The 211,297-nt window shown below is 69.7% G+C and carries 198 protein-coding genes, 2 tRNA genes, 1 pseudogene and 2 riboswitches; of the genes and pseudogenes, 112 read left to right on the top strand and 89 right to left on the bottom strand.

The genetic code is table 11. The features are described from left to right. Nucleotides 1-619 precede the first annotated feature (619 nt). The 4 genes from ABGB14_RS34795 to ABGB14_RS34780 all read left to right on the top strand — a co-directional run bounded on the left by ABGB14_RS34795 (nucleotide 620) and on the right by ABGB14_RS34780 (nucleotide 4,371). Entirely contained in the window at nucleotides 620-1,489 is an 870-nt protein-coding gene (locus ABGB14_RS34795) for a hypothetical protein (protein ID WP_347648084.1), read from the top strand. Then, nucleotides 1,486-2,340 carry a DNA methyltransferase gene (locus tag ABGB14_RS34790; protein WP_347648083.1) on the top strand — a complete coding sequence of 285 codons (855 nt, stop codon included), beginning with the start codon at nucleotides 1,486-1,488 and terminating at the stop codon, nucleotides 2,338-2,340. The genes ABGB14_RS34795 and ABGB14_RS34790 overlap by 4 nt, the downstream gene beginning before the upstream one ends. Before the next feature lie 226 nt (nucleotides 2,341-2,566). Then, entirely contained in the window at nucleotides 2,567-2,716 is a 150-nt protein-coding gene (locus ABGB14_RS34785; RefSeq protein ID WP_347648082.1) for a hypothetical protein, read from the top strand. Further along, entirely contained in the window at nucleotides 2,713-4,371 is a 1,659-nt protein-coding gene (locus tag ABGB14_RS34780) for a recombinase family protein (protein ID WP_347648081.1), read from the top strand. The genes ABGB14_RS34785 and ABGB14_RS34780 overlap by 4 nt, the downstream gene beginning before the upstream one ends. Here ABGB14_RS34780 and ABGB14_RS34775 read toward each other — a convergent pair. Then, nucleotides 4,353-4,438: transfer RNA gene (locus ABGB14_RS34775), tRNA-Leu, on the bottom strand. The two genes, ABGB14_RS34780 and ABGB14_RS34775, sit on opposite strands and share 19 nt — an antisense overlap. 354 nt (nucleotides 4,439-4,792) lie before the next feature. Between ABGB14_RS34775 and ABGB14_RS34770 the strand changes: the two genes are divergently transcribed. Further along, the gene (locus ABGB14_RS34770; protein WP_347648080.1) at nucleotides 4,793-5,494 is read left to right on the top strand and encodes a hypothetical protein; all 702 of its coding nucleotides are present in this window, start codon (nucleotides 4,793-4,795) and stop codon (nucleotides 5,492-5,494) included. A 240-nt stretch (nucleotides 5,495-5,734) separates the two neighbouring features. Further along, the gene (locus ABGB14_RS34765; protein WP_347648079.1) at nucleotides 5,735-7,585 is read left to right on the top strand and encodes a chaplin family protein; all 1,851 of its coding nucleotides are present in this window, start codon (nucleotides 5,735-5,737) and stop codon (nucleotides 7,583-7,585) included. Nucleotides 7,586-7,765: 180 nt separating this feature from the next. Here the strand turns inward: ABGB14_RS34765 and ABGB14_RS34760 are convergent, their stop codons facing one another. Then, nucleotides 7,766-7,951 (bottom strand): DUF5703 family protein, encoded by a 186-nt coding sequence (locus tag ABGB14_RS34760; protein ID WP_132517675.1) that lies wholly within the window; start codon nucleotides 7,949-7,951, stop codon nucleotides 7,766-7,768. A gap of 189 nt (nucleotides 7,952-8,140) precedes the next feature. Here ABGB14_RS34760 and topA point away from each other — a divergent pair, with 189 nt between their 5' ends. The 9 genes from topA to ABGB14_RS34715 all read left to right on the top strand — a co-directional run bounded on the left by topA (nucleotide 8,141) and on the right by ABGB14_RS34715 (nucleotide 18,753). Beyond that, nucleotides 8,141-10,819, top strand: a complete 2,679-nt coding sequence (topA, locus tag ABGB14_RS34755; RefSeq protein ID WP_347648078.1) for a type I DNA topoisomerase — start codon at nucleotides 8,141-8,143, stop codon at nucleotides 10,817-10,819. A gap of 13 nt (nucleotides 10,820-10,832) precedes the next feature. Next, complete coding sequence (locus tag ABGB14_RS34750; protein ID WP_347648077.1) at nucleotides 10,833-12,065, top strand: metallophosphoesterase; 1,233 nt, start codon at nucleotides 10,833-10,835, stop codon at nucleotides 12,063-12,065. Nucleotides 12,066-12,140: 75 nt separating this feature from the next. Beyond that, nucleotides 12,141-12,698 carry a helix-turn-helix domain-containing protein gene (locus tag ABGB14_RS34745; protein ID WP_347648076.1) on the top strand — a complete coding sequence of 186 codons (558 nt, stop codon included), beginning with the start codon at nucleotides 12,141-12,143 and terminating at the stop codon, nucleotides 12,696-12,698. Nucleotides 12,699-12,839: 141 nt separating this feature from the next. Next, nucleotides 12,840-14,882 carry a dTMP kinase gene (gene tmk / locus ABGB14_RS34740; RefSeq protein WP_347648075.1) on the top strand — a complete coding sequence of 681 codons (2,043 nt, stop codon included), beginning with the start codon at nucleotides 12,840-12,842 and terminating at the stop codon, nucleotides 14,880-14,882. 9 nt (nucleotides 14,883-14,891) lie between these two features. Next, nucleotides 14,892-16,064, top strand: a complete 1,173-nt coding sequence (locus ABGB14_RS34735; protein WP_347648074.1) for a DNA polymerase III subunit delta' — start codon at nucleotides 14,892-14,894, stop codon at nucleotides 16,062-16,064. A 9-nt stretch (nucleotides 16,065-16,073) separates the two neighbouring features. Then, nucleotides 16,074-16,643, top strand: coding sequence for a sigma-70 family RNA polymerase sigma factor (locus ABGB14_RS34730; RefSeq protein WP_347648073.1), 570 nt, complete (start codon nucleotides 16,074-16,076; stop codon nucleotides 16,641-16,643). Next, on the top strand, nucleotides 16,640-17,692 hold the full coding sequence (locus ABGB14_RS34725) for a permease-like cell division protein FtsX (protein WP_347648072.1): 1,053 nt from the start codon (nucleotides 16,640-16,642) through the stop codon (nucleotides 17,690-17,692). The genes ABGB14_RS34730 and ABGB14_RS34725 overlap by 4 nt, the downstream gene beginning before the upstream one ends. A 103-nt stretch (nucleotides 17,693-17,795) precedes the next feature. Further along, nucleotides 17,796-18,623 carry a regulatory iron-sulfur-containing complex subunit RicT gene (gene ricT / locus ABGB14_RS34720; protein WP_347648093.1) on the top strand — a complete coding sequence of 276 codons (828 nt, stop codon included), beginning with the start codon at nucleotides 17,796-17,798 and terminating at the stop codon, nucleotides 18,621-18,623. Between the two features lie 53 nt (nucleotides 18,624-18,676). Then, nucleotides 18,677-18,753 (top strand) — tRNA-Thr (locus ABGB14_RS34715). 194 nt (nucleotides 18,754-18,947) lie between these two features. On the opposite strand, the gene ABGB14_RS34710 is transcribed toward ABGB14_RS34715, so the two are convergent. Further along, nucleotides 18,948-19,340: a hypothetical protein gene (locus ABGB14_RS34710; RefSeq protein WP_347648071.1), complete on the bottom strand. Its 393-nt coding sequence runs from the start codon at nucleotides 19,338-19,340 to the stop codon at nucleotides 18,948-18,950. A gap of 113 nt (nucleotides 19,341-19,453) precedes the next feature. Between ABGB14_RS34710 and ABGB14_RS34705 the strand changes: the two genes are divergently transcribed. The 4 genes from ABGB14_RS34705 (at nucleotide 19,454) to ABGB14_RS34690 (ending at nucleotide 21,429) form a co-directional block, all read left to right on the top strand. Then, nucleotides 19,454-19,684 carry a GntR family transcriptional regulator gene (locus ABGB14_RS34705; RefSeq protein ID WP_347648070.1) on the top strand — a complete coding sequence of 77 codons (231 nt, stop codon included), beginning with the start codon at nucleotides 19,454-19,456 and terminating at the stop codon, nucleotides 19,682-19,684. Nucleotides 19,685-19,757: 73 nt separating this feature from the next. After that, the gene (locus tag ABGB14_RS34700; RefSeq protein WP_347648069.1) at nucleotides 19,758-19,943 is read left to right on the top strand and encodes a hypothetical protein; all 186 of its coding nucleotides are present in this window, start codon (nucleotides 19,758-19,760) and stop codon (nucleotides 19,941-19,943) included. 272 nt (nucleotides 19,944-20,215) lie between these two features. After that, on the top strand, nucleotides 20,216-21,112 hold the full coding sequence (locus tag ABGB14_RS34695; protein WP_347648068.1) for an N-acyl homoserine lactonase family protein: 897 nt from the start codon (nucleotides 20,216-20,218) through the stop codon (nucleotides 21,110-21,112). A gap of 17 nt (nucleotides 21,113-21,129) precedes the next feature. Continuing rightward, nucleotides 21,130-21,429, top strand: coding sequence for a MarR family transcriptional regulator (locus tag ABGB14_RS34690; protein ID WP_347648067.1), 300 nt, complete (start codon nucleotides 21,130-21,132; stop codon nucleotides 21,427-21,429). 781 nt (nucleotides 21,430-22,210) lie between these two features. Here ABGB14_RS34690 and ABGB14_RS34685 read toward each other — a convergent pair. Next, nucleotides 22,211-22,306 (bottom strand): annotated as a pseudogene (locus ABGB14_RS34685) (IS5/IS1182 family transposase); the annotation flags it as partial. 371 nt (nucleotides 22,307-22,677) lie between these two features. On the opposite strand from ABGB14_RS34685, the gene ABGB14_RS34680 reads away from it, so the two are divergent. Together ABGB14_RS34680 and ABGB14_RS34675 are read left to right on the top strand one after the other, a co-directional pair. Next, nucleotides 22,678-23,511, top strand: a complete 834-nt coding sequence (locus ABGB14_RS34680) for an SDR family NAD(P)-dependent oxidoreductase (protein WP_347648066.1) — start codon at nucleotides 22,678-22,680, stop codon at nucleotides 23,509-23,511. Nucleotides 23,512-23,812: 301 nt separating this feature from the next. After that, nucleotides 23,813-24,220 carry an NUDIX domain-containing protein gene (locus ABGB14_RS34675; RefSeq protein WP_347648065.1) on the top strand — a complete coding sequence of 136 codons (408 nt, stop codon included), beginning with the start codon at nucleotides 23,813-23,815 and terminating at the stop codon, nucleotides 24,218-24,220. Nucleotides 24,221-24,616: 396 nt separating this feature from the next. On the opposite strand, the gene ABGB14_RS34670 is transcribed toward ABGB14_RS34675, so the two are convergent. Together ABGB14_RS34670 and ABGB14_RS34665 are read right to left on the bottom strand one after the other, a co-directional pair. Beyond that, complete coding sequence (locus ABGB14_RS34670) at nucleotides 24,617-25,039, bottom strand: hypothetical protein (protein WP_347648064.1); 423 nt, start codon at nucleotides 25,037-25,039, stop codon at nucleotides 24,617-24,619. 18 nt (nucleotides 25,040-25,057) lie between these two features. Continuing rightward, nucleotides 25,058-25,501 (bottom strand): hypothetical protein, encoded by a 444-nt coding sequence (locus ABGB14_RS34665; protein ID WP_347648063.1) that lies wholly within the window; start codon nucleotides 25,499-25,501, stop codon nucleotides 25,058-25,060. A gap of 162 nt (nucleotides 25,502-25,663) precedes the next feature. Here ABGB14_RS34665 and ABGB14_RS34660 point away from each other — a divergent pair, with 162 nt between their 5' ends. Further along, nucleotides 25,664-27,739: an alpha/beta fold hydrolase gene (locus tag ABGB14_RS34660; protein WP_347648062.1), complete on the top strand. Its 2,076-nt coding sequence runs from the start codon at nucleotides 25,664-25,666 to the stop codon at nucleotides 27,737-27,739. Between the two features lie 455 nt (nucleotides 27,740-28,194). Here the strand turns inward: ABGB14_RS34660 and ABGB14_RS34655 are convergent, their stop codons facing one another. Next, nucleotides 28,195-28,407, bottom strand: a complete 213-nt coding sequence (locus tag ABGB14_RS34655) for a hypothetical protein (protein ID WP_347648061.1) — start codon at nucleotides 28,405-28,407, stop codon at nucleotides 28,195-28,197. Between ABGB14_RS34655 and ABGB14_RS34650 the strand changes: the two genes are divergently transcribed. Both ABGB14_RS34650 and ABGB14_RS34645 read left to right on the top strand, forming a co-directional pair. Next, the gene (locus tag ABGB14_RS34650; RefSeq protein ID WP_347648060.1) at nucleotides 28,406-28,972 is read left to right on the top strand and encodes an SMI1/KNR4 family protein; all 567 of its coding nucleotides are present in this window, start codon (nucleotides 28,406-28,408) and stop codon (nucleotides 28,970-28,972) included. The genes ABGB14_RS34655 and ABGB14_RS34650 overlap by 2 nt on opposite strands. Before the next feature lie 139 nt (nucleotides 28,973-29,111). Continuing rightward, nucleotides 29,112-29,753 (top strand): HAD-IA family hydrolase, encoded by a 642-nt coding sequence (locus ABGB14_RS34645; protein ID WP_347648059.1) that lies wholly within the window; start codon nucleotides 29,112-29,114, stop codon nucleotides 29,751-29,753. Between the two features lie 13 nt (nucleotides 29,754-29,766). Here the strand turns inward: ABGB14_RS34645 and ABGB14_RS34640 are convergent, their stop codons facing one another. Continuing rightward, the gene (locus ABGB14_RS34640; protein ID WP_347648058.1) at nucleotides 29,767-30,168 is read right to left on the bottom strand and encodes a hypothetical protein; all 402 of its coding nucleotides are present in this window, start codon (nucleotides 30,166-30,168) and stop codon (nucleotides 29,767-29,769) included. Between the two features lie 113 nt (nucleotides 30,169-30,281). Between ABGB14_RS34640 and ABGB14_RS34635 the strand changes: the two genes are divergently transcribed. Continuing rightward, on the top strand, nucleotides 30,282-31,097 hold the full coding sequence (locus tag ABGB14_RS34635) for a helix-turn-helix transcriptional regulator (RefSeq protein ID WP_347648057.1): 816 nt from the start codon (nucleotides 30,282-30,284) through the stop codon (nucleotides 31,095-31,097). Here ABGB14_RS34635 and ABGB14_RS34630 read toward each other — a convergent pair. The 3 genes from ABGB14_RS34630 to ABGB14_RS34620 form a co-directional block, all read right to left on the bottom strand. Continuing rightward, nucleotides 31,087-31,986, bottom strand: coding sequence for an LLM class flavin-dependent oxidoreductase (locus ABGB14_RS34630; RefSeq protein WP_347648056.1), 900 nt, complete (start codon nucleotides 31,984-31,986; stop codon nucleotides 31,087-31,089). The two genes, ABGB14_RS34635 and ABGB14_RS34630, sit on opposite strands and share 11 nt — an antisense overlap. Before the next feature lie 33 nt (nucleotides 31,987-32,019). After that, entirely contained in the window at nucleotides 32,020-33,291 is a 1,272-nt protein-coding gene (locus ABGB14_RS34625) for a polysaccharide biosynthesis C-terminal domain-containing protein (RefSeq protein WP_347648055.1), read from the bottom strand. An 84-nt stretch (nucleotides 33,292-33,375) separates the two neighbouring features. Then, entirely contained in the window at nucleotides 33,376-35,649 is a 2,274-nt protein-coding gene (locus ABGB14_RS34620) for a LuxR C-terminal-related transcriptional regulator (RefSeq protein WP_347648054.1), read from the bottom strand. A 376-nt stretch (nucleotides 35,650-36,025) separates the two neighbouring features. Between ABGB14_RS34620 and ABGB14_RS34615 the strand changes: the two genes are divergently transcribed. Beyond that, nucleotides 36,026-37,615: a sulfatase gene (locus ABGB14_RS34615; RefSeq protein WP_347648053.1), complete on the top strand. Its 1,590-nt coding sequence runs from the start codon at nucleotides 36,026-36,028 to the stop codon at nucleotides 37,613-37,615. 70 nt (nucleotides 37,616-37,685) lie between these two features. Here the strand turns inward: ABGB14_RS34615 and ABGB14_RS34610 are convergent, their stop codons facing one another. The 12 genes from ABGB14_RS34610 to ABGB14_RS34555 are packed head-to-tail and all read right to left on the bottom strand — an operon-like array spanning nucleotide 37,686 to nucleotide 51,136. Continuing rightward, on the bottom strand, nucleotides 37,686-38,234 hold the full coding sequence (locus ABGB14_RS34610; RefSeq protein WP_347648052.1) for a cysteine dioxygenase family protein: 549 nt from the start codon (nucleotides 38,232-38,234) through the stop codon (nucleotides 37,686-37,688). After that, complete coding sequence (locus ABGB14_RS34605; RefSeq protein ID WP_347648051.1) at nucleotides 38,234-39,460, bottom strand: aminotransferase class I/II-fold pyridoxal phosphate-dependent enzyme; 1,227 nt, start codon at nucleotides 39,458-39,460, stop codon at nucleotides 38,234-38,236. Before ABGB14_RS34605 ends, ABGB14_RS34610 begins: the two co-directional genes overlap by 1 nt. A gap of 36 nt (nucleotides 39,461-39,496) precedes the next feature. Next, nucleotides 39,497-41,140 (bottom strand): rhodanese-like domain-containing protein, encoded by a 1,644-nt coding sequence (locus ABGB14_RS34600; protein ID WP_347648050.1) that lies wholly within the window; start codon nucleotides 41,138-41,140, stop codon nucleotides 39,497-39,499. A gap of 14 nt (nucleotides 41,141-41,154) precedes the next feature. Continuing rightward, the gene (locus ABGB14_RS34595) at nucleotides 41,155-43,464 is read right to left on the bottom strand and encodes a molybdopterin-dependent oxidoreductase (protein WP_347648049.1); all 2,310 of its coding nucleotides are present in this window, start codon (nucleotides 43,462-43,464) and stop codon (nucleotides 41,155-41,157) included. Further along, nucleotides 43,461-44,837, bottom strand: coding sequence for an amidase (locus ABGB14_RS34590; RefSeq protein WP_347648048.1), 1,377 nt, complete (start codon nucleotides 44,835-44,837; stop codon nucleotides 43,461-43,463). Before ABGB14_RS34590 ends, ABGB14_RS34595 begins: the two co-directional genes overlap by 4 nt. Continuing rightward, nucleotides 44,838-45,443 carry an urea carboxylase-associated family protein gene (locus tag ABGB14_RS34585; RefSeq protein ID WP_347648047.1) on the bottom strand — a complete coding sequence of 202 codons (606 nt, stop codon included), beginning with the start codon at nucleotides 45,441-45,443 and terminating at the stop codon, nucleotides 44,838-44,840. Continuing rightward, the gene (locus ABGB14_RS34580; RefSeq protein ID WP_347648046.1) at nucleotides 45,440-46,474 is read right to left on the bottom strand and encodes a M14 family metallopeptidase; all 1,035 of its coding nucleotides are present in this window, start codon (nucleotides 46,472-46,474) and stop codon (nucleotides 45,440-45,442) included. The genes ABGB14_RS34585 and ABGB14_RS34580 overlap by 4 nt, the downstream gene beginning before the upstream one ends. Further along, a complete protein-coding gene (locus ABGB14_RS34575; protein WP_347648045.1) occupies nucleotides 46,455-47,237 on the bottom strand; it encodes an ABC transporter ATP-binding protein in 783 nt (260 codons plus the stop codon). Before ABGB14_RS34575 ends, ABGB14_RS34580 begins: the two co-directional genes overlap by 20 nt. After that, complete coding sequence (locus ABGB14_RS34570) at nucleotides 47,227-48,006, bottom strand: ATP-binding cassette domain-containing protein (RefSeq protein ID WP_347648092.1); 780 nt, start codon at nucleotides 48,004-48,006, stop codon at nucleotides 47,227-47,229. Before ABGB14_RS34570 ends, ABGB14_RS34575 begins: the two co-directional genes overlap by 11 nt. After that, on the bottom strand, nucleotides 48,006-49,016 hold the full coding sequence (locus tag ABGB14_RS34565; protein ID WP_347648044.1) for a branched-chain amino acid ABC transporter permease: 1,011 nt from the start codon (nucleotides 49,014-49,016) through the stop codon (nucleotides 48,006-48,008). The genes ABGB14_RS34570 and ABGB14_RS34565 overlap by 1 nt, the downstream gene beginning before the upstream one ends. A 44-nt stretch (nucleotides 49,017-49,060) precedes the next feature. Then, complete coding sequence (locus ABGB14_RS34560) at nucleotides 49,061-49,936, bottom strand: branched-chain amino acid ABC transporter permease (RefSeq protein WP_347648043.1); 876 nt, start codon at nucleotides 49,934-49,936, stop codon at nucleotides 49,061-49,063. A 39-nt stretch (nucleotides 49,937-49,975) separates the two neighbouring features. Continuing rightward, complete coding sequence (locus tag ABGB14_RS34555; protein ID WP_347648042.1) at nucleotides 49,976-51,136, bottom strand: ABC transporter substrate-binding protein; 1,161 nt, start codon at nucleotides 51,134-51,136, stop codon at nucleotides 49,976-49,978. 209 nt (nucleotides 51,137-51,345) lie between these two features. Here ABGB14_RS34555 and ABGB14_RS34550 point away from each other — a divergent pair, with 209 nt between their 5' ends. From ABGB14_RS34550 to ABGB14_RS34500, 11 genes are all read left to right on the top strand, one after another. Beyond that, nucleotides 51,346-52,521, top strand: coding sequence for a LacI family DNA-binding transcriptional regulator (locus ABGB14_RS34550; RefSeq protein ID WP_347648041.1), 1,176 nt, complete (start codon nucleotides 51,346-51,348; stop codon nucleotides 52,519-52,521). Between the two features lie 35 nt (nucleotides 52,522-52,556). After that, complete coding sequence (locus tag ABGB14_RS34545) at nucleotides 52,557-53,117, top strand: dihydrofolate reductase family protein (RefSeq protein WP_347648040.1); 561 nt, start codon at nucleotides 52,557-52,559, stop codon at nucleotides 53,115-53,117. A 58-nt stretch (nucleotides 53,118-53,175) separates the two neighbouring features. Beyond that, nucleotides 53,176-53,301: a hypothetical protein gene (locus tag ABGB14_RS34540; protein ID WP_347648039.1), complete on the top strand. Its 126-nt coding sequence runs from the start codon at nucleotides 53,176-53,178 to the stop codon at nucleotides 53,299-53,301. Between the two features lie 95 nt (nucleotides 53,302-53,396). Then, nucleotides 53,397-53,651: a DUF305 domain-containing protein gene (locus ABGB14_RS34535; RefSeq protein ID WP_347648038.1), complete on the top strand. Its 255-nt coding sequence runs from the start codon at nucleotides 53,397-53,399 to the stop codon at nucleotides 53,649-53,651. Nucleotides 53,652-53,724: 73 nt separating this feature from the next. Then, nucleotides 53,725-54,423: a FadR/GntR family transcriptional regulator gene (locus tag ABGB14_RS34530; RefSeq protein ID WP_347648037.1), complete on the top strand. Its 699-nt coding sequence runs from the start codon at nucleotides 53,725-53,727 to the stop codon at nucleotides 54,421-54,423. A gap of 42 nt (nucleotides 54,424-54,465) precedes the next feature. After that, nucleotides 54,466-55,719, top strand: a complete 1,254-nt coding sequence (locus tag ABGB14_RS34525; RefSeq protein WP_347648036.1) for an ABC transporter substrate-binding protein — start codon at nucleotides 54,466-54,468, stop codon at nucleotides 55,717-55,719. A gap of 46 nt (nucleotides 55,720-55,765) precedes the next feature. Continuing rightward, entirely contained in the window at nucleotides 55,766-56,617 is an 852-nt protein-coding gene (locus tag ABGB14_RS34520; RefSeq protein ID WP_347648035.1) for a sugar ABC transporter permease, read from the top strand. Then, nucleotides 56,614-57,423 carry a carbohydrate ABC transporter permease gene (locus ABGB14_RS34515; RefSeq protein ID WP_347648034.1) on the top strand — a complete coding sequence of 270 codons (810 nt, stop codon included), beginning with the start codon at nucleotides 56,614-56,616 and terminating at the stop codon, nucleotides 57,421-57,423. Before ABGB14_RS34520 ends, ABGB14_RS34515 begins: the two co-directional genes overlap by 4 nt. Further along, nucleotides 57,423-60,407 (top strand): glycoside hydrolase family 38 C-terminal domain-containing protein, encoded by a 2,985-nt coding sequence (locus tag ABGB14_RS34510; protein ID WP_347648033.1) that lies wholly within the window; start codon nucleotides 57,423-57,425, stop codon nucleotides 60,405-60,407. Before ABGB14_RS34515 ends, ABGB14_RS34510 begins: the two co-directional genes overlap by 1 nt. After that, on the top strand, nucleotides 60,404-61,630 hold the full coding sequence (locus tag ABGB14_RS34505; protein ID WP_347648032.1) for an enolase C-terminal domain-like protein: 1,227 nt from the start codon (nucleotides 60,404-60,406) through the stop codon (nucleotides 61,628-61,630). Before ABGB14_RS34510 ends, ABGB14_RS34505 begins: the two co-directional genes overlap by 4 nt. Before the next feature lie 17 nt (nucleotides 61,631-61,647). After that, nucleotides 61,648-63,084 carry a peptidase S10 gene (locus ABGB14_RS34500; protein WP_347648031.1) on the top strand — a complete coding sequence of 479 codons (1,437 nt, stop codon included), beginning with the start codon at nucleotides 61,648-61,650 and terminating at the stop codon, nucleotides 63,082-63,084. Here ABGB14_RS34500 and ABGB14_RS34495 read toward each other — a convergent pair. From ABGB14_RS34495 to ABGB14_RS34475, 5 genes are all read right to left on the bottom strand, one after another. After that, entirely contained in the window at nucleotides 63,043-63,966 is a 924-nt protein-coding gene (locus ABGB14_RS34495; RefSeq protein ID WP_347648030.1) for a hypothetical protein, read from the bottom strand. The two genes, ABGB14_RS34500 and ABGB14_RS34495, sit on opposite strands and share 42 nt — an antisense overlap. Further along, nucleotides 63,957-64,376 (bottom strand): peptidase inhibitor family I36 protein, encoded by a 420-nt coding sequence (locus ABGB14_RS34490; RefSeq protein WP_347648029.1) that lies wholly within the window; start codon nucleotides 64,374-64,376, stop codon nucleotides 63,957-63,959. The genes ABGB14_RS34495 and ABGB14_RS34490 overlap by 10 nt, the downstream gene beginning before the upstream one ends. Nucleotides 64,377-64,608: 232 nt before the next feature. Continuing rightward, nucleotides 64,609-65,379 (bottom strand): SDR family oxidoreductase, encoded by a 771-nt coding sequence (locus tag ABGB14_RS34485; protein WP_347648028.1) that lies wholly within the window; start codon nucleotides 65,377-65,379, stop codon nucleotides 64,609-64,611. Further along, a complete protein-coding gene (locus tag ABGB14_RS34480; RefSeq protein ID WP_347648027.1) occupies nucleotides 65,376-66,386 on the bottom strand; it encodes a DUF4432 family protein in 1,011 nt (336 codons plus the stop codon). Before ABGB14_RS34480 ends, ABGB14_RS34485 begins: the two co-directional genes overlap by 4 nt. Then, complete coding sequence (locus ABGB14_RS34475; RefSeq protein ID WP_347648026.1) at nucleotides 66,383-67,549, bottom strand: DUF4185 domain-containing protein; 1,167 nt, start codon at nucleotides 67,547-67,549, stop codon at nucleotides 66,383-66,385. The genes ABGB14_RS34480 and ABGB14_RS34475 overlap by 4 nt, the downstream gene beginning before the upstream one ends. Before the next feature lie 144 nt (nucleotides 67,550-67,693). Between ABGB14_RS34475 and ABGB14_RS34470 the strand changes: the two genes are divergently transcribed. The 5 genes from ABGB14_RS34470 to ABGB14_RS34450 all read left to right on the top strand — a co-directional run bounded on the left by ABGB14_RS34470 (nucleotide 67,694) and on the right by ABGB14_RS34450 (nucleotide 74,041). After that, complete coding sequence (locus tag ABGB14_RS34470) at nucleotides 67,694-68,653, top strand: teichoic acid biosynthesis protein C (RefSeq protein WP_347648025.1); 960 nt, start codon at nucleotides 67,694-67,696, stop codon at nucleotides 68,651-68,653. A 52-nt stretch (nucleotides 68,654-68,705) separates the two neighbouring features. Continuing rightward, nucleotides 68,706-70,316, top strand: coding sequence for an ATP-binding cassette domain-containing protein (locus ABGB14_RS34465; RefSeq protein ID WP_347648024.1), 1,611 nt, complete (start codon nucleotides 68,706-68,708; stop codon nucleotides 70,314-70,316). 64 nt (nucleotides 70,317-70,380) lie between these two features. Continuing rightward, complete coding sequence (locus ABGB14_RS34460; protein ID WP_347648023.1) at nucleotides 70,381-71,181, top strand: hypothetical protein; 801 nt, start codon at nucleotides 70,381-70,383, stop codon at nucleotides 71,179-71,181. 205 nt (nucleotides 71,182-71,386) lie between these two features. Further along, nucleotides 71,387-72,853: a sigma-70 family RNA polymerase sigma factor gene (locus tag ABGB14_RS34455; RefSeq protein WP_347648022.1), complete on the top strand. Its 1,467-nt coding sequence runs from the start codon at nucleotides 71,387-71,389 to the stop codon at nucleotides 72,851-72,853. Nucleotides 72,854-72,931: 78 nt separating this feature from the next. Then, nucleotides 72,932-74,041, top strand: a complete 1,110-nt coding sequence (locus ABGB14_RS34450; RefSeq protein WP_347648021.1) for a C40 family peptidase — start codon at nucleotides 72,932-72,934, stop codon at nucleotides 74,039-74,041. A gap of 3 nt (nucleotides 74,042-74,044) precedes the next feature. On the opposite strand, the gene ABGB14_RS34445 is transcribed toward ABGB14_RS34450, so the two are convergent. Beyond that, on the bottom strand, nucleotides 74,045-74,542 hold the full coding sequence (locus tag ABGB14_RS34445) for an inorganic diphosphatase (RefSeq protein ID WP_347648020.1): 498 nt from the start codon (nucleotides 74,540-74,542) through the stop codon (nucleotides 74,045-74,047). A 189-nt stretch (nucleotides 74,543-74,731) separates the two neighbouring features. Here ABGB14_RS34445 and dacB point away from each other — a divergent pair, with 189 nt between their 5' ends. From dacB to ABGB14_RS34390, 11 genes are all read left to right on the top strand, one after another. After that, nucleotides 74,732-76,132: a D-alanyl-D-alanine carboxypeptidase/D-alanyl-D-alanine-endopeptidase gene (dacB, locus tag ABGB14_RS34440; protein WP_347648019.1), complete on the top strand. Its 1,401-nt coding sequence runs from the start codon at nucleotides 74,732-74,734 to the stop codon at nucleotides 76,130-76,132. 195 nt (nucleotides 76,133-76,327) lie between these two features. Beyond that, on the top strand, nucleotides 76,328-77,404 hold the full coding sequence (locus ABGB14_RS34435) for a zinc-dependent metalloprotease (RefSeq protein ID WP_347648018.1): 1,077 nt from the start codon (nucleotides 76,328-76,330) through the stop codon (nucleotides 77,402-77,404). Between the two features lie 240 nt (nucleotides 77,405-77,644). Beyond that, complete coding sequence (gene tilS / locus ABGB14_RS34430; protein WP_347648017.1) at nucleotides 77,645-78,637, top strand: tRNA lysidine(34) synthetase TilS; 993 nt, start codon at nucleotides 77,645-77,647, stop codon at nucleotides 78,635-78,637. A gap of 10 nt (nucleotides 78,638-78,647) precedes the next feature. Then, nucleotides 78,648-79,199, top strand: coding sequence for a hypoxanthine phosphoribosyltransferase (gene hpt, locus ABGB14_RS34425; RefSeq protein ID WP_347623965.1), 552 nt, complete (start codon nucleotides 78,648-78,650; stop codon nucleotides 79,197-79,199). 246 nt (nucleotides 79,200-79,445) lie between these two features. After that, the gene (ftsH, locus tag ABGB14_RS34420; RefSeq protein WP_347648016.1) at nucleotides 79,446-81,440 is read left to right on the top strand and encodes an ATP-dependent zinc metalloprotease FtsH; all 1,995 of its coding nucleotides are present in this window, start codon (nucleotides 79,446-79,448) and stop codon (nucleotides 81,438-81,440) included. Beyond that, nucleotides 81,437-82,015 carry a GTP cyclohydrolase I FolE gene (folE, locus tag ABGB14_RS34415; RefSeq protein ID WP_132597767.1) on the top strand — a complete coding sequence of 193 codons (579 nt, stop codon included), beginning with the start codon at nucleotides 81,437-81,439 and terminating at the stop codon, nucleotides 82,013-82,015. Before ftsH ends, folE begins: the two co-directional genes overlap by 4 nt. A gap of 109 nt (nucleotides 82,016-82,124) precedes the next feature. Continuing rightward, entirely contained in the window at nucleotides 82,125-82,931 is an 807-nt protein-coding gene (gene folP / locus ABGB14_RS34410) for a dihydropteroate synthase (protein ID WP_347648091.1), read from the top strand. Then, nucleotides 82,928-83,374: a nuclear transport factor 2 family protein gene (locus tag ABGB14_RS34405; RefSeq protein ID WP_132332063.1), complete on the top strand. Its 447-nt coding sequence runs from the start codon at nucleotides 82,928-82,930 to the stop codon at nucleotides 83,372-83,374. The genes folP (ABGB14_RS34410) and ABGB14_RS34405 overlap by 4 nt, the downstream gene beginning before the upstream one ends. Next, complete coding sequence (folB, locus tag ABGB14_RS34400) at nucleotides 83,364-83,726, top strand: dihydroneopterin aldolase (protein WP_347648015.1); 363 nt, start codon at nucleotides 83,364-83,366, stop codon at nucleotides 83,724-83,726. The genes ABGB14_RS34405 and folB overlap by 11 nt, the downstream gene beginning before the upstream one ends. Further along, nucleotides 83,726-84,229: a 2-amino-4-hydroxy-6-hydroxymethyldihydropteridine diphosphokinase gene (gene folK / locus ABGB14_RS34395; RefSeq protein WP_347648014.1), complete on the top strand. Its 504-nt coding sequence runs from the start codon at nucleotides 83,726-83,728 to the stop codon at nucleotides 84,227-84,229. The genes folB and folK overlap by 1 nt, the downstream gene beginning before the upstream one ends. Further along, the gene (locus ABGB14_RS34390) at nucleotides 84,226-84,681 is read left to right on the top strand and encodes a DUF3180 domain-containing protein (RefSeq protein WP_347648013.1); all 456 of its coding nucleotides are present in this window, start codon (nucleotides 84,226-84,228) and stop codon (nucleotides 84,679-84,681) included. The genes folK and ABGB14_RS34390 overlap by 4 nt, the downstream gene beginning before the upstream one ends. On the opposite strand, the gene ABGB14_RS34385 is transcribed toward ABGB14_RS34390, so the two are convergent. The 3 genes from ABGB14_RS34385 to ABGB14_RS34375 are packed head-to-tail and all read right to left on the bottom strand — an operon-like array spanning nucleotide 84,678 to nucleotide 87,128. Continuing rightward, nucleotides 84,678-84,863 (bottom strand): hypothetical protein, encoded by a 186-nt coding sequence (locus ABGB14_RS34385; protein ID WP_347648012.1) that lies wholly within the window; start codon nucleotides 84,861-84,863, stop codon nucleotides 84,678-84,680. The genes ABGB14_RS34390 and ABGB14_RS34385 overlap by 4 nt on opposite strands. Next, nucleotides 84,856-85,986, bottom strand: a complete 1,131-nt coding sequence (locus ABGB14_RS34380) for an acyltransferase (RefSeq protein ID WP_347648011.1) — start codon at nucleotides 85,984-85,986, stop codon at nucleotides 84,856-84,858. The genes ABGB14_RS34385 and ABGB14_RS34380 overlap by 8 nt, the downstream gene beginning before the upstream one ends. Then, nucleotides 85,983-87,128 (bottom strand): NADH-quinone oxidoreductase subunit D, encoded by a 1,146-nt coding sequence (locus tag ABGB14_RS34375; RefSeq protein WP_347648010.1) that lies wholly within the window; start codon nucleotides 87,126-87,128, stop codon nucleotides 85,983-85,985. The genes ABGB14_RS34380 and ABGB14_RS34375 overlap by 4 nt, the downstream gene beginning before the upstream one ends. A 124-nt stretch (nucleotides 87,129-87,252) precedes the next feature. On the opposite strand from ABGB14_RS34375, the gene ABGB14_RS34370 reads away from it, so the two are divergent. Then, on the top strand, nucleotides 87,253-87,921 hold the full coding sequence (locus ABGB14_RS34370) for a DoxX family protein (RefSeq protein WP_347648009.1): 669 nt from the start codon (nucleotides 87,253-87,255) through the stop codon (nucleotides 87,919-87,921). A 1-nt stretch (nucleotide 87,922) separates the two neighbouring features. On the opposite strand, the gene ABGB14_RS34365 is transcribed toward ABGB14_RS34370, so the two are convergent. Next, nucleotides 87,923-89,128 carry an aminotransferase class V-fold PLP-dependent enzyme gene (locus ABGB14_RS34365; protein WP_347648090.1) on the bottom strand — a complete coding sequence of 402 codons (1,206 nt, stop codon included), beginning with the start codon at nucleotides 89,126-89,128 and terminating at the stop codon, nucleotides 87,923-87,925. Between the two features lie 128 nt (nucleotides 89,129-89,256). Beyond that, a riboswitch (SAM riboswitch) is annotated at nucleotides 89,257-89,372 on the bottom strand. Nucleotides 89,373-89,486: 114 nt separating this feature from the next. Between ABGB14_RS34365 and ABGB14_RS34360 the strand changes: the two genes are divergently transcribed. Further along, nucleotides 89,487-90,272: a TerC family protein gene (locus tag ABGB14_RS34360; RefSeq protein WP_347648008.1), complete on the top strand. Its 786-nt coding sequence runs from the start codon at nucleotides 89,487-89,489 to the stop codon at nucleotides 90,270-90,272. After that, nucleotides 90,272-91,465, top strand: coding sequence for a cytochrome P450 (locus ABGB14_RS34355; RefSeq protein ID WP_347648007.1), 1,194 nt, complete (start codon nucleotides 90,272-90,274; stop codon nucleotides 91,463-91,465). Before ABGB14_RS34360 ends, ABGB14_RS34355 begins: the two co-directional genes overlap by 1 nt. Here ABGB14_RS34355 and ABGB14_RS34350 read toward each other — a convergent pair. Then, a complete protein-coding gene (locus ABGB14_RS34350; RefSeq protein WP_347648006.1) occupies nucleotides 91,449-92,411 on the bottom strand; it encodes an SAM-dependent methyltransferase in 963 nt (320 codons plus the stop codon). The two genes, ABGB14_RS34355 and ABGB14_RS34350, sit on opposite strands and share 17 nt — an antisense overlap. A 171-nt stretch (nucleotides 92,412-92,582) precedes the next feature. On the opposite strand from ABGB14_RS34350, the gene ABGB14_RS34345 reads away from it, so the two are divergent. The 7 genes from ABGB14_RS34345 (at nucleotide 92,583) to ABGB14_RS34315 (ending at nucleotide 100,736) form a co-directional block, all read left to right on the top strand. After that, on the top strand, nucleotides 92,583-92,810 hold the full coding sequence (locus tag ABGB14_RS34345) for a chaplin family protein (RefSeq protein WP_132510477.1): 228 nt from the start codon (nucleotides 92,583-92,585) through the stop codon (nucleotides 92,808-92,810). A 386-nt stretch (nucleotides 92,811-93,196) separates the two neighbouring features. Then, nucleotides 93,197-94,087 (top strand): DUF2520 domain-containing protein, encoded by an 891-nt coding sequence (locus ABGB14_RS34340; protein ID WP_347648005.1) that lies wholly within the window; start codon nucleotides 93,197-93,199, stop codon nucleotides 94,085-94,087. Between the two features lie 48 nt (nucleotides 94,088-94,135). Next, on the top strand, nucleotides 94,136-94,972 hold the full coding sequence (panC, locus tag ABGB14_RS34335) for a pantoate--beta-alanine ligase (protein ID WP_347648089.1): 837 nt from the start codon (nucleotides 94,136-94,138) through the stop codon (nucleotides 94,970-94,972). Nucleotides 94,973-95,055: 83 nt separating this feature from the next. Further along, complete coding sequence (locus ABGB14_RS34330; protein WP_347648004.1) at nucleotides 95,056-97,599, top strand: L-aspartate oxidase; 2,544 nt, start codon at nucleotides 95,056-95,058, stop codon at nucleotides 97,597-97,599. Nucleotides 97,600-97,602: 3 nt separating this feature from the next. After that, nucleotides 97,603-98,385, top strand: a complete 783-nt coding sequence (locus ABGB14_RS34325; RefSeq protein ID WP_347648003.1) for a type III pantothenate kinase — start codon at nucleotides 97,603-97,605, stop codon at nucleotides 98,383-98,385. A 49-nt stretch (nucleotides 98,386-98,434) separates the two neighbouring features. After that, nucleotides 98,435-99,916 (top strand): bifunctional lysylphosphatidylglycerol synthetase/lysine--tRNA ligase LysX, encoded by a 1,482-nt coding sequence (lysX, locus tag ABGB14_RS34320; RefSeq protein ID WP_347648002.1) that lies wholly within the window; start codon nucleotides 98,435-98,437, stop codon nucleotides 99,914-99,916. Between the two features lie 607 nt (nucleotides 99,917-100,523). Further along, complete coding sequence (locus ABGB14_RS34315) at nucleotides 100,524-100,736, top strand: LuxR C-terminal-related transcriptional regulator (RefSeq protein WP_347619962.1); 213 nt, start codon at nucleotides 100,524-100,526, stop codon at nucleotides 100,734-100,736. A 75-nt stretch (nucleotides 100,737-100,811) separates the two neighbouring features. On the opposite strand, the gene ABGB14_RS34310 is transcribed toward ABGB14_RS34315, so the two are convergent. Next, a complete protein-coding gene (locus ABGB14_RS34310; RefSeq protein WP_347648001.1) occupies nucleotides 100,812-101,855 on the bottom strand; it encodes a C40 family peptidase in 1,044 nt (347 codons plus the stop codon). A 6-nt stretch (nucleotides 101,856-101,861) separates the two neighbouring features. Further along, nucleotides 101,862-102,003, bottom strand: a riboswitch (cyclic di-AMP (ydaO/yuaA leader). A gap of 270 nt (nucleotides 102,004-102,273) precedes the next feature. Here ABGB14_RS34310 and ABGB14_RS34305 point away from each other — a divergent pair. From ABGB14_RS34305 to ABGB14_RS34280, 6 genes are all read left to right on the top strand, one after another. Continuing rightward, on the top strand, nucleotides 102,274-102,843 hold the full coding sequence (locus tag ABGB14_RS34305; protein WP_347648000.1) for an amino-acid N-acetyltransferase: 570 nt from the start codon (nucleotides 102,274-102,276) through the stop codon (nucleotides 102,841-102,843). An 85-nt stretch (nucleotides 102,844-102,928) separates the two neighbouring features. Then, nucleotides 102,929-104,323 (top strand): RDD family protein, encoded by a 1,395-nt coding sequence (locus ABGB14_RS34300; protein ID WP_347647999.1) that lies wholly within the window; start codon nucleotides 102,929-102,931, stop codon nucleotides 104,321-104,323. A gap of 109 nt (nucleotides 104,324-104,432) precedes the next feature. Beyond that, nucleotides 104,433-104,921, top strand: a complete 489-nt coding sequence (locus ABGB14_RS34295) for an RDD family protein (protein WP_347647998.1) — start codon at nucleotides 104,433-104,435, stop codon at nucleotides 104,919-104,921. 514 nt (nucleotides 104,922-105,435) lie between these two features. Beyond that, on the top strand, nucleotides 105,436-105,768 hold the full coding sequence (locus tag ABGB14_RS34290; protein ID WP_132332025.1) for an Lsr2 family protein: 333 nt from the start codon (nucleotides 105,436-105,438) through the stop codon (nucleotides 105,766-105,768). Between the two features lie 1,191 nt (nucleotides 105,769-106,959). Beyond that, a complete protein-coding gene (locus ABGB14_RS34285; RefSeq protein WP_347647997.1) occupies nucleotides 106,960-109,461 on the top strand; it encodes an ATP-dependent Clp protease ATP-binding subunit in 2,502 nt (833 codons plus the stop codon). Nucleotides 109,462-109,958: 497 nt separating this feature from the next. Next, nucleotides 109,959-110,900 carry a TIM barrel protein gene (locus ABGB14_RS34280; RefSeq protein ID WP_347647996.1) on the top strand — a complete coding sequence of 314 codons (942 nt, stop codon included), beginning with the start codon at nucleotides 109,959-109,961 and terminating at the stop codon, nucleotides 110,898-110,900. 64 nt (nucleotides 110,901-110,964) lie between these two features. Here ABGB14_RS34280 and ABGB14_RS34275 read toward each other — a convergent pair whose 3' ends face one another. Further along, nucleotides 110,965-111,435: a MarR family winged helix-turn-helix transcriptional regulator gene (locus tag ABGB14_RS34275; protein ID WP_347647995.1), complete on the bottom strand. Its 471-nt coding sequence runs from the start codon at nucleotides 111,433-111,435 to the stop codon at nucleotides 110,965-110,967. A gap of 60 nt (nucleotides 111,436-111,495) precedes the next feature. Between ABGB14_RS34275 and ABGB14_RS34270 the strand changes: the two genes are divergently transcribed. Both ABGB14_RS34270 and ABGB14_RS34265 read left to right on the top strand, forming a co-directional pair. Beyond that, the gene (locus tag ABGB14_RS34270) at nucleotides 111,496-111,873 is read left to right on the top strand and encodes a cupin (RefSeq protein ID WP_347647994.1); all 378 of its coding nucleotides are present in this window, start codon (nucleotides 111,496-111,498) and stop codon (nucleotides 111,871-111,873) included. 14 nt (nucleotides 111,874-111,887) lie between these two features. Continuing rightward, complete coding sequence (locus ABGB14_RS34265; protein WP_347647993.1) at nucleotides 111,888-112,304, top strand: cupin; 417 nt, start codon at nucleotides 111,888-111,890, stop codon at nucleotides 112,302-112,304. Nucleotides 112,305-112,448: 144 nt separating this feature from the next. Here the strand turns inward: ABGB14_RS34265 and ABGB14_RS34260 are convergent, their stop codons facing one another. After that, nucleotides 112,449-113,324 carry an A/G-specific adenine glycosylase gene (locus ABGB14_RS34260; RefSeq protein WP_347647992.1) on the bottom strand — a complete coding sequence of 292 codons (876 nt, stop codon included), beginning with the start codon at nucleotides 113,322-113,324 and terminating at the stop codon, nucleotides 112,449-112,451. Nucleotides 113,325-113,667: 343 nt separating this feature from the next. Between ABGB14_RS34260 and ABGB14_RS34255 the strand changes: the two genes are divergently transcribed. After that, nucleotides 113,668-114,330, top strand: coding sequence for a hypothetical protein (locus tag ABGB14_RS34255; RefSeq protein ID WP_347647991.1), 663 nt, complete (start codon nucleotides 113,668-113,670; stop codon nucleotides 114,328-114,330). Between the two features lie 48 nt (nucleotides 114,331-114,378). On the opposite strand, the gene disA is transcribed toward ABGB14_RS34255, so the two are convergent. From disA to ABGB14_RS34225, 6 genes are all read right to left on the bottom strand, one after another. Next, entirely contained in the window at nucleotides 114,379-115,452 is a 1,074-nt protein-coding gene (disA, locus tag ABGB14_RS34250) for a DNA integrity scanning diadenylate cyclase DisA (protein ID WP_347647990.1), read from the bottom strand. A 40-nt stretch (nucleotides 115,453-115,492) separates the two neighbouring features. Next, entirely contained in the window at nucleotides 115,493-116,896 is a 1,404-nt protein-coding gene (radA, locus tag ABGB14_RS34245; protein ID WP_347647989.1) for a DNA repair protein RadA, read from the bottom strand. A 96-nt stretch (nucleotides 116,897-116,992) separates the two neighbouring features. Next, nucleotides 116,993-117,298: a thioredoxin gene (gene trxA / locus ABGB14_RS34240; protein ID WP_347619948.1), complete on the bottom strand. Its 306-nt coding sequence runs from the start codon at nucleotides 117,296-117,298 to the stop codon at nucleotides 116,993-116,995. 2 nt (nucleotides 117,299-117,300) lie between these two features. Beyond that, nucleotides 117,301-117,669, bottom strand: coding sequence for a MerR family transcriptional regulator (locus ABGB14_RS34235; RefSeq protein ID WP_347647988.1), 369 nt, complete (start codon nucleotides 117,667-117,669; stop codon nucleotides 117,301-117,303). Nucleotides 117,670-117,740: 71 nt separating this feature from the next. Continuing rightward, complete coding sequence (locus ABGB14_RS34230; protein WP_347647987.1) at nucleotides 117,741-118,928, bottom strand: serine hydrolase domain-containing protein; 1,188 nt, start codon at nucleotides 118,926-118,928, stop codon at nucleotides 117,741-117,743. Between the two features lie 104 nt (nucleotides 118,929-119,032). Continuing rightward, nucleotides 119,033-119,731, bottom strand: a complete 699-nt coding sequence (locus ABGB14_RS34225) for a class I SAM-dependent methyltransferase (RefSeq protein WP_347619945.1) — start codon at nucleotides 119,729-119,731, stop codon at nucleotides 119,033-119,035. Nucleotides 119,732-119,949: 218 nt separating this feature from the next. Here ABGB14_RS34225 and ABGB14_RS34220 point away from each other — a divergent pair, with 218 nt between their 5' ends. The 7 genes from ABGB14_RS34220 (at nucleotide 119,950) to ABGB14_RS34190 (ending at nucleotide 126,727) form a co-directional block, all read left to right on the top strand. Next, a complete protein-coding gene (locus tag ABGB14_RS34220; protein ID WP_347647986.1) occupies nucleotides 119,950-120,759 on the top strand; it encodes a sugar phosphate isomerase/epimerase in 810 nt (269 codons plus the stop codon). After that, complete coding sequence (locus ABGB14_RS34215) at nucleotides 120,756-121,529, top strand: class I SAM-dependent methyltransferase (RefSeq protein ID WP_347647985.1); 774 nt, start codon at nucleotides 120,756-120,758, stop codon at nucleotides 121,527-121,529. Before ABGB14_RS34220 ends, ABGB14_RS34215 begins: the two co-directional genes overlap by 4 nt. Further along, a complete protein-coding gene (locus tag ABGB14_RS34210; RefSeq protein WP_347647984.1) occupies nucleotides 121,526-122,134 on the top strand; it encodes a TetR family transcriptional regulator in 609 nt (202 codons plus the stop codon). Before ABGB14_RS34215 ends, ABGB14_RS34210 begins: the two co-directional genes overlap by 4 nt. 138 nt (nucleotides 122,135-122,272) lie before the next feature. Further along, nucleotides 122,273-124,375 (top strand): (Fe-S)-binding protein, encoded by a 2,103-nt coding sequence (locus ABGB14_RS34205; protein WP_347647983.1) that lies wholly within the window; start codon nucleotides 122,273-122,275, stop codon nucleotides 124,373-124,375. Between the two features lie 148 nt (nucleotides 124,376-124,523). Continuing rightward, nucleotides 124,524-125,333, top strand: a complete 810-nt coding sequence (locus tag ABGB14_RS34200) for a hypothetical protein (RefSeq protein WP_347647982.1) — start codon at nucleotides 124,524-124,526, stop codon at nucleotides 125,331-125,333. Beyond that, nucleotides 125,330-126,397 carry a glycosyltransferase gene (locus ABGB14_RS34195; protein WP_347647981.1) on the top strand — a complete coding sequence of 356 codons (1,068 nt, stop codon included), beginning with the start codon at nucleotides 125,330-125,332 and terminating at the stop codon, nucleotides 126,395-126,397. The genes ABGB14_RS34200 and ABGB14_RS34195 overlap by 4 nt, the downstream gene beginning before the upstream one ends. A 48-nt stretch (nucleotides 126,398-126,445) precedes the next feature. Beyond that, the gene (locus ABGB14_RS34190) at nucleotides 126,446-126,727 is read left to right on the top strand and encodes a metal-sensitive transcriptional regulator (protein WP_132334374.1); all 282 of its coding nucleotides are present in this window, start codon (nucleotides 126,446-126,448) and stop codon (nucleotides 126,725-126,727) included. A gap of 158 nt (nucleotides 126,728-126,885) precedes the next feature. On the opposite strand, the gene ABGB14_RS34185 is transcribed toward ABGB14_RS34190, so the two are convergent. Continuing rightward, entirely contained in the window at nucleotides 126,886-127,122 is a 237-nt protein-coding gene (locus ABGB14_RS34185) for a hypothetical protein (RefSeq protein WP_347647980.1), read from the bottom strand. A 139-nt stretch (nucleotides 127,123-127,261) separates the two neighbouring features. Continuing rightward, a complete protein-coding gene (locus ABGB14_RS34180; RefSeq protein ID WP_347647979.1) occupies nucleotides 127,262-128,596 on the bottom strand; it encodes a hypothetical protein in 1,335 nt (444 codons plus the stop codon). 75 nt (nucleotides 128,597-128,671) lie between these two features. Here ABGB14_RS34180 and ABGB14_RS34175 point away from each other — a divergent pair, with 75 nt between their 5' ends. After that, complete coding sequence (locus ABGB14_RS34175) at nucleotides 128,672-129,553, top strand: hypothetical protein (protein ID WP_347647978.1); 882 nt, start codon at nucleotides 128,672-128,674, stop codon at nucleotides 129,551-129,553. On the opposite strand, the gene ABGB14_RS34170 is transcribed toward ABGB14_RS34175, so the two are convergent. Continuing rightward, nucleotides 129,525-130,046 (bottom strand): gamma carbonic anhydrase family protein, encoded by a 522-nt coding sequence (locus ABGB14_RS34170; RefSeq protein WP_347647977.1) that lies wholly within the window; start codon nucleotides 130,044-130,046, stop codon nucleotides 129,525-129,527. The genes ABGB14_RS34175 and ABGB14_RS34170 overlap by 29 nt on opposite strands. A 150-nt stretch (nucleotides 130,047-130,196) precedes the next feature. On the opposite strand from ABGB14_RS34170, the gene ABGB14_RS34165 reads away from it, so the two are divergent. Continuing rightward, a complete protein-coding gene (locus ABGB14_RS34165) occupies nucleotides 130,197-131,246 on the top strand; it encodes a hypothetical protein (protein WP_347647976.1) in 1,050 nt (349 codons plus the stop codon). A gap of 178 nt (nucleotides 131,247-131,424) precedes the next feature. On the opposite strand, the gene ABGB14_RS34160 is transcribed toward ABGB14_RS34165, so the two are convergent. The 3 genes from ABGB14_RS34160 to ABGB14_RS34150 all read right to left on the bottom strand — a co-directional run bounded on the left by ABGB14_RS34160 (nucleotide 131,425) and on the right by ABGB14_RS34150 (nucleotide 133,160). Then, complete coding sequence (locus ABGB14_RS34160) at nucleotides 131,425-131,667, bottom strand: hypothetical protein (RefSeq protein ID WP_347647975.1); 243 nt, start codon at nucleotides 131,665-131,667, stop codon at nucleotides 131,425-131,427. 123 nt (nucleotides 131,668-131,790) lie between these two features. Further along, nucleotides 131,791-132,543 (bottom strand): GntR family transcriptional regulator, encoded by a 753-nt coding sequence (locus ABGB14_RS34155; RefSeq protein WP_347647974.1) that lies wholly within the window; start codon nucleotides 132,541-132,543, stop codon nucleotides 131,791-131,793. 152 nt (nucleotides 132,544-132,695) lie between these two features. After that, complete coding sequence (locus tag ABGB14_RS34150; RefSeq protein ID WP_347647973.1) at nucleotides 132,696-133,160, bottom strand: VanZ family protein; 465 nt, start codon at nucleotides 133,158-133,160, stop codon at nucleotides 132,696-132,698. 179 nt (nucleotides 133,161-133,339) lie between these two features. Between ABGB14_RS34150 and ABGB14_RS34145 the strand changes: the two genes are divergently transcribed. Genes ABGB14_RS34145 through kynU form a run of 3 tightly spaced genes read left to right on the top strand, consistent with a single transcriptional unit; the run spans nucleotide 133,340 to nucleotide 136,750 of the window. After that, complete coding sequence (locus ABGB14_RS34145) at nucleotides 133,340-134,749, top strand: aldehyde dehydrogenase family protein (protein WP_347647972.1); 1,410 nt, start codon at nucleotides 133,340-133,342, stop codon at nucleotides 134,747-134,749. Further along, entirely contained in the window at nucleotides 134,742-135,539 is a 798-nt protein-coding gene (locus ABGB14_RS34140) for a fumarylacetoacetate hydrolase family protein (RefSeq protein ID WP_347647971.1), read from the top strand. The genes ABGB14_RS34145 and ABGB14_RS34140 overlap by 8 nt, the downstream gene beginning before the upstream one ends. Beyond that, complete coding sequence (gene kynU / locus ABGB14_RS34135; protein WP_347647970.1) at nucleotides 135,536-136,750, top strand: kynureninase; 1,215 nt, start codon at nucleotides 135,536-135,538, stop codon at nucleotides 136,748-136,750. The genes ABGB14_RS34140 and kynU overlap by 4 nt, the downstream gene beginning before the upstream one ends. Here the strand turns inward: kynU and ABGB14_RS34130 are convergent. Both ABGB14_RS34130 and ABGB14_RS34125 read right to left on the bottom strand, forming a co-directional pair. Further along, on the bottom strand, nucleotides 136,743-137,117 hold the full coding sequence (locus tag ABGB14_RS34130) for an MmcQ/YjbR family DNA-binding protein (RefSeq protein ID WP_347647969.1): 375 nt from the start codon (nucleotides 137,115-137,117) through the stop codon (nucleotides 136,743-136,745). The genes kynU and ABGB14_RS34130 overlap by 8 nt on opposite strands. Beyond that, nucleotides 137,114-138,181, bottom strand: a complete 1,068-nt coding sequence (locus ABGB14_RS34125) for a DUF2293 domain-containing protein (protein ID WP_347647968.1) — start codon at nucleotides 138,179-138,181, stop codon at nucleotides 137,114-137,116. Before ABGB14_RS34125 ends, ABGB14_RS34130 begins: the two co-directional genes overlap by 4 nt. A 106-nt stretch (nucleotides 138,182-138,287) precedes the next feature. Here ABGB14_RS34125 and ABGB14_RS34120 point away from each other — a divergent pair, with 106 nt between their 5' ends. Beyond that, entirely contained in the window at nucleotides 138,288-139,091 is an 804-nt protein-coding gene (locus ABGB14_RS34120; protein ID WP_347647967.1) for an FKBP-type peptidyl-prolyl cis-trans isomerase, read from the top strand. A 43-nt stretch (nucleotides 139,092-139,134) separates the two neighbouring features. On the opposite strand, the gene ABGB14_RS34115 is transcribed toward ABGB14_RS34120, so the two are convergent. Next, the gene (locus ABGB14_RS34115) at nucleotides 139,135-140,043 is read right to left on the bottom strand and encodes a M23 family metallopeptidase (RefSeq protein ID WP_347647966.1); all 909 of its coding nucleotides are present in this window, start codon (nucleotides 140,041-140,043) and stop codon (nucleotides 139,135-139,137) included. A 111-nt stretch (nucleotides 140,044-140,154) separates the two neighbouring features. Between ABGB14_RS34115 and ABGB14_RS34110 the strand changes: the two genes are divergently transcribed. Continuing rightward, complete coding sequence (locus ABGB14_RS34110; protein WP_347647965.1) at nucleotides 140,155-142,854, top strand: BTAD domain-containing putative transcriptional regulator; 2,700 nt, start codon at nucleotides 140,155-140,157, stop codon at nucleotides 142,852-142,854. A 117-nt stretch (nucleotides 142,855-142,971) separates the two neighbouring features. On the opposite strand, the gene ABGB14_RS34105 is transcribed toward ABGB14_RS34110, so the two are convergent. Then, on the bottom strand, nucleotides 142,972-143,484 hold the full coding sequence (locus tag ABGB14_RS34105; RefSeq protein WP_347647964.1) for a GNAT family protein: 513 nt from the start codon (nucleotides 143,482-143,484) through the stop codon (nucleotides 142,972-142,974). Next, nucleotides 143,481-144,827: an NERD domain-containing protein kinase family protein gene (locus tag ABGB14_RS34100; RefSeq protein ID WP_347647963.1), complete on the bottom strand. Its 1,347-nt coding sequence runs from the start codon at nucleotides 144,825-144,827 to the stop codon at nucleotides 143,481-143,483. The genes ABGB14_RS34105 and ABGB14_RS34100 overlap by 4 nt, the downstream gene beginning before the upstream one ends. Before the next feature lie 61 nt (nucleotides 144,828-144,888). Here ABGB14_RS34100 and ABGB14_RS34095 point away from each other — a divergent pair, with 61 nt between their 5' ends. Next, complete coding sequence (locus ABGB14_RS34095; RefSeq protein ID WP_347647962.1) at nucleotides 144,889-145,503, top strand: type 1 glutamine amidotransferase family protein; 615 nt, start codon at nucleotides 144,889-144,891, stop codon at nucleotides 145,501-145,503. Then, entirely contained in the window at nucleotides 145,500-145,946 is a 447-nt protein-coding gene (locus ABGB14_RS34090) for a helix-turn-helix domain-containing protein (protein WP_347647961.1), read from the top strand. Before ABGB14_RS34095 ends, ABGB14_RS34090 begins: the two co-directional genes overlap by 4 nt. Before the next feature lie 83 nt (nucleotides 145,947-146,029). Here ABGB14_RS34090 and ABGB14_RS34085 read toward each other — a convergent pair whose 3' ends face one another. Next, nucleotides 146,030-146,470, bottom strand: coding sequence for a hypothetical protein (locus ABGB14_RS34085; protein WP_347647960.1), 441 nt, complete (start codon nucleotides 146,468-146,470; stop codon nucleotides 146,030-146,032). A gap of 456 nt (nucleotides 146,471-146,926) precedes the next feature. Here ABGB14_RS34085 and ABGB14_RS34080 point away from each other — a divergent pair, with 456 nt between their 5' ends. After that, the gene (locus tag ABGB14_RS34080; protein ID WP_347647959.1) at nucleotides 146,927-147,190 is read left to right on the top strand and encodes a hypothetical protein; all 264 of its coding nucleotides are present in this window, start codon (nucleotides 146,927-146,929) and stop codon (nucleotides 147,188-147,190) included. Between the two features lie 221 nt (nucleotides 147,191-147,411). On the opposite strand, the gene ABGB14_RS34075 is transcribed toward ABGB14_RS34080, so the two are convergent. After that, on the bottom strand, nucleotides 147,412-148,005 hold the full coding sequence (locus ABGB14_RS34075; protein ID WP_347647958.1) for a C40 family peptidase: 594 nt from the start codon (nucleotides 148,003-148,005) through the stop codon (nucleotides 147,412-147,414). Between the two features lie 360 nt (nucleotides 148,006-148,365). Here ABGB14_RS34075 and ABGB14_RS34070 point away from each other — a divergent pair, with 360 nt between their 5' ends. Both ABGB14_RS34070 and ABGB14_RS34065 read left to right on the top strand, forming a co-directional pair. Continuing rightward, nucleotides 148,366-148,626 carry a hypothetical protein gene (locus ABGB14_RS34070; RefSeq protein WP_347647957.1) on the top strand — a complete coding sequence of 87 codons (261 nt, stop codon included), beginning with the start codon at nucleotides 148,366-148,368 and terminating at the stop codon, nucleotides 148,624-148,626. Nucleotides 148,627-149,003: 377 nt separating this feature from the next. Beyond that, a complete protein-coding gene (locus tag ABGB14_RS34065) occupies nucleotides 149,004-149,345 on the top strand; it encodes an STAS domain-containing protein (protein ID WP_347647956.1) in 342 nt (113 codons plus the stop codon). Here the strand turns inward: ABGB14_RS34065 and ABGB14_RS34060 are convergent. From ABGB14_RS34060 to ABGB14_RS34040, 5 genes are read right to left on the bottom strand one after another with little or no spacing between them, the layout of a single operon-like run. Then, entirely contained in the window at nucleotides 149,342-151,519 is a 2,178-nt protein-coding gene (locus ABGB14_RS34060) for a terpene synthase family protein (RefSeq protein WP_347647955.1), read from the bottom strand. The genes ABGB14_RS34065 and ABGB14_RS34060 overlap by 4 nt on opposite strands. 13 nt (nucleotides 151,520-151,532) lie before the next feature. Next, a complete protein-coding gene (locus ABGB14_RS34055; RefSeq protein ID WP_347648088.1) occupies nucleotides 151,533-152,894 on the bottom strand; it encodes a family 2B encapsulin nanocompartment shell protein in 1,362 nt (453 codons plus the stop codon). A gap of 35 nt (nucleotides 152,895-152,929) precedes the next feature. After that, nucleotides 152,930-154,339, bottom strand: coding sequence for a family 2B encapsulin nanocompartment shell protein (locus ABGB14_RS34050; RefSeq protein WP_347647954.1), 1,410 nt, complete (start codon nucleotides 154,337-154,339; stop codon nucleotides 152,930-152,932). 18 nt (nucleotides 154,340-154,357) lie between these two features. Next, nucleotides 154,358-155,296: a 4-hydroxy-3-methylbut-2-enyl diphosphate reductase gene (locus ABGB14_RS34045; RefSeq protein WP_347647953.1), complete on the bottom strand. Its 939-nt coding sequence runs from the start codon at nucleotides 155,294-155,296 to the stop codon at nucleotides 154,358-154,360. 20 nt (nucleotides 155,297-155,316) lie between these two features. Next, nucleotides 155,317-156,366 (bottom strand): polyprenyl synthetase family protein, encoded by a 1,050-nt coding sequence (locus ABGB14_RS34040; protein ID WP_347647952.1) that lies wholly within the window; start codon nucleotides 156,364-156,366, stop codon nucleotides 155,317-155,319. A gap of 235 nt (nucleotides 156,367-156,601) precedes the next feature. Between ABGB14_RS34040 and ABGB14_RS34035 the strand changes: the two genes are divergently transcribed. From ABGB14_RS34035 to ABGB14_RS34020, 4 genes are all read left to right on the top strand, one after another. Then, on the top strand, nucleotides 156,602-157,651 hold the full coding sequence (locus ABGB14_RS34035) for an NAD-dependent epimerase/dehydratase family protein (RefSeq protein ID WP_347647951.1): 1,050 nt from the start codon (nucleotides 156,602-156,604) through the stop codon (nucleotides 157,649-157,651). 101 nt (nucleotides 157,652-157,752) lie between these two features. Continuing rightward, a complete protein-coding gene (locus tag ABGB14_RS34030; protein WP_347647950.1) occupies nucleotides 157,753-158,214 on the top strand; it encodes an ATP-binding protein in 462 nt (153 codons plus the stop codon). Between the two features lie 74 nt (nucleotides 158,215-158,288). After that, nucleotides 158,289-159,188, top strand: a complete 900-nt coding sequence (gene folP / locus ABGB14_RS34025) for a dihydropteroate synthase (protein WP_347647949.1) — start codon at nucleotides 158,289-158,291, stop codon at nucleotides 159,186-159,188. 12 nt (nucleotides 159,189-159,200) lie between these two features. Beyond that, the gene (locus ABGB14_RS34020) at nucleotides 159,201-159,608 is read left to right on the top strand and encodes a DUF1992 domain-containing protein (protein WP_347647948.1); all 408 of its coding nucleotides are present in this window, start codon (nucleotides 159,201-159,203) and stop codon (nucleotides 159,606-159,608) included. Nucleotides 159,609-159,709: 101 nt separating this feature from the next. On the opposite strand, the gene ABGB14_RS34015 is transcribed toward ABGB14_RS34020, so the two are convergent. Continuing rightward, a complete protein-coding gene (locus tag ABGB14_RS34015; protein ID WP_347648087.1) occupies nucleotides 159,710-162,025 on the bottom strand; it encodes a glycoside hydrolase family 6 protein in 2,316 nt (771 codons plus the stop codon). A 358-nt stretch (nucleotides 162,026-162,383) separates the two neighbouring features. On the opposite strand from ABGB14_RS34015, the gene ABGB14_RS34010 reads away from it, so the two are divergent. Both ABGB14_RS34010 and ABGB14_RS34005 read left to right on the top strand, forming a co-directional pair. Next, nucleotides 162,384-165,281, top strand: a complete 2,898-nt coding sequence (locus ABGB14_RS34010) for a glycoside hydrolase family 48 protein (protein ID WP_347647947.1) — start codon at nucleotides 162,384-162,386, stop codon at nucleotides 165,279-165,281. 14 nt (nucleotides 165,282-165,295) lie between these two features. Continuing rightward, nucleotides 165,296-167,782 (top strand): glycoside hydrolase family 9 protein, encoded by a 2,487-nt coding sequence (locus ABGB14_RS34005; protein WP_347648086.1) that lies wholly within the window; start codon nucleotides 165,296-165,298, stop codon nucleotides 167,780-167,782. 147 nt (nucleotides 167,783-167,929) lie between these two features. Here the strand turns inward: ABGB14_RS34005 and ABGB14_RS34000 are convergent, their stop codons facing one another. The 5 genes from ABGB14_RS34000 to ABGB14_RS33980 all read right to left on the bottom strand — a co-directional run bounded on the left by ABGB14_RS34000 (nucleotide 167,930) and on the right by ABGB14_RS33980 (nucleotide 174,401). Next, the gene (locus tag ABGB14_RS34000) at nucleotides 167,930-168,451 is read right to left on the bottom strand and encodes a hypothetical protein (protein ID WP_347647946.1); all 522 of its coding nucleotides are present in this window, start codon (nucleotides 168,449-168,451) and stop codon (nucleotides 167,930-167,932) included. Beyond that, entirely contained in the window at nucleotides 168,448-169,515 is a 1,068-nt protein-coding gene (locus ABGB14_RS33995; protein WP_347647945.1) for a lytic polysaccharide monooxygenase, read from the bottom strand. The genes ABGB14_RS34000 and ABGB14_RS33995 overlap by 4 nt, the downstream gene beginning before the upstream one ends. Nucleotides 169,516-169,847: 332 nt before the next feature. Beyond that, nucleotides 169,848-171,068 (bottom strand): serine/threonine-protein kinase, encoded by a 1,221-nt coding sequence (locus tag ABGB14_RS33990; RefSeq protein ID WP_347647944.1) that lies wholly within the window; start codon nucleotides 171,066-171,068, stop codon nucleotides 169,848-169,850. Between the two features lie 10 nt (nucleotides 171,069-171,078). Beyond that, nucleotides 171,079-172,050 carry a LacI family DNA-binding transcriptional regulator gene (locus tag ABGB14_RS33985; protein ID WP_347647943.1) on the bottom strand — a complete coding sequence of 324 codons (972 nt, stop codon included), beginning with the start codon at nucleotides 172,048-172,050 and terminating at the stop codon, nucleotides 171,079-171,081. A 203-nt stretch (nucleotides 172,051-172,253) separates the two neighbouring features. Next, the gene (locus ABGB14_RS33980; RefSeq protein ID WP_347647942.1) at nucleotides 172,254-174,401 is read right to left on the bottom strand and encodes a transglycosylase domain-containing protein; all 2,148 of its coding nucleotides are present in this window, start codon (nucleotides 174,399-174,401) and stop codon (nucleotides 172,254-172,256) included. Nucleotides 174,402-174,720: 319 nt separating this feature from the next. Between ABGB14_RS33980 and ABGB14_RS33975 the strand changes: the two genes are divergently transcribed. From ABGB14_RS33975 to ABGB14_RS33965, 3 genes are all read left to right on the top strand, one after another. After that, complete coding sequence (locus ABGB14_RS33975) at nucleotides 174,721-175,932, top strand: hypothetical protein (protein ID WP_347647941.1); 1,212 nt, start codon at nucleotides 174,721-174,723, stop codon at nucleotides 175,930-175,932. After that, nucleotides 175,929-176,936: a hypothetical protein gene (locus tag ABGB14_RS33970; RefSeq protein ID WP_347647940.1), complete on the top strand. Its 1,008-nt coding sequence runs from the start codon at nucleotides 175,929-175,931 to the stop codon at nucleotides 176,934-176,936. The genes ABGB14_RS33975 and ABGB14_RS33970 overlap by 4 nt, the downstream gene beginning before the upstream one ends. Before the next feature lie 62 nt (nucleotides 176,937-176,998). Further along, nucleotides 176,999-177,436 (top strand): STAS domain-containing protein, encoded by a 438-nt coding sequence (locus ABGB14_RS33965; protein ID WP_347647939.1) that lies wholly within the window; start codon nucleotides 176,999-177,001, stop codon nucleotides 177,434-177,436. 42 nt (nucleotides 177,437-177,478) lie between these two features. Here ABGB14_RS33965 and ABGB14_RS33960 read toward each other — a convergent pair whose 3' ends face one another. Beyond that, the gene (locus tag ABGB14_RS33960) at nucleotides 177,479-178,885 is read right to left on the bottom strand and encodes an NAD(P)/FAD-dependent oxidoreductase (RefSeq protein ID WP_347647938.1); all 1,407 of its coding nucleotides are present in this window, start codon (nucleotides 178,883-178,885) and stop codon (nucleotides 177,479-177,481) included. A 189-nt stretch (nucleotides 178,886-179,074) separates the two neighbouring features. Between ABGB14_RS33960 and ABGB14_RS33955 the strand changes: the two genes are divergently transcribed. Continuing rightward, nucleotides 179,075-179,803 carry a class F sortase gene (locus ABGB14_RS33955; protein WP_347647937.1) on the top strand — a complete coding sequence of 243 codons (729 nt, stop codon included), beginning with the start codon at nucleotides 179,075-179,077 and terminating at the stop codon, nucleotides 179,801-179,803. A 138-nt stretch (nucleotides 179,804-179,941) separates the two neighbouring features. Here ABGB14_RS33955 and ABGB14_RS33950 read toward each other — a convergent pair whose 3' ends face one another. From ABGB14_RS33950 to ABGB14_RS33940, 3 genes are read right to left on the bottom strand one after another with little or no spacing between them, the layout of a single operon-like run. Continuing rightward, nucleotides 179,942-181,540, bottom strand: coding sequence for an IucA/IucC family protein (locus ABGB14_RS33950; protein ID WP_347647936.1), 1,599 nt, complete (start codon nucleotides 181,538-181,540; stop codon nucleotides 179,942-179,944). A gap of 28 nt (nucleotides 181,541-181,568) precedes the next feature. Further along, nucleotides 181,569-181,841 (bottom strand): hypothetical protein, encoded by a 273-nt coding sequence (locus tag ABGB14_RS33945; protein WP_347647935.1) that lies wholly within the window; start codon nucleotides 181,839-181,841, stop codon nucleotides 181,569-181,571. Next, a complete protein-coding gene (locus ABGB14_RS33940) occupies nucleotides 181,834-182,904 on the bottom strand; it encodes a glycosyltransferase family 9 protein (protein WP_347647934.1) in 1,071 nt (356 codons plus the stop codon). Before ABGB14_RS33940 ends, ABGB14_RS33945 begins: the two co-directional genes overlap by 8 nt. A 145-nt stretch (nucleotides 182,905-183,049) precedes the next feature. Here ABGB14_RS33940 and rfaE2 point away from each other — a divergent pair, with 145 nt between their 5' ends. Together rfaE2 and ABGB14_RS33930 are read left to right on the top strand one after the other, a co-directional pair. Next, entirely contained in the window at nucleotides 183,050-184,465 is a 1,416-nt protein-coding gene (rfaE2, locus tag ABGB14_RS33935) for a D-glycero-beta-D-manno-heptose 1-phosphate adenylyltransferase (protein WP_347647933.1), read from the top strand. A 36-nt stretch (nucleotides 184,466-184,501) separates the two neighbouring features. Then, nucleotides 184,502-185,017, top strand: coding sequence for a hypothetical protein (locus ABGB14_RS33930; RefSeq protein ID WP_347647932.1), 516 nt, complete (start codon nucleotides 184,502-184,504; stop codon nucleotides 185,015-185,017). Here the strand turns inward: ABGB14_RS33930 and ABGB14_RS33925 are convergent. Together ABGB14_RS33925 and ABGB14_RS33920 are read right to left on the bottom strand one after the other, a co-directional pair. Further along, nucleotides 185,008-185,862 (bottom strand): alpha/beta hydrolase, encoded by an 855-nt coding sequence (locus tag ABGB14_RS33925; RefSeq protein WP_347647931.1) that lies wholly within the window; start codon nucleotides 185,860-185,862, stop codon nucleotides 185,008-185,010. The two genes, ABGB14_RS33930 and ABGB14_RS33925, sit on opposite strands and share 10 nt — an antisense overlap. Before the next feature lie 55 nt (nucleotides 185,863-185,917). Then, nucleotides 185,918-187,579, bottom strand: coding sequence for an IucA/IucC family protein (locus ABGB14_RS33920; RefSeq protein ID WP_347647930.1), 1,662 nt, complete (start codon nucleotides 187,577-187,579; stop codon nucleotides 185,918-185,920). Nucleotides 187,580-187,761: 182 nt separating this feature from the next. Between ABGB14_RS33920 and ABGB14_RS33915 the strand changes: the two genes are divergently transcribed. Continuing rightward, nucleotides 187,762-188,343, top strand: coding sequence for a TetR family transcriptional regulator (locus ABGB14_RS33915; protein WP_347647929.1), 582 nt, complete (start codon nucleotides 187,762-187,764; stop codon nucleotides 188,341-188,343). A 19-nt stretch (nucleotides 188,344-188,362) separates the two neighbouring features. Continuing rightward, nucleotides 188,363-189,124 (top strand): SDR family oxidoreductase, encoded by a 762-nt coding sequence (locus ABGB14_RS33910; protein ID WP_347647928.1) that lies wholly within the window; start codon nucleotides 188,363-188,365, stop codon nucleotides 189,122-189,124. Between the two features lie 5 nt (nucleotides 189,125-189,129). Here ABGB14_RS33910 and ABGB14_RS33905 read toward each other — a convergent pair whose 3' ends face one another. The 9 genes from ABGB14_RS33905 to ABGB14_RS33865 all read right to left on the bottom strand — a co-directional run bounded on the left by ABGB14_RS33905 (nucleotide 189,130) and on the right by ABGB14_RS33865 (nucleotide 196,881). Then, nucleotides 189,130-190,068 carry a D-ribose ABC transporter substrate-binding protein gene (locus tag ABGB14_RS33905; RefSeq protein WP_347647927.1) on the bottom strand — a complete coding sequence of 313 codons (939 nt, stop codon included), beginning with the start codon at nucleotides 190,066-190,068 and terminating at the stop codon, nucleotides 189,130-189,132. A 13-nt stretch (nucleotides 190,069-190,081) separates the two neighbouring features. Continuing rightward, nucleotides 190,082-191,044 (bottom strand): ABC transporter permease, encoded by a 963-nt coding sequence (locus tag ABGB14_RS33900; protein WP_347647926.1) that lies wholly within the window; start codon nucleotides 191,042-191,044, stop codon nucleotides 190,082-190,084. After that, a complete protein-coding gene (locus tag ABGB14_RS33895) occupies nucleotides 191,034-192,542 on the bottom strand; it encodes a sugar ABC transporter ATP-binding protein (RefSeq protein ID WP_347647925.1) in 1,509 nt (502 codons plus the stop codon). Before ABGB14_RS33895 ends, ABGB14_RS33900 begins: the two co-directional genes overlap by 11 nt. Nucleotides 192,543-192,620: 78 nt before the next feature. Then, nucleotides 192,621-193,763, bottom strand: a complete 1,143-nt coding sequence (locus ABGB14_RS33890) for a tetratricopeptide repeat protein (RefSeq protein WP_347647924.1) — start codon at nucleotides 193,761-193,763, stop codon at nucleotides 192,621-192,623. 33 nt (nucleotides 193,764-193,796) lie between these two features. Continuing rightward, the gene (locus ABGB14_RS33885; protein WP_347647923.1) at nucleotides 193,797-194,684 is read right to left on the bottom strand and encodes a hypothetical protein; all 888 of its coding nucleotides are present in this window, start codon (nucleotides 194,682-194,684) and stop codon (nucleotides 193,797-193,799) included. After that, a complete protein-coding gene (locus ABGB14_RS33880) occupies nucleotides 194,675-194,995 on the bottom strand; it encodes a hypothetical protein (protein WP_347647922.1) in 321 nt (106 codons plus the stop codon). Before ABGB14_RS33880 ends, ABGB14_RS33885 begins: the two co-directional genes overlap by 10 nt. 409 nt (nucleotides 194,996-195,404) lie before the next feature. Then, nucleotides 195,405-195,647, bottom strand: coding sequence for a DUF2283 domain-containing protein (locus tag ABGB14_RS33875; protein ID WP_347647921.1), 243 nt, complete (start codon nucleotides 195,645-195,647; stop codon nucleotides 195,405-195,407). A gap of 5 nt (nucleotides 195,648-195,652) precedes the next feature. Continuing rightward, nucleotides 195,653-196,570 carry a DUF4258 domain-containing protein gene (locus ABGB14_RS33870; RefSeq protein WP_347647920.1) on the bottom strand — a complete coding sequence of 306 codons (918 nt, stop codon included), beginning with the start codon at nucleotides 196,568-196,570 and terminating at the stop codon, nucleotides 195,653-195,655. Next, nucleotides 196,561-196,881 (bottom strand): hypothetical protein, encoded by a 321-nt coding sequence (locus ABGB14_RS33865; protein ID WP_347647919.1) that lies wholly within the window; start codon nucleotides 196,879-196,881, stop codon nucleotides 196,561-196,563. Before ABGB14_RS33865 ends, ABGB14_RS33870 begins: the two co-directional genes overlap by 10 nt. Nucleotides 196,882-197,010: 129 nt before the next feature. Here ABGB14_RS33865 and ABGB14_RS33860 point away from each other — a divergent pair, with 129 nt between their 5' ends. Together ABGB14_RS33860 and ABGB14_RS33855 are read left to right on the top strand one after the other, a co-directional pair. Next, nucleotides 197,011-197,403: a YbaB/EbfC family nucleoid-associated protein gene (locus ABGB14_RS33860; protein ID WP_347647918.1), complete on the top strand. Its 393-nt coding sequence runs from the start codon at nucleotides 197,011-197,013 to the stop codon at nucleotides 197,401-197,403. Further along, complete coding sequence (locus ABGB14_RS33855; protein WP_347647917.1) at nucleotides 197,400-197,789, top strand: YbaB/EbfC family nucleoid-associated protein; 390 nt, start codon at nucleotides 197,400-197,402, stop codon at nucleotides 197,787-197,789. Before ABGB14_RS33860 ends, ABGB14_RS33855 begins: the two co-directional genes overlap by 4 nt. A 42-nt stretch (nucleotides 197,790-197,831) precedes the next feature. Here ABGB14_RS33855 and ABGB14_RS33850 read toward each other — a convergent pair whose 3' ends face one another. Continuing rightward, nucleotides 197,832-198,968, bottom strand: coding sequence for a histidine kinase (locus tag ABGB14_RS33850; protein ID WP_347647916.1), 1,137 nt, complete (start codon nucleotides 198,966-198,968; stop codon nucleotides 197,832-197,834). Between the two features lie 54 nt (nucleotides 198,969-199,022). Next, complete coding sequence (locus ABGB14_RS33845; protein ID WP_347647915.1) at nucleotides 199,023-200,990, bottom strand: family 10 glycosylhydrolase; 1,968 nt, start codon at nucleotides 200,988-200,990, stop codon at nucleotides 199,023-199,025. A 184-nt stretch (nucleotides 200,991-201,174) separates the two neighbouring features. Here ABGB14_RS33845 and ABGB14_RS33840 point away from each other — a divergent pair, with 184 nt between their 5' ends. Further along, nucleotides 201,175-202,689 (top strand): N-acetylmuramoyl-L-alanine amidase, encoded by a 1,515-nt coding sequence (locus ABGB14_RS33840; RefSeq protein WP_347647914.1) that lies wholly within the window; start codon nucleotides 201,175-201,177, stop codon nucleotides 202,687-202,689. 141 nt (nucleotides 202,690-202,830) lie between these two features. On the opposite strand, the gene ABGB14_RS33835 is transcribed toward ABGB14_RS33840, so the two are convergent. Next, entirely contained in the window at nucleotides 202,831-203,844 is a 1,014-nt protein-coding gene (locus tag ABGB14_RS33835; protein WP_347647913.1) for an ABC transporter substrate-binding protein, read from the bottom strand. A gap of 128 nt (nucleotides 203,845-203,972) precedes the next feature. On the opposite strand from ABGB14_RS33835, the gene ABGB14_RS33830 reads away from it, so the two are divergent. Together ABGB14_RS33830 and ABGB14_RS33825 are read left to right on the top strand one after the other, a co-directional pair. Next, nucleotides 203,973-204,107, top strand: coding sequence for a hypothetical protein (locus ABGB14_RS33830; protein ID WP_347647912.1), 135 nt, complete (start codon nucleotides 203,973-203,975; stop codon nucleotides 204,105-204,107). After that, nucleotides 204,107-205,297, top strand: coding sequence for a protein-L-isoaspartate(D-aspartate) O-methyltransferase (locus tag ABGB14_RS33825; protein WP_347647911.1), 1,191 nt, complete (start codon nucleotides 204,107-204,109; stop codon nucleotides 205,295-205,297). Before ABGB14_RS33830 ends, ABGB14_RS33825 begins: the two co-directional genes overlap by 1 nt. A gap of 237 nt (nucleotides 205,298-205,534) precedes the next feature. Here ABGB14_RS33825 and ABGB14_RS33820 read toward each other — a convergent pair whose 3' ends face one another. Together ABGB14_RS33820 and ABGB14_RS33815 are read right to left on the bottom strand one after the other, a co-directional pair. Then, nucleotides 205,535-206,674 carry a HAMP domain-containing sensor histidine kinase gene (locus ABGB14_RS33820; RefSeq protein ID WP_347647910.1) on the bottom strand — a complete coding sequence of 380 codons (1,140 nt, stop codon included), beginning with the start codon at nucleotides 206,672-206,674 and terminating at the stop codon, nucleotides 205,535-205,537. Continuing rightward, nucleotides 206,671-207,333, bottom strand: a complete 663-nt coding sequence (locus ABGB14_RS33815; RefSeq protein ID WP_347647909.1) for a response regulator transcription factor — start codon at nucleotides 207,331-207,333, stop codon at nucleotides 206,671-206,673. The genes ABGB14_RS33820 and ABGB14_RS33815 overlap by 4 nt, the downstream gene beginning before the upstream one ends. Nucleotides 207,334-207,688: 355 nt before the next feature. Here ABGB14_RS33815 and ABGB14_RS33810 point away from each other — a divergent pair, with 355 nt between their 5' ends. Beyond that, nucleotides 207,689-209,005, top strand: a complete 1,317-nt coding sequence (locus tag ABGB14_RS33810) for a hypothetical protein (RefSeq protein ID WP_347648085.1) — start codon at nucleotides 207,689-207,691, stop codon at nucleotides 209,003-209,005. A gap of 181 nt (nucleotides 209,006-209,186) precedes the next feature. Here the strand turns inward: ABGB14_RS33810 and ABGB14_RS33805 are convergent, their stop codons facing one another. Together ABGB14_RS33805 and ABGB14_RS33800 are read right to left on the bottom strand one after the other, a co-directional pair. Next, on the bottom strand, nucleotides 209,187-209,411 hold the full coding sequence (locus tag ABGB14_RS33805) for a DUF397 domain-containing protein (protein ID WP_347647908.1): 225 nt from the start codon (nucleotides 209,409-209,411) through the stop codon (nucleotides 209,187-209,189). Then, on the bottom strand, nucleotides 209,398-210,225 hold the full coding sequence (locus tag ABGB14_RS33800; protein WP_347647907.1) for a helix-turn-helix transcriptional regulator: 828 nt from the start codon (nucleotides 210,223-210,225) through the stop codon (nucleotides 209,398-209,400). The genes ABGB14_RS33805 and ABGB14_RS33800 overlap by 14 nt, the downstream gene beginning before the upstream one ends. Before the next feature lie 218 nt (nucleotides 210,226-210,443). Here ABGB14_RS33800 and ABGB14_RS33795 point away from each other — a divergent pair, with 218 nt between their 5' ends. Further along, nucleotides 210,444-210,836 carry an ATP-binding protein gene (locus ABGB14_RS33795; RefSeq protein ID WP_347647906.1) on the top strand — a complete coding sequence of 131 codons (393 nt, stop codon included), beginning with the start codon at nucleotides 210,444-210,446 and terminating at the stop codon, nucleotides 210,834-210,836. Nucleotides 210,837-211,297 lie beyond the last annotated feature (461 nt).

Below are 211,297 nucleotides of genomic sequence, written 5' to 3'. Positions count from 1 at the left end.
ACGGCGGGCGGCGATCCGTTCCAGCAGCGATGACACCCTGCCTCACCTCCGGCGATTACCATGGATAACCACACGGATACGGATACTAGAGGGTGGCTGTGATCGGCTGCGGTGGAATCGGTGAGAAACATTGATCCGCTGATGGCGGACGATCACTCATCATGATTCCCACGCATCACCAGCCCGAGTACACCCAACCACGATCAGGCAAGTCCCCTGGCCTGCGGTTTCAGGTTGGCACGACCCCATTGGCGACCCGCAGCAGCAGCCCTCTCGTGTAGCCGCCGAAGGGCGGATGGGCGTCGACCATGATCAGCGAGCAGTTGAGACGTCAGTGAGCTGGAACTCGCAGAGCGCAGCTTGCGCAGCGTCGATGTGGTGATGCTGGAGCCTGTTCTCGGACGCCCGCTGCCCTCCAATCGATGGCTGGACGTAGTCGTACAGAACCGATGCACAACGAAGGTTGAGATGCCATGTGCTTGGGCCGGAAGAGTTTATGGCCTCAAGACATCGGATCTGTGGCTGCTGGAGGACTTGAAGGACGCGGACGGTTCCAATCAGCACTGGCCAGTGAGTGTTTCAGTACATGGGAGCGGGTGACCGTCATGGGTCACCGTAGATGAGCGAGAACGAGAAACCGCAGTCGAAGCGGTCGCGGACTGCTGAGAGGCGGTTGGTGCCGCTTTCGGTGTGGCTGTGTCCCGACGCCACCCCCGGAGAGCCCGGCATCAAGGAGCATCCGCGCGTTACCGAGACGGTATGCGGTCGGCATCGCCAGGCCGTAGGGCGGGAACTGTCCCGGCACTTGATCGGCGCCTGCTCCCGTCCGGGTGGCGTCGTAGCGGATGTCTTCCCGACGAGCGAGACGGTGCTTGTCACAGCGGCAGGCATGGAGCGGCTGGGCGTCGGATGTGTTCCGCGTCTCCCGGATGCGCAGCAGCTCGCCGGCCGTCTGCGGCAGGAACTCGCGGCGGATCAGCGGGCGGCGGTGAGGCTACGTCCCTACGGGCCACATCAACTCCGCGAGGCACTGCTTGGTCTCCAAGGTCGGGTTGAGCTGTTGATCGCGGCGCTTCCGCCTTACCCGGAGACCGGACGACCGGCCGGTCCGGCGTCGGCGTCGTGTCCTTCGTGCAAGGCGGAGCAACCGATGCTTGCGATGCCGCAGCTCGGTCGGTTCCTGGAGGATGCGCGGCATGTTCTCGCGCCGGGCGGTCACTTGGCGGTGATCACGACGGCGCGGCATGAGCGGGGGAGGCTGGTGGACCTGGCGCCGGGGATCATCCGGCGGGCAGGCGCGGCCGGGCTGGCCTACGTGCAGCATGTCATCGCGGTGCGCGTCCCGGTGGAGGGTGACGCGCTGGTTGTCCAGGCCGATCCGGCGGAGCTGGGACAGCTTCGCCGTGCCCAGTCGGCGGAGTTGCCGCCGGTCGTGTCGGTGCACGCGGACGTCTGCCTGTTCGCTCGTAGCGCCGGAGGTGCTCGATGAACGAGAGCGTTCTGCCGTCGGTCCTGGCCACGGGTCAGCTGCAGTCGAGGGTGCAGCGGCGTGGTCGGTATGTCGCGGAGTCGATGAGGCATCCGGGCAAGATGCTCCCGTCGATCGCCGCCCAGGTGATCTCGGTGTTCACTGAGCCGGGCGAGCTGGTGGTGGATCCGATGTGCGGGATCGGGACCACGCTGGTGGAGGCGACGCATCTGGGGCGGCACGCGGCGGGGATGGAGTACGAGGCGGACTTCGCCGGTCTCACCGCTGCCAATGTTCAGCACGCTCGTTCGCAAGGGGCGACGGGATTCGCCCGGGTGGCTTGCGGCGACGCGCGGAACATCGCGGCCGTCTTCGCGAACCTGCGAGGTACGGCCGCGCTGGTGCTGACCTCTCCGCCCTATGGGGTGCGGACGCACGGGCATGTCCGCTGCGGGAGCCGGGAGGGTGGCGGGCCGGTGGAGAAGTCGAACCACCGGTACTCCAAGGACAAGGGGAACCTCGCTCACCGGCCGTTGCCTCAGCTGATGGAGGGCTTCGGGCAGATCCTCGTCGGATGCGGGGAACTGTTGCGGCCCGGCGGAGTCGTCGCCATCACCGTTCGGCCGATCCGGGTCAGCGGGCGGCTCGTTGACCTCCCTGGTCAGGTCATCGAGACCGCGGAGGCGGCTGGTCTGGTCCTCACTCACCGTTTGGCGGCTTTGCTGTGCGGTCTGCGTGATGGCCGGTTGGTGCCCCGGGCGTCGTTCTTCCAGATGCTGGAGGCCTGGAGGGGTCAGGAGAAGGGGCAGCCGGTGTGCGCTGCGGCGCATGAGGATCTTCTCATTCTGCGCAAGCGAGGTGATGAAGGTTGAGGGCGACACTTCATCACAGCTCGACGGTCCTCAATCGCAGCCCGTCGCCGTCCACAGGCTGTGCACGGCGGTCCGGGTCTCGCCTGGTGAGAAGTTGTGTCCAGGCGGTCGTTGACACGGGTGGTCGAGGCGAGCGGTCATGTAGGGCCGCCGGGGGTGGGCGGGCCCGTAGGGCCCGATCCGGTCGCCGGTGGACGCGGGGACCCGTTCCGAACCGGGGCGGGTCGTGAGCGGCGCAGATCACGGGCTGCGGCTGGTCGTGCCGGTGGAGGAGCTCAGGCTCACCCCCGGCACGGCCGGCGTGCTGCTGCGGATCCTGCTCAAGGCCGCCGCCCGCGTGAAGCAGCCGCAGACTGCGAAGGAGCAGCAGAGATGACGATCAGGTTCGGCTTCTACGGCCGGGTGTCGACCGAGGACAACCAGGATCCGGAGGCGTCACGGGCCTGGCAGTTGCATCGGGCGCGGGCGCTGATCGAGTCGCGGGGCGGGGAGATCGTCGCGGAGTTCTTCGACGTCGACAAGTCCCGCTCCATCCCCTGGCAGCTCCGGCCGCACGCGGCGGCGCTGATCGAGGAGCTGAAGGACCCTCGGCGGGGCTTCGACGCGGTCGTGATCGGGGAGCCGCAGCGGGCCTTCTACGGCAACCAGTACAGCCTGACGTTCCCGTTGTTCGAGCACTTCGGTGTGCCGTTGTGGGTGCCCGAGGTGGGCGGGCCGATCGATCCGGCGAACGAGGCCCACGACATGATTATGGGCGTCTTCGGCGGGCTGTCGAAAGGCGAGCGAAACCGGATCAAGATCCGGGTACGTGCCGCGATGGCGGCGATCACCGCGACCGAAGGCAGATTTCTGGGCGGGCGTCCGCCGTACGGGTACAGCCTCCAAGACGCCGGTCCGCATCCGAACCCCGGTAAGGCGGCCGACGGGCGGAGGCTGCGGCGGCTGGTGGCCGATCCGGTCACCTCGCGGGTGGTGCGGTGGATTTACAGCGAGTTCCTCAGAGGGCGGGGGTATCTGGACATCGCCGAGGAGTTGACGCTGCAGGGCATTCTGTCGCCGTCGGCCAGCGATCCTGGGCGGAACAAGCACCGCAATCAGAACGCGTGGTCGAAGTACGCCGTCCGAGTGATCCTCACTAACCCGCGCTACACCGGCCATCAGGTGTGGAACAAGCAGCGCAAGGATGAGATTCTCCTGGATGTGGAGAACGTCGCGCTGGGGACGACGACCAAGCAGCGGTGGAACACCAAGGACCAGTGGATCTGGTCGGAGCATCCGGTCCATGACGCGATCGTGAGCGTCGAGGAGTACCAGCGGGTCCAGGAGATTCTCGCCACGCGTGCCAGGGGCACATTCAGCCAGCGTCCTCACCCCACCCGGCGTCCGTACGCCTTCCGGGGTGTGCTGTTCTGCGGTTACTGCGAGCGCCGGATGCAGGGGAACTGGAACAACCGGCAGGCCTACTACCGGTGCCGCTTTCCTGCCCAGTACGCCATCACCAACGACCTCGACCATCCCAAGGTCGTCTACCTGCGCGAGTCGGAGATCTTGGGTGAGGTCGATGGCTGGCTGGGGACCGCGTTCGGCCCGGACAGATTGGAGCACACGATCGCGGCGATGGCCGAGCAAGTGATCGACCCGAACGAGGCGGCTCTGATCGGTCTGCGGAAGCGGTTGTCGCAGTGTGATCGCAAGCTCAACCAGTACCGATCCGCCCTCGACGCCGGAGGCGACCCGATCGAGATCTCCTCATGGATCAACGAGACGAAGAGCGAACGCGCCCGCCTGGAAGGTGAGTTGAAGGCCGTCCCAGCCGCACAACGCATCAGCGCCGCCGAGATCAGGGCCATGATCGAGGAGGTCGGGGACCTAGTCCGGCTGGTCTCGGAAGCGGACCCGGACGACAAGGCCCAGCTCTACAGCCAGCTCGGACTGAAGCTCACGTACTACCCAGAAAAGCAATATGTGGAGGCCCGGATCGAACCGGAACCCCCACATGTGCGAGCGGTGTGTGTCCGAGGGGGGACTTGAACCCCCATGCCCATCACTGGGCACTAGCACCTCAAGCTAGCGCGTCTGCCTATTCCGCCACCCGGACTTGGTGCCTGCACGCGGGACCGTCATCCCGCGTCGGCTCAGTAAGGCTAGCAAACTCTGAGGGGTGCGTCATACCGAGAATCCGGCCTCCTGCCGAAAGGTGGCTCTGGGGGCGCGGGAATGCCGGGTGATGGCCCGTCGCGGGGTCGCTGATGGGCCGCTCATGACGTACGCCAGAGCGCATTGGCCCAGTTGGGGATGGTTTGGGCTGTGTGGCGTTGGTGAATTTCTGGGGTCGCGGTGAAAAGGCCTTGCGACAACCTTGGGTACTGCTACGGTTACGGACCGTTGAGGGGTGAGAGTCCACGGACCGGCTCCATCCACACTGGGCCGGTTCTGGATAGCGGGAGGTCACGTGGCGCGCGCGGCGATGCATCAGCCGAGGGAGAAGTCCCTCGTTGTGCGTCGCCTGCCCGTGACCTCCCAGGGGCAGGACACGGCCACCGATCGGGTCGACCGGATGGCGCGGTTCGCGGCCGGTGCCCGTCGGCTCGTCATGCGGGCAACCGCGGTCGGCTTCCTGGTAGCCGCCGGGTGGTTGCTCGCTGTTCTGTTCGGTATGCTCACCGCCGCTCCGGCGGCCGCGGACTCCACCGCGGCGACGGGAGCGTCCGCAACAACAGCCGTGGGGCTTCCCGCGTCTGCAACGGCGGCCGCGGATCTTTCCGCGTCTGCGACATCGGCCGCGGGGCTTCCCGTGACCGAAACGGCCGCGGTCCCCTCCGCGGTCACAGAAGTCGGCGCGTCGGCCGCCTCCCTCGACCCTGACCACGTCTCGGCGTCCGACAACGCCGAAGCCATGGCGGGGCGCACGGTCGACGGCCTCAACAGCCAGCAGGATCCTGGCCTGCCGACACCGTCCACCGCCGGCCAGATCCTGGACACCAACGGCTTGGTGCCCAACGGCGGTGGCAGCGGCCCTTTCGGGTCCGCCACCGGGGATGACGCGAGGTCAGGGTTCGACCCGCGGCTCGAGGCGCGGCGTGCACCTCTGGCGTACGTGCTTCCCCCCGTCGTCCGCACAGCGGCGGACGACCCTTCTTTCTCACCTGACTGATCCCCGCCCGGGTACCGGCCGGTCACGCGCGACGGAAGACGTCGCGGGCAAGGCGACGCCGGGCCCTTCTCCAAGTAATCGCGGCGGAGCGCGGCTCTGATCCCCTCCGCCGGCGGGTGAACACGTCAGTTCAGCTGGTTCGCGAATCCGAGGTCTCCGCTGTGCGCGAAACCTCGCACGGCCTCGGGCTGTCCGCGAGCTGTTCAGGTAATCCCCCCAAGAACCACAAGGAGCATCGATATGCGTACGTGGGCGAAGGCATCGACCCCTGCGGCCCTTCTCGCGGTGGCCGTCATGTCGTTCGGCGGCAGCGGCACCGCGCTGGCCGACACCTCGGGCGACGCGTCCATCGGCGGCGGCAACCAGGTCGACCTGCCGATCTCGCTGCCCATCGACATCAGCGGCAACTCCGTCGCGGCGGTCGGCTCGTCGCAGGCCTCTTCGCAGGGCGGCGCCGAGGTCGTGAACAACCGCGGCGGTGGCGGCATCCCCAACCGCACGTCGGGTAACGCGAGCATTCTCGGCGGCAACCAGGTCGACGCGCCGATCAGCGCCCCGATCAACGCCTGCGGCAACGCCGTCTCGCTGATCGGCAGGTCCGACGCGGGCTGCAAGGGTGGCGCTGAGGTGCGCAACCAGGGCCGGGGCGGTACGGGCGGCAACCGTACGTCGGGCGATGCGAGCATCCTCGGCGGCAACCAGGTCACCGCGCCCATCAGCGCCCCGATCAACGCCTGCGGAAACGCGGTCGCGATCTTCGGCGACGCGACGGCGGGCTGCAAGGGCGGCGCCACGGTGAAGAACTCCGGCAAGGGCGGCCCGGGCGGCAACCGCACCTCGGGGCGGGCGAGCATTCTCGGCGGCAACCAGGTCGTCGCGCCGATCAGCGCCCCGATCAACATCTGCGGCAACTCGGTGGCGGTCGTCGGGCGGGCGTTCTCGGGCTGCAAGGGCGGGTCGTCGGTCACCAACGGCGACCCCAAGCGCGGCTACCACCACAAGGGCCGTCACGTGGGCTCGCGGGGCAACGACACCGACGGCCGGTTCGGGGTCGGCAGCGGCAACCAGGTGGTGGCGCCGATCACCCTGCCCATCAACGTCTGCGGCAACGCCGTGGGCAATGCCACGGCCGGATGCGCGGGAGGGGCGACCGTACACAACTCCGGCAGGGGCACGGGCGGCAACCGCACCTCGGGCAACGCGAGCATCCTCGGCGGCAACCAGGTCATCGCGCCGATCACCGCGCCGGTCAACGTCTGCGGCAACGCCGTGGCGCTGGTCGGCCGCGCGTTCGCCGGCTGCAAGGGCGGCGCCCACGTGAAGGAGCCCGGCAGGGGCACGGGCGGCAACCGCACCTCGGGCAACGCGAGCATCCTCGGCGGCAACCAGGTCATCGCCCCGATCACCGCGCCGATCAACGTCTGCGGCAACGCGGTGGCCGTCCTGGGCGATGCCGCGGCCGGATGCCTGGGCGGGGCGCACGTCGGCAAGCCGGGGCACGGAGGACTCAGCGGCCACCAGCGCTTCGCCCGCACCACCGCCAAGACCGCGGCGGCCAAGGGCGGCGTGCTGCCCGTGATCCCGGGCATGCCGGCCCTGGGCGGGACGCCGGACTTCGGCGGCGTCGGCGACGTCGCCAAGCTGCAGGGCGGCGGCCTGACCTCGCTGCCCCTCCTCGATGACGCCTCCCGCACACTCGGCCTACCGAGTGTGCCCGGCCTGCCCGGGCTGCCCGCCCAGGCGAAGACCCCGGCCGCGCCCAAGCGGACCGTCGTGACGCCGGCCAAGCCGAAGAAGCGGACCGCGGCCCCGGCCGACAGGTCCGGTCACGCCCGGCCTTCCGGCGCCGCCGCCTCCCCGCTCGCTCCGGCGACGTCGCTGGTGGCCTCGACCCCGGCCGGCGGCGTGGTGACCTCCGCCACCCGTAACCTGCCTGTCGGAAACCTGGGCCTGATGAGCGCCGAGCAGCCGGCCGGTGTGACGGGGATGAACTCCAGCTCGCTGCTCGCCCTCATGCTCGGTGGGCTGTTCGCCGCCTCGGCCACCCTGTTCGCGACTGCCCGCCGGTTCCGTCCGGGCCGCAGGCACTGAGCAGGACGCCGCAGGCGCTGCGCAGGGCACAGCAGGTGCGTAACAGCGCCTGACCAGATCGGCTGACGCTCGCGTCCGGCGAGCGGTCAGCGAGAGATGCTTTGCCCGTTCCGGGGGCGCGGCCCGGGGCGGGCAAAGCCATGTCCGCGTGCAACATGTCCGCGTGCAACATGTCACCCTTCAAAACGTGCGCCGGACTCGCATGACCTTCCGGCGCAGGCGTACGTGTCGGCTGCCGTCGGGGTGCACGCGTACGCGCGCGAGCTCCCACTGACCGTACTCTGCGTGTTCGGTCAGCAGTTGACGTGCGGCTTCGCGAGTGAGGTCGCGCGGAATGAAGATATCCATGTAGGAGTAGTCGAGCACAACGATTAGTCTCCAGAGTGAGTCAGGGCGCCATGCCGCTCGATGAGCCTTATTCTGCGTGCTTGTGGGTGGACCCGGAAGCCAGTGGGTAGCCCGGGGGGAAGGAAATTTCCGCGAGTCGGGTTACCTTTCAGTCTGTGCCGACTCCCGGCAGGGGGATAGCTAGCGAACAGCGAGGTAGGAAGCAGCGTGCCAGCCAAGAACGGCAGCGCCGGCGGAACACGCCTGGTGATAGTCGAGTCGCCCGCCAAGGCGAAGACCATCGCGGGCTACCTCGGGCGCGGCTACATCGTCGAATCGAGCATCGGCCACATCCGCGATCTGCCGGAGAAGGCCGACGACATTCCCGAGAAGTTCAAGGGTGCGCCTTGGGCCCGCCTCGGGGTGAATGTCGAGCACGAGTTCGAGCCGCTGTACGTCGTCAACCCAGACAAGCGATCGCAGGTCAACAAGCTGCGGCAGCTGCTGAAGGATGCCGACGAGCTCTATCTGGCCACTGACGAGGACCGCGAGGGCGAGGCGATCGCCTGGCACCTGCGCGAGGTGCTCAAGCCCAAGGTCCCGGTGCACCGCATGGTCTTCCACGAGATCACCCAGCAGGCGATCCAGGACGCCGTGGCCAACCCGCGCGACCTCAACCTGCGCCTTGTCGACGCCCAGGAGACCCGGCGCATCCTCGACCGGCTCTACGGCTACGAAGTCAGCCCCGTCCTGTGGAAGAAGGTCAAGCCGCGCCTGTCGGCGGGCCGCGTGCAGTCGGTGGCGACCCGGCTGGTGGTGGAGCGCGAGCGCGACCGTATGGCGTTCACGTCCGCCCACTACTGGGATCTGCAGGCGCTGTTCGACACCGGCAAGGCGGAGGAGCGGCCGCGCGACTTCACCGCGACGCTGACCGTGGTCGACGGCAAGCGGGTGGCGCAGGGGCGCGATTTCACCAGCACGGGCCGGCTGAAGAACGCCGACGTGCTCCACCTGTCCGAGGCCGCCGCGGGCGAGCTGGCGGGCCGGCTGCGGGGTTCGTCATTCGGGGTCAAGTCGGTCGAGCGCAAGCCGTACACCCGCAAGCCCTACGCGCCGTTCAGGACGACCACGCTGCAGCAGGAGGCCAGCAGGAAGCTGGGGTTCTCCGCGAAATACACCATGCAGGTGGCGCAGCGGCTCTACGAGAACGGCTTCATCACCTACATGCGTACCGACAGCATCACGCTGTCGGAGACGGCGGTGGCGGCCGCGCGCTCACAGGCGATCAAGCTGTACGGCGCCGCGTACGTCCCCGACAAGCCCCGCGTCTACGCCAGCAAGGTGAAGAGCGCGCAGGAGGCGCACGAGGCGATCAGGCCGTCGGGCGAGGAGTTCCGCACGCCGGGCGAGACCGGGTTGTCGGGCGACATGTTCCGGCTGTACGAGCTGATCTGGCAGCGTACGGTGTCCTCGCAGATGAAGGACGCGGTCGGCGAGTCGATCACGGTGAAGGTGGCCGGCCGGTCGTCGGGGGGCGAGGACGTCGAGTTCAGCGCCTCGGGGCGGACGATCACGTTCTACGGGTTCCTCAAGGCGTACGTCGAGGGGTCAGATGATCCGTCGACCGACCGCGACGACTCGGAGAAGCGGCTGCCCAACCTGGCCGAGGGCGACGCGCTCACCGTCACCCGGCTCGACGTGGCCGGCCACTCGACCAAGCCGCCCGCCCGTTACACCGAGGCGTCGCTGGTCAAGGAGCTGGAGGATCGCGAGATCGGGCGGCCGTCGACGTACGCCTCGATCATCGGCACGATCCTCGACCGCGGCTACGTGTTCAAGAAGGGCACGGCCCTGGTGCCGTCGTTCCTGGCGTTCGCGGTGGTCAACCTGCTCGAGCAACATTTCGGCAACCTGGTCGACTACGACTTCACGGCCGAGATGGAGAAGGTGCTCGACGACATCGCCAACGACCGGGCGGAGCGGGTGCCGGAGCTGCAGCGCTTCTATTACGGTGTCGACGGCGACGAGGGCCTGAAGGAGATGGTCACCGACCTCGGCGACATCGACGCCAAGGAGATCAGCTCGTTCCCGGTGAAGGGCACCGACATCGTGCTGCGGGTCGGGCGTTACGGCCCCTATCTCGACCGTGACGGCTCGCGGGTCAACGTGCCCGAGGACATGACGCCCGACGAGCTGACGGCGGAGAAGGCGGAGGAGCTGTTCTCGCGGCCGACGGGTGACAGGGAGCTGGGGAAGGACCCGGCGACCGGCCACACGGTCGTGGCGAAGGACGGCCGTTACGGGCCTTACGTGACGGAGGTCCTGCCGGAGCCGGCCGAGGACGAAGCTCCCAAGAAGCGCAAGAAGGCGGATGCACCGAAGCCGCGTACGAGTTCGTTGTTCAAGTCGATGTCGCTCGACACGATCACGCTCGAGGACGCGCTCAAGCTGCTGTCCATCCCCAGGCCTGTGGGCGAGCTCGACGGCGAGGAGGTCGTGGCCTACAACGGCAAGTTCGGCCCCTACCTGAAGAAGGGCACCGACTCCCGTTCGCTGGCCTCCGAGGAAGACCTGCTGACGGTCACCATCGAGCAGGCCAAGGAGTTGTTCGCGCAGCCGAAGCAGCGCGGCCGGCGGGCCGCGGCCGCGGCGCCGCTGCGGGAGCTGGGCGACGACCCCAACTCCAAGAAGCCGGTCGTGGTGAAGGAGGGCAGGTTCGGCCCTTACGTCACCGACGGCGAGACGAACGCGTCGCTGCGCAAGGGCGACACGGTCGAGGACATCACGATCGAGCGGGCGGCGGAGCTGCTGGCCGAGCGTCGTGAGCGGGCTCCCGCGCCGAAGAAGTCGTCGAGGAAGGCTCCGGCGAAAAAGGCCACCGCGAAGAAGCAGGCGACCAAGTCGTAAGTAACATCAGTATGTGTTGTTCGTCCTGATGTTTCTGGGCGTCGTCGCGCTCGCGCATTTCTATCTGTGGCATCGGATGGTGCGTTCGACGACGGGCCCCGGGCGGTTGCGCAAGGCGCTGACCTGGGGCCTGGTGGGCATGGTGCTGCTCGTGGCCGCGGCTTTCGCGGGCTCGCGGGTGGAGTGGGGGCACTGGCTCGCCTGGCCGGGCTACCTGTGGGTGGCCGTGATGTTCTACCTGGTCGTCTTCCTGGTCGTGCTGGAGATCCCGCGGGCCGTGGTGGCGCTGCTGTCGCGCCGGGCCGCTCCGCGGAGCGCGACGCCCGAGCCAGAGCCGGTGCCGGTGCTCGCCGGAGCCGGCGGCCCCGCCGAGGAGGAGCCGGTCGCGCCTCCCGCGGCGGAGGCGGCTCCGATGAGCAGGCGGCTCTTCCTGGGGCGGGCCACCGCCGCGGTCGCCGGCGTGGGTGCGCTGGGCACGGTCGGGTACGGCGTGACGACCGCTCTGGGCGACCCCGTGACCGAACGGGTCGCGGTCACGCTGCCCAAGCTGGATCCCCGGCTCAGCGGCCTGCGGTTCGCCGTGGTGAGCGACGTACACCTGGGGCCGCTGACAGGGCTGCGGCACACCGAGCGCATCGTCCGCATGATCAACGGCCTGGAGGCCGACGTGGTGGCGATCGTGGGCGACCTGGTGGATGGGCCGGTCGCCGAGCTGGGGCCGCTGGCCCGGCCGCTCAAGAGCCTGGAGTCCCGCTACGGGGCCTATTTCGTGACCGGTAACCACGAGTACTACGTGTCCGGAGGCCCCGGCGAGTGGATCGAGGAACTCGCGGAGCTCGGCGTACGTTCTCTGCGCAACGAACGCGTGGAGATCCGGCACCAGGGCGCCGTGCTCGACCTGGCCGGCGTCAACGACGTCGGCGGGGCGGACGCGGGCGACCCTCCGGACTTCGACAGGGCTCTCGGCGGGCGCGCGGCGGGCAGGAGCACCGTGCTGCTCGCCCACCAGCCCATCCAGGTCGCCGAGGCCGCCCGTCACGGCGTCGACCTGCAGCTGTCGGGGCACACGCACGGCGGCCAGCTCGCGCCGTTCAACCTGGTGGTGGGGCTGCAGCAGCCGGTGGTGTCGGGGCTGGCCACGGTCGACGGCGTGCCGGTCTATGTGACCAGGGGCGCCGGGTTCTGGGGGCCGCCGGTGCGCGTGGGGGCTCCGCCCGAGATCACGATGCTCGAGTTGCGCGTCTGACTTTCCGCAATCCGCTGGTCACCTAGGGCCATGATGGCGTACAGTATCCGACCGGATACGAGTCGGAGGTGCGCCGTGGGTTCGTCGCCGGTGGAGCGGGTGCTGCGGCAGGAGGTCGCGCTCTGGGCCGAGCGCGGCGGCCTGCTGTTCAAGCAGGCCAGGCATGCCGCGAGCCTCAACCAGAAGGCCCTGGCCAGCGTGAGCGGCACCTCGCGCACGACGCTGTCGGCCTACGAGCACGGCAGGAAGTCGCCGACGCTGGAGACGGCCGGGCGCATTCTCGACGCCGCCGGGTTCCGGCTGGTGCTGGAGGCGAAGGTCGAGTTCGCCGCGCGCGTGCGCGGCGACGGGCGCACGTTCCACGTGCCGAGCCGGCTGCGGCGGTTGCCGGTCGCGGCGGCGCTGGGCGTCGTGCGGCTGCGCGGTCACGCCCACGACCTGGCCGACCGCGACCAGCGGCGGGTCGCCTACACCACGCTGTTGTGCGAGGGCGGGCCGCAGGAGCTGCTCGACCACGTCGACGGCGTGCTGCTGGTCGAGCTGTTCGACGAGCTGGAGCTGCCGCCCGACATCCGCGCCGAATGGCGGCCATTGGTGGAGGCGGCGCGACATGAGGCCGGAGCTGTCAATTGATGATGGATTTGGGGCCCCTTTCGAGGTGCGAAACCTGCGCACCAGCCCGCGGACGTAATACCCTCAGCCACGAGCAGCCGGGCATTTCCGGCTTCTCTCCCGACTGCCCGCTTCCGGTCAACACCTGGATACGCTGAAATCATGACTGCCCCTGGCCGACGCCGCCCGGCTCACGTGCTGGCCAATGCGCCATTCCGGCGGCTGTGGACCGCCATGTCGGTGTGCAGTCTCGGCGACTGGCTCAACATCCTGGCGCTGACCGCGCTGGCCGGAAACCTGATGCAGGACGACTACCGCGTGCAGTCGCTGGCCATCGGCGGCGTGTTCGTGGCCAAGATGTTGCCCGCCATCCTGCTCGGGCCGCTCGCGGGGGTGTTCGCCGACAGGTTCGACCGGCGGCTGACGATGTTCGCGGCCGACCTCGCCCGGTTCGCCATCGTGTTGTCGATCCCGTTCGTGCACAGCTACCAGTGGGTGATCATCGCGACCCTCCTGGTCGAGTGCATCAACCTGTTCTGGGTCCCGGCCAAGGACGCCACCGTCCCCAACCTGGTGCCCAAGGAGCAGCTCGAGTCGGCCAACCAGCTCAACCTGCTGGTCACCTACGGCACCGCGCCGATCGCCGCCATGCTCTTCGCCGCGCTGTCCGTGGTGGGCGACGTGGTCACGAGCACGGTGCCGTTCCTGTCCGGCCGCGACGCCACAGGGCTGGCGCTCATCGTCAACGCCTGCGCCTACCTCGTGTCGGCCTTCCTGATCTTCACGCTGCGCGGCATTCCCAAGCGTGACGGCGCCATCTCCACGCCGTCCGTGCTCAAGCAGGTCATCGAGGGCTGGCGGTTCGTCGGCGGCCACCGGATGGTGCGCGGCCTCATCATCGGCATGCTGGGCGCGTTCGCCGCCGGCGGGGCCGTGGTCGGCGTCGCCAAGATCTACGTCGGTGCGCTCGGCGGCGGCGACGCGGCCTACGGCGTCGTGTTCGGCGCGGTCTTCGTCGGCATGGCGCTGGGCATGTTCTTCGGGCCCAGGCTGCTGCGCCAGTTGTCGCGCAGGCGGCTGTTCGGCCTGGCCATCACCGTGGCGGGGCTGGTGCTCGTCACGATCGCGCTGGTGCACAACCTGCCGATCGTGGTCATGCTGACCGTCGTGCTCGGCGCGTGCGCGGGCATCGCCTGGATCATCGGCTACACGCTGATCGGGCTCGAGGTCGAAGACGGGCTGCGCGGCCGTACGTTCGCGTTCCTGCAGTCCACCGCGCGCGTGACGCTCCTGCTCGTGGTCGCCGTGGCCAACCCGGTGGCGGCGATCTTCGGCGTGCACGTGCTCGACCTGGGCGAGTTCGCCTACCAGTTCGACGGGTCCAACCTGGTGCTGCTGATCGGCGGCGTGCTCGCGACCGCCGTCGGCCTCCTCGCGCTGCGCCACATGGACGACAGGAAGGGCGTGCCCCTCACCGCCGACCTGATCGCCGCGGTGCGGGGCGAGCGGCTGGGCACCGAGCGGGCCGAGCACGTGCCGGGCCTGTTCGTGGCGTTCGAGGGCGGCGAAGGGTCGGGCAAGACCACCCAGTCGCGGCTGATCGCCATCTGGCTGCGCGACCAGGGCTACGACGTCGTGCAGACGCGCGAGCCCGGCTCCACCAAGGTCGGCATGCGGCTGCGCGCCATCCTGCTCGACGCGGCCGAGCGCGGCCTGTCGGCCCGTGCCGAGGCCCTGCTCTACGCCGCCGACCGGGCCGAGCACGTGGAGAAGGTGATCAGGCCCGCCCTCTACCGCGGCTCGCTCGTGGTCACCGACCGCTACGTCGACTCCTCGCTGGCCTACCAGGGCGCCGGCCGGGCGCTCGACCCCGAGGACGTGTCCAAGATCAACGCTTGGGCGACCGGCGGGCTGGTGCCGCACCTGACCGTCCTCATCGACACGCCGCCCCAGGTGGGGCTCACCCGGCTGGGCGGCGCGGCCGACCGCATCGAGGCGGAGCCGCTGGAGTTCCACGAGCGGGTGCGCAAGGAGTTCCGCAAGCTGGCCGCCGCGGCGCCCGAGCGCTACCTCGTGGTCGACGGCACCCTGCCGGCCGAGGTGCTCACCCGCCAGATCCAGGACCGTATCCACGAGATCCTGCCCGACCCGGTGCCGAGGGAGTCAGAAGACGCCACCGGCACGATGCCCGCCATCCGCGACTAGCCTTGCCTCGTGACGGTTTTCGCTGACCTGGTCGGTCAGGACCAAGCCACCGCCGTGCTCTCGCGGGCCGCGGCGGCGGCCGGCGAGGTCATCGGGGGCGGGCGCGGCGCGGGCATGACGCACGCCTGGCTGTTCACCGGCCCGCCCGGATCGGGCAGGGAAGAGGCCGCCCGCGCCTTCGCCGCGGCGCTGCTGTGCCCCGACGCCGGCTGCGGCCACTGCGACCAGTGCCACCAGGTGCTGATCGGCTCGCATCCCGACCTGGAGTCCGTACGCCCGGAAGGCCTGTCCTACAGCGTCAAGCAGACCCGCGAGCTCATCCTGCGCGCGGCCGGGGCGCCCACGCAGGGCCGGTGGCGGGTCATCCTGTTCGAAGACGCCGACCGGGCCACGGAGTCGGCCGCCAACGCCCTGCTCAAGGCCATCGAGGAGCCGCCGCCTCGCACGGTGTGGCTGTTGTGCTCCCCCGCCCCCGACGACCTGATGATCACCATCAGGTCCCGCTGCCGGCTGGTCACCCTCACCACACCCGCCACGGAGGCCGTCGCCCACGTGCTGGCCACCCGTGACAGCGTGCCGCACGACATCGCCAGGTTCGCCGCCAGAGCCGCCCAGGGGCACGTCAGCAGGGCGCGGGCACTGGCCCTCGACGAGGGAGCCAGGGCACGCCGCGAGGCGGTGCTGAGCATTCCACGCGCGCTGACGGGGGTCGGCGAGTGCGTGGCCGCGGCCGAGCGGCTGGTGAAGACGGCCGAGGAAGAGGCCGCCGCCGCCACGGCCGCCCTCAACGACAACGAGACCGCCGAGCTGCGCAAGATCTACGGCGAGGGCTCCACGGGCAAAGGGCTCAACCGGGGGCTCGTACGCGGCGGCGCGGGCGCGCTGAAGGAGCTGGAGGACCGGCAGAAGTCCCGGGCCACCCGCATCAAACGCGATTCGCTGGACTCGGCGTTGCTGGAGCTGGTGTCCTACTACCGCGACGTGCTGGCCATGCAGTTCGGCGCCGCCATCGAGCTGGCCAACGACGACATCCGCTTCGACCTCGACCAGCTGGCCAAGGCGTCCACCCCCGAGGAGACGCTGCGGCGGATCGACGCGATCATGCAGTGCCGGGAACGCCTGGCCGCCAACGTCAACCCCCAGATCGCGATCGAGGCCATGATGCTGGCGCTCCGCCCATGAGATGACCGGGTGACAGAAGCAGCAGACGAGGCCGCCAGGCGTCTCTGTTACGTGGAAGTCGAACTGCTCACCCAACAGGAAGCCCTCGCCCGGCAGCGCGTGGACGTGGCGTCGATCTTCGCCGAGCACCACGTCGGCCTCGTACGGCTGGCCCTGATCATGCTCGGTGACCAGGCCAGCGCCGAGGACGTCGTGCAGGAGGCGTTCGCCCGCACCCACGCCGGCCGGGGCAGGCTGCGCGACGCCGACAAGGCGCTGGCCTACGTACGTTCCGCGGTGCTCAACGGGTGCCGGTCGGTGCTGCGCAGGCGGGCGACCGCGTTCCGGCGCGCGGTGCCGTACGAACCGCCTGTCTGGTCGGCGGAGAGCGCCGCGATGCTCGGGGAGGAACGGCGCGAGGTGCTGCTGGCGCTGCGCGAGCTGCCGCGCCGGCAGCGCGAGGCCCTCACCCTGCGCTACTACTTCGACCTCACCGACCAGGAGGTCGCCGACACCATGCGGATCAGCGCCGGCACGGCCCGATCCACCATCGCGCGGGGGCTCGCCGCACTCGGCCGGGCACTCGGGGAGGAATCATGAACCACAGCCCGACCGAAGACCGGCTGCGCGAGGCGCTCACGGAGGCGGGCGCCACGCTCGACCCCAGCACGCTCAGGCCGCTGCGGGCGCCGGAGCGGCGCTTCCGGCTGAACCACCGGCTGGTGACGGCGGCCGCGGCGGTCGTGCTCGCGGGGACGGCGGCCGCGGTGGGGCTGGGCGGACCGGGCGACGTCAACCACGCGGTCGCGACCAACGCGGAAGCAGTCCCGATCGACCAGGCCGATATGATCATCCGACTGTGCACGAAGAAAATGTGTGAAGGCCGCGAAGCCACGCCTGCACAGATACATGCCATTGAGCAGGCGATATGGAGGCAACCAGAGGTCGAGGCGGTGGCCTTCGAGGGCCAGGTGTCCGCCTACGAACGCTTCCGCAAGGAATTCGCGAACGATCAGGCGCTGCTGGCCAGGATCCAGCCGGCTGACATGCCGCCGTCGTTCCGGCTCAATCTCAAGGACGGGGCGGCTCCGGAACAGGTGGGGGCGGCACTTCCCAAGCTGCCCGGCGTCTTCAGCCGCGTTGACGTGCCTGCCCATCGTGCCTTCCTCGACCAGATGGAGACCGAGCTCGCCGATGGTGCGGACGTCAGCGTTTTCCTCTGCGGCCGTGGGTCGTCCCAGCCTGCGTGCGGGGCGAAGCGTACCTCTTCCGATGGGCAGGACGTCGAGGTCGTGAAGGAAGGGAGGAAGGTGACGGAGGCGCAGAAGACGGCGATCGAAAAGCTGATCGAGGACATGCCCGAGGTTGACTCGTTCGTCTTCGAGGACCAGGAGGCGGCGTACAGGTCCTTCCGTAAGCAGAACGACGATGAGAAGATGGCGAACGCCATCAAAGTGGAGGACATGCCGGAATCCTTCAGGTTGAAGCTCGTGCAGGAGACCGACGCGGGCAGTGTTGTTCGCACGCTCCAAAGGCAGCCGGGGGTGGCCTCCGTCAACAGCCGTGAGTGCGCCCTGCGAAACATCTCGATCCTGCGCATCTACGGGCTGTCGCTGCCGGCAGACGTGGTGTGCGGCGCGGAAAGGTGATCTGCCGCGCCTGACTCTCGGCGCGGATGGGCACGTAATGTGGCAACGGAAGGCCGCAAGGACCCCCGATGCCGGTCAAGGAGGCGAGCTCGAGCCCATGGGAATGATCATGGCCGTGAGCTTCACCCGCTACGGAAGGCTCTACTACCTCGACCCGGGCGGGCACAGCCCCAAGGTGGGCGACAAGGTGCTCGTACCCACCGACTCGGGTCCAGAGGTGGCGGAGTGCGTGTGGGCGCCCCAATGGAGCAGCGAGGACATCGACGGACTGCCGGTGTGCGCCGGGCCGGCGGAGGAGGAACACCTCGCCCGCGACGAAACCAACAAACGCCGCAGGGCCGAAGCCCGCAGCGTGGCCAAACGCCTCATCAAACGGCACACCCTGCCCATGAAGGTCGTCGGCGTCGACTACCTCGACGAGGACAACGTCTTCACCGTCTACTTCTCTGCGCCCCACCGGGTCGACTTCCGCGCCCTCGTCCGCGACCTGGCCCGCAACCTGCGGGCCAGGGTCGAACTCCGGCAGATCGGCCCCAGGGACGAGGCGCGCCTCCAGGGCGGCATCGGCCCCTGCGGGCGCGACCTGTGCTGCGCGACGTTCCTCAAGGACTTCGAGCCGGTGTCCGTCCGCATGGCCAAAGACCAGGACCTCCCGGTCAACCCGCTGCGGATCGCGGGGGCCTGCGGGCGGCTCATGTGCTGCCTCAAGTACGAACACCCCCTCTACCAGGAGTTCCGCGCCTCGGCGCCCCGAGTGGGGACGAACGTGGAAACCCCGGAAGGCCCCGGGACCGTGGTGGGGCACAACGTACCGTCCGACTCGGTGGTGGTGCGGCTCAACGACGGGGGGCGACGGTGCGCCTGCTCGAAGGCGAGCGTGTGCGGACCGCGGAAGGCGTACGACTCGACGTACGGGGAGCCGGGGCAATAGGTGGGAGCGAGAACCCATCGGGCTCCTGTAGACTCTGTCACGCCGTACGGCACGCCGCCTTAGCTCAGTCGGCCAGAGCACTTCACTCGTAATGAAGGGGTCTGGGGTTCGAATCCCCAAGGCGGCTCCAGGTCAGAAACCCCTCAAGGGATCTTGAGGGGTTTCTGGGTGTCTAAGTGAGTGACTAAACCAGATCCTCCGAGCGTCCGAGCATCTCCGGCGGGAGACGGGCATCCGTCCGATGTGACGTTGGCAGGGCATGGGCACCACCTGGAGTGGCGCTCACCAACTGCCGTTTGGCCGACTGAGGCATGCGGTCCCGACCTATTGGTCCGGGAGTCCCAGCACCAGCTCATCTACCTCATCCGCCTCAGGGGCCGTGGGTAGAGCCTTGCGGACGGTGCGACGCAATCCCACGAAGTTGGCGCCCTCGTCGAGTCCCAGGCCAGCCACAAATTCGGCCTGACGGGCTCCCAGTTCAGCAAGACGTGCATGGACCTGGTTCTCTGCTTTATAGAGCGGGATCGGTAACTTCCACACGTGCTTGTCGATGTGCCGCTCGTCCTTCCCGTACGACATCAAGGGGCGGACAAACTCCGTCAACTCTGGGCTGTTGAGAATGGCACACAAGTAGTAGCCCTCGTGGCGGCTGTTGACCGTCCCCCAGTACAAGGTGTCGTCGCCTCCAACTTGGCCATGGGCTGACTTTTCCGTCACACGTCACACGTACATGCCTGTTCATGAACGTAGCTGCATTTCCGGACACGTCCACGCCTGCTTACGGTCGAGCTGTGATGGAGTTTCGGAAGGATCGCCCCGTGTGGCGACAGGTGGCCGACGAGATGCGCCGGCGGATCGCGGCCATGTCACCGGGCGACCTGGTGGACTCCGAGCAATCGATGGTTCAGGAGTTCGGCATCGCGCGCGGAACGGCGCGGAAGGTGATCGCGCACCTTCGCGAAGAAGGCGTGATCTACACGGTCCCGGGTCTGGGCTCGTTCGCCGGTCCGAAGCCCTTCACGCTCGACCCTGGCTCCCACGTTCTGCTGGTGGCTGTCTGAAGCGTGGGAGCAGGTCCTTTCTCCAGTCGATATCCACCCTTCCGCCTGGCTGGACAACCCCTACGCGGTGATCGTGGGGGCGGCCCTCTTCGGCGCCGGCTTCGGCGCCGCCCAGAACGTGACCCTGGTGCTGATGTTCGCGCGGTCCTCGCCGTCCGCGTCCGGCCGGGTGAGCGCGCTGTGGAACCTCGCCTATGACGGCGGGATGGGGGTCGGCGCCGTGGGCTTCGGGCTCGTGGCCGGGACCGATCATCAGTGAGCGATGACCTGCGGCGCGCCGTACAGAAAGTGCTGCCCGCTGTGAGAGCCGACCTCGAGGCCCTCATCCGCATCCCGTCGTGAGCGCCGACCCGGGCGCGGCCGGGGACGTGCGCCGCTGCGCGGAGCTGTACGGCACAGCTTTTCCGCGCCGGCGCCGCGCACGACATCACAGCTGCGAGAACCGGACGTCCCACCCCCTCGGCGACGTGAGCGAACACCAGCGACGGCACATTAGTTGACACGACATATATGTCGTGTAATCTAATCCTCATGACGAAGGACGAAACCTCCATCAAGCGGGTCTCAGTGGTCAGCACCGGGACCGTGTCGATCCACCCCGAGCACGTAGCCGCGACCCGCAAGCCCATGTACTGGTGGATGTTCACCTCGCGACGCTGGACCCGGCCGCTGCCGATCAACGTCTACGTGGTCGAGCACCGCGACGGCCTGGTCCTGTTCGACACCGGTCAGGACCGCGCCTCGGTCACCGATCCCGGCTACTTCCCCGGCGGCATCACCGGCGTGATGTACGACCGGCTGGCCCGCTTCGACATCGCCCCGGAGCACTCCCTCACCGCCCGGCTGGCGGCCATCGGCTACGACATCCGCGACGTCCACACCGCGGTCATCTCCCACCTCCACCAAGATCACATCGGCGGATTGCGCGAGCTGACCGGCTCCCGGATCGTGGTCAGCCGGCAGGAATGGCAGACCCTGGAGCAACCGGCACCAGAACTGCGCGGGCTGCTGCGCTCGCACATCGACCTGCCCGGGCTGCGCTGGCGCCACCTCGACTTCGAACCTCTGGCCGACCCCGCTCTGGCCCCGTTCACCACCGGGCATGACCTGTTCGACGACGGCAGCATGGTGCTCCTGCCCACTCCCGGCCACACTTCCGGGTCACTGTCGATGCTGGTCCGTGCCCCCGGGCGCACCCCGCTGCTCATGGTCGGAGACCTGACGTACGACACGAACCTGATGGAGCGCGGCCACGTGCCGGGGGTCGGCGAAAGACGCCGGCTGGCCGCCACCACCGAAATGGTCAACCAGCTCCGTCTGAGCAACCCCGGTCTGACGGTCCTGGCCGCGCACGACCCCGGCGCGGCCCCCCAGCTGGCCGCCGCGACCCGCAACAGCCCGCTGACCGCAACCTACGCACCCTCTTGACCAGAAGGAACGACGCGATGCGCCCCGCGGAGGAGTTCCGCTACCTCGTCCTGGCCGCCCAGCGCGAAGGCAACCGGTTGCTGGGGCACGCGCTGAAACCGCTCGGCATCACCACCTCCCAGGCCGAGGTCATCCGCATCCTGCACGATCGCCAGCCCTTGACCCTGAACGGCCTGGGGAAGCTCCTGGTCTGCGAGAGCGGCACCAGCCCCAGCCGCCTGGTCGACCGCCTGGTCGCCGCCGGCGCGATCCGGCGCGCCTCCACAGAATCCCTGCTGGCCGAACCAGTTCGTACCGCTCGATCTCGTGGTCCTTGACCGTCCAGCGCAAGATCAGGTGGTTGAGCTCTGGGTTGCGTCGATGCGGACGTCCGGAGAACTCGTGGGGGTCGAACAAGCTGGCTTGGCCGCTGGCTGGCTGGACCACGAACTCAAGCTTGGCAGGTACGCCATACTCCGCTGCATGTTAAACAGAGGCGCTCATGGGCCCTCGATGCCAAAAGGGGCGGATGTGGGGATCGCGCCGGGTTTTCATTCCGGGTCTGTCCGCGCCACGCTCGGCGGGACATCCCTCGCCAGTCCTCACCGCAGCGGCGAGTCTCGAAGCCGGACCACGACGTGTGTCCCCGGCGTCCCCGCTGTCCCTGCTTGCCATCTGATCAGCGCAAACGTTGACGTACATGAGGGGACACGCGCCACGGCGGGCGTCCCTGCCGCCCCTGAACAGCTTCAAGATCTGAACGGCGCTTCGCGCGCTTCATAGCGCTACGCGCGGTAGAAGCAGGCTGCACCATGTTGCAGCGGTTCTCCGTGCGAAGCACGGCTCAGGAAGGGCGCGCTGAGCGCCGATCTGCTTCGCGTGTTGAGTGACGTTCTGGGTGACAACGAGGGCAAGCGATCTCGGACGTTGACGGACGCCAGCGGACAGTCGAACAGGGCCAGCCAAGCTCTCCGCCGAATAGGAACGGGCGGATCGTGTGAGTCGTCGCCCCATGGGGATGATCATGGCCCACAGGACCATGGCCTCGTGATGCTCGGATAACCGCTCATGGTCCTGCATGCATCGCCTGCGTGCGGCGCGGCGATGGAACCCTGCGGGCTGGGAGATCCACGACGGCGTGCGCTCCACCACCCACCTGCGGGGCAGGACCACGTAGCCGCTGACCTCGTCGCTGCGCTTGACGATCTCCAAGGTGAGCCGGACGTGCTTTTGACCCAGGTCAGAGACGGGGGCGGGCTGCTCTGCGTCGCTGGCGAAGTACGAGCCGCCCTTCCCGCAAGTCGCAGAGCTCGCCAGTTCCCAGGGCTCTTGCATACCGGGTCCTGCCTGTCCGCTCTCGATTTCGCGCGCAAGCCGCCGCGCCTCACCGCCGTGTGACATCCGTGACGGTGGCGCATGTCACACGGCGGCGCTGTCACGGGGAAGGGGGCGCCGGCGCCTCATTTTTGGTCAGGACGCCGCGCGAACGTTCCGCGCGGCGCACATCTCCATGAGTGATCGCCCCGGCCTGGCGCGCGGTGACCGCCGCACGACTACCGCGGCCTGGACGGGAACGGAAGGACATCATGAACAAGGTCTGGTTCATCACCGGCTCGTCGCGCGGGCTCGGCCGTAACTTCGTCGAGGCCGCCCTGTCTCGGGGCGACCGGGTCGCCGCGACCGCCCGCACCACGGCGAGCCTGGACGACCTGGTCACCGCCTACGGCGACGCGCTGCTGCCGCTGGAGCTGGACGTGACCGACAAGCCGGCCGTCTTCGACAGCGTGGTGCAGGCCAAGGAGCACTTCGGCCGCCTGGACGTCGTCGTGAACAACGCCGGCTTCACCCAGGTCGGCGCGGTCGAGGAGCTGAGCGAGCAGGAGCTGCGCGACCAGATGGAGACCAACCTGTTCGGCGCGGTGTGGGTGATCCAGGCCGCCCTGCCCCACCTGCGCGAGCAGCGCTCCGGGCACATCATCCAGCTCTCCTCGGTGGCCGGGATCGTCGCCATGCCGCTCGTCGGCGCCTATCACGCCTCCAAGTGGGCCCTGGAAGGCCTCAACGAGGCCCTCGCCGGCGAGGTCGCCGCGTTCGGCGTCAAGGTGACCATCATCGAGCCGGACGCCTTCGCCACCCGGGACGCTAACAACCCTCTCGACTACGGCCACATGGCGCAGATGGACCCGGCCTACGACGAGCTGCGCCGGCAACTCGCGGCCAACGCGCAGCAGCCCACGGGTGACCCGGCCGCCGCTGCCCAGGCGCTGCTCACCCTCGCGGACACCGACGACCCGCCTCTGCGCGTGCTGTTCGGCCAGGACTTCTACCCCATGATCCAGCAGACGTACGCGGACCGGCTCAAGACCTGGACCGACTGGCACGACCTGTCGGCGCAGGCGCACGGCCCGCTCGGCGCCTGACGTCCACGGCCTTCCTGCGCCGCCGTGTCCGGTGCGGGCGTCACAGCGCAGACGGGATCAAGGATTCTGGTAGGACACTTACTTACCTGACATGGATGACTGCTAAGAGTCATGAGAGATGACCCACTGTTGGCTACCGGGATCCATGAAGCTCAGGCGGCGCGGGTGCTCGTCGTGCCGTTGTCCGGGGCGAGTTCCTGTGCACGGGAGATCTCCTCCAGCCGGGCTGCCTGCTGCTCGGGGAGCGTAAGCGCGAAGCCCTCCAGGTCGCCGTGGAGTTGGTCGAGGGTACTCTGGGCCGATGCTGACGGAGGTGACGCCGGTCCGGATCGTCACGGCCGTTCTTCGCGACGGCGATCGGGTGTTGCTGTGCCATCGAAGCGCTGGACGCCGTTGGTATCCCGACGTGTGGGACCTGCCGGGCGGTCATGTGGAGGAGGGGGAGGATCCGAAAGAGAGCCTTGTCCGCGAGCTTCGGGAGGAGTTGGGAATCGCGGCATCGGAGCCGCTCGGCCCGCCGATGCATGAGATCCGGACCGCGACGTTCGACATGCAGATCTGGTTGGTCGACAGGTGGACCGGAACACCGGTCAACGCCGCGCCGGACGAGCATGACGCTGTGGCGTGGTTCGAGACGTCCGACCTTGACGGCCTGCGACTCGCCCACGAGTCGTATCTCTCGATGCTCACCGCCGTGCTCGGTACGTGACGTCGCACCGAAAGTCAGGGGTGCGCTCATCGGCAGATCCGCACACTGGCACCCGGCGATCGCGGACATTGACGGACGTCAACGGATAGTCGAGCAGGGCAGCGAGGACTATTGATCGGCTGGGAACGCTCGTTCGATTTTGCTCGTAGTGAAGGGTCTGGGGTTCGAATCCCCAAGGCGGCTCCCAGCTCAAAGGCCCTTCGCGATGATCGGGAAGGGCCTTTGGTTCGTTCTGACGCGGTGCGACACGTGCGGGGTCGCCCGAAGTCGGCGGAATATATCGGCCGGGCTTCCGGGCTCGCGGCGGCGCGCCTCTCGCCTGACAACCGTCGCCGGGCTGTCGGCGGTGCTGAAGAGCTGCGTGAGGGGATCTACGGAAACAGCCGCATCGAGTTTTCAGGCTATCATGCACTCCCATTTGATATAGTAATCGCCTCCGATGACGTCGTGGAATTGCGCCCTCGCGCACCATTCCTGGCTGCCGCTGGAGTTCTGTTTGGTCCCGGTGCTTGCGCTGCAATAGCGATTCCGAGGGCAGGCTTCATTGGCGGATCTGACCTTGCTGTTGTTGCGGTAAAGGGTCACGGTCAACCGCCCGGCTGTCCGGCCCTTGCAGCGGACTCCACCAGCGCCATACATTTTTCCGGACTGGTCAACTCTATCCGCCAGGGCCCAGGCGGTGCAGAAGGACGCTGTCGTCGCTTTGGCGGCGCTCGCGGTTGTGGTCGATTCGGCTGTCGTGGCGTTGGCGGGACTCATCGGCGCGAGCGCGAGTCCAGCCGCTACGGTGATCTTGAGTGCGATCATCTGCCGGTTCATGGGAACCTCTTTTTGGGTCTAATGCTTGATGGAGTTGGTGGTGAAGCTCTTGCTGCCGCTGTCCCACGAGGCTCTGACTCTGCCGTACCATCGCTGTTTGCCCGGCGTGCGGTCGGTTACCGTGACGGAGGCATCGCAATATCGGCTGTAATTCGACGCTTCGCAGATGCCGGTGTCGACGAGTGTGCCTGAACGGAAGAGCTGAATGCGCAGCTTCAGGGGTGTGAAACTCGGAGCCTTGCAATTGATCCACGCGCCGGCGTAGACCTTTTTCGGAGAGCTGTCGTGGGTGTCGGTCATGCCGCCGACGGAGCAGCGGATCATGGCGGTGGCCGAAGTGGAGGGGGCCGTGATGGCATGTGCCGATCCGGAGAGCGCAAAACTCAGCGAGGTCGTGATCGCGGCAACGCTCACCGCGGTCAGGTGTTTTCTTCTCATGCCGGCGAATGGCTTGATCTTCATGGGGTCTCCGGTGGTAAGAAATGCGTCGAACGTACGCCGGTTGCTGTTGGGGATTGACCCGTCCAGCCGGCTGGACCAACAGAGTGACGCATGGGGCTGACTATCCGCTTACTACTCGGTTACCATGCGCATACTGAACGTATTGCTCGCGGGGGGCGCCGCATGAAGTTCAACATTCTCGGCCCGATCGAGGTGGGCGCCGAGAGAGCGTGGCTGGAGCTCGGCGGGATGAGAACGCGGGCGGTGCTGGGCCTGTTGCTGGTGAATGCTGGGCAGGTCGTGCCCGCTGACCGGTTCGCCGAAGAACTGTGGCCACGCCTCGAGGTGGATCGGGCGATCGCCAATCTGCATGTGAGAGTCAGCGAGTTGCGTCGCAGACTCCGGATAGCGGGCATGGCGGAGGGCCTCGTGACCAGGCCGCCCGGCTACCAGCTGGAGCTGGGCGGTCACGAGCTCGACTCGGTCCGATTCGAGAGGCTGCTCGAACAGGCGGTCTCCGCGCTCGATGTCAACGACGCCATGACCGCCCGTCTGCGGGCGGTCGAAGCGCTGGCTCTGTGGCGCGGGCCGGTGCTGGCGGACCTGGGTGACTTGCCCTTCGTCGCTTCGGAGGGGTCGAGGCTCGAAGAGCTTCGGCTGACCGCCGTCGAGGTGCGTCTCGAGGCGGATCTGATGAGCGGACGGTACTGCGAGGTGCTTGGCGAGCTCGCTGCTCTGACGGCCGAGCACCCGCTGCGCGAGCGGCTGTGGTCGCTGCGCATCCGGGCGCTCTACGGCGCCGGCCGGCAGGGCGAGGCGCTGGCCGTCTACCGCGAGGTTCGCCGGCTGCTGGCTGACGAACTCGGCCTGTCCCCCAGCCGGGAGCTGCGGGATCTGGAACGGCGCGTACTCGCGCAGGACCTTGGCTCCCGCGCCGATCCGGCACCGCGAGCCATCGGAACGGACAAGGACGGCTGGATCGCGCCGACCCCGCAGTACGTCTGGAACGGCACGGGTCACATCGCCTATCAGGTGATCGGCGATGGCGAACCGGACATCGTGTTCGTGCCAGGCATCTACAGCCACCTCGATCTGTGGTGGGAAGACCCGAACACGGCCGGCTTCATGCGCCGGCTCGCCGCAACCGGCCGCCTGATCATTTTCGACAAGCGGGACACCGGGCTGTCGGACCCCGCCACGGGCGAAGACACGCTCGAGCAGCGGATGGACGACGTCCGCGCGGTCATGGACGCGTGCGGCAGCAAGCGTGCCGTGCTGATCGGCTACTCCGAGGGCGGCCCGATGAGCGTCCTGTTCGCCGCCACCTTTCCAGAGCGGGTCACCGGTCTCGTGCTGTTCGGCGCAGCCGCACGCTGGACCTGGGCGCCTGACTACCCGTGTGGAGGGGACTCCGAAGGCATGCTGGCCGCGCTCGAACAGATCGCCCAGCGCGGCTGGGGACAGGGCAACACCATCGAGTGGTACGCGCCGAGCCTCGCGAGCACGGAAAGCGCGCGCCGGGGACTGGCACGCCGCGAACGCATGTCCGTCAGCCCAGGCGCCTTCCTGCGGATGCTTCGCCTGGTCCGTGATATCGACGTGCGGAAGATCCTGCCGGCTGTCAGCGCGCCGGTGCTGGTCGTGCAGCGGCGCAACGACCGGATCAGCCAGCCCGATCTCGGACGCTACCTTGCCGAACACCTGCCGGGTGCCCGGTATCTGGAGCAGTCGGGCGACCACCTGCTCGGTGTCGGCGATGTCGGCGAACTTGCCGACATCGTCGAGCAGTTCGTTCGAGAAGCGGCGAGTCAGCCCCTGGAGACGAATCGCATGCTCGCCACGATCCTGATCACCACCGTGTCAGAGGCCGCTGCGTCGGCTCACCATGCAGCCGCTCCGTCGGCCATCGGGCGGAGCCGAGGCAGCTTGGTCGAGACCAACGTACAAGGAGTGGTCGCAACCTTCGACGGCGCGGCACGCGCGATCCGGTGCGCGCTGGCGATGCGTGCCGCAACGGCCGCTCATGATTTCCGAGCGGGCGTGCACGTAGGTGAGGTGGAGTTTCGCGACGGCCGGCTCGTCGGTCAAGCATATGAGCTCGCGCACCAGGTCGCGCGCCTCGCAGGGGAGGGGCAGATCCTGGTCTCGCGCACGGTGAAGGACCTGGTCATCGGTTCGTCGTTGACCTTTCAGGAGAAGGGTAGCCACCGGTTCGACGGCTGCGGTGACGACTGGACGATGTTCACCGTCGGCGGCTGACCGCATCGGCGCGTGCGCAGCCCTCGACCGCCTCACCGGCCATCGCTTCGACCTGGCGGGGTCCGCATGGGTCGGAATGGGCCGATGACGATCTCCGCCGTGCTTCGCGCGTGACGTCGCTCCGGAAGCCAGGGGCATCGGCAGGTCCGCGCATTCGCACCCGGCCGTTGACGGATCGGCGTGCGGGAGGCATCCTCCAAGTGAGGGGAGTATCCCTTGGCGGCAGCTTCGTCATCACGGCACAGTACACACAGGGGGGCCCTGGAAACCCTGCGTGCTACTCCCGGAGTTGTCGGTCCGCGTAGGCGGGCGGGAGAGACCTCGGGGTGATGGAACGCGCCCCAACCTGTTGATCGTTCGTGACTGCAGACGTTCCCCGAGACAACCGAATGGGATGTCGAAGTCCCGTCTGAGACCCGCCAGGTGAGGGGAACTCAGCTTGCCAGTGTGCGCTATTACTGGTCGAGCTGAGCCCCGGCCTGCTCGACCTGAGCAGGCGGAGGGTGCGGGTCATGCAGTTGTCGGTGTTCGCGATCGCGATCGTTGTGGCCGTCGCGGTTCCTGCCGTGGCGATGACGATCGTGGCGATCGTCGCGCTCCGGGGTGCCGAGCCGGGCGAACGGCCGGAAATCTTGCGTGCTCTTGCGGTGTTGGCGCGGGCGAGTCATGGCTCGTTTCCAGGGCTGGCGCACCGTCGGCAGTCACCATCTTCCCGGGCTGTGGAGAAGGCTGATCGGAAGCCGACCTGACCCTGGGCGGTGGGAGTGGGACGACGAGACCGACGAGGCCCGCGGTTGTGACTTCGAGCTGTACGACCGGTTCGAGGCGCCGGAGAAGACGGCGTGGTGGTTTCGTCTGTGGACCGGCAACGACGAGGTCGACGGCGGCGAATTCCGCTTCTTCGGCACCACCGGGGGAGGCGACTACGTGGGTTTCTGGCTGGTTCGGCCTGGTGCGGCGATCATTGAGCAGCCTGTCGTCTACCTCGGTTCCGAGGGCGGATGCGGCGTGATAGCCCGCGATCTCGGCGATCTGCTGTGGGTGTTCGCGAACGGCCTGGGCCCGGCGGAGGCGTTCTCCGACCCGGGCCGTGAGAGGCAGCCGGATGCGGCGTTCGAGGCGATCGCGGAGCGCCACGCGCCGGGGAGGCGGCGTTCGCCGGCGGAGATCGTGGCGGGGGCGCGGGAGGAGTTTCCGGGCTTTCCGGGGCTCATCGGCGCAATGTGCCGGTGACGGACGCGGCGGGCGCCCGCCTCATGGAGGGCCCGAGCAGGACCTGGACCGGCCGAGGGTCTCGAAGCGGCCGTTGTCCTGGTTGATCCGCCGGCGTCGCGCGCTTGGGCCGCCGGTCGCTGCGGCGTACTCTCTGGTCATGCCTCGGCCGAAGGTGGTCCTCTTCGATGCGATGGGTGTCCTGTACCGGTACGGCAATGTGCAGGGTCGTGTCCTGATCCCCTACCTGCGCGATCACGGATGCCGGCGAACCGAGCAGGACATCCGCGCCGCCTACCGTTCGGCCACGCTGGGGAGCATGACGACCGACCGGTTCTGGTCGGTCGTCGGGCTGTCGCGGGAAGGGCGTGACGCGGATTACTGCGGGCGGCACCAGCTCAACGAAGGCGTGCAGGAGGCGCTCGCGGAGCTGGGGGGCGATGGCCTGCGCCTCGCCTGCCTGAGCAATGACACGGCGGTCTGGTCCGAGCTCGTACGCCGGCGTTTCGGCCTGGAGGGCCCCGTGCGGCGGTGGTTCGTCAGCTCCGATCTGCGGGCCCGCAAACCCGACAGAGCCGCCTACACGACGGTGATCGAGGCGCTGGGCGTCTCCCCTGATGAGGTGGTGTTCGTCGACGACCGTCCGGTCAATCTTGTTCCGGCTCGTGCGCTGGGGATGCGCACGATCGTTTTCCTGAGCGACGACACCGAGGCCAACCCCGTGCGCTCCGATCAGTGGCAGCCGCGGAGCGTCGTCAGGACCATGCCGGAGCTGGTGGCCGCCGTTCGCGAGTTCGTGTAGGAGCGCGGCGGGCTCAGGCGGCGGTGAGCCGGCGCAGGCCCATGAGTTCGAGCGCCGCGTAGACGGCCACCACCAGGGCTCCGGCCAGCAGGAACGCCACGCCCAGCCCGGTGAGCGGGATGAGGCCGGAGAACGCGAGCACGAGGAGTGCCACGCACGACAGCGTGTTCCCCGCGACGACGAACGCCGCGTGGCGCGGCGGAATCCGGGGATATCCGGCGATGAGGCCGAGGGCCGCGGCGCCGCCCAGCATGGCGACCCCGAACGGGATGGACCACGAGGTCGGCAGGCCGAGCGGGCCGCTGAGCGCCTGAGCGCCGGCCAACATGATCACGCCGAAGACGGCGGTGCTCCAGCCGTCGACGCGAAGGATCAGCCGCAGCCGTCCAGAAGCGTCCGTCCTGGTCGTCGTCATGTCGATCTCCTCCCGCTGAAAATCTGGTCACAGGAACGGTGCCAGCGCCGGGGTCGTCGGCTCAATAACCTCCGGGGTCATGGCCGCTCGTCACGGTCGTTAGGCTCCGGGGCATGGAAGTGGAGCAGCCGCCCCGGATCGGTTCGCAGCTGCGTGCCTGGCGGCGGCGCCGCAGGCTCAGCCAGCTCGACCTCTCCAACCTGGCGGACGTCAGCGCGCGGCACCTGTCGTACGTCGAGACGGGGCGCGCGCGGCCGAGCCGGTCGATGGTGCTCCACCTGTCGCAGGCCCTGGACATCCCGTTGCGCGAGCGCAACACCCTGCTGCTGGCCGCCGGCTACGCGCCGGCCTACCGGGAGAGCAGCCTCGACGACGCCTACCTGGCCTCGGTCCGGTCGGCGATCGACGCCATGCTGGCGGCGCACGAGCCGTACCCCGCGGTCGTGGTCGACCGGCTCTGGGATGTGCTGGCGGGCAACCGCGCCATGTCCGTCCTCATGGACGGCGTGCCCGGGCACCTGCTGGAGCCGCGGCCGAACGTCTTCCGGCTGACCCTGCACCCCGACGGGCTGGCCTCCCGGCTGGCGAACCTGGGCGAGGTCCGCACGCTCACGCTGCGGCGGCTGCTCCGCCAGGTCGACGCCACCGGTGACGAGACGCTCCGGGCACTCTACGAGGAGGTGTCCCGCTATCCGGTGACGTCGGAGCCGGACGGCGCGGAACATCCGCCGAGCCCGATCCAGGTGCCGCTGAGGATCCGCAGCCCGTTCGGCGAGTTGTCGATGTTCAGCACCATGGCCACGTTCGGCGCGCCGGCCGATGTGACGCTGTCGGAGCTGGCCATCGAGCTGTTCTATCCGCTCGACGAGTTCACGGCCCAGGCACTCCGCCTGCTCGCCGGGCCCGCGGCGGGCCCGGCTACCGGTTGACCAGGCCGCGTACCTCCGCCAGCCGGTCCACCTCGGCCCGCCAGTCGTCGCCGGCGACGCCGACGATCGCGTGCCGCGCCCCGGCCTCCCGGTAGGCGGCCAGCCTCTCGGCGGCCTCTTCCGGGTGGCCGGCGAGCGGGATGTCGATGACCTCCCCGAGCGGGCGGCCGTACGCGGAGCTGATGCCCGACGCGATCTCCTCGCGGGACGGCCCGCCGGCCAGTGCGCCGGTGGCGCCGATGGCGATCACCGGGGCCGGCCTGCCGTGCTCCGCGGCCAGGGCGGCGAGGAGCTCGGCGCCCTCGGCGACCTGGCGGGGGGAGATCAGGGAGGGGAACCAGCCGTCACCCAGGCGGGCGGCCCGCCGGATCGCCACCCCGGACGCGTTGCCGACCCAGATCGGGGGCGTCGTCGCGGGCGGCGCCAGCTCTACGGGCGGGTTGCCGGGTTCGTCGTGGAGTTCGGTCTTCTGGCCGGACAGCAGGCGGGGGAGGAGTTCCAGCGCGGTGTCGGTACGGGGACCGCGCTCGGCGTACGGGACCCCGGCGGCGGCCCACTGGCCGGGCCCGCCGCCCGAACCGACCCCCAGCACGAGGCGGTCGCCGGAGACGTGCTGGAGGGTCGCGACCTGTTTGGCGGCCCAGGCGACGGGACGGATGCCGGGGACGAGGACGCTGGTGCCGATCCGGACGCGGGTGGTGACGGCGGCGGCGGTGGCCAGGGCGATCGGGGCGTCCAGGGTCGGCCCGCCGATGGCGAGGTGGTCGCCGTGCCAGACGCCGTCCAGGCCGGCGGCCTCGGCGTGCCGGGCCGCCTCCCGCAGGTCGATGCCGTCCCGCCGCTGCACTGCCACGCCGGGCAGGATGACGCCGATCTCGAACGTGTTCATCGTCCAATCGTGCAACCTCAAGCTAGGTTGGGGTCAACTGGGCGCGCGGGCGCTGTGGCGGAGGAAGCCGCTCCCCTGGAGGACGATCAGCAGGGCCGAGTTGGCGATCAGCGCCCACCACAGCCCGGCCAGCCCCCACGTCGCGGCCACCGGCACGGCGGCCACCGTGAGCATCCCGTAGCCGGCCGCCACCGAGCCCAGGCTCCACGACGACCGTTTGAGCCCCGCCAGCCCGAACGCCATGACGGCCTGCGAGCCGTCCACCGCCGCCATGACGACCATGAGCCAGGCCAGCCCCAGCACGGTGGTCCTGACGCCGTCGTCCGAGGTGAACACCGTGACGAGCGGATCGCGGAAGGCGAGCAGGAGAGCTCCGCCCGCGGCCACCCCGATGACGGCCAGCGCGAGCGCCGCCCTTGTGACGCTCCTGACCTCGCGCACCCCTTGAGCGCGGGCGACCTCGGGAACGGACGCCTGCGCCACCGACAGGGACACGAACATCAGCGGGCCCATCAGGGCGTGGAGGACGGCGTGCGCGGCGGCCTCCCGCGTGCCCGTGCGGACCGCCGCGTACGTGACGACCCCGAGCACCGCGAACTTGATCAGCAGCGTGCCCGACAGGGGAATGCCCACCCGCGCCAGCTTCATGATCTCCGGGGGCCGCGGCCGTCCCCTGCCCACCCTGCCGCCGAGCAGCCGGCGCAGGCGCAGGTTGGACACCGCGAGGGCGGTGGCGCCCGCGGCGATCATCGAGCATCCCAGCCCCGGCAGGCCGATCCGGGGGACGAGGAGGACGACCAGCACGATAGACACGGCGGCGCCGGCGAGGCTCGCCCAGATCACCTGGCGGCTGTGGCCGAGCGCGATCAGCGCCGCGTTGGCGCCGCCGCCCAGGCCGTACAGCAGCACGTGCACGACCAGCAGGTAGGGGAAGATGCCGAGCTCCGCCAGCACCTCCGGCGGCGCGCCGCCGAGCGAGGCGACGACGGGGACGCAGGCCACGGCTCCGGCGGCGAGCGCGGCGACGCTGAGCGCCAGCCACCGCGCGTCCCGCAGGACGGGGATCGCGCCAGGCGGGTGCTCGCGGTGGGGGGCGATGAACGGCGCCATGCCGCGCAGCGCACCGGTGATGGCGGTGAAGGCGGGGTTGAGCACGGCCGCCGTCACCGCGTACGCGGCCAGCGCGGCGGTCGCGCGCCGCCCGAGCACCGCCGTGGTGACCAGGCCGGCCACCTGGTTGACGGTCATGGACAGGAAGAGCGGGACCGCCGCCGCGGCGATGGCCCGGTGCTGGAGGAGGGGCATGCAAGCAGAATCCCGGGACGCGGAACGGCCCGGGAGGCTACCGTAGTTTACCAGGAATGCCTGCTTTGCCGTGGCTGTCCGTCGCTAGCGCTGACCTGTGGGTCCCTCGTCATGTCCGGGCGTGTCCCGTTGTCTGGCCCAGAGGGCGATCTGGGTGCGGGAGTTGTAGCCGAGCTTGTTCAGAATGTGCTCGACGTGGCCCTCGGCGGTGCGCTGGGCGATCACCAGGGCAGCCGCGATCTCCTTGTTGCTCATCCCCTGAGCGACCAGGCGCGCTATCTCCGCCTCCCTGCGCGTCAGCGGTGACCACGACGTTTCCTCGCCGGCCGGCTCGTTCGCGGAGTCGGACTCGCCCAAGGCGAAGAAGATCTTCTCGTCGTAGGACAGCCCGGCACCTCGCTTGACAGCCGCTTCGAAGGCCGGCTTGCCGAGAGCCTCACGGACACACGACTCGCATTCTTCGTGTCGGCGAAGGAACTGCCTGTACCTGAACGGCACTATGTGCACCGTCCGCTCCAGGCTCCGTACGATTCCCAGCAGCGTGGCCGCTCGCCGGTGATGACCCTGGCCGGCGGCGATCCAGGCCAGCACCGCGATGTTGAACCTGCTGCCGAGCACGTCGTCGATCGAGTGCTGGAACCGCAGGCTCTCCCGCTCCAGCACGGTCGCGTGCTCCGCGTCGCCCTGGAGCCAGAGCGGAACGCCGAGCACGGTCATCGCGTACGCCCTGACCCATCTGTCGCCGTGCGCCTCGCAGATGGCCACGCATTCCTCGCCGGCGGCGACTGCGGAGGAGACATCGCCCAGCAGGGCGCGTGCCAGGCAGAGCCGGACCAGCGCACGAGTCAGGCCCATCGGGTCGCCGGTGGTGCGGTGGCGGGAGACCGCCTCCTCGTAGAGGGCGACCGCCGACTCGCTGTCCCCGCGGTACATGGCGATCGTCCCGGAGTAGAGCGCGGCGTAGGCCAGCACCGCCTCCAGCCCGAGCTGCTCGCCGACCTCCCGGGCCTGCCGGACCATCGACTCGGCGGTGACGACGTCGGCCTGGGTGTTGGCCAGCCAGGCGTTGACCACCAGGGCCCGGCCTCGAAGCTCGCTCGGCTCGGTGATCGCGGCCAGCCCCTGGTCCAGGCGGTCGCGTCCTTCGCGCAGGTAGTCGCCGGTCTTCCAGTGCTGGACGAGGTCCGTGGCCATGCTCAGACCGGTTTCTGCCTCCTCCGGCGCGGCGAAGCAGTAATCCAGGGCCTGACGGAGATTGGCGTGCTCGATCCGCAACCTGGCGAACCATTCCAGCTGATCCGGGCCGAACGCTTCGGCGCGCGCCTGTGCCGCCAGGTCGCGGTAGTGGTCGCGGTGCCTGCGCCGCAGCGTGGCCTCCTGGCCGGAGGCGAGCAGTTGCTCGCGGCCGTACTCCCGGATCGTCTCCAGCATCCGGTAGCGCATCCCGGTGGGGCTGTCCTCCCTGACGAGCAGGGATTTGTCCACCAGCCCGGTCACCAGGTCGAGGACCTGTTCGCGGGCGATGCCGTCCCCGGAGCACACCGCCTCGGCCGCTTCCAGGTCCAGTCCGCCGGTGAACACCGACGCGCGGGCCCAGAGCAGCTGCTCCGGCTCCGTGCACAGGCCGTGGCTCCAGTCGACGAGCGCACGCAACGTCCGCTGCCGGGGCAGCGTCGCCCGCGGCCCGGTGGTGAGCAGCTGGAAGCGGTTCTCCAGCCGGTCCAGCAGTTGTTCGGGCGACAGCGCCCTCAGCCGTACGGCCGCCAGCTCGATGGCGAGGGGAAGGCCGTCCAGCCGGCGGCAGATCCCCTCCACCATGGTCCTGTTGGTCTCGGTGACCTCGAAGCCGGGCAGCACGGCCGAGGCCCGCTCGGCGAACAGCTGCACCGCCTCCCCTCGGGTCCAGGCCTGCGGCTGCGGATCTTCGGAATCCGGCAAGGACAACGTCGGCACGGCCAGCACGCGTTCGCCGGCGATGCCCAGCGCCTCCCTGCTGGTGGCCAGGATCCGAAGCTCCGGCGCGGAACGCACCAGCGTCGTGGCCAGCACCGCGCACTCCTCCAGCAGGTGCTCGCAGTTGTCCAGGACCACCAGCATCTGCTTGTCCCGCACGTGGTCGACGAGCACCTCCACCGGTGGCCGGGAGGAGCGGTTCTGCACATGCAGAGCGCAGAGCAGGGTCTGGGCGAGCAGCTTCGGATCGTCCAGCGTCGCTAGCTCAACCATCCACACGCCGTCACGAAAGGCTCGTTGGACCTCGGCGGCCACATGGATCGCGAGCCGGGTCTTGCCGACGCCGCCGACGCCGGTGAGGGTCACCACAGGCGCCGTGCCGAACATCCGCTTGGCTTCGTTCACCTCCGGCCGTCGTCCGACGAAACTGGTCACCTGAGCCGGCAGCCGATCTGGCCTTCGCCGCCTGACACCTTCAGTTGTGCCTGTGTTCATGCGAGCCTCGCGCTGGCCTCGATCCCCAGCAGTCACCACGGCAGGACCGCTACACCCACGCTACGGGGCCGTCCGACCTGGTGTTACATCGGGTAAATACACCGCTGCACGGATGCTAAACACCCGCGAGCTTCCGAACACGATGACGGCCTGCGCGCCGTCCGCCGCTCCCATGGCGATCGCCGGCACGGCCATGGTCGGCACGCCATACCTATTGATCAGTTGCTGAGTCGCACATTACCTTCGTCGCAACGTCGATCTTCTCAAACTGGTAAAAGAGGCAGTCATGTCCGTGACCGCTGGTATCCGGAGGGCCCTGGCGCTGGTCGTCGCCCTCGGGCTCACCATGGTGTCCCAGGCGGGCGCCGGCGCGGTGGCCAAGCCCAAACAGCCGAACATCATCTTCTTCCTCGTGGACGACATGTCAGCCGATCTGCTCCAGTACATGGACACCGTCAGCAACCTGGCCAAGCAGGGCACGACGTTCACCGACTACTACGTGTCCAACTCGCTCTGCTGCCCGTCGCGGGCCTCCACGTTCACCGGCCAGTTCCCGCACAACACCGGCGTGGAGACGAACAAGGGGTCCGACGGCGGCGGCTATCAGGCGTTCGAGAAGCACGAGAGTCGCACGTACGCCGTCTCGCTGGATCAGGCCGGCTACCGGACGGGCTACCTGGGCAAGTACATCAACGAGTACCCGGTGGGCCCCGACTACAAGGTGCCGGCCGGGTGGGACGAATGGCACGTGGCCGCGGGCGGCGGCTACAACGAGTTCAGGTACGAGCTCACCCGCTACATCAAGGAGGAGACGGCGGACGACAAGCCGCTCGACCCCTCCGGCGGCAAATACCTGGTGGACGTGCTCGGGCAGCGGGCGGCCGACTTCATCGAGCGTTCCCGCGAGCACGCGCCGGGCGAGCCGTTCTTCCTCCAGGTCTCGCCGTTCTCGCCGCATTCCAGGGTCGGCTCCAAGCCGGGCGACAAGGAACCCCGCTTCCCGCCGGCGCGTCGTGACCGGCCGAAGACCAAGTGGCCCGCGGGGCAGTTTCCGCACGGCGACTGCGGCGGGCCTGACTGCAACGGCATCGACGTGACCGCGCTGCCCGCCTTCGACGAGGACACCGCCGACAAGCCGTCCTGGGTGCGGCGCGGAAAGATCGGCCCGAAACTCGTCAAGGAGCTGCGTACGGACTTCCGCGATCGGATCCGCATGGTGCAGTCGGTTGACGACATGGTGGAGCGCGTCATGTCCACCCTGACGGACGAGGAGAAGCGCAACACGTATGTCATCTTCACCAGTGACAACGGCTTCCACCTTGGCCAGCACCGCCTGGTGCGCGGCAAGTCCACCGCCTACGACCATGACGTGCGGGTGCCGCTGCTGGTCAGGCGGCCGGCGGCCGGGCGGCACGGTGACCTCGTGACCGGCGCCATCGCCCAGAACGTGGACCTGTTCGCGACCTTCCTCGACCTGGCGGGTGCCGACCCGGAGGTGCGCGACAGCCGCGACGGCCGCAGCCTGGTGCCCCTCATCCAGGGCCACAAGGTCAAGGGCTGGCGTGACGCGGCGCTGATCGAGCACGTCAAACCGGACCCGGAGGCGCCCGGCGAGCCGGACCCCGACGCCGACAGCCTCAAGGCCGGCAACTCCCAGCCCCCCACCTACACGGCCGTGCGCACCGCGGGCGATCTGTACGTCGAGTACGAGGGCGAGCCGAAGCCCGAGTACTACAACACCGTCACCGACCCCCACCAGGAGAGCAACGACCCGGACAACGCCAGGACTGCCCGACTCGGCAAGGCCCTCGACGGCCTGGAGGGCTGCGGCAAGCCCGGCTCGGTTGACTGCTGGACGGCCGCTCATCTGAGCTGAAGCGGCCGGCCTCGAAGCTCGGGCCCGCACGTGTGTCCGGCTCTCGGACGAGGGGCGTGGGTGTGGCTTCTCAGCAGTTCATGTACTTCCCGCTCGAGAATTCCCGCATGTCCTGCCCTTCCACTGTCCAGCGCCTGCGGACCAATCCGGTCAGGTCCTTGCCGTACACGTGGATCTCGACGGTGTCGGTGTTGGTCAGGTTGTGCATCGAATGGATGTCGTCGTCGGGAATCAGGACGGAGACGGCGCCGCGGTCGTGCCGGTGGTGTTCGACGGGACGTACGGTGTCGTCGCCGTTCAGCTCGTAGCGCCGTTCCTCGATCCGGTTGGAGATCAGCCCGATGGCCCCCCACGTTTCATGCGTATGAGGAGGAGCGACCTCACCGGGAGCCCACACGATCGAACTGATCGTGAACGTGGGTGAACGATGCAGGATGTAACGGCCACGTCCTCCGTGCAGCGCCGACCTCACGGTGAACTCGGCGGGGATGGGGTTGGGCCGGGTGACGAGCTCCTCCAGCAGCGTGCCCACCGTGGTGGCCAGGGCGTCGTCGGGCAGCCGGTCCTTCGCGGTGGTGAGGTCCCGCAGATCATGGATGAACTGGTGCAGAGGCTCCATCATGTCCTCGTCTCGCGTAGTGGTGTTCCGTTGTTGTCGGGAGGGCACGGTCGTGCCGGATGACCGATGAGAGGGGCCGGCATCGCCGCGGTCATGCGGTTGAGCGCTTTTCGCAGGATGCGAGGTGACGTGGCGAAGTTCAGCCGCGCCCACGAGGTGTAGGGAGCGCCGAACTCCTGCCCTGCGTGGAGGGCGACATGGGCGGAACGCAGCAGGAACTCCTGCGCCGAAGTCACGTTCGCCGGCAACCGGGCGAAGTGCAGCCAGGCGAAGTACGTGCCTTCAGGCATGTGCGCACGGACGCTCGGATGATTCGACACCCACTGGAAGACCTGCCGGCGGTTGGCCTCGAGCGTCTCCAGGACGTCGCCCAGCCAGGCGTCCCCTCCGCTCCAGGCGGCCACCGTCGCCGCCGCGGCGAGTCCTGACACCCGGCCCAGAGACCTGTCGGGAAACACCTCGAGAAAGCGCCGGTGCAGAGGCTCGGACCCGAAGTGCATGAGACCGCATCGGAGACCGCCGATGTTGAAGGCCTTGGTCGCCGACTGCAGCGTCACGGTGGGAGCTTCGGAAACGGTCGCGAACACCGTGTGGCGATGAGGGGCGTACACCAGGTCGGCGTGCACCTCGTCGGACACCACGACGATCCCGTGCTCGGCCGCGATGCCGGACACCCGGCGAAGTTCGGCGTCGGTGAAGACGCGGCCCGTCGGATTGTGAGGATGGCAGAGCAGCATGAGGGTGACGTCGGGGCGGGCGGCTTGCTGTTCGAGCAGATCGAAGTCGATGACGAACCCGTCAGCCTCCTCCGCCAGCGGCACATCGACCACTTTCCGGCCGCTCACCTCGATGCTTCGCATGAACGGGGGATAGATGGGGCTGAAGATGACAACCCCGTCCCCTGGTTCGCTGAAGGCCATCACCGAGGTCGTCAGGCCCTGCACCAGGTCGGCGAGCACCGCCACCCGGTCGGCGCCGGCCTCCCAGCCGAAGCGGTCGCGCATACGGGCCGCGAATGCCTGCGCGACCCCGCGGTGCTCGGCATCAAGTGGGTAGGTGAACTGTCCTGCTTCCGCTGCCTCCAGCACAGCGGATCTGACGGCCTCCGCGGGCCGGAAATCCATGTCGGCCAGCCACAGCGGCAACACGTCCGGAGGATAGGCGTGCCACTTCTTGCTGATGCGGGCGCGGAGTTCGACCTCCGGGAGGGCCAGTTCCTCAGCCATGACCCTCCCTCACCCTGCGGTGCCCGCCTGTCACGTTCACGATGAGTGCTTTCCTGTCGAGGACTCGGCGTCGGACAGGAGCTCCTCACCGAGGCGTTCCTCCCAGTCGAGGTAGCGCACCATGTCCTCGCGGTTGCGCTCGAGCATCTTGGGTCGCCGGGCGACGAGTTCCGCGTCTTCCTTGGCCTCGGCCAAGGACACGTCAGCTCCATCGAGCCCTTCTTCGACCGGATGGCCGGAGGCGATCCATCGGTTGATGCCACCGCCGAGGACGACGACGTCTTCGTAGCCCATGCTCAGCAGCGTCCTGGCCGCGAGCGTGGAACGGAGCTCCCGGTCGGAGGCGACGGCCAGGGACGTGCCGGGAGACGCGTACGTCTCGATGCGGCGTTCCAGATCCCCCCGGGGAACCCATACGGAGCCGGGGATGTGGCTCAGGGCGTACTCGCTGCTCCGCCTCACATCCACCAGCACCCTGCTGCCTGCCGTCAGATCGGCCTGCAGCCGATCCGCAGCGATCGTGCGGATGTCCGGTCCGGGAAGTGAGAGGTCATCGAGGTAGGCTTGGGGACTGCCGGCGACGACCGCGCCTCCGCCGCGGGACCACTCCCTGATGCCGCCGGTGAGCCACGCGACCCGGCGGTATCCGATCCGCGACAGCAGTCCTGCCCCGATCCTCGCGCGGGTCTCGTCGTTCGAGTAGCACACGAGGAGGGCGTCACGGACACCGATGTGCTCGTCCACCGCGTTGGCAAGCTGGCCTGCCGGGCAGGAAAGAGCGTCGGGGACATGGCCGGCGACGTACTCGTCGACCAGGCGTACGTCGATCATGTAGCAGACGTCGTCGCGCTCGATGAGCTCCATGGCCTCCGACACCTGAAGGGGAAAGGCCCGGGTGCCGTGGACGAAGTCCTCCGCGAACGCGGCCGCCCGTTCCTGACCGTCCTCGTCGGCCGCGGGCGCGGTCCAGGGCCTCGCCTCGACGGAGAGCTCACGACCTGACATCACCCAGGCCATCGTTCCGTTGCGCAGCGCATAGACATTGCTGAATCCGGCCTGCTTCAGCAGGTAGGCGCCGACGATGCTCCGGGTTCGTCCAGCGCAGTGGACGACGATGGGGTGCTCCTTGCCCAGCCCTTCGATGCCGGCCCGGCAGAGAGTGGGGACGAGCTCACCGCCCGGAACGTGGAACGCCCCTGGGATGTGCCCCTTGGCGTACTCGCCGGCCGTGCGGGCGTCGAAGACGAACGTTTCCGTGCGGTCGGCGAGAGCGGCGATCCCGTCGGGATCGAGCTGCTGCACCTGGTCGGTGATCGACAGCCTCTCGCCGAACGTCTTGCCGATGACGTTGACACCGTAGACCGGCGCGTTTCCCTCCTTGGACCAGCGGTTCAACCCGCCCTCCAGGACCCTGACGTCGTCGTGTCCCAGCTCCCGGCAGGTCTGCGCCGCCAGGCGGCTTCGATGGTCATCGTTCGAGTAGAGAACCAGCGGAACGTTCTTCCAGGGCACCAGCCGGCGCAGGCAGATCTCGATGAGACCACGAGGGAGAGGGCAACTGCCCGGTATCTGACCGAGCGCATATTCACCTCGTTCGCGTACGTCCAGCAGCGCGTGAGCCTTTCCCGCGTCACGCCACCGCTTGATCTCGTCGTACGTGATGAAGGATTCAGAGGTCATGAGGCACCTGTCTTTCACAGGGAAGGGGGGCGTGCGCCCCAAGGGGGAGGACGATGGGCGTGCACGGCCGGGACGCGTTCCTGGTAGAGGCGTACTTCGACGCTCACCAGCTGCCCGGTGCACCCCTGTGCGAGCCGGGATGTGCCGCGGTCCCTGGTCAGGGTGTTCACGTTCCCGTGGCGACATGGGGAATCGACGTCGCGCGGGTCCAGCGGGTCGTACCACGCGCCCGTGGCGAGCTGCACACAGCCCGGTTTGATGTCGGAGCTGAGGACGGCGCCCGCGAGGCAACTTCCCTGCTCACTCGTGATGAGCACGACGCGGCCCGGCGCGATCCCGCGTGCGACCGCGTCGTCCGGGTGCATCAGCAGCGGTTCCCGTCCATGGATTTTGCTGCTCTGGCTGGTGGCGCCCATGTCCAGCTGGCTGTGGAGCCGGTGCGCCGGCTGGGACGCGAGGAGCGTGAGCGGATGGGCGTCGGTGGGCCCGGCGGCCGGCGGCAGCCAGCTGGGATGACCTGGACAGTCGTCATAACCGAACGAGCTGACGGTGGCCGAGGTGAGCTCGATGCGCCCGCTGGGCGTCCTGAGCGGCGCGTTCTCCGGATCCTGTACGAAGTCGTACAGCATGACCTGATCGTTCGGGGCGCTCGGCAACTCGACGTGCCCGGCGGACCAGAAGCCGTCGAACGACGGGAGATCGACGCCGTCGGACGAGGACCGGCTCCGCCAGGTTTCGTACAGCCGGCGCAGCCAGGCGTGCTCGGAGTCGCCCTCGCTGAAGAAGGAGCCGACGTCAAGCGCGTCCGCCAGTTCGCTGAACGTCTCGTAGTCGGTTCTCACGTCGCCGGGAGGATCACACACCTGACGCATGGCGATGAGACAGGGGTCGCCGCGTGAGGCGCCGAGGTCGGACCGCTCCAGGAACGTGGCCGAGGGAACGACGATGTCGGCGTGCCTGGCGGTCGCCGTCCAGTACGGTTCGTGAACCACCACCGTGTCCGGCGCGGCCATGGCCCGGCGCAGCCGGCCGATGTCCTGATGGTGATGGAACGGGTTGCCTCCGCACCAGTAGACGAGCCGTGTATGCGGGTATCGGTAGGTGCCGCCGTTGTATGCGAAGGGCGCACCGGGGTTGAGGAGCATGTCGGAGATCCGCGCGACGGGGATGAAGGCGTCGACGGGGTTGTCCCCCTGCGGAAGGGTGGGCAGTTGGCCCGAAACCTTCGGAAGACCCACGTCGCCCATGGATCCGTAGCCGTGTCCGAAGCCGCCTCCCGGGGTGCCGATCTGACCGAGGACGGCTGCCAGCGCGATGGCCGCCCAGGGCGGTTGTTCCCCATGCTCGGCGCGCTGCAGTGACCAGGTGACGGAGACGAAGGTGCGGTTCGCCGCCATCTGCGTGGCCAGCGAGCAGATGTCGCCGGCGGCGACCCCGGTGATGCCCTCGGCCCAGGCGGGATCTTTCCTCACACCGTCCGTGTGCCCGAGGATGTAGGCCTCGAGCTGCCCGTATCCGGTGCAGCGGGTGTTGAGGAACTCGGTGTCGTGCAGATGGCTGGTGATCAGCACCCAGGCGAGTGCCAGCATCATCGCGACATCCGTGCCGGGATTGATCGGGCACCAGCGAACGCCACGCCCGTCGGGGCAGTCCGTCCTCACCGGACTCACCACGACGATCGAGGTGCCGTTGTCGATGAGCTGCCGGAGAGCGGCTTCGCTCCGATGCCTGGTGATCCCCCCTGGGGCGACCTGCATGTTCTTGACCGGCAACCCGCCGAAGGCGAGGATCATGGTGGTGTGCTCGGCGAGTACCGACCAGCTGGTCAGGCCGTGGACCGCGGCCACGTCCTGGCCGAGCACGTGAGGCAGGATCACGCTTGAGGCGCCGGTGCTGTAGGTGTTGACCGACCTGGTGAAACCGCCGATGGTGTTGAGGAAGCGGTGCACCTGGCTCTGCGGATGATGGAAACGGCCCGCACTTCCCCATCCGTAGGAACCGCCGAAGATGGCGGCGTTGCCGTACTCCGTGATGACGCGTTCGAGCTCGGTCGCCAGGATCGCGGTGAGGTCCGGCCAGTCCACGCGAACGAACTCGTCTTGTCCCCGTGCGCTGCTGGGTCCCGGTCCGTCCGCCAACCACCCTCGTCGCACCATCGGCTGCAGGACCCTCGCGGGATGGTTGTGCGCCCCGCTCAGGTTGCCCAGGAGGGGGGAGGGCCGCGCATCCAGCTCGTGCGGGGTGACGGCGAGGTCGTCGCCGCTGATCCGTGCCCGGAAGGCGCCCCAGTGGGAGCTGCTCTGCCGGCCCGCGCCGGCGGTCATGTCCTCAGCCCTTCCAACGACGGGCGATGACGATGCCACCCGGTTGTTGTCTGCAGGGCCATGGCGATCCTGAGGACGTCCAGATCCCGGCCCGGGGCTGCCGCGATCTGGAGTCCGACCGGCAGGCCGTCGCTCGCCATTCCGCAGGGAACGGAGATCGCCGGCTGGCCGGTGACGTTGTAGCAGTAGGTGTTCGCCAGCAGCGCGGCCTGCATCTCGGCTGCCCGCGCGAGGTGGCACTCGTCGACCAGGGGAGCGGTGACGGGGACCGTCGGACCGATGACGGCGTCGAACCGGCTCTGGCTCTCCAGCATCCTCGCCGCGAGTTCTCTGCGATCGTCCTTGGCCGCGCGGTATCGCCGGCCGGACACCGTGAGCCCGGTCTCCAGACGTGCCCTGACATCGTCCCCGTAGTCGTCGCCACGGTCCCGCAGCCAGCGACGATGCACCTGAGCTGCTTCGAACGCGACGATGGTGCCCGTGCTGAGCCGGGCGTCCTCCTCGCAGGCGAGCTCGAAGGGTTCCACCGTCGCACCCAACGCTTCGACGGCGTCGAGCGCGCGGCGGAAGGCGTCGCTGACAGCCGGCGAGGACCGGGAGACATGCGACATCACGACGCCCAGGTGGGCTCCGCGCAACGACAGGCGCCCAGGGTCGTCGTGTTCGGGAGCGCTGTGCAGGATCAGGCTCTGGAAGATGCGGGCGCAGCCGTCGGCCGTGCGGCTGAGCACGCCGACGGTGTCGCAGGAGGGACTGAGCGGGAAAACCTTGGCGGTGGGTATCCGGCCCAGGGTCGGCTTGAAGCCCGTGACGCCGGTGAGGGCCGCCGGTATGCGTACGGATCCTCCGGTGTCGGTGCCGAGTGACGCGCCGCAGGAACCGATGGCCACGGACACGGCGCTTCCGCCGCTCGATCCGCCACAGATGTGGCGGCGGTCCCAGGGATTGCGCGTGGTCTGGGCCTTGTGATTGACGTTGGTGGCGCCGTAGGCGAATTCGTGCATGTTGGTCTTCCCGATGTGCACGGCTCCGGACAGCTCCACGCGCCGCCAGCATTCGGCGTTGTCGGTGGCTCGCTCGTTCAGCCACGATGATCCGGCCGTGGTCTGCAGTCCTGCGACGTCGATGTTGTCCTTGACGCTCACGCCGATGCCTGCCAACGGCCTGAACACGCCCCTCCGGAACTCGTCCGTGACGAGTCGGGCGACGTTGTGCACCCGGTCCTCGCTGACTGACACGAAGGCGCCCAGTGCCGGTTCCCAGCGGTTGATCGCCTCCACGTAGCCGGCGGCCACCTCGTGGGGCGACAGCTCTCTCCGGTGGAGGGCGGCCCAGGTCTCTTCCAGGGTCAGATCGGCCGGTGACGTCGCCATCTACGTCACCTCGTCGAGGACGGCGGCCGCGATCCCTCGCGGGCTGCCACCGTTGATCGGCATGATGTCCATCGGGCACACGGACAGGAACGCGACGAGATCTCTGTCCGCCCGCAGATCGACGTAGGAGCCGGCCGGCGCGGAGGATTCCCGGAACGTTATGTGCCCGTCGGGGTCGACCGGGGAGTTCTGAAAGAGATTGAGCGGATCAGGCAGCAGCGCAGCAGGTGCATGGCCGGCCGCGCGCAGGGCCGACCTGAGGTTGTCGGCGCAGTTGCGATGCCCCGGAGCGTTGAGTTGCTGATAGCGCCATCGGTCGCATGGGGGCATGGTCATGTCGTGGATGCCGGGCGACGTGTCGGCGACCATCGTGATCAGCGGAACGCGCCGGCAGGTGACGAAGGCGCTCCCCACTCCTGGCCGGATCGTTCGCAGCGCCGCGCGGGAGTGGCTCATGCAGACGTGCTCGGTCCAGTCGTCCGCGGCGAAGAACCACGCGTCGACGACCTGCCCGCCGAGCGAGTTGATCACACGCAGTGTCTCTCCCGCAGCGACGCGAAAGGTCCCGATCTCGGCTGCTTCGACCTGCTGACTCTGCCTGCTCATGGCGACTTCCGGGATGCCGAGGTCAGATCGACGTCGCTCCACTCGGTGGCGACGAATGCCACGCGATCACCGGAGTGCACGACGGGGTCACGCCGGATGCCGATCACGAGCGCCGGCGACGGCATACCGATCGATGCCACGACGTCACCGAAGGCGTTGCGGACCTCGCCGAGAGGTTGTCCCGCCGCGGCCACCTCGCCGGGAGCGACGAGCGCGTGAAAGAAACCCCCGTCAGTGGTGGTGACGTGTGTACGCCGAGTGGCCCGGCATATGGAGGACGGCCAGGCGAAGGGGTTTCCCTTCGCGGTGCCGATCGCCGTGGCGAGGCGGACGAGACCGGCGACGGCTCTGTCCACGGCCTCACGGTCGAGCCGGCCTCCCGCGCCCGCCTCCAGCATGAAGGCCCGCTTGCCCAGCTCCATCATCTGGTAGTCCAGCGCCCCGGCGATGTGACCGGGCAGTTCGCCCGGACCCGAGACGTCCATGCGGCAGGCCACCCGTGGATCGAGCAAGGAGATCATGGACAGAAGGTCGTGCTCGTGGGCTTCTCGGGGATGCAACTTGTAGACGGCGTAGTTGCAGGCATCGAGAAAGGGGCCCATGGTGTGGATGTTGACCACCACGTCGGCCAGCGGTGCGAACTCCTCGAAGAGGCGATGGGCGAGCCGCTGCGTGCCGAGGAAGTCAGCCCTTCCGGGGAAGCTCTGATCGAGATCCACTCCGTCGAAGGGGGAATGCTTGCGCCGGTAGTCGAAGGCCAGGGGGTTGGCGACGGGCGTCACGATGACGTTGCCGTACAGGGGAAGCGATGAGATGGAACGGAAGAACTCCGTCGCGACGATCGCCGCCTGCGACTCGTCACCATGGACTGCCGCATTGACCCACAGGCAAGGGCCGTCGCCCTTACCGCGGGCGATCATGTAGGGAATGCCGATCGTGTTGCCGCTGGCCAATCGGCCGGCCTCGACCAGGCCTCGGCCGGTGTCGCCGACGATCGTACGGCTCAGGTGGTCAGTTACCGTCGTCGTCATGACGTCTCCTGTCGGGTTCGGGTCCGGGGGCGGGGGCGTCAGGCCGGCCTCCGAGAAAGACGTGCTTCATCTCCGGATCGCTGAGGACTTCCTCGGCCGGGCCGTGCCGGTGGATACGACCGTCAACCATGACGACGGCGACGTCCGAGGCGGAGAGACCTTCGATCACGTTCTGCTCCACCATGACGACGGACACGCCAAGGGCGGCGATCTCCTTCAGCTCGTCGAAGATCTGGCGCCGCGCCTTGGGGGAGAGCCCGAGCGACGGCTCGTCGATGAGCAGCACGCGTGGACGCGCCATCATCGCCATGGCGATCTCCAGGAGCTGCTGCTGCCCGCCACTGAGATTTCCGGCCGGCCGCGTCCGCTGGGCGGCGAGGGCGGGGAAATGGTCCAGCGATTCGTCGACCGCGACCGCACGGCTGCCGCGTGGCAGCGTGTAGACGCCCAGCTGCAGGTTTTCCTGCACCGTCATGCGCGGGAAGTTGCAGCGTCCCTGAGGAACCAGGCTGATGCCGGCCTGCATGCGGCTCCAGGCGGGCAACGTGGTGATGTCGCGATCGCCGATGCGGATGGACCCCTTGCACCACTTGGTCAACCCGTAGATGCCTTTGAGCAGGGAAGACTTTCCTGCGCCGTTGGGGCCCACGATCGTCGTGAGGCATCCGCTGGCGAATCCATAGGTCAGATCGTTCACGATGGGCACACCGGACAGGTATCCGGCGGAGAACGCCGAGACGCTCAGATGCCGATCAGCCGGCATGACCGTCCCCCTTTCTGCCGAGGAAGGCTTCGTACACGGCCGGGTCGTCCCAGATGACCGAGGGCGGTCCCGCGGCGAGCTTCTTGCCCGCGTCCAGCACCACGACTTCGGAGCAGCAGGAGGTGATGAACTCGACGTTGTGCTCGATGATGAGAAACGTCTGGCCCTCGCTGTTGGCCTGCAGAATGGCCTCACGGATCAAGTCGATGATCCGCGGATTCACTCCCGCCAGGGGTTCGTCGAGCAGCGCGATCCGGGGCCGGGTCACGAGCGCCGCGGCCAGGGCGAGCAGTTTCTTCTGGCCGTAGGACAGGATGCCGGCAGGCGCTGAACGAAGCTGCTCCAGCCCGAATTTGACCAGCCAGGACGTCGCTCGGCTCATGTCCGACGAGCGCCTGCGAGCGCTTCCTGAACGCCCTGTCCTGTCCAACCCGCGCAGCGAAAGACTCAGGTGATCGTCCAAGGTGAGCTGGTCGTACAGTTTCACGGTCTGGAACGTCCGCACCAGGCCGGCCCTGGCGATGATGTGCGGCGCCTTGCCGAAGATGGACTCCCCGTCCAGCAGGATCTGTCCGCTGTCGGGTTGGACGAAGCCGGTCACGCAGTCAAGGGCCGTCGACTTACCCGATCCGTTCGGGCCGATGAGGCCGAGCACCGTTCCCGCGTTGAGTGCGAAATCGACATCTGACAGTGCCGCGACGCCCATGAACGACTTTCCCAGGCCGGTGACCCGCAGGGCTGGAGGGGCAGTGCCTCCGGGGGCGGTCATCACGAGGGACCACCTCTCATGCCACGCAGTTGTCTGTTCATCGCTCGTGCACGGAGGAATCCACCGACACCCTGCGGGACGAAGAGCAGTCCGAGCACCAGCAGCGCGCCGTAAACGATGAGACGGGCCTCGTCCGCCATGCGCAGCACCTCGGGAAGGACGGCGAAGAGCACGGCACTGTAGGCGACCGGCCAGAAGGTTCCGGCACCTCCGAGGATCACGATGATGAGCATCACCTGCATGAGGTAGAAGTCGAAGATGGACGGGTCGATGGTGGTCAGCCGGAATGCGTGGAGCGCTCCTGCCAGCCCGGTGACGAACGCGCAGAAGGTGAAGACGGCGAGCTTGTACGTGTTCGTCGCGTAGCCCTGTGACTTGGCCAGCGGCTCGTTGTCGCGGATGGCGATCATCACGCTGCCCGCGGCGGATCTGACCAGGCGTTGCATGGCCCACAAGGCGAGCACGGTGAAGCCGGCCAGCAGGTAGTAGTAGCTTCGTGGCGTGTCCGCGGTCAGCTCGACGGAGCCCAGGGACAATGACGGGGCAGGCAGTCCGAACATGCCCTGCCTTCCGCCGGTCACGCTGGTCCACTCTGCCGCGACGATCGCGCAGAGCAAGGTGAAGCTCAGCGTGATGATGGCGAATGCGCCTTCCGACAGGCGCACGGTGACGGCTCCGACCGCCGCGGCGACCAGGGCGGCCACTCCGCCGCCGGCGAGAAAGGCCGCGGGTTGCCACAGGTCGGTGTGGGTCACCAGCCAGCTGGTGGCGTAACCACCGATGCCGACGAAGGCGACCTGCGCGAAGGAGAGCATTCCCACGTAGCCGTACAGAAGGTTGAAGGCCGTTCCCAGCACCATGAAGGTCAGTGCGAGGTTGGCGACGTCGAGGAAATAGTCGTCGGTCACCACGGCGGGTGCCAGCGCGATGGCGGCGGCTGTGGGAAGCAGCGGATTGAGGTGCCGGCCTCCCAGCCATTTCGTCAGATGAGACGAGGGCTTGCCTGACATCGCGTCACCTGTTCCGGCCGGATCATGCACTTTCAGGTCCGCCGTCATACTCGTACCTCTGTCGAGAACAGGCCCTGCGGCCTCACCAACATAATTGCGATCATGAACAGGAAGACGCTGACACTCTGGGTCATGGCGGATCCGTAACCTCCGGCGAAGCTTTCGAGCATGCCGACGAGATAGGAAACGATCACTGCTCCGGGCACGCTGCCCAGGCCACCGATGACGACGATGGCGAAGACCTTGAAGACGATCGTGATGCCCATTTGCGGGCTGACCGTGAAGACGGGCGTCAAGGTCGCGCCGGCGATGCCCGCCAGGCCGACACCCAGCGCCATCGCCAGCCGGCCGATCCGCTCCGGAGAGATTCCCACGACCATCGCTGCCGTGGGGTTCTGCGAGACGCCGCGCATGGCCCGGCCCACCTGCGTCCGGCTGAGCAGCAGGTAGAGCGCCCCGAGCGTGACGACTGCCACGACGACGATGAAGGCGCGTCCGATCGGGATGATCACGTCTCCCAGCACGAGGTGACCTTGCGGCCTGCTGTCCTCGGGCAACTGCCGTGGCCCGGCGCCCCAGAGCAGGATCGCGCCGTTCTGGATGATCATGGCCAGGCCCAGGGTCAGCAGCATGGTCCTGGAGAATGCTCCGTCAGGGGGAAGGCGACGAAGCAAGCCTTCCTGCATGACGATGCCGATGATCGCCATGGTTGCCGCGGTGAGCAGGATGCCCAGCCAGTAGCCGGCGAGCGGGATGAAGAAGTAGGCGGCGAACGCCCCCAGCATGTACAACGCCCCATGGGCGAAGTTCACAACGTTGAGAACTCCGAATATGACGGCCAAGCCTGCGGCGAGCAGCGCATAGCTGGACCCCAGCACCACGCCGTTGGCGATGAGTTCCCCGGTGTACGTCGCGTCCACGCGATGACCTCCAGTCGTCAGTCTGTCGACGGGGACGGATCAGGTGACGACATCCGACACGATGACGGTCTTGCCATTTTTGATCTGCATGATGAATGCCTTGTCATGGGCCTGGTGGTGGGCATCGAATTTCAGCGTGCCCCCGGTGAGAGAGGCGAGGTCGGTGCTCACCAGGGCTTTCTGTATGGCCTTCGGCTCGGCGCTGTTCGCCCGGCGAATGGCATCCGCGATCACCATGACGGCGCTGTAACCCTCGAATGATTCATAGGTGGGCTGGGTTTTGTACGCGCTCTCATAGGCTTTCGCGAACTTCGCGTTCGCCGGCGTCTGGATCAGGGAGCTGTAGGGATAGACACTGGACGATCCGGCGAACTGCTTGTCCTTGAGGATCTCGAGGTTCTGGCCCTCGAGTTCGACGCGGCCTGTCACTGGCAGCCCCAGCCTGGCGCTGGCGGCTTGGCGCAGGTACGAAAGATGATCGGCGCCTGTGATGTAGAGGGCGACCGACTGAGTGCCGTTGTTGCGATATTTGCTGATCTGCGTTGAGAAGTCGGAGGTCCCCTGGGCCACGAAGTCGACCGCCGTCGCCTTGATGCCCTTGTCGGCGAGCGCCTTTTCCAGGGCGGCGGCACCTGTACGGCCGTACGTGCTGTCTTCGGCAAGGATGGCGACTTCGCGTACATCGCCTGCTGCCTGCAGGTAGGAGGACAAGGCGACGGCGAGCGTCGCGTCAGAGGGATTGATCCGGAAGGTGAAGTCGTTGCCTCCCTTGCCTGCTGCCGTGGTGATGTCAGGCGACGTGGACGTGGAGACCACCAGTGGCACCTGATATCGCTTGGCCAGCGGCATCGCGGCAAGGGTGACCCCGCTGCAGAGAGCGCCGATCACTGCGGACACCTGCTGTTGGGTGATGAGTTTGGTGACGGATCCAACGCCATCGGTCGGGTTGCAGGCGTTGTCCTGGGCGGCGAGTGCGAGTTTCCTGCTCCCCAGGAGACCGCCGTCTTTGTTGACCTGATCGATGGCCAGTTGCACGCCGTTGCGTTCGTTCTCCCCGAGCGCGGCGGCTGATCCTGACAGGGGGGTTGAGAGGCCGATTTTGATGGGGCCCGAGCCGGAACCCGGATCGTCGGCCGAGTTTGCACAACCTACGGCCGTGAGGGCGAGGGCAACGGCTGTTGCGAGTGTTCTGGTACGCATCTTGTGCCTCTTAGCTGATCAGACGCTGTGCGCTCCGCGTCCGTTTCATGACCTGGCTGGGTGATGCCCGGTCTGGCTTGGAGTAGCCGGCCCGAGGTTGATGCTCGAACATCTACCTACAGTCGACTGCATGTAGCTACAATCGACTGCATGTACGCTGCCTGTCAAGTGCTTCATCGGGACGAATTCCCGCGACTCCGCACCTTCACATGGGGAGGCAACAGTCGATGAACGAGCCGTCAGGCCGTGGATCGAAGCCGCCGACGCACAAGCTCATCGCGGAGGTGGCCGGAGTGCATCCTTCGACGGTGTCGAGGATTCTCCGACGGGCACCCGGACCCCGCAGGGCGGATTTCGCCGAGACCGAAGAGCGGGTGCGGGAGGTCGCCAAACGGCTGGGCTATCGCCCCGACCTCACCGCGGCGAGCCTTCGAACCCGACGCAGCATGGTGCTGGGAGTCCTGCTGCCGAAGCTCCACGACGTCGTGCTGGCCACGATTCTCAGCGGTATCGACACCGCGGCCTTCGGCCTCGGCTACCAGACCATCGTCACCAACACCCTGGGCGCGCCGGAACGGCGCCGGGAGCGGGTCGAGATGCTGCTCAGCCGCAGGGTCGACGGGCTGGTGATCGGCGACCCCACCCTCGACGAGAAGATCTACGAAGAGTTGTCCCGTTCCCGGACTCCGCATGTCCTGGTCAACCACCGTGCCGAAGGGCACGTGTCGGTGACCGGAAACGATGCGCTGGGAGGGCGGTTGGTGGGCGAGCATCTCCTGGCCGCGGGTCATCGCGAGATCGGCATCATCGCCGGGCCGCGTTACCCCACTGCTCTGGATCGGGTCCGAGGATGCGTGGAGGCGTACGAACGAGCCGGCGTCACCGTCGGCCGAGCGCAGATCGTCCACACGGATTTCGACCCCCAGGGGGGACGGCGAGCTGCGCAGGAGCTGCTCACGTTGCCGCGACGCCCAACGGCGATCTTCGCGGTCAATGACTCCGCGGCCATAGGGGCGATGGGGGCGCTCAGGGATGACGGGCTGGTCGTGGGACGCGACATGGCGCTGGTCGGCTACAACGACATCGCGATCGCGCAGGATCTTCCGATCCCGCTGTCGAGCGTCCACACGCCCCTGCGGGAGATGGGGGAGACGGCGGCACGATCGCTGATCGACCTGCTTGAGGGGCGGACGAGCGGGTCGGTCGCACTCCAGCCCCGGCTGGTTGTGCGTGACTCGAGCTCCTCGGCCGTCCCTGTCACGGCCCCTGTCACGGCCCCTGTCACGGCCCCTGTCACGGCCCCTGTCACGGCCCCTGTCACGGCGCCGGGGACTCGCGGCGAGCCCGGCGAGAAAGACGGCTGGGCGGCCGCCCCGCTGAAATGAGATGAGTTCCGCCGGCCCGGGAGGTCTCTACAGGCATGCGAAAAGTCATCTACTGCATGATGGTGTCGCTCGACGGCTACGTTGAGGCGCCCGGCGGCGACATCGGCTGGACCGCCCCCGACGAAGAGGTGCACGCGTTCTGCAACGACATGGCGCGCGGCATGGGGGGCGCCCTCTACGGCAGGCGCCTGTACGAGAACATGTCGGCCTTCTGGCCCACGGCCGACCAGCATCCGGACGCCCCGCCGGTCGTCACGGACTTCGCTCGGGTCTGGCGGGCCATGCCGAAATACGTCTTCTCGAGGACGCTCACCGAGGTGGGCTGGAACAGCACGCTCATGACCGGCGACCTCGAGGAGGAGGTCACGAGGCTGAAGCGGAAGGACGGCGGCGACCTGGAGGTGGGCGGGGCGACGCTGGCGCACAGCCTGGTGCGGCTCGGCCTGGTCGACGAGTTCCGGCTGCTCGTGCACCCGGTCGTGCTGGGCCAGGGCAGGCGGTTCTTCCCTGAGCTTGCCGCCTCGGTCAAGACGCGCCTGGTCGAGAGCAGGACGTTCGACTCCGGCGTCGCCTACCTCCGCCACCAGGTGACGTGACCCTTGCGCGCCGGCTCCCAATCCCTTAGGAAGGTTTCCTAAGGGATTGGAGCAGCCGGTGAGGCAGATCCTGGCGGCGCTGGTCCTCCTGCTCGCGGTCGCCTGCGGCGAGGAGGCCCCGGACGTCCCGGTCAACGCCGCGGACGTGATGTTCGTCCAGATGGTGACTCCTCCGCTCCCATAGGAAGCGGCTTCTCGCCTCGCTTACGCGGGAGACGACGGCCAAGCCCTGACCGATGCCCGAAAGCACAAGCACCATCCTATCCGCAGGAGGCGACGGTGTCCGAGGTTCCGCCCCTGAACGCCGGCGGCATGCCGGAGACCGACGTCAGGCGGATCCAGGCGCTCAGGCGGTCGGCTCACTTCGAGCGCGACCTGCTCGGCCTGCTCATCGAGCACCAGGGCGACGCTGCCCGGATGGCGGCCACGGAGATGTCGGACGGGGCCAACCCGGCCGTCCAGAAGTGGGCCGCCCAGGTGCGGGCCTCGCGTACGGCGCAGATCGACATGATGCGGGACCTGCTCTCCGGGTGACGGCCGCATCCTTTGCCGTGAGTTTTGCTCGGCGCATAGACGCCGATGGCGATAAGTGATTAGATCACTTGATATGTCCGAGGTAACGCGGCCCACGCTTTCCGACGCTCTCACCGAGCGCATGCTGGAGCTCATCCGCAAGGGCGGGCACCGGCCAGGCGACAGGCTGCCCTCGACCAGGGAGCTCTCCCAGCGCTTCGCCGTCACCACCCCGACGTTGCGCGAGGCGCTGCGCAGGCTCGAGGCCACCGGCGCCATCGAGCTGCGGCACGGCTCCGGCATCTACGTCGGCGCCGCCATCGAGCGGCTGGTCCTGCCCAACCCCAACATGCGCGAGGTGCACGCCGCCCAGCTCGTCGAGCTGCTCGGGGCGCGGATCGTCATCGAGCCGCCGCTGGCGGCGATGGCCGCGCAGAACGCGGAGGGCGAGGAACTGGCCGCGCTCAAAGGCGTGCTCGACCGGGCGGGCAAGCACCTGCGCGGCGACGACGCCGAGCTGCACGAGGCGAACATGTCCTTCCACCGGGCGACCGCGCGGATGGCGGGCAACAGCGTGCTCCACGAGGTCGTCGATTCGCTGCTCCTCGTCCACGGGCCGGAGCAGCGGGAGATCCTGCAGATCTTCGACGACCGGCGGCGTGACTACGAAGAGCACCTGGCGATCCTGGAGGCCATCGAGGCGCGCGACGCGGCTCAGGCCGAGGAGCGCATGCGGGCCCATCTGGTCGAGGTCAGGACGGTCATAGAGCACAGGTTGCACCCCCCGGGTTGAACCCCCCGGTTGAACCCCCGATGGAAACAAGGAGGCCGGCCCATGTTCCGGTCACGTGTGGTCACGCTCGGCGTGGCGGCGCTCGTCCTGACCGCCTGCGGTGGCAACGGCGCCGACGCGCCGCGGGAGAAGAAGACCGAGCTGACGCTGTACAACGACAAGGGCGCCTGGACGAAGTACTTCGACGAGATGAGTGCTCTGTCCAAGCAGAGCGTCGGCCTGAGCATCAAGCCGACGGGATACACCGACTCGGCCCAGTACCAGGCGTTCATCAAGGCGTCGTTCCGCACCGACGTCAAGCCTGACCTGTTCACCTGGCAGACCGGGGGAATGCTGGAGCAGATCGTCAAGCAGAAGCAGGTGGCCGACACCTCGACCATCTGGCAGGAGGCGATCAAGAACGGCGACCTGTCGAAAGACCTCATGCCCTACTACACGATCGGCGGCAAGCAGTACTGCGTGCCGATGAACGTCGCCTACTGGGGCATGTTCTACAACAAGAAGATCTTCGACAAGCACGGCCTGAAGCCCCCGGAGACCTGGGACGACCTCATCAAGGTCGCCGACACGCTGAAGCAGAACGGCGTGAAGGCCTTCTACCACACCAGCGTGCTGTTCTCGTTCGTCTGGTTCGAGCAGCTCCTGGCCGGCACCGACCCCGACCTGTACGACCGCCTGTCCACCGGCGAGGCGAAGTACACCGACCCGGGCGTGGTGCAGGTGATGGAGAAGTGGAAGCAGCTGATCGACGCCGGATATTTCATCAACCCGGGTGACAAGACCGACCCCGGCGACGTGCTGAAGAACGGCAAGGCCGCGATGGTGTCGTTCGGCACCTGGTTCAACACCAGCATGACCCAGCGCAACCTCAAGGCCGGCGAGGACTACGACTTCTTCGTCATCCCCAACGTCAACCCCGCTCTGCCCAAGACCTCGATGATCTTCGAGAGCGGCCCGCTGTGCTCGCTGACGAAGGCGGCCGACCCCGACGCCAGCACCAAATACCTCAAGTGGTGGACGACCGCCGAGGCCCAGGAGAAGTGGGCGACGAGCCGGGGTGACGTGAGCGCCAACCCGAAGGTGGAGATCGACGACAAGGCGCTCGGCGCCGTCACCAAGGACGCGGGCGGCGGGAAGTACCGCCTGGTCAACCGCTACTTCGAGGCCACGCCGCCGCCCGTGCTGACGGCCGCGCTCGACGGGTTCAGCAAGTTCGTCACCCAGCCGGGCTCGTACAAGGAGGTCCTGGAGACCATCCAGCAGGCCGCCGACGAGTACTGGAGCACGCATCAGTGAGCGAGGGAGCATCCGGGCGACCGAGCCCGCCTCACGGAGTGAGGCCATGAGCACGCGCGCTCCCTTGCTCGGCCGCTTCAAGCACGGTTACGTCGCCCCGGCCGCTCTCCTGGTCGCGGGGCTGCTCTACGCGCCGTTCGTGTGGACGGCCTACCTGAGCCTGACCCGCTACGACGGCCTTGAGCCGCCGGCGTGGATCGGGCTGCGCAACTTCGCCAAGTTGTTCGACGACCCGGCGCTGCTCACCTCGACCCGCAACACGCTCATCTGGGTGGTCGGCACGATGGTGCTGCCGGTCGGACTCGGGCTGCTGGTGGCGGTGCTGTCGTACGACCTCAGGGGCGGCGCGTGGTACCGCCTGCCGTTCATGTTGCCGTACGCGCTGAGCGGCGCCGGCCTGGCCATGGTGTGGAGCCCGATCCTGTCACACGGTGGGATCGCCAACCTGATGCTCGGCGTGGACACCGCCTTCTTGCAGGACGCGCCGGCCAACACGGTCGCCATGCTGCTGGTCTGGACCTGGCAGCAGCTCGGCGTCAACACGCTGCTGTTCGTGGTGGGCCTGCAGTCGATTCCCAAGGAGCCCATCGAGGCCGCCCGGCTCGACGGCGCCTCGGGGTGGCGGTTGTTCCGGCACGTCATCTGGCCGCTGATGAGGCCGCTGACGGCCGTCGTGGTGGGGCTCGCTCTGGTGGCCGGGCTGAAGACGTTCGACATCGTGTGGGTGCTGACGCAGGGCGGGCCAGGCCGCAATTCCGAGACTCTCGCGGTGACGATGTACAAGGAGACGTTCGTGGCCAGCGACTACGGCTACGGGTCGGCGGTCGCGGTGATGCTGACCGTGGTCACGGGCCTGGCGTCCTACCTCTATCTCAAGAGGCAGGTGACCGCGACATGATCAGGCGTGCCGTGCTCGTCGTGCTCGGGCTGGTCTGGCTCGGGCCGACGTACCTGCTGCTGGTCAACGCCGCGCGCCCGGCCGACTCGTACGATCCGGGCAGCGCGTGGGTGCCGTCCGGCGACTTCGCGCTGTTCGAGAACTTCGCGCGGGCGCTCGACAGCGCCGACCTGACCCGGAGCCTGGCCAGCACCGCGCTCTACAGCGTCGTCTCGCCGCTGCTCGGCGTGCTCGTGGGCGCGCTGGCCGGCTACACGATCGTGGTGCTGCGGTTGAAGTACGGGTTCTGGTGGTTCCTGCTGATCTTCGGCGGCACCATCTTCCCCTCCCAGATGTTGCTCGTGCCGCTCTTCGTCGGCTACAGCGACGCCGGCCTGTACGACTCCAGGCTCGGCATGATCCTCATCTACACGGCGATCAACGTGCCGCTGGCCGCGTTCGTGCTGCGCAACTTCTACTCCGGCGTGGCCTTCTCGATCTTCGAGGCCGCGCGCATGGACGGCGCGTCCACGTGGCGGATCTTCTGGCGCATCTACCTGCCGATCTCGGCCAGCGCGCTGGCCGCCGTGTTCATCCTCGAGTTCACCTTCATCTGGAACGACCTCATCTTCGGCCTGACCCTGACGCAGACCGAGGAGGTGCGGCCCGTGATGACCGCCATCGCCGGCCTCATGACCGACGTGTACGCAGGAACCCCGGTGCCCGTCGGCCTGGCGGCGGGCCTCGTGGTCTCGTTGCCGACGGTCGTGTTGTTCCTCGCCACCCAGCGCCTCTTCGCCAGGGGCCTGTCTCTAGGGAGTGTTTGATGACGAGCCGGTTGCTCCAGCGGAGCCTGGGCAGTCCCGACTATGACGGGATCAGGCAGGCGCTGCGCGACGACACCTCGACCCCGGTGATCAGCGTGCGCGGGCTGGAGGTGCGCGTCTCGGTGTTGCCGCTGTTCACCCACGACGGCCGCCAGGCGGTCAGGGTGTCCAGCACCCAGCCGCTGACCCACACGCTGGTGGACGCGGACAGCGCGTCGGGCAGCGACGTGACGCTGCTGGTGCCGGAGGTCGACGCGCCGCGCGAGCTGACGCTGGAGTGCCGCGACGACGCGGGCGTGGTCGGCTCGGCGCAGGTCACGGTGACGCCGCAGCGCAAGTGGAGCGTGTTCGTCGTGCACCACTCGCACCTGGACATCGGCTACACCGACCCGCAGGGCACGGTGCTCCGCCACCACCTCGACTACCTGGACGCGGCGCTGCGGCTGGCCGAGGAGACCTCGTCCTGGCCCGACGACGCCAAGTTCCGGTGGAGCGTCGAGTCGTCGATGCCGGCGCTGAAGTGGCTGGACGCGCGGCCGCCCGAGATGGTCGAGGCGTTCGCCGCGCGGGCCCGCGAGGGCGTCATCGAGGTGACCGCGCTGCCGTTCCAGCTGCACACCGAAGCCTGCTCGACCGAGGAGCTGCACCGCCAGCTCCGCTTCACCTCCCGGCTCAAGGACCGGTACGGCTTCGCCACCACGTCCGCGATGCACACCGACGTGCCCGGCGCGGTCGTCGGCCTGGTCGACGCGCTCAGCGCGCACGGCGTGCGCTACCTGGCGGCGGCCCACAACTGGGCCGGCCGGTCGGTGCCCTACCTGCACGGCGGCGACAAGCTGACCAGGCCGTTCCGGTGGCGGGCGCCGAGCGGCAACGAGGTCATCGTGTGGTTCACGGACACGCCGCACGGCATGGCGTACATGGAGGGCAACACGGTCGGGCTGACCGACTCCTTCGAGCTGGCCGACGACCTGCTGCCGCGCTACCTGTCGGCGCTGGCCACGCGGGGCTACCCGTACGGGCCGGGCACGTTCGGGTGGCAGGGGCCGGACGCGCCCAAGGAGCCGTACGAGCTGGACGTGCTGCACCTGCGGGTGCAGGGGGCGCACGCCGACAACGCGGGCCCGTCGATCGTGCCGGCGTCGATCGCCCGCAGGTGGAACGAGCAGTGGGCCTACCCGCGCCTGCGCTCGGCCGCCAACAAGGACTTCTTCGAGCACGTCGAGGAGCACTACCTCGACCGGCTCTCCGTGCACGAGGGCGACTGGACCGACTGGTGGGCGGACGGGCTCGGCTCGGGCGCGCGCCCGCTCGGCTACGTGCGCAGGGCCCAGTCGGCGCTGCGGGTGGCCGAGACGCTGCACACGCTGGCCGGCGAGGACGCCACCGAGCAGATCGACGCGGCCTACGACAAGGTGGCGCTGTTCAACGAGCACACGTGGGGCGCGGCCAACCCGTGGGAGGACGCCGAGGAGGCGGGCGACTCGGGCGGCCTGCAGTGGACGCGCAAGTCGTCGGGCGCCTACCAGGCCCAGGACGACGCGTCGGACCTGCTGCACGCCGCGACCCGCAGGTTCGCCGCCGCGCTGACGGGCGGCGGTGACGAGAGGGGAACCGGCGGCGCGCTGGCCGCGTTCGCCGTCTTCAACCCCGGCACGCGGGCGCGCACCGACGTCGTGCGCGCGTTCCTGCCCAGGGACGTCGTGGGCGTGGACGTGCCGATCGCGCTGGTGGACGCGCGGACCGGGCGGACGCTGCCGCACCACGAGGAGCTGGTCGACCCGGTGGACTGGCCGACCCGGCCGATCGGGCGGCACGTGCACGCGGTCGTCGAGGACATCCCGGGGTACGGCTACGCCCGCCTCGACGTCGTGCCCGGCCAGACCCAGGCCCCCGAGCCGGTCGAGCTGGGCCTGGACGGGGTGATCGAGAACGAGTTCTACCGCGTGGCGTACGACGTGCGCGAGGGCTACGTCAGCTCGATCTTCGACAAGCGGGCGGGCCGCGAGCTGGTCAACGGCGAGGCCGCGGCCGGCTTCGGCCAGTACGTCTACGACCAGTACGCCACCGCCCCGCACTTCAACCACATGTCGGGACACGTGGGGGCGCATGACCGCACCCTCCTCGGCGACCGCGCCATCGGCAGGAACGCCGTCATCACCAAGGTCCAGCGCACCGCCGTGGGCGAGAAGCTCGTCGTGGAGCTGCGGGCCAAGGGCGTCGACTGGCTGCGCACCACGATCGAGCTGCACGACGGCGTGCCCAGGGTCGACCTGACCTACCAGCTCGCCAAGCAGGGCACCCCCTCGAAGGAGGCGGTGTTCCTGGCCTTCCCGTTCGCCGCGGGCCAGGCCACGGCCTGGGAGCTGACCGGCGGCGTCGGCGGCCCCGACGTGTCCCGAGTGCCCGGCTCGGCCGAGTACATGTTGCCGATCCGGCACTGGATCGCCTTCGAGGACTCCGAGCTGACCATCGCCTGGGCCACGCTGGAGGCGCCGCTGGTGCAGCTCGGCACCATCCACATGCCGTACGCGCCGTTCCCGCCGACCCTCGACCAGGAGGACGGCACGGTCTACTCGTGGGCGCTCAACAACATCTGGGACACGAACTTCCCGGCCCAGCAGCAGGGCGAGACCACGTTCCGCTACGCGGTCACCAGCGAGAGCGGAACAGAGGGCAGGCGGCTCGGGGCGGCGGTGGCCTCGGGACTGACAGAGCCGTTCGTCGGCGCGCTGATCGACGACGGCCCGGCCGCCACCGAGACGTACGTCTCCGTCGACCACCCCGACGTGCTGGTCACGTCGCTCGGGCGGTCGGGTGACGAGCGCGTGGTGCGGCTCCAGTCGCTGGCCGCCGAGCCGGTCGAGGCGACGGTCACGCTGCCGGGCCTGCGCTCGGCCCGCGGGCTGGACGTCGTGGACGAGTCGGTCAAGGTACGGCTGCCCGCCTGCGGGGTCGCCGTCGTCTGGGGGACGTGCGCGTGAAGATCGTTGACATCCGGGCCACGACGGTCGCGGTCCCGCTCGAGGCGCCGCTGCGGCACAGCAACGGCGCGCACTGGGGGCGGTTCGTCCGCACGATCGTCGAGGTCGAGGCCGACAACGGGCTGATCGGCCTGGGGGAGATGGGCGGCGGGGGCGAGAGCGCGGAGTCGGCCTTCCGCGCGCTCGTGCCGTACCTGAAGGATCATGATCCCTTCCAGCTGGAGGCGCTCCGCTTCAAGATCGCCAACCCGACGGCCTCGCTCTACAACAACAGGACCCAGCTGCTGGCCGCCATCGAGTTCGCCTGCGTCGACCTCATCGGGCAGCACCTCGGCGTGCCCGCCAGCGACCTGCTGGGCGGGCGCGTCCGCGACGCCGTCCCGTTCGCCTCCTACCTGTTCTTCCGGTACGCCGCCGAGGGCCACGCCGAGATCCGCACGCCCGACCAGCTCGTCGCGCACACCGCGGAGCTCAAGGCGGCGCACGGGTTCACCGTGCACAAGCTCAAGGGCGGCGTGTTCCCGCCGGACTACGAGCTGGAGTGTTACCGGGCGCTGGCCGAGGCGTTCCCCGGCGACCGGCTCAGGTACGACCCGAACGCCGTGTTGTCGGTGGCGGAGGGCCTGCGCTTCGGCCGGGCCATCGAAGGGCTGAACAACGACTACCTGGAGGACCCGGTCTGGGGACTCGAAGGGCTCAGGGCCGTGCGCGAGCAGGTCAGGGTGCCGCTCGCGACGAACACGGTCGTGGTCAACTTCGAGCAACTCGCCTCCAACGTGCTGCGCAGGGCCGCCGACGTGGTGCTGCTCGACACGACCTTCTGGGGCGGCATCCGGCCGTGCGTGAAGGCGGCGGGGGTGTGCGAGACGTTCCAGATCGGGGTGGCCGTGCACTCGTCGGGCGAGCTCGGCATCCAGCTCGCGACCATGCTCCACCTCGGCGCGGTGCTGCCGAACCTCACCTACTCCGCCGACGCGCACTACCACCAGCTGCGCGACGACGTGATCGAGGGCGGCAAGATGGCGTACTCGGAGGGCGCCATCGCCGTGCCCGAGGGTCCGGGGCTGGGCGTGCGGCTCGACAGGGAGCGGGTGGCGGAATACGCCGAGCTCTACCGCGAGATGGGCGGCTACCCGTACGACCGCGACCCGGGCCGGCCCGGCTGGTACGCCACCGTGCCCAACGCGCGCTTCGCCGACCCCACCGTCGCGTCCGTGGATTAGCACCATAATGATGCGGTATGTCTGAACCCTCGCGGCCCGCTCCGCCCGCCGACAACCTGGTCACCACCTCCCACGCCCTGCCGTCGGGGGAGCGGTACACCGCCACCGCGGGCACGATCGTGCTGCGCGAGGAGGTCTACACCGACGGCGCCTTCGACGGCCTGCGCCCCAAGGCCGAGATGTTCGTCACCGCGTACACGCTGGACGGCGCCGACCCGCTGACCCGTCCGGTGACGTTCGCCTTCAACGGCGGTCCCGGCTCGTCGAGCGTCTGGCTGCACCTGGGCGTGCTCGGGCCGCGCCGGGTCGTCATGGGGGACGCGGGCGCGCTCCTGCCGCCCCCGTACGGCCTGGCCGACAACGAGGAGAGCCTGCTGGCGGTGAGCGACCTGGTCTTCATCGACCCGGTCTCCACCGGCTACTCGCGGGCGGCCGAGGGGGAGAAGGCGGAGCCGTACCACGGCTTCACCGGCGACCTGGAGTCGGTCGGCGAGCTCATCAGGCTGTGGACCACCAGGAACGCGCGGTGGATGTCGCCGAAGTTCCTGGCGGGCGAGTCGTACGGCACGGTCAGGGCCGCCGGGCTGGCCGAGCACCTGCAGTCGCGATACGGCATGTACGTCAACGGCGTGATGCTGATCTCCTCGGTGCTCGACTTCATCACCGGCGAGTTCAACGAGGGCAACGACCTGGCCCACGCCCTCTACCTGCCGACCTACGCGGCCATCGCCCACTACCACGGGCTGCACGGCGACCGGCCGCTGGCCGACGTGCTGCGCGAGGCGGAGGAGTTCGCCGAGCGTGACTACCCGTGGGCGCTGGCCCGCGGCAACCGGCTCACCGCCGGCGAGCGCGCGTCCGCCGTGGCGAGGATCGCCGCGCTGACCGGGCTCAGCGAGGACTACGTCGACCGGGTGAACCTGCGGATCGAGCACATCCGGTTCTTCACCGAGCTGCTGCGCCCGCGCCGCCAGGTCGTCGGCCGCCTCGACGGGCGCTTCACCGGCTGGGACCCCGACGCGGGGCGCGAGCGCTTCTTCGCCGACCCCAGCATCAACGCGATCATGGGGCCGTACAGCGCCGGGCTCAACCACTACCTGCGCACGGAGCTCGGCTACGCCAACGACCTGCCGTACGAGGTGCTCACCTCGCGGGTCTACCCGTGGTCGTTCAAGGAGTTCGAGGGCGCGCACGTCAGCGTCACCGACAAGCTGGCCGCCGCCATGCGCGCCAACCCGCACCTGCGCGTGCACGTGGCCGGCGGCTACCACGACGGCGCGACCCCCTACTACGCCGCCGAGCACGCCCTCGCCCACCTGCCGGTGCCCGCGGAACTGGCTGCCAACGTCGAGTTCAAGTACTACGAGGCCGGCCACATGATGTACGTCCACGAGCCCAGCAGGCTGCGCCAGTCAGCCGACCTCGCCGCTTTTGTGCTGGGCCAGCAGGCTTGACGCCCGTTTCAGCCGCTGCTTGAGGTTGGCGCGGAGCGCGGCGAACCGCTGGGGATTGTCGGCGATGACGTCCTCCTGCAGTTCGGAGTCGGCTCCGTACCAGGCCAGCACGAGGCCCGACGACCACTTGCACCGGGTGTCGGCGGTCGCCGTCTGCTTCTCCTCCTCGGTGACCTCCGGATCGTCCAGGTTCCAGCGCTTGTCGGCGATGGCCGCCTCCGGCGACGGGTAGGAGTGGCCGGCCTGGCTCATGCACGACTGCCAGCGCTTGACCGCCTCCTTCACCGCGGGGTCCTTGGCCGCCTGCTCCAGCGTCAGCGAGTCCTGCAGCGACAACCACGGCCAGTCCGCCTTGCGTGCCCCCTTGTCCAGGGCCTGCGTCGCGCGGTCCAGGCAGCCGCGGTCGGCGGCGGTGCCGTACAGGCGGTGGCGGACCGGCTTGGGCAGCTTGGCGGCCCACGCGCCGGCCGTGTCGGGAGAGGGCGGCCTGGCCAGGTGGTAGCCGTACTGCTTGGCCGCCCCGATGTCCGAGACACCGTAGCGGCGGGAGTTGCCGGGATCCACCGCGGCGATCGTGTCGGCGTCCTCGGCGGGAGGGGTGACGGTGTCGCCCCGCTCGCGCATGCACTGGACGACGAGATGGTTGTGGGCATTGCCCAGAACGGCCCGCTGCTTGGGAGTGGTCTTGTAGGCGTCGAACGGCAGCACCAGCTGCGTCATCGCGGCGGCGTCCGGACCGGACGTCGCGGGCGCGGCGGGCTCGTCGGCGGCACAGGCCGCGGCCGACGCGACCAGCAGCAGCGTGCTCGCGAGGAGCCCCCGGCGACCGGTTTCCGGCGGCCAAGCCCGGAAACCGGCACTCCCGTCATTTCTCAGCGGCACCAGATGTCGATCGCGCTGGTGCGGTTGTTGCCGATGGCGTTGTTCGACAGGTAGCCGTCGTTCGAGTTGTGCGTGAACGTGCTGTGCGCGCCGGTGTAGCCGGGGTGCTGCCACAGGGTGGCGCTGCAGCCGACCCGGTTCCTGACCGAGCTGGTCTCGTTGTCCATGCTGTGCCAGGTGTTGCTGAAGTCCCAGTTCAGCCAGTTGTTGTCGGCAAGGTTGGAGTCGTCCTTGACGAAGTCACGCCAGTGGTCGATCTGGCCGCGGTTGTAGTCGAAGCCCGCGTACAGGCAGACACGACCGCCGTAGCAGGTCGAGCGGGGGCTCGCCACCGCGGTGGCCGCGGGGGCGGCCACGGTGAACATCGCGGCCACGGCGACGATGCCGGCGGCCTTCTTGGATAGCCTCACAGGTCTCTCCTCGATCGGTGAGTCGTTTTCGACCTCGGTAACTTAGCGTGCCGAATCGAACGCGAGTCGTGGTGACTCGCCGATCCCGTAAGGGCTGCGCGCCCGTGCGAGGTCGCGTGCCCCGGCCCGCCGACTCACTCGTATCAGTCCTGTGACGTGGCCTTTCGTCGCGTTGACGGAACTGTTGCCGGCTCTGGTGCGCCGGTGGAGGAACCTGTGGTCTCCGCTCGACCTACTCCGGAAGCGCCGCCGGGTTCTGGGCCAGCAGCCCGCCGTCCACGCGGTGCTCGGCCCCGGTGATGAACGACGCGCGCGGGCTCGCCAGGAACGCCACCATCTCGGCGACCTCATCGGGCTTGGCCACGCGGCCCAGCGGGTGGGAGCGGCCCCACTGCGCCACCTGCTCCTCCTGCGACAGCTCGCCGCGCCACAGGTCGGCCGCCCAGCGCAACATCGGCGTGTCCACCGAGCCGGGGCAGACGACGTTCACCCTGATCCCGTCGGCCGCGTGGTCGAGCGCCATGGCCCTGGTCAGGCCGTTGAGCGCGGCCTTGCTCGCGGTGTAGGCGGCCACCTGGGCCTGCGAGGAGAACGCCTGGACCGACGACATGATCACGATCGAGCCGCCGCCGCGGGCCCGCAGCCTCGGCACCGCGGCTTTGCACGCGAGATAGACACCCTTGAGGTTGATGTCGAGCACCTCGTCCCAGACCTCTTCCGGCGTGTCCTCGACCGTGCCGTAGCGCTGCACGCCCGCGCACGTCACCACGATGTCGAGCCCGCCGAACCTGGCCACGGCCAGGTCCACGAGGTCGCGCATGGAGCCGGCGCTGCGGACGTCGGCGACCCTGCCGACGACGTGCTCGCTGTCGAGTTCGGCGCTCTGGTCGGCGCCGCAGAAGACCACGGACGCCCCGCCGTCGGCCAGCCGGTCGACCACCGCCCGGCCGATGCCCATCGACCCGCCCGTGACCAGCGCGACTTTCCCGCCGAACTCGCTCATACCAGCACCTCCGCGCGCAACCGCAGTTCTTTCGTCTCGTGGGGGTTCAGGGTGAGGGCCGTGCCGTTGGCCACGGCCGCGGCCAGGCCGTCGGTGGGCATGCTGGAGAAGGGCTCGAGGCCGACCGTGTAGACCCGTCCCCACCAGGGGTAGCCGGTGGACGCGCCGAGCTCCTGCCACATCCACAGGTACGGCAGGAGCGTCGCATCCCACTCCACCCGCATACCGATATCCCCAGAAATTTCGTACCATCCCTCGTCAAAGCCGGTCAGATACACGATGTCGCTCGGCGCACCCCGCTCCGGCACCACGCTCAGATCCGTCTCACCGCCCCCGTCCGCAGGCACGACCGGCCACTGCCAGGGCCCGCCCGCCTGGACCCGCCGCCCGCCGGGGCCGATCGCGCTCTCGTGCGGGATCACGGTCACGCCCTCGGGAAGCCTGATCCTGGCGCCCGGCCGCAGGAACGGCAGGCCGTACACGATGTGCTGGCCCCACATGGCGTGCAGCGGCAGGCCGGACTCGTTGCTGGCCCGCCCCTCGATCTCCAGCGCCATCGTGCCCGACCGCAGCCGGAAGACCTTCTCCACCGCGTACGGCAGCCGCCGCGTGCGCACGCGCAGCCGCACCGCGACCTCCTCCTCGGAGTCGGACACGACCTCGCACTCCCACGGCAACCCCGAGACCTCGCCGTGCTGGGCCAGCCGCGCGCCCCGGTACTCGCTCGGCGCGCCGCCGCTGGGGAAGACCTCCTGCCAGCCGCCCTCGTAGTGGTCGACGAACTGGGCGACGTCGTCGGCCGCGCCCTGGAGGTGGTCGCGCGGGTCGCGCAGGCCCTGGGGGGAGAGCCAGACGAAGTCGGTGTCGGTGGGCTTGTGCAGGAACTCGACCACGTCGCCGCCCTTGTCCGGCACGACGGTCACGCGCAGCCGTTCGTTCTCCAGCACGACCGCCCGCAGCCCGTCGATCGTGACGTGCCGCAGGCGGGCCGCCCAGTTACGCCTCACTCGAACGTCACATCCAGGAATCGGGGCCGGTAGATCGACACGTCACGGTAGTGGTCGGTGTTCACGAAGCTGTTGACGTTGTACGAGATCACGAGCCCGTCGCCGTCGACGTCGGGATGCGCGTGGGCGTTGTAGGTGAAGACGTCGCCCTTGGTCTCGGGGGTCGTGTAGACGTGCTGCTTGCCGGTGAACGGCCCGGCCGGGGAGCAGGAGGAGTAGGCGACGATGTTCGGGTTGAGCGCCTCGGTGGTGTCATGAGTGATCAGGACATATCCGGATCTGACCTTGCTGACGCTGTACTCGTTCGCCACCCCGCTCATCACCCGCGCGGAGTCGGCCTCGTCGGGCGACCAGGTGCCGTCGGCCTTGAGATATTCCCAGCGGCCCAGCAGGCTCTGTCCCTTGACCCTGGCGACGTGCATGTACTTCGGCGACCCGAGATCCTCCACGCCGTAGACGTAGGTGTATCCGCCGTCCTTCAGGGTCGCCGAGGCCCACGAGACGCCGTGCCCCGAGGGCAGGTCGTGCACGCTGATCGGCTCGTCGAGCCGCCCGGGGGCGAACCTGGCCACCACGTTGCGATGCCAGCGCCAGTCCCACGCGCCGTCACCGAAGCGCTCGTACTCCTGGTAGGTGACCTCGACGACGCCGCCGGCCAGCGTCGCGTCGCCGGCCCAGAACCAGTGGTCCTCGTCGCGCGGCGGCATCACCGCGGTCGGCTTCTCGGCGGTGCCGTCGTGGATCGTGGACAGCCTGCCGTCGCGCTCGACGGCGAACGTGTTGTTCAGGAAGACGGTCGTGCCGCCCTCCTCGACCACGGGCGGTCGCGAGCCGTCGGGGTTGACCTGCCCGAGGAAGGTGTCGGAGAAGATCCACAGGTCCTTCCCGCCGGGCAGTTCGAGCGAGTAGGTGCCGTCGGCGCCCGTCCAGTCGTCCAGGCGGCTGTTGTCGTTGCCGTAGGCGGTGAACAACGTGGTCAGGCGGGCGTTCGTGGTGGCGCCCGCGACGGTCGGGGCGCACTCGGAGGCGGCGGTGGCCGGCTGCTCCTGCGGTGCGGCGGAGGGCGCGGGTTTGGGCGGCGCGGCCCAGACCGGCTGCGGCACGGCCGTCAGGCCGGCCAACGCGATGGCGAGGGGTGCGAGGGCGGAGCGGAATCGCGTCATCACTGGTCCTAGGGGAGGAGGCTCCCTACAGTTCTAGTCATTAGATCACTTGCTGTCCAGAGTCCTCCGGGATTCGCCGGAACCCGGGCCTCACGCCACTAGAGTGACGCTGCGTACAACCCCCCAGCCGAACGGATGGTGAAGATGTCACCACGCGTGCCGCTCACCCGCAGAGGCCTGCTCAAGATCGGCGCGGGCGTCGCCGCCACAGCCGTGGCGGGCGCCGGCACCGCCTCCGCCGCCTCAGCGGGAGACCGCTTCCAGCTGACCGCGCCCTCCCACCCTCTGATCTGGAAGAAGGCGCTGCGCGACGAGACCGTGCTGCAGTCGTTCGCCTTCGACAACGACAACGGGCACATCTACACCGTTCAGGTGAAGAACGGCGCAGGCTCGAACGCCGCCGGTGACCTGTGCCTGACCAAGCTGAGCCTGACCGGCTCGGTCCTCGGCCACATGTACCTCATGGGATTCGGCCACGGCGTGCAGATCGGGGTCGAGCCGTCGGGGAGCTCGGCGTACCTCTGGACCGAGACCGACGCGGTGAGCGACGGCAGCTCCGCCAGGGGCAGCAGGCTGGCGCGGTTCAAGTTCGTCAACGGCCAGACGCTGACGAGGTCGTCGTCGGCGCTCACCAAGTTCAGCCCTGTCTCCGGAGCGGTCAACACCACCTGCGCGATCGACCCTTCGACCGACCGGCTGGTCATGCGCTACCACGACGGCGCTTCCTTCCGGTTCGCGGTGTTCTCGCTGGCGGCGCTCAAGTCCGGCTCGGCCGACCCGATCCACGACGTGCCCCAGCTGTCGGGTCTGGGCACCTTCCAGGGGTACGCCGCCTACGGCGACTTCGTCTACATCCTGACCGGCAACGCCTACAGTGACGCCAACCCGCCGCCTGGCAACTCGTTCATCACGTGCCTCGACCTGCGCACGGGCAGCCGCGTGCAGCGGGCGCGCACCGAGGCGGGCAGGTCGCTCGACTTCCGCGAGCCGGAGGGCATGGCCATCCAGCTCACCTCCGGCGGCCCCCGCCTGTGCCTGGGTCTCGCCTCTGGCGTTCCGAAGGCCCGCAAGGCCAGCATCTTCTACAAGACCGAGCTCGTCTGAGCGGCCGGAAAAGGTGATGCTCCGTCAAGAACCGGCCCGGTAGCCTGCGCGCATGGGTCACGTCGAAGTAGGACATCTGACATACGTGCTGCCCGACGGGCGGCCCCTGCTCAACGACGTGTCCTTCCGGATCGGCGAAGGAGTGAAGGCGGCGCTGGTCGGGCCCAACGGCGCGGGCAAGACCACGCTCATGCGGCTGATCGCCGGCGACCTCCAGCCGGTCGAGGGCTCCGTGGCCGGCTCCGGCGGGCTGGGCGTGATGCGCCAGTTCATCGGCGGCGTGCGCGACGGCAGTGACGTGCGCGCCCTGCTGCTGGGCGTCGCGCCGCCCGCCGTGCGGCAGGCGGCCGAGCGGCTCGACGAGGCCGAGCTGGCGATGATGGAGCGCGACGACGAGAAGACGCAGATGCGTTACGCGCAGGCCATCAGCGACTACACCGACGCCGGCGGCTACGACATCGAGGTGCTCTGGGACACCTGTACGGTGGCCGCGCTCGGCGTGCCGTACGAACGGGTGAAATATCGCGACGTGGCCACCCTGTCGGGCGGCGAGCAGAAGCGGCTGGTCCTGGAGGCGCTGCTGCGCGGCCCCGACCAGACCCTGCTGCTCGACGAGCCCGACAACTACCTCGACGTGCCCGGCAAGGAATGGCTGGAGCAGCAGCTCAAGGAGACGCCGAAGACGGTGCTGCTGGTCAGCCACGACCGCCAGCTGCTGGCGAACGCGGCCGACCGGATCGTCACCGTCGAGTCGGGCGGCATCTGGATCCACGGCGGCGGGTTCGCCACCTACGCCGAGGCGCGCAAGGCTCGCAACGAGCGGCTCGACGAGCTGCGCAGGCGCTGGGACGAAGAGCACGCCAAGCTCAAGGCCCTGGTCACCATGTTGAAGAACAAAGCGCGCTACAACGACGCCATGGCCCCCGCCTACCACGCCGCCCAGACGCGGCTGCGCAAGTTCGAGGAGGCGGGGCCGCCGGAGGTGGCGCCGGGCGAGCAGAACATCAAGATGCGCCTGCGGGGCGGCCGCACGGGCAAGCGCGCGGTCATCTGCGAAGGGCTGGAGCTCAGCGGGCTGATGCGCCCGTTCGACCTGGAGGTCTGGTACGCCGAGCGCGTCGCGGTGCTCGGCTCCAACGGCTCGGGCAAGTCCCACTTCCTGCGCCTGCTGGCGGGCGAGCAGGTCCGCCACGAGGGCGTGGCCAGGCTGGGCGCCCGCGTCGTGCCGGGCCACTTCGCCCAGACGCATGCCCGGCCCGAGCTGCTCGGCCGCACCCCTGTCGACATCGTCATGACCGAGCACGCCAGGCTGAAGAACGAAGCGATGAAGGCGCTGGCCCGCTACGAGCTGGCGGGCAGGGTCGCGGAGCAGCGCTTCGAATCGCTCTCTGGCGGGCAGCAGGCGCGCCTGCAGATCCTGCTGCTGGAGCTGTCGGGGTCCACGCTGCTGCTGCTGGACGAGCCGACCGACAACCTCGACCTGGCCAGCGCCGAGGCGCTGCAGGCGGGGCTGGAGGCGTTCGACGGCACGGTGCTGGCGGTGACCCACGACCGCTGGTTCGCCGCCGACTTCGACCGCTTCCTGGTCTTCGGCTCCGACGGCACGGTCTACGAGTCGCCCGAGCCGGTCTGGGACGAGTCCAGGGTCGTGCGTCCGCGTTAAAGACTTGGTACGGCAGGCGCGTGTCCTCTGCCATCCGTGCCCATGCACGGGTTATCACGGCAAAGTGATCCCGCGTAGCCGAACCGTCAGCCTCCTCGCACTCGGGGCGATCTGCCTCACCGGGTGCGCGAGCGAGGAACAGCCCGTACAAGAGCTCAAGCCGCTCGCTCTCAAGGAGCAGGTCTCCAATATCGTCAAATCCGCCGACGGATATGCCGTCAACTGGGCCGGCGTGCTCAGCAACACCAACCCGTGGCATTTCGGCGAGCACGTGGTGGCCACGATCGTCGGGCACGACACGAAGGGCGCCGAGGTGGTCAGGATGGACCAGCCGCTCGACGCCGTGCCGCCGGGCGGGTCGCTGGCCTTCACCGGCCAGGCCACCGCCACCGAGAAGCCGGCCAAGGTGACGATCCAGTACCGCCCCGCGCAGTGGCGGCTGGCGGCGCGCATCCCGTCGGCGTTCCGTGAGTTTCCCATCACCCGGACCCAGACATTGCGCCAGAAAAACGGCTCATACCTTATTACCGGGTATGTCGATAATCCTTATAGAACGGCGGCGAGCAGCCTCGTCGTCAACGCGTTGCTGCGCGACAAATCAGGCAAACTTCTGGCCGGCGGCAGCACGTTCGTGGATGACGTGAAAGCGGGCCGCCCGCCGCGCTTCATCCTCACGGTGTCGGGAGTTCCCGCGCGCGCCAAGGTCGCCAAGACCGAGATCGTGGCGCGGACCTGGGGATCGACCGGCCGTCCTTACGAGGATCTGGCGCTCGGCGGCGCCCTGCCGGTGCACACGGTCAAGCCGACGACCGAGCCGTTCGCGGTGGACCGGAGCACCGAGATCGTCTCCAAGTACAAGCAATGATTTTCTGCTCTAAAGTTCGATAAATCGGGCCACAGGGCGACACAGGGCTGCATAGTGCCGCACAGTGCCGCACAGGGGCTACAAAAAGGGGCGCAGGGGGCCATCGTGAATATTCATCAGGAACCCGAACATGCGGCCCGACAAGCCGAGCCAACGGCGCGGAAATGGTGGAACTACTAGTTACCGATCCATTACCTTCGGTCACATGGATGACCGCGTTCTGGTCGAAGCCCTTCGCGCCCGCGACGCCGACGCCGTGGCCGCGCTCTACGACGCCTATGCGGAGAGCATTTACCGCTACTGCTGGTCCCTCCTGATGAGTGGCGACAGCGCGCAGGTGGCTCTCCGCGACACGCTGATCGCGGCCGAGGCGCACGCGGACGCGCTGGCCGACCCGGGGAGGCTGCGCACCTGGCTGTACGCGCTGGCCCGCGCCGAGTGCCTGCGCCGCAGGGCCTGCGCCCCGCCCGGCTCCGCGCAGGCGCTGGCCGAGGCGCCGCCGCTGGACGACCCGGCCGACGCCGACCTGCGGATCATGGCGTGGAACGCGGTCCACGGCCTGCCCGTGGCCGACCGCGAGGTGCTGGAGCTGGCCTACCGGCACGAACTGCCCGCCACCGAGCTCGCCCAGGTCCTCGCCCTCCCGCCGCGCCAGGTGGAGCAGGTCATGGGGGAGGCCCGCGAGCGCCTGGGCGGCGCGCTCACGGCCGAGATCCTGGCCGGGAAGGGCCCGTACGACTGCCCGGCGCGCGCCCGCATCCTCGCCGGCTTCTCCGGCCGGCTGACCCAGGAGATGCGCGAGCACCTGATCAGGCACCTGTCGCACTGCGAGACCTGCGCGCCCCACCGCACCCGCGAGGTGTCGGCCGCCAAGGTCTACGCGCTGCTGCCGGCCGTGGCGCTGCCGGAGGCGCTGCGGGTCAGGGTGCTGAGCTGCTTCGGCGACCCGGAGCTGCTGCCCTACCGGCGCTACGTCGCCAGGCGGACGAGCGGCCTGGGAGCCGCCGGGTTTCCCGTTCCCGCGGACAAGGGCGCTGGAAGGTGGCCTCAGGCGCTGGCAGGCGCGCTGGCGGCGGTCGCGGCCGTGGTGGCGATAGCGGTGATCTTCCAGCAGATCGGCAGGGACAACGGCGGCCTGTCGGGCGTCGCCACGGCGGCGTTCCCCCCGACGGGCGAGCCGCCCGGCATCAGGCTGCCCTGGCAGGGCGAGCCGAAGAACCAGCCGGTGACCGTGATGCCCATCGTCGACGCCACGACCATGCGCCCGCTCGGCGTCACGGAGTCGCCCGATTTCCCGCCGCCCCTGGTCATCCCCTCGCCCTCGCCCCTGATGCCCTCGCCGACCGGCGGCCCGCCGCCGTCGCCCGGCCCGCGGCCCACCGGGCAGGGCCGGCCGCCGGGCCTCCCTCCGACGCACGTACGGCCGGTGGAGCCGTCCCTTGCGGAGCCCCCTCCGGTCAGACCCTCGCGGCCGCGGCACACGTTCAGGCCCCCCGGTGGGCCGCCCCGGACCTTCACCCCGACCCGCACCCCGACCCGCATCCCCACCCCGACCATGACGCCGATCCCCACCGTCACGGTGACGCCCACCCCGACCACCCCCAAGCCGACGCAAACGGCTACCCCGCCGCACACCGAGGAACCTTCGGCAACGCCTACGGAAAGCGGCTGACCTGCGTAAACCCCTGTTACGCACGTCAACTGCCGGGGACTGTGTGCATAGAGTGACCATCTGCTTCCAGGGGGACCTATGCGCGCATTCCGGGCTGGGCTGCTCGTGGGCTGCCTGCTGGTCGGCATGTGCCCGCCGGTCATGGCGGAGCCCGTCCCCTCCTCGCGTGACGTCAAGAAGGCCCGCCAGACCGTACGCGAGCGGTCGAAGCGGCTAGGGGAGACCAGCGCCAAGCTGGCGACCGCCCAGTCACGGCTCGACCGGCTGGCCGCCGAGGTCGAGCGGCTGGTGGAGGCGTACAACGGGGAGCTCGTCCAGCTCCGGCGCGCCGAGCAGGCCAACGAGCAGGCCAAGGCGCGACTCGCGGCGGCCGACGCCGAGGTCGAGCTGGCCCGGCGCGACGTCGCGCTGCTGGCGGCGGAGACCTACGGCGGCGTGGCGATGCGGGAGCCGTTCCTCGGCATCCTCATCGACCAGGGCGAGACAAGCGGCCTGCTGCACCGGGCGGGCGTGCTCGAACACATGAGCAGCGAGCGGGCCGCGATCCTCGCCAGGATGCGCGACGCCCAGGAGGTCGCGAACATCCTGCGCATCGAGGCCGCCAACGCCTACGCCGCCCACAGGGCCGCCACCGAACGCGCCAGACTCGCCAAGATCGCCGCCAAGGAGGCCGTGGCGAGGCAACTGCGTGAAACGAAGGCGCTGCGGGCCCGCGAGGAGCACCTCCAGCGCAAGGTCGACGCGGCCCGCACCCGCGCCCAGCGGCTGGCCCGCCGCAAGGCCGCGGCCGCGTCGGTCGCCGGGCTCACCTCCCGCGGGTCGGCGCTGGGGGACGTCGCGGCCAACTGGGCGCTCACCCAGCTCGGCAAGCCGTACGTGTGGGCGGCCGACGGCCCCGACACCTACGACTGCTCGGGGCTCACCATGCGCGCCTGGGAGAAGGTCGGCGTGCGGCTCGACCACTGGACCGGCACCCAGTGGACGTCGGGCCCGCACGTGCCGCTCGACCAGCTGCACCGCGGCGACCTGGTGTTCTTCGGCCACATCAGCGACGACCCCGGCACCATCCACCACGTGGGGATCTACGTCGGCCGGGGCCAGATGGTGCACGCGCCGCAGACCGGCGACGTCGTACGGGTCGCCTCGATCTACCGCGGGGACCTGGTGGGCGCCACCAGGCCCCGCTGACGGTCAGTGACCGTGGTTTCCCTCGTCCTTGGCCCGGCGGAAGGAGCGCTCGATCTCGGCCTCCGCCTCGATGCGGCCCACCCAGTTGGCGCCCTCGACCGACTTGCCCGGCTCGAGGTCCTTGTAGACCTCGAAGAAGTGCTGGATCTCCAGCCGGTCGAACTCCGACACGTGATGGATGTCCTGGATGTGGTGCATGCGGGGATCGGTCGAGGGGACGCAGAGGACCTTGTCGTCGCCGCCCTTCTCGTCGGTCATCCTGAACATGCCCACCGCCCGGCACGTGATGTAGCAGCCGGGGAACGTCGGCTCCTGCAGCAACACCAGCGCGTCCAGCGGGTCGCCGTCCTCACCGAGGGTGTTCTCGATGAAGCCGTAGTCGGCGGGGTACTGCGTGGAGGTGAACAGGAGCCGGTCGAGCCTGATCTTCCCGGTTTCGTGGTCCACCTCGTACTTGTTCCGTTGCCCCTTGGGAATCTCTACGACAACGTCGAACTCCACCGCGGTCCTCTCTCATGGGTCGAGAGCACCTCGCCAGGCGTCCGGGAACGCGATCACCCGCCTCCCCGGGGCCCGGTCCGGGCTTCTCTCCCCCGCTCAGCCCCCGGGCACCCCCGGCTGGGCGTTAATGTCTCGTAGGCGAACACTGGAGAGAGGGCGGGCGACGTGGCGCGGCACGACAGGTGGGTGATGCTGACCACCCTCGTCGTGCTCCAGGCTCTGACCATCGTCATCGGCGTTTACGCGATGACCACCGGCTTCAGCCTCAGCGCGTTGACGGGGCAGTCTCCACCGGCCGGGCCGACGGAGTCACCGCAGGAAGAGTCTCCCCCCGCCCCCGTGGTCACCGCGGGACCTGTGCTGGCCCAGCTTCCGGCGAAGCCCGGAGACGGACCTCTCCCGACCAAGAGTACTTTGACGCGGCAGCTCACCCGCGCGCTGGGTGACGCGGCCCTGGGCGACAGGGTCGGCGCCGTCGTGCTCGACGCGGTCACCGGCCAGCAGATCTTCGCCTCCAACGCCGACGCCGCCTTCGTGCCCGCCTCCACGACGAAGATCGCCGTCTGCGCCGCCGCGCTCGCCTCTCTGGGGCCCGACACCCGCCTGTCCACCAAGGTCGTCCAGGGCGCCAAACCCGGCACCGCCGTCCTCGTGGGCGGCGGTGACCCGCTGCTCGCCGGCCCTTCCGCCAAGCCCGGCTACCCGAAGCAGGCCTCGCTCCGGACGCTGGCCGCCCGCACCGCCGCCACCCTCAAGTCGCGAAATATCAAGAAAGTCACCCTCTCGTACGACACGTCCCTCTTCGTCGGCCCGACCAAGGCCGACGGCTGGAAGCCGAGCTACATCCCCGACGGCAACGTCGCCACCGTCCACGCCCTCGCCATCGACGAAGGCCGCCGGCACCCCCGCTACAACGCCCCCAGAGTCGACGACCCACCCCGATACGCCGCCGCCGCCTTCGCCAGACTCCTCAAGAAGGAGGGCATCGCGGTGTCGAAATCCGTGCGCCAGGCCAAAGCCCCCGCCGGCGCCACCGAACTCGGCCGGGTCGACTCCGCCCCCGTCTACGCCCTCGTGGAGCACACCCTGACCGAGAGCGACAACGACATGGCCGAGGCGCTGATGAGGCACGTCGCACTCAAGGAAGGACAACAGGCGTCGTTCGAAGGAGGCGCCAAGGGCGTGATCGCCGTACTCCAGCGGCTCGGGGCCGCCCAGGGCGTCGCCGCGCTCTCCGACGGCAGCGGCCTGTCCATCCGCAACCGCATCAGCCCCGACGCCCTGGCCAAGATCATCGCAATGGCCGGCTCCGCGAACCACCCCGACCTGCACGCCATCGCCTCCGGCATGCCGATCGCCGGATTCTCCGGCACCCTCGGCAACGGCCGCCGCTTCACCGCCGCCGACAGCAAGGGCCAGGTCGGCCTCGTACGCGCCAAGACCGGCACCCTCAACAACGTCAACACCCTGGCAGGACTGGCCACCACGAAAGACGGGCGACTGGTCACGTTCGCCTTCATGGCCGACCACGTCCCCGTCACCGCCGAGCCCGTACTCGACCGCCTCGCCGCCATCGTCGCCCGCAGTTGACTGTATTTATGGCGATCCTGCGGATCGCGGCTCGGTCGCTTGGGTCCGGTGTCTTCCCTCGTCGTTCGGTCGCTGCGCTTCCTCTCTCCTCAGTCCAGACACCGGCGCTCCCTCGCGGGTTGATGGCGATCCTGCGGATCGCGGCTCGGCCGGGGACCTTCGCGGGTACGACGAGAAGCACGTACGGTGGACGTTATGCAGGTGATCGACTGGGATCTGGCCGTCACGACCGGCACGCGCCTGGTGCGCCCCGGTCCTCAGGTGAGCCGGGAGGAGGCCAGGCAGGCCGTCGCCGAGCTCCGCACCCTGTCACGTGAGGCCGAGGGCCACGTGCGCGAGTTCACGAAAATTCACACCGACACCGCGCCGCAGCCCGCGACCATCGTCGACCGGCCGGGCTGGATCAAGGCCAACGTCGAGGGCTTCCGCGTGGTGCTCGAACCCTTGACCCAGCGCATGAGCGGCGGCGACAATCCGCCACCCGCCATCGTCACGGCCGTGGGCTCCCGCATCACGGGCGTCGAGGTCGGCGCCGTCCTGGCGTTCCTGGCCTCGCGCGTGCTGGGCCAGTACGAGCTCTTCCTCCCGCCCGACCCGACCGGCGAGGAGCCGACGGGCCGCCTGACCCTCGTCGCGCCCAACATCGTCCACGCCGAGCGCGAGATGGGCGTCGATCCGCACGACTTCCGCCTCTGGGTCTGCCTCCACGAGGAGACCCACCGCGTCCAGTTCACGGGCGTGCCGTGGTTGCGCGAATACGTACGGTCGCAGATGACCGAGTTCCTGCTCGCGTCCGATCTCGACCTGCCCACCCTGCTCGAACGCCTGCGCAACGCCGCCGACACGGTGGCCGACGTGGTGCGCGGCGGCGAGGGCAACCTCATCGACGCCATCCAGTCGCCCGGCCAGAAGGAGATCCTCGACCGCCTGACGGCCGTGATGACCCTGGTCGAAGGGCACGGCGACTACGTGATGGACGCCGTCGGCCCTTCCGTGGTGCCGTCGGTCGCCGACATCCGCGCCAAGTTCGCCCAGCGCCGCGAGGGTGGCTCCCGCCTCGACCGCACGGTCCGGCGCCTGCTGGGGATCGAGGTCAAGATGAAGCAGTACGCGGAGGGCTCGGCCTTCGTCCGCACCGTGGTCGACCGGGCCGGCATGGACGGCTTCAACAAGATCTGGACCTCGCCCGAGACGCTGCCGACGACACCGGAGATCTCCGACCCCGACGCCTGGGTCGCCCGCGTCATAGGCACTCCGGCCCTCCCGGCCTGACCCGCGTCACCCGCCCGGATCGCCGGTGGCGGCCGGAAGCCGTGCGGGGTGTCCTGGGGCGGGGTGTCCTGGGGACGGTCGGACTCCGGCGGGGTCTCCGGGGGGCGGTCGCGCTTCGACCGGTTGCCCGTGGTTGCCGGGTGACCGGCGGGTCGCCGTAGAGACTGTGTGACGACGGGTGGGTTGCCGTGGCGGCGGCGGGTTGCCGGAAGTGGCGGCGGGAACCGGGAGAATGGGCCCGTGGGGCCACATCCAGCAGTAGCCGACGTGCGCAGGGCCGTGCGCGAAGCGCTGGCCGACGCCGAGGAGGGCGCGCTGGTCCTCGCGGCGTGCAGCGGCGGAGCCGACTCCCTCGCCCTGTCGGCCGCCCTGGCGTTCGTGGCCCCCAGGATGGGCCTGCGGGCGGGCGTGTTGTCCGTGGACCACCGGCTCCAGCCGGGCTCGGCCGAGCGCGCCGAGACGGTGGCGGGGCTGGCCCGGGGGATGGGGCTCGATCCGGTGGAGGTGCTCGCGGTGACGGTGGGCACGGCGGGCGGCCCCGAGGCGGCGGCCAGGGAGGCGCGTTACGCCGCGCTGGCCGAGGCGGCCGACCGGCTCCAGGCGCCGGCGGTCCTGCTCGGCCACACGAGGGACGACCAGGCGGAGACGGTCCTGCTCGGCCTGGCGAGGGGGAGCGGACTGCGTTCGTTGTCCGGCATGGCGGCCAGGAGCGGCCGCTGGCTCCGCCCGTTCCTCCACCTCCCGCGGGCGACCACGGTCGCCGCCTGCCAGGCGCTGCGCCTGTCTCCGTGGGACGACCCGCACAACGTGGATCCCCGCTACACGAGGGTCCGCGTCAGGAGGCAGGTGCTGCCGGTGTTGGAGAGGGAGCTCGGCCCGGGGGTCGCGGAGGCGCTCGCGAGGACCGCGGGGATGGCGCGCGAGGATGCCGACGCCCTGGACCGGTGGGCGGAGTCGGCGTACCGAAATTGCGCTCTTAGCGATATCGGAGAGTCGGTCGCGCTGTCCACGGCGGAGTTGGAGAAGCTGCCCGACGCCGTCAGGCGGAGGGTGCTGCGCCGTGCGGCCATCGCGGCGGGAGCACCTCCGGGAGCCCTGTCGGCCGCCCACGTGCTGGCCGTGGACCGGCTGGTCACGCGGTGGCGCGGGCAGAAGGCGGTGGACCTGCCCGGGGGTCTGTCCGCCGTGCGGCGGTATGGCACCCTGATACTCGCCATCAGTCCCATCCCGTAAGGAACCACAGGTGGACGCTGCCGACATGGGCAATGACCTGGAGAAGGTCCTCATCTCCGAGGACGACCTCCAGGCCAGGATCAAAGAGCTCGCCGGCCGGATCGACGACGACTATGCGGGCAAGGAAGTCCTGCTCGTGGGCGTGCTCAAGGGCGCGGTCATGGTGATGGCCGACCTGGCGAGGGCTCTGCACGTGCCCGTGCAGATGGACTGGATGGCGGTGTCGTCCTACGGTGCCGGCACCAGGTCGTCCGGCGTCGTACGCGTGCTGAAAGACCTCGACACCGACATCCTCGACCGTCATGTGCTGATCGTCGAGGACATCATCGACTCCGGCCTGACCTTGCACTGGCTGCTGGAAAACCTGAAATCGCGCAATCCGGCCTCGCTGGAGATCTGCGCCGCGCTGCGCAAACCTGACGCGGTGAAGGTGCCTATCGAGGTGAAATACGTTGGTTTCGACATTCCCAGCGAGTTCGTCATCGGTTACGGGCTCGACTACGCGGAGCGATACCGCAATCTGCCGTTCATCGGCACGCTCGCTCCGCACGTTTACACCTAGCAATCCGGCAGTGTTCCCGGCGGACCGGGAACACTGCGCAACGTGACGTACGTTGATAGGGCAAGACCGGTGTAGCGGGCGGGTCCCTCCGTGCGCTGTGCCGGTGTACCTTCGGACTTCTGGAGGGTGACCCCGTGTCCCCTTCGGGTAGTCAGAAGTCGCGGTGTCGGATGCCGCGGCCCCGGGGCGACCCGGGTTCAAGGCCATGGTCAGGAAGGGACGGGCCCGCAAGGGGTTCCGCATCGGATGGATCTCAAGCGATTTACACGTGGGCCACTGCTGTGGATCCTGGGCATCGTCGTGCTGCTCCTGCTCGTCACCCAGCTCTGGAGCGGTGGCGGCAATTACAAGCCGGCCGACACGTCCCTGGTTCTCCAGCAGATTCGCGCCGGAAACGTCAGCAACGCCAAGATCATCGATAAGGACAACCGGATCGAGGTGACGCTGACCAACCCCGTCGTGGTGAAGGCCGGCGACGCCCCGACGAAGCTGATCCAGTCGGACTGGGTCACCGGCTACGGCAGCAAGCTGACCGACGAGCTCCAGGCTCAGGTCGACGCGGGCAAGACCAAGAGCTTCGCCACCGAGGTGCCGCAGGAAAACTTCCTGGTGAGCCTTCTGGTGAGCTTCCTGCCGATCGTCATCATCGTGCTGATCTTCCTGTTCATCATGAACCAGATGCAGGGCGGCGGCTCCCGGGTGATGAACTTCGGCAAGTCGAAGGCCAAGCTGATCACCAAAGACACCCCCAAGACGACCTTCTCCGACGTCGCAGGCGCTGACGAGGCCATCGAGGAGCTCCAGGAGATCAAGGAGTTCCTGCAGGCCCCGGCCAAGTTCCAGGCGATCGGCGCCAAGATCCCCAAAGGCGTGCTGCTCTACGGCCCGCCCGGCACCGGCAAGACGCTGCTGGCCCGCGCGGTCGCGGGCGAGGCGGGCGTGCCGTTCTACTCCATCTCCGGTTCCGACTTCGTCGAGATGTTCGTCGGTGTCGGCGCCTCGCGTGTGCGTGACCTGTTCGAGCAGGCGAAGGCCAACGCCCCGGCGATCATCTTCATCGACGAGATCGACGCGGTCGGCCGCCACCGCGGCGCCGGCCTGGGCGGCGGTCACGACGAGCGCGAGCAGACGCTCAACCAGCTGCTCGTCGAGATGGACGGCTTCGACGTCAAGGGCGGCGTGATCCTCATCGCGGCCACCAACCGGCCCGACATCCTCGACCCGGCGCTGCTGCGTCCCGGCCGTTTCGACCGGCAGGTCACCGTCGACCGGCCCGACCTCGAGGGCCGCAAAGGCATCCTCAAGGTGCACGGGCGGGGCAAGCCGTTCTCCCCCGACGTCGACCTCGACGTCATCGCGCGCCGCACCCCCGGGTTCACCGGCGCCGACCTGGCCAACGTGATCAACGAGGCGGCCCTGCTCACCGCGCGGGCCGACCAGAAGCTGATCACGATGGAGCTCCTCGAGGAGTCGATCGACCGCGTCATGGCAGGCCCCGAGCGCAAGACGCGGGTCATGTCCGACAAGGAAAAGAAGATGATCGCCTACCACGAGGGCGGTCACGCGCTGGTGGCGCACGCGTTGCCCAATTCCGACCCGGTGCACAAGATCACGATCTTGTCCCGCGGCCGCGCGCTCGGCTACACGATGACGCTGCCGATGGAGGACAAGTTCCTGGCCACCAGGTCGGAGATGATGGACCAGCTCGCGATGTTGCTCGGCGGCCGCGCGGCGGAGGAGCTCGTCTTCCACGAGCCGACCACCGGCGCCTCCAACGACATCGAGAAGGCCACGGCCGTCGCCCGCCGCATGGTGACCGAATACGGCATGAGCGAGCAGCTCGGCGCCCGCAAGTTCGGCAGCGGCCAGGCCGAGGTCTTCCTCGGGCGCGAGATGGGTCACGAGCGCGACTACTCCGAGAAGATCGCCTCCACGATCGACGAGGAGGTCCGCAGGATGATCGAGACGGCGCACGACCAGGCTTGGGACATCCTGGTCGAATACCGCGACGTGCTCGACAACCTCGTGCTCGAGCTCATGGAGAAGGAGACCCTCTCCCGCGAGCAGGTGCTCCAGATCTTCGGCCCGGTGGTCATCAGGGAGCACCGCCCGTCCTACGCGGGCTACGGCAAGCGGCTGCCCTCCGACCGCCCGCCGATCCTGACCCCGAAGGAGCAGTCGGCCAACGGCTCGCTCGGCGCGGGCCACCAGGACGCCCTCCCGTCCGGAGACAGTGCGTGACTCAGCACGACATCGACCAGGGGCGGATCGAGAAGGCCGTTCGCGAGATCCTCTACGCCATCGGCGAGGATCCCGACCGCGACGGCCTCCTCGACACGCCCGCCCGGGTCGCTCGCGCCATGGCCGAGCAGTATTCCGGGCTCGGCCAGACGCCTGAAGACGTGCTGACCAAGGTCTTCGACGTCGACCACGACGAGATGGTGCTCGTCAGGGACATCGAGGTCTACTCGACCTGCGAGCACCACCTGGTCCCGTTCCACGGGGTGGCCCACGTGGGCTACATCCCCAACCAGCGCGGCGAGGTGACGGGCCTGTCCAAGCTGGCCCGCCTGGTCGACGTGTTCGCCCGCCGCCCCCAGGTGCAGGAGCGCATGACCTCGCAGATCGCCGACGCGCTCATGCGGGTGCTGGAGCCGCGCGGCGTCATCGTGGTGGTCGAGGCCGAGCATCTGTGCATGACGATGCGGGGGGTGCGCAAGCCCGGCGCCAAGACCGTGACCTCGGCGGTTCGCGGTGACTTCCGCACCAGCGACAAGACCCGATCCGAGGCGATGGCGCTGATCCTGGGCCGCTGACGACTGAACGGGGTACCCACGATGTCATCAGGTGTCCGCAAGCGCCTAGGCTTGGTCCATGACTAGCGTGCCCATGAACGTGCCGGGAGGTGCGGATCGGTGCCTTGTCATGGGCGTGGTCAATGTGACGCCCGATTCGTTCTCCGACGGCGGCCGGTGGTTCGACGAGGACGTCGCGATCCGGCACGGCCTCGACCTGGTCCGTGAGGGCGCCGACATCGTCGACGTGGGCGGCGAGTCCACCCGTCCCGGCGCCGCCAGGGTGTCGCTGCAGGAAGAGCTGGCCCGGGTCGTCCCGGTGATCAGGGCGCTCGACGCGGAGGGCGTGCGGGTCAGCGTCGACACGATGCGAGCGGAGGTCGCGAGGGCCGCGGTCGAGGCGGGCGCACGGCTCGTCAACGACGTGAGCGGCGGGCTGGCCGACCCCGACATGCCCCGCGCGGTCGCCGCGACCGGCGTCCCCTACGTCGTGATGCACTGGCGCGGCCACAGCCACGACATGGACAGCCGTGCCGTCTACGCCGACGTGGTCACCGAGGTGCGCGAGGAGCTGAGCAAGCGGGTCGACCTGGTGCTGGCGGAGGGCGTCACGGAGGAGCAGATCGTGATCGACCCGGGGCTCGGCTTCGCGAAGAACGCCGACCACAACTGGGCGCTGCTGGCAGGCATCCCGAAACTCGCCGAGATGGGTTTCCCGCTGCTGGTGGGGGCGTCGCGCAAACGGTTCCTCGGCCGGCTGCTGGCCGACCCCGACGGCACACCCCGGCCGTTCAGCCGCAGCGACGACGCCACGCTGGCGGTGACCGCGCTGGCCGCCCACGCGGGCGCCTGGTGCGTGCGCGTGCACGAGGTAGGTCCCAATGCCGATGCCGTGCGCGTGGCCGCCGCATGGAAGAGAGCCGGAGCCAACACATGAGCGTCGACACCGCCGCTATCGAGACGGTGAACCAGGAGTTCTACACCGCGATCGAGAACGCCGATCTCGACAAGATGACCGAGATCTGGGCGGAGGACTCCGGTGACGAGCAGGTGAGCTGCGTGCACCCGGGCTGGACCCTGCTGACGGGCCGCTCCGAGGTGCTGCGGTCCTGGGCGTTGATCATGGCCAACACCACCTACATCCAGTTCGTGCTGACCGACGTCAACACGACCGTGCTGGGTGACGTGGCCGTGCTCACCTGCGTCGAGAACATCCTCACCGCGGGTGAGGAGGGTGAGTCCAGCTTCGCCGCGGGCAAGGTGGTGGCCAGCAACGTCTACCTCCGCACCCCGCAGGGATGGCGGTTGTGGATGCACCACGGCTCGCCGGTGCTCCAGAGTGACGACGACGAGGAGGAGGACGGCGAGCTTGAGCGCTGACCGCATCGCTCTCAAGGGTCTGCGGGCCTGGGGGAGACACGGCGTGCTCGCTGCCGAGCGGGAGCTCGGGCAGGAGTTCGTGATCGACGCGACGCTGTTCCTCGACACCGCCCCGGCGGCGGCGGGCGACGACCTCGCCAAGACCGTCCACTATGGCGAGCTGGCCGAGGCCCTGGTCAGGGTTGTGGAGGGGGAGCCGGTCGAGCTGATCGAGACGCTCGCGCAGCGGCTGGCCGACGTGTGCCTGTCCAGCGAGCTGGTGCGCAAGGCCGAGGTGAGCGTGCACAAGCCGGCGGCGCCCATCCCGCTGCCGTTCGACGATGTGGTCGTGACGATCGAGCGGAGCCGCTGATGAAGGCCGTCATCGCCCTGGGCAGCAACCTTGGTCCTCGCTTCCAGACGTTGCAGGGCGCCGTCGACACCCTGTTCGACGCCCCTGGGCTGGAGTTCGTCCAGGCGTCCCCCGTCTACGAGACCGACCCGGTCGGCGGCCCGTCCGGGCAGCGCCCCTACCTCAACGCGATCGTGATCGCCGAGACCACGCTGGAGCCGGCGCGGCTGCTGGAGCGGGCGCTCAACGTCGAGGACGCCTTCGGCAGGGTCCGCGAGGAGCGGTGGGGGCCGCGCACGCTCGACGTCGACCTGATCGTGGTGGGCGAGTCCGTCAGCGACGATCCCGAGCTGACGCTGCCGCATCCGCTCGCTCACGAGCGCGCGTTCGTGCTGGTGCCGTGGTCGAAGGCCGACCCCGAGGCGGTGCTGCCCGGGCGCGGCCGGGTGGCCGACCTGCTGGAGGGGCTCGACCGGCAGGGCGTACGCCTGCGCGAGGATCTCAAACTGCAGAGGCCGGATTGAGGCCCACCCGCCCCGGCCATCTGGTCGGCATCCTCGTCGTCGTCGCGCTGCTCACCTGGGTGGTGATCCGGCCCGTCTACTCCGACCTGCCGCTCATGCCGTGGACCGCGATCCCCACGGTGACGTTGCTGGCCATCGGCGAGGGCTACACCGCGTGGCTGACCAAGGCCCGGATCGGGCGGAAACCCGGCACGAAGCCGGTGGAGCCGATGGCGGTGGCCCGGCTGGCCGCGCTGGCGAAGGCGTCGGCGTATGCGGGGGCGGTGTTCGGGGGGATCTTCGCCGGGTTCGGGCTGCACACCGTGCAACTGCTCGACAGGGAGACGCCGAGGGGCGAGTTCCTCGTCGCCACGGGGTCGTTGGTGTCGTGCGTCGTGCTCGTCTGCGCCGCCCTCTACCTGGAGCACGCCTGCCGCATCCCCAAGGAGCCCGAGGAGCAGAAGCGCGACTAGTGCTCGCCGGGAAGGTCTTCGGTGCTGCGCCGGACGCCTCTGCGGACCCGGTCGTGCCACATCTCCCGGTGCAGGACGCGGAGCGCGCGGCGGATCACGTCGCTCGGCCGCTCACCTTCCCGCAGCGCGGCACGGATGATCCGCTCGTCCTCGGCGGTGGCGTGAAAGCCGATGTCAGCCATGTTCCGAGCCTAGGGAGCGGCCGACGTCCTCGCCCTGCTTTTGACGTACAGGCGTGCGGCGGCGTCGGCCGAAGAGGTAGATGACCGGGGCGGTGCAGACCAGCGGGCCGATGACGGCGATGGGGCGCTCCAGCCACCATTTCAGGTCGGGCGGGATCCGCGTGCCCATGGTGCCGAACCACCACCACGACAACCCCAGCGCGATGGCCATTCCCGTGGTGTGGAAGAGGAACAGCGGCAGCGAGTAGCGGTTGATGAAGTCGTTCACCCGGCGCCAGCCCGGCCGCACGAGCACGCGCTCCATGGACGGCCGCAGCACCTCGACGAGGCCGATCTGGAAGAGAAGGAGGGCCACGATCACGAACGTGGGCGGCGCCATGTTGGACCACTTGTCGCCGGGCACGCCTACCATCGACCCGGGATAGATGCCCGAGTAGACCAGCCCGAACAGGGCGAACAGCCCCGTCCACAGCAGCCCCTTGTCGTAGCGCCGGGGCAGCGCCACGACCCGGTCGTAGAAGAAGCCGGCCTGGTGGGCGAGCCCCCAGACGATGAGCATGTTGAGCCAGCCCGCCGGGTCGACGCCGTAGCTGAAGCGCACCACGTCGATCACCAGGGCCGCGCCGCCGAGCCAGATCAGGGCGAGCACGTCGTAGCGGTTGTGCAGCCAGAGCGCCACCGGCAGCAGCGCGATCAGCACCAGGTAGACGCCGAGGAACCACAGCGGGCTGAGCACCAGCAGCACCACCCGCCACATCCAGTCGACGTCGAACGCCCACGTGACGGTGGCTCCGATGAGGACCCACACGCCGGACAGGAACAGTGCGGGTAAGGCCAGCGCGCGGATGCGCCGCAGGACGAACGAGCCGATGCCGACGCCCTGGGCTCTGGCCCGGTTCCAGGACAGCAGGTGGACGTGACCGCCGACGTAGAAGAACAGCGGCAGCACCTGCAGCAGCCAGGTGAGGATCCACAGGCCGGAGGTGAAGCCCAGCGGGCTGGTGGGCTCGGGGCCGTGCGGCTTCCACTCGAGAATGGTGAACGCCCAGTGCCACACCACCACGACGATCAGGCTCAGGGCGCGCAGCCAGTCGACGTACTTGTCGCGTTCTTGCGTCGTCACTTGTCGATGTCACCCACGACGAAGAACATCGAGCCGAGGATGGCGACCATGTCGGCCACCAGGTGGCCGGGCAACATCTCGCGCAGGACCTGGACGTTGTTGTAGGAGGCTGAGCGCAGCTTGAGCCGCCACGGCGTCTTGTCGCCCTTGGAGACGAGGTAGTAGCCGTTGATGCCGAGCGGGTTCTCGGTCCACGCGTACGTGTGGCCCTCCGGCACCTTGAGCACCTTGGGCAGCCGCTGGTTGATCGGCCCGGGGGGAAGCGCGCGCAGCCGTTCGGCGCAGGCGTCGGCCAGGTCGAGCGAGACCTTGAGCTGTTCGAGCAGGACCTCGAAGCGGGCGTGGCAGTCGCCGGCGCTCCTGGTGACCACCTTGACGGGCAGTTCGGGGTAGGCGAGGTAGGGGTCGTCGCGGCGCAGGTCGAAGTCGACGCCGGAGGCGCGGGCGATGGGGCCGCTGACGCCGTACTGCATGATCTGGTCGTGGGTCAGCACGCCGACGCCCGTGGTGCGGGCCAGGAAGATGTCGTTGTGCAGGATGAGGTTCTCGATGTCGGGCACGCGGCGGCGGGTCTGCTCGACGGCCGCCGACACGCGGTCGAGCCAGCCGAGTGGCAGGTCCTCCTTGAGCCCGCCGACCCGGTTGAACATGTAGTGCATGCGTCCGCCGGAGATCTCCTCCATGACGGCCTGGATGCGCTCGCGCTCGTCGAAGGCGTAGAACAGCGGGGTGATCGCGCCTAGTTCCAGGGGGTAGGAGCCGAGGAACATCAGGTGGTTGAGCACCCGGTTGAGCTCGGCGAGCAGCGTACGCGCCCACACGGCCCGGACGGGCGGCTCCATGCCGAGCAGGCGTTCGGCGGCGAGCACCACGCCCAGCTCGTTGGCGAACCCCGACAGCCAGTCGTGCCGGTTGGCGAGCATGATGATCTGGCGGTAGTCGCGGACCTCGAACAACTTCTCCGCGCCGCGGTGCATGTAGCCGATGATCGGCTCGGCGGTGGCGATGCGCTCGCCGTCGAGCGTCAGCCGGAGCCTGAGCACCCCGTGGGTCGACGGGTGCTGGGGGCCGATGTTGAGGATCATGTCCTCGGTGGCCAGTTCTTTCGCGCCCGCACCGAGTCCGACCACGCGTTCCGTCATACGGCCATGCTGCCACCGTCGTGGGTGTCGATCCAGCGCGGGGTGGACGGTCAAAGCTTGGTATGACCATGCATCCCGAAGTCGGACATGGGGAGGGATACCTGGAATGGGGGGAGAAATAACCATGAAAAGGGTATTGTTCGACGTCGCGGCCCTGATCGCGCGCGTGGTGACAGGCGTGATCTTCCTTGCTCATGGATGGCAGAAGTGGCAGGGCGGCCTCGGCGCCACCGCACAGGGCTTCAGGGAGTCGGGGATCCCGCTGCCCGAGCTGGCCGCCTCCTACGCGACCGTCGTGGAGACCGTCGGCGGCATCTTCCTCATCCTTGGCCTGCTGGTCAGGCCGGTGGCGTTGCTGCTGCTGATCAACATGCTGGGCGCCATCTTCTTCGTGCACTGGGGGCTCACCCCGTTGTCTTCCGACAACGGCTGGGAGCTGCCTGGCGCACTGGGCACGCTGAGCCTGCTGTTCCTCGTGCTGGGCGGCGGCAGGTTCGGCCTGGACGGCATCGTCCGCACGATGTCGCGCAGGCGTGCCGAACGCCGTGCGGCCGAGGTGGAGCTCGCCGCCCGCGCGCCCGCCAGGCCCGGCACGGCCACGACCGGCACGACGACGACCGGTGCGGCCGGGGGGCCGACGACGCCCGAGCCGGCGCAGCAGGAGCCTCCCCAGGTGCCCCGGCAGCCGAGCGCGCCGAAGGACAGCACGCTCAGCGACAAGGACATGCGGGACATCGACGCCCTGGTCGGCGACGAGCCGCCCCCGCGCCGCGGCGAACCGCCGAAAGGCTGACTCAGCGGGAGGTGAGGTCGCGCAGCGCCTCGATCAGCCGGTCCACGTGCTCCTGCGTGGTGCCGATGCCGATCGAGGCGCGCACCGCTGATGCCGTGCCGTCCTCGCAGCCGCCGCCCGAGTGCACGTCCACCAGGTGACGGACGAACGGGTGCGCGCAGAACTTGCCGTCGCGCACCCCGATGCCATATTCGCCGGACAGCACCTCCGCCACCTCGCGGGCCGGGCGTCCGTCGACGGTGAACGACACGATGCCCACGCGCGGGTGGTCCTCCCCCCACAGGGACAGCTCGCGTACGCCCTCGATCGAGGCGAGACCGGCACGCAGCCGGGCGACCAGCCGCTCCTCCTCCCGCACCAGCGGGGTCCACCCGGTGGCGGTGAGCGCGTCGCAGGCCGCGGCCAGCGCGATGGCGCCGAGCACGTTCGGCGTGCCCGCCTCGTGCCGCGGCTCCGGGTCGTCGTGCCACTCGACGGCGCCGGCCACCGACCGGACCGCGCCCCCGCCCCTCAGGTACGGCTCCGCCTCGGCAAGCCAGTCACGCCGCCCGATCAGCACGCCGGCCCCGAAGGGCGCATAGAGCTTGTGCCCGGAGAAGGCCACGTAGTCGAGATCGAGCGCGGTGAGGTTGAGCCGCCGGTGCGGTACGAGTTGCGCGGCGTCCACCAGGATCCTGGCGCCGTGCCGGTGCGCGATGTGGGCCAGCGCGGCGATGGGCCACAGCTCGCCGGTGACGTTGGAGGCGGCGGTGACCACGAGCAGCTTGGGCCCGTCGATCGCGGCCAGCGCGTCGTCGGCGGCGCGCACGGCCTGGCCGGGGAGGGCGGGCGGCGCCAGCCGTACGGACCGGGGCCAGGGGAGGAGGGAGGCGTGGTGTTCGGTGTCGAAGACCACGGTGGTCGTGCCCTCGGGCAGGCAGCGGGCGAGCAGGTTGGTGGCGTCGGTGGTGTTGCGGGTGAAGATCACGGCGTCGTCCGGCCGGGCGCCGGCGAACGCGCTGACCGTGTGACGGGCCTGCTCGTAGCGGGCGGTGGTGAGCTGGGAGGCGTAGCCCGCGCCGCGGTGGACGCTGGAGTAGGCCGGGAGCGCGGCGGCGACGGCCGCGCTGACCGGCGCGAGACAAGGGGCGCTGGCGGCGTAGTCGAGGTTGGCGTAGCTCACCAGCCTGCCGCCCTTGACCGGGACCTTGAGGTCGGCGCCGAGCACGGCGGGGACGCGCGGTTCCTCGGTGGTGGCGGGAGCCTCGTCCGCCCGGACGTGAGCGGACTTGAAGATCGTCAGCGTGGACACGGCAATCCTCCTCGGGGTCGTCGGACCCCTGGAGCAGCCAGCGGAGCCCGCGCTTGCCCGCCACACCTCGTGACGGACCAGGTCTTCACCCGGGGCACCCCGCCGCGGACGCGAGGGTTGCCGGCCAGCTAGCCGGGGCTTGTCGCTGGCACTCATGACCTACGTCAAGGACTATAACCCGTACCAGGGCATGGATCGCAAGCGGGCGAACTTATGGGACAGCTGAGTCGTTGCTACCGGGAGACCCGCCGTCACATGCCTTGGAGGTGCGTAAATGCTGGAATGGGTGGCTGACCCGCAAATCTGGATCGGTTTTCTCACCCTCGTCGCCCTGGAGATCGTGCTGGGGATCGACAACATCATTTTCATCTCCATCCTGGCGGGCAAGCTGCCCCCGGAGCAGCGTGACCGGGCCCGCGTGCTCGGCCTGGCCGCGGCGCTGATCAGCCGCCTGCTCCTGCTGCTCGGGCTGTCGTGGGTGGTACGCCTGACCGATCCGCTGTTCGCGGTCTTCGGCCACGACATCTCGGGACGCGATCTGATCTTGCTCCTGGGCGGCCTGTTCCTGCTGGCCAAGAGCGTCACGGAGATCGGCCACAGCATGGAGGGGCCGCACGGCAAGGACGGCAGGAAGGCCGCGGCGGCCTCCTTCACGTCCGTCATCGTGCAGATCATGGTGCTCGACGTCGTCTTCTCGCTCGACTCCGTGATCACGGCCGTCGGCATGGTCGACGAGCTCGGCGTGATGGTCGCGGCGGTCGTGGTGGCGGTGCTGGTGATGTTGTTCGCCTCCGGGCCGATCAGCAGGTTCGTCGACCGGCATCCGACCATCAAGATGCTGGCGCTGGCGTTCCTCGTGCTGATCGGGGTGATGCTCGTCGCCGAGGGGCTCGGCCAGCACATCCCCAAGGGCTACATCTACTTCGCGATGGCGTTCTCGGTGATCGTGGAGCTGCTGAACATCCGCATGCGCGGCAGGCACGCCAGGCAGCGGGCGTTGGAGGAGGAGACGGAAGAGGGCACTCCCGCGACGGAGGATCCGGCTTCTAAGATGAAATGATGCGCTTTGATCCCTGGAATCCGGATTTCGTGGCTCACCCGTACGGCGTCTACGAAGAGCTGCGGCGCGAGGCCCCGATCAGCTACTTCGAACCGACGAACCAGTGGCTGATCTCGCGCCACGCGGACGTCAACGCGCTGCTCAGAGACCGCCGCCTGGGCCGGTCCTACCTGCACGTGGCCACGCACGAGGAGTTCGGCAGGCCGCCGGAGCCGGAGTTCCAGGAGCCGTTCTGGCGGGTGATCAGGGCAGGCATGCTCGACGTGGAGCCGCCGGTGCACACGAGGCTGCGCCGGCTGGTCTCCAAGGCGTTCACGCCGCGCATGGTCGAGTCGCTGCGCCCCCGCGTGCGCGCCATCGCCCGGGAGCTGGTGGACACGTACGTCGCCAAGGGCGGCGGCGACCTGATCGCCGAGGTCGCCGAGCCGCTGCCGGTCACCGTGATCGCCGAGATGCTCGGCATCCCCGACCAGGACCGCCACCTGCTGCGCCCGTGGTCGGCCGGCATCTGCGGCATGTACGAGCTCAACCCCGCCCCCGACGCCCAGCACGCCGCGGTCCGAGCGGCGGAGGAGTTCGCCGGCTACCTCAGGGCCCTGGCCGCCGAGCGCCGGCCGCGCCCCGGCGACGATCTGATCAGCGCGCTCACCCAGATCGCCGAGCTGACCGAGGACGAGCTGGTCGGCACGTGCGTCCTGCTGCTCAACGCCGGTCACGAGGCCACCGTGAACGTGACGGGCAACGGCTGGTGGTCGCTGTTCAGAAACCCCGCCGAGCTCGTACGGCTGCGCGGGGACCCCTCGCTGCTGCCCACGGCCGTGGAGGAGCTGATGCGCTGGGACACGCCGCTGCAGATGTTCGAGCGCTGGGTGCTGGAGGACATCGAGGTGCACGGCGTGGAGATCCCGCGTGGCGCGGAGGTGGCGTTGTTGTTCGGGTCGGCCAATCGGGACCAGACGGTGTTCGACGACCCTGACAGGCTCGACGTCGGCCGTGCCGACAACCCGCACATATCCTTCGGCGCCGGGATCCACTTCTGCCTGGGAGCGCCGCTGGCCAGGATCGAGCTCATGGAGTCGTTCGGGGCGCTCCTGGACCGCGCGGCCACGCTGGAGCTGCGGCAGGAGCCGGAGTGGAAGCCGGGCTACGTCATCCGCGGCCTGCGGTCCCTGGAGCTCACCGCGACTGGCTGAGCCAGCCGAAGCCGCCGAGACCCGACGGGTCGATCAGCTCGCCCTCCTCGGAGGCTCTGGCCAGGGCGCGCAGGTAGCCGCGCGGATCGGCGTGGGCCAGGTCGGCGGGGGGCCTGGCGCCGGTGATGCCGAGGGCCTTGAGGGCGTCACGCTGTGTGGACAAGGTTGTGGATATCGCCCCGGCTCCGCGGCCGGCCTCCGCGCACGCGTCGAGCGCGACATGCGCCGTGATGTCGCAGGTGCCGTCGGGGACGGGGGTCACGACCGCGCCGTCGCGGTATCCGGTCAGGGTCCCACAGGGCGGACGGTTATCCACAGGATGTGCGTAATCGATGGCGATCGCTCTGCCTTTGACGAGGCGGTCCAGGACCGACGCCCAGGCCCTGTCGCGGGGGCAGCCGATCTCCGCGCGAGCCCCCACCCGGAGCAACGGCCACCATCGTTCGAGCCATTCGCGGTCGGCCGGCGCGGGCGGGCCGCCGAGCCGTTCCTCGCCGGTGCGGACGTCGACCATGAGCAGCCGCGGGCCCTGGGGGGTCTGCTCCACCACGTCGAGCGGGATGTTGTCGAGCCATTCGTTGGCGATGGCCAGCCCGGTGACGGCGGCGGGCAGGTCGGGGCGCCAGCGGATCCGTTCGGGCACGCCCTCTGGCCGGGGGCAGAGGTCGACGGCGGTGATGCGCAGCCGGTCGCGCAGGCCTGGCTCGGCGGCGGCCAGGACCTGGGTGACCAGGGTGCCCTCGCCCGCGCCGATGTCGACCAGATCGAGCACGCCGGGGGAGCCGAGCTCGGCGTCCACCTCGGCGAGCAGCGCCAGCACCGCGTCGGCGAACGCGGGGGAGGCGCTGACCGAGGTGCGGAAGTGGCCCGAAGGGCGTTCGCGGAGGTAGAAGCCCCCCTCGCCGTAGAGCGCGCGCTCCGTCGCGGCGCGCCAGGTGAGCCACATGTCTGGACTATCTCATGACTTTCGCCGGGCACGGTGCGTTATGGAAAGACTACTGAGTGTCCTTGGCTTGGGGTACGGTTGACGCATTGTCACCGAGAGGCCACTTTCCGTTCTCTTGGTCGAGCACGTCCTGCGGCCCTCAAGGCGGCCGCGCAATCGAGAGGAGCCCTCATGCTGAAGAAGGCCATGGTCGTCGCCGGAGCCGTCGCGATGTTGTCCCTCGCCGCCCCCGCGCACGCCGACATCACCAGTGGCGCAGGCGGCATCGCCTCGGGCAACCAGCTGCACCTGCCCATCGCCATCCCGGTCAACGTCTGCGGCAACGCGGTGGCCGTGATCGGCGGGGCCCTCGCCGGCTGCAAGGGCGGCGCCTTCGCCCACGTGCCCAGCCACCACTGAGTGAGGCGAGCCCGGGCCGGCGCAGGCCGGCCCGGGTCCGTCCGGGTCGGTCAGTCGGCGGTCGGCCGGCCCGGTGCACCTCCAAGGGATTCGCATCTTTCGCGGGCGTCGGGTCCAGGTGACTCGGCGCCCGCTGCCATGCGATGAACCCCTCTCCTCATCTCTTCCGACAGGGGGTGCGTTTTTTGTATGCCCTTGTCGCTTTTGTCGTTAACTCAACGCGCGGCAAAGGCACGGTCACATGCTCGGCTCCAGGAGGCCGTTACCCTGGTCGGCAACGCCATCACGAAGAAGAGGCCCGCATCAGCGAGCTGCCGTCCCTGGTCGAGACCCGTGAGCGGCAGTGCGCAGCGGCTTTCTCGTTCGCAGTCGACAGGGGTGAGGTCATGGACGCGGGTGATCGCCCGGCACGGCTGACCGTCGGCGTGCTCGGAGCGGGCAAGGTCGGCTCTGCCCTCGGCGCCGCGCTGGCGCAGGCGGGTCACCGGGTGGTGGCCGCCAGCGGGGTGTCCGACAATTCGCAACGGTGGGCCGCCGACCGGCTCGGCGTCACGCCGGTCCGGCCCGACGAGGTCGTGGCCGCGGCCCAGCTGATCCTGCTCACCGTGCCGGACGACGCGCTGCCCGACCTGGTCAACGGGCTGGCGTCCACGGGGGCCGACCTGCACGGCAAGCTGCTGGCGCACACCAGCGGGGCGTACGGGCTGTCGGTGCTCGACCCGGCGGCCGAGGCCGGCGCCCTGCCGCTCGCGCTGCACCCGGTGATGACGTTCACCGGCCGCGACGACGACCTCAACAAGCTCACCGGCATCTCCTACGGCGTGACCGCGCCCGACGTGCTGCGTCCCATCGCCGAGGCCCTGGTGATCGAGATGGGCGGAGAGCCGGTCTGGATCGCCGACGCCGACCGCCCGCTCTACCACGCGGCGCTGGCGGGAGCGGCCAACCACATGGTCACGCTCATCGCCGAGTCGTCCGACCTGCTCGTACGCATCGGCGTCGACCACCCCGGCCGGATGCTGGGGCCGCTGCTCGGCGCCGCGCTCGACAACGTGCTGCGGCTCGGCATCGCCGGGCTCACCGGCCCCGTGGTGCGCGGCGACGCCGGCACCGTGCGCAAGCACGTCGACGCGCTGATCCTGGCCGCTCCCGAGGCGGCCGACGCCTACATCGCGCTGGCCAGGCTCACGGCCGACCGGGCGCTCGCCGCGGGCCTGCTCAAACCCGAGGAGGCGGAGCGGCTCCTCGACGCGCTGGGGGGCAATATATGGACTTGACGCGCCACGAGGGCGCCGTCGCCTGGAGGAGTGGCACGAAGGGGCATGATGGAGCTGATCGTCGCCAGAAACCGGGAAGACCTGGTCAAGGCGCGTGGTGGTGGCGAGGTGGCCCTGGTGCCGACCATGGGCGCGTTGCACGAGGGGCACAAGGCGCTGATCAGGCAGGCGCGCGCTCGTGCCGATCATGTCGTGGTCAGCATCTTCGTCAATCCTCTGCAATTTGCTCCTAATGAGGATTTTTCGCGTTATCCCCGTACATTCGAGGCGGATCTCGACGCGTGCCGGGCCGAGGGGGTCGACGTCGTCTTCCATCCGGCCGTCGAGGACATGTACGCGCCCGACCGCCAGGTGAGCGTCTCCGCCGGCCGGATGGGCGAGCTCGTCGAGGGCGCGGCGCGGCCCGGTCACTTCGACGGGGTGCTCACCGTGGTGCTCAAGCTGTTCAACGTGGTCCAGCCCGACCGGGCGGTGTTCGGGCAGAAGGACGCCCAGCAACTCGCCCTCATCCGCCGCATGGTCGCCGATCTCGACCTGCCGATCGAGATCCTCGACGTGCCCACCGTGCGCGAGCCCGACGGCCTGGCCCTGTCCAGCCGCAACCGGTTCCTGTCCGACGACGACCGGCGGGTGGCGCTGGCGCTCTCGCGAGCGCTGCGGGCCGGCGCGGCCGAGCTCACGCCGTCCAGGATCCGCGCGGCGGCGCGGGAGGTGCTCGACACGGCGGGGCCCGGCCTTGACGTCGACTACCTGGTCCTCGTCGACCCGGCCACCTTCGCCGAGGTGGACGACTCGTACGAAGGCATGGCCGTGCTCGCGGTGGCCGCCAGGGTCGGGGCGACGCGTCTGATCGACAACGTCAGCGTGACGTTGACCCGCGCCTGAGCCTGCGGGCACCCCGGGGCGAGGCCATCAGGAGCGAGGGGTTATCGTCATAATGACGAGATCGCCCAAGCGAGGAGACCCCCATGAGTGCACCGGCGATTCCCCTGCGTCTGACCGCCCCCGCGCCAGGCTGGACCGTCGAGGCCGACGTGGTCGTCGTGGGGTCGGGCATCGCGGGCCTGACCGCGGCCCTGCGCTACGCCGAGCTGGAGCCGGCGGCCAAGGTCCTGGTCGTGACCAAGGACGTGCTGTCGGCCGGCTCGACCCGGTGGGCCCAGGGCGGCATCGCGGCCGTGCTCCACCCGCAGGACACCCCCGACCAGCACCTGAGCGACACATTGCTCGCCGGGGTGGGGTTGTGCGACGTGGCGGCCGTGCGCACGCTGGTGACGGAGGGGCCGGGCGCGTTGCGGCGGCTCATGGCCCGCGGCGCGCGGTTCGACCGGACCTCCGGCGGCGAGCTCCAGCTCACCAGGGAGGGCGGCCACCGCCGGCGCCGGATCGTGCACGCGGGCGGCGACGCCACCGGCGCGGAGGTGCAGCGGGCGCTCGTCGAGGCGGTCCGCGCGGGAACGATCGAGGTGATCGAGCACGCCCTGGTGCTCGACCTGCTCAAGGACGCCGAGGGGCGGGCCAGGGGCGTGACGCTGCACGTCATGGGCGAGGGCGCGCGTGACGGGGTGGGCGCGGTGCGCGCCAGAGCCGTGGTGCTGGCCACGGGCGGCATGGGCCAGGTCTACGCCGCCACGACCAACCCCGCCGTATCCACCGGCGACGGGGTGGCGCTGGCGCTGCGGGCCGGGGCCGTGGTGCGCGACCTCGAGTTCGTGCAGTTCCACCCGACCGTCCTGTGGCTCGGCCCCGCATCGACCGGGCAGCAGCCGCTGATCTCCGAGGCGGTCAGGGGCGAGGGCGCGTTCCTGGTCGACCACGAGGGCGAACGGTTCATGCGCGGCGAGCATGACCTGGCCGACCTTGCGCCGCGCGACGTCGTGGCCAAGGCGATCATGCGGAGGATTCGCGAGACCGGGCACGAACACGTCTACCTCGACGGCCGCCACTTCGGCCGCGACACGTGGCAGGCCCGCTTCCCCACGATCTACGCCGTCTGCCGCGAGCACGGCATCGACCCGGCCGCCGAGCTGATCCCCGTCGCTCCGGCCGCCCACTACGCCAGCGGCGGTGTCCGTACGGACCTGCGCGGGCGCACCTCCATCGAAGGTTTGTACGCGTGCGGCGAGGTGGCCTGCACGGGCGTGCACGGCGCGAACCGGCTCGCCTCCAACTCCCTGCTCGAAGGCCTCGTCTTCGCCGAGCGCATCGCCGAGGACATCCACCGCGTACGCCCCGAGCCGGGAGAGCCGGTGGACGGGGAGGCGGCGTCCGGGCTGGTGGACCCGCGGACGCGCCCCAGAATTCAGGGCCACATGAGCATGGGGGCGAGCGTCCTGCGCAGCCGCGAGTCCCTGCTCCTCACGGCGAAGGCGCTGCGGGACGCCCGCTGGACACCCGTCGCGGTGCCCGCGTGCACCGAGTCGTGGGAGGCCACCAACCTGCTCACCGTCGCCACCGTGCTCACCGGCGCGGCGACGGCCAGGCTCGAGACCCGTGGCTCGCACTGGCGCGAGGACCACGGCACCCGCGACGACGACGAATGGCTGGGTCACCTGGACGTGACCCTGACGGAGGAGGGCCCGCGCATGACGTACACACCTCATGAGGACGCGAGTTCGCGGCGGATCGGTGACCGCGAGGCCGCGGCGCGGGAGCTGACCGCGGCCGGGCTCGATCCGGTAGCCGTGGACGCGCTGATCGACCGGGCGCTGGAGGAGGACCTGCGGGAGAAGGGCGACGTGACGAGCCTGGCCACCGTCCCGGCCGACCGGCACGCGGTCGCCGACGTGGTGGCCCGCAAGGACGGCATCGTCGCCGGGCTGGCCGTGGCCGAGGCGGTGTTCGTAAGGCTGGGGGCGGACCGCTCGGAGCGCGGGGCCAAGGACGGTGACCGGGTGCGGGCGGGCGACGTGCTGATGACCGTCGAAGGGCCGGTCAGGGCGCTGCTGACGGCCGAGCGCACCGCGCTCAACCTGCTCACGCACCTGTCCGGGGTGGCCACGCTGACGGGCAGGTGGGTCGAGGCGATCAGCGGTACGGCGGCGCGCGTGCGCGACAGCCGCAAGACGCTGCCGGGGCTGCGGGCGCTGGAGAAGTACGCCGTGCGCTGCGGCGGCGGCGTGAACCACCGGATGTCGTTGTCGGACGCCGCCCTGATCAAGGACAACCACGTGGTGGCGGCGGGGGGCGTGGCCGAGGCGTTCAGGGCGGTGCGGGAGTGCTACCCCGACCTGCCGATCGAGGTGGAGGTCGACCGGCTGGACCAGCTGGAGGCCGTGCTGGACGAGGGTGCCGAGGAGATCCTGCTGGACAACTTCACGATCGAGGACACCGCGCGTGCCGTACAAATCGTGAAAAAGCAGGTGGGAAACAGGGTTGCCCTTGAAGCAAGCGGGGGATTGACCTTGGAATCGGCTCGTGATGTGGCTGACACTGGCGTGGACTACCTTGCGGTGGGAGCGCTTACGCACTCGGCGCCGGCCCTGGACATCGCACTTGATCTGCGGGGGTAATTGATGCTGCTCACGATCGACGTCGGCAACACGCACACGGTGCTGGGGCTGTTCGAGGGCGAGGACGTCATCGAGCACTGGCGGCTGGCCACCGACGCCCGCCGCACCGCCGACGAGATCGCGGTCGTGCTGCAGGGTCTGCTGACGCAGTCGCCGCTGCTCAAAGGGGCCGACATCGACGGCATCGCCATCTGCTCCACCGTGCCGAGCGTGCTCAACGAGATGCGCGAGATGTGCCGCCGCTACTACGGCGACGTGACCGCGGTGATCGTGGAGCCGGGCATCCGCACCGGCGTCCCCGTACGCATGGACAACCCCAAGGAGGTCGGCAGCGACCGCATCGTCAACGCGCTGGCGGCCATCGACCAGTACGGCGGCCCGTGCGTCATCGTCGACTTCGGCACCGCGACCTCGTTCGACGCGGTGTCGGCCAAGGGCGAATACGTCGGCGCGGTCACCGCGCCCGGCATCGAGATCTCGGTCGACGCGCTGGCCGCCGCCGGGGCACAACTGCACAAGGTCGAGCTCGTACGCCCCCGCTCGGTGATCGCGAAGAACACCGTCGAGGCCCTGCAGGCCGGCATCATCTACGGCTTCGCCGGCCAGGTCGACGGCATCGTGGAGCGCATCGCCGCGGAGCTGGCCGACGACCCCGACGAGGTGACGGTCGTGGCCACCGGCGGGCACGCGGGGCTGGTGGTGGGCGAGTCGCGCTTGATTGACGTGCACGAGCCGTGGCTGACCCTCATCGGGCTGCGGCTGATCTACCACCGCAACGTGGCGTGAGACCTGGACGAGTCACTGCGGTTCGCCGGATCCCCTACCCTTTGTTGTTGTGAGCGACGAACTTCCCGAGCAGATGCGCATCCGGAGGGAGAAGCTCGACCGCCTTCGCAGCGAGGGCGTCGACCCTTACCCGGTGCTTTTCCCACGCACGGCCACCAACGCCGAGGTCAGGGAGAAATACCAGGGCCTGGAGCCCGACACCGCCACCGGTGACACGGTCTCGGTCGCGGGCCGCGTCATGCTCAACCGCGTGGGCGGCAAGCTCTGCTTCGCCACGCTCCGCGACGGCGGCGCCGACCTGCAGGTCATGATCTCGCTCGACAAGGTGGGCGAGGATTCGCTGGCCCGCTGGAAGCACGACGTCGACCTGGGCGACCACGTGGGCGTGACCGGCGAGGTCATCACCTCGCGCAGGGGCGAGCTGTCCGTGCTGGCCGACAGCTGGCAGATCACCAGCAAGTGCCTGCGCCCGCTGCCGGAGAAGCACGTCGGGCTCACCGATCCGGAGGCCCGGGTCCGCCAGCGCTACGTCGACCTGATCGTCAACGACGAGTCGAGGAAGATGGCCGGGGTCCGCAGCGCCACCGTGCGCGCTGTTCGCGACTTCTGGCACGAGGAGGGCTACCTCGAGGTCGAGACGCCGATGTTGCAGCCGATCCACGGCGGCGCCACGGCCCGGCCGTTCAAGACCCACATCAACGCCTACGACATGGAGCTCTATCTCCGCATCGCGATCGAGCTCTATCTCAAGCGGCTCGTGGTCGGCGGCATCGAGAAGGTCTTCGAGATCAACCGAAACTTCCGCAACGAGGGCGCCGACTCGACGCACAACCCCGAGTTCACCATGGTCGAGGCCTACGGCACCTACCTCGACTACAACGGCATCGCCGACCTGACGCAGCGGATGTACCAGAAGGCCGTCGTGGCCGCCCTGGACACCTCGGTGGTCGTGCACGACGGTGTCGAGGTCGACCTGGGCATCCCCGAGTGGCCGCGCGTCACCCTCTACGGCGCGGTGTCCGAGGCCGTCGGCGAGCAGATCACGACCTCGACCTCGCTCGAAGAGCTGCGCAAGATCGCCGACCGGCGCGAGATCCCCTGGGATCCGAAGTGGGGCGCGGGCAAGCTCGTGCAGGAGCTCTTCGAGGCGCTCGTCGAGCACACGATCATCCAGCCCACGTTCGTCATGGACTATCCGCTGGAGACCTCGCCGCTGGCCCGGCAGCACCGCGACGACCCGCTGGTCACGGAGAAGTGGGACCTCATCGGGTTCGGCACCGAGCTGGGCACCGGCTACTCCGAGCTCAACGACCCCATCGAGCAGCGCCGCCGCCTGGTCGAGCAGTCCTTGCTGGCCGCGGGCGGTGACCCGGAGGCCATGCAGCTCGACGAGGACTTCCTGCAGTCGCTCGAATACGCGATGCCGCCGACGGGCGGCATGGGCGCCGGGATCGACCGGATGATCATGGCGTTCACCGGTAAGAACATCCGCGAGACCATCTTGTTCCCCCTGGTCAAGCCCACTCACTGAGGCCACGTGGCATCCCGCCGCACCGGTTGCGGCGGGGTGCTCGCGCGCGCGGCGAGCCGGGCGGGCGCTCCGTCGTGCCGGGGAAGCGGTGACGGACGATCGGCCGTCCTGCCCCGGGATCGGGGCCGGGCTTGTCAGCATCGGGTCAAGACCGCGGGCGAGTGGCGCGCGAGTGTGCGGAGTTCTGCGGGGGACGTCCGGCAGCGCTGGGTCCATCATGACGGTGATGCACGCACAGGCCCGGAAATAAGGTGACTCCTGGCTTGCCGCGTGCCGCCGCCCGTGGTGAAGAGCGGCTGAGCGTTCCCGCCCGCACGTATGGATCATGCAGTAAATCGCGCGCGGATGGATCAAAAACCGGGACGCCGCCCGGACCGGTCGGCGCCGGGCCGGGCCTGACCGAGAGGGCGCGCGGACCGTACGTCGGGCGGCGAGGACCGCCGGCGGACGAGCCCCGGCAACCCGTGGCGGATCATGTCAACGGTGCTGGTCAAGAGCGGCGATCGTCATGCTTGACGACCTTTCCATGATGCGTTTACCGTCTGCGAGGAGCGGCTGTGGCCTGGCTAAGAGGGTCCAGGCCTGCTGTTGGGGGGGAGGGCTCCCGATGGAAGTGCTCACAGAAGGCGTTGAGCTGAGCCATGCGGATCTGGCGTTACTGGCGGAACTCGCCAGAGGAGTCACGGTCGATCGGGTGGGCAGGCGACTGGACATCAGCGGCCGCACCGTACGCCGGAGGTTGCGCGGCATCTGCGACCGCATCGGCGTCGCCACCGCGATCGAGGCCGTGGCGTGGGCGGCACGCCGCCAGCTGATCTAGCGGCACCCGCGCACTGGTGCCCACTCATTGGGCCCGCTCACTGGGCTCGCTCACTGGGCCTTCACGTGCAGAACCTCAGTCGGCGATGCGCACCGCGCCCGCGAACGGCCGCCGTTCGATCGACGCGATCCGCACCACATCACCCGTCCGAGGGGCGTGCACCATCATGCCGCCGCCCAGATAGATGCCCACGTGGTGCAGGTCGCTGTAGAAGAACACCAGGTCGCCTGGACGCATCTCGTCGCGTGAGATGTGCCGCCCGGCCGTCCACTGGTTGCCTGTGTAGTGCGGCAGCGAGATGCCCACCCGCTGGTAGGCCGCCATCACCAGGCCGGAGCAGTCGTAGGAGCCAGGACCCTCTGCTCCCCAGACGTACGGCTTGAGCTGCTGCGTGAGCGCCCACCGTGCCGCCTGCGCGGCCTTTCCGCTGCCCGCGATCGGCAGGTTGACGCGGGTGGCGCGGGTGCCGGGACGACCGGCCTCGCCCAGCGCCCGCCTGAACAGGTTGCTCTCGACCTTGGCGACCAGCTTGCTGATCTTGCCGCGCTTGGCGTCGAGGTCCTTGACGATCTTCTCGACCTCGCTGATGCGCGACTTGGCGCTCGCCCTGGCGCGCTCGGCGGCCTTCCTGGCCTTGGTGAGCTGGTTGAGCTCCTCGCCCTGCCGCTGCTCGATCGCGAACGTGGTCGCGGCGCGGTCGAGGAAGTTGCCGGGGTCCTCGGATGAGGTGAACGCCAGCGCACGGCTCAGACCGCCCGTGATGTAGGCGTTCTGGGCGAGCAGGACGGCCTTGGCACGCTTGGCCGCCAGGTCTGTCTCGCTGGCCGTCAGCGTCTTCTGCGCGGCCTCGGCGGCCTTCTTGGCCGTCTTCAGCTTCTCCCGCTGCCCGTTGTACTGCTCGGTCAGCGTCTCGATCTCGACGTGCATCTTCTCGACCCGCGTGGCGAGGTCTTTGAGCGAGGGCTTGGGGTCGGCGGACGCCGGGACGGTGGGAACCGAGAACAGCAGCGCGGCGACTGTGAAACTCGCCACACCGAGGCGGTGACGCGACAGGGCGCGTTCCGGGGGGCGGGCGTGCTTGCCCGCCGACTTCCTCCCACGGTTGAGCGTGCGCTTCACCAACCAGGCTCCTCTCATAGACGCCTACCGGGTTAGCTGACGGGTTCGGGCCGGAGCAGCCCTACCGAAAAACTCGGATTCACCCCGTGGTGGCGGTCGCCACCGGCGGGTCCCCGGCTTCCCTGAGGGAATTGAGCGTGCTTCCCCCCGCGCGCGACACGCGGGGATCATCGTCGCTGGACACTAATGCACTCCGGGTTCCTGCTCAACCAGAACTGCCAACTCCGTAGAGGTTTCGCAACCGAAGGGTCACGAGGTGGTCTCGGTGCCAGTCGGGCAGGAGTGACCGTATGTGGCGCTTACTCCCGAACGATCGCCCGGCGCGACGCCGTGCTCGCTCGGCCACGAGATGTAACAGGATGGGCGGAGAGATGTGAGTTAGGTCCGAGCCGTAATGACATCTGTACTCTGGAGAGCCATGGAGCAGGTGGCCGAACTGACTGTGCCCGAGACCGCGGTGGTGGTCCGGCGTGCGCGCACGCCTGACGTGCGGGGGGTCAGGCGCCTGGTCGACACCTATGCGGGCGCGGGCTCGCGGCTCCTGAAGAAGGCCACGGTGACGCTGTACGAAGACGTGCAGGAGTTCTGGGTGGCCGAGCGTGGCGGGCAGATCGTCGGCTGTGGCGCGCTCCACGTGCTCTGGGAGGACCTCGCAGAGGTCCGCACGGTGGCCGTCGATCCCGAATGCCGCGGCGCGGGCGTCGGTCACCGGATCGTCTCAGCGCTCATCCAGCAGGCCAAAGATCTTGGTCTGCAACGTGTATTCTGTCTTACTTTTGAGGTCGACTTCTTCGCGAGGCATGGTTTTCGCCGCATCCAGGGCACGCCGGTCTCCCCCGAGGTCTACGCCGAGCTGCTGGCCTCGTATGACGAGGGTGTAGCGGAGTTCCTCGACCTGGAACACGTCAAGCCGAACACCCTGGGCAACACCCGCATGCTGCTCCATCTGTCGTCGGGTGACGCGGACCTTGACCACATGGAAAGGTGATTGTTGATACCTATGTCGATACGTTGGGCAGCACAGGCATGTGTCCTGACACGTGCCACGCGCGCACTCGAAGCGAGGTGACACGGTGAGCACCGGACAGCCGCCGTACCCACAAGACGAATCCGGCGAGAACGCTGCGCCTCCCCACTACGGCCAGCAGGCTCCGGGCCGCCACCCCGGCGAGCCCGACCCCGACGTCACTGTGGTCGGCTACCGGGCGGACGACGCCTACGGGCAACAGCCCCCCTATGGTCAGCAGCAGGGCTATGGCCAGCAACCCCAGTACGGTCAGCAGCAGGGCTACGGCCAGCAGCAGTACGGCCAGCAGCAGGGCTACGGTCAGCAACCTCAGTACGGCCAGCAGCCCCAGTCCCAGCCCGACTACGGCCAGCAGCAGTACGGCCAGCAGCAGGGCTACGGCCAGCAACCCCAGCAGGGCCAGCAGTACGACCAGCAGTACGGTCAGCAGCCGCAGTCCCAGCCCGGCTACGGCCAGCAGCAGGGTTACGGGCAGCAGCAACAGCCCGGCTACGACCAGCAGTACGGCCAGCAGCAGGGCTACGGCCAGCAGCCGCAGTCCCAGCCCGGTTACGGCCAGCAGCAGGGTTACGGGCAGCAGCAACAGCCCGGCTACGACCAGCAGTACGGCCAGCAGCAGGGCTACGGCCAGCAGCCCCAGTCGGGTCAGCAGTACGACCAGCAGTACGGTCAGCAGGCCCAGTCGGGTCAGCAGTATGACCAGCAGTACGGTCAGCAGCCGCAGTCCCAGCCCGGCTACGGCCAGCAGCAGTACGGCCAGCAGGGCTACGGGCAGCCGCAGCAGTCCCAGCCCGGTTACGCCCAGCCCGGTTACGGCCAGCAGTACGGCGACCAGCAGTACGGCCAGCAGGGCTACGGCCAGCCGCAGCAGGCCGGCTACGGCCAGGCTCCCTACGGCCAGCCGGGTTACGGCCCGGTCGGCGTGCAGCCGCCGGGGGCTCCCGCCCCGCTGGCGGAGTGGTGGCAGCGTCTGGTGGCGCGACTCGTCGACGGCGTCCTGTTCGGCGTCGTGATGTTCGTTGTGTCGCTCCTGCTCACGACGCTGTTCCTGGTCAGCTACGACTCGACCAGCGGCGCCACGTCGGGGATGTTCAGCTCGTTCGCGCTCAACATCGTGCTGGCCATCGTCCTCACCGCCGTCTACGTCGGCTACGACTTCCTCATGCACAAGATGAAGGGTCAGACGGTCGGCAAGATGATCATGGGGATCAAGGTCGTGCCGGTGGGTCAGATGATGCCCCCCGGCGGCCTGCCCGGCGACGCCGCCATCAAGCGGGCCGGCGTGACCTGGGGTGCCTACATCCTCTACTTCCTGCCGTTCGGCACCATGCTGGCGGGCCTCGTCTGCGCCCTGAACGGCGCTTCGATGCTCTGGGACAAGCCGCTGCAGCAGACGTTCGCGGACAAGTTCGCGAACACCGTGGTGGTCAAGATCAAGTAATCGGCAGAACCGCGAAACAGGGGCCGGCTTCCCGTCGGCCTCTGTTTTGTATGTGAGGGTAGGTGCGGAATGTAGGGCTCTCCGCCGTCGATGTCGCGAGGTGAGGGTTATGGCCGGGACGTCGCCGTGGGCGGACGCGGTGCCCGCGGAATGGTGGGAACGGCTGGCTGCCCGGCTCATTGAAGCGCTCGTCTTCGGCGTCGCCTATTACATTCTGTTCATTGCGCTATGGGCTGTCTTCCGGACTGTCGGCATGATGGAGGTGTTCGACGGCCGGCTGCCCGGAGTGCTCGCGTGGGCGGTCGCGGGGCTGGGTTATACGGGCTACGACTGGTGGGCGCATTGGCGGCACGGGCGCACGTTCGGCCAGGCGATCATGCGGATCCGCCTGGCGCCGCGGGATGTTCCGGCCCGTGCTCTGCTCAAACGCTCCCTGGTCTATCCGGGACCTGTCATGCTCATGGGCATTCCGGTGGCCAATCTGGTGGCCGGAATGCTGCTGTTCGGTGTCGGTATGCTCATCCTGATCGACAAGCCGCTTGAGCGCGGGCCGCATGACAGACTGGCCGGAACGCGCGTGGTTAAAGATCTTCGCTGAGCCATCCGCACCTGCACGGATGTCTTTTCGCAAAATTTTCCCATGATCCGGTAAGGAGCCTGGAGAGACTGGCATTAGGCTATGGGGCGTCCGGGTTGCCGGATGTTGGTGTCCCTGCGACACGTAGGGCATCTGTGTGCCGCTATGGTCGGGTGCGGGCGGTTGTCGCCTTGCGCACCATGAGGGGCCCGCAGCGCTCCCTGGAGGCGCTCCGCGCCCTTAAAGCGCCCCGAAACCCCGTCAGCCGTGGAGGCGAGGACGAATGGAAGCCCTTACAGACGTATTGTCAGCGCTCATCCCCCCGGTGGTGGTGGGCGGCGCCTTCATCTTTGGCGTCGTGAAGTTGGTCCGGTCGGAGGCCCTTGGCGACCGGCGAAACCGTGAGGATCAGGCCGAGGGCCAGAACTGATCGGCTAGTCAGCCGAATCCCCGTAGCGCTGAATTGTCTCCACGCCTTTCCGGGTATATGTTTGGGCTGGCGAATGAAACAATGCTCCGCGAAAGGATTGCGTAGATGGCCAAGCAGATCCAGGAGATTCTCATCGATGACCTCGATGGGGGCGAGGCCAATGAGACGGTCAGCTTCGCTATTGACGGCTCCTCCTATGAGATTGACCTCAGCGACCTTAACGCGAAGAAGCTGAGGGACGCGCTCACGCCTTTCGTGCAGCACGCGCGCAGGGCCGGTGCCGTCACCACGCGTCGGCGTGGCCGCGGCGGCAACCGCGCGATGAGTCGCGAGAAGAGCTCGGAGATCCGGCAGTGGGCCAAGGCCCACGGCCTGCCCGTCAGCGAGCGAGGCCGCATCGCCTCCACCGTCGTCGAGAAGTACGAGCAGGCTCACTAGGAGAGCCCGCTGCTCGACCATGCGCTTATGCCGTTCGCCTAGGACCCCGGCGACCGCCATAAGCGCATGATCGTGTCCGGGCCGTTTCGAATGGCGGGACGGCCCGGATGATGATCGGCCGACGCGTCCATATGCGGGCGTTTTGGTCGCGGGTTCGGTCCGGCTCCCGGCCCCGTTTCCGCGATGAGACGCCCGCATATGAGATGGCGCCGCGCCCGGCGTGTCCGAATGCGCCGCGTGGCCATACCTCATTGAACGTACGCTTCTCGCCGCGAGGCGCCCGGATTGCCCGCGGGGCCCCGTCATTCGCCCACCGTCACGGACAAGCGTCGCGCTCATGGAACGCGCCATGACGGAAATCCGGGCGCCTAAAGGCCGGCGGCGATCTTCACGCGCTGTAGCCTTAACCGCGATCTCGACTCGCGCTCGGCGCCGGAAACCCCGTATGGCACGGAGGTGTGGGCATCCGCGCAAAACGCCGCCGGGCACGTTGCGTGGCCGCCGGCCATATGCCGCTTCCTGGAGATGTACGGAGTGCTCATGCACGGCGGGATAACCCGTGACATGAGCGCGCCTCGCACAATCCGCTTCCGCGAGCATGTGCGCACAATGCCGGGCCATCACGAAGTGTGGTGGGCGCGCGGAATGCCGCCGGTCCGCGACGGGGAGGATGAGCGCGAATGGCATGCGCGCCGCGGTGCAGTGTCTCATGATGCGAGATGAGATCGGTAACCGAGCTGACCGGATGGCGTATTACTCTGTGTGCGGCGCGGGCGCGTGCCCCGTTGTGCTCAGGGCGTAGCGCGGGCGGTTGGCCAAGGATTGCGTCGGGACATAGGATGATTGCGTAACAGATACGTGCGCGGCATCTGAGATGCGCAGGTGAAGTGGCGCCCCGGTCGGCTTCGCCCCTGACGTTCGATGGCCGATCGTGGTGATCCGGATACGGTGCGGCGGCAAATTCCAGCCGCTTCCGCGAGGCGTCCCAAACATCGTTCGCTTGCGGCGTATCGGGAACACGTCACCCCCGAACGGTAGTTGGATGGAGGGTGAACGCCCTGCTCCCGGGGAACGTGTCTGCTATAGAGCGCGTCAGCGGCAGTGGGCACGGTTCGCCGAGCCAGGGCTAGCATGCGGGATGACGGGACCGGATTTACCGGCCTGACTGACCGCTCTGTGAGGAGCGACGAGATGTTCGAGAGGTTCACCGACCGAGCGAGGCGTGTTGTCGTCCTGGCCCAAGAAGAGGCCAGGATGCTCAACCACAACTACATCGGCACTGAGCACATTCTTCTTGGTTTGATCCATGAAGGTGAGGGCGTAGCCGCCAAGGCTCTGGAGAGCCTCGGCATCAGCCTTGAGGGTGTGCGCCAGCAGGTCGAGGAGATCATCGGCCAGGGCCAGTCGGCTCCGTCGGGGCACATTCCGTTCACCCCGCGGGCCAAGAAGGTCCTCGAGCTGTCGCTCCGTGAGGCTTTGCAACTGGGTCACAACTACATCGGCACCGAGCACATCCTGCTCGGGCTCATCCGCGAGGGTGAGGGTGTGGCCGCCCAGGTGCTGGTCAAGCTTGGAGCTGATCTCAACCGTGTCAGGCAGCAGGTCATCCAGTTGCTCCACGGCTACCAGGGCAAGGAGCCGGCTGCCGCGGGTGGCCCGCAGGAGTCGGCCCCGTCGACGTCCCTGGTGCTCGACCAGTTCGGCCGCAACCTGACCCAGGCGGCCCGCGAGGGCAAGCTGGATCCGGTCATCGGCCGCGAGAAGGAGATCGAGCGGGTCATGCAGGTCCTCTCCAGGAGGACCAAGAACAACCCCGTTCTCATCGGCGAGCCCGGCGTCGGCAAGACCGCCGTCGTCGAAGGCCTGTCGCAGAAGATCGTCAGGGGCGAGGTGCCCGAGACGCTGAAGGACAAGCAGCTCTACACGCTTGACCTCGGCGCCCTGGTCGCCGGCTCCCGCTACCGCGGTGACTTCGAAGAGCGCCTGAAGAAGGTGCTCAAGGAGATCCGCACCCGCGGCGACATCATCCTGTTCATCGACGAGCTGCACACGCTCGTGGGTGCGGGCGCCGCCGAGGGCGCGATCGACGCCGCCAGCATCCTCAAGCCGATGCTGGCCCGCGGCGAGCTGCAGACGATCGGCGCGACGACGCTCGACGAATACCGCAAATACCTCGAGAAGGATGCAGCGCTGGAGCGCCGGTTCCAGCCGATCCAGGTGGCCGAGCCCTCGCTCAGCCACACGATCGAGATCCTGAAGGGTCTGCGCGACCGCTACGAGGCGCACCACCGCGTGTCCATCACCGACGACGCGCTGGTGGCCGCCGCGCAGCTGGCCGACCGCTACATCAGCGACCGCTACCTTCCCGACAAGGCGATCGACCTCATCGACGAGGCCGGCTCCAGGATGCGCATCCGCAGGATGACCGCGCCGCCGGACCTCCGCGAATACGACGAGAAGATCGCCAACGTCCGTCGCGACAAGGAGTCCGCGATCGACGCGCAGGACTTCGAGAAGGCCGCTGCCCTCCGCGACCAGGAGAAGCAGCTCCAGCTCAAGCGCGAGCGGCGGGAGAAGGAGTGGAAGGCCGGCGACATGGATGTCGTGGCCGAGGTCACCCAGGAGCTCATCGCCGAGGTCCTGGCGACCGCCACCGGCATCCCGGTCTTCAAGCTGACCGAGGAGGAGTCCCAGCGCCTGCTCCGCATGGAGGACGAGCTCCACAAGCGGATCATCGGCCAGGACGACGCCATCAAGGGCCTGTCGCGCTCCATCCGGCGCACCCGCGCCGGCCTGAAGGACCCGCGGCGCCCCGGCGGCTCGTTCATCTTCGCCGGCCCCTCGGGCGTCGGTAAGACCGAGCTGTCCAAGGCTCTGGCGGAGTTCCTCTTCGGCGACGAAGACGCTCTCATCAGCCTGGACATGTCCGAGTTCATGGAGAAGCACACCGTCTCCAGGCTCTTCGGCTCGCCTCCCGGCTACGTCGGCTACGAAGAGGGCGGCCAGCTCACCGAGAAGGTGCGGCGCAAGCCGTTCTCCGTGGTCCTCTTCGACGAGATCGAAAAGGCCCACCCCGACATCTTCAACTCGCTGCTGCAGATCCTGGAAGACGGTCGTCTGACCGACGCCCAGGGCCGCGTGGTCGACTTCAAGAACACGGTCATCATCATGACCACCAACCTCGGCACCCGTGACATCTCCAAGGGCATCGGGGTCGGGTTCGCGAAGTCCAACGACGCCGACTCCAACTACGACCGGATGAAGTCCAAGGTCCAGGAAGAGCTCAAGCAGCACTTCCGGCCCGAGTTCCTCAACCGCGTCGACGACATCGTGGTCTTCCACCAGCTGACGCCCAACGAGATCATCAAGATCGTGGATCTGATGCTCAACCAGGTCGACGCCAGGCTGAAGGACCGCGACATGGGGCTCGACGTCTCGCCCGAGGCCAAGCAGCTGCTGGCCGACCGCGGCTACGACCCGGTCATGGGCGCCCGTCCGCTGCGGCGTACGATCCAGCGCGAGCTGGAGGACTCCCTGTCGGAGAAGATCCTTTACGGCGAGCTCCGCCCGGGGCAGGTCGTCAAGGTGACCATCGAAGGCGAGGGCGACGACGCCAAGTTCGTCTTCAAGGGCGAGTCCGCCGCCAAGGTGCCCGACTCGGCCGCCGCGATCGCAGCGCCGATCCAGCGCTGACGTCCGGTTCTCCGAAAGCCCCCGCGTGGAGCGTCATCCACGCGGGGGCTTTCGCGTGCGCGCTCGCCCTCGGCGCTGAGGCGCTGCCTGAGGGCCTGCCGGGGTGGTCCCGGCCATTGCCTCCGTGGTCCGCGAGGTCGCCGCTCAGCGGCATGATGAACCGTCCGGGGTGGCCTGGCCTGCCCTGCGAATGGTCTCGAGATCGTCAATCCGGCCCGGCGTGACAGACCGCGGATCTAGCATGACGTACCCCCGTGAGGCTCCGTGAGCTCGGCCGGATGCGGCCGTTGCCCCGATCGTTCATGTGTTCGGGTGTTTCGCCACGCGAAGTAGTACTACACTGTGTAGAGCTTCGCCTTGATGGTGACTGCTCCCCCGGGAGTAGGACGAAGTCAACTCAGGGCGGACGCGCTCGCCACCCGTCGGCAGGCATGCTCACAGGGTTCGCACGTCCAAGGCGGGCGACGGAAGACACAACGCAAGCCTGGAGGAAACCGATGCGCCTGCGTCACGATGACGGAACGCTCGTTCACCTCGCCTACAACGCAGGCGTCCACCCCGCTGAGGATCTGGAGAACCTGATCGCCCATCTGACCCGTTACGCCGTGCCCGTGCGCAAGCGGCTGGGGGTCGAGCGGATGGGCATCGGGTTGTGGTTGTCGCCGGCCGTCGCCGACCACCTCACGGCCGACCGCATCGAGCTCGTACGCCTGCGCCGCTCCCTGGAGGAGCGCGGCCTGGAGGTCGTGAGCCTCAACGGCACCGGCGGCCGCAACCAGGAGGTGCCCGGGCCCGACTGGGCCAAACCCGAGCGTTACCGCTACACGATGGCGCTGGCCAAGATCCTGGCGTTCCTGCTCCCCGACGACGTACGGTTCGGCAGCATCTCGACGATACCGATCGGGTGGCGCCGCGACTGGCCCGCCGACCTGCACTCCATCGCCACCCGCCGGCTCGAACGGCTGGCGCGCGAGCTCCGCGGCATCTACAGCGTGACCGGCAAGACGATCAGGGTCGGGTTCGAGCCGTGGCCCGGGTGCGTGCTGGAGACGACCGAGCAGGCGCTGGCGCGGGTGTGCGGCATCGACTCCGAACACCTGGGCGTGTGCCTGGACGCCTGCCACCTGGCCGGCGGGGCCGAGGAGGCAGGCGTGGCGCTCAAGGGGCTGGCCGAGGCCGGTGCGCCTGTGGTCAAGCTGGGGCACGTGCACAGCCACACGGGGGAGACGCCGAGCAGCACGGGTGCCGTGCTGCACGACACGCTGACGGCGATGTTGTCGGGGGCGGTCAGCGGGAGCGCGCACATCGAGGTGGAGACGCACAACCTGATGGTGCCTGGGCGGGCCAAGGGGCCTGGGGCGCTGGTGTCGCTGCTCGCCGACGAGCTGGCCTGGGCCCGTACGAACCTCACCAGCCTGGGCCTGCAACTGGCCGCCTAGGGAGCTGCGAGCGCCCGGGCCGTCGCGGTCCGGGCGTGCTCGTATCGTCTGGCGGGGCGGTCGGTCAGAGTGAGCCGAACCAGCCGGGGGTGTCCAGGCGCCAGAGGCCGTCCGGGGTGACCTTCCGCAGGTCGGCTTCGAGGGCGTGCAGCCGGTCCTCGCCGAGTTCGTGCGCCCAGCGGGCGCGCAGGTCGTCGAAGATGCGGGCCGAGCGGTTCAGCGCGTCCATCCCGTACGGCGTGAGCCGGGTGATCTTGCGCCGGGTGTCGTGGGAATCCGTGGTGCGTTCGACGTAGCCGAGGCGTTCGAGGGTGTCGATGGTCTTGCCCGCGGCCTGTTTGGAGACGCCGAGCATGCGGCCCAGCTCGACGGCGGTGGTGCCGCGCGGGCCGACCGCCTGCATGACGAACCCGTGCATGGGCCGCAGGTCCGGGTGACCTTGGCGGGCCAGCTCGGTGTGCAGCTCGTCGATCAGCATCCTGAAGGCGAGCAGCAGGCGGAGCGGTAGTTCGAAGCCGGGGGCGTCGCTTGACATGATAGACAACCTGATTGACTATATGGACAACGTAGTTGCCTATATTAGGAGCTTCAGGACGTGACTGTCATTCGTGACGCCGAAGCGCGGCGGTCGGAGACCCCTGGCGGGGTCATGACGACGTTCGCCTCGCCGACGCAGGGAGGGGCCTCGCGAGCCCTGTGGCGGGTGGACGCCGAACCCGGCGCGCGCGGGCCCGTGCATGACTTCGACCGCGAGCAGGTGTGGAGCTGGACCGCCGGAGCGGCCGTCGTCGAACTGGGCGGTGACCGGTTCGAGGTCGCGGCGGGCGACACCGTCGTCATCCCCGCGCACACGGTGAGACGCGTGCTCGCCGACCCCGGCAGCGGCTACACCGCCGTCGTGACGGCCCCGGCCGGAGCCAGGGCACTTGCCGAGAACGGCGCCGACTACGGCGTCCCGCCGTGGATCGTCTGAGGAGGGTGGTTCCCATGGCCCTGGTCCTGTCCGCTGAATCCCGCAGGATCGAGACGCCCAACGGCGTCATGACCACACTCGCCTCGCCCTCCCAGGGAGGGGCCGAGCAGGCCGTGTGGCGGGTGGACGCCCGGCCCGGCATGGTGGGGCCGGTGCACGCGTTCGACGCCGAACTGGTGTGGACGTGGCTCGACGGCGCGGCCGTCGTCCAGCTCGGAGACGAGCGGTTCGAGGTCGGCGTGGGGGACACCATGGTGCTGCCCGCCGACGTGAGCAGGCAGATGTTCGCCGACGCCGAGCGCGGATTCGTCTCGATCGTCGCCGCTCCTTCCTGCGCCCACGTCTACAACCCCGACGGCATGTCGGCGCCGGACGCCTGCGACCTGGCCCCCAAGGGCACGGAGCGCACCGTCCCACCCTGGGTCCGGTAACAGCGACTCCCGGCGGCGCTACGTCCAGCGACCGCGCCGCGCCCGTCCGATCCGCCGCCACCACACGGCCGGTGTGCCGTCGCATGGTCCGCGGTGCCGTCAGCGCCGCCGCCGTCCGGTACGAGGGTGTGCCGGGCGGGGCGGTCAGGAGTGGGGGAGGCGGTAGGTGCCGTCGTCGAGGGGTTCGGCGAGGCCGTCGGCGACCAGGCCGTCCAGGGCACGTTCGCGCTGCACCGCGTCGTCCCACACGGCGTCGAGGGCCGCCTTGGGCACCGGCCCGTGGGCGGACCTGAGCACGTCGAGGAGGCGGCCGCGGCACTGGCGGTCGGTGCCCGCGTACGTCTGGCCCTTACGGGCGGGGCCTGCGTGCGGCGGCTTGCCGGCCAGCCGCCAGGCGCACAGGTGGGTGATCGGGCAGTCGGCGCAGCGTGGGGCGCGGGCCGTGCAGACCAGCGCGCCGAGCTCCATCACCGCCACGCCCCAGCGGGGCGCGTCCAGCTCGGGCAGGAGTGCCTCCGCAAGGCGCCGCTCCGCCGCGGAGGTGGCCGTGGGCGGGTATTCCTCGGCGCGCACCGCACGCGCGAACACCCTGCGCACGTTGGTGTCGAGGACGGCGTGGCGGCCGCCGTACGCGAAGCTGGCGACCGCGGCGGCGGTGTATTCGCCGATGCCGGGCAGGGACAGCAGGGTCGCGTGGTCGGACGGCACCTCGCCGCCGTGTTCCTCGGAGACGGCTCTGGCGCACTCGTGGAGCCGCAGCGCCCTGCGCGGATAGCCGAGCCGGCCCCAATGGCGTACGGCTTCGCCGGGCAGCTCGGCGGCCAGTGCCTTCGGCGTGGGCCAGCGGGCCATCCACTCGCGCCAGACGGGCAGGACGCGGGCGACCGGGGTCTGCTGGAGCATGATCTCGCTGACGAGCACGCCCCACGGCGTCGCGTCGACCGCGCGCCAGGGGAGGTCTCGGGCGTTGTCGGCGTACCAGTCGAGAACGGGGGCGTGCAGGAGGTTCGGCTCAACCACGCGGTCAAGCGTATGCCGAGTTCGCAGCCTTCGGCGTGTCGTCACTCTTCGTGGCTGGACAATTACCATGCTGAGCGTTGTGGCTCCTCTGCTCCCTGAAGGGAGAGGCCGCTTGCGCGGCCTGGCGAAGGGCCCTCACACACCGCTCGAGCGCGCGGCCCGCTCGCCGGTGGGGCGCAACGGGGAAGTGAGCGACCGACCTGCGCACACCCGTCTCCGGACTCTCACGACCAGCAAGGCAACGACCACAGGAACCGACCAGATCGGAAGGGAGGGAGCGCGGGGTCCTCCACCTGGTGAAGCAGGTGGGGAGCACCGCGCGAACCCGATGGACCCGGATTCGATGCGCGGCGACGGCGGTGACGTCTACTGGCGGCGTCGGATGAGCGTGCTGGTGGCGGTTCTCGTCGTGGTGGCCGTGGTGGCGTGGGCGTGCTCGAGCGGTGGCAGCGGACCGGGACACAAGTCCAGCGCGCAGTCGTCACCGAGCCCCACGCCCAGCGTGGATCCGCTGCTCGCCGGGCTGCGTACGCTGGCGCTGGGCACGGCCAGCCCGTCGCCGACCCCGACGGCCACGCCCACGCCGACCCCCACCGCCGGGGAGAGGAGGCCCGGCCAGCCCTGCGTCGAGGAAGATCTGGTGCTGAGCCTCCAGAGCGGCAAGGAGCAGATCTACGCGGGCGACGCCCGGCCCACGTTCCTGGTCACGCTGGTCAACACCGGGCCCGTGATGTGCACGGCCGACGTGGGGCCGCGGGCCATGGAGATCCGCATCACCTCGGGGGCGGACCGGATCTGGTCGAACGCCGACTGCGTCAACGGGCAGGGCACGGACGTCGAGCAGCTGCAGCGGGGGGTGCCTTACGTGCGGTCGCTGGAGTGGGACCGCCGCCGCTCCAACGCCGACTGCCCGGCCACACCGGCGGCCGCGCTGCCGGGCACGTACGTGGCCACCGTGCGCATGGGCGGGCTCCGCAGCGGCAAGGGGGTCTTCCACCTCCGCTAGGAGCATGCGTCGCCGGGCCTTTCCGGCCCGCGCCCGCCTGGCCTGCCGTCAGACGTAGCGTTCGAGGATGGAGGACTCGGCGAGGCGGGACAGGCCCTCGCGTACGCTGCGCGCCCTCGACTCCCCGACACCGCCCACCGCCTGCAGGTCGTCGATGCTGGCGGCGAGGAGCTTCTGCAACCCGCCGAAGTGGTTGACCAGGCGGTCGACCACGGTGGCCGGCAGGCGGGGCACCTTGGCGAGCAGGCGGAAACCTCTGGGGCTCACCGGGGTTTCGAGCATGTCGGTGCCGTTGTGGCCGAGCACCTGGGCGACCACCGCGAGGTCGAGCAGTTCGTTGCCCGACAGCTTGTCGAGGTCGTGGAGGGCCTCGATCAGGCGGCGCTGGCGGCGGCCGGCGGGTGCCGGGAGATAGTCGCGGATGACCAGCTCCCGCTCGGAGTCGACACCGGCCACGAGCTCGTCGAGCTGCAGGGACAGCAGCCGGCCGTCGGTGCCCAGCTCGACGACGTAGCCCTTGATCTCGTCGGAGATGCGCCGGACCATCTCGAGCCGCTGGGCGACGGCGGCGACGTCGCGGACCGTGACCAGATCTTCGATCTCCAGGGCCGACAGGGTGCCGGAGACCTCGTCGAGGCGGTGTTTGTAACGTTCGAGGGTGGCCAGGGCCTGGTTGGCCTTGGACAGGATGGCCGCCGACTCCTCCAGGACGTAGCGGATGCCGTCGAGGTAGAGGGCGATGATGCGCATCGACTTGCTGATGGCGATGATGGGCAGGCCGGTCTGCCGGGCGACGCGCTGGGCGGTGCGGTGGCGGGTGCCGGACTCGTCGGTGGGGATGGCGGGGTCGGGCACGAGGTGGACCGCGGCACGCACGATCTTGTGGTCGCTCACGACGATGGCGCCGTCCATCTTGGCCAGCTCGCGCAGCCTGGTGGCCGAGAAGTCGACGTCGAGCTCGAACCCGCCGCTGCAGACCTCCTCGACGACCCGGTTGTAGCCGAGCACGATCAGCCCGCCGGTCTGCCCGCGCAGGATCCGCTCCAGGCCGTCGCGCAGCGGAGTGCCTGGGGCCACAGCTGCCAGGGCTTCGCGACGACGGTCGTCAAGACTCCTATCCACCTGACCCCCGTGTCGATCGGTCACGCCCAGCTTAGCCGCGCTATGTGACGTGTGTGAGTGCGTCCCAGACGTTCTCCGCCTGGACGACCTCGAAACCGGGTGCGAACGCCACCGGCCCCACGGGCACCAGAGCACGCTGCCCGTTACGCCGGCGGCCGCCCTCTTCGAGGGAGCCGGCGGGCACGAGGGCGCGCTTGAAGCCCATCCTGGCGGCCTCGGACAGCCGCCTGCGGACGTCCTTGACCGGACGCAGCTCGCCCGCGAGGCCCACCTCGCCGAGCGCCACCAGACCGGCGGGCAGCGGCTTGTCTCCCGCGGCGCTGGCGACGGCCAGCATGACCGACAGGTCGATGGCGGGATCGGCCAGCTTGATGCCGCCCACGGTGGCGGTGAACACGTCGCACCCGCCCAGCCGGGCGTTGAGCCGGCGCTCCAGCACGGCGAGGATCATCTGCACGCGGTAGGTGTCGAGCCCCGACGACGTGCGCCTGGGCTGCTGGGCGTCGGTGCGGGCGACCAGGGCCTGGACCTCGGCGGGGAGCGGGCGGGTGCCCTCGACCGTGACGGTGACGCAGGTGCCGGGCACCGGCTCGCTGCGCCTGGAGACGAATAGGCCGCTCGGGTCGGTGATGCCCTCGATGCCCCGCTCGTGCAGGTCGAAGCAGCCGACCTCGTCGGTGGGACCGAACCGGTTTTTGATCGCGCGAACCATGCGGAGCCTGGAGTGTCGGTCGCCCTCGAAGCTGAGCACGACGTCGACCAGGTGCTCCAGCGTGCGCGGGCCGGCGATCGAGCCCTCCTTGGTGACGTGGCCGACGAGCACCGTGGCCATGTTGCGCTCCTTTGCCAGGCGCACGAGGTTGGCCGCCACCTCGCGGACCTGCGTGACCCCGCCGGGCACGCCCGTGGCCTGCGCGGAGCCGACGGTCTGCACGGAGTCGACCACCAGCATGGTGGGCTGGACCTTCTCCACGTGGGCGACCAGGGCCGACAGCTCCGTCTCCGCCGCGAGGTAGAGGCGGTCCTGGATGGCGCCGATGCGGTCGGCACGCAGGCGCACCTGGGCGGCCGACTCCTCGCCCGTCACGTAGAGGACCGTCTCGCGCTCGGCGATGCGGGCCGCGGCCTCCAGCAAGAGCGTGGACTTGCCGATGCCCGGCTCGCCGGCCAGCAGCACGACCGCGCCCGGCACCAGGCCGCCGCCGAGCACCCGGTCGAGCTCGGCGACGCCGGTCGTGCGGGCCGCCGCCACCTCCGCCTTCACCTGGCCGATCGGCAGGGCGGGCGCGGTGGTGGCGCCGGCCTGGACGACGCTGACGCCGCGGGCGCCCTCTTCGTCGACCGTGCCCCACGCCTGGCACTCGCCGCACCGGCCGACCCACTTCGTGGTGCGCCAGCCGCACTCGGCACAGCGATATCCGGGTTTTGAGGCAGTCTTGGCCATGCGGAGCAGGCTAGCGGCAGGGGCCGACAATCTTCGAGCCCAGGCGGCGTCGTCCTGCCACGCGCCCACCATGAAGAGGTCAGGACGCCGGACGGTTCACGCCAGGCCGAGCTCCGCGACCAGCATGCGCTTCGGCTTGGCGCCCACGATCTGCTTGACCGGCTCGCCGTTCTCGAACAACAGCATCGTCGGCACCGCCATCACGCCGTAACGGGCCATGATCTCGGGGTGCGCGTCGGTGTCGAGCTTGCCGATCGTCAGCCCGTGTTCGGCCTCGATCTGCTCCAGTACGGGGCCCACCATCCGGCACGGCCCGCACCATTCGGCCCAGAACTCCACCAGGACCGGCTTGTCGTTCTTGAGCACCTGCTCCTCGTAGTTGTCGGTGGTCAATGTGATCATGTTCAACCCTTCACGAAGCAACCCGGACATGACTGCGCGAGCTGGGCGGCCACCTCGGCGCGGCGGGCGAGCAGGGCGCGGATCTCCTCGTCGATCTCCTTGAGCTTGCGCTCGTAGACCTCGACCGACTCGGCGCACGAGCCGCCCGAGGTGTGCCCCTGACGCAGGCAGTCGAGGAACGGCCGGGTGTCCTCCAGCGTGAAGCCCACGCTGAGCAGCGCCCTGATCTCGGCGACCAGCCTGACGTCCTCCTCGCCGTAGTCGCGGTAGCCGTTGGCCGCGCGACGGGCGCTGAGCAGGCCGTGCTGCTCGTAGTAGCGGAGCGAGCGCGGGCTCACCCCTGTGCGTTCCGCCAGCTCTCCGATGCGCATACGACCACGGTAAACATTGACACTGACGTCAAGGTCAAGCCCTGGAGGCGCAGGTCCGGCTCACCGGGGAGTCACCTGGCGGGGCACAGGACGGCTTCGGCGGCCTTCTTGATCAGCGGGTCGATCGCGGGATCGCTGTGGTCGGCGCTCAACGTGTTCGACAGGACGAGCTGCACGCGGCTGTCGCGCGAGCTGTAGGTCATGGCTCTGAAGCCGAACGAGCCGCCCGTCATGACACCGTATCCGTCCTCGCGCTCGCAGACGGGCGGCTCGGGAGCCGGCTGGTCGGGGTCGCGGGGCGGCCGGCCGGCGTTCATCGCCTCTTTCAGTTCTTTCGACAGAAGCTTCTCGCCCGCACGCGCCCGGGCGAAGGAGCTCAGGTCGTCCGTGGTGGAGATGACGCCGCCGGCGGCCCAGAGGTAACTCGAGTTGAGACGGTCGACGTCGACCAGCTTGCCCCGCTTGCCGGGGTGGTAGCCATGCCCGTGCGGGCCTTTGACGCGCCCGGGAAACGTGACCGGCAAGTAGGTGCGATCCATGCCGGCGGGGTCGAATATGCGCCGCTCGAGTTCGGCGGCCAGGCTGCGATCCGTGAGCTCCTCGACGATGAGTCCGAGGAGGAAGTAGTTGGTGTTGGAGTAGGAGTAGCTCTGACCCGGCTCTCCGGTGCGGGGCATCGTCCGGGTCAACGCGATGATCTCGAGCGGAGAGTAGTTCGTGGTGAAGTCGAAGGGGTCGAGCACCTCCGGATCGAAATAGTTGGGGATGCCGGAGGTGTGATGGATCATCTGCCCCACGGTGATCTCGTCGGCCCGGTCCACCAGGTCCTTTTCGACCACGACGGGCAGCAGGTCGCTGAGCTTGTCGTCCAGGGCCAGCTTGCCCTCTCCGACCAGTTGCATGATGACAATCTGGATCATGGGCTTGGTCTGGGATCCGGCCCGGAAGCGGGCATCGGCAGGAATCCTGCCGCCTTTGCCGCCGAGCAGGCGGGTGCCGGCCGTTCCCGAGCCGACCTTCTCGCCGTCGACGTAGAGTGCTCCGATCGTGCCCAGAACCTCGGGGCTTCTGGCCAGTTCCGAGAGGGCCTTCTGCACGTCACCCAGCTCGGGCTTGGCCGCGTCGGCCGCGGTGGCGTGTGCCGGCGTGCCGAGGGCCAGCATCACGCATGCCAGGCCGGCCAGGCCGGCCTTTCTCGCACGATTCATGGGGAAGTCCTCTCTACATTGACGTGCTGAGCCAGGGCCTACGCCGATCATGAGTACGCCTTGACCGGTTTCCTGGTTGTTTCCACCCGGATCGGACCGGCTCGCCAGCTCGTCGTCCCGCTCGCGAGGTCGGGGCAGGGAGAACCCGGTCGGTTCTAGAAGTGGCGCCAGCGCAGCACGTTCGGATAGGGGATCTCCAGGCCGGGGGTCTCGGCGATGGCCTGCTCGGCCACGCCGGGCGCGAACTCGATGCGCAGCACCGCCTCCAGGTCCGCCCGACGCTCGAAGGCCATCCTGAGGTCGAGCGGCCGCCGTTGCCAGCCGTGCCGGACCCAGAACGCCTCGACGTCGCGGGGCGAGTAGGTGGGTACGGTGTGCGAGAACCAGCGGCCGAACGACCCCCGCGTCGCGTCGAGGTCGAGCACGAAGGCCGCACCGCCGCGGCGTACCACCCTGGACAGCTCGCGCAGCCCAGGCTCGCAGCCGGGACCGAAGAAGTACGCCCAGCGCGCCATCGCCACGTCCACGCTCGCGTCGGGCAGCGGCAGGTCCTGGGCCGCGGCGGCGTGCACGGTCACGTTGGGGAGGCCGGCGCAGCGGCGGCGGGCCAGCGCGGCCAGGTCTCCGTGCGGCTCGACGCCGATGACGCCGGACGCCGACGCGGCCAGGACCGGCAGGTGGTAGCCGGTGCCGCAACCGATGTCGAGCACGGTCGCGCCGTCCCAGGGGCGCAGCTCGCGCATCGCCGCGTCGGCCGCGCCCTCGGGGTCGACCGCGCGGTTCTCCAGCTCGTAGACCTGCGGCGCGTTCCAGATGTTCGGGCTCGGGATCGCGCCTTTCGCTATCCGTGGCATGGTCCAACGCTAGGCGCACGCGCAACCTGCGACGCGTGCCGCCGGACGCGGCCCCCCGGTGGGGCCTTCGAACCGCCGGACCCGCCCGCCACGAAGGGGTTCGCGACCCGCTGGTCCGGCTCGCCGGAGAGGGCTTCGCGACCGCTGGACGCGGCTCGACACGGGCTCGTCCCGTCGGTGCGCGCGCCAGATCGGCGTGACCGGCTTAGGCTGGCAACGTGGCTGATGTCATCCGCGTGCCCAATGCGAAGATCGCATTGTCCACTGCTTCGGTATATCCGGAACGCACTCCAGACGCGTTCGAGCTGGCCGCGCGCCTGGGTTACGACGGCGTAGAGGTCATGGTCGGCGCCGATCCCGTGAGCCAGGACATCGACGTGATCGAGCGGCTCTCCGAGCACTACGAGGTGCCCGTCCTCGCCATCCACGCCCCCTGCCTGCTGGTCACGCAGCGGGTGTGGGGGCGCGACCCCTGGGCCAAGCTGGTCAAGGCACAGAAGGCGGCCGAACGCCTGGGCGCCTCGACGGTGGTGGTCCATCCGCCGTTCCGATGGCAGCGCGAATACGCGCGCGACTTCGAGAACGGCCTGGCCAGGATGCGCGAGGAGACCGACGTCACCTTCGCGGTGGAGAACATGTTCCCGTTGCGCGCCAGGGGCAACGACGTGGTCCCCTACTCTCCCGACTGGAACCCGATCGACTACGCCTTCCCTCAGGTCACGCTCGACCTGTCGCACACGGCCGTGTCGGGTTCCGACGCCATGGAGATGGCCGTCAAGCTCGGCGACCGGCTCGCCCACCTGCACCTGGCCGACGGCGTCGGGATGACCAACAAGGACGAGCACCTGGTGCCGGGCAGGGGCAACCAGCCGTGCGCGCAGGTCCTCGAGCGCCTGGCGGGCAACGGCTACTCGGGGCTGGTCGTGCTCGAGATCAACACGCGCAAGGCGGCCAGCCGCACCGAGCGCATCGACGATCTCGCGGAGGCGCTGGCCTTCGCCCGGCTGCACCTGGCGGCTTCCACGTGAACACCGGGCCGATCAAATCCCTGGGCAGGGTGTTCGACCGGGTGGCCGACGCGTACGACGCGGGCAGGCCGTGCTATCCCGACGAGCTCTACCGCGCGCTCACCGAGGTGTCCGGCGTCGAGCTCGACGGCGCCACCACGGTCGACGTGGGCGCGGGCACCGGCATCATGACGCGTGCGCTCAGGGCGCGCGGCGCGCAGGTCATCGCGGTCGACCCGGGCGCCGCGATGCTGGCCAGGCTGCTGTCGCGGACGAGCGGCGAGGAGGGCGCTCCCGTCACGGCCCTGCTGGCCGACGGCAACCGCCTGCCGCTGGCCGACGGCGTGGCCGACCTGGTCACGTTCGCCCAGTCGTGGCACTGGCTCGACCCGGTGGCGTCGATCGCCGAGGCGAGGCGGGTGCTGCGGCCCGGGGGCACGATCGCGGGCTGCTGGAACTTCGCCCACGCCGCGCAGGCCGAGTGGCTGGCCGCGTACGAAGCCCGGCTGGCGGAGGAGGTGCCCGCCTATTGGGGGCCGGCGGTCGAGCGGTGGTCGGCACCGCCCATCGCCTCGGCCTTCGAGGTGATCGAGGAGCGGTGGATCCCGTGGACGAGGCTGGTCGGCGTGGAGGATTTCCTGCTCGGCCTGCGCTCCCACTCTTACATGGCGGCGCTGTCGCCGCGGCGGGCCGACGAGCTGGTCGAAAGGCAGCGGGCCGAGTTGCGCGAGGTGTCCCCCGAGGGTGTGCTGTCGGTGCCGATGCGGGTCTACCTGGCGGTGGGCCGGTGACGCGAGGGAAGGCCTCGGAGGAGTCGACGGCCAGGCGCCGTCCCGGACGCAGGCCGGGCTCGGCCGACACGCGGGGCGAGATCCTGGCGGCGGCGCGGAAGGTGTTCGCGGAGAAGGGGTTCGACAAGGCGACCGTGCGCGGCATCGCCAGGGAGGCGAACGTCGACCCCGCTCTGGTGCACCACTATTTCGACACCAAGGAGGGCATGTTCGCGGCGGCCATGCAGTTGCCGATCACGCCGGAGGTGGTCGTCCCCCTGCTGCTCGCCGGCCCGCGCGAGGAGCTCGGCGAGCGGCTCGTCAGGATGCTCCTGGAGGTGACCGCCGAGCCGGAGACGCGCGAGCCGATGGTGGCGCTCATGCGCTCGGCCATGACCAACGAGCGTGCGGTCGTGATGTTCCGTGAGTTCATCTCGAACGCGCTGCTCTACCAGGTGGCCGACCGGCTGCGGGTGCCGCATCTGCGGATCGAGGCGGCGTTCGCCCAGATGTTCGGCGTGATCATGGGGCGCTACGTGATCGGGCTGGAGCCGCTGGCGAGCGCGAGCCATGACGAGCTCGTCGAGCTGCTCGCGCCGACGATCCAGAGGTACTTCACAGAATAGAGCATTGTTCTGTCAGTGGCGGTGACCATAGGGTATGTCGCGTACCCCGGCAAAGTTACCCGCGGGTAAGATCGCAGTGGAGGGTTGCGCAGCGGGTGACCGTACGCTGACAGCCAACGTCGTCTGTGGGAGGACCCCGTGCTCTGGGTAGCCATCATCGGGCTTGTCATGACCGTCCTGGCGGTGGCCGTCGCCGGCCGCCGGGTGCTGTTCCTGTACAAGCTCGCGACCGTGGGGCCGCCTGCGCCCGAGCGTGTCGAGTACGCCAGGACACACGTGGCCGACGAGGTCAAGGCGCAGCTCGTCGAGGTGTTCGGGCAGAAGAAACTGCTCAAGTGGACCGCGTCGGGCGTCGCGCACTTCTTCGTCATGTGGGCGTTCTTCATCCTGCTGACCGTCTACGTCGAGGCGTACGGCGCGATCATCCAGGGGGCGATCACCGGAACGCCCGACTTCCACATCCCGCTCATCGGCACCTGGGGCGTGCTCGGCTTCGTACAGGACTTCATCGCGGTGGCCTGCCTGCTCGGCCTGGTCGCCTTCGCGGTCATCAGGGTCAGGAACTCTCCCAAGGCACTCGGCCGCGACTCCCGCTTCTCCGGCTCCCACCTCGGCGGTGCGTGGCTCGTCCTGTTCATGATCTTCAACATCATCTGGACGCTCTTCCTGGCCCGCGGCGCGGCCGCCGCCAACGGAAACTTCCCCTACTCCTCGGGGGCGTTCGTCTCGCTCGCGCTCGGCGACGTGCTGCCGGCGAGCACCCTGCTCGAGGAGATCGCGCTGCTCCTGCACATCGGCTTCATGCTGGTGTTCCTGGTCATCGTGGTGAACTCCAAGCACCTGCACATCTTCACCGCGCCGCTCAACGTGCTCTTCTCCCGCCGCCCCGACGGCATGGGGGCGGCGGTCGAGATGCGCGTCGACGGCAAGCCGGTCGACTTCGAGGACGAGGACCTCGATCCCGAGCGGCTCGGCCGCGGCAAGATCGCCGACACCACGTGGAAGGGTTTCCTCGACTTCTACTCCTGTACGGAGTGCGGCCGCTGCCAGTCGCAGTGCCCGGCCTGGAACACCGACAAGCCGCTGTCGCCGAAGATGCTCATCCTCGACCAGCGCGACCACGCCTTCGCGGTGGCCCCCTACCTCATGGCGGCGGAGGCCGAGCAGCACAAGGACACCGACGTGCTCGCGCTGCTGGAAAAGCCGCTGGTGGGCGAGGAGGGCGTGATCCACCCCGACGTGCTCTGGTCGTGCACCAACTGCGGCGCCTGCGTCGAGCAGTGCCCCGTGGACATCGAGCACATCGACCACATCCTCGACATGCGCCGCTACCAGGTGATGGTGGAGTCGTCATTCCCGTCCGAGGCGGGGGTGATGGTGAAAAACCTGGAGAACAAGGGCAACCCGTGGGGCATGTCCGAGATGAAGCGGGCCGACTGGATCGAAGAGCTCGACTTCGAGGTCGAGGTGGTCGAGGACACGATGCCCGCCGACGCCGAATATCTGTTCTGGGTGGGCTGCGCGGGCGCGCTCGAAGACCGGGCCAAGAAGACCACCAGGGCCGTGGCGGAGCTGCTGCACATCGCGGGCGTGAAGTTCGCGGTGCTCGGTCCCATGGAGGCGTGCACCGGCGACCCCGCCCGGCGCCTCGGCATGGAATATCTGTTCAACATGCTCGCCCAGCAGAACATCGAGACGCTCAACGACGCGGGCGTGAAGAAGATCGTGGCGACCTGTCCCCACTGCTTCAACACCCTGGCCAACGAATATCCGCAACTGGGCGGCACGTACGAAGTCGTGCACCACACGCAGCTGCTGGCGAAGCTGGTGGACGAGGGCCTGCTCACCCCGGTCACGCCGATCGAGGAGAAGATCACCTATCACGATCCCTGCTTCCTCGGCCGCCACAACAAGGTCTATTCCCAGCCCCGCGACATCATGGCGAAGGTGCCGGGCGTCAAGACCCAGGAGATGCACCGCCACAAGGACCGCGGGTTCTGCTGCGGCGCGGGCGGGGCCCGCATGTGGATGGAGGAGCGCATCGGCAAGCGCATCAACACCGAGCGCGTCGACGAGGCTCTGACCACCGATCCCGACACCGTCTCGACGGCCTGCCCGTTCTGCATGGTGATGCTCGGCGACGCCATCAGCGAGAAGAAGAACAGTGGTGAAGCCAAGGAGTCGCTCGAAGTCGTGGACGTGGCACAGCTGTTGATCAAATCGGTCAAAGGCGCTTCCTGACCACCCCAAGTCGGACTCCTCCACAGGCCTTGTGGAGGAGTTCCGCACGTCAATAGGGGTGAGGACAGCAAATCCGGCATCCACATAACGGGAAAATCACGGTAACCTCAACGTCGCATGGCTCTATTCGACGGGGAGGGGGCTCGCGATGGGCGTCGTGGTGACGGACGCCGAAGTCACTCTGGCTGACGTTCTCTCCCTCCGGCTCGCCATCGACGAACCACTGGAAGACGGCACCGAGCTGGTGTTGAGGCACCGCACCACGGGGGTCGAACGCGACGTGCTGCTCGGCACGCCAGGCGCGCGGGCACGCGAGGCCACGCTCGCGGTCTCCCTCGCGCCGCTGGAGCTCAGCGCCGGACGCTGGGACGCCTATCTGCGCCGTGACGGCAAGCGGGTCAGGCTCCGCAGCGTCGATCCCGGCTTCTCGCTCGACCATCTCGACGCGTACGCGCTGTGCAGGCGTTCCCTCGCCTACCGTTCCTACCGCACCCGCAACGGCTACCTGGCGCTGAAGATCTCCGAAGCGGAGCCCGTGGCCGAGGTGCGGGCCATCTGGTTCAGGGAGGGCCGCTTCGAGGTGATGGGCCTGCTGGCCTACACCGGGCTGGAGGACGACGACTGCCGCCACGAGGCCACGCTGACCCTCGATCGCCGGCATACGAGCGCCCGGGTGTCGGCCACGGCCACCGTGCAGGGCGTGCGCTTCCACGCGGCCGTCTCGCTCGTCGACGTCCTGGCGGCCGACCACGACGACGGTGCGAGCCACGCGACCGGCACCTGGGAGCCGGCGCTCCAGGTGGAGGGCGTGGCCACACCGATGAAGCTGGGCGCGCGGCTCGACGACGTCGACGGCAAACGACGCCGGCTGCACTATCCGTCGGCCACGGTCGACGGCGTGCCGATCAGACCCTGCTACACCTCCGACGACGAGTTGCGCATCGAGGTGGGGGGATGAAGGTCAGCCTGGTCCTCACGTCCGCCTACGGCATGCGCGGCGACGTGCGCGCCACGCTCAGCCTCGCCACCGCCCTCGCCGAGCGCCACGACGTCGAGGTGATCAGTGTCAGGAGGCACAAGGAGAAACCGTTCTTCCCTGTCGGTCCCGGCGTCTCCATGCGCAGCGTGATCGACGCCAGGCCGGGGGTCAGGCACCTGCTGCCGCGCGGGCAGGTGCGCACCGAGGTGGCGCTCTGGCGGGCGCTGCGCAACCTCAAGACCGACGTCCTGATCACCACCAGGCCGGGGCTCAGCGTTCAGGCGGCCAGGCACGCGCCGCGCGAGATCCTCAAGATCGCCAGAGAGTGGGGCCGTCCGGCCGTGCCGGGTCCCGTCAAACGCTTCTACCCGCGCCTGAACGCCGTCGTGACGGCCACGGACTCCGCCCAGGAGGAATGGGCCAAGCTCCTGCCCGGCGGGCCTCCCGTGCACGCCCTGCTGGACGCGCTGCCCGCGGGGCCGTGGCCGCGCTCGCGGATGGACAACAGGATCGTCGCGGCCGGCGGGCGCCTGGTGGCGGTCAAGGCGTACGACCGCCTGATCAGGGCCTTCGCCGTCATCGTGGACAAGCGGCCCGACTGGGCGCTGCGGCTCTACGGCGGCGGCCCCGAGGAGCGGCGGCTGCGCTCGCTCGTCAGCGAGCTCGGCCTGCACAACCACGTCTACTTCATGGGCACGACGCCCGATCTGGCCGGCGAGTTCGCCAAGGCGTCGATCGTGGCCAGCGCCTCGCGGGGCGACGACCTCGGCATGACGGTGCTGGAGGCCATGGGCTGCGGGGTGCCCGTGGTGGCGCTCGAAGGGGCCAGGGGGGCGAAGGAGTTCGTCGCGACGGGCTACAACGGGGTGCTGGTGCCCGACGTCGAGGCCGACCCGCAGCCGTTCGCGGTGGCGCTGCTGGCGCTCATCGACGACGAGCGCAGGCGGCGCTCCCTCGCCGCGGGCGCGCTCGACACCGCGCTGCGCCATGCGGCCGACGAGGTCGCCGACCAGTGGGAGAAACTGATCGCCGGCCTCCGGTGAAGCCTTCTGTACGGGCCCGCCGATACGGGTTACGGGTACCGTAGAAGCATGCATGGGTACAGCGGAGACAAGCAGGCCTATCTGACGCGACTCAGGCGGATCGAGGGGCAGATCCGGGGCCTGCAGCGCATGGTGGACGACGATGCCTACTGCATCGACGTGCTCACGCAGGTCTCCGCGGCCACGCGGGCGCTGCAGGCGGTGGCGCTGGGGCTGCTGGAGGAGCACATCTCGCACTGCGTGGCCGACGCGATCAACAACGGCGGCCCCGAGGCCGAGGCGAAGGTGAAGGAGGCCTCGGCGGCGATCGCCCGCCTGGTCCGTTCGTAGGGGACGGACAGAGGCTAGTCCGTACGTAATGGGACATCGTCCGTACGTAGGAGCCGGGGTGGCGGGATGACTAGTTATGTGAAACCCCGGAAACCTTCGTCCCCGACTCTTGGGAGTCAGGAGCCCGGTTCCCGGGGCCAGAAATTTACTGATCTTTACTAGTGACTCGCTGAAGTCCGCAATCCGAGCGCGTCGTCGAGTTCGTCCAAGGTCAGCCGCCGTTCACTGACTGCCACGGCGGTGAGCACCTCGGCGTAGAGCGCAATCTCGTCCAACGCGACACGGTCGTGGACCCGAGAGTCCAGGTCGTTGTGCCCCACCGCGTCGTCCTTTCCTTCCGCAGCCCACACCCTCTTCGAGGTTACGGCGAAGACCCTTGAGGCGACATGGCCCATCGGGGTCATTCCTTTCCGTGTCGCGGGCCCCCAGGAGGATCATTTCCCCAAGCAGAGATCACAATTCAGCGAATTTCCTGTTCGCTCAAGTGTCAGAACGATATAGGCGGAGTTAGGGTGAAATATCGGTATTAGTGCTTTAGGTGTGGCCTGTGTGGCGATCGTCGCGTTCGTGAATGATCTTACGCACGAGTGCCGCCTGCCCCGCCAGCCCTCGCTCCGGCACCCTGGCCCCCGTCAACCCGCCCCACGCCAGCCCCACGGCGTACGCGGCCCCGAGCACCGCCGCCGTGCTCCCGCGGTCGGGTGGCGCGATCTCCAGCACCGGCGCGGGCGCGGTCGACACCCCGCCGGGCCGCCCCTGCACGGGGAAGCCGTCGGGCTCGGTCCGCTCCCTGGCCGAGGTGCCGGTGAGCCCGGCCTGCCGCAGCGCCTCGTACGCCCTTCTGAGCCGGTGGTCCAGCAGCGCGGGCAGCACGCCCCTGGAGTCGGACAGATCGGCGAGGAGCACGGCCGCGGCCGCCGGCGGCTCGGGCGCGAAGCGCAGCGCGTCCACGAGGTCGTAGACCGCGTGCGAGAAGTGCGCCGCCGGGTCGCTCTCCGCGAACGTCGCCCGGCACAGCCGCGCCGGGCAGCGCCGCAGCCATGCCTGGCGCAGGGTCTCCTCGTCCACGTGGGCGTCGTCGATCCCCGAATGGCGTAGCATGGGCTCGACCATCGTGAGCAGGGCGAGCGCCCTGGGCCTGAACCGGGTGTCGGAGAGCAGGATCTGGGCCGTGTCCGCCATCACGGCCGCCAGCCTGAGCGCCGCCCTCGGCTTTCCCGCCCGCAGCCGCTCGGCCACGAGCGTGGCGAGGTCGAGCAGCGGCGGCGCGGGCAGCCAGCGCACCCACTCGTCACCGGGCAGCGGACGGCGCAGATATTCGCCGAACACCGTGATCAGCCGCTCGTTGCCGTCGAACGCCGGCGCGTACGCGCACCACATGATGGTGCCCCAGACGGCGGCGACGGTGCTCGGCACGTCGGAGGCGAAGATGTCGTCGAAGGCCGTCAGCGGGTAGTCGAGCTCCGACCTGAGCCCGCTCGCCCGCAGCAGCACCCTCACCCGTTCCGTGAGGCTCTCGGCCACGTCGGGGCCGATGAACGCCTGGGTCGAGCCCGGCTCGGCGTGGAAGTCGGAGCCCCTGGGGATCACCTCGTCGGGCAGCACCGCCGCGGGATGGTGCACCTGGCGCGCCCGCGTGCCCCGCGGCGGCGGCGCCAGGAGCCAGCGGCCGTCGGCGGGGTCGTGCAGGTGCCAGCGGGCGTGGGCGCCGAAGAGCCACCTGTCGCCGTCGGGGGTCACGAGGATCCTGGTGGCCAGGACGTGGGCGCGGTCGGGTGGAGAAAGGGCCTGCCAGCGCGGGTCTGCGACCATGGCCCGGATCTCCGCCTCCGCGGAGGTGAACACATCCCAAGGTCGCACGGCCGTCATCGTACTTGCCGTACCCGGATCATCCATCGGCTTTTCACGGCAGAATGTTCCACTATGAGGGCGAAGGTAGCAGGCGTGCTGGTGGTCGTAAGCGTGCTCTCCGGCTGCGGCACGGGCACGGCGGCGCCACCGTCGCCGACCGGGCCCGGCGTGCTCACACTGGAGAACGCCACGCCGCCGGCGAAGGGCGGCGAGGTGGGCGAGGCCACGACGGAGTTCGGCGACGCCGCCGACCTGTCGATGTGGACCAAGCTGAGCGAGACCGAGAAGGACATCGACCGGATCGCCAAGCTCGACGTCGACAAGACCGCCAAGGGCGCACTCTACATGGAGCCCAAGACCTCGGCCTGGTTCGACGGCTTCCGCGGCCCCTTCGTCTATCAGGAGCTGGCCGGCGACATCGTCATGCACGCCCGGGTCAAGGTCGAGGGCAAGGACGACGACCAGCCGAAGCGGAAGTTCTCGCTCGGCGGCCTGATGGCCCGCCAGCCCGGCTCGTACGCCAAGCCCAACTGGGTCTCGATCACCACCGGGACCATCGAGAAGCCCGGCCAGGTCGAGGTGAAGTACACCAAGGACGGCAGCTCCAAGCCGCAGGAGCTGGCTGTCAAGGACGGCTGGGTGGAGCTCGTGCTGGCCCGGGTGGGCCGCGTCTTCGTCGCTCTCTACAAGGAGGAGAAGGGCACGTGGAAGGTGGGGCAGCGCTGGCCGTCCACCCTCCCCGACGTGCTGCAGTGGGGCATCACCGGCTACACCGACTGGGACAGCTACAGCACGCTGAAGAAGGACGCCGACAAGGGCAACGCCAAGCAGATCGCGGGCCAGCCCGACCTCAAGCTGACCGTCGACTATGTGCGTTTCCTGCGGCCGGAGCTGCCCGACTACGCCGACCCGCTCAACAACGCGTCGGTGACGGACGAGGTGCTGATCAAAGCGATGACGCCCGCCGGTGCCTGAGTGCCTTGGCCGCGTAGTTGTCCGGCGTGCGGGCGAAGGAGTCGCGGTCGCCGTCGGTGAGCTCGCGCACGATGTTCCCGGGCACGCCGGCGACCAGCACGCCCGACGGGATCTTCTTGCCGGGCCCGACGAGCGCTCCCGCGGCCACCAGGGTGCCCGCCCCGACGCGGGCGCCGCCCAGCACGATCGCGCCGATGCCGATCAGCGCGCCCGACTCGATGTGGGCGCCGTGGACCATGGCCTTGTGGCCCAGGCTGACCCGGTCTTCGAGGATCGCCGGCTCACCCGGGTCGGCGTGCAGGCAGCACAGATCCTGTACGTTGCACTTTTCGCCGATCTCGATCCGCTCGTCGTCCCCTCGGAGAACGGAGCCGTACCAGATGCTGGACGCCCGGCCCACCCGCACGCTGCCGACCACCACGGCGCCAGGCGCGATGTACGCCTCGGGATGAATGTCCGGAGCTGCCCCGTTGTCCAACGCTGCTATGTACATCCGTCACATCGTAATTCCTGCTCCGGGTATGGCGTTCCGGTTGCGGACGTGGGCAGATGGCAGGAAAGTCGTTTCCTGACGTCTCGTCGTCAGACCCTCACAACCCGCAGTTTTCCCCCGCCTCACGCAAACCACCCTTAGGTAACCCCCATGACAAATCAGCACGAGAGCCTCCCCGATCTGATGCAAGAGGACACCTTCGAAGTCGTGATGCGCGGTTACAACCGCCGTCAGGTCCACGACTACATGATCCGCGTCCGCAACCAGATACGTGATCTTGAAGAGCGGCTGGCGCGAGCGATCGATCAGGCCGAGCAGGGCCGTATCGAGCTGGCGGAGGCCAGGCGGCGCATGGTCGAGACGCCGCAGAGTTATGAGGACCTCAGCCCTCGCCTTGCGCAGATCCTGCGGCTCGGCGAGGAGGAGGCCGCGGCGAAGCGTGAAGACGCCGAGGCCGAGGCCGCCAGCGTGCGAGACACGGCCAAGACGGAGGCCGAGCGCCTGGTGACGACGTCCCGCGAGACGGCGGACAAGATCCTCTCCTCAGCCCAGGCGGAGGCCGAGCGCCGGGTGAACGAGGCCACGCAGTCGGCGGAGCGGATGCTGGCCCAGGCGGGCGCCGACGCGGAGGAACAACTCACGGCGGCCCGCACCGAGGCGGAAGAGGCGCTCAAGGAGGCCAAGGCCGAGTCGGAGCGGGTGCTCGCGGCGGCCCAGGCGCAGTCGGAGCAGAAGCTGCAGAAGGCCAACGCGAAGGCCGAGCAGCTGGTGACGAGCGCGCGCGACGAGGCCGAGTCGATGCTGGAGTCGGCCAGGCAGCGCACCGCCACGCTGGACGAGCAGGCGGGCCGCCGGGTCGAATATCTGACCAACACGCACACCGAGGTCGTGCGGCGGCTGACCGAGGTCAGCACCGTGCTCGGCGACCTCATGCGCAGCGAGTCGGGCGCCGGGCCGCTGATCCCCGACGCCGCCATGCAGCCCGCGCCGTCGGCGCCGCCGCAGGCTGAGACACCCGCGCCGCCGCAGGGCGAGGCCACCGCGCCGTCGCAGGGCGAGACGCCCGCGCCCGCGCCTGCCGCGCCGCAGGAGGACGTGCGGGTCATCGTCGACGAGGACGACTCGGACAAGACCCGGAAGGTCAAGGTCTCCGACGACACCGAGGTCAACGTCATCCGCCTCTCCGAGGCGAACAAGTAGGTCCTTCCCCTGCCGGGACGGGAGGACGACGGTGCGGAGCGGAAGCCCCCGCCCCCGATAGGGTCGGAGGCTTCCGCGCTCGTGGCCCCTCCATGCGTGGTGGCCCGGTGCCGGGGCCGCCGAGACGCTGGACCCGGCACCGGGCTGCTCGTGTGCCGCCGGCCGCTGCCGGCCGGCGTCAGGGAGGTGCGGGGCCGGCCCGCCACGAGTGCCGCTCGCCGGCCCTTCTCTCCTGGTCCCGGAGCTGGTCGCGCAGGCCGTCCGGGTCGTCCGCGTCGATGGTCATCGCGCATCCGGCCTCGCGCTGCGCCGCGCTGATCGGATGGTGTCTCGTGGCCCACCAGCGGCCCGCATCGCTCCGCCAGATGGTCCAGTGAGGGAACTCCCGGGCTATTTCCGCAAGATGCCGATCAAAGGACATCTCCGTCCACCTTCCCGGGCCCCCAGGCGAGGTTCCATCTCCTTAGAAGATGCGCCACCTCTCTAGAGAATTCAATGATCGCGACGGTCAGGTCAACCTTCCCGCTTGACAGATCGCCTTGACCTAGGCGTCGAAGTCGTACTGGAGTACATACGCGGCGGAGTCCAGCACCATCTCGTTGACCTCGACGGGCAGCCCTCCCGACGTGTACGCGGTCCGCGCGATCACGATCACGGGCGTGCCTCCGGGCAGCTCCAGCAGGGCGCTCTCGCGCGGTGCCGGCATGCGGGCGCGCACCTCCTCGGTGAAGTGGGCCGGTGGCACGCCGAGGTCGCCCAGCCTGGCGTAGGCCCCGCCGGGACCGGTGTCGGGGAGGGTGATCGCGCTGCCCTCCACCAGGTGGGCGGGGAAGAAGGAGGTGGACAGCTGCACGGGTCTGGCGTCGACGGAGTAGCGCCGCCTGCGCACCCAGACCTCCCGGCTGTCGAGAACCCCCGCAACCTCGTCGGACGCCCGTTCCAGCACCACCTCCACCCGGTCGACCTCGAAGGGACGGCCGCGCGCGTCGGCGTCCCAGATGGCCCGTCCCTGACCCCACTGCTCGCGTGACAGGCGGCGTGAGCCGTGCCTGCGGATCGGTTTGAACAGCCGCACGTAAACCCCCGAACCTCGTTTGGGCACTGCCAACCCTTCATTGATCAGTACGGCAAGCGCTTGCCTGGCGGTTGCCCGTGCGATTGCGTGTTCGGCCATCAGCGCGTTCTCGCCCGGTAGGCGGTCCCCGTCGCGCAGTTCGCCGGACAGGATCCGGGCGCGGATGCCGTCGGCGATGCGGCGATAGATAGGGGGCTCGTGGGGTACCGGGGATTCAGACACGTATGATCACCCTCTGTCACCAACCAGGTAGTGGCGTCTCCAGAGAACTTGCCCCGTCTTGTCCACGATCGCACAGATGCAAAGGTTGGTCGCGGGCTTCTTTTGAGCGGATCGTGCCTGTGTGGTGAATTCCGCGCTGTTTTAGCGGACCGTTACCGCGGTACGGTCACGCCCGGTATCCGATCGGCCCACCAGCGGCGAGTAACCAAAGCGAAGATCACAGCGCCCGCCGTGTTGAGAATCACGTCGTCCACAGAGGAGAAACGGCCCAGCCGCAGGGCGTACTGGAGCACCTCGACCAGGACCGAAAAGGCCGCCGCGACGGCCGCAACGCGGACGGTCGAGGACATCGCCCGGCTGCGCACCGGCAGCAGCGCGCCGAGCGCCGCGAACACCAGGAGGTTGCCCCCGACCTGGACCGACACCGCCTCCCACGGCGCTGCGGCCAGGTCGGCGAGGTCGGTGAACGGAACGAGACCGACACCTGTCCGGCCGGTGGACGGGGTGAGGATCATCCAGATCCACGGCGTGGTCCCGACCACGATGCCGACGTCGGCGATCGAGGTGCGCAGGGCCGCGGGACGCCCGGCGCGGGTGCGGTGCCGGGACAGGAGCAAGATTGCTAGCAAGGCCAGGGGGAGCGCAAACGTACCAGCAATAATGACTGGTCCCCACAATTCCCACGTCCGCGCCATCCGACCATGATGGCGAGTGATCAAGGGTTACCGGAAGATGTCCATCCGGACAGGGTCAGCCACCAGACCGCGATCTATACAGGGAGATAGAGGAGAGTGTTGTGCTGACCCATTTCATCGGTGGCCTGCCGGTGGCCGCGGGCCATCCGTTCCCCGTCCATGATCCGGTGACGGGCGCCGTGGTGCGGCAGGCGCACGAGGCCGACCCCGAGGTGGTCGACCGGGCGGTCCGGGCGGCCAGGGAGGCGGCGCGCGACTGGGCGGCGATGCCCGTCGGCGAGCGCGCCGGGTGGATGCGCCGCCTGGCCGAGGGCATCGAGTCACGCTTCGACGACCTGGTGGCGGCCGAGATCGCCGACACGGGCAAGCCGTTCGACCAGACCGGCACGCTCGACATCCCGCGCGGCATCGCGCACTTCCGCGCCTTCGCCGAGATCGCCGCCCAGCGCCCCGACGACGCCTACCACCTGCCCGGCGTGCTCAGCTACACCGTGCGCAGGCCGCTCGGGGTCGTCGCGGTGATCGTCCCGTGGAACCTGCCGTTCCTGCTGATGACCTGGAAGCTGGCCCCGGCGCTCGTCGCGGGCAACACGGTGGTGGTCAAGCCCTCGGAGAGCACGCCGGGCTCGGCCGCGGTGTTCGCCGAGATCTGCGCGGAAGCCGGGCTGCCCCCGGGGGTGGTCAACATCATCTTCGGGTACGGCGCCTCGGGCCAGCTCCTGGTCGAGCACCCCGACGTCGACGGCGTGACGTTCACCGGCTCGACGAGGACGGCCAGCACGATCATGAGAATGGTGGCCGACCGGGTCAAGCCGATCTCGTTCGAGCTGGGGGGCAAGAACGCCGGGCTCGTCTTCGACGACTGCGATCTCGACCGGGCGGTCGACGGCGCCGTGCAGTCGGTCTTCACCAACGGCGGCCAGGTCTGCCTGTGCACCGAGCGACTCTACGTGCAGCGCTCGATCTTCGAGGAGTTCTGTGCCCGGCTGGCGAGCCGGGCCCAGGAGGTCGAGCCGCAGCCGATGATCTCGCTGGAGCACCGCGAGAAGGTGCTCTCCTACTACGCCCTGGCCCGCTCGGAGGGGGCCAAGGTGCTCACCGGGGGCGGCGTCCCCGCCTTCAACGACCACCGCGATTCCGGATATTTCGTGGAACCAACGGTGGTGACAGGCTTATCGGAATGGTCGAGGTTCAATAGGGAAGAGATCTTCGGGCCGGTCTGCCACGTCGCGCCCTTCGACAGCGAGACAGAGGCGATCGACCTGGCCAACAACAGCGACTACGGCCTGGCGGCCACGCTCTGGACCACCGGGCTCGACCGGGCCCACCGGGTGGCGCAGCGCCTGGAGGCCGGGCTCGTCTGGGTCAACACCTGGTATCTGCGCGACCTGCGGACCCCGTTCGGCGGCATGAAGCTGTCGGGCATCGGCAGGGAGGGCGGCCTACAGTCGCTGGACTTCTACTCTGAACCCACCACTGTCACCATCAAACTGGAGCAACCCGATGCATGACGAATGGTCCCAGGCCGTGGACGCGCGAACCCAGGCCGCCGACCGCCTGCTGGAAGCCGCGCGTACGGGCAAGCCGTGCCCGCCCGTCAGGGACCTGGTCAGCACACCCGCGGACGGCTACGCCGTACAGGAGATCAACACCCGGCGGGCGATCGGCGAGGGGCGGCGGCCGACCGGCAGGAAGGTCGGCGTCACCAACAGGGCGCTGCAGCAGCGCCTCGGCATCGACCAGCCCGACTTCGGCACGCTCTTCGCGGACACGTCCTACGGCGACGGGCAGCCCATCCCCGTGGACAGGTTCCTGCAGCCGCGTGCCGAGGCCGAGGTCGCGCTGGTGCTCGGCCGTGACCTGAGCGGCGGGCCGTTCACGGTGGCCGACGTGATCAGGGCGGTGGATTTCGTGCTGCCCGCGATCGAGATCGCCGACTCGCGCATCGCCGACTGGGACATCACGCTGGCCGACACGGTCGCCGACAACGCCTCCGCGGGGGCGTACGTGCTGGGCGGCACGCCCGTGCCGCTGACAGGGCTCGACCTGCGCTCGGCCGCGATGACGATGACCCGGGGCGGCGAGGAGGTCTCGACCGGCTCCGGCGCCGAGTGCCTGGGCCACCCGCTCAACGCCGCCGTCTGGCTGGCCACCCGGCTGGGCCGCACCGAACACGCGCTGCGCGCCGGCGACGTCGTGCTGACCGGCGCGCTCGGCCCCGTGGTGCCCGTCGAGGCGGGCGACGAGTTCGAGGCCCGCATCGACGGGCTCGGCTCCGTACGCGCGGTGTTCCCGGCGTGAGCGCGCGCGGCCTCGCCGTCACCCGCGAGCGGTGCCTCGCCCTCGACGCGGACGACCCGCTGCGGCGCTTCAAGGACGAGTTCGTGCTGCCGGAGGGCGTCGTCTACCTCGTCGGCAACTCGCTGGGCGCGCTGCCCCGGCGTGCCGTCGAGCGGGTGCGCCGGGCGGTCGAGGACGAGTGGGGCGGGCAACTCGTCGGCGGCTGGAACCACGCCGGGTGGTTCGGGCAGCCGCTGGCGGCCGGCGACCGGCTCGCCCCGCTGATCGGCGCCGGCCCCGGGCAGGTCGTGGTGGGCAACACCACCTCCATCGCGGTCTTCCAGGCGGTGGCGGCGGCGCTGCGGTTGCGCCCCGGCCGCCGGGTGATCGTCTCCGACGTACGGAACTTCCCCACCGACCACTACATGGTGCAGGGGCTGGCCGGCCTGCTCGGCGGCTACGAGGTGCGCGACGTCGCGGAGGGGCGCTTCGACGACGCGGCCGTGGTGCTGATGGCGGAGGTCGACTACGCCACCGGCGCCCGCCACGACGTGCCCGCGATCACCGCCGAGGTGCAGGCGGCGGGAGCGCTCATGGTCTGGGACGTGTGCCACAGCGTGGGCGCGATGGAGGTGGACGTCTCGGCGGCCGACTTCGCGCTCGGGTGCACGTACAAGTATCTGAACGCCGGGCCCGGCGCGCCCGCCTTCCTCTACGTCAACCCGCGCCACCACGCCGCCGCCGAGAACGTGTTGTCCGGCTGGAACGGCCACGCCGAGCCGTTCGCGTTCGAGCCCGGCTACCGGCCGGCCGAGGGCGTCAGGCGGTTCGCGGTGGGCACCCCGCACGTGTTGTCGTTCGCCGCGCTCGACGCCGCGCTCGACATGTGGGAGGAGGTGCCGATGGCGCAGGTGCGGGCCAAGAGCATGGCGCTGACCTCGCTCTTCGTCGACCTCGTCGGCGACGCGCTGGAGCTCGCCTCGCCGGCGGACGCCGCCGCGCGCGGCAGCCAGGTGAGCTTCCGCCACCCCGACGGCTATCCGGTGATGCGGGCGCTGATCGACCGCGGCGTGCACGGCGACTTCCGCGCGCCCGACATCCTCAGGTTCGGCTTCGCGCCGCTCTACGTCGGCTACGCCGACGTCCACGACGCCGCCGCCACCCTGCTGGAGGTGCTGGACAAGGAGCTGTGGCGGGACGAGAGGCATGCCAGGCGGCTGGCCGTCACCTAGTCTCGTCCAGCAGCTTGACCGCGCGTTTGGGGGCGATCGCGCGGTAGCTCTCCTCCACCCAGTCGAGCAGCACCTCGGTCTCGGGCAGCTCCGACAGGAACGGCACGGTCACCCACCCCGCCTTGCCGAGCCCGTAGCCGCTGGGCCGCGCCCCCTCGACGGTCAGCGCGTGGCCGTGCGCCTCCGACAGCAGCTTCACGCCGAACGTCGGGTCCCACTTCTCGGTCTGCTCCTCCAGACCGAGGAAGAGGAACACCTTCTTGTTCACCTTGACCACCGTCTCGCCCCACGGGTGGGCTTCGTGGCTCTCGGGCAGCCCGAGGGCGAACGCGCGCAACTCCTCGCGTACGTCGTGCCAGTCGCTCATGCCCGCACGTTACCCCGGAACTCGTCGAGCTTGTGTTCGATTCGCTCGCGGATCAGATCGCGGGCCTCCATCCGCGGCACGCCCGACATCAGCAGGCTGTCGTAGTCGGTGTCGAGATGCCGGACGGAGGCGATCACGGCGAGCGTGATGGCGTTCTCGTCGAGCGCCCTGGCCGCCGCCGACCTGCCCACCCGGCCGCTGCCGCGCTGGCCCGCGTGCTCGGCGATCTCCCGCGCCCGCGGCCCGGGGCAGCCGGGGAACAACCGGGCGATCTCGGCCGCCATTCTGGTCTGGAACTCGACGTCCTGCTCCGCCCTGCGTACGCGGTCGCGCTCCCTGCGGCGCAGCCGCACCTCCTCGTCGGCCAGGCAGCGCTCCTCGGCGGCGGCCAGCGCGGCCTCCTCCACCAGCAGGCCCATGCGCTGGTAGACCTTGCGCCGCCGGTTGTACCGGACGACCACCGCGGACAAGCCGCTCTCCTTCTTGGCCCGCCGGCTGAGCGCCGCGTCGCCCGCCGGCAGGAATGTCAGGTGGTCGAGGTCCGCGCAGGTCAGGCAGTGCGGCCGGTCGTCCTCCATGATCAGGTAGGGGCCGGTGTCGCCGCAGGCCGCGCACGTCCAGGCGTCGAGCGGGGCCACCGCCACCAGGTCGGGCGGCTTGCTCTGCGCCTCGGTGAGCCGCCGCACCCGGGCCTCGCTGAGATCGGGCGAGAGCCAGTGCACGCGGAACGCCTCCTGCCCGCCCCCCGACGTGAAGCGCAGCTCGCGGCGGTCGCGGGTGCCGGCCACGTAGGGCGTGTCGACCGGCCGCAACCCCTTGGCCAGGGCCCACTCCCGCAGCAGGGCGGCTGCGCTGAGCAGGCGGTCCTCGCCGACGTCGGACAGCTCGGCCAGCGTGGCCGCCCTGCCCTGCCGCCAGACGTCGACGTGCCTGGTGTGCAACCAGCGCAGGCCCGTCACCACGTCGATGAACGTCACGTATTTCCTGGCGGTCAGCGCGATCTCGGCCGCGTCGGCGACCCTGCGCGCCAGCTTCGGCCTGCTCGTCCCATCGGTTCGACTCACGCACCCCAGTGTCCCGCGCCCTTTGTCGTGAGATGGCGAGAGCAGCGGCATTCCTTTTCGCCATAGCGGCAAGTAACTCCTTCGGACCTGGCCCTGGAGGAGAATCGTGCGTCTGATCTGGCCCGCCCTGTTCATGCTGGCCGCCTCGTGCGGCGCGGCTGAGGAGGGCACGCAGCCCGTCGTCTCGGGCGCGTTCGGCAGCAAACCGGTCGTCGCCATCCCCAAGGGAAACCCGGGCCACACGCCGCGCATCGCGGTGCTGTCCGTGGGCAGCGGCCGTCGTACGGTCCCCGGTGACGTGGTGCTCGCCGACGTCGACATCCGGCGCTGGTCCGGCAACCAGCCCTACCTCAGCACCCATGACGGGCACCAGCCCACGACGGTGGTCTTCGACGGCAGGCAGGTGTCGGAGACGTGGCGGCAGTCGCTCATCGGCCGTCCGGCGGGCAGCAGGGTCATGCTGATCAGCCCGGCGGCGGACGCTCTCGGCCCTCAGGTGCCGCTGACCGGCCTGGCCCCGGCGGACACGCTGGTGCTGGTCTTCGACATCCTGGGCGGCTACCCGCCCGACGCCCGGCTCGTCGGGCGTCCCCTGCCGGTCGTTCCCGCCGACCTGACGCCGGCCGCGCAGCCGCGCGTCCTCATCGACGGCTCGGGGCCGCAGGTCGTGCCCGGCTCGAAGATCGTGGTCCAGTACGTGGCCGCCGCCTGGCCGTCACGCACGGTCGTGGACTCGTCCTACCGGAGGGGCGGGCCCAGCGCGTTCACGCTGAGGGAGGGCTCCGTGCCCGCGGGCTGGACGGCCGCCCTGGACGGCCTGCGCGTCGGCAGCCGGGTGGCCGTGCCCTCCCCGGGGCCCGCGCCCATGCTCTACGTCGTCGACGTCCTCGACACGATCGCGCAGGCGTAGGCCGGGCGGCGCGCCACCACCCGGCCCGGTCCTGGTCGCCGCTCTAGTCGCAGTGCTCCCAGGGGCTGTCGTACGAGGTGCCGCCGGCCGAGCCGCCCCACTTGACGCAGGTGCTGGGCGCGGACGCGGTCACCGGTCCCGCGTAGTAGGAGAAGTTGCCCGAGTCGGTCTTCCTCGCGCTGCCCTGCACCTCCAGGTAGGCGCTGGTCGCGGTGGCGGTGCCGAGCGACTTCGCCTTCAGCGTGACGACGCAGTTGCTGCGGTTGCCGCTGTTGTAGAGCAGGTAGACGGTGCCGTTGCTCCCGAGCGCGGCCGAGTCGATCACGTTGAAGCCCGTGCCGCAGACCTCCTGCGGGCTGTACGGGTTGCTGGAGCCGCCGCAGTTCCTGGAGGTCAGCGTCTGCTGGGGGTAGCCGAAGGTCGTCCCGTTGAAAACGGCCCGCTGGATGTTGGACGGATAGCTGCTTCCCTGACGTACCTCGTAGTGGAGGTGAGGGCTGATGTTGTTGCCCGGCTTGCTGGTGTTGCCCACCGTGCCGATCTTCTGGCCCTGCGAGACGGACTGTCCCTGGCTGACCGAGCGCACGTTCAGGTGGGCGTAGTACGTGGACCAGCCCGACCCGTGGTCGATCTTGACCAGGTTGCCGAAGCCGTTTGTCGAGCCCTGGTGTGCCGAGATCACCACGGTGCCGGCCGCGGCGGCCACCACGGTGTCGCCGAGGTCGGCGTTCGCGGTGCTGCCGCGGTTGAAGTCGATCTCGTACGACCTGTGCGCGCTGCTGGCGCTGGAGTTGCCCGTCCAGGACTGGCCGCAGGGGAACGGCAGCTGGAAGTTGGTCGCGAGGATCTGCGCCTGCTCCGACTCCGGCGCCGGGTCGGCCGCGGCGGTCGTCGTCGTGCCGAGGCTGAATAAGAGTGCGACGCCCGCGACCATTGCTCCGCTGAGCTTCATGGGGTGATCCTTTCCCGTGGGATCTCTGAGACAAGGGTCTGCATAAGCCGCACATAAAACGTCCAAAACAAATACAAAAGCTGTCAGGCCTCTGTAGAGGAGCTGATGCGGATGTCGATCACTTTCCACGTGCTCGGGCCGCTCGAAGTCCGGTCCGCCGGACGTCCCGTACGGATCTCCGGCAGGAAACCCCGGCTGCTGCTGGCCACGCTGCTACTGGACGCGGGCCAGATGGTCGGCGCCGACCAGCTCGTCGAGGTGCTCTGGCCGCATCGCCCGCCGCGTTCCGCGCAGGCCAACGTGCGCACGTATGTGAGCGTTCTCAGGTCGGAGCTGGGCCAGGGGCACTTGCGCGCCGACGGCTCCGGCTACGCGATCGACGTGGCCGACGGCGCGCTCGACCTGCTGCTCTTCGAGGACCTGGTGGACCGGGGCGAGTACGCGGAGGCTCTCGCGCTCTGGCGCGGCGCGCCGCTGTGCGACCTGCCGGGCAGCCCGGTCTGGGACCGCCGTCTCGAACTCCTCCATCAGGGACGCCTGCACGCCGCGGAAGCCCTGATCGACCGGCGGGTCGAGCAGGGCGACCACGACGGCGCGATCTCCGGGCTGCGCGGGCTGCTGGCCGAGCACCCCTACCGGGAGGACCTGTGGGGGCGCCTGGTGCTGACCCTCCACAGGGGCGGCAGGAAGGCTGAGGCCCTGCGCGCCTACGCCACGGTCAGGGGCAGGCTCGTGGACGAGCTCGGCGTCGAGCCGGGTGCGGAGCTGCGCGGGGCGTACGAACTGATCCTGGCGGACGACGCGCTGCCCGCCGTCCCCCGGCAGCTTCCGCCTGATCTGCCCGACTTCACCGGCAGGGCCGGCGCCCTGGCCGAGCTCGCGGAGCCGTTCTCCGTCGCGGTGATCTCGGGGCCGCCCGGCGCGGGCAAGTCGGCGCTGGCCGTGCACGCCGCGCACGCGCTGTGCGCGTCCTTCCCCGACGGGCAGCTCTACCTGGAACTGGACGGCAGGGAGCCCGGCGACCTGCTGGCCGAGGCGCTCAGAGCGCTCGGAATGGAGGCGGCGCCGCCCACGGTGCGCGAGCGCTCGGCGCTGTTCAGGTCGCTGCTGGCCGAGCGGCCGATGCTGGTGGTGCTGGACGACGCCCGCGACGCCGGCCAGGTGCGGCCGCTGCTGCCCGGCAACGGCAGCGCGGTCATCGTCACCAGCAGGCGCCGGATCACCGAGCTGCCGGGCGCGTTACGGATCCAGCTCGGCCGGCTCGGCCCGCGGGAGGCGCTGTCCCTGCTCGGCAGCATCGTGGGGGAGGACCGCGTGGCCCGCGAGCGGGAGGCCGCGCAGGCGATCGTGGCCGCGTGCGGGCGGCTGCCACTGGCGGTCAGGAACGCCGGCGCGCGGCTGGCCGGCCGGCCCGGATGGTCGCTGGCGGTGCTCAGGCAGCGACTGGAGGACGACTGCCTCGGCGAGCTGGGAGACGTGCGGGCCACCCTGGACCACGGATACGCGCGCCTGCCCGACGAGGCCGCCCGCATCCTCGGCACGCTCGGCAGGCTCGGCGCGTCCGCCCAGCCGGGGTGGGTGATCGACGCCGCGCTGGGCAGGCACGGCGCGCACGACGTCACCGACCTGCTGGTGGACGTCAACCTGCTCGACCTGGTCGGCACCGATCCGGTCGGCCAGCCGCGCTACCGGGTGCCCGACCTCATCGGCCGGCACGCGCTCGAACGCGGCCCCGCGCTGTCCGGCGGGGCGGGAGAACGGGACGGGCTCGACGCCGTGGCCAGGGTGCTGGCCGCGTGGACGGCGACCACCGAGCACGCCATGGCGCGGCTGCCGACCACCGTGTTCAGCCTCACCGCTGCCAGGGCGCCGCGCTGGCGGCTGCCCGAGCGCACGCTCGAACGGCTGACCGCCGACCCGGTCACCTGGTTCGAGGCCGAGCACGAGGCGCTGGCGGGCGCGGTGGACGTGGCGGCCGGGCTGGGGCTGGCCGAGTCGGCGTGGGGGCTGGCCGCGGCCATGGTGCCCTGCCTCGACCTGCGCTGCGACCTCGGCACCTGGCGGCGTACCCACGCCTCGGCGCTGGCCGCCGCCCGCGCCGCCGGCGACACGTACGGTGAGGCCGCCATGCTGAGAGGGCTGGCCCAGGTCAGCCTCTACCAGGACCGGTACGAGGAATCCGCGGAGGGCTTCACCCGATCTCTCCACATATTTCATGACTTAGGCGACAGTCGGGCGGAAGCCACCTCCATCTGTGGCCTCGGCGCGGTGAGCCAGTTCCGCGGCAGGTACGCCCGCTCCCTCGGACACTTCCGGCACGCCCTGGCCATCTTCCTGGCCACCGGCGACAAACAGGGCGAAGCGTACGCCCGCCAGGCCATCGGCCGGGTCTGCCTCAAGTCCGGGGACCTGGCGCAGGCGTCGCAATCCCTGGTTCAGGCCATGCGGCTGGCCCAGGAACTCGGGGACGCCCACCGGGAAGGCTGCGTGTGCGTCCAGATGGGGCACCTGCACCACGCGATGTCGTTCCACCGGCACGCGCTGGAGATCTTCGAGTCGCTGGGGGACCGGCACTGCGGGGCGTACGCGCTGCAGAGCCTGGCCGGGCTCCAGGCCGAACGCGGGGACCTGGCGCGGGCCTCCACCGGGCTCGAACGCTCGCTGGAGATCTTCCAGGAGCTCGGCGACCGCAGCGGGGAGGCCTCGACCACCGAGCTGCTCGGGGAGCTGCACCGTTCGGCCGGGCGTACCGGGCTGGCGCTCGACTACCTCCGGCACGCCAGGGCGCTCCGCCGCGACCTGCCCGCCTGAGCCGGGTCGCTCAGCCGCGACCTCCCCACCTGAGCCGAGTCGCTCCTGCCGGCAGCCTGCACGAGCCGGATCGCTCCCGCCGCAGCCGCCTGTTGCGAGCCTGCGCGCCCGCGCGGGTCAGGACTCGAGGTCGGCGCGGAGCATGCTGTAGAGCACGCCGTCATGCCACCGCCCCGCGCGGAAGCCGACGCCCCGCAGGACGCCCTCGCGCGTGAACCCCGCCTTCTCCAGCGCCCGCTGCTCCGCAACGTTGGTGATCTCGGTGGTCGCCTCGATCCGGTTGACCGTCGAGTGGTCGAACAGGTAGCGGGTGATCAGCCGCTGCGCCTGCGTGCCGTACCCCCTGCCCCGGAACTCCGGCGCCACGATCAGCCCCATCGACCAGTAGAAGCTCGCACGGTCGGCCACCTTCTTGTTCCACGACACGAACCCGGCCCGGTCGTCGCCGTCCGCGATGATCAGGATGCCGCCGTCGTCGCCGAGCATCCCGTGTTCCTCCCAGCGCCGGCGCAGGTGGTGGGGGTTCTGGAAGCCGTACCACTGGAATTCGCCCGTGTTGTCGGGGTCGCTCATGAGGCGACGCAGGAAAGGCAGGTCATGCTCTTCGACGGGACGCAGGCCGGTGGTCATGAACGGGACACCAGGCGACGTACGAGACGTCTGAGCCGCGACTCCTGGAGCGGAGACGCCGTCAGGGCGCCGAGCGCCTCGGCGGCGGACGGCCGCTTGGCGGGGGAGTGGTCGAGCATCCTGCGCACCACCTCGGGCACGTCGGGCCCGTGGGCGTCGGCGCTCGTCGGGAGCTGGCCGGTGAGGAGCTGGTAGGCGATGGCTCCCGCGGCGTAGACGTCGGAGGCGGTCGTCATCCGGTCGGGGCGCTCCTGGCACTCCGGCGCCGCGTAGTGGGCGTCGAGCACGTTGCCCAGCTCGTGGGCCACGGTGTAGTCGCGCGGCCCGGGCTTGGCGTAGTCGAACCCGGTCAGCACCGCGTGCCCGTCGTCGGTGACCAGCACGGACGCGGGCGTCAGCGCCCGGTGGACGACGCCGTTGGCGTGCGCGTGCGCCAGCCCGCTCAGCAGATCCTTGATCACACTCAGCCGGGCGCCCCGGCCCAGCGCCAGGTGCAGGGCCTCGCCGTGCACGTCGTCGAGCACCAGGACGAACCGGCTCTCGTCGTCGATGGCGAAGAAGTCGCGCGGGCGGACCACGCACGGGTGGGGCGGGATGCGGGCCAGGGTCTGGTAGGCGTTGGCGATGCGCTGCCGCTCGGCCGCCCGCGCCTCGTGGTCGGCCAGCGGATCGGCCTGGTAGACCCGGAGCAGCACGGTCTCGCTGCCGGGCAGTGTCACGTTGAACGCCCGATATTCGGTGACCTTGGCGTCGCCGCCGAGTTGCTCCTCGACCTCCCAGTTGCCGAACCTGGGCGGTGCGGTGCTGCGGCGCACGGTCTGGTTGAGCGCGTCGAGGATCGCCGTCATGTACGGCCTCACGTCGGGGCTGCATCCGCGCCTGACCCGTGAGACGTCGCTCAACGTGGCCAGCAGTCCCGGCAGGTCGGTGACGTTGACCGCGTCGCGCCCCGCGGGATCGACCAGCTCGGCGTCGGGAGAGGTGAGCACGACCAGGGAGTCGACGTAGACCCGCTCAAGCTGCGTGGCCTGCGCCACCAGCAGCCCTTTCAGCGCCTTCGCGGTGCCGCGCAGCTTGGCCACGGGGGAGCCGAACGCCTCCCTGCGCGGCGGGAACCAGCGGGTGCCGGACACCTCGATGCGTCCCCGGGTGCCCTTGACGTCGACGACCACGAGCGAGTGGCCGGTCAGCACGATCAGGTCGACCTCGAAGACGTCGTGGCCGCGCGGAAGCTCGACGTTGTGCAGCAGCAACCAGTCGGCGGGCGCGTGATCTCGCAGGTAGGTGATCACCCGCCGTTCGGCGTCGTTGACTGGACGTCCCCCGCCGACGATCTCTGCCATGCGGACCATACTCCCATGGGAACTTATTGACAGCATGTTGCCCTAATGACAGTATGTTGTCATGAAGCTGATCCACCACGCCGTGTACGACACCTTCGCCGACTGGGAGACCGGGCACGCCACCGCCCACCTGCGCAGCGGGCGGTTCCACCGCGAGCCAGGCGGTTACGAGATCGTCACGGTGGGCCCGTCCGCCGACCCCGTGGTCAGCATGGGCGGGCTGCGCGTCACGCCCGACCTCGCGCTCGACCGGCTGGTCCCCGAGGACAGCGCGCTGCTCATCCTGCCCGGCGCGGATCTGTGGGACTCCGGCGACGTGCTGGCGCCGTTCGCGCGCAAGGCCAGGGAGTTCCTCGACGCGGGCGTGCCGGTCGCCGCCATCTGCGGCGCCACGGCCGGGCTCGCCCGCGAAGGGCTGCTGGACGACCGCGACCACACCAGCGCCGCCGTGCACTATTTGCAGGCCCAGCAGGGCTACGCGGGCGCCGACCACTACCTCGACCGTGACGCGGTGCTCGACGGCGACCTCGTCACAGCCGGCCCGACGGAGCCGGTGGCGTTCGCCAGGGAGATCTTCCGGCGGCTCGACATCTACCGGCCCGAGGTGCTCGACGCGTGGTTCCGGTTGTTCGCCAGGAGTGACGCTTCGGCCTTCGAGGTGCTGATGGCGGCATGACCGAGTCGTCCGACCTGCTTTCGGGCCTGGCGCTGGAGGCGTTCCGGCTCAACGGCCAGTTCCTCCAGGTGGCCGAAGGGCTCGCCCGGCCGGCGGGGATGACGGCGGCGTGGTGGCAGGTGCTGGGAGCCGTGCTGCGCGAGCCGCTGCCCGTCGCCGGGATCGCCCGGGTCATGGGGATGAGCAGGCAGGGCGTGCAGCGCGTCGCCGACCTGCTGGTGGAGCGGGGGCTGGCCGAATACCGGCCCAACCCCGCGCATCGCCGGGCGAAGCTGCTCCAGCCGACGGCGGCGGGCCGCGAGTCCATCGCCAGGATCACCCCCGCGCACCAGGAGTTCGCCGACCGCCTCGTGGCCGAACTGGGCGTGGAAACCGCCCACGAATGCCTGGCGGCCGTGCGCCGGCTCTCCTCCGCCCTCCACCACCTCAACGAACACCCCTGACGCGGCGTGCGGCCCCGCGGGTCGGCTCACCGGCCCGAAGAGCGGCCGCGACGGGTCGTTCGGGCGGAGGGCTGTCGCCCCCGTCACGCCGCCGGAGCCGGCGTCACCCGCAGCTTCCAGCGCGGTTTGAACACCGACAACGCCGTCGACGCGATGAGCATGACGATCTGCGCGCCCAGCGCGGCCGTCTGGCTCCACTGGTCCGAGACGACGGCCGCCGTGCCCCCTTCGGTGGCGGCCGCCATTCCCTCCGGATCGAAGAGGAACATGCCCACGCAGATCACGGCCACCAGCAGCCCGAGCTTGACCGCCACCCAGTAATAACGAAACAGCCCCCAATGGCTGGTCAGGCCCAGCGTGATGCCGGTGACCAAGGCGGTGAGGCTGAGCGGTATGCCGCCCGCGAACACCAGGTTCGGCATCAACAGGTAGGCGGCGTGCGCGAGCCCCGGATCGTTTGTCAGCGTCGCCGCGGTGTTCAGCACCACCAGGCCCCACACCTCACCGAGCAGCGCGACCGACACGATGATGTGGATGACCAGGACCGTCTTGCGGATAGGTGGCCGCATCGATCTCACCTGCCTCGGGGATTCGGTAACTCGATGACCATCGTCGCCGCCTCCGCGCGCGCCGCACGTCCGTCAGGAGAGGGCGATCGCGGTACGCCGAGCGGCGTACCGCGATTCCCAAGTTTCGGGTGATCGTTACCTAAAAGGAAGTGAACGGGAGGGCCATCGGCCACGCGGGCAACCAAAACGAATATCCATTCCCGGTCTGCCGGCGGCGCATATATGTGGCGCGTCGGCGAAGAGCGGGAAAATCCGACGCCAAGAAACCGAGGTTTCCCCTTGACCTCCGGGAGGGCATTCCGAGTTGCGGTTTCCGCTGCCTGCCACGATTGTTATGGGCGGCACCTCACAGCCCTGCGAAAACGACTATGGCGCCGGAATTTCCGCGCCTGTCCATGGAGGAAACAAAACATGATCCGTCGCATTCTGGCAGGGGCAGCAATCGCGGCCGCCGCGCTCGGCTTCTCCGCCGCCGGAGCTTCCGCCGACGTCCCCAACCCGCACAATGAGGGGCAGAACATTCTCAGCCAGCTGAGCGCCGTCGACGACCTGACCGCGCTGAACGACGTGCTCAACGACTCGGTCAAGTACAACAACATCCTGTCCGCACTCAACCTCAACGACATCGACGCCAGCGTTCTGAGCAACCAGAAGAACGTCGGCGACGACAACTGACGGCTCCTCACGTGCGCAGGCAGGAAGCCGATCGGCGACTCCCGTTCCGCATAAGGGGAGCCCGCCCTGGCCAAGGTCGTCTTCCTCGTGCCTTGAGGTGAACCGGAGAACGGGTCGTGGATATTCGCGAGTCCACGGCACGGGCTTGGTGGCCGCCGGGCTTTCAGCGCCGCGCGACCCTGGTCGATCACTGCAGGACGACCGGGGCCGCGCGCCAGCGCCTACGCGCGTTCGCCGCCGGCGACGTCGGCCGTGCTCCCACTCGGCCGCACGATCCCGAGGAAGGTGCGCCGGTCGAGCGGATCGATCCGTACGAGAGCGCCGGTGTACGGAGCGTGCACCATCCGCGTCGCGTCCACCGCCACGGCCACGTGCTCGGGCCCGGAGTTGCTCCTGTCGCTGTCGTAGAAGACCAGGTCGCCGGGTTGCACGTCTTCCCTGGCGATCCGCACGCCCGACCGCCACTGCTCGTGCGTCGTCGTGCCGATCAGCACGCCGGCCCGCGCCCACGCGTACTCGGTGAGGCCCGAGCAGTCGAATCCCCTGATCCTGGCCCCTCTCCCGACTCCGTAGCCCGGCCCGTTCACACCGCCGCCGCCCCACGAGTACGGGATGCCGATCATTTCGATCGCCGCCCGAACGGCGATGGCGCCGGCCGGTGAACGCGTCGCGTCGAGGGCCTTTTCTGCCGCCATCCTGCAATGGCCCGGCGAGTGCGCGCCGCATCTTTGGGCGGCCAGCGCGGGCGTGGAATTCATGGCGCCCAGAATGGTCAGGGCCAGTGCGGTCGCCAGCGGCGGCTGTGTTCTTTTCATGGCATATTCAGCGCTCCCGTGACTCGTCGGTGGCACAGCAGGATGTTCCGTCGGGAGCATTCCGCCACTCCTGTGGGGATGAAACACCTTTGGGACATGCGGGGCGCGCGTATGGCGATAAGATGAAAAATCGCGCGCGTCTTACTCCGTATAAATCGGGACAAGTCGGTCTCTGTCCGAACCGGCCGTGAAGGGCGGCCAAGGAAATGGGGCGCGCATTTGACTTCGACTTAGCTAAGCCCGGTTGCGGCGTACCGGTGGGCGCGAGATTGTTATCCACGAAAATCTCGCGACCCTGTGCGAGCGAATCCGAAGACGCGCATTCCGCGCCGATTTCGACCAAGGAGAAGTAGAGAAATGATGCGTCGCATTCTTGCCGGTGCAGCCATCGCGGGCTTCATGCTGGGCTTCTCGGCCACGAGCGCCTCGGCCGACGTCCCCAACCCCTACAACAAGGGCAAGCAGATCCTGAGCCAGCTGAGCGTCGCCGACGACCTCACCGCGCTCAACGACGTCGGCAACGACTCCGTGAAGTACATCAACGTCGGCTCCGCGGGTAACCTGCAGGACATCGACCTCACCATCCTCAGCAACCAGGAGCGCGTCGGCGACGACAACTGAGCCGTCCGAGGCGGTGCCGGCTCCCCACGCGCACGCCTGACATGAGGCCAGGCCGGTAGCCACGAAGCCGTGGCGGCACCTTACCGGGCAGGCCCCTGGTCGGCCGCGGCGCGAGAGAGGGCCCCACCCGCCTCAGCGCCTCCGGACAGGCCGGTCCGTCATGTCCGCAGCCGGCGCGGGCACGCCCGTCCTGTCCGGAAAGCGTTAGCCGTCATAATTTCCCCGTGATTCGGTATTTTTACAGCGAAATTTACATAGCCCCACAAACCTCGTGTAACCTTGGATCTGGTTAACCGCCAGACGCCCTGGCGGTCATACCTCGCAGGGAGCATTTCGGCATACAACCCCCGGAGTTCGTGTTGGGGGGTGCGGGGAGCGTGAGCGGCGTCGAAGAGCTGCTGCTCTATCAGGACGAGCAGCTGAGCATCGTGGTGCGTGCGGCGCCAGGAGCGCCGGACGTCTCGCTGGTCGGCGAGATCGACGCCACCAACAGTGCCGCCCTGGCCAGCGCCCTGACCCGGTGCCGCCGCGGCCCCTACGTCGTCGTCGACACCGGCGAGCTCACCTTCATCGACGTCTCAGGCCTGCGCGTGCTCCTCATGCCCACCGTGCCGCCCTCGCAACGGTGGATCCGCCTGCACAACGTCACGCCGTACCAGCAGCGGCTGATGCGCATGATGGGCTGGTACTACCAGCCCCGCATCCACGCCCCCACCTAGCCCCGGGCGGCGGTGACGACGGCCGCCGAGGTGCCCAGGCCCGTGGGACCGCCGAGCCGCCACCGCGGCGGCGCCTTGTGCCGGCGCAGCGACTTCTCGTCATAGCGGAAACACCCGCGATGCCAGTTGAGAATGGCGGCCAGCCAGTCGCGCAGCTCGGCCACGAACCCGTCGAGATCCCGCCTGGCCTCCGCGTCCAGGCCGAAGTCATCGCAGACGATCGGCAGCTCGTGCTCCACGATGTGCTCGAACTGCCGCACCCGCGACGCCATCAGGTCGCTGACGATGGCCACCGCCGCCGGGTAGTCGCAGCCGAAGAAGTTCTGGACCACCAGGACGCAGTTGTGCACCTCGCCCTCGAACTCGATCTCCTTCTGGTAGGAGAAGATGTCGTTGACCAGGCACCCCGCGTCCATCATGGCGTTCTCCAGCGCCACCATCGGGCCGCTGCCACAGACCTCCTCCGGGATGCCCTTGGTGTGCCGCAGCCGGCACAGGCTCATCGTCAGGTCGGAGCCGAAGGTCAGCCTGCGCATCTCGATGTAGTCGACCGGGTCGGGGATGTGGTGGGCCAGCTCGTTGGCCAGCTCCCACAACCAGCCGTCGCACATGAGTTCGATCGCCGTACGCAGCTTGCGCCGGTCACCGAGCGGCATCGGCGCCGCCGTACGGGCCCACAGGTCGGCCAGCGAGCGCTCCAGCGCGCTCGCGGGCGGCGTCGCCGGCGCGCCGTCGAGCGGCATGAACGCCCCGAACCTGGCCACCGCCACCCTGGCTGCCGCGAGATTGCGCGACCTGCCGAAGACGGCGGGGAAGTAGTCGTCGCCGTACGTGCCCCAGGCCAGCCAGAACGAGGCCAGGTCCAGCTCCTTGGGTGTGGCGTCGGGATGCAGGCCCGCCGCGCAGAGCGGCAGGTCGTAGTCGACCAGCTTCTTCTCGTCCCACACCGCCGAGCCCACCACGCCAGGCTGGGCCTCCAGGATGCCCATCTCCGCGCACCACGTCACGATGTTGCGCCGGGAGGCGTCGAGGTGCGGCGACAACCGGAGCTCGAACGGCACGTAGAGCTCGGGCACGATCGACGGCCCCACCCTCTGGTGCGGCACGTGCGCGAAGTTCCGCAGCCGCTTGGCGCCCAGCAGGTCGACGAGCGACGACATGCCCAGCGGCCGGCTCGCCGTCGCCCGCTTGTTCATGTACCTGCTGGAGCGCATGTGCCACTCGTGCCCGCCCGACTGCCAGTCCTGGAGCCCTTTGACGTACGCCAGCACGCCGGCCGCGCTCAGCGGGTCGATGGCGTTCTCCACGAACAGCGGCCCGAGCTCGGTGCACGTGGTGTGCTCGAACTGGTGCAGCCGCGAGGTCAGCAGGTCGTTGACCGCGTCGGCGGCCTCCTGCGTGGTGCAGCCGAGGAACTTCTCCAGCACCAGTACCCCGTTGCTCAGCTCGCCTTCGTCCCTGACCTCCCGCTCGTACGAGAACAGGTCGTTGCGCAGGTGGACGGCGTCGGAGAAGGCGTCGCGCAGCACCTGCATCGGCCGTGACGCGGCGATCCGCGCCGGCACCTCGGCCCCGACCGCGTGCTCGACCAGCCCCGCCGACCAGGGCGCGCCGCCGACCTTGCGCCGCATCTCGATGTACTCGACCGGGTTGGCCACCCGGCCCTTGTTGATGTTGGCCAGCTCCCACAGCGACTCGTTGAGCAGGTTGCGCGTGCTCTCGGCGAAACGGGACCGCCAGTCGGCGGACATGCCGGGCACCGTACGGACCCACAGGTCGGCCAGCCCTGCCTCGACCGGGTTGGCCGGCTCGGGCATGGACAGGTCGGCGCCCATCGGCATGAAGAGCGGCAGCCGGTCGAGATAGGCCCGTCCGCCCGCCAGGTCGCCGCTGCGTTTGAACACCTCGAGGAAGTGGTCGTCGAAGAAGAAGACCCACACGTACCAGTCGGTGATCAGGCAGAGCTCGGCGCCGTCGCAGTCAGGGTGGGTATAGGCGCACATCAGCGGATAGTCGTGGGCGTCGAGGTCGGCCTCCTCCCAGACGCCCGAGCCTTCGAGCATGCCCATGTCGCGCGCCCACCGAGTGGAGTGGTCGCGCGCCTGCTCAAGATGCTGGTTGAGCCGGGCGGGATACGGCATGTAGAAGTCCGGCAGTTCGAACGGCTGGCTCATGGTCACTCCTTCATCAGCGGGCCACCTCGACGTTCTCCAGCACCCCGAGCGCGTCGGGCACCAGGACCGCCGCCGAGTAGTAGGCGCTGACCAGGTAGGAGGCGACGGCCCGCGCGTCGATGCCGGTGCACCGCACGCTGAGGCCCGGCTCGCGCTCGTCGGGGACGCTGCTCGGGCGCAGGCCGACGACTCCCTGGTCCTCCTCGCCCGTGCGCATGACGAGGATCGAGGTGGTGCCCGCCGGGCTGATCGGGATCTTGTCGCACGGCAGGATGGGCACGCCGCGCCACACGGTCAGCCGGACGCCCTCCAGCTCGGTGCTGCCGGGGTAGAGGCCTGCGGCGGTGCATTCGCGGTGGAAGGCGGCGATGGCCCTCGGGTGGGCGAGGAAATAGCGGGACTTCTTCCTGCGGCAGAGCAGCTCATCCAGGTCGTCGGGCCCCGGAGGGCCGGTGCGGGTGTGGATGCGCTGGCCCGGATCGGCGTTGTGGAGCAGGCCGAAGTCGCGGTTGTTGACCAGCTGGTGCTCCTGCGACTCGCGTACGGCCTCGACCGTCAGCCGCAGTTGTTCCTCGGTCTGGTCCATCGGCTGGTTGAACAGGTCGGCGACCCGGGTGTGCACGCGCAGCACGGTCTGCGACACGCTGAGCTCGTATTCGCGCGGGCCAGGGTCGTAGTCGGCGAACGTGCCGGGCAGCGCGGCCTCGCCCCGGTGGCCGGCGGCGACGGCGATCTCGTCCTCGCCCCACTTGTTCTGCGGTCTGGCCTGGCTGATCCGGTGGCGGGCGAGTTGCGCGCTCACCGCCGGCGACCGGTCGGCCAGCGCGCGCAGCTCGCTCCAGGGCAGGGCGAGCACCGTGCACGCCGTCGCCGCCTCCAGCGTGAACCCCCACGGCCCGCCTTCGCTCCCGGTGTGCTCGCCACCCGCCAGCGTGCCGAGCGCGACCGGGTCGCCGTACGGGCCCGTGCCGACCTTCGCCGCCTTTCCGTACGCGATCAGCAGCAGCTCGTCGGCCGGTCGCCCGGCGCGTACGATCGTCTCGCCCTGCGCGTATTCCCGCTGCTCGAAGCGGCCCGCGAGCTCGTCGAGCGCGGGGTCGCCGGCGAGCCCGCGCAGGAGCGGCAGCTCGGCCAGGCTCGGCGGGACGACGCGGAAGCGGGTGCCCGTGGTGACGAAGCCGACCCGGCCGCCGCCGACCGCGTACGTCAGCCGCCGGTTCACCCGATAGACGCCGGCCGCGACGTCCACCCACGGGAGCACCCGCAGCAGCCAGCGAGGAGAGATCTCCCGCGTCTGCGGAGGCGTCTTGGTCGTCGTCGCGAGCGTGCGGGCCGCCGCCGTGTCGAGGCTCAGCCGCTGGTCGGTCTCCGTCAACACGATCACCACCAATCACTGGGACCCGGAGCGGGTCAGCCGTTCCTGCCGAGCTCGACGTCCTCCAGGAGCCCGAGCGCGTCCGGCACCAGCACGGCGGCCGAGTAGTAGACGCTGACCAGGTAGGAGATGACGGCCTTCTCGTTGATGTTCATGAAGCGCACCGACAGGCTGGGCTGGTATTCGTCGGGGATGCCGGTCTGGTGCAGGCCGACGACGCCCTGGTTCTCCTGGCCGGTGCGCATGAGCATGATCGACGTGGTGCGGGCGCCGGTGACGGGGATCTTGTTGCACGGGAAGATCGGCACGCCTCGCCAGGCCGGCACCCGGTGCCCGTTGACCTCGCTCGCCTGCGGGTAGACGCCGCGCTTGCTGCACTCCCTGCCGAAGGCGGCGATGGCCTGCGGGTGGGCCAGGAAGAACGCGGGCTCCTTCCACACGACGGACAGCAGGTCGTCGAGGTCGTCGGGGGTGGGCGGGCCCGAGCGGGTGCGGATGCGCTGGCCGAAGTCGGCGTTGTGGAGCAGGCCGAAGTCGCGGTTGTTGACCAGCTCGTGCTCCTGGCGCTCGCGCAGCGCCTCGATCGTCAGGCGGAGCTGCTGGTCGAGCTGGCTCATCGGCTGGTTGTACAGGTCGGAGACCCGGCTGTGCACCCGCAGGACGGTCTGCGCCACGCTCAGCTCGTATTCGCGCGGGCTCTGCTCGTAGTCGACGAAGGTGCCGGGCAGGACGGCCTCACCGGTGTGGCCGGCCGACATGTCGATCGCGGCCTCGCCGTAGTCGTTCTGGGCCCGGTCGACGCTGGTGCGCCGGCTCTCCACGTGGGCACGCAGCTCGGGCGAGCGTTCGAGGACCTGCTCGAAGTCCTGGAGGGAAAGCGTCAGCACGGTGGTGGCGGTCTTGGCCCTGGCGGTGAACCCGAACTCGCCGCCGCCCGTCAGGGCCTGCTCGCCGAGGTGGTCGCCGTCGGCCAGGACGCCGAGGTTCTGCTCGTCGCCGTAGGCGCCGCGGCTGACCTTGCCCACCCGGCCGTGGGCGATCAGCACGAGCCGGTCGATCTGGGCGCCCTCGGTCACGATCTTCTCGCCGGCCTCGACCTCCTGTTGCGCGAAGCGATCGGCCAGCGCTTGGAGCACCTCCATGTCGTCGAAACCGCGTAGCACGGGCAATTCGGTGAGCTCGGCCGGGATGACCCGGACGTTGGATCCGGTCGTGCTGAAGGTGATGCGGCCGTCTCCGAGGGTGTAGGTCAGCCGCCGGTTGACCCGGAACACGCCCCCGGAGCACTGCACCCATGGCAGCAGCCGCAGCAGCCACCGCGAGGTGATCTCCTGCATCTGCGGAGGCGTCTTGGTCGTGGTGGAGAGCTGCCGTGCGGCGTCGGTGCTGAGGCTGAGCTGCCCGGCGCCGTCCTCCGGGGCGTGGGACTGGGTCGTTTCTGTCATCGTGCACCACCAATCTCGTTAGGGTTCGCGGGCGGATCTGAGCTCGGGCGGAAGCGAGAACGTGAGGGTCTCCTCCGTCAAGGTCACCTGCTCGACGTCGGCGTATCCGCGGGCGGCGAGCCAGCCGAGTAACTCCTCGACCAGCCCTTCCGGCACGGACGCGCCGGAGCTGACCCCGACGGTCCGCACGCCCGCCAGCCACCGCTCGTCGGCGTCGCAGGCCCGGTCGACCAGGTGGGCCGCGCCGGCGCCCGCGTTGAGTGCGACCTCCACCAGCCGGCGGGAGTTGGAGGAGTTGGCCGAGCCGACGACGATGACCAGGTCGCACCTGGAGGCGATGCTGGTGACGGCCTCCTGGCGGTTCTGGCTGGCGTAGCAGATGTCGTCGCTGGGCGGGTCGGCCAGGCCCGGGAAACGCTCGCGCAGCTCGGCGACGGCCCGCAGGGTCTCGTCGACGGCCAGCGTGGTCTGCGACAGCCAGCCCACCGGCGCCGAGCCGTCGGCTGTCACGTCGTCGGTGCGGGCCGGGTCGACGACGTGGATGCGGCCGGGCGCCTCGCCGACCGTGCCCTCGACCTCCTCGTGCTCGGCGTGGCCGATGAGCACGATCTCGTAGCCCGCCTCGGCCATGCGTACGGCCTCCTTGTGCACCTTCGTGACCAGGGGGCACGTCGCGTCGATCGTCGCGAGCCCGCGCAGCCGCGCCTCCTGCTTGACCGCGGGCGCGACGCCGTGGGCGGAGAAGACGACGAGCGCGCCGTCGGGGACCTCGTCGAGCTCGTCGACGAAGACCGCGCCGCGCCCGGTCAGGTCGCGGATCACGGACGTGTTGTGCACGATCTGCTTGCGCACGTAAACAGGTGGTCCGAAACGATCAAGCGCCTCTTCGACGGTGGTGATCGCGCGTTCGACGCCCGCGCAGAAGCCGCGCGGGGCGGCAAGAAGTACCCGTCCCATCGGGATGCCCCTTCAAATCGTCACTTGGTACGGTGCGCGAGCTGGTCCGCCAGGACGGTCAGCGCCTGCGCCGCCTCCGGCTTGATCTGCGCCGCCGTCAGCGCCGCCATGGCCAGGCCCACGCGTTCCTCGATCATCGACTCGACCTTGGCCGGCGCCCCCGTGTCGGCCAGGATCTGGCGTAGCTCCGCAGCGCGCTCCTCGGACAGCTCCGGGTCGCCGTGCCAGCGTCTGAGATGGGCGAGCTGCGCCGGTGAGGCGTGCTGCACGGCGTGCGCGTACATCACCGTGTGCTTGCCCTCGCGCAGGTCGTCGAGCGCCGACTTGCCCGTCTCCGACGACGTGCCGAACGTGCCCAGCATGTCGTCGCGCAGCTGGAACGCCTCGCCCAGCGGCAGCCCGAAGGCGGAGTAGGAGTCGAGCAGCTCCAGCGAGGCGCCGGCCAGGGCGCCGCCGATCTGCAGCGGCCGCTCGACGGTGTATTTGGCGGTCTTGTAGCGGATCATGGTGAGCGCCTCGTCCACGCTCGCCCCCGAGCGGAGCTGGCCGAGGATGTCGAGATATTGGCCGCTGATCACCTCGGTGCGCATGGCGTCGAACAGGTGGTGCGCGGCGCGCAACCGCGGCGGCTCGGCCCCGCACGACGACAGCAGCGCGTCGGACCACGCCAGGCTGAGCGTGCCCAGCAGGATGCCGCCCGCCTGCCCGAACGCCTCCGCGCCCGGACCTCTGTGCAGCTCCGCCAGGTTTCTGTGCACGGTCGCCCGGCCCCGGCGCAACTGGCTGCCGTCCATGATGTCGTCGTGGATGAGCAGGCCCGCGTGGCACAACTCCAGGGCGGCGCCGGCGCTGATGATCTCGTCGCAGTCGTCGCCGCCCGCGCCGCGCCAGCCCCAGTAACACAGCTGCGGCCTGATGCGCTTGCCGCCGCTCAGGATGAAGTCGGTCAGCAGCCCGTAGGCCGCCTCCACCCCCGGGTCGGAGACGGGAGCCCGCCAGTCGTCGAGGAAGGCGGCCAACCTCTGATCAATGCGTGTCGCGAGGTGGTGCTGGGTGAAGCTCACCGGCATGCGAACGGCTCCTTATCGCTCCGACCGAGTCGCTACCAATAGTTAGTCACCCAATACAGAGAGTGTAAAGTGTCTTTTGGTACTGGCGTTGCGATCGACCTTGTCCCTACCGGTCGCTGAGGCGCAGCCCACCCCGCAGGGGCCCCAGGTGAGCGGCCCGCCCGGCGGGGCCGGTCCTCCGGCGGGTGGTGGTTCGGGCGGGTTTCGCGCTCCCGGCGTGGGGCAGCGAGGTCGCATGAGAGTCGTGGTGGTGGGAGCCACAGGAAACGTCGGCACCAGCGTGGTTCGCGCGCTCGTCGCGGACAGCGGCGTGACCTCGATCGTCGGGGTCGCCCGCCGGCTGCCCGGATGGCGGATCGACCGCACCGACTGGCGGCAGGCCGACGTGGCGAGCGACGACCTGGTGCGGATCTTCGACGGCGCCGACGCGGTGGTGCACCTCGCCTGGTTGTTCCAGCCGACCAGGGACCCGGCGACGACCTGGCGGGCCAACGTGCTGGGCAGCATGCGGGTGTTCAGGGCGGTGGCGGAGGCGGGGGTGCCCGCGCTGGTCCACGCCTCCTCCGTGGGGGCGTACTCACCGGGGCCGAAGGACCGGCCGGTGGACGAGAGCTGGCCCACGCACGGCTGGCCGGACGCGGCGTACGGGCGGGAGAAGGCCTACGTCGAGCGGGTGCTCGACGTCTTCGAGCACGACCATCCCGGCATCCGCGTGGTGCGGATGCGGCCCGGCTTCATCTTCCAGCGGGCCGCCGCGACCGAGCAGCGCAGGTTGTTCGGCGGGCCGTTCGTGCCCCGGCGGCTGATCAGGCCGGGGCTCATCCCGTTCGTGCCGGACATCCCCGGGCTGCGGCTGCAGGTGCTGCACGCGCGCGACGCGGCGGAGGCCTACCGGCTGGCCGTCACCAAGGAGGTGCGCGGCCCGTTCAACCTCGCCGCCGAGCCCGTGCTCGACCCGCACGACCTCGCCGGGATGCTCGGCACCCGCACCGTGCGGGTGGCGCCCCAGGTGGCGAGGGCGGTCGTCGCGGCCGGCTGGCGGCTGCGGCTCGTGCCCGCGGCCCCGGGGCTGCTGGAGCTCGCCCTCCGCATCCCGGTCATGAACGTGCGGCGCGCCAGGGAAGTGCTGGGCTGGACGCCGGAGTACTCATCGCAGGAGGCCATGCGGGAGCTGTTCCGCGGGCTGCGTGAGGGCGCCGGCATGGACACAGGACCGCTCGCCCCCGATCGCGGGCCGGCTCGCCGGATGCGCGAGCTCGCCACCGGCGTAGGAGGACGCAGCTGAAACGATGACCCGTACGGATCACGTCACAACAGACCGTCAGCGAAACGTCGTGCCCCCCGTCACTTTGCGCGTCGGCGACCAGGCGAGGTGGGAGGCCTGCCATGCGCACCCTGTTGACCCAGCCCTTCACGCTCGACGACGTGCCCGAGCTGCGCCGGTCCGTGGCCCGCTGCGCGGAGCACTCGGGGCTGAGCGGCTCCCGGCTGGCGGACTTCGTGCTGGCCGTTCATGAGAGCGTGGTCAACGCCGTCGAGCACGCGGGCGGGCACGGGCACCTCAGGCTGTGGACGGTCGACGGGTTCATCCGCGCGGAAACCACCGACAGGGGTACGGGCATCCCCGACCGCTACGTCGACGGCCACCGCCTGCCGGCGGACTTCTCCGCCACGGGCAGGGGGATCTTCCTGATCCGCGAGCTGTGCGACGCGGCCGACTTCCGTACCGGCCCGCGCGGCACCACCGTCCTGCTCACGATGCGGTTAAGGCCGCGGGTTCGCGGAGCCATGGAGCGGATCCGGATCACGGTCTCCGACCGGTCGTGGTCCGGCCGCTCCACCGCCTGACCACGTGGTGATCCCGGGCCGTCTGACCTGGCGGAGGGCCGGGTAGGCTCGGGGAGACGGAAAGGGACCACCACGTGAGCGCCGACACACCCAAGCTCGGGATCGTCTCCCCGGTCCGGCGCATCGGGCGGCGGGAGTTCGACTTCGAGCGCCAGGTCGCCATCATGGCCATCGTCAACAGGACACCCAACTCCTTTCACGACCGGGGCCGCACCTACGCGCTCGACCGCGCCGTCGCGGCGGCGCGCAAGGCCGTCGCGGACGGGGCCGACTGGGTCGACGTCGGCGGGTTCGCCTTCAGCGCCGACCAGGAGCAGATCCCGGCCGAGGAGGAGATCGAGCGGGTCGTCCCCGTGATCGCCCAGGTCAGGGCCGTCACCGACGCCGTGATCTCCGTCGACACGCACAGGGCGCAGGTGGCGCGGGCGGCCATCAAGGCCGGCGCCGACGTCATCAACGACACCAACGGCCTGCGCGAGCCGGGCATCGCGGAGACCGCGGCGGCGACCGGCGCCAGCGTGGTGGTCACCCACAGCCTCGGCGGGCCCGGCCGGCGGATCGTCCGGCCCAGCTACGCCGACGTCGTCACGGAGGTGGCCGATTTCCTGCGCGAGCGGGTCGAGTTCGCGCTGAAAGCGGGCATCCCGGCCGACCGGATCATCATCGATCCCGGTCACGACCTGAACAAGAACACCTACCACTCGCTGGAGCTCACGCGCAGGCTCGGCGAGATCACCTCGATGGGCTACCCCACGCTGGTGGCGCTGTCCAACAAGGACTTCATCGGTGAGACCCTCGACCGCCCGCAGGGCGAGCGCACCGAGGGCACGATCGCGGCCAACGTCGTCGCGATCCTCAAGGGAGCCCGCATCCTGCGCGTGCACGACGTGGCCGCGACGGTCGCGTCCGTACGCATGACCGAGGCCGTGCTCGGCTGGCGCGGCCCGATCGCCCCCGCCCACAACCTGACGTGAGGAGACTCGTACGTGACCGAGCGCAAGCCGCCGGGGATGCCTTACGAGAGCTGGATCGACCGGCAGATCCGTGAGGCGGAGGCGCGCGGCGAGTTCGACGACCTGCCCGGCAAGGGCAAGCCGCTGCCCGGCCTCGACCGGGATCCCGGCGACATGTGGTGGATCAAGCAGAAGGTGGAGAGCGAGGGCCTGTCGATGCCCCTGCCGCCCACGCTGGCGCTGCGCAAGGACGCCGAGCAGGCGCTGGCCGAGGCACGAGGAGCGCGCACCGAGGCCGAGGCCAGGAGCATCGTCGAGGACGTCAACGGCCGCATCCGCGAGGCGATCAGGACGGGGCTGTCGGGCCCGCCGCTCAACCTGATGCCCTACGACGTCGACGAGATCGTGTCCGAGTGGCGCAGGGCACGGGGTGTGACCTGAACGGGTGACGATCAAGGGCCCGGGCGCACTCGCGTGCGCCCGGGCCCCGTCAGGCGGGCGGAGGGATCCGGGTCAGGCGGGTCCCACCGGCCTGCCAGGCATCAGTTGATCGGCGGGTAGGCGTTGGCCAGCAGTTCGCGGAACTGCGCCGAGAACCACTGACCCGAGATCGGCGCGTCCGCCAGCGCGCCCGTCAGGTTGTTGCCGTTGAGGTCGTTGCCGCGGTAGGTCGGGTCGCACATCCGGTCGAACCGCTTGCCCTCGTCGTTGTCGATCTCCTCGCTGGAGCCGTCGGACTCGCCAGGAGGCTTGACCCAGACGTAGGCGTCCAGGCCGCTCGCCGGGCTGGCGGTCGGCCGCTCGCCCATGCCGGCGCCGCTCTGGTTGCACCAGTTGCCGGCGTGGATGCGCCGGTCGACCCGCGACTCCTCGACGAACTGGTTGACGTCGGTCGAGGAGCTCGGGCCGCTCGGGCGGTCGGAGCCGCCCCAGCCGTTGCGCGAGGTGTCGATCAGCATGCCGAGCCCGCTCCTGAAGCCCTTGGCGATCAGCGCGTCGCGCAGGGCACGGGCGAAGGTGAGCTCGTCGATGTAGTAGTTCCAGTCCACCCAGTCCGACTGGCGGACGGAGGTGCCGTTCACGTTCGTGTTGATGGTGAAGTGGGGTTCCGTGGTGATCGAGTAGTTGGCGGTGTTGACGATGAAGCCGTCCACGCTGTCCACGCCGGCCTCGGTGCCCGCGACGGTCTCGTGGAACAGGTCGACCGCGGGCTGGAAGTTCGAGTCCCAGCCCAGCCAGGCGTGGTGGGCGGCGTCGACGTAGGTGTAGACGTTCGAGATGGCGTGCAGCTGGTCGAGCGCGTAGCGGACGCCGTCGCGGTAGCCGCCGGCTCCGTTCGCCTCGCGGCAGTCCTCGAAGCTGTCGATGTTGGTGACCAGGTTCGGCAGCGAGTCGGGCTCGATGATCGTGACGATGCGCAGGTTGGCGTACTGCGGGTCGTCGAGGATGTCGGCGATCGGGTTGATGTACTCGTTCTTGTAGCGGTTGAACCCGTCCTCCGAGATGCGCAGCTCGCCGTTGGAGGCCAGCGCCGAGCAGTCGCGGTTGGGCAGGTTGTAGATGACGACCTGGATGGTCAGCGGCGCGGAGCCGTTGGCGGCGTCCTGGCTGACGGCCTCGTCGAGGTGCTCGCGCAGGCTCATGGCGCTGTTGGAGCCGCCGATCGCGGCGATCCTGTCCATCCACACGGCGGTCGAGATGTCGGCCACCGCGGATCCGCCGGGCTCGGCCGCGGCCTTGGCTGACCAGTTGGGGTTCACGTAGCCGGTGGCCCCGGAGTACGGGTTCTCGACGTGCGGGCCGGGCTCGTTGCCGCCGTCGTCGTCGGCCTCGGTGGCGGTGACCGTCCTCGAGGTCAGGCCGGTGGAGGCGACGGTGAAGGTGCGGGTGCCGTTGGCGGTGTCGGAGTCCTGGGCCGCGGCCAGGGTCACGGTCTGCGGGGTGTTCCAGTTCGAGGTGGTGAACGTGCGGCTGGCGCCGGAGGAGACGGTCAGGTCGGCGTCGCCGCTGCCCGCGGTCGAGGTGACGGTCACGCTCGACGAGGGCTGCTCGGCCAGGCGCACCGTGTACGTGCCGGTGGAGCCCTCGGGTACGGTCACCGACGTCGGCGAGACGATGATCGACTGCTCCGTGGTGGCGTCGTCGTCGACCTCGGTCGCGGTGACCGTGGCGCCGGTGACGCCGGTGCCGGTGACGCTGAAGGAGGCCGTGCCCGCCGTGGTGTCGCTGTCCTGGGCCGCGGCCAGGGTCACGGTCTGCGGCGTGTTCCAGTTGGACGGGGTGAAGGTCAGCGAGCCGCCCGAGCTCACGCTCAGGTCGGCGTCACCGTTGGTGCGGGTGGTGGTGACGGTCACGTTGGAGCTGGGGGCCGCGGAGAGCCGGGCCGTGAACGTGGCCGTGCCGCCCTCGTTCACGGCGACCGCGCTGGACGAGGTGACCACCGACGGGTTGGTCGGGGTCGTGCCGCCGCAGGTGGTGCCGTTGACGGTGAACGACGTCGGGTCGGGGTTGCTGCCCGTCCAGGTGCCGTTGAAGCCGACGGAGACGGAGGCGCCGCCGGCCAGGTTGCCGTTGTAGGACATGTTGGTGCCGGTGACGCGGGTGCCGGACTGGCTCCATTGGGCGCCCCACCCGCTCGGGGTGTACTTCTGGCCCGTGGTCGGATAGTCGAACGCCAGCGTCCACGAGCTGAGCGCGTCGCCGGTGTTCTTCAACGTGATGTTCGCGGTGAAACCGCCCTGACCTGGGCTGCTCGTCCACGAATTGGCGGAGTAGGTCACGTCGCAGGCGACCGCGGCGCTCGCGGCCGTGCTCTGGCCGACGACGAGACCTAAGGCCGCGACGCTCACGGCGGTCATGGTCACGGCCCATTTGCGGAGGCCGCGTTGGAGTCTCACGAGCGATCATCTCCAGTGCTAGGTGGCTGGGAGCGCTCCCATGGTGAGCCGGACTCGCAGCCGTGTACAGAGGGCCGCTTCCGCCGGCCTCATTGCCGCCCCGCATGCTCGCCGAATACCATGGAATGAGGATGAAACTTTCATCCCGGGCAGCCTGGTGAGAGGAAACACGGGGGTTACCCGGAAGCCATTCCGTTGACATACGCGGGGGTGCATCCACAATCCATCGTGGGAGCGCTCCCACACCCCCTACTCCCATGGAGACCCCGTGAAGTACAGACCCCCTCTCATCCTGACGCGCTTATCGAGGCGACTGGCCGTGGCCACGACCCTCGTCCTCGTGGCGAGCGCGACCGCGGCCGTGGCCGCCGCACCCGCCCAGGCGGCCGTGGCCTGTGACGTCACCTACACGGCCAACCAGTGGACGAGCAGCCCTGGCCAGGGCGGTTTCACCGCGAACATCACGTTGAAGAACACCGGCGACGCGCTCAGCTCGTGGACGCTGGCGTTCGACTATCCGACCACGGGCCAGAAGTACACCCCGAGCGGGTGGGGTGCTAACTGGAGCCAGTCCGGCACCCGCGTCACCGGCACCAACATGCCGTGGAACGGCAGCGTGGCCGGCGGCGCCTCCGTCTCCGTCGGCTTCAACGGCACCTGGACGGGCAGCAACCCCGACCCGACGTCGTTCACCGTCAACGGCACCACCTGCGGCGGCGAGGGCTCCAACGCGGCGCCCACCGTGTCGCTGACCTCCCCCTCGGCCGGCCAGACCTACACCGCCCCGGCGAGCGTGGCCATCGCGGCCAACGCGGCCGACTCCGACGGCACGATCTCGAAGGTCGACTTCTACCAGGGCTCCACCCTGCTCGGCACCGACACCTCGGCGCCGTACGCCTACAACTGGACCGGCGTGGCGGCCGGCAGCTATTCGATCACCGCCAGGGCCACCGACAACGGCGGCGCGACCACGACCTCGTCGCCCGTCGGGATCACGGTCTCGCAGAACACCGGGCCCGCCCTCGTCGTCAGCCCCACCAGCCTGTCCGTGCCCGAGGGCGGCACCGCGAGCTTCGGCGTGAAACTGTCGCAGGCGCCCTCGTCCAACGTGAGCGTCTCCGTCGCCCGCGCGAGCGGCGACGCCGACCTCACCGTCTCCAGCGGCGCCACCAGGACGTTCACGCCGTCGAACTGGAACACCGAGCAGAACGTCACGCTGGCCGCGGCCGACGACTCCGACACGACGAGCGGCTCAGCGGTCTTCCGGGTCAGCGCCACCGGCTACGACCCCGTCGACGTCACCGCCAACGAGGCGGACGACGACGTCGGCGGCGGCAACGAGTACGTCCAGCGCTTCGTCGAGCTCTACAACGAGCTCCACGACCCGGACAACGGCTACTTCTCTCCTGAAGGGGTGCCGTACCACTCGATCGAGACGTTCATGGTCGAGGCGCCGGACCACGGGCACGAGACCACGTCCGAGGCCTACAGCTACTACCTGTGGCTCGAGGCGGTCTACGGGCAGGTCACCGGCGACTGGTCGAAGTTCAACGACGCGTGGACCTCGCTGGAGACGTACATCATCCCGTCCACGGAGGACCAGCCGACGAACTCCTTCTACGACCCGTCCAAGCCGGCCACGTACGCGGCCGAGCACCTGGAGATCAGCAACTACCCGACCGCGATGGAGACCGGCGTCACCGTGGGCACCGACCCGCTGGCCAACGAGCTGCAGAGCGCGTACGGCACCCGCGACATCTACGGCATGCACTGGCTGCTCGACGTCGACAACACCTACGGCTTCGGCCGCTGCGGCGACGGCACGACCAGGCCCGCCTACATCAACACCTACCAGCGCGGCCCGGAGGAGTCGGTCTTCGAGACGATCCCGCAGCCGTCCTGCGACACGTTCGAGCACGGCGGGCCGAACGGCTACCTGGACCTGTTCATCGAGGACAGTGCCTACGCCAAGCAGTGGAAGTACACCAACGCCCCCGACGCCGACGCGCGGGCCGTGCAGGCGGCGTACTGGGCGCTGACCTGGGCCAAGGAGCAGGACAAGGAGTCGGAGATCTCCGCGACGGTGGCCAAGGCCGCCAAGATGGGCGACTACCTGCGCTACGCGATGTACGACAAGTACTTCAAGCAGCCCGGCTGCGGCAGTCCCTCGTGCCCGGCGGGCTCCGGCAAGAACTCCGCCGCGTACCTGCTGAACTGGTATTACGCCTGGGGCGGCGCGACCGACTCCAGCGCGGGATGGGCCTGGCGCATCGGCTCCAGCCACAACCACGCCGGCTACCAGAACCCGTTCGCGGCCTGGGCGCTGGCCAACGTGGCCGAGCTCAAGCCGAAGAGCGCGACCGGCTCCTCCGACTGGAGCACCAGCCTGACCCGCCAGCTGCAGTTCTACACCTGGCTGCAGTCGGACGAGGGCGCGATCGCCGGCGGCGCGACCAACAGCTGGGAGGGCCACTACGGCACCCGGCCGAGCGACCTGCCGAAGTTCCACGGCATGACCTACGACTGGCAGCCGGTCTACCACGACCCGCCGTCGAACCAGTGGTTCGGCTTCCAGGCGTGGACGATGGAGCGGGTGGCCGAGCTCTACAACGTCACCGGCAACGCCGACGCCAAGGCGCTGCTCGACAAGTGGGTGGAGTGGGCGCTCGACAACACCACGGTCAGCGCCGACGGCAGCTACGAGATCCCGTCGACGCTGCGGTGGAGCGGCGCGCCCGCGGGTGACTTCTCCGCCACGTCCGGCATGCCGCAGGCCAACCCGGACCTGCACGTGACCGTCCTGGACCACACGCAGGACGTGGGCGTCGCCGGTTCGTACGCCAAGGTGCTGATGTACTACGCGGCCAGGGCGAACCACGCCGAGGCGCGTGACACGGCCAAGGCGCTGCTCGACGGCGTCTGGGCGAACCGCGACGAGGCGGGCGTGTCCGTGCCGGAGACCAAGGCCGACTACCGCCGCGTCACCGACCCGGTGTACGTGCCGCCGGGCTGGAGCGGCGAGATGCCCAACGGCGACCCGATCAACGAGGACTCCACGTTCCTGTCGATCAGGTCCTTCTACGAGGACGACCCCGACTGGCCGAAGGTCGAGGCCTTCCTGAACGGCGGGGAGGCGCCGGTCTTCAACTACCACCGGTTCTGGGCGCAGGTGGACGTCGCCGTCGCGCTCGCCGAGTACGGGCGGCTCTTCCCGTGAGGAGGACGACTCTGATAGCGGCGGTGTCGCTGGTCCTGCCCCTGGTCACAGGGGTGGGGCCGGCGGCCCGTGCCGCCGAGCCCGCCTTCGCCTACGGCGAGGCGCTGCAGAAGTCCTTGTGGTTCTACGAGGCCCAGCAGTCGGGCGACCTGCCCGACTGGAACCGCGTGTCCTGGCGCGGTGACTCGGCCGTGGACGACGGCGACGACGTGGGGACGGATCTCACGGGCGGCTGGTACGACGCGGGTGACCACGTCAAGTTCGGCTTCCCGATGGCGTTCTCCGCCACCATGCTGGCCTGGGGCGCGGTCGAGTACCGCGACGCCTACGCGGACTCCGGCCAGCTCTCCCACCTGCTGAACAACCTCAAGTTCGTCAACGACTACTTCATCAAGGCCCACCCGTCGCCGAACGTGCTCTACGGGCAGGTCGGCAACGGCGGCACGGACCACGCGTGGTGGGGTCCGGCCGAGGCGATGGGGATGGAGCGGCCGGCGTACAAGATCGATGCTTCGTGTGGCGGGTCGGATCTGGCGGGGGAGACGGCGGCGGCGATGGCGGCCTCCTCGATCGTCTTCCGCCCGACAAATCCGGAATATGCCGACACGCTGGTGACGCACGCCGAACAGCTGTACTCCTTCGCCGACACGATCAGGAAGAAGTACACCGAGTGCATCACCGACGCCTCCAGCTACTACAACTCCTGGAGCGGCTACAACGACGAGCTGGTGTGGGGCGCGATCTGGCTCTACCGGGCCACGGACGACGCCTCCTACCTGGCCAAGGCCGAGGCCGGCTACGACAACCTCGGCAACGAGCCGCAGACCAGCACCAAGTCGTACAAGTGGACGATCGCCTGGGACGACAAGTCCTACGGCGCGTACGTGCTGCTGCACAAGCTCACCGGCAAGCAGCGCTACCTCGACGACGCCAACCGCTGGCTCGACTGGTGGACGGTCGGCGTCAACGGGTCGAAGGTGGCCTACTCGCCCGGCGGCCAGGCCGTGCTCGACCGGTGGGGCTCGCTGAGGTACGCGGCCAACACGGCGTTCGCGGCGCTCGTGCACAGCGACTCGATCACGGACGCGACCCGCAAGGCCCGCTACCACGACTTCGCGGTCAGCCAGATCGACTACGCCCTCGGCGACAACCCGCGGGACTCCTCGTACGTGATCGGCTTCGGAGACAACCCCCCGCGGAACCCGCACCACCGCACGGCGCACGGCTCGTGGACCGACCAGATCACCAACCCCGAGCAGACCCGCCACACGCTGTACGGGGCGCTCGTCGGCGGCCCGCCCGACCCGAACGACGCCTACACCGACGAGCGGGACGACTACGTCATGAACGAGGTCGCCACCGACTACAACGCCGGTTTCACCAGCGCGCTGGCCCGGCTCTACCGGGAGTACGGGGGCGCTCCCGCGGCGAACTTCCCGCAGGAGGAGACCCCGGACGGGCCCGAGATCTTCGTCGAGGCCGGCGTGAACGCGTCGGGCTCGACCTTCACGGAGATCAAGGCCATCGTCCGTAACCAGTCGGCCTGGCCCGCCAGGGTGCTGTCCGACGGCTCGTTCCGCTACTACTTCACCCTCGACGGCTCGACGACGGCCTCGCAGATCAGCGTGTCGTCGGCCTACACGCAGTGCGCGGCGCCCACGCTTCACCCCACGGGCGGCACCACGTACTACGTGCGCATCGACTGCTCGGGCGAGGACATCGCCCCGGCAGGACAGTCGCAGCACCGCAGGGAGGTGCAGTTCAGGATCTCCAGCGCGGGCACGTGGGACCCGGCCAACGACTGGTCGTACCAGGGCATCCCCACCACGCCCGGCACGACGCCGGAGAGAACCGAACGCATCGCCCTCTACAGCGGCGACTCCAAGATCTGGGGTGAGCCCCCGGGTCCGGACGTGGAGGACGACACTGCGCCCAGCAAGCCCGGCACGCCCGCGGTCTCCGCGATCACGGGTTCTAGCGCCAGGCTCGGCTGGACGTCCTCCACGGACAACGTGGGAGTGGCCGGCTATGACGTCTACCTGGGGTCCACCAAGGTAGGCACGGCCACGACCACGTCCTACGACCTGACCGGGCTCACCCCTTCCACCGCATACACCGCCCACGTGGTGGCCAGGGACGCGGCGGGCAACACCTCGCCGCCGTCGGACGCCACGACGTTCACCACCTCCGACACGCCCGCGCCCGCTGACGGGTGCGCGGCGGAGTTCGAGGTGACGAACGCGTGGGGCGGCGCGTACCAGGCAGAGGTGACGGTGCGCAACGGCGGCACGGAGGCGATCGGCGGCTGGACGGTCGCCTGGACGTCGCAGAGCTCGATCACGCAGCTCTGGGGCGGCAGGCACACGGTCTCCGGCTCCGCCGTCACGGTCGCGAACGAGGCGTGGAACGGCTCGCTCGCCCCCGGCGCCACCACCACGTTCGGCTTCATCGCGAACGGCACGCCGGCCACACCCGACCCGATCACCTGCACCGCCACCTGACCCCGGGTCGAACCCGTCGGCCCCCGGCTGCGTATGAGGAGGTGAGGCGAAGCAACACTCCTGCCTTGTGACACATCCCGCCCGGATGGGACGGACGCGGCCCGATACCTCCAGTCGGCGCCGCGTCCGTTCGTGTCCTTCACCGGTTCATCTGGCTGTGGTGGCCTGCGCGAAGCGCTGCTTGGCCGCCTCGATGGCGGAGTCGTCCGAGAAGTCCGCGAACGCCTCCTCGTGGTAGCGCGGGGGGATGAGCCGCCTGACCCGCTCCGGATAACCCGCGCCCGCCTCGGGCACCTTGACGAGGGGCGGGATGCCGAGGCGTACGGCGATGGGCCCCGAGGCGCGCACGGAGACCGGCCATTCGCTGCTCTCGCCGGTGATGGCACACAGGTGACGGGCGTAGACCCACTTCACCTCGACGAGGGAGGACGCGCCGGCCGGTTCGGTCCCGAACGGCTCCACGGCGCACACGACGTCCGACTCGAAGGTGTGGCCGTGTGCATGGTGCTCGCCGGTCGACGCCCGTTCCAGGATCATGGTCACCTGGGCGGCGAGCTCCTCGTTCAGCTGGGCGGAGGGCTGCCTGCCCGCGAAGAACATCACCCCGGCCAGGGTCAGGCCGGCCAGGGTGACGCTCGCCGCGACAAGCCCGCGACGCGTTCTGATCACGAGCTGGTGCAGCTCAGGGTGGGTGCTGGGTTGGGGATGGAGCCGGTCGCGTTGAAGCCGAACGAGGTGGTCGCGTTCGGCGCGAGCTGGCCGTTGTAGGAGGCGTTCTTGACGGTCACGTTGGGCGGTTGCCCGGACAGGACGCCGTTCCACGGCGAGCCGTCGAAGGCCTGGCCGCCGCTGTAGGTCCAGGAGACCGTCCAGCCGTTCAGCGCGCTGTCGCCCGTGTTGCGCACGGTCACCTCACCCTGGAAGTGGCCGGCCCAGCCGTTGTCGGTGGCCTTCCACGTCGCGGTGCAGCCGCTGTCGCCGGGCGGCGGGTCGGTCGGCGTGACCGTGGGGTCGGGGTCGGGGTCCGTGCCGCCGCCGGGGCCGACTCCGGTCACTTCGCCGTTGCCGCCGTCGAAGACGACGTCGGAGCAGCTGTAGAAGTTCTCGTTGCTGTCCGAGCGGATCCAGTGGGTGAAGATGATGTGCCGCCCGCTCTTGCCGGACGGGAGCTGGGCGTTCCAGTAGTAGTAGCCGAGTCCGCCGGGGCCGCCGTTCTTGGGCGGGTCGGTGACGGTGCCGAACGGCTCGAGGTCGGACCACTTGAGCGGGCCGTTGGGGTTCCAGCCGTTCTTGGTGATGTAGTAGTCGAAGTCGCCCGGGTGCTCGGCCCAGTTGCTGTGCCGCATCTGGATGTTGGCGCCCGCGGTCAAGTGGGTGAGCGGCCAGTCGTCGCGGACCGCGTTGTAGGCCGAGAAGTCGTAGGGCCCGCCGGTGCCTCCGCTGCAGATCTGCCCGTCGGGGATGAATCCGGAGGTCCGGCCCGCGCCGTCGGAGCGCAGCACGGCGAACCAGTTGTACAGAGGGGTCGTGCCGCTCTGCGCGACCGCGTCGGCGCAGGCGGGGTTGTAGGGCTGAATCTGGCCGTTGTCCCGGAGGCCGTCCTGCCAGCACAGGAACGTGCGGCTGCCGGGGAACATCGTCACGCCGTGGGCCTGTGCCGGTGAGGGCACCATCAGGACACTCGTGATCAGGACCATGACGGCGGTGATCGCCGCCGACTTGAAGAACTTCATGGGGGAATTCCCTTGCGCTGACGACAGAGGAAGACCTGCCCATGACCAGCCCGCCCGGCCAGCGCATTGAATCACGGGTCCGGCCGATCCGACAACGCGCCGTGAAACTTTCAACCGATCTTGGTCATGGTTCCGCTGGTCGCCGCCGCCCGGGTGCTTGCCGCACATCGGTGCCGCCGGGAGGCTGCCATATTGGGAGCGCTCCCAGTACACTTCGTCACCAGACAGGACGGGGGCACATGCCAACGAGCTCGCGCGGCCGTGCTTTGCGAGGGGTGCGGCCGCGCGTTGGAGGGGTACGGCTGGTGCTGCCGTACCCCTCATCAACGCCGTCAGTTCGGGCCGAGTGCGGCCTCGATGTCGTCGAGCCTGGCCTCCAGCTCGCTCAGGCAGGCCGGCGCCAGCCGGCCCTCCCGCAGGCGGTCGGAGAGCTTGCCGCGCAGGCGCTCGGTCCCGCTCGACGCCGCGGGGCCGTGCGGCGCGACGAGGCCGTTCAGCACCTGGTTGAGGTCGAGCACGACGTCGGCGTCCGTCGCGCCGCACGGCGTCCTGTCCTCGAGCGTGGTCCTGAAGCCGGCCACCGCCTGCTCGACGGTGATCGCCGCGGACGGCGAGCTCTCGACCAGCGGCGACGCGGGGGACGGCCGCGGCTGCGCGGCCTGTTCCGGCATGTGGAGCTCCGACTGCTGGAACCAGAGCAGGATCGACAGCGCGATCGTCGCGGAGCCCGCGACCGTGAGCGCGCGCCTGACGTGCCGGCCCAGGGTGGCCGCGCCCAGCACGCCGGTCAGCGCGGAGACGATCTCCGCCGCGCCCGGCCGCTCCTCCGGCCGGTGCGCGAGGCAGCGCTGGCACAGCGTGGCGACGGCGTAGGGCACGCCGGGCACCCGGGGAGGCGGCGCCGTCCTCCTGGCCGCCTCGATCTCCTCCCACGTCGTCTCCGGGTACGGGGTGCGCCCGGTGAGCATGGTGTGCAGCAGCACGCCCAGGGCGTACACGTCGACCGCGGGATGGGTGGGCGCGCCGTGCAGCCGCTCGGGGGCGACGTAGGGAGGGGTCCCGCGGGCGTCGTCGGGGTCGCCCGCCCAGGCCGCGATGCCGAAGTCGAGCAGCTTCGGGCCGTCGGCGGTGAGCAGCACGTTCTCGGCCGTGACGTCCCTGTGGACCAGGCCGCGGGCGTGCCCGGCCATCAGCACCCTGGCCAGCCGCAGCGCGATCGCGGCGGCCTCGGTCCACGGCAGCGGGCCCTGCTCGACGCGCTCGGCCAGCGGCGTGCCGTCGAGCAGCGGCATCACCACGAACGCCGCGACGCCCCCGCCCGTGGTGACGGTCTCGCCGTAGTCGTAGATCTCGATGGAGTCGGGGTGGATGAACCTGGCCGCGGCGCGTGCCTCGCTCCGTACGCTGACGCGCTCGCCGTGGTCGGCGTGGAGCGACGAGGTGAGCACCTTGACCGCGACCATCCGGTGCAGGGACTGGTCGAAGGCGCGCCAGATGACCGACATGCCCCCGCGGGCCAGCGGATCCAGCAGCAGATACCGGCGGGCCAGCACATCCCCAGGCTCAAGCCGACTCACGGACGACCAGTTCCGTGGGGAGAACGGGGTCGATGCCTGCGGCGCCCGTCAGGAGCAGCCGGGTGGCGACCGTGGCGAGCTCCTCGACGGGCTGGCGGACGGTGGTCAGCGTGGGGACGGTGTGCCTGGCGACAGGGGCGTCGTCGAATCCGATCACCGCCACGTCGGTCGGCACCTTGCGCCCGGCCCTGCGCAGCGCCTGGATCGCGCCCGCCGCCATCAGGTCGGAGGCCACGAAGACGGCGTCGAGGCCCGGGGCGTGGCGTAACAACCACTGCATGGCGTGGGTGCCGGAGGCGGCGGTGAAGTCACCGTAGGCCACGGGCACGTCGGGTGCGCCCGCCGCCTGCAGGGTGCGCACCAGGCCGTCTAATCGGTCGCGCGCGGCAGGTAATGAGGGCGGCCCGCCGATGGCGGCGACGTTGCGGCGGCCGGTCAGCAGGAAGTGCTCCGCCGCCTGTCGGCCGCCGTCGATGTTGTCGACGTCGACGTAGGGGAGTTTGAGGTCGTGGGGCGGGCGGCCGATGTTGCGCACCGGGATGCCCGCGGTGGACAACTTGATCGCCAGGGGGTGGCGCTCTCTCGCGCCCACGATGAGCACCGCGCCGGACAGGGCGGGCAGCGTGGACGACGTGGGGGTGACGGTGGTCACCATGAGATGGGTGCCGTGTTCGGCGATCACGCTGCCGGCCGCGGACAGGAGCCTGGCGTAGTAGGGTTCGGAGAAAAGCCGGGGAAGGTGGTCACAGATCACCGCTGTGACACCGTCGGCCATGGTTTTGGCGGCCGTTCCCCGTGGTGCGCGTTGCCGTACGTAGCCCATTCGGGAGACGGCGTCGTAGACTTGGCGGCGGGTCGAAGTGCTGACCCGCACCGAGCCGGTGAGGACTCGTGATGCGGTCGCGGGGGAAACCCCTGCAGCGGCCGCCACCTGTGCCAGTGTGGGCTGCTCGGTCATGGAGCACCTCGCGGAAAGATCCTGGGAGCGCTCCCACGTTACCAATGTTTCGCCGCTGTTAATAGGGCCTTTGCAAGGAGTGCGTCCTGCTGTACGGACGCGCTCCGGATCGATCGGCCAGGCATGCCGGTAGCCGTGGAAGCCTCCCGGGCCGCCGGATTTCCGACGGCCCGTTCAGGCATTTACGGCCCCTCCCTATGGGGTCACCCGAGGCCGACGTCCGCGTCGTCCAGCTCCGGATCGGTGACATCGTCGCCGGAGTCCGGCTCCGACCGGTCGGACCGCGAGGGCTGGCAGCTCGAGCCGCAACCGCCGAAACGCGAGGTGTTCATCGGGTGGAACTCGGTCTCCGGCACGCCCTTCAGCGCCAGGAGCATGGTGTCCTTCCAGATCGGCCCGGGGATCGAGGCCCCGAAGACCGAGCTGTAGTAGCGGCCGCCGATGGTGACGCCGTTGAGCTTGTGCTTCTGCGCGCCCCGCGTGTCACCGATGCTGACCGCCCCCGCCAGGTCGGGGGTGAACCCGGCGAACCAGGCGGCGGCCTGGTCGTCCGTGGTGCCGGTCTTACCGCCCGCCGGGCGGCCGATGCCGCCGACGCCGCGCATCGTGCCCTTGGTGAAGACCCCCTCCAGGATGTACGACGCGGCGTCCGCGACTTCTGGATCCAACGCCTGCTTACACTCGGGCTGGTACGTCTTCGTCTTGCCGTACCGGTCGGTGATCTTGCTGATGGCCATGGGCTTGCAGTATTTGCCCCGGGCGCCGATCGCCGCGTAGGCGGTGGCCACGGTCACCGGGTCCATCTCGTTGGTGCCGAGCGTGAACGTCTCGAACTCCGTCAGCGGCAGCCCGTCGGAGCGCTTGATGCCCAGCGACTTGGCCGTCTTGACCGTGTCGCACAGCCCGACCTTCTGCTCCAGCGCCACGAAGAAGGTGTTCACCGAGCCCCAGGTGCCGGTGGCCAGCGACTTGAAGCCGCCGCCGCCCCCCTCGGCGTTGGTGACGGTGTGGGAGGGGTCGCCGATGTTCTCGCCCTTGCAGTTCTTGAACGAGGAGTAGTAGGGCGCGCGGTAACCGCTGCCGGTGGAGACCCCGTCGTGGATCTTCATGCCCTCCTTGAGGGCGGTGAGCAGCGTGAAGACCTTGAACGTCGAGCCCGCCTGGAAGCCGGTGCCACCGCCGTGCACCGCGTCGGCGACCACGTTGTACGACATCTCGTTCTTGCGCTTGTTGTCGCCGTACTTGCGGCTTGCGGCCATCGCCTTGATCGCGCCCGTGCCCGGCTCCACCAGGGCTTCGGAGGCGACCGCCTTGTCCGACGCGTGCACGTGCTTCCTGATGGCCCGGTCGGCGGCCTTCTGCATCTTCGGGTCGAGCGTCGTCTGGATCGTCAGGCCGCCCCGGTTGAGGAACTGGGTCCTGGCCTTCTTCGTCGCACCGAAGATCTTGTTGCTGAGGATCTCGTTGCGCACGTACATGCAGAAGTAGGGGTAGGCGCTGGCCCCGCAGCCGCCAGGCAGCGGCTGGCCCTTGTCGAAGCCGAGCTTCTCGGCCTTGGCCTCCTTGGCCTGCGCGGGCGTGATCTTGCCCAGCTCGGCCATCCTGTCGAGCACCACGTTGCGCCGGTGCAGCAGCCGCTCGCGCTGTTCCCTGCCGAGGTTGGGGTCGGTCGCGTTGGGGTCCTGCACCGCGCCGGCCAGGGTGGCGGACTGCACCAGGTTCAGGCTGGTCGCGTCGACGCCGAAGAAGCGCTTGGCCGCCGCCTCGACGCCGTAGGCGCCGGCCCCGAAGTAGGCGATGTTGAGATATTTCTCGAGGATCTGGTCCTTGGTGTACTTCTCCTCGACCGCCATCGCGTAGCGCAGCTCCCTGAGCTTGCGCGCGTAGCTGGCCTCGAGCGCCGCGTTCTTCTCCTTCTCGGTGGTCGCCGAGTTGAGCAGCACCTGCTTGACGTACTGCTGGGTGATGGACGAGCCGCCCTGGGCGATGCCGCCGGAGCTGAGGTTCTTGGCCAGGGCGCGCAGGGTGCCCTCGATGTCGATCGCGCCGTGCTCGTAGAAGCGGAAGTCCTCGATCGAGATGATGGCCGTCTTCATGATTTCGGCCACGTCGGCGAGCTTGACGTTCTCGCGATATTCCTCGTAGAACTGCGCGATCTGGTTGCCCTTGGCGTCGAGCACCGTCGTCTTCTCCGCGAGCGGGGGCTCCTTGAGCTCCTCGGGCTTGATGCCGAGCTCCTCCGATGCCGAGACGAACATCGCTCCCGTGCCTCCGACCGCCGGCAGCGCGATGGCCGCGGTCACCACACCTGCAGCCACCGCCGCACCGGTCAGGCGCGCGATACTCGACATACGGGACATGCTGGTAATACCTCCCCCTCTTGGCATTCGGGTGCATCCTAAACCCAGCCATGACGTGTTCTATGTAAAACCTTGGACCCTGTGAGACGGGAGTTTGTTCGGGCGGCGCGGCCGGTTTTCCCGTGTCTGTAGGTATATCTGACGTTCGTGCTGCATGGGGCCCCTGTGCGGGCTGTGGCGATCTTTCTCCTCGCGATCGGCCGATTTCCCCCAGCCGAGGGCAAAGAAGCGTGTTGTCTGGCGGGTCCCCTGCCACCCGTCTGGCAACGTCGGCCAGGGCGTTTCCTGCTGGCCTTGGTGGAGGAGTCTTATGCGTGGTGTCGGACATAGCGCGGACTTCGACCGTCTGCTCTCGGCCGCCAGGTCATATTGGGGCGACACTCCCGGCGGCGACGGCTGCGTCGTGGCGGAGGCGTACGACGACGACATCCGGGTCGTGACGCGCACGCTGCTGGTCGCGAGGGCCGTGTGCGACCTGATCCCGGCGCGGCTGGTCGTGCTGACCGGCCCCGAGTGGCGGCGCCTCGCGGAGGCGTTCGGCGCCGCCGGCGACGTCCAGCCGGAGCTGCCACCCCTCGCGCTCGTCACCAGCCGCGCCGACCGCTCGGTGACCAGGGAGATCCCGGTCGTGCACGTCCACGGCACCGGCTCGCTGAAGGCGTACACGATGTTCCCCGACCAGGGCCCGTGCTCCTTCTTCGACGAGCTGCCCGCCAGGGTCGGCGCGTTCTTCGAGCGGCACGTGTGGCCGCACAGGAAGACGATCAGGCCCGGGGCCGAGCGGGTCGCGTGGCGGGCGAAGAGCGGATACCAGCTCCGTACGGACACCGAGCGCCGCCAGCTCCGCTACTACGGCTGCTCCCGCCTGGGCATCGACGCCGACCGGCCGACGATCGCCGTGTTCGGCCACACCCCGGGACAGGACACCGAGCTGTACGACGCGACGGCGGAGTTCGCCGCGTCCGACGAGTCCGCGAACTGGCTGTTCCTCGACCCCGTCGCGAACGGCCATTCCCGGATGAAATGTGTGACCGGCGCCCTGTCCACCAACATGCTGTGGAGCGTGACGGACGTGGGCGTCACCTTCAGGGACAGCGACCTGCCCGCCTTCGGCATCCCCGTCATCCAGGCAGGCTGGTCGGAGGGCAGCGCCTGCGGCGCCACCTATCTGGCCCGCTCGCCCGCGGACCACCGCGGCCTGCTGGAGGAGGCCATCGGCAGGCACGCCAAGGGCGAGTCGTTCCTCGGCCCCGAGCAGCGCGAGCGCGCCCGCCTGTGGCTCTGGCTGCGCCGCTGCGGCTCCGACGTCCCCACCCAGCTCCTGCCGCACTGGGAGCACGGCACTGAGGACTACGCCCGAGCCCTCGCCGTCAACCTCCGGTACGTCGAGCGCGACGGCGACCCCCTCTACCGTGCCGTCGCCCGCATGTGGGATCGGCGCGAGCCCGTGCTCACCCGATTCGACTTCCACGACCCGGCAGCGCTGGCCACCACCATCACCCCCGAGAGGAGCATCCGATGACCAGCAGCACAGGATCCGACACCGACACCGACCTCGACCAGGTGATCCTGCCCGCGATACCACCCGTGCACCTGCTCAGCGGGCAAGTTCCCTCGCTTCAGGTGACCGACCGGCTGCACAGGGGCAGCCACATCGTCGGCAGATTCGAGACCTCGGGGCTGGCCGGTTTCAAGGTGGCCGCGCAGGGACGCCCGCTGCGGGTACTGCTGACGCTGTCGGCCGACGACCGGTCGGTGAGCGGCTGGCACACAGGAAAACCCGTGCCAGGCGGCCCGCTCACGCGGCTCGTGCAGATCCGCTCCCAGGGGCGGCTGCGCCAGTGCCTCCTGCTGAAAGGCCGGCGGTCGCACGCCAAGGTGGCCTTCGACCTCGCGGCCGAGGAGATCCCCGACGACGGCCTCGTCTGCATCGAGGCGCTCGACATCATGGAGGGCGACGGCGTCGGCGAGGAGGTGCGCCGCATCGTGTCCGGGCGCGTCGCCCCCGACGGGGTGGCCGGCGTGCGCCTCGACAAGGTCGTGCTGGACGAGCCGCCGGAGGTGGACTTCGACCCGGACACGCTCGACGGCTCCCGCTGCGAGCTGTCGACGCTGATCAGCGCCGGCGGGCTGGCCAACCTCAACCGGCAGGGCGTACGCGTGCTGCGGTCGGGCATGTTCGTCGTCAACCCCGTGCTGAAGGACACCTTCGGCGCGACCGGCCGCATCACCCTGAGGCTCGGCACCAAGGCCGAGCCGGCCAGCCTCATCCCCGCGTCGTGGCGGCGGGTGAACAGCGAGCTGCGCTGGCTGCGGCACGCCACCAAGAAGCTGCTCGGCTCGGCGGCGCCCAGGGTGGATCGGGTGCTCAGCGTCAGGGACGGCGAGGCGGTCGAGTTCGAGCAGCGGCCCTGCGGCAACGTGACGGAGCTGGAGCTGGCCAGCCCGACGACCTCGCCGCTGCTGGTCTTCGTCGCCTCCGGACGCGGCGTGCTGACGACCCTGGAGTCAGGCATCTCGCACTGACCGGATCAATGGAAAATGCCAGATCTTCCGTGAAAACGCCGTGCTGAGGGCAGTCTGTATGGATGACCGAGCGTGGATTGCGAATCGAAGCCACACGATACGTGCACTGCACGGTCATACGCGCCGGCGGTGAGCTCGACCACGAGGGCAGGGTCAGGTTCAGCGCCTGCATCACGTCCGTGTGGGACTGGTCGCAGGGGCCCGTGCTCGTGCTCGACCTGCACGACCTGGACTTCTACGACTCGTCGGTCATCGGGGTGCTCGCGATGGCCATGCAGCGGATGGAGGAGGAGCGCAGCGGCGGCCGGATCATCCTCGTCCAGCCGGACCAGCACCTGCTGTCGGTGCTGCGGCTGACGGACCTGCTGTCGCACGTGGAACTGGCCGACAGCGTCGATCAGGTCGTGGCGGAGCTGATGGTGCAGGCGCAGGACGGGTCGCCAGGGCGGGCCTCACCACACGTGATCACCAGGGACGCCGGGCGAGACGATCGCCGCTGAGCGGCTCCGCGCGGACGGCGGAGCCCGCCACGTGCGTCACGTTCAGAGCCCGTACGCCTCCAGGAGCCGCAGCCACACCTCGCTGACCGTCGGGAAGGACGGCACCGCGTGCCAGAGGCGGTCGAGCGGCACCTCGGCGGTGACGGCGATCGTGGCGGCATGCAGCAACTCGGCCGCCCCCGGCCCGGCGAACGTGACGCCGAGCAGCACCTTCCTGTCCTCGTCGACGACGGCCCTGGCCTGGCCGCGGTAGCCGTCGCCCAGGAGATAGGCACCGGTGACCGAGCCCATGTCGTAGTCGACGACGCGCACCCGGAAGCCGTCCGCGCGGGCCACGGCCTCGGTACGGCCGACCGCGCAGATCTGCGGATCGGTGAACACCACCTGCGGCGCGCCGTAACCGCCCGCCAGGTCGCGCATCGCGGGCAACTCCTCACCGCGGGCCCGCGCGGCGATCACGTCACCGCAGACCCTGGCCTGGTACTTGCCCATGTGCGTGAGCAGCGCGCGCCCGTTGACGTCGCCCACGGCGTACAGCCAGCCATCGGAGACCCCGGTCGCGCGCATGCTGTCGTCGACCTCGATCGGGACGTTGTCGGGCAGGCCCACCGTGCCGAGCCCCACGTCGCGGACGGCGGGTCGGCGTCCCGTGGCCACCAGCAGCTCGTCCGCCTCCAGCACGGGCCCCTCGGGCAGGTGCACCGTCACCTTCCCGCCCGGCTCCGGCCGCTCGACCCGGCTGACCTGGGTGCCGGTGCGCACGGTGATTCCCGCGTCCGCGAACGACCGGGCGAGCAGCTCACCGGCGAACGGCTCCATCCTGCCCAGCAGCCCGTCGCCGCGTACCAGCAGGGTGGTCTGCCGGGCGCCCAGGCCGTGCATCGCCTGCGCCATCTCGCAGGCCACGACCCCGCCGCCGAGCACCACGAGCCGCTCGGGGATCACGCTGGTCGCGGTCACCTCGTGGCTGGTCCACGCATTCGCCTCGGCCAGCCCGGGCACGGGAGGCACGGCGGGCGTACTGCCCGTCGCCACCACGACGGCCTGGTGGGCCGTCAGCAGCCGCTCGCCGCCGTCCGCCAGGGCGACGCGCACCCGCCTCGGACCGTCGAGCCTGCCGCGCCCGCGGACGAACTCGGCCGGCACGCCCTCGATCCACCCCACCTGGCCGGAGTCGTCGAAATGGCCGACGGTCTCGTCACGACGGGCCAGCACCGCCGCCGCGTCGATGGGCCCGAGCTCCATGCCGGGCACCCGCGCCACCTCGCCCGCCAGATCGACCGGCCGCAGCAGCGCCTTGCTCGGCACGCACGCCCAGTAGGAGCACTCCCCGCCCGCCAGCCGCTCCTCGACGATCGCGGCCGTGAGGCCGCCGCGCACGGCCCGGTCCACGACGTTCTCACCGGCGGGACCGGCGCCGATCACGACGACGTCGAACTCGTCAGCCACCTTGCCTCCCAAGCACTCGATTCGGACGTGGGGAAACTCTTTCACGTCCGTGCGCCTATTACCGGGAACCTCCCGGCCCGTCGCCGGGGTGAGAGGCCTTTCATCTGGCACTCATGGTGGTCCAACCGCCGGCCGAGAGCCTGAAGGCAGCCGCGGAGGAACCGCGGGAGCACGTCAGGAGGCTTTCCCATGGCTCAGGAGTTACGGCGGGCCCTGCTCGCGATCTCGCTCACGCTCGGGCTGGGCGCCGGCACGATCTTCGTGACCGCCCCCGCCCAGGCGGCCGTCCCCACCACCCTCACGCTGTCCTCGGCCGACGACGATGACGATGACGACGGCGCACCCCGTGGGGGCGTGGACACGGGTCTTGGCGGGCTGGCCCGTGACGACGACGATGATGATGACGGTGCGGCTCCGCGTGGCGGGGTCGACACCGGGATGGGCGGGACCGCGGCGGGCGCGGACGCCGGCAGGACCGCTGAGTCGGCCGCGCCCGTACGGTTGCGCGTCCCCGCCATCAAGCTCTCCACCAAGATGATCCCGTTGCGCCTGGACGCCGAGCGCCGCCTGGTCGCCCCCAAGGCCTTCGACAGGGTGGGCTGGAACGAGGCAGGGCCGGAGCCGGGCGAGCGGGGCGTGGCCGTCGTCGCCGGGCACGTCGACTCCACCACCGGTCCCGCCGTGTTCTACCGCCTGCGCCACCTGCGCAAGGGCGACCGGGTGCACGTGGACCGGGCAGACGGCAGCACGGTCACGTTCGTGGTCGGCCGCGTGACCCGCTATCCGAAGAGCCGGGTACCGGACAAGGAGGTCTATCACGGAGGTGCGGGCGCCGAGCTGCGCCTGATCACGTGCGGCGGTACGTTCGACCGCGCCCGCCGCAGCTACCGGGACAACGTGATCGTGTTCGCCCGCTGACGGGCGTCGCCGGTGTGCCGCAGGGGAGCCGGTTTCCCGGCGGCGCACCGGTTGTCCTGGCCCGCATTCGCCTTCGCGTGCTGAGGTCGGAACCGCGTAGGCGCGGCTCGGCCGGGCGACCACCTGACCTACGACGTTCTATGACGGGCCCCCTGCCAGCGGGTTGGGCAGGATGGCCCACCGGTCGCCGGGCGGCGCGTCGTCGAGCTGGGCGAGCAGGTGGGCCTTCACCGTGAGGTGCGCGCCGAACACGGCGTCGCGGTCGGCGTGCGCGTCGGGCGTGCCGGGCAGCTCGTCGAACGCCCTGCGCGCGGCCGCGGCCACGACGTCCCACAACGTCGCCTCCGTGGCGCGGTCGCGCCGCCCGAGCAGCGCGACCAGGCTGCCGAACGTGGTGCCGACGAGCGAGCCGAGCAGCTTGCCGTGCAGCACGTCCGGGTCGTCGGTGAGCAGCCTGGGGCTGACGGGCGGGGTCTCGACCCCGTTGCGGGCGAGCCGGGCGGGGCTGATCCTGACGTCGGCCAGGTCCCGGTAGATCAGCCGGTACGGCAGGCCGTCACGGTCGAGCGCGACCAGCAGGTTCTGGCCGTGCGCCTCCAGCGCCACGCCCAGGGCGAGCATGCCGAGCAGGTCCTCCGACGCCAGGCGGGCGAACGCCGCCAGCCACGCGACGGGGTCGCGGACCATCTCGCGGGTGATCGCCGCCACGGGCAGCACCGTCTCCGCGCCGGCGCGCGGTGTGGGCTCCCGCAGCATGGCCGACACGTCGGCGCTGTGCTCGCCGTCGACCCTCGCGGCGGCCCCCGCCAGGTAGCCGGCGACGGCGGGACGCCCGCCCCGCCGCCCCGACAGGGCGGCGAGCAGGCGCGACAGCGGGACGCAGTCCCGGACGGAACCGGGGGAGATGTCCCTGACGCTGGAGGTCATCCGGGTGCTGAACGCCGTCTTCACGTGCGGGCCGCCGTCCACGGGGGCGAGGGTGCGTACGGACGTCAGCGGCCGGGCCGGGATCGCCCCCGTGGCGTACGGGCGCAGGCCCAGGCCGGGCAGGACATGGCGGGTCTGCCAGGGGTGCAGGGGGAGCAGGAGCCGGTCGCCGTCCACGAGCGCGGCCGGCCACGACCCCGTCACCAGGCACGCGGCGGCGGGCAGCGCGACCAGGTCGAGGGCGACGGTGGTGCGGTGCTCCGGCATGTACGCGAGCTGCTCGGCCACGGAGACGCCGGGGCGGTTGCGGCAACCCGGATGGTAGGGATGCCCGTCGACCACGCTCTGCTCGTAGTCCTCCGGCGTGTTCGGGCCGTCGGGGCCGGCCCGGGCGGTGGCGGCGGCGCGGGACAGGGCCAGCGAGGCGACGCTGTTGTCCAGGTCGTGGACCAGCCGGGTGGTGCCGGGCAGGGCGAGCGCGGCCAAAAGCTCGGCGGGGTGCGTGTACGGCCGGCCGTCCAGCCAGAGAGCCGGCTCGCCTCCGAGGTCGTACGGCAGCCGCGCCCGCCCCCGCAACCGCCGCCCGTCCGCCAGCGCCACGCACACCTGCCCGCCCTGGCGCCCGTCCGCGAAGCCCGCCGGCCGTGCGAGGCCGGGCAGGGGTTCGTACAGCAGGCTGCGCCACAGGCGGCCCAGCACGGCGGCTCGGGCGCCCGGCAGGGCGGCGGCGTAGCCCGCGGAGAGCTCCGGACGCACGACGGCCAGCTCCGCCTCGAACGCGGCCTCCGCCGCCCGCGCGTTTCGCGTCATGTCCTCCTGGCTACCCGGAGGGTTCCGTTCACGCGCCAGGTTCCGCCCCCGTGGGCACGTCGAGGAGCCCGAGGCTCTCCTGCTCGCCCCTGCGCGTGATGACCTCGTTGATGGCCCGGGCGAGCCGCTGCCTGCTGTAGTCGCCCTCGGGCAGCTCGTTGAGGTGGGTGAGCAGGTCGGCGGGCAGATTCACGTGCTGGGACACCGCCGAGTACACCTCCCGCATCGCCACCCGGTCCCGGCCGCGGAACGCCTCGTCGATGGCCTGCTGCAGTTCGTCGCGCACGGCGTGGTCAGTCATCGGTGTCATCTCCTGTAGGTCCGGCGAGCAGATCCTCCGCCTGTTCCATCACCATCTCGACCGAGACGTCGCGCACCCACGACCGGTCGTGCGGGCAGCGCTCCGCGGCCGGGTCCACGCCGCTCGCGCCGCACTGCGGGCAGGCCGTGGTCCAGGAGATCAGCGGGCGGTGCCGGGTCCTGCTCAGCGGCCCGGCGTTGATGAGGTTGCCGCACCAGTAGACGCCGACGGTGGGCGTGCCGACGGCGGCGGCCAGGTGGCGCGGGCCCGTGTCGTTGGACACCAGCAGGTCGCAGCGCTCGTACAGCGCGGCCAGCCCGCCGATGCCGAGCGCGCCGACGACGGCGACGGCGGGCCGCCGGATCGCCTCGACCACGCCCAGCACCAGGTCCTCCTCCTCGCGGGTGCCCGTCACCACGACCGGCCTGCCCAGCCGGTCGGCGACCTCGGCGAACCGTTCCACAGGCCAGCGCCGTCGCGGGTCGCGCGCGCCCGGATGCACGGCCACCAGCCCGGGCGGCGGCTCGCCCAGCAGTTCCGTCGCCTCGGCGCGGTCGGCCGCGGTGAGCGCCAGCCGCGGCTCCAGCCCGTCCGCGACCCCGCCGACCAGCGCGGCGACCTGCAGGAAGCGCAGCGTCTCGTGGTGGTAGTCGGTGTACGGCACCCAGCGGTCCAGCCGCTCGGCGCCGGGGGCGCGCATCCCCGCGCTCACCCTGGCGTCCAGCCGGCGGACGAACGGGTTGGAGTAGCGGCCACCGCCGTGGATCTGCACCGCCAGGTCGAACCGGCGCCTGCGCAGCCGCTCGCACAGCTTGTCGGGCGCGGCGTGCCCGGGCTCGACCGTGGACACGCCCGAGATCGGCGGCAGCGCCACCACGTCGTCCACGGGCCCCGGCCGTCCCGCCAGGAACGCGGCGTGCCACGGCATGCCCAGCAGCGTCAGGTGCGCGCCGGGGTAGGCCCGCTTGAGCGCCTCCAGCGCCGGGACGGCCAGCAGGAAGTCGCCGAGGGCGTTGGCCCGCAGCACCGCGATCCGTTCCACCCCGCCGACCAGCGCCGTCATGGCGCCTCCCGTACGGGGGCTGCCGGGCGCTTGGTGTGAAGGGTGGTGCATAGCCGCCTGGCTACCCCGAGACGTCATGCCCGTAACACCCGCCTAAATACTCCATCGCGGGTTTGACCTGGCCTTTTGCTGGTATGCGCCTCTCATGGGCACAGAGCGGGTCATCAGCGCCGCGGTGGTCGGCGACGTCATGCTCGACTCGTGGCTGTACGGCTCGGCCAAGCGCCTGGCGCAGGAGGCGCCGGTGCCCGTGATGAGCCTGGAGACCACCGTGGTCGCGCCGGGCGGCGCCGCCAACACCGCCGCCAACCTGGTGGCGCTGGGCGCCCGCGTCCGGCTCGTCGGCGTCGTGGGCGACGACGAGTGCGGCGAGACCCTGGTGCGCTCGCTCCAGCTGCGCGGCGTCGGGACGGACCTGCAGACGGTGCCGGGACGGCGTACCGCGCACAAGCGGCGGCTGGTCACCAGCGGCCAGCTCACCGCGCGCTACGACGAGGAGGACCTCGACGGCATCCCCGGCCACGCGGAGCGGCGGCTGCTCGGTCGGCTGGCCGGCGCCATGGCGGGGGCCGACGTGGTCGTCGCGTGCGACTACGGAGGCGGCGTGTTCACCCCGGCCGTGCGCCGGGCGCTCGCCGGGGCGCCCCTGCTGGTGGTGGACGCGCACGCGGTCGCGGCGTGGCGGGAGTGCGCGCCGGCCGCGGTGCTCCCGAACTTCGCCGAGGTCGTACGCCTGCTCGACGACGGTGTGGAGCCCGGCGACCGGCCGGCGTACCTGGCGGCCCGGTCGGAACGGCTGCTGGAGCTGACCAGGGCCGGGGTCGTGGTCACCACGCTGGACGGGGAGGGCACGCTGCTGCACAGGCGCGGCCTGCCGCCGTACCGGACCTACGCCAGGCCCGCGCCGCAGCACATGGCGACGGGCGCGGGCGACACCTACACCGCCGCGTTCGCTCTCTGGCTGGCGGGCGGGGCCTCGCCCGAGGAGGCCGCGGAGGCGGGCCAGGCGGCGGCCGGCGTCGTCGTACGGCGCCAGGGGACGGCCGTCTGCACCCGCCACGAGCTGATGCGCGCGCTGCGCCGCCACGAGGGGACGGTCCAGACGGCGGAGAGCCTCGCCCAGCTGCTGGACGAGCACCGGCGCAGGGGCGAGCGGGTGGTGTTCACCAACGGCTGCTTCGACGTGCTGCACCGGGGGCACGTGAGCTACCTGGAGGAGGCGGGGCGGCTCGGCGACGTGCTCGTGGTGGCCGTCAACAGCGACGCGGGCGTGGCCCGGCTGAAGGGCCCGGGACGCCCGGTCAACCCGTGCGAGGACCGCATGTCGGTGCTGGCGGCGCTGAACGACGTCGACTACGTGACCGAGTTCGACGAGGACACGCCGGAGCGGCTGCTCAGGATGATCCGGCCCGAGATCTACGTCAAGGGCGGCGACTACACCCCCGAGATGCTCGCGGAGGCCCCGCTGGTGCGCTCGCTGGGCGGCGAGGTGCGCGTGCTCGGTTACGTCCGCGACCGGTCGTCCACCGCCATCATCGGCCGCATGCGGGCGATGCCCTGAGGTTTGGCGGCCCCGCCGTTCGGTAGACGGCTGCTCATGACACAGACCCTTCCGGCCCGCCCTCACCTGCCTGCGGAAGCCGAGCCCCGGCGGAAGCCGGAGCCACGGCGCAGGCCGGTCAGGCGGGCCGCCGCCCGCGGCGCGATCGCGTCCATGGCGATGTCGGGCAGCAGACAGTTCACCACCGCGCTCGGGCTGGTCGAGAGGACGCCGCCGGAGTCGGTGATCGAGCGGACCGCTCCCCGGATGTTCCACAAGATCCCGGTCGGGCGCCGGCCGGCCCTGGTGGAGGCGGTGCACTGGACGTACGGGGCGGTCGGCGGGGCGGTCTTCGGGCTGTTGCCGGGCGCCGTGCGCCGCCGGAAGTGGGCGGGCCCCGTCTACGGGCTGCTGGTCTGGGCCGCGTTCGAGACGGCCATCGCGCCCGCCCTCGGCCTGCCGCGCAGGAAGGGCACCGCCGTGGAGCGGATCGCGCTGCTGGCCGACCACCTGTTGTACGGGACGGTGGTGGGCGCCTCGCCGTGGCCGTACCAGGACACGCCTCAGAGGTGAGCCGAGAGCGCCCCGGCCAGCCACGGGCGCAGGATCGGCAGCACGGTCGCCGAGTGCATGGCGGACATGTGGTCGAGCCCGTCGAGCACCTGGACGTCCCAGCCGAGGGCTTCGAGCTCGGCCCGGTGGCGGGCCAGGGTGCCGCCGATGCTGACGTGCGTGCCGCCCCACCGCTCGTCGTAGTGGATCTCGTCGGCCGAGCCGGCGAAGCAGAGCCGGGGGCAGGAGAGCCGGACGGCCCGGTCGTCGAACCCTTGCAACTCCTCGTAGAGGGTGACGAACTGCCGGGTCTGCTCCTCGGTGGTGGCCACCTCGGCCGACGACCAGTCGTACGCGTCGCCCGTTTCGGTCTTGTCGGTCTTCTCGGGCTGGGGCGCCTGCCCGGTGGCCATCTCGTACGTCGCGTTCGTCACCCGCAACATCTCCGCGTACGGCGCCCCGTACGCCGGGAAGCCGCCCATGACGAGCGCCGAGAGCCGGTCGGTCCTGATCGCCAGCTGCAACCCGCTCACCGCCAGCCACGAGTAGCCGTAGTACGCGAACCGCTCGGCTCCCGCCGCGTCGGCCACGGCCACCAGGTCGGCCGCGATGGCGGCGGGCGTGAGTGTGGCGGGTTTGGGCGTGGCCATGACGTGGCCCTGGTAGTCGAAGGCGATGACCTGGAAGGCGTCGCCGAGGCCGTCGATGAGCGAGCGCCCGAGCGCCGGGTCGGCGCCCCATTTCCGCATCTCGTCGGCCTGCTCGCCCTCGACGGGGCGCGGGTCGACGGGCAGCAGCAGGGCCGGGCCCGAGCCGTGCACCTCCACGTCGATGGTGCTTCCGTCGTGCAACGTCGCCTTGGCCATGGCGGGCTCCTCGCTGATTCGATACGCCGTAAAGTATTGTCCCGGCGAGAATAGCTTATGGCGTAAAGAGTCTCAACGGGTTGGGCACGGGCACGCACCGCATGTCGCCGCCGTCGGCGCCCAGCCAGCGCAGCGTGAGATTGGCCTTGGCCGGCACGTGCGAAGCCGACAGCAGGTCGCGCAGCTCCACGGGATCGTCGTGGTCCTTGCCCGCGGCGGCGAACACGCCCCTGGCCCGCGCCCACAACTCCGCGCGCAGCCCCGGATGGCGGGCCGCGACCGAGCCGGCGATCTCTCGCAGGTGGTTGGTCACCAGGCAGTACACCAGTCGCTCCCAGGCGTAGGAACGGCTTACCAGCGGCGCGTCCCCGAGTGCGGGATGCCGGTCCGCGACCAGCTTGACGCCCTCGTGGTCGCGGAAGACGGCCTGCGCGGGCATGCCCTGCCCGTCCACCGCGATCAGCACGTTCTGCAGGTGGCATTCGAGCACCACGCCGTGGCGCAGGTAGGCGTGCAGGAGCGGGGGCACCACGTGGTCGAGATAGGCGCCCCACCAGGCCAGCGCCTGCTCCTCGCCCAGCCCGTCGAGCGGGTTGCCGGCGAACCCCTCGGCGATCGCCGCCGACAGCAGCGGCGTCAGCCCGGGACGAACGTGCTCGCGCAGCCCGTCGCGGACGATCGCGGCGAGCCCCTCGCCGCCGTCCGAGCCCAGCCGGGCGCTGCGGTAGCCGCGGTCGCGCAGCACGGCCGGGCGCGGCAGGTGACAGGGCAGGTCGTCGAAGGCCAGGTCCAGCGCGTCGGCGACCACGGGCAGGCGGCGCAGATCGCGCAGCCACAGCCGGCGGACGTCGTTCGTGATCCGCACGTCCAGGCTGAACTTGCAGAACAGGTCCGCCTCCGGCAGGTACACCGTGCGGATCGACGCGGTCGGCACGGCCACGGCCGCCGTGACCCCGAGGTGGCGCAGCCGCCCGCCGCGCAGGCCGCCCAGCAACTCCACCTGCCAGGGGTGAGCGGGCAGCGCCACCAGGCCGCCGGCGTCGAACCCGCCGGGCCGGTCCCGCGCCGCCGCGAACCCTCCGTGCCCGTCGGGCCCGGCCGCGAACGTGCCGGGCAGGTCGGGTCCTGCCGCGCGTCCGAGAAGGTCGAGGCCGGTGGTGTCACCCTCCTCCACCAGATCCTCGGCGGGGACGCCGAGCAGCGGCAGGGGAAAGCTCGCGTGCGCCTCCGGCGAGTACCGCAGCCACACCTCCGGCCCCGACCCGCCGCGCGCCTTGGGCGCGGGATGGTAGCGGTGGCCCGCCACCAGAGCCTGCTCCGAGCGCAGGTACGGGTCCGCGGGCGGCGCGGCGGTCCGCCTGGCGGCCAGCAGCGCCGCCGTGACGTCCCGGCTGTGCAGGATCTCGGCGGGCAGCGCGTCGTTGCCGACCCCCGTGCCGGCGCGCAGCTCGGCGGAGGCCAGCGTGACCAGCTCGGCCAGCGTCAGCTCGCGCCAGCCGCCAGGCGTGCGGAGGGCGGGCCTGCCCGGGTGGCGCGCGTTCCTGACCCGCAGGACGCGGCCGGTCGCGGGCAGCAGGTACGCCCCGGGTTCGGGGCCGTACGGCCCGGCAACCTCGCGCAGGAGGCAGTTGAGCAGCGCCGTCGCCGTGAGGTCGTCGGCGTCCGCCCCTGCCTCGCCGTGCCCGGCCGGCGGGAGGAGGCCGTCAGTGATTGCCATGGCGAGCTTCTCCTACCGTTCATTCATCAAGCATCCCCCGGTGGGTCCCCGGGACCCGTGGCCCGGTCCCAGGCACCTGCCCCGGCGGCGGGGTCTCACGACCGGTTTCCCGTCCGTTCTGCGGCCGGTGGCCTCGTGCCTCTATCTGAACCGATCGTTCTTGAATGTGTTAGCTTGGCGGCATGGCGAGGAACAAGGAGTTCGACCCGGACATCGCGTTGCAGAAGGCGCTGGACCTTTTCTGGGAACGCGGCTACGAGGCGACGTCGATGGCCGACCTCGTCGAGCACCTGGGCGTCGCGCGGGCGAGCGTCTATGCCACGTTCGGCGGCAAGCGGGAGCTCTACCTGCGGGCGCTGGAGCGCTACCTGGCGCAGCGCGACGTCGTCGGGCCGCTGGCCCAGCCGGGGCCCGCGCTGCCCGCGATCCGGGCGTTCCTCGACGCCTACGTCGCCGAATGCCTGGCCGACGAGCTGCGAAGAGGCTGCATGGTGGTGAACACCGCCGTGGAGTTCGCCGCGCGCGACGCGGCCATGTCGGCGAAGGTCGTCGCGAGCTGGGCGGAGCTGGAGACCGCGATCGCCGCCGCCCTCGTCAGGGCGCGGGCCCAGGGCGAGATCCCCGCGGAGAAGGACCCGCACGCGCTGGCCAGGTTCCTGCTCGTGCTGCTGCAGGGCGTCAGGGTGCTCGGCAGGGCCGACCCCGATCCGCACCGGCGGCTGCGTGACGCGGTCGATCAGGCGATGAACGTCATCAACATTTAAGAACGATTGGTATGGAATAATGGCAGAACGTTTCGCAGGCAAGGTCGCGCTCGTCACGGGCGCCGGCGGGGTCGTCGGCCGTGCGGCCGCGCTGGCGTACGCGAGGGAGGGCGCGGCCGTGCTGCTCGCGGGCCGCGACCCCGGGCGGCTGGCCGAGGTCGTGCGGCAGATCGAGGCGGATGGGGGGCGGGCCGGGGCGTTCACGCTCGACATCACCAGGTCCGCCGAGGTCGCCGCCATGGTGGAGGCGGCCGCCACGCGGTTCGGGCGGCTCGACGTGGCGTTCAACGCGGCCGGGATCTTCGGCACGCTGGCGCCGGTGGCCGGCTATGACGAGGACGTCTGGGACGACGTGCTGGCGGTCAATCTCAAGGGCGTGTTCCTGTCGATGAAGCACGAGATCGCTCACATGCGCGCGCACGGCGGCGGCGTCATCGTCAACGTCGCCTCCAACCTCGGCGCCCACTGGCGGCTGCCCGGGGCCGGCGCTTATGTCGCGTCGAAGGCGGCCGTGAGCCACCTGACCCGCACGGCGGCACTCGAATACATCGCGGAGGGCGTACGCATCAACGCCCTCAGCCCCGGCCCGATCGACTCGCCCATGTCCGCGCGGCCCGGCGAGACCCCCGAGGAGCGGGACATCCGCATGAAGGACGCGCTGCCGATCGGCCGGGTCGCGGCCCCCGAGGAGATCGCCGCCGCGGCGCTGTGGTTGTCGTCGCCCGAGTCGTCGTTCGTCGTGGGCCACGACCACGTGATCGACGGCGGCGCCACCGCCTGACCTGCTCAGGAGGCCTGGAAGTCCGCGACGTTCTCCTTCGTCACCACCTTCACCGGCACCGCCACCGTCTTCTGCACCGTCTCGCCCTTGGCGACCTGCACGGCGGCCTCCACCGCCTGCCGGCCGAGCAGCTGGGGCTGCTGCGCGACGGTGGCGGCCATGGTGCCGGCCTGCACGGCCTTCAGCGCGTCCGGCGTGCCGTCGAAGCCGACCACCTTGACCTGCTGCCCGGCCCTGGCCCCCAGCGCCTTGATCGCGCCCAGCGCCATCTCGTCGTTCTCCGCGAACACGCCGGTGACGCCGGGATGCGACTGGATCAGGTTGGTCATGACGTCCAGCCCTTTGGTCCTGTCGAAGTCGGCCGGCTGCTTGGCGACGACCTTGATGTTCGGGTACGCCGCGATGCCCTGCGTGAACCCCTGCCCGCGATCGCGCGAGGCGGACGTGCCCGGCGTGCCCTGGAGCACGGCCACCTCGCCCTTCTCGCCGAGCTGCTTGGCCAGCTCCTGCGCGGCCATCTTGCCGCCCGACACGTTGTCGGAGGCCACCGTCTGCGCGACCTCGGCGCCGTTGACGCCGCGGTCGGCCGCGACGACCGGGATGTTCACCCGCTCCGCCGCCTTCACCGCCGGGGCGGCCGCGTCGGAGTCGACCGGGTTGATGATGATCGCCTTCATGTTCTGGCTGGTGAAGTTCTGGACCTGGTTCACCTGCTGCGACGCGTCGTTCTGGGCGTCGGTGACGGTGAGCGTGGCCCCGAGCCTCTTCGCCTCGGCCTGCGCGCCGTCGCGCAGCTGGACGAAGTACGGGTTGTTCAGCGTCGACACCGACATGCCGAGCTTCAGCTCGCCCTCCTGAGCGCCGCCGCCCCCGCCACCGCCGGCCGAGCCGCACGCGGCCAGCCCGAGCACGGCCGCGGCCATGATGATCGCGGGACTGCGCATGATGTATCCCCTCCTAGTTGGTTCCCCTGCGCCGCAGGGTGTCGACGAGGACCGCGAGCGCGATCACCACGCCGATCACGACCTGCTGCCAGAACGCCGAAACCGACAGCAGGTTCAGCCCGTTGCGCAACACGGCCAGAATGAGCGCCCCGACAAGCGTGCCGAGCGCCCTGCCCTTCCCGCCGGACAGGCTCGCGCCGCCGATCACCACGGCCGCGATCGCGTCGAGCTCGTAACCCGCCGCCGCCTGCGGCTGCGCCGAGGCCAGGCGGCTGGCCAGCACGATCCCGGCCACCGCGGCGAAACCCCCGGACAGCGCGTACGTGATGAGCAGCTGCCGGCCCACCTTGATCCCCGACAGCCGCGCGGCCTCCTCGTTGCCGCCGATGGCGTACATGGCGCGGCCCGAATAGGTCCTGTTGAGGATCACCGCCGCGATCACGCCCATGACCACCATCACGATCAGGGGGATCGGCAGGTAGGTCCCGATCGTGCCGCCCAGCTCCGACACGGCGTCGGGCATCGCGATCGGGCTGCCCTCCGAGACGACCAGGGCCAGGCCGCGGGCGATGCCGAGCATGGCCAGCGTGGCGATGAACGGCGGCAGCTTGCCGTACGCGATGAGAGCCGCGCTGACCAGCCCGCACGCGACGCCGACCGCGAGCGACAGCAGAGTGGCCAGCGGCCACGGCAGCCCGGCCGACGTGGCGGTCCAGGCGAGGGAGATCGCCGACAGCGCCGCGACGGACCCGACGGACAGGTCGATGCCGCCCGTCACGATCACGAACGTCGACCCGAACGCCAGGATCGCCGTGACGGCGGCCTGGACGCCGACGTTGAGCAGGTTCGTCAGGCTCAGGAAGTCGGCCGACAGCAGCGACAGCGCCACGACCAGCACCACGAGCGCGACCACGGCACCGTTCTCGGCCAGCCACGCGGCGGCCGGCGAGCGGCGGGGGAGCACGTCAGCGGACATGGGAGGCCTCCATGGTCGCGAGCGCCATCACGTCGTCCTGCGTCGCCTCGGTGGCGCGCAGCTCGCCCACGAGCCGCCCACGCGCCATGACGAGGATCCGGTCGCTCATCCCGAGCACCTCCGGCAGGTCACTGGAGATCATGAGCACCGCGTCGCCGGCGGCGGTGAGCGCGTTGACCAGCTGGTAGATCTCGACCTTGGCCCCGACGTCGACGCCGCGCGTCGGCTCGTCGAGGATGAGCACCTTCGCGTTCGCCGCCAGCCACTTGCCGATGACCACCTTCTGCTGGTTGCCGCCGGAGAGCGTGCGCACCTCCTGGCTCAGCCCGGTCATCCGGATGCCGAGCTGCTCGGCCACCCTGGCGGCGATCCTGCGCAGGCCCGGCCGGTCCACGAACCCGGCCCGCGTGGCGTCGCGCATGGTGACCAGGCCCAGGTTCTCGGCGACGTCCGCGCCAAGCACCAGGCCCTGGGCCTTGCGGTCCTCGGGGACCAGGCCGAGCCCGGCCTCCATGGCGGCGTGCACGTCGCCGGGCGGCAGCCGCCTGCCGCGTACGAACACCTGGCCCGAGTCGTAACGGTCGGCGCCGAACACCGCCCGCGCCACCTCCGTGCGGCCCGCCCCCACGAGCCCCGCCATGCCGACCACCTCGCCGGCCCGCACCTCGAACGACACGTCGTCGAACACGCCCCGCCGGGTCAGCCCGCGCACCTCCAGCAGCGGCTCCCCCCGCTCGGCCGGCCGATCCGGAGCAGCGCGCGGGTACTGCTGGTCGATGGGCCGACCGACCATCAGGCCGACCAGCTCGTCCCGCCGGGTGTTCGCCGGCACCTCGGCCACGGACCTGCCGTCACGCAGCACGGTCACCCGGTCGCCGATGTCGGCGATCTCCTCCAGATGGTGGGTGATGAACACGACGGCCACGCCCTCGTCGCGCAGCTGCCTGACGATCGCGAACAGCCTGGCCACCTCGCTCGTGGTGAGCACCGCGGTCGGCTCGTCCATGATCAGGACGCGCGCGTCCAGCGCCAGCGCCTTGGCGATCTCCACCATCTGCATGCGCGCGATGCCCAGCCTGGCGGTCGGCGTGCGCGGGTCCACGTCCACGCCGACCCGTTCGAGCAGCTTGCGGGCCTGCTGCTCCATACGCTTGATGTCGACGAACCCGAACCTGCGGGGCGGGCGGCCGAGCGCCAGGTTCTCCGCCACCGTGAGCTGTGGGACGAGGTTGAACTCCTGGTAGATGGTCGCGATGCCGAGCCGCTGCGCCTCGCCCGCCGAGCGGATGTGCACCTGCCTGCCGTCCATGAGCACCCGGCCGCCGTCCGGATGGTACGCCCCGGACAGGATCTTGATCAGCGTGCTCTTGCCCGCGCCGTTCTCGCCCAGCAGGACGTGCACCTCACCGGTGCGCAGGCTCAGGTCGACGCCGTCGAGCGCGACCACGCCCGGGAACGTCTTCCGCAGCCCCTCGGCCCTGAGAATCTCGTGGCTCACACAGGAGCCCTTTCCGCTCAGGAGAGCGACGAACCCCGGAACGCACGAAGTGAGCCGCCCGGCGTATCTCGCGAATTCCTAGCCGGTCAGTTCGGCGATCTGGTCCGGGGTGGCGCCGAGCCGTTCGGCCTCAGAGGCCAGCGCCGCCACCTCGTCGCCGCGACCCTCGCTGCGAAGCATTCCGGCGTATGCGAAGACAGCGCTCAACCAGCCTGCGGCGATGCTCTTCTTGAAATGGTCCTCGGCAGCCTTGATCGCGCCGCGCTCCAGGTAGATCTTGGCGAGAGTTTCGTGGGCGGCATCCGAGCCGTCGGCCACCGCCCGGTCGAGATGGTCGACCGCCTCTCCCACACGGTCGTTGTTCACGAGAAACTCGCCGTAGTAATAGCGGGCGCCTTCGTCATCGTTTTCGACCGCCGCGCGGAAGTCGGCCTCCGCGGCCTCGTCCTCCCCCCTTTCCACCAGGAACGTGGCGCGTTCGACATGTGCCCCCGCCAGCCGTTCGGTCACGGCGCGGTCGTAGAGCTCGCGCGCTGCGTCATCGTTGCCCAGCTGCGCTTCGGCGGTGGCCAGCTTGAGCAGCGCCGTCGATCCGGTTTGGTCCTCCGCCTCCAGACTTCTGCGCAACCAGGCGACGGCCGCCTCGGGAGCGCCCCGGTCGAGTTCCAGGCTGCCCAGGTTGCCGAACGCCAGCGCGTCTCCCTGTTCGGCGGCCTGGCGGAACAGGTGCTCGGCCTCATCCTGGCGAGAGTCGTCCTCGCTGAGGAAGGTGCCGAAGTCGTTGAGGGCGCCAGGCTCTCCGCGCTCGACTGCTTTCCTGTACCACTCCTCGGCGCGCTCACGGTCGCCCACGGCGTCGGCCCAGATGGTAGCCGCGCGCAGTGCGGCTACCTCGTGGCCGACGGCCTGCTCCATCAGCTGAGCGGCTTCCACGGCGCGGCCGGTTTGCACCAGGAGATCGGCCAGCCAGTCGCGGGCCTCCGCCTCTCCCGCGGCCAGCGCCTCGCGCAACACGGGCTCGGCCGTGGCGTAGTCCTCCAGATGAATCAGAATCTCGCTGTATGCGATTGCTGCTCCGGGCACGCCTTGTCTGGCCGCCTCGGCATACACGGCAGCTGCCCCCTGGTAGTCCTCCGCCTCGGCCAGCTGCTCGGCCCTGGCGAGCAGGTCGTTGCCATTCATGTCCATTTTCCCTGCCTGCCCAGCGGCGTTCGTCGTCACGGCTATGGTCTATTTTAGACACTGATAGGCCGCCTACTTTTTCTTTTTCTTCTTGTTGGGATTCTCCGGAATCCTGCGGCGTCCTCCGTGGCGGGCGGCGTTCTGGTGCTTGTCCCTCTTTGACTTGCTCGCACCCTTTTTATGTTCGTTTCTGTTCTGCTGATTGAGTGGAGGTTTATTATTATTATTATTGTTGTTGTTATTGCTATTATTATTATTGCTGTTGTTGTCGTTGCTGTCGCTACTGCGTCTACGGCCAAGCATGGAGGCGGTGCGGTTGTCGCCTGTGCCGCTGCCGCTGACAGAAGTGGGGCGCATAGGGACGTTGCGGCCGCCCGTGCCGGCCAGGGCGGGCGTCCCGCCGGGCCCACCGGGGCGGCGGAGGTTGTCCAGGATGCGGCGCATCGGCTCCGTGACCCTGCGCCGCAACAACTGGCCGAGGACGTTGCCCGTGCCCTGGACACCTTCGCGCCGGATCTTGGCGGCCGCGGCGCGGGCCGCGAGCACGCGCGCGGTGGCGTACGTCGCTCCGGCCGCCCCGCCGAAAGCCAGCAGTTTGGCGACGTCGGCCGCGGCGGCCGCGGCCTGCACGGCCGTCGCGAGCTTCATCCCGGACACGACGTTGGCCGCGCCCTCGAGCCCCACGGGCGCCAGCCTCGCCGCGGTGGCGGCCTGGTCGAGGTGGCCGCCGCTGAGCCCTGTCCTGTCCCAGTGGGCCTGGAGGGCGGTGCCCGACCCGCCGCCGTAGTGCTCCTGGGCGCCGCGTACCGCGGTCTCCGCCCGCATCGTGGCGGGGAGCGCCTGGGCGGCCACGGTGCGAGCGGCGGTGCTCTCGCTGCGCATGTCGTCTTCGTTGACGGTGTAGCCCGGGCTGATCATCGACAGCATGCCCTCAACCGCAGGGGGGACGACTACGCCCATGCGGTATCGGGCTTCTCGAAGCCCTCGGCGTTCGCGACCTCGGTTTCGGCCGTGTTCCTGACCGCCAGGTGCATGCCGTCGCCGGTGTCCTGCATCACCATGGACAGCGCCCGGTGCACGGCCATCGACATCTCGCGGCACTCGGCGTACAGGGCGGTGAACATGCCGAACGTGCCGTCATCCCCGAAGGAGGAGACGCCGTCCCCACGCTGCACGAGGGGGTTGAGAGCGGCGTGGTGCTCCTCCGCGTGGGTCCCGACCAGGGACGCCTTCTCTCCCGTTGAGCCCAGAGAAATTTCGAGTTCCGTCATGGCCACAACGATGCCGACGCAGCCGACGCAGACTCCGGGCACTGCACTGCACGTGCGACTCAGAGGAAAAAACCGAACATCCTGTGCATAGGCCGAGCGGCTGGTCCGTAGCTCGTCTCGCTCTGAAGCCGTCTGACTCCAGTCATGCCTATTGACGGCAGGGAAATGGTCCTCGCGGGACTTTTCGTGACATACGTCTTTTGGGGAAGAACGCAAAACGTGTCACGAGACGAGGACGAAGTGCTCGCGGGCCATCGGTGCGGCGCTCGCCGACGCCGAGCGGCATACCGACGAGCTGGCACGCGAGGCGATCCCCGAATACGAGCCCGTGGCCGCCCGGGCCCGAACTAAGCGGGCTCCGGCCGGAGAGTGACGAACCCCGGGAAGGCGCGGCAGGTGCCGCGTGACCTCAGGTCAGGTCCTGGTCCGCTTCGTCGTTCTGTGCGGCCGAGAGGGTCGCGGGACGCAGGATGCGGGAGGCGCCGACGATCTCGATCCCCAGCAGAGCGCCCTCCTTGTCCAGATCGAGGATGACGTATCCCGGTATCTCGTCGGCCTCCACCGGGATCTGGGTCGCCGACTCGCCGGCGTTGATGGTGTCGACGAGGTAGACGTAGGCGACGTCGTTCTCGTCGTTGTACTCGATCCGCAAGCCTGCTACTTCTTTCTACTCCAAAAGGTGGTGATGATCCCGCCGTTCTTCGGATCACTGATTACCACCAGCCCGTTTTCCCCCTCGTACCGGACCGTGCCGGGCTTCTTCTCGTTGGGCCTCTGGGTTCCCTTCGACATGGCATTGAGGACGTCCTCGTCGGAGACGTCGCGCTGTTCCTGGCGCTGTCGGGCGTGGCGTGTGAAGCGCCCTCCGCCGCCGCCGCTGTCAGATCTCCGGTTCCGGCGGCCCATCTGGGCCATGCCGTCCTGGACGGAGCGGGGGCCGGACGGCGAGCGCAGAGATGCCGGGCGCATCGGGAGGCTGCGGCCGCCCGTGCCCGCCAGCGCGGGCGTTCCGCGGGGGCCGTTGAGGCGGTTGAGATCGTCGAGGATGCGGCGTCCCGGCTCGGTGACCCGGCGGCGCAGCAGCTGGCCGAGCACGTCGCCGGTGCCCTGCACGCCCTGTTTCCTGATCACCCGGTTGCGGGCCCTGGCCAGGAGGATGCGCCTGACGGCGAACGCCGTGCCGCCGGCCACGGCGCCCAGAGCCAGCAGCCGCGCGACGTCGACCGAGGCGTGCGCCGCCTGCATGATGGTCGCGACCTTCACCCCGGACACCACGTTGGCCGCGCCTTCGAGACCCACGGGCGCCAGCCTCGCCGCGTTGGCGGCCTGGTCGAGGTGGCCGCCGCTGAGCCCCGTCTTGTCCCAGTGAGCTTGCAAGGCGGTGCCGGACTCGCCGCCGTAGTGCTGCCCGGCGCCGCGTACCGCGCTCTCCCCCTGCGCGGCGGCGGAGACCCCCTGTGTGGACGTGGCGCGGGCGGCGGCGCTCTCCGTCCGCATGTCGTCCTCGTCGATGGTGTACCAGTTGCTGACCATCGGCATGATGCCGCTGACCTCTGGAGGCACGGTTATGCCCATGCGGCACCGGCGTCTCTCAACGCCTCGGCGTTCGCGGCCTCGGTGTCCGCGGCGTTCCTGACCGCAAGGTGCATGCCGTCGCCAGTGTCCTGCATCACCGTGGAAAGCCCCTGGTGCACGGCCATCGACACCTGCCGGCTCTCGGCGTACGCGCCGATGAACATGCCGAACGTGCCATCATCCCCGAAGGAGGAGACGCCGTCCCCGCGGTGAGCGAGGGGGTTGAGAGCGGCGTGGTGTTCCTCCGCGTGGGTCCTGACCAGGGAGGCATCTTGCCCCGTTCCTCCCAAGTCCATCTCCATTCCCGTCATATCAGTAATTGTACTGTGACTCATTAGCGATATTGCGTGACTTGTCATGACATTTGGCACATTGGTAAGGATCGAACCATCTGTCGCTAGACTGGGCCGCTGGTTCGCTCATGACCATCGGAGTGAGACATGCGCCCACCAGCACCGGAGGACGACGCGGAGTTCGTGGCCCGGTACGTCGAGAAGAGCCGGGAGGTCATCCGCGGCATCAAAGCCGCTCAGGCCGCGATCGGTCAGGTACAGGGCCGGGCGGAGAGCAGGGACGGGCTGATCGATGCGGCCGCCGACGGGCACGGAAGGGTGACGCGCCTGCGCATCGACCCGCGGGCGCTGCGGCAGGGCGAGCGGGCGCTCGGCGGCCAGGTGACGGCGGTGCTGCGCGCCGCGCAGGAGGAGGCCGCGCGCCAGGCGCGGGAGATAGCGGACGAGGCATCGGAACGCGCCGACGCGCTGCCCAAGCCGCTCGACGAGACGTTCGTCCGCGACCGGGTCGAGCAGGCGGCCCGCGACCTTCTTTCGTGAACGGGAGGCGGAACGTGTACGGCTTCGACCAGCCCTTCGGCGACGAGGAGGACGTCGACGCGCCCGTGCGGCAGGGCGACCAGCTCATGGCCAGGATGGAGGCCGCGCAGAACGACCTCGACAAGATCGTCGGCACCGGAAAGGGGCCGTCGCGACACGTGACGGCGTCGGTCGACCAGGAGGGCCGCGTCCTCGACGTCACGTTCGACCCCCGCGCCATGCGGCTGGGCAGCAGAGACCTGGCCGACGAGGTGCTCGCGGCGATCGGTGCGGCGTGCGCCGACGCCGAGCGGCAGACCGACGAGGTGCTGCGCGAGGCCATCCCCGGCTACGACCCCGTGGCCGTCCGGGCCGAGCTCGAACAGGCCCTGGCCGGCTGGGACTGACGGGTCACGGCCGGTGGCGCACGGGACGACCGGGCCTGACGGTCACGGTCGTGACGTGGGGAAGGACGCCTCGACGCGGAAGCCGCCGTCGGCGTCCTGGCCGATCTCCATGGTGCCGCCGGCCAGCTCCACGTGCCGGCACAGGTCGAGCAGGCCCATGCCGGGGTCGCTGACGGCGACCCAGGCGTCCGGCCTGCCGGGAGTGTTGCGCACGCTCAGCCGTACCGCTCCCGGCCGGTAGCTCACCTGCACCCGCGCGTCCGCGCCGGGCGCGTGCTTGCGCACGTTCGTCAGCGCCTCCTGCACCAGCAGGTACGCCGCCCGCCCCACCACGCCTGGCACCGGCGCGGGCGTGCCGGTCACCGCCAGCTCGACGGGCACCCCCGCGCAGGCCGACTCGGTGATCAGCGGTCGCAGGTCGGGCAGCGGCAACCCCAGGTCGAAGCCCTCTCCCGACGTGCGCCGCAGCAGCGCCACCATGTGGCGCAGCTCGTCCAGCGCCTCGCAGCCCGTCGCCCGCAGTTCCTCGGCCGCCGTCCGCACCCGCTCGTCGGGCGCGCTCATGGCCAGCATCCCGGCCTGCAACACCATCCGGCTCACGCGATAGGTGACCACGTCGTGCATCTCGCCCGCCAGCCGTTCGCGCTCGATCCGCTCGGCCCGTTCGGCCTGCCCGCGCCGGATCCGGGCCCGGGCGGCGGTGTACATCCCGTACATGACCGCGAGTGCGATCACCGTCTCGGTACGCAGGACGAGGGGCATCTGGTGGGGCAGCGCCAGCACGGCGAGGGCCAGGACGATCACCGGCAACCACTGCGCGGCCCCGGGGTGCCGATCAGTAAGCCGGTCGCCGGGCCGATCACCGGGCCGATCACTGGGCCGGTTTCCGGCGAACGCCATCGCGCCGTAAGCGGCGAACGCGGCCGTGGGCGGCCAGAACGGCGCGCCCGCGGGCGGGACCGCGGCGGGCGCCGCGAACACGAGGAGCACCGGCAGGGCGAGCGCCGTGCCCGCGCTGATCCACGCGACCGTGAGCGGGACCCTGCGCATCCAGAGCAGCGACAGCGCCGGCGCCATCAGAAGCGCCAGCACCAGACCCTGGTAGCCGGTCGCCGCGGTCAGGACTGCTGCGACGATGACCGCGATCGCGTCGATCGGCCGCGGGCGGGCTCCGTCCACCGGCTCATCGTACGTTCGCGGGACTGGCGTGCCCACCCCTCAGCGCACGACCGGTCACGCCCTGGTGATGCGGACCGCGTCGGCGATCACGTATCCCGTGGCGGGTGTCCAGCGGCTCACGCCGACCACGTCGTAGGTGCCGGCCGCCAGCGTGTACGTCCCGAGCACCCGCCATTGCCCGCCCCCCGAGCGCTGGTCGACGGAGACCGTTCGGTTGCCGCCTGAGGCCGCCACGATGTACGGGGTCGCGCTGTTGTAGCCGGGATCGGACGGATACCACACCTCGACCCGGTAGGTTCCCGCGCTGGGGATGGCCGCACGGAACCAGGCGGGGTCGCTGGCCGACACCGGCTGGGCGAAGCGGTAGTCGGTGCCGTGCAGCTGCCCGGAGAAGGAGGAGGTGCCCCAGTTCGTGCTGGCGGTGAAGCCGGAGCCGGCGTTGTCGACGACGACGCTGAACGTGCCGCCGCCCGCCTCCACGACCCGGCCCGCGCTCGGCGTGCTTTCCTGGTGGGTGCGGTTGAGCGCGCTCACGTAGTAGGTGTAGGCCGAGCCGCCGGCGGTCGTGTCCGTGAACGTGGTCTGCCGGGTCGTCGTGACGAGGTTGCGGGCGTCGGCGAAGAAGCACGGGTCGGCCGCGGACCGCGCCCCGTCCACCCGGTACACCGCGTACGCGGTGCCCGAGCCCGTCCAGGCCAGCCGGACGCCGTCCGAGGCGCGCGCGGCCGAGGTGATCGACGGCGCGCCCGGCGCGCTGCCCGAGCCGCGCGCGGGCAGGAGCGCGGGCCTGGTGTAGTGGGCGTCGACGACCCGGGTGAACGCGCCGATCCTGTCGGCTCTGACGTCCTTGGCGCTGAAGAACACGTCGCCGACCACTTCGGGGTGTTTCCTGTTGTCGTGCAGGTGGTCGCTCAGCTCGGCCGGGTCCTGCCAGGCGGCGGCCTCCCCGGACGCGCCCGCCCGGTAGGCGGCCTGGCCGACGACGAGCTGCACGCCGGTGCCGCGTACGACGTCCGACCACCAGGCGGTGAGCACCTCGTACGCGGCGGTGGAGAACCCGATGTGCCAGTAGATCTGCGGCGAGATGTAGTCGACCCAGCCCTGCTTGACCCATTCGCGGCTGTCGGCGTAGATCGCGTCGTAGGACTGCAGGCCCGAGGTGCGCGAGCCGAGCGGGTCGGTGCCGGCGTTGCGCCAGATGCCGAACGGGCTGATGCCGAACGAGACGTGCGGCTTGGCGGCGTGGATTCGCTGGTCGAGCTCGCGTACGAGGAGGTTGACGTTGTTGCGCCGCCAGTCGCCGATGGTGGCGAACCCGGCGCCGTACCTGTCGTACGTGGCGGCGTCGGGGATGGTCTGGCCGCTCACCGGATAGGGGTAGAAGTAGTCGTCGAGGTGCACGCCGTCCACGTCGTAGCGGGAGACGGCGTCCATGATCGCGTTCTCGATGAAGGCGCGGACCTCCGGGATGCCCGGGTTGTAGTAGAGCTTGCCGCCGTAGGCGAAGCGCCAGCCGGGGTTCGTGCGCGCGGGGTGCGTGGAGACCAGCCTGTTCGGGTCGTCGTGGTTGGCGATCCGGTACGGGTTGAACCAGGCGTGGAACTCCAGGTTGCGGGCGTGTGCCTCGTTCACCATGAACGCCAGCGGGTCGTAGCCGGGGTCGCGGCCCTGGGTGCCGGTCAGCCACTGCGACCACGGCTCGTGGGGCGACGGCCAGAAGGCGTCGGCCGTCGGCCTGATCTGCACGATCACGGCGTTCATGCGCTTGCGTACGGCCAGGTCGAGCCAGGCCCGGAACTCCGCCTGCTGCGCCGACACGCTCAGCCCGGTGCGGCTCGGCCAGTCGATGTTCGCGACCGAGGAGATCCACATGGCCCTGAGCTGGCGCTTCGGGGTCGCGGGGTCGGTCGCGCAGTCGGCTGACGCGGTGGCTGCCATGGCTTCAGGCGCTGGGACGGGGGCCACGATGCTGACGAGTGCGGCGGTGAGCGCCGCCAGGACGGTACGCAGGAGCGCGGTCACGAAAGGAAGTTTCAGCGCCACTCGTTGAAAGCGCAATAGTTTTCAGGGGCCCAATCTCACGAGCCCCTCGCCTCCCGGAAAGGTGGGGCGAAAAGTTTCACTTAACCGGGAAGTAATGTCAATTATCGACATTAGTCAGGAAGGTGTCGTACCGTGCCCCCGTTACCCTCAACGAGGAGCACCCATGACTCTCGCCCGCACGCGATTAGCCGCCCTCGCCACCTCCCTCCTCGCCGTCCTGCTCATCGTCGCAGGTCAGCCCGCCGTCGCCACGGCCGAGGAGAACCCGCTCGCCGCCGCGTTCGACCGCGCCGCCGCCGAACACGACGTGCCCCGCGACCTCCTCGTCGCCCTCGCCTACGCCGAGACCCACCTCGACGGGCACGGCGGCGAGCCCAGCGCCAGCAATGGCTACGGCGTGATGCACCTGGTCAGCAACCCCACCAACCACTCGCTCGAACAGGCCGCAGAGCTCACCAAGCTCCCGGTCGACAAGCTGCGCGCCGACGACGAGGCCAACATCCTCGGCGGCGCCGCCGTCCTGCGAGCCCACGCCGACAAGCTCGGCCTCGACGAGACGGCCAGGAAGGACATCGGCCGCTGGTACCAGGCCGTGGCCAAGTACGGCAACGCGACCTCACCCGAGCTCGCCCGCCTGTACGCCGACGCCGTCTACGAAGGGCTGGGCCTCGGCATCGACATCCGTGGCGTGCAGGTCAAGCCGCAGGAGGTCACCGCCGACCGCGGCGACCTCGCCAACGCCCGCGACCTCAACGCGCGCGCCGTGGCCAGCACCGACTACCCGCCGGCCGCCTGGGTCGCGGCCAACTCCGGCAACTACACCGCCTCCAGCCGGGAATCGAGCTACAACATCGACCGGGTGGTCATCCACGTCACCCAGGGCTCGTACGCCGGCACCATCTCCTGGTTCCAGAACCCCAGCGCCAACGTCTCCGCCCACTACGTGGTCAAGTCGTCCAACGGTGCCATCACCCAGATGGTGCGCGACAAGGACGTCGCCTGGCACGCGGGCAACTGGTCCTACAACACCCGCTCGATCGGCATCGAGCACGAAGGCTGGGTCGACGACGCCTCCTGGTTCACCGACGCCATGTACCGGGCCTCCGCCGCCTTGACGCGCCACCTCTGCGACAAGTACGGCATCCCCAAGACCCGGACCGGCATCATCGGGCACAACGAGGTGCCCGGCGCCACCCACACCGACCCGGGCAGGCACTGGAACTGGACCACGTACATGAACTACGTGACCGGTGGTGACGACCCGCCGTCGTGGACGACGACCGTCGACAACGCCACCTCCGGCCAGTTCTCCGCCAGCGCCAACTGGGGCACCTCCACCTACTCCAGCCAGCGCCACGGCGCCGACTACCGCTTCGCCGACCCGGTCTCCTCCAGCGACCCGGCCTGGTACTCGGCCACCATCCCCAGCGCGGGCACGTACCACGTGGAGGTCTGGTATCCGTCCGACGCCGGATACAACAGCTCGGCGCCGTACATCGTGGCGACATCGAGCGGCAACCAGACCGTCTACGTCGACCAGAGATCCGGCGGCGGATCCTGGCGCAGCATCGGATCCTTCTCGCTCAACGCCGGCACCTACAACGTCGTGGGCGTGAGCCGGTGGACCTCGGGCACCGGCTACGTCATCGCCGACGCGGTACGGATCAGCCGGAGCTGAAAGCCGTGCGGTTCGTGCCCACTCTGGCGGGGGCACGAGCCGTACGCGGGCCGGCCCGCCCTTCACGGCGGGCCGGCCCCCCCACAACCCCTTTCGCCCCACGACCGGTCACCCGCTACGGCCGGCCGATCGCTGGGCCCGCTACGGCCAGCGGGTGAGCGCGGCCCGATGCCCGACCTGTGCCCCGCTGCCCGGGTCGACGCGAAAGGCTCCCAACAGCGTCGTGGTCTCCAGAGCGGTGGCAACGCCCCACAACGCTGCACGCCCGGTGCTCCCGGCCAGCATGGCGCAGTGGGTCGCGACGACGGCGGCGGCCACCGCCTGCACGGCTACATAGTCGGGCACCACCCCGGCCCGCTCCCGGTAGGTGGTCACGAACTCCCGCTCCGACATCCCGACGGCCGCTTCCCGTTCGCAACTCGCTTCGCTCTCGACGGTTGCCCTGTCCCTGCTGTCCGCTTCGCCCTCGCTCGGGAACCACTGCCCGATCCCGTAGATCCCGTACGGATCGCCGACCGCCTCCCCGAATGCCCGCACGCCCGCCGCCACGGCGCAGACCATCCGCGGGTTCGAGGCTCGCCGCAACACCTCGACGTCTTCCTCGAAGGACCCGCAGCACAGCAGGTTCCACGACCCGCCAACGGGCAACGCGGCACCGGGTTCGGCCACGATCACCGGGATGCCGCGCTCGTTCGCGGCCCGCTCGGCGCCCGCCGCCACCTGCCGTCCGAAACTGCCCTTGCCCGGCACGACCCACAACCGGTCGCGCTCGCCCTCCTCGGCCAGTCGCCGCACGAACGGCTCCGCGTACGCGCTTGCGGGCGCCAGGACCGACACGACATGCCCGGGATGCGCGCCCTGCACGTCGTCACCCGCCCCGCCGTGATTCCACACCAGCAGGTCCAGCTCTGCCGCGACCCGCCCCGCCCTGCGCATGAGATGCGTGGAGTACGGCCCCAGCAGCAGATCGCACCGGCCGGCCAGCCCTCGCAACACCCGCTCCAGCACGTCAGGATCGCTGCGATCGTCCTCGACGACGAGTTCCACACCGTCTGCGGCCGCCCGCCAGACCTCCAGCCCCAGCCTGGCCTGCTCACCGAACCGGGCGAACCTCCCGGTCAGCGCTAGCGGAACCCCGATGACCTGCGACGTCATCTATCCATCATGTAACCCTGGGGGTCCCCGCGAAGTGACAGGTGGCCAGCGGAAATGCCTCTCCCTCAATTCATTACGTGACCATACGATGACAAGGAGCATTCGGCGCGAGTAAAGGGAGAACATCCGTGGGCCGACACGAGGACCCCGACAGCCCCAAGGACACGCCGCTCGACCCCAAGCGGGGAGGTCAGGGCAGCAACGACGACGAGAACAGGACAGGCTCCGGCCAGCACGGTGAGGGCGAAGGCGGCAAGAAGTAGTGGACCTCACCGCGCGGATGGAGTCGTTGATCGCCGACCTCGACCCACTCGGGGACATCAGAAATGTTGTCAAGCAAGCGGTCCGCGCGGTGCCCCGTCACCTGTTCATCCCTGACGTCGGTCTCATCTCACCCCGCAGAACCGGCACCGCGGTCCTGATCGACCGCGACGCCGATCCCAGAACCTGGTGGGACATCGTCTACTCCGACACCAGCATCGTCACCCAGCTCGACGACGGCGGCACAGACCTGCGCGAAATGGAAGGTGACTACACGGCCTCGGCGTCCGCTCCTAGCACGGTCGCCCACCTGCTGAACCTGCTGGACCCCTGCCCCGGCCACCGGGTGCTCGAGATCGGCACCGGCACCGGATGGACCGCTGCCCTGCTGTCTCATCTGGTCGGTGCCCACGGGGATGTGAGCACGGTCGAGGTGGACTCCGCCGTCGCCGGACAGGCGGCCAAGAACCTCGCCGCCGCCGGTGCCCAGCCGCATCTGGTCATCGGTGACGGCGCCGCCGGGTGCCCGCAGCAGGCGCCGTTCGACCGGATCCACGTCACGTGCGGGGTCCGGACCGTTCCGTACGCCTGGGTGGAGCAGTCACGGCCGGGCGCGGTGCTCGTGCTGCCGTACTGCCCGGGGTTCGGCACAGGCCACGCGTTGCGGCTCGTGACCATGCCTGACGGTACGGCGATCGGCCGTTTCCCCGGGTTCGCCTCGTACATGCTGATGCGCTCACAACGCGGCATCCATGACCGTCCGCCGCGCGGCCCTGAGGACAAACACCACCTGACCACGCGCATCGACCCGCGCACCATCGCTCATGCTCCCGCCGGTGCCGATCTGGCCATCGCGGCACTGACCGGCCTGACCTCCAACGGCAGCGGCGCGCCGGACGAGGACGGCGATCTGTACCGGTTGTGGGTGTCCGACCCCGCCGAGCCGTACTCCTGGGCGGCGGCGGACTGGCGTCCGGACACCGCGCGGTACAAGGTGTTCCAGGTGGGTGCGCGGGCTCTGTGGGACGAGGTCGTGGACGCCTATTTCCGGTGGGTGAGCTGGGGCGAGCCGGGGCGCGACCGGTTCGGCATGACGGTCACACCCGAGGAACACCACCTCTGGCTCGACTCCCCGGACCGCGTGGTGGCACAGGTGTGGAAGCGGGCAAACAGGAGCTGGTCGCCAAGGTGAAGGACCTGAGCTCTGAGCGATGAGCGGCGGGTGCGGAAAGTGCAAGCCCGCGGGCCGCTTTGGCTTGTGCGCAGGAGTTGGTTGCAGGCGTGCTGTTCGTCGTGCAGGCTGTGTCAGCCGGCCCTCTTCTCGATCGGGACATGCATGAGGTCGGCGGCGGCGAAGATCGCGGGCTCCAGGGCTGTCACGACGATGTCCGTCCCGGCTCCGGCTCCGTTTTGTATGTTGCTTCTGGGGTCAGGAGGTCGCGCCGTACGTTGAGCGGCGGGCGGCTTCCGGGGAGCGCAGACGCACGGTGATGGACAGGCCGCCTTCGGGGCGGGCGCTGGTGGTGAGGGTGGCGTGGTGGGCTTGCGCGACGGCGTTGACGATGGCGAGGCCGAGGCCGTAGCCGTCGCTGCGGCCGTGACGATCGGGCGCCAGTTTCTGGAAGGGCTGAAAGAGCCGCTGGATCTGGTCGCCGGTGATGTCCGGTCCGGTGTTGGTGACCGTGAGGGTCGCCTCCGTGCCGGAGATCCGGGTGGTGATCTCTACGTGCCCGTCCGGGTGGTTGTGGCGGATGGCGTTGTCGATGAGGTTGGCGACGAGGCTTTCGATCAGTCTCGGGTCCCCGGCCGTCACCGCGGGCGCGAGGTGTTCGGCGAGGTCGATGTCTCGCTCCGTGGCCTGGGCGCGGCGGGAGGTGAGCACTCCTTCGACGACATGGGCGAGGTCGAGAGTGTCCCAGCGGGTGACGCCGCGCTCGCTGGTGGCCAGGGCGAGCAGCGCTTGGACGAGTCGCTCCTGGTGTTCGCCCAGAGCGAGGGCCTCCCGGCAGACCGAGCGCAGGGCCTCGGCGTCGGCGTCGGGGTCGGTGAGGGCGACTTCGAGGAGGGTGCGCAGGCCGGCGAGTGGGGTGCGCAGTTCGTGGGAGGCGTTGGCGACGAAGTGGCGTTGGGCGTCGAAGGAGGCTTGCAAGCGGGCGAACAGGTCGTCGAGGGTGTGGCCGAGTTCGGTCAGCTCGTCCGTGGGCTCGCCGAGGTCGAGGCGCCGGTGGAGGTCTCCGGCGGAGATGCTCTGGGCGGTGGTGGTGATGGCGCGCAGCGGGTGCAGGAAGCGGCCGGCGACGTACCAGCCGAGAGCCAGGGCGACGGGAATCAGTACGACCAGGGCGACGGCGGATCCGGTGAGGAGCTGGGGCAGGCTGATCCCGGGTCCGGGCCCGGTTTCGATGACCGTGCCGGATGAGGCGGGGCCTGCGGGCATGGTCTCCTGGACGCTGGCCAGCGGGACGTTGACGAATATGAGCACGAAGGTCCCGGCGGCGTAGATGCCCGCCGCGTAGGCGAGCGCGAGCCGCTTCTGCAGGGGCCTTCTGGTGAGCGTCTGGGTGGTCATGACGGTCCGATGCGGTAGCCGCCCTCGCGGACGGTCTCGATCACGGGCGGGTCGCCGAGCTTGGCCCGTAGCCGGTGCATGGTGTGCTTGACGGCGCTGCTGAAGGGGTCGGCGGCCTCGTCCCAGACGCGTTCGAGCAGTTCCTCGGCGGAGATGACCAGGCCGGGTACGGCGAGCAGGCATTCGAGCAGGGCGAACTCCCGGGGGCTCAGCTCAAGGCGCCGGCCGGCCCGGAAGGCGATACGGCGAGCCGGATCGAGGGTGATGTCCCCGCATGCCAGGGTGGGTGGCAGCGGCGGGGTGGCGCGGCGGGCCAGGGCACGGACGCGGGCGACCAGTTCGGCGAACGCGAAGGGCTTGGGCAGGTAGTCGTCGGCGCCGAGGCTGAGCCCGTCGACGCGGTCCTCGATCGTCCCGGAGGCGGTGAGCATCAGGACGCGGGTCTCACAGCGGCCGTGGGCGAGTCGCCGGCAGATTTCGTCCCCGTGGACGCCGGGCAGGTCGCGGTCGAGGATTACCACGTCGTAGCGGGTGGCGGCCAGGCGGTCGAGGGCGGCGGTCCCGTCCAGGACGACGTCGACGGCCATGCCCTCGCGGCGCAGCCCGGTTCCGATGGAGCGGGCGAGGACCTCGAAGTCCTCGACGACGAGGACCCTCACCGCCCCTCACCGCCGGTCATCGTGCGGCCGAACCTGCCGCCGGGTCGAGGTGCCATGCTCTGACGATGCCAGATCCCAGGTTCCAGCCGGGTCGCAGCCGCTGCGACCGTGCTGGAACCGGGTGCCGCGTACAACCGTCGGCATGAGTTCATTCACACCGAACCGATCTCGCCGGTGGGCCGATCTCTCCGCGTTGCTGCGCGGGGAGTGGGCCACGTTTCGCTCTTCGCGGGGCTGGTTGTGCACCATGGTGGCCTCTGTGCTGGCTGCCGTGTCGCTCGGATTGCTGATCGCCGGGGGCGCGCGCAGTACGTGTGCGACGGGGAAGGGGGAGGGTCCCTGCCCTGCGCCTTTGGTGGGACCTGATGGTACGGCGGTCAACGACAGGTACTACTTCGTGCACCAGCCGCTCAAGGGGGACGGCGGCATCGTCGCCCGTGTGTCGGACATGACCGGGCAGATGCGGATGCCGGACGCCGTACCGGGGGTGCGCAACGTCAAGGAGGGGGTGGTGCCGTGGGCTAAGGCCGGGCTCCTGCTCAGGCAGAGTCTTCGGCAGGGCTCGCCGTACGCGGCTGTCATGCTCACCGGAGCTCACGGCGTGCGGATGCAGCACAACTACATCCATGACGTGGCCGGTGGTCCTCACAATGGCCCGCAGTGGTTGCGGCTGACCAGGTCGGGCGACACCGTCACCGGCTATGAGTCAGATGACGGCAAGGCGTGGGCCGAGGTCGGCACGGTCAAGCTGACGGGGTTGGCGGAGACGGTGGAGATCGGGTTGTTCGCCGCCTCGCCAGGCGTGTTGTGGGAGAGGGCGGAAGCCTTCGCCGAGGTCACCGCCACCTTCGACCAGGTCGCGTTGCAGGGTGCGAACGGTTCGTGGCGGCGTGACGACGTCGGCGTTTCCCTGGAGTCCGATGGCGTGACCCCGCATCACCCGGGCGGGGTTGTCGAGTCCGGTGGCAAGTTCATGGTGACGGGGGTCGGTGACATCGGGCCCGCTCCGGTGGAGGGTGGTCTGCGGGCTGATCTGATGCTGACCGGCGGGGTTGTGGGGTTGATCCCGGTGCTCGTGGTGGCGGTCACGTTCGTCACGGCGCAACGCGGGCGCGGGCTGATCGGGGCCGGTCCGCCGGGCGGGCCGCATCCGGAGTGGGTGCTGGCGGCCAAGGCCGTGGTGGTCGGCGCGGTCGCGTTCGCGGCGGGGCTGGTGACCTCGGGGGTGGTGGTTCCTGTCGGTCTGGCGATGTTGCGTGCCAACCAGAACCCGATCCAGCCGATCACCCTGGCCACCGGGCTGCGGGTGGCGGTCGGCTACGCGGTGCTGACCGCGGTCGCCGCGGTGCTGGCTGTGGGCCTCGCCGCGCTGGTCAGGCGGGCCGTGGTCGCCGTCGGGCTGGCCGTCGCGCTGGTCGTCGTGCCTTACCTGGTGGCGACCGCGGGTTTGGTGCCATGGCTGCTGGCGATCACCCCTGCCGCCGGGTTCGCGATCACGCAGAGCGTTCCCACGTTCGCGCATGTGGACGTGGACCAGTCACTGCTCGGGGGCTATTACCCGCTCCCGCCGTGGGCAGGTTTGACCGTGGCCTGCGGATATGCCGCCCTCGCCCTCGGGACGGCGATGGCTGTACACCGCAGGAAAGCTTCACGTCAGTCTCCGCTCCCCTGAAGGAATGGCCGACGTCCTGTCCGGGGCCGGAGAGGGGAGCGTTGGTGACCACGTCGAGCAGGTCGTGCGTCTCTTCGCTGCGGGCGTAGAAATGGATGCGGGCCGTTTCGTCGGGGCCCGCATCCGGATGCTCTCACTGGATGACCACCGCGGTGCCACGAGCTGGAGCCTGGTGCTGGGGTCAGAAGTCGAATTCGCCGAGTTTGGCGCCGCCGATGAAGGCGCGGAAGACGTCGCCGCGCAGGATCATGGGCGGAACGTCGGGTTGCTCGGAGTCGCGGATCGCGTATCGGTCGCCGCTCAAGCTGGCCGCATAGAGGCAGTCGCCGCCGCTTGAGCCCGACAGCGTGGATTTGATCCACTGAGCGACTTCGAGTTCGGCGTCGAGTTCGTCACTGATCTTCATACCGTGCCGTCACCTCGCGTATCAGTCGCTGACTCATGTGGATGGGATGTGCCCATTTGTGAATAGCGTCATATCTGACACTAACGCGCCGCACGGCCTCCTCGTGAGCGGTTACGGAGCCGAGTGCGGCGTCTTCGAGTGAGATGTGGTCTGGTATGCCTTCGCTTCGGGCGAGAGAAAAGCCTCCCAGCAGACCCGCTGTGGCCCCTACGTCCAGTGGCACGACCTGGATCGAGATGTTGGGGCGTTCCGCCATCGCCAGCAGGTGCTCCAACTGCTCCCGCATGACTTCTTTCCCGCCGACGGGCCGGAGGAGAACGCATTCGTCGAGCAAGGCCCAATACATGGGCGGATCGGTGCGCTCGAACACTGACTGCCGTCGTAGCCGTGTCTCCACGGCCTCCTCAACCCACTGTTCGGTGGCTCCTGGTTCGGCGGCGAGGATGGCTCGGGCGTAGCGCGGAGTCTGGAGAAGGCCGGGAACCACGAGCGGTTGCCACGTGCGAATTGTGTGGGCGTTCTCTTCCACGGCCGGCCACTCGCTGAACCACTTCGGCACGGACATGACCCGGGTGTTGGGCAGGAGCCGGAAGAGGTCGCCGTTCAGCCCGAGGGCGGATTCGACCGCGATGGTGAAGCTTTTGGTCGGTTTTCGTTGGCCGCGCTCGACCAGCCCGATAAGGCTTTCGCTGCACGAGAGAATGTTTCCCAGGGCCACTTGGGAGAGGCCGGCGGCGGTGCGTGCATTCTTCAGCACAACGCCGTAGGAGGGTGTTTCAGGGGGCGGGGGTTGGAGTTGCTCGTCCAAGGTCATGCCGGGCTCCTTCGCGAAGCATGCGCACAGACAATGGCTGCACAGGTCTGTTCCAGCACGGACAGTCATGTGCTGATTACAACCTAGCGATCGGAGGTCACCCTGGGAAGGAGTCCAAGGACGCAAGAAAGGCATTCAGGCTCATGCTCAGGATTTCGCAGGGATCAAAAAGCTACACACCGGAGAGACCGGACATATCCCTCTGGAGGGGGGCGACGTTGCGTCGCGGGGGCCGTACCTCGTGGCAGGCGCGCCAGGCGGTCGGGCTGTGGCTCGCCGACGCTCCCGCCGCCGTGCGGGCCGATGCGCTCCAGATCGTCGCCGAGTTGGCGGCCAACGTCATCCAGCACGTGCGGGAAGGGCCGGGGCGCGACTGGGTGAGGCTGCGGCTGGGGGTCGGTGCCAAGTTCGTACGCCTGGAGGTGATGGACCCGGGCACCCTGGCGTCGGCGCCGTGCTTCGTGCCCCTCCAGGCGTCCATGGAGGAGGCGGGGCGCGGGCTGGGCATTGTGGCGGGGCTCAGCGCCCGATGCGGCACGTACGTCATCAGGGGTGGTCACCGCGTCGTCTGGGCCGATCTGGCGACTGCCGGTGCCGTGCCTGAGACGTGACGGACAGGAGATTCCAGGGTTGGACGATCATGGAAGGGGCCGGCGGCGGCTATATCGCCTTCCGCACTGTCCTGGTGCCCCAGGACGGCGGGCTTTCCAACGTGCGGTGCGGTGCGACGCTGGCCGAACTGTACAAACATCTGGAGCAGGAATCCCGTGTCCGGGAGCCTGGCCGTAGGTGACCGACAGGAAGCGCACCAGCACCGCCTCCCTGGCCGGAGCCGGCAGCGCGTCGAGGACGGCGTTGCCCGTCGCCAGATGGACGACGCGGCTGCGCACGCCGCCCACCCGCGGGGGCATCGGGCAGGCCAGAAGGCGCCGCTCGTCTTGTAGGCCTCGGCGATTCACGGCTGCTGGTGAGAGTTCAGACCGGATGATCGGTTGAACAGCAAAGAGTGCTCCTGATCTGGAAGATTACGGATTGTCGAGATCAACAACCTTCCAGAGCGAGGAGCACTCTT

The organism is Nonomuraea sp. B10E15, assembly GCF_039871615.1.
In the GTDB taxonomy this organism is placed as follows: Bacteria; Actinomycetota; Actinomycetes; order Streptosporangiales; family Streptosporangiaceae; genus Nonomuraea.
This window is presented reverse-complemented; position numbering and strand designations above follow the sequence as displayed.

Coding starts and splice junctions, on each gene's coding strand:
- ABGB14_RS34355 (WP_347648007.1), top strand. CDS start 90,272: ATGCGCTTTGATCCCTGGAATCCGGATTTCGTGGCTCACCCGTACGGC.
- ABGB14_RS33945 (WP_347647935.1), bottom strand. CDS start 181,841: ATGACTGACCACGCCGTGCGCGACGAACTGCAGCAGGCCATCGACGAG.
- ABGB14_RS34630 (WP_347648056.1), bottom strand. CDS start 31,986: ATGAACACGTTCGAGATCGGCGTCATCCTGCCCGGCGTGGCAGTGCAG.
- ABGB14_RS34160 (WP_347647975.1), bottom strand. CDS start 131,667: ATGTCCTTTGATCGGCATCTTGCGGAAATAGCCCGGGAGTTCCCTCAC.
- trxA (WP_347619948.1), bottom strand. CDS start 117,298: ATGATCACATTGACCACCGACAACTACGAGGAGCAGGTGCTCAAGAAC.
- ABGB14_RS34605 (WP_347648051.1), bottom strand. CDS start 39,460: ATGGCTGAGGAACTGGCCCTCCCGGAGGTCGAACTCCGCGCCCGCATC.
- ABGB14_RS34695 (WP_347648068.1), top strand. CDS start 20,216: ATGACGAAGGACGAAACCTCCATCAAGCGGGTCTCAGTGGTCAGCACC.
- ABGB14_RS34045 (WP_347647953.1), bottom strand. CDS start 155,296: ATGGGACGGGTACTTCTTGCCGCCCCGCGCGGCTTCTGCGCGGGCGTC.
- ABGB14_RS34265 (WP_347647993.1), top strand. CDS start 111,888: ATGGCCCTGGTCCTGTCCGCTGAATCCCGCAGGATCGAGACGCCCAAC.
- folP (WP_347648091.1), top strand. CDS start 82,125: ATGGGCGTGGTCAATGTGACGCCCGATTCGTTCTCCGACGGCGGCCGG.
- ABGB14_RS34375 (WP_347648010.1), bottom strand. CDS start 87,128: ATGACGGAACGCGTGGTCGGACTCGGTGCGGGCGCGAAAGAACTGGCC.
- ABGB14_RS33800 (WP_347647907.1), bottom strand. CDS start 210,225: ATGACCTTGGACGAGCAACTCCAACCCCCGCCCCCTGAAACACCCTCC.
- ABGB14_RS34790 (WP_347648083.1), top strand. CDS start 1,486: ATGAACGAGAGCGTTCTGCCGTCGGTCCTGGCCACGGGTCAGCTGCAG.
- radA (WP_347647989.1), bottom strand. CDS start 116,896: ATGGCCAAGACTGCCTCAAAACCCGGATATCGCTGTGCCGAGTGCGGC.
- ABGB14_RS34665 (WP_347648063.1), bottom strand. CDS start 25,501: ATGAAGATCAAGCCATTCGCCGGCATGAGAAGAAAACACCTGACCGCG.
- ABGB14_RS34340 (WP_347648005.1), top strand. CDS start 93,197: ATGGACGCGGGTGATCGCCCGGCACGGCTGACCGTCGGCGTGCTCGGA.
- ABGB14_RS34075 (WP_347647958.1), bottom strand. CDS start 148,005: ATGAAAAGAACACAGCCGCCGCTGGCGACCGCACTGGCCCTGACCATT.
- ABGB14_RS34485 (WP_347648028.1), bottom strand. CDS start 65,379: ATGAGCGAGTTCGGCGGGAAAGTCGCGCTGGTCACGGGCGGGTCGATG.
- ABGB14_RS34305 (WP_347648000.1), top strand. CDS start 102,274: ATGGAGCAGGTGGCCGAACTGACTGTGCCCGAGACCGCGGTGGTGGTC.
- ABGB14_RS34030 (WP_347647950.1), top strand. CDS start 157,753: ATGCGCACCCTGTTGACCCAGCCCTTCACGCTCGACGACGTGCCCGAG.
- ABGB14_RS34655 (WP_347648061.1), bottom strand. CDS start 28,407: ATGACTCGCCCGCGCCAACACCGCAAGAGCACGCAAGATTTCCGGCCG.
- ABGB14_RS34530 (WP_347648037.1), top strand. CDS start 53,725: ATGTCCGAGGTAACGCGGCCCACGCTTTCCGACGCTCTCACCGAGCGC.
- ABGB14_RS34405 (WP_132332063.1), top strand. CDS start 82,928: ATGAGCGTCGACACCGCCGCTATCGAGACGGTGAACCAGGAGTTCTAC.
- ABGB14_RS34280 (WP_347647996.1), top strand. CDS start 109,959: ATGCGCCTGCGTCACGATGACGGAACGCTCGTTCACCTCGCCTACAAC.
- ABGB14_RS34230 (WP_347647987.1), bottom strand. CDS start 118,928: ATGATCGGCGTAGGCCCTGGCTCAGCACGTCAATGTAGAGAGGACTTC.
- ABGB14_RS34465 (WP_347648024.1), top strand. CDS start 68,706: ATGGGTCACGTCGAAGTAGGACATCTGACATACGTGCTGCCCGACGGG.
- ABGB14_RS34600 (WP_347648050.1), bottom strand. CDS start 41,140: ATGACCTCTGAATCCTTCATCACGTACGACGAGATCAAGCGGTGGCGT.
- ABGB14_RS34330 (WP_347648004.1), top strand. CDS start 95,056: ATGAGTGCACCGGCGATTCCCCTGCGTCTGACCGCCCCCGCGCCAGGC.
- ABGB14_RS34475 (WP_347648026.1), bottom strand. CDS start 67,549: ATGACGCGATTCCGCTCCGCCCTCGCACCCCTCGCCATCGCGTTGGCC.
- ABGB14_RS34635 (WP_347648057.1), top strand. CDS start 30,282: ATGGAAGTGGAGCAGCCGCCCCGGATCGGTTCGCAGCTGCGTGCCTGG.
- ABGB14_RS34170 (WP_347647977.1), bottom strand. CDS start 130,046: ATGTACATAGCAGCGTTGGACAACGGGGCAGCTCCGGACATTCATCCC.
- ABGB14_RS34585 (WP_347648047.1), bottom strand. CDS start 45,443: ATGAGCAGGCAGAGTCAGCAGGTCGAAGCAGCCGAGATCGGGACCTTT.
- ABGB14_RS34100 (WP_347647963.1), bottom strand. CDS start 144,827: ATGGCAGAGATCGTCGGCGGGGGACGTCCAGTCAACGACGCCGAACGG.
- ABGB14_RS33820 (WP_347647910.1), bottom strand. CDS start 206,674: ATGACCACCCAGACGCTCACCAGAAGGCCCCTGCAGAAGCGGCTCGCG.
- ABGB14_RS34500 (WP_347648031.1), top strand. CDS start 61,648: ATGTCTGAACCCTCGCGGCCCGCTCCGCCCGCCGACAACCTGGTCACC.
- ABGB14_RS34625 (WP_347648055.1), bottom strand. CDS start 33,291: ATGCCCCTCCTCCAGCACCGGGCCATCGCCGCGGCGGCGGTCCCGCTC.
- ABGB14_RS34555 (WP_347648042.1), bottom strand. CDS start 51,136: ATGCGTACCAGAACACTCGCAACAGCCGTTGCCCTCGCCCTCACGGCC.
- ABGB14_RS34795 (WP_347648084.1), top strand. CDS start 620: ATGAGCGAGAACGAGAAACCGCAGTCGAAGCGGTCGCGGACTGCTGAG.
- ABGB14_RS34660 (WP_347648062.1), top strand. CDS start 25,664: ATGAAGTTCAACATTCTCGGCCCGATCGAGGTGGGCGCCGAGAGAGCG.
- ABGB14_RS33930 (WP_347647932.1), top strand. CDS start 184,502: ATGACACAGACCCTTCCGGCCCGCCCTCACCTGCCTGCGGAAGCCGAG.
- ABGB14_RS34510 (WP_347648033.1), top strand. CDS start 57,423: ATGACGAGCCGGTTGCTCCAGCGGAGCCTGGGCAGTCCCGACTATGAC.
- ABGB14_RS34225 (WP_347619945.1), bottom strand. CDS start 119,731: ATGCCACGGATAGCGAAAGGCGCGATCCCGAGCCCGAACATCTGGAAC.
- ricT (WP_347648093.1), top strand. CDS start 17,796: ATGATCATGGCCGTGAGCTTCACCCGCTACGGAAGGCTCTACTACCTC.
- ABGB14_RS33905 (WP_347647927.1), bottom strand. CDS start 190,068: ATGCGCAGTCCCGCGATCATCATGGCCGCGGCCGTGCTCGGGCTGGCC.
- ABGB14_RS34035 (WP_347647951.1), top strand. CDS start 156,602: ATGAGAGTCGTGGTGGTGGGAGCCACAGGAAACGTCGGCACCAGCGTG.
- ABGB14_RS34235 (WP_347647988.1), bottom strand. CDS start 117,669: ATGCGCATCGGAGAGCTGGCGGAACGCACAGGGGTGAGCCCGCGCTCG.
- ABGB14_RS34610 (WP_347648052.1), bottom strand. CDS start 38,234: ATGGAGCCTCTGCACCAGTTCATCCATGATCTGCGGGACCTCACCACC.
- ABGB14_RS33840 (WP_347647914.1), top strand. CDS start 201,175: ATGACTCTCGCCCGCACGCGATTAGCCGCCCTCGCCACCTCCCTCCTC.
- ABGB14_RS34090 (WP_347647961.1), top strand. CDS start 145,500: ATGACCGAGTCGTCCGACCTGCTTTCGGGCCTGGCGCTGGAGGCGTTC.
- ABGB14_RS33985 (WP_347647943.1), bottom strand. CDS start 172,050: ATGACCGAGCAGCCCACACTGGCACAGGTGGCGGCCGCTGCAGGGGTT.
- ABGB14_RS33995 (WP_347647945.1), bottom strand. CDS start 169,515: ATGAAGTTCTTCAAGTCGGCGGCGATCACCGCCGTCATGGTCCTGATC.
- ABGB14_RS34435 (WP_347648018.1), top strand. CDS start 76,328: ATGCAGGTGATCGACTGGGATCTGGCCGTCACGACCGGCACGCGCCTG.
- ABGB14_RS34050 (WP_347647954.1), bottom strand. CDS start 154,339: ATGACAGAAACGACCCAGTCCCACGCCCCGGAGGACGGCGCCGGGCAG.
- panC (WP_347648089.1), top strand. CDS start 94,136: ATGGAGCTGATCGTCGCCAGAAACCGGGAAGACCTGGTCAAGGCGCGT.
- ABGB14_RS34275 (WP_347647995.1), bottom strand. CDS start 111,435: ATGTCAAGCGACGCCCCCGGCTTCGAACTACCGCTCCGCCTGCTGCTC.
- ABGB14_RS33970 (WP_347647940.1), top strand. CDS start 175,929: ATGACCAGCAGCACAGGATCCGACACCGACACCGACCTCGACCAGGTG.
- ABGB14_RS34515 (WP_347648034.1), top strand. CDS start 56,614: ATGATCAGGCGTGCCGTGCTCGTCGTGCTCGGGCTGGTCTGGCTCGGG.
- ABGB14_RS33925 (WP_347647931.1), bottom strand. CDS start 185,862: ATGGCCAAGGCGACGTTGCACGACGGAAGCACCATCGACGTGGAGGTG.
- ABGB14_RS34675 (WP_347648065.1), top strand. CDS start 23,813: ATGCTGACGGAGGTGACGCCGGTCCGGATCGTCACGGCCGTTCTTCGC.
- tmk (WP_347648075.1), top strand. CDS start 12,840: ATGACTGCCCCTGGCCGACGCCGCCCGGCTCACGTGCTGGCCAATGCG.
- ABGB14_RS34070 (WP_347647957.1), top strand. CDS start 148,366: ATGCGTCGCATTCTTGCCGGTGCAGCCATCGCGGGCTTCATGCTGGGC.
- ABGB14_RS33865 (WP_347647919.1), bottom strand. CDS start 196,881: ATGACGGGAATGGAGATGGACTTGGGAGGAACGGGGCAAGATGCCTCC.
- ABGB14_RS34580 (WP_347648046.1), bottom strand. CDS start 46,474: ATGACGACGACGGTAACTGACCACCTGAGCCGTACGATCGTCGGCGAC.
- ABGB14_RS34650 (WP_347648060.1), top strand. CDS start 28,406: ATGGCTCGTTTCCAGGGCTGGCGCACCGTCGGCAGTCACCATCTTCCC.
- ABGB14_RS34385 (WP_347648012.1), bottom strand. CDS start 84,863: ATGGCTGACATCGGCTTTCACGCCACCGCCGAGGACGAGCGGATCATC.
- ABGB14_RS33910 (WP_347647928.1), top strand. CDS start 188,363: ATGGCAGAACGTTTCGCAGGCAAGGTCGCGCTCGTCACGGGCGCCGGC.
- ABGB14_RS33805 (WP_347647908.1), bottom strand. CDS start 209,411: ATGAAGATCAGTGACGAACTCGACGCCGAACTCGAAGTCGCTCAGTGG.
- ABGB14_RS33885 (WP_347647923.1), bottom strand. CDS start 194,684: ATGGGCGTAGTCGTCCCCCCTGCGGTTGAGGGCATGCTGTCGATGATC.
- ABGB14_RS34550 (WP_347648041.1), top strand. CDS start 51,346: ATGGGGAGGCAACAGTCGATGAACGAGCCGTCAGGCCGTGGATCGAAG.
- ABGB14_RS34295 (WP_347647998.1), top strand. CDS start 104,433: ATGGCCGGGACGTCGCCGTGGGCGGACGCGGTGCCCGCGGAATGGTGG.
- ABGB14_RS34180 (WP_347647979.1), bottom strand. CDS start 128,596: ATGACGGCCGTGCGACCTTGGGATGTGTTCACCTCCGCGGAGGCGGAG.
- ABGB14_RS34470 (WP_347648025.1), top strand. CDS start 67,694: ATGTCACCACGCGTGCCGCTCACCCGCAGAGGCCTGCTCAAGATCGGC.
- ABGB14_RS33950 (WP_347647936.1), bottom strand. CDS start 181,540: ATGACGCGAAACGCGCGGGCGGCGGAGGCCGCGTTCGAGGCGGAGCTG.
- ABGB14_RS34360 (WP_347648008.1), top strand. CDS start 89,487: ATGCTGGAATGGGTGGCTGACCCGCAAATCTGGATCGGTTTTCTCACC.
- ABGB14_RS34590 (WP_347648048.1), bottom strand. CDS start 44,837: ATGGCGACGTCACCGGCCGATCTGACCCTGGAAGAGACCTGGGCCGCC.
- ABGB14_RS34350 (WP_347648006.1), bottom strand. CDS start 92,411: ATGTGGCTCACCTGGCGCGCCGCGACGGAGCGCGCGCTCTACGGCGAG.
- ABGB14_RS34095 (WP_347647962.1), top strand. CDS start 144,889: ATGAAGCTGATCCACCACGCCGTGTACGACACCTTCGCCGACTGGGAG.
- ABGB14_RS34195 (WP_347647981.1), top strand. CDS start 125,330: ATGAAGGTCAGCCTGGTCCTCACGTCCGCCTACGGCATGCGCGGCGAC.
- ABGB14_RS34765 (WP_347648079.1), top strand. CDS start 5,735: ATGCGTACGTGGGCGAAGGCATCGACCCCTGCGGCCCTTCTCGCGGTG.
- ABGB14_RS34190 (WP_132334374.1), top strand. CDS start 126,446: ATGCATGGGTACAGCGGAGACAAGCAGGCCTATCTGACGCGACTCAGG.
- ABGB14_RS33880 (WP_347647922.1), bottom strand. CDS start 194,995: ATGACGGAACTCGAAATTTCTCTGGGCTCAACGGGAGAGAAGGCGTCC.
- ABGB14_RS33965 (WP_347647939.1), top strand. CDS start 176,999: ATGACCGAGCGTGGATTGCGAATCGAAGCCACACGATACGTGCACTGC.
- ABGB14_RS34780 (WP_347648081.1), top strand. CDS start 2,713: ATGACGATCAGGTTCGGCTTCTACGGCCGGGTGTCGACCGAGGACAAC.
- ABGB14_RS34325 (WP_347648003.1), top strand. CDS start 97,603: ATGCTGCTCACGATCGACGTCGGCAACACGCACACGGTGCTGGGGCTG.
- ABGB14_RS33940 (WP_347647934.1), bottom strand. CDS start 182,904: ATGACGGCGCTGGTCGGCGGGGTGGAACGGATCGCGGTGCTGCGGGCC.
- ABGB14_RS34015 (WP_347648087.1), bottom strand. CDS start 162,025: ATGACCGCCGTGAGCGTCGCGGCCTTAGGTCTCGTCGTCGGCCAGAGC.
- ABGB14_RS34255 (WP_347647991.1), top strand. CDS start 113,668: ATGCGCGGCGACGGCGGTGACGTCTACTGGCGGCGTCGGATGAGCGTG.
- ftsH (WP_347648016.1), top strand. CDS start 79,446: ATGGATCTCAAGCGATTTACACGTGGGCCACTGCTGTGGATCCTGGGC.
- ABGB14_RS34345 (WP_132510477.1), top strand. CDS start 92,583: ATGCTGAAGAAGGCCATGGTCGTCGCCGGAGCCGTCGCGATGTTGTCC.
- ABGB14_RS33980 (WP_347647942.1), bottom strand. CDS start 174,401: ATGTCGAGTATCGCGCGCCTGACCGGTGCGGCGGTGGCTGCAGGTGTG.
- ABGB14_RS34165 (WP_347647976.1), top strand. CDS start 130,197: ATGACAAATCAGCACGAGAGCCTCCCCGATCTGATGCAAGAGGACACC.
- ABGB14_RS34140 (WP_347647971.1), top strand. CDS start 134,742: ATGCATGACGAATGGTCCCAGGCCGTGGACGCGCGAACCCAGGCCGCC.
- folK (WP_347648014.1), top strand. CDS start 83,726: ATGAAGGCCGTCATCGCCCTGGGCAGCAACCTTGGTCCTCGCTTCCAG.
- ABGB14_RS34455 (WP_347648022.1), top strand. CDS start 71,387: ATGGATGACCGCGTTCTGGTCGAAGCCCTTCGCGCCCGCGACGCCGAC.
- ABGB14_RS33835 (WP_347647913.1), bottom strand. CDS start 203,844: ATGACGTCGCAGGTCATCGGGGTTCCGCTAGCGCTGACCGGGAGGTTC.
- ABGB14_RS34060 (WP_347647955.1), bottom strand. CDS start 151,519: ATGAGCCAGCCGTTCGAACTGCCGGACTTCTACATGCCGTATCCCGCC.
- ABGB14_RS34690 (WP_347648067.1), top strand. CDS start 21,130: ATGCGCCCCGCGGAGGAGTTCCGCTACCTCGTCCTGGCCGCCCAGCGC.
- ABGB14_RS33915 (WP_347647929.1), top strand. CDS start 187,762: ATGGCGAGGAACAAGGAGTTCGACCCGGACATCGCGTTGCAGAAGGCG.
- ABGB14_RS34370 (WP_347648009.1), top strand. CDS start 87,253: ATGAAAAGGGTATTGTTCGACGTCGCGGCCCTGATCGCGCGCGTGGTG.
- ABGB14_RS34185 (WP_347647980.1), bottom strand. CDS start 127,122: ATGGGCCATGTCGCCTCAAGGGTCTTCGCCGTAACCTCGAAGAGGGTG.
- ABGB14_RS34040 (WP_347647952.1), bottom strand. CDS start 156,366: ATGCCGGTGAGCTTCACCCAGCACCACCTCGCGACACGCATTGATCAG.
- ABGB14_RS34565 (WP_347648044.1), bottom strand. CDS start 49,016: ATGTCAGGCAAGCCCTCGTCTCATCTGACGAAATGGCTGGGAGGCCGG.
- ABGB14_RS34645 (WP_347648059.1), top strand. CDS start 29,112: ATGCCTCGGCCGAAGGTGGTCCTCTTCGATGCGATGGGTGTCCTGTAC.
- ABGB14_RS34290 (WP_132332025.1), top strand. CDS start 105,436: ATGGCCAAGCAGATCCAGGAGATTCTCATCGATGACCTCGATGGGGGC.
- ABGB14_RS34595 (WP_347648049.1), bottom strand. CDS start 43,464: ATGACCGCCGGCGCGGGCCGGCAGAGCAGCTCCCACTGGGGCGCCTTC.
- ABGB14_RS33900 (WP_347647926.1), bottom strand. CDS start 191,044: ATGTCCGCTGACGTGCTCCCCCGCCGCTCGCCGGCCGCCGCGTGGCTG.
- ABGB14_RS34670 (WP_347648064.1), bottom strand. CDS start 25,039: ATGAACCGGCAGATGATCGCACTCAAGATCACCGTAGCGGCTGGACTC.
- ABGB14_RS34570 (WP_347648092.1), bottom strand. CDS start 48,006: ATGACCGCCCCCGGAGGCACTGCCCCTCCAGCCCTGCGGGTCACCGGC.
- ABGB14_RS33920 (WP_347647930.1), bottom strand. CDS start 187,579: ATGGCAATCACTGACGGCCTCCTCCCGCCGGCCGGGCACGGCGAGGCA.
- ABGB14_RS34285 (WP_347647997.1), top strand. CDS start 106,960: ATGTTCGAGAGGTTCACCGACCGAGCGAGGCGTGTTGTCGTCCTGGCC.
- ABGB14_RS34680 (WP_347648066.1), top strand. CDS start 22,678: ATGAACAAGGTCTGGTTCATCACCGGCTCGTCGCGCGGGCTCGGCCGT.
- ABGB14_RS34080 (WP_347647959.1), top strand. CDS start 146,927: ATGATCCGTCGCATTCTGGCAGGGGCAGCAATCGCGGCCGCCGCGCTC.
- ABGB14_RS34545 (WP_347648040.1), top strand. CDS start 52,557: ATGCGAAAAGTCATCTACTGCATGATGGTGTCGCTCGACGGCTACGTT.
- ABGB14_RS33955 (WP_347647937.1), top strand. CDS start 179,075: ATGGCTCAGGAGTTACGGCGGGCCCTGCTCGCGATCTCGCTCACGCTC.
- ABGB14_RS34450 (WP_347648021.1), top strand. CDS start 72,932: ATGCGCGCATTCCGGGCTGGGCTGCTCGTGGGCTGCCTGCTGGTCGGC.
- ABGB14_RS34105 (WP_347647964.1), bottom strand. CDS start 143,484: ATGACCACCGGCCTGCGTCCCGTCGAAGAGCATGACCTGCCTTTCCTG.
- rfaE2 (WP_347647933.1), top strand. CDS start 183,050: ATGGGCACAGAGCGGGTCATCAGCGCCGCGGTGGTCGGCGACGTCATG.
- ABGB14_RS34315 (WP_347619962.1), top strand. CDS start 100,524: ATGGAAGTGCTCACAGAAGGCGTTGAGCTGAGCCATGCGGATCTGGCG.
- ABGB14_RS34525 (WP_347648036.1), top strand. CDS start 54,466: ATGTTCCGGTCACGTGTGGTCACGCTCGGCGTGGCGGCGCTCGTCCTG.
- ABGB14_RS34725 (WP_347648072.1), top strand. CDS start 16,640: ATGAACCACAGCCCGACCGAAGACCGGCTGCGCGAGGCGCTCACGGAG.
- ABGB14_RS34130 (WP_347647969.1), bottom strand. CDS start 137,117: ATGAGCGACTGGCACGACGTACGCGAGGAGTTGCGCGCGTTCGCCCTC.
- ABGB14_RS34575 (WP_347648045.1), bottom strand. CDS start 47,237: ATGCCGGCTGATCGGCATCTGAGCGTCTCGGCGTTCTCCGCCGGATAC.
- dacB (WP_347648019.1), top strand. CDS start 74,732: ATGCTGACCACCCTCGTCGTGCTCCAGGCTCTGACCATCGTCATCGGC.
- ABGB14_RS34640 (WP_347648058.1), bottom strand. CDS start 30,168: ATGACGACGACCAGGACGGACGCTTCTGGACGGCTGCGGCTGATCCTT.
- ABGB14_RS34615 (WP_347648053.1), top strand. CDS start 36,026: ATGTCCGTGACCGCTGGTATCCGGAGGGCCCTGGCGCTGGTCGTCGCC.
- ABGB14_RS34110 (WP_347647965.1), top strand. CDS start 140,155: ATGTCGATCACTTTCCACGTGCTCGGGCCGCTCGAAGTCCGGTCCGCC.
- ABGB14_RS33975 (WP_347647941.1), top strand. CDS start 174,721: ATGCGTGGTGTCGGACATAGCGCGGACTTCGACCGTCTGCTCTCGGCC.
- ABGB14_RS34200 (WP_347647982.1), top strand. CDS start 124,524: ATGGGCGTCGTGGTGACGGACGCCGAAGTCACTCTGGCTGACGTTCTC.
- ABGB14_RS34520 (WP_347648035.1), top strand. CDS start 55,766: ATGAGCACGCGCGCTCCCTTGCTCGGCCGCTTCAAGCACGGTTACGTC.
- ABGB14_RS33870 (WP_347647920.1), bottom strand. CDS start 196,570: ATGGGCATAACCGTGCCTCCAGAGGTCAGCGGCATCATGCCGATGGTC.
- ABGB14_RS34115 (WP_347647966.1), bottom strand. CDS start 140,043: ATGAAGCTCAGCGGAGCAATGGTCGCGGGCGTCGCACTCTTATTCAGC.
- ABGB14_RS33860 (WP_347647918.1), top strand. CDS start 197,011: ATGCGCCCACCAGCACCGGAGGACGACGCGGAGTTCGTGGCCCGGTAC.